The 168,421-nt window shown below is 68.1% G+C and carries 171 protein-coding genes, 2 tRNA genes, 7 pseudogenes and 1 riboswitch; of the genes and pseudogenes, 104 read left to right on the top strand and 76 right to left on the bottom strand.

The window, feature by feature from the left end; genetic code table 11:
- Positions 1-150 precede the first annotated feature (150 nt).
- From AC1RUS_RS20065 to AC1RUS_RS20085, 5 genes and pseudogenes are all read right to left on the bottom strand, one after another.
- Positions 151-654, bottom strand: a complete 504-nt coding sequence (locus AC1RUS_RS20065; protein WP_492918355.1) for a hypothetical protein — start codon at positions 652-654, stop codon at positions 151-153.
- 261 nt (positions 655-915) lie between these two features.
- Positions 916-1,537: pseudogene (locus tag AC1RUS_RS20070) on the bottom strand (methyl-accepting chemotaxis protein); the annotation flags it as partial.
- A 411-nt stretch (positions 1,538-1,948) separates the two neighbouring features.
- Positions 1,949-2,683: pseudogene (locus tag AC1RUS_RS20075) on the bottom strand (Tar ligand binding domain-containing protein); the annotation flags it as partial.
- Positions 2,684-3,609: 926 nt separating this feature from the next.
- Positions 3,610-4,785: a vWA domain-containing protein gene (locus AC1RUS_RS20080; RefSeq protein WP_492918356.1), complete on the bottom strand. Its 1,176-nt coding sequence runs from the start codon at positions 4,783-4,785 to the stop codon at positions 3,610-3,612.
- A gap of 164 nt (positions 4,786-4,949) precedes the next feature.
- The gene (locus AC1RUS_RS20085; RefSeq protein WP_492918357.1) at positions 4,950-5,477 is read right to left on the bottom strand and encodes a GNAT family N-acetyltransferase; all 528 of its coding nucleotides are present in this window, start codon (positions 5,475-5,477) and stop codon (positions 4,950-4,952) included.
- Positions 5,478-5,540: 63 nt separating this feature from the next.
- Here AC1RUS_RS20085 and AC1RUS_RS20090 point away from each other — a divergent pair, with 63 nt between their 5' ends.
- The 6 genes from AC1RUS_RS20090 to dxs all read left to right on the top strand — a co-directional run bounded on the left by AC1RUS_RS20090 (position 5,541) and on the right by dxs (position 10,654).
- Positions 5,541-6,461 carry a histone deacetylase family protein gene (locus AC1RUS_RS20090; protein WP_492918358.1) on the top strand — a complete coding sequence of 307 codons (921 nt, stop codon included), beginning with the start codon at positions 5,541-5,543 and terminating at the stop codon, positions 6,459-6,461.
- A gap of 34 nt (positions 6,462-6,495) precedes the next feature.
- Positions 6,496-7,116 (top strand): histidine phosphatase family protein, encoded by a 621-nt coding sequence (locus AC1RUS_RS20095; protein ID WP_492918359.1) that lies wholly within the window; start codon positions 6,496-6,498, stop codon positions 7,114-7,116.
- A 118-nt stretch (positions 7,117-7,234) separates the two neighbouring features.
- Positions 7,235-7,492 (top strand): exodeoxyribonuclease VII small subunit, encoded by a 258-nt coding sequence (locus tag AC1RUS_RS20100; RefSeq protein ID WP_492918360.1) that lies wholly within the window; start codon positions 7,235-7,237, stop codon positions 7,490-7,492.
- The gene (locus tag AC1RUS_RS20105; protein ID WP_492918361.1) at positions 7,492-7,836 is read left to right on the top strand and encodes a tRNA-binding protein; all 345 of its coding nucleotides are present in this window, start codon (positions 7,492-7,494) and stop codon (positions 7,834-7,836) included. The genes AC1RUS_RS20100 and AC1RUS_RS20105 overlap by 1 nt, the downstream gene beginning before the upstream one ends.
- Positions 7,833-8,717 carry a polyprenyl synthetase family protein gene (locus tag AC1RUS_RS20110; protein WP_492918362.1) on the top strand — a complete coding sequence of 295 codons (885 nt, stop codon included), beginning with the start codon at positions 7,833-7,835 and terminating at the stop codon, positions 8,715-8,717. Before AC1RUS_RS20105 ends, AC1RUS_RS20110 begins: the two co-directional genes overlap by 4 nt.
- A gap of 17 nt (positions 8,718-8,734) precedes the next feature.
- Positions 8,735-10,654, top strand: a complete 1,920-nt coding sequence (dxs, locus tag AC1RUS_RS20115; RefSeq protein WP_492918363.1) for a 1-deoxy-D-xylulose-5-phosphate synthase — start codon at positions 8,735-8,737, stop codon at positions 10,652-10,654.
- A 9-nt stretch (positions 10,655-10,663) separates the two neighbouring features.
- Here the strand turns inward: dxs and AC1RUS_RS20120 are convergent, their stop codons facing one another.
- From AC1RUS_RS20120 to flgF, 5 genes are all read right to left on the bottom strand, one after another.
- Positions 10,664-11,134, bottom strand: coding sequence for a hypothetical protein (locus tag AC1RUS_RS20120; protein ID WP_492918364.1), 471 nt, complete (start codon positions 11,132-11,134; stop codon positions 10,664-10,666).
- 148 nt (positions 11,135-11,282) lie between these two features.
- Positions 11,283-12,017, bottom strand: coding sequence for a flagellar basal body L-ring protein FlgH (gene flgH, locus AC1RUS_RS20125; RefSeq protein WP_492918365.1), 735 nt, complete (start codon positions 12,015-12,017; stop codon positions 11,283-11,285).
- 11 nt (positions 12,018-12,028) lie between these two features.
- A complete protein-coding gene (gene flgA, locus AC1RUS_RS20130; protein ID WP_492918367.1) occupies positions 12,029-12,778 on the bottom strand; it encodes a flagellar basal body P-ring formation chaperone FlgA in 750 nt (249 codons plus the stop codon).
- 4 nt (positions 12,779-12,782) lie between these two features.
- Positions 12,783-13,571 (bottom strand): flagellar basal-body rod protein FlgG, encoded by a 789-nt coding sequence (gene flgG / locus AC1RUS_RS20135; protein ID WP_492918368.1) that lies wholly within the window; start codon positions 13,569-13,571, stop codon positions 12,783-12,785.
- A gap of 13 nt (positions 13,572-13,584) precedes the next feature.
- Entirely contained in the window at positions 13,585-14,322 is a 738-nt protein-coding gene (flgF, locus tag AC1RUS_RS20140) for a flagellar basal-body rod protein FlgF (protein ID WP_492918370.1), read from the bottom strand.
- A 225-nt stretch (positions 14,323-14,547) separates the two neighbouring features.
- On the opposite strand from flgF, the gene fliL reads away from it, so the two are divergent.
- The 12 genes from fliL to pyk all read left to right on the top strand — a co-directional run bounded on the left by fliL (position 14,548) and on the right by pyk (position 31,181).
- On the top strand, positions 14,548-15,174 hold the full coding sequence (gene fliL, locus AC1RUS_RS20145; RefSeq protein ID WP_492918371.1) for a flagellar basal body-associated protein FliL: 627 nt from the start codon (positions 14,548-14,550) through the stop codon (positions 15,172-15,174).
- A gap of 28 nt (positions 15,175-15,202) precedes the next feature.
- Entirely contained in the window at positions 15,203-16,351 is a 1,149-nt protein-coding gene (gene fliM / locus AC1RUS_RS20150; RefSeq protein WP_492918373.1) for a flagellar motor switch protein FliM, read from the top strand.
- Positions 16,348-16,905, top strand: coding sequence for a DUF6468 domain-containing protein (locus AC1RUS_RS20155; RefSeq protein WP_492918374.1), 558 nt, complete (start codon positions 16,348-16,350; stop codon positions 16,903-16,905). Before fliM ends, AC1RUS_RS20155 begins: the two co-directional genes overlap by 4 nt.
- Entirely contained in the window at positions 16,902-17,696 is a 795-nt protein-coding gene (locus AC1RUS_RS20160; RefSeq protein ID WP_492918376.1) for a MotE family protein, read from the top strand. Before AC1RUS_RS20155 ends, AC1RUS_RS20160 begins: the two co-directional genes overlap by 4 nt.
- A gap of 7 nt (positions 17,697-17,703) precedes the next feature.
- Complete coding sequence (locus AC1RUS_RS20165; protein WP_492918377.1) at positions 17,704-20,568, top strand: tetratricopeptide repeat protein; 2,865 nt, start codon at positions 17,704-17,706, stop codon at positions 20,566-20,568.
- Between the two features lie 240 nt (positions 20,569-20,808).
- Positions 20,809-22,263: a glucose-6-phosphate dehydrogenase gene (gene zwf / locus AC1RUS_RS20170; protein ID WP_492918378.1), complete on the top strand. Its 1,455-nt coding sequence runs from the start codon at positions 20,809-20,811 to the stop codon at positions 22,261-22,263.
- A gap of 2 nt (positions 22,264-22,265) precedes the next feature.
- Positions 22,266-22,958 (top strand): 6-phosphogluconolactonase, encoded by a 693-nt coding sequence (gene pgl, locus AC1RUS_RS20175; RefSeq protein WP_492918380.1) that lies wholly within the window; start codon positions 22,266-22,268, stop codon positions 22,956-22,958.
- Between the two features lie 5 nt (positions 22,959-22,963).
- Positions 22,964-24,775, top strand: coding sequence for a phosphogluconate dehydratase (edd, locus tag AC1RUS_RS20180; RefSeq protein ID WP_492918381.1), 1,812 nt, complete (start codon positions 22,964-22,966; stop codon positions 24,773-24,775).
- 13 nt (positions 24,776-24,788) lie between these two features.
- Positions 24,789-25,778, top strand: coding sequence for a glucokinase (gene glk, locus AC1RUS_RS20185; RefSeq protein ID WP_492918383.1), 990 nt, complete (start codon positions 24,789-24,791; stop codon positions 25,776-25,778).
- Positions 25,779-25,963: 185 nt separating this feature from the next.
- Positions 25,964-26,986 (top strand): LacI family DNA-binding transcriptional regulator, encoded by a 1,023-nt coding sequence (locus tag AC1RUS_RS20190; protein WP_492918384.1) that lies wholly within the window; start codon positions 25,964-25,966, stop codon positions 26,984-26,986.
- Between the two features lie 273 nt (positions 26,987-27,259).
- Positions 27,260-29,728 (top strand): glycoside hydrolase family 3 protein, encoded by a 2,469-nt coding sequence (locus tag AC1RUS_RS20195; protein ID WP_492918386.1) that lies wholly within the window; start codon positions 27,260-27,262, stop codon positions 29,726-29,728.
- Between the two features lie 22 nt (positions 29,729-29,750).
- The gene (gene pyk, locus AC1RUS_RS20200; RefSeq protein WP_492918387.1) at positions 29,751-31,181 is read left to right on the top strand and encodes a pyruvate kinase; all 1,431 of its coding nucleotides are present in this window, start codon (positions 29,751-29,753) and stop codon (positions 31,179-31,181) included.
- Here the strand turns inward: pyk and AC1RUS_RS20205 are convergent.
- The 6 genes from AC1RUS_RS20205 to AC1RUS_RS20230 all read right to left on the bottom strand — a co-directional run bounded on the left by AC1RUS_RS20205 (position 31,178) and on the right by AC1RUS_RS20230 (position 36,565).
- On the bottom strand, positions 31,178-31,873 hold the full coding sequence (locus AC1RUS_RS20205; protein WP_492918389.1) for a Crp/Fnr family transcriptional regulator: 696 nt from the start codon (positions 31,871-31,873) through the stop codon (positions 31,178-31,180). The two genes, pyk and AC1RUS_RS20205, sit on opposite strands and share 4 nt — an antisense overlap.
- A gap of 309 nt (positions 31,874-32,182) precedes the next feature.
- A complete protein-coding gene (locus AC1RUS_RS20210; RefSeq protein ID WP_492918390.1) occupies positions 32,183-32,680 on the bottom strand; it encodes a pyridoxamine 5'-phosphate oxidase family protein in 498 nt (165 codons plus the stop codon).
- Between the two features lie 155 nt (positions 32,681-32,835).
- Complete coding sequence (locus AC1RUS_RS20215) at positions 32,836-33,516, bottom strand: SH3 domain-containing protein (protein ID WP_492918392.1); 681 nt, start codon at positions 33,514-33,516, stop codon at positions 32,836-32,838.
- A 93-nt stretch (positions 33,517-33,609) separates the two neighbouring features.
- Positions 33,610-34,743, bottom strand: coding sequence for an acyl-CoA dehydrogenase family protein (locus AC1RUS_RS20220; protein ID WP_492918393.1), 1,134 nt, complete (start codon positions 34,741-34,743; stop codon positions 33,610-33,612).
- Position 34,744: 1 nt separating this feature from the next.
- Positions 34,745-35,356, bottom strand: coding sequence for a 2-hydroxychromene-2-carboxylate isomerase (locus AC1RUS_RS20225; RefSeq protein ID WP_492918394.1), 612 nt, complete (start codon positions 35,354-35,356; stop codon positions 34,745-34,747).
- 3 nt (positions 35,357-35,359) lie between these two features.
- Positions 35,360-36,565 (bottom strand): acyl-CoA dehydrogenase family protein, encoded by a 1,206-nt coding sequence (locus AC1RUS_RS20230; protein ID WP_492918396.1) that lies wholly within the window; start codon positions 36,563-36,565, stop codon positions 35,360-35,362.
- 194 nt (positions 36,566-36,759) lie between these two features.
- On the opposite strand from AC1RUS_RS20230, the gene AC1RUS_RS20235 reads away from it, so the two are divergent.
- Complete coding sequence (locus AC1RUS_RS20235; protein ID WP_492918397.1) at positions 36,760-38,406, top strand: phosphatidylglycerol lysyltransferase domain-containing protein; 1,647 nt, start codon at positions 36,760-36,762, stop codon at positions 38,404-38,406.
- On the opposite strand, the gene AC1RUS_RS20240 is transcribed toward AC1RUS_RS20235, so the two are convergent.
- Positions 38,403-38,618 (bottom strand): hypothetical protein, encoded by a 216-nt coding sequence (locus AC1RUS_RS20240; protein WP_492918398.1) that lies wholly within the window; start codon positions 38,616-38,618, stop codon positions 38,403-38,405. The two genes, AC1RUS_RS20235 and AC1RUS_RS20240, sit on opposite strands and share 4 nt — an antisense overlap.
- Positions 38,619-38,828: 210 nt before the next feature.
- On the opposite strand from AC1RUS_RS20240, the gene AC1RUS_RS20245 reads away from it, so the two are divergent.
- The 5 genes from AC1RUS_RS20245 to AC1RUS_RS20265 all read left to right on the top strand — a co-directional run bounded on the left by AC1RUS_RS20245 (position 38,829) and on the right by AC1RUS_RS20265 (position 44,867).
- Positions 38,829-41,813: a peptidoglycan-binding protein gene (locus tag AC1RUS_RS20245; RefSeq protein WP_492918399.1), complete on the top strand. Its 2,985-nt coding sequence runs from the start codon at positions 38,829-38,831 to the stop codon at positions 41,811-41,813.
- A 59-nt stretch (positions 41,814-41,872) separates the two neighbouring features.
- Positions 41,873-42,796, top strand: coding sequence for a sulfite exporter TauE/SafE family protein (locus AC1RUS_RS20250; RefSeq protein WP_492918401.1), 924 nt, complete (start codon positions 41,873-41,875; stop codon positions 42,794-42,796).
- Positions 42,793-43,563 (top strand): TIGR02186 family protein, encoded by a 771-nt coding sequence (locus AC1RUS_RS20255; protein WP_492918403.1) that lies wholly within the window; start codon positions 42,793-42,795, stop codon positions 43,561-43,563. The genes AC1RUS_RS20250 and AC1RUS_RS20255 overlap by 4 nt, the downstream gene beginning before the upstream one ends.
- A 3-nt stretch (positions 43,564-43,566) precedes the next feature.
- Positions 43,567-44,028 carry a DUF3429 domain-containing protein gene (locus AC1RUS_RS20260; protein ID WP_492918404.1) on the top strand — a complete coding sequence of 154 codons (462 nt, stop codon included), beginning with the start codon at positions 43,567-43,569 and terminating at the stop codon, positions 44,026-44,028.
- 101 nt (positions 44,029-44,129) lie between these two features.
- Positions 44,130-44,867, top strand: coding sequence for a hypothetical protein (locus AC1RUS_RS20265; protein WP_492918405.1), 738 nt, complete (start codon positions 44,130-44,132; stop codon positions 44,865-44,867).
- Here AC1RUS_RS20265 and pdeM read toward each other — a convergent pair.
- Both pdeM and AC1RUS_RS20275 read right to left on the bottom strand, forming a co-directional pair.
- Positions 44,853-45,560 carry a ligase-associated DNA damage response endonuclease PdeM gene (gene pdeM, locus AC1RUS_RS20270; protein WP_492918406.1) on the bottom strand — a complete coding sequence of 236 codons (708 nt, stop codon included), beginning with the start codon at positions 45,558-45,560 and terminating at the stop codon, positions 44,853-44,855. The genes AC1RUS_RS20265 and pdeM overlap by 15 nt on opposite strands.
- Positions 45,557-48,007 (bottom strand): ligase-associated DNA damage response DEXH box helicase, encoded by a 2,451-nt coding sequence (locus tag AC1RUS_RS20275; RefSeq protein WP_492918407.1) that lies wholly within the window; start codon positions 48,005-48,007, stop codon positions 45,557-45,559. The genes pdeM and AC1RUS_RS20275 overlap by 4 nt, the downstream gene beginning before the upstream one ends.
- A 134-nt stretch (positions 48,008-48,141) precedes the next feature.
- Between AC1RUS_RS20275 and AC1RUS_RS20280 the strand changes: the two genes are divergently transcribed.
- From AC1RUS_RS20280 to AC1RUS_RS20310, 7 genes are all read left to right on the top strand, one after another.
- On the top strand, positions 48,142-49,128 hold the full coding sequence (locus tag AC1RUS_RS20280; protein ID WP_492918408.1) for a tetratricopeptide repeat protein: 987 nt from the start codon (positions 48,142-48,144) through the stop codon (positions 49,126-49,128).
- A 46-nt stretch (positions 49,129-49,174) separates the two neighbouring features.
- Positions 49,175-51,991: an ATP-dependent DNA helicase gene (locus AC1RUS_RS20285; RefSeq protein WP_492918409.1), complete on the top strand. Its 2,817-nt coding sequence runs from the start codon at positions 49,175-49,177 to the stop codon at positions 51,989-51,991.
- A gap of 52 nt (positions 51,992-52,043) precedes the next feature.
- The gene (locus AC1RUS_RS20290; protein ID WP_492918411.1) at positions 52,044-52,496 is read left to right on the top strand and encodes a hypothetical protein; all 453 of its coding nucleotides are present in this window, start codon (positions 52,044-52,046) and stop codon (positions 52,494-52,496) included.
- Positions 52,497-52,571: 75 nt separating this feature from the next.
- Complete coding sequence (locus tag AC1RUS_RS20295; protein WP_492918412.1) at positions 52,572-52,844, top strand: helix-turn-helix domain-containing protein; 273 nt, start codon at positions 52,572-52,574, stop codon at positions 52,842-52,844.
- 77 nt (positions 52,845-52,921) lie between these two features.
- Positions 52,922-53,671 carry a hypothetical protein gene (locus AC1RUS_RS20300; RefSeq protein WP_492918414.1) on the top strand — a complete coding sequence of 250 codons (750 nt, stop codon included), beginning with the start codon at positions 52,922-52,924 and terminating at the stop codon, positions 53,669-53,671.
- A complete protein-coding gene (locus AC1RUS_RS20305) occupies positions 53,637-54,125 on the top strand; it encodes an SRPBCC family protein (protein WP_492918415.1) in 489 nt (162 codons plus the stop codon). Before AC1RUS_RS20300 ends, AC1RUS_RS20305 begins: the two co-directional genes overlap by 35 nt.
- Positions 54,126-54,307: 182 nt before the next feature.
- On the top strand, positions 54,308-57,397 hold the full coding sequence (locus AC1RUS_RS20310) for a TonB-dependent receptor (protein ID WP_492918417.1): 3,090 nt from the start codon (positions 54,308-54,310) through the stop codon (positions 57,395-57,397).
- Between the two features lie 171 nt (positions 57,398-57,568).
- Here the strand turns inward: AC1RUS_RS20310 and AC1RUS_RS20315 are convergent, their stop codons facing one another.
- The gene (locus tag AC1RUS_RS20315; protein WP_492918564.1) at positions 57,569-59,206 is read right to left on the bottom strand and encodes a pectate lyase; all 1,638 of its coding nucleotides are present in this window, start codon (positions 59,204-59,206) and stop codon (positions 57,569-57,571) included.
- Positions 59,207-59,697: 491 nt separating this feature from the next.
- On the opposite strand from AC1RUS_RS20315, the gene AC1RUS_RS20320 reads away from it, so the two are divergent.
- A complete protein-coding gene (locus AC1RUS_RS20320; protein ID WP_492918418.1) occupies positions 59,698-59,877 on the top strand; it encodes a hypothetical protein in 180 nt (59 codons plus the stop codon).
- Here AC1RUS_RS20320 and AC1RUS_RS20325 read toward each other — a convergent pair.
- The gene (locus tag AC1RUS_RS20325; RefSeq protein WP_492918420.1) at positions 59,874-60,989 is read right to left on the bottom strand and encodes a 2OG-Fe(II) oxygenase; all 1,116 of its coding nucleotides are present in this window, start codon (positions 60,987-60,989) and stop codon (positions 59,874-59,876) included. The genes AC1RUS_RS20320 and AC1RUS_RS20325 overlap by 4 nt on opposite strands.
- Before the next feature lie 103 nt (positions 60,990-61,092).
- Between AC1RUS_RS20325 and AC1RUS_RS20330 the strand changes: the two genes are divergently transcribed.
- Together AC1RUS_RS20330 and AC1RUS_RS20335 are read left to right on the top strand one after the other, a co-directional pair.
- Complete coding sequence (locus AC1RUS_RS20330; RefSeq protein WP_492918421.1) at positions 61,093-61,620, top strand: sigma-70 family RNA polymerase sigma factor; 528 nt, start codon at positions 61,093-61,095, stop codon at positions 61,618-61,620.
- Positions 61,617-62,390 carry an anti-sigma factor family protein gene (locus AC1RUS_RS20335; RefSeq protein WP_492918422.1) on the top strand — a complete coding sequence of 258 codons (774 nt, stop codon included), beginning with the start codon at positions 61,617-61,619 and terminating at the stop codon, positions 62,388-62,390. Before AC1RUS_RS20330 ends, AC1RUS_RS20335 begins: the two co-directional genes overlap by 4 nt.
- Here the strand turns inward: AC1RUS_RS20335 and cuyB are convergent.
- The 3 genes from cuyB to AC1RUS_RS20350 form a co-directional block, all read right to left on the bottom strand.
- The gene (gene cuyB / locus AC1RUS_RS20340) at positions 62,387-63,061 is read right to left on the bottom strand and encodes a cysteate racemase (protein WP_492918423.1); all 675 of its coding nucleotides are present in this window, start codon (positions 63,059-63,061) and stop codon (positions 62,387-62,389) included. The genes AC1RUS_RS20335 and cuyB overlap by 4 nt on opposite strands.
- A gap of 12 nt (positions 63,062-63,073) precedes the next feature.
- A complete protein-coding gene (cuyA, locus tag AC1RUS_RS20345; RefSeq protein WP_492918424.1) occupies positions 63,074-64,075 on the bottom strand; it encodes a D-cysteate sulfo-lyase in 1,002 nt (333 codons plus the stop codon).
- A 67-nt stretch (positions 64,076-64,142) separates the two neighbouring features.
- Entirely contained in the window at positions 64,143-64,583 is a 441-nt protein-coding gene (locus tag AC1RUS_RS20350; protein ID WP_492918425.1) for a hypothetical protein, read from the bottom strand.
- Positions 64,584-64,822: 239 nt separating this feature from the next.
- Here AC1RUS_RS20350 and AC1RUS_RS20355 point away from each other — a divergent pair, with 239 nt between their 5' ends.
- The 7 genes from AC1RUS_RS20355 (at position 64,823) to AC1RUS_RS20385 (ending at position 70,090) form a co-directional block, all read left to right on the top strand.
- Entirely contained in the window at positions 64,823-65,395 is a 573-nt protein-coding gene (locus AC1RUS_RS20355) for a tetratricopeptide repeat protein (RefSeq protein ID WP_492918426.1), read from the top strand.
- Positions 65,396-65,434: 39 nt separating this feature from the next.
- Positions 65,435-65,833 (top strand): hypothetical protein, encoded by a 399-nt coding sequence (locus AC1RUS_RS20360; RefSeq protein ID WP_492918427.1) that lies wholly within the window; start codon positions 65,435-65,437, stop codon positions 65,831-65,833.
- Positions 65,834-65,851: 18 nt separating this feature from the next.
- On the top strand, positions 65,852-66,700 hold the full coding sequence (ypfJ, locus tag AC1RUS_RS20365) for a KPN_02809 family neutral zinc metallopeptidase (protein WP_492918428.1): 849 nt from the start codon (positions 65,852-65,854) through the stop codon (positions 66,698-66,700).
- Between the two features lie 80 nt (positions 66,701-66,780).
- Positions 66,781-66,886, top strand: a riboswitch (TPP riboswitch).
- A gap of 72 nt (positions 66,887-66,958) precedes the next feature.
- The gene (thiC, locus tag AC1RUS_RS20370; protein WP_492918429.1) at positions 66,959-68,797 is read left to right on the top strand and encodes a phosphomethylpyrimidine synthase ThiC; all 1,839 of its coding nucleotides are present in this window, start codon (positions 66,959-66,961) and stop codon (positions 68,795-68,797) included.
- 206 nt (positions 68,798-69,003) lie between these two features.
- Complete coding sequence (locus AC1RUS_RS20375; protein WP_492918431.1) at positions 69,004-69,357, top strand: DUF1428 domain-containing protein; 354 nt, start codon at positions 69,004-69,006, stop codon at positions 69,355-69,357.
- A 41-nt stretch (positions 69,358-69,398) separates the two neighbouring features.
- Positions 69,399-69,929 (top strand): ATPase, encoded by a 531-nt coding sequence (locus AC1RUS_RS20380; protein WP_492918432.1) that lies wholly within the window; start codon positions 69,399-69,401, stop codon positions 69,927-69,929.
- A complete protein-coding gene (locus AC1RUS_RS20385) occupies positions 69,926-70,090 on the top strand; it encodes a hypothetical protein (protein ID WP_492918433.1) in 165 nt (54 codons plus the stop codon). Before AC1RUS_RS20380 ends, AC1RUS_RS20385 begins: the two co-directional genes overlap by 4 nt.
- A 26-nt stretch (positions 70,091-70,116) precedes the next feature.
- Here AC1RUS_RS20385 and AC1RUS_RS20390 read toward each other — a convergent pair whose 3' ends face one another.
- The gene (locus AC1RUS_RS20390; protein ID WP_492918434.1) at positions 70,117-70,470 is read right to left on the bottom strand and encodes a SnoaL-like domain-containing protein; all 354 of its coding nucleotides are present in this window, start codon (positions 70,468-70,470) and stop codon (positions 70,117-70,119) included.
- A gap of 157 nt (positions 70,471-70,627) precedes the next feature.
- Between AC1RUS_RS20390 and AC1RUS_RS20395 the strand changes: the two genes are divergently transcribed.
- Both AC1RUS_RS20395 and AC1RUS_RS20400 read left to right on the top strand, forming a co-directional pair.
- Positions 70,628-71,413 carry a DUF2461 domain-containing protein gene (locus AC1RUS_RS20395; protein ID WP_492918435.1) on the top strand — a complete coding sequence of 262 codons (786 nt, stop codon included), beginning with the start codon at positions 70,628-70,630 and terminating at the stop codon, positions 71,411-71,413.
- A gap of 797 nt (positions 71,414-72,210) precedes the next feature.
- Complete coding sequence (locus tag AC1RUS_RS20400; protein WP_492918436.1) at positions 72,211-72,567, top strand: hypothetical protein; 357 nt, start codon at positions 72,211-72,213, stop codon at positions 72,565-72,567.
- 85 nt (positions 72,568-72,652) lie between these two features.
- Here the strand turns inward: AC1RUS_RS20400 and AC1RUS_RS20405 are convergent, their stop codons facing one another.
- From AC1RUS_RS20405 to AC1RUS_RS20425, 5 genes are read right to left on the bottom strand one after another with little or no spacing between them, the layout of a single operon-like run.
- Positions 72,653-73,003, bottom strand: coding sequence for a DUF3147 family protein (locus tag AC1RUS_RS20405; protein WP_492918438.1), 351 nt, complete (start codon positions 73,001-73,003; stop codon positions 72,653-72,655).
- A 51-nt stretch (positions 73,004-73,054) separates the two neighbouring features.
- Entirely contained in the window at positions 73,055-73,666 is a 612-nt protein-coding gene (locus AC1RUS_RS20410) for a glutathione S-transferase family protein (protein WP_492918439.1), read from the bottom strand.
- Complete coding sequence (locus AC1RUS_RS20415; protein ID WP_492918440.1) at positions 73,663-74,391, bottom strand: DNA alkylation repair protein; 729 nt, start codon at positions 74,389-74,391, stop codon at positions 73,663-73,665. The genes AC1RUS_RS20410 and AC1RUS_RS20415 overlap by 4 nt, the downstream gene beginning before the upstream one ends.
- Positions 74,392-74,394: 3 nt before the next feature.
- On the bottom strand, positions 74,395-74,868 hold the full coding sequence (locus AC1RUS_RS20420) for an SRPBCC family protein (RefSeq protein WP_492918442.1): 474 nt from the start codon (positions 74,866-74,868) through the stop codon (positions 74,395-74,397).
- Between the two features lie 19 nt (positions 74,869-74,887).
- Entirely contained in the window at positions 74,888-75,217 is a 330-nt protein-coding gene (locus AC1RUS_RS20425) for an ArsR/SmtB family transcription factor (RefSeq protein WP_492918444.1), read from the bottom strand.
- 103 nt (positions 75,218-75,320) lie between these two features.
- Here AC1RUS_RS20425 and AC1RUS_RS20430 point away from each other — a divergent pair, with 103 nt between their 5' ends.
- The 4 genes from AC1RUS_RS20430 (at position 75,321) to AC1RUS_RS20445 (ending at position 77,121) form a co-directional block, all read left to right on the top strand.
- Positions 75,321-75,707: a hypothetical protein gene (locus AC1RUS_RS20430; RefSeq protein ID WP_492918445.1), complete on the top strand. Its 387-nt coding sequence runs from the start codon at positions 75,321-75,323 to the stop codon at positions 75,705-75,707.
- A 74-nt stretch (positions 75,708-75,781) separates the two neighbouring features.
- A complete protein-coding gene (locus AC1RUS_RS20435; protein WP_492918446.1) occupies positions 75,782-76,177 on the top strand; it encodes a hypothetical protein in 396 nt (131 codons plus the stop codon).
- A gap of 63 nt (positions 76,178-76,240) precedes the next feature.
- On the top strand, positions 76,241-76,576 hold the full coding sequence (locus AC1RUS_RS20440; protein ID WP_492918447.1) for a GIY-YIG nuclease family protein: 336 nt from the start codon (positions 76,241-76,243) through the stop codon (positions 76,574-76,576).
- Positions 76,573-77,121, top strand: coding sequence for a DUF2239 family protein (locus AC1RUS_RS20445; protein ID WP_492918448.1), 549 nt, complete (start codon positions 76,573-76,575; stop codon positions 77,119-77,121). The genes AC1RUS_RS20440 and AC1RUS_RS20445 overlap by 4 nt, the downstream gene beginning before the upstream one ends.
- A 131-nt stretch (positions 77,122-77,252) precedes the next feature.
- Here the strand turns inward: AC1RUS_RS20445 and AC1RUS_RS20450 are convergent, their stop codons facing one another.
- Positions 77,253-77,639 carry a VOC family protein gene (locus tag AC1RUS_RS20450; RefSeq protein WP_492918450.1) on the bottom strand — a complete coding sequence of 129 codons (387 nt, stop codon included), beginning with the start codon at positions 77,637-77,639 and terminating at the stop codon, positions 77,253-77,255.
- Positions 77,640-77,673: 34 nt separating this feature from the next.
- Between AC1RUS_RS20450 and AC1RUS_RS20455 the strand changes: the two are divergent.
- A pseudogene (locus AC1RUS_RS20455) lies at positions 77,674-77,787 on the top strand (hypothetical protein); the annotation flags it as partial.
- 7 nt (positions 77,788-77,794) lie between these two features.
- On the opposite strand, the gene AC1RUS_RS20460 reads toward AC1RUS_RS20455, so the two are convergent.
- Together AC1RUS_RS20460 and AC1RUS_RS20465 are read right to left on the bottom strand one after the other, a co-directional pair.
- Positions 77,795-78,628 (bottom strand): flagellin, encoded by an 834-nt coding sequence (locus AC1RUS_RS20460; protein WP_492918451.1) that lies wholly within the window; start codon positions 78,626-78,628, stop codon positions 77,795-77,797.
- A 122-nt stretch (positions 78,629-78,750) separates the two neighbouring features.
- Positions 78,751-79,755 (bottom strand): SDR family oxidoreductase, encoded by a 1,005-nt coding sequence (locus tag AC1RUS_RS20465; RefSeq protein WP_492918453.1) that lies wholly within the window; start codon positions 79,753-79,755, stop codon positions 78,751-78,753.
- Positions 79,756-79,883: 128 nt separating this feature from the next.
- Here AC1RUS_RS20465 and AC1RUS_RS20470 point away from each other — a divergent pair, with 128 nt between their 5' ends.
- Positions 79,884-81,257, top strand: coding sequence for an MATE family efflux transporter (locus AC1RUS_RS20470; RefSeq protein WP_492918454.1), 1,374 nt, complete (start codon positions 79,884-79,886; stop codon positions 81,255-81,257).
- A gap of 120 nt (positions 81,258-81,377) precedes the next feature.
- Here AC1RUS_RS20470 and AC1RUS_RS20475 read toward each other — a convergent pair whose 3' ends face one another.
- Positions 81,378-82,265 carry a cobalamin biosynthesis protein CbiG gene (locus AC1RUS_RS20475; RefSeq protein WP_492918455.1) on the bottom strand — a complete coding sequence of 296 codons (888 nt, stop codon included), beginning with the start codon at positions 82,263-82,265 and terminating at the stop codon, positions 81,378-81,380.
- 85 nt (positions 82,266-82,350) lie between these two features.
- Complete coding sequence (mdoH, locus tag AC1RUS_RS20480; RefSeq protein ID WP_492918456.1) at positions 82,351-84,351, bottom strand: glucans biosynthesis glucosyltransferase MdoH; 2,001 nt, start codon at positions 84,349-84,351, stop codon at positions 82,351-82,353.
- Between the two features lie 292 nt (positions 84,352-84,643).
- Here mdoH and AC1RUS_RS20485 point away from each other — a divergent pair, with 292 nt between their 5' ends.
- The gene (locus AC1RUS_RS20485; RefSeq protein ID WP_492918458.1) at positions 84,644-84,988 is read left to right on the top strand and encodes a copper-binding protein; all 345 of its coding nucleotides are present in this window, start codon (positions 84,644-84,646) and stop codon (positions 84,986-84,988) included.
- Between the two features lie 2 nt (positions 84,989-84,990).
- A pseudogene (locus AC1RUS_RS20490) lies at positions 84,991-85,086 on the top strand (hypothetical protein); the annotation flags it as partial.
- A gap of 49 nt (positions 85,087-85,135) precedes the next feature.
- Here AC1RUS_RS20490 and AC1RUS_RS20495 read toward each other — a convergent pair.
- Positions 85,136-86,161 carry an NADP-dependent oxidoreductase gene (locus AC1RUS_RS20495; RefSeq protein WP_492918460.1) on the bottom strand — a complete coding sequence of 342 codons (1,026 nt, stop codon included), beginning with the start codon at positions 86,159-86,161 and terminating at the stop codon, positions 85,136-85,138.
- A gap of 103 nt (positions 86,162-86,264) precedes the next feature.
- On the opposite strand from AC1RUS_RS20495, the gene AC1RUS_RS20500 reads away from it, so the two are divergent.
- Both AC1RUS_RS20500 and AC1RUS_RS20505 read left to right on the top strand, forming a co-directional pair.
- Complete coding sequence (locus tag AC1RUS_RS20500) at positions 86,265-87,185, top strand: Gfo/Idh/MocA family protein (protein WP_492918462.1); 921 nt, start codon at positions 86,265-86,267, stop codon at positions 87,183-87,185.
- Positions 87,186-87,328: 143 nt separating this feature from the next.
- Positions 87,329-87,994, top strand: a complete 666-nt coding sequence (locus tag AC1RUS_RS20505) for a hypothetical protein (RefSeq protein WP_492918463.1) — start codon at positions 87,329-87,331, stop codon at positions 87,992-87,994.
- 33 nt (positions 87,995-88,027) lie between these two features.
- Here the strand turns inward: AC1RUS_RS20505 and AC1RUS_RS20510 are convergent, their stop codons facing one another.
- Positions 88,028-88,804, bottom strand: coding sequence for a hypothetical protein (locus tag AC1RUS_RS20510; RefSeq protein ID WP_492918464.1), 777 nt, complete (start codon positions 88,802-88,804; stop codon positions 88,028-88,030).
- 205 nt (positions 88,805-89,009) lie between these two features.
- Here AC1RUS_RS20510 and AC1RUS_RS20515 point away from each other — a divergent pair, with 205 nt between their 5' ends.
- Entirely contained in the window at positions 89,010-89,798 is a 789-nt protein-coding gene (locus AC1RUS_RS20515) for a CPBP family intramembrane glutamic endopeptidase (protein WP_492918465.1), read from the top strand.
- A gap of 32 nt (positions 89,799-89,830) precedes the next feature.
- On the opposite strand, the gene AC1RUS_RS20520 is transcribed toward AC1RUS_RS20515, so the two are convergent.
- Positions 89,831-91,657: a DUF885 domain-containing protein gene (locus AC1RUS_RS20520; protein ID WP_492918466.1), complete on the bottom strand. Its 1,827-nt coding sequence runs from the start codon at positions 91,655-91,657 to the stop codon at positions 89,831-89,833.
- A gap of 189 nt (positions 91,658-91,846) precedes the next feature.
- Between AC1RUS_RS20520 and AC1RUS_RS20525 the strand changes: the two genes are divergently transcribed.
- Complete coding sequence (locus tag AC1RUS_RS20525; RefSeq protein ID WP_492918467.1) at positions 91,847-92,461, top strand: LysE family translocator; 615 nt, start codon at positions 91,847-91,849, stop codon at positions 92,459-92,461.
- Positions 92,462-92,479: 18 nt separating this feature from the next.
- Here the strand turns inward: AC1RUS_RS20525 and AC1RUS_RS20530 are convergent, their stop codons facing one another.
- From AC1RUS_RS20530 to xth, 3 genes are read right to left on the bottom strand one after another with little or no spacing between them, the layout of a single operon-like run.
- Positions 92,480-93,319 carry a hypothetical protein gene (locus tag AC1RUS_RS20530; RefSeq protein ID WP_492918469.1) on the bottom strand — a complete coding sequence of 280 codons (840 nt, stop codon included), beginning with the start codon at positions 93,317-93,319 and terminating at the stop codon, positions 92,480-92,482.
- A 45-nt stretch (positions 93,320-93,364) separates the two neighbouring features.
- Positions 93,365-93,907, bottom strand: a complete 543-nt coding sequence (locus tag AC1RUS_RS20535; RefSeq protein WP_492918470.1) for a hypothetical protein — start codon at positions 93,905-93,907, stop codon at positions 93,365-93,367.
- Positions 93,908-93,961: 54 nt separating this feature from the next.
- Positions 93,962-94,750, bottom strand: a complete 789-nt coding sequence (gene xth / locus AC1RUS_RS20540) for an exodeoxyribonuclease III (protein ID WP_492918471.1) — start codon at positions 94,748-94,750, stop codon at positions 93,962-93,964.
- A 35-nt stretch (positions 94,751-94,785) separates the two neighbouring features.
- Between xth and AC1RUS_RS20545 the strand changes: the two genes are divergently transcribed.
- Complete coding sequence (locus AC1RUS_RS20545) at positions 94,786-95,124, top strand: hypothetical protein (protein ID WP_492918473.1); 339 nt, start codon at positions 94,786-94,788, stop codon at positions 95,122-95,124.
- 127 nt (positions 95,125-95,251) lie between these two features.
- Here the strand turns inward: AC1RUS_RS20545 and erpA are convergent, their stop codons facing one another.
- On the bottom strand, positions 95,252-95,584 hold the full coding sequence (gene erpA / locus AC1RUS_RS20550; RefSeq protein WP_492918475.1) for an iron-sulfur cluster insertion protein ErpA: 333 nt from the start codon (positions 95,582-95,584) through the stop codon (positions 95,252-95,254).
- 77 nt (positions 95,585-95,661) lie between these two features.
- Here erpA and AC1RUS_RS20555 point away from each other — a divergent pair, with 77 nt between their 5' ends.
- The 4 genes from AC1RUS_RS20555 to AC1RUS_RS20570 all read left to right on the top strand — a co-directional run bounded on the left by AC1RUS_RS20555 (position 95,662) and on the right by AC1RUS_RS20570 (position 99,686).
- Positions 95,662-96,846 (top strand): deoxyguanosinetriphosphate triphosphohydrolase, encoded by a 1,185-nt coding sequence (locus AC1RUS_RS20555; protein ID WP_492918476.1) that lies wholly within the window; start codon positions 95,662-95,664, stop codon positions 96,844-96,846.
- A gap of 167 nt (positions 96,847-97,013) precedes the next feature.
- Positions 97,014-97,817 carry a cell division protein FtsN gene (gene ftsN, locus AC1RUS_RS20560; protein ID WP_492918478.1) on the top strand — a complete coding sequence of 268 codons (804 nt, stop codon included), beginning with the start codon at positions 97,014-97,016 and terminating at the stop codon, positions 97,815-97,817.
- 10 nt (positions 97,818-97,827) lie between these two features.
- On the top strand, positions 97,828-98,865 hold the full coding sequence (nagZ, locus tag AC1RUS_RS20565) for a beta-N-acetylhexosaminidase (RefSeq protein ID WP_492918480.1): 1,038 nt from the start codon (positions 97,828-97,830) through the stop codon (positions 98,863-98,865).
- Positions 98,862-99,686: a segregation and condensation protein A gene (locus AC1RUS_RS20570; RefSeq protein ID WP_492918481.1), complete on the top strand. Its 825-nt coding sequence runs from the start codon at positions 98,862-98,864 to the stop codon at positions 99,684-99,686. The genes nagZ and AC1RUS_RS20570 overlap by 4 nt, the downstream gene beginning before the upstream one ends.
- A gap of 57 nt (positions 99,687-99,743) precedes the next feature.
- Here the strand turns inward: AC1RUS_RS20570 and AC1RUS_RS20575 are convergent.
- Positions 99,744-99,842: pseudogene (locus AC1RUS_RS20575) on the bottom strand (hypothetical protein); the annotation flags it as partial.
- Here AC1RUS_RS20575 and scpB point away from each other — a divergent pair.
- From scpB to tatC, 4 genes are all read left to right on the top strand, one after another.
- The gene (scpB, locus tag AC1RUS_RS20580; RefSeq protein ID WP_492918483.1) at positions 99,841-100,497 is read left to right on the top strand and encodes an SMC-Scp complex subunit ScpB; all 657 of its coding nucleotides are present in this window, start codon (positions 99,841-99,843) and stop codon (positions 100,495-100,497) included. The pseudogene AC1RUS_RS20575 and the gene scpB overlap by 2 nt on opposite strands.
- A gap of 135 nt (positions 100,498-100,632) precedes the next feature.
- On the top strand, positions 100,633-100,857 hold the full coding sequence (locus AC1RUS_RS20585) for a twin-arginine translocase TatA/TatE family subunit (RefSeq protein WP_035041834.1): 225 nt from the start codon (positions 100,633-100,635) through the stop codon (positions 100,855-100,857).
- Positions 100,858-100,948: 91 nt separating this feature from the next.
- Entirely contained in the window at positions 100,949-101,554 is a 606-nt protein-coding gene (gene tatB, locus AC1RUS_RS20590; protein ID WP_492918485.1) for a Sec-independent protein translocase protein TatB, read from the top strand.
- The gene (gene tatC, locus AC1RUS_RS20595; RefSeq protein ID WP_492918486.1) at positions 101,551-102,450 is read left to right on the top strand and encodes a twin-arginine translocase subunit TatC; all 900 of its coding nucleotides are present in this window, start codon (positions 101,551-101,553) and stop codon (positions 102,448-102,450) included. Before tatB ends, tatC begins: the two co-directional genes overlap by 4 nt.
- A gap of 203 nt (positions 102,451-102,653) precedes the next feature.
- On the opposite strand, the gene AC1RUS_RS20600 is transcribed toward tatC, so the two are convergent.
- The gene (locus AC1RUS_RS20600) at positions 102,654-103,127 is read right to left on the bottom strand and encodes a hypothetical protein (protein WP_492918487.1); all 474 of its coding nucleotides are present in this window, start codon (positions 103,125-103,127) and stop codon (positions 102,654-102,656) included.
- Positions 103,128-103,499: 372 nt separating this feature from the next.
- Between AC1RUS_RS20600 and serS the strand changes: the two genes are divergently transcribed.
- The 4 genes from serS (at position 103,500) to dipM (ending at position 108,229) form a co-directional block, all read left to right on the top strand.
- Positions 103,500-104,795 carry a serine--tRNA ligase gene (gene serS, locus AC1RUS_RS20605; protein WP_492918488.1) on the top strand — a complete coding sequence of 432 codons (1,296 nt, stop codon included), beginning with the start codon at positions 103,500-103,502 and terminating at the stop codon, positions 104,793-104,795.
- Positions 104,792-105,586 carry a 5'/3'-nucleotidase SurE gene (surE, locus tag AC1RUS_RS20610; RefSeq protein ID WP_492918489.1) on the top strand — a complete coding sequence of 265 codons (795 nt, stop codon included), beginning with the start codon at positions 104,792-104,794 and terminating at the stop codon, positions 105,584-105,586. The genes serS and surE overlap by 4 nt, the downstream gene beginning before the upstream one ends.
- The gene (locus AC1RUS_RS20615) at positions 105,583-106,248 is read left to right on the top strand and encodes a protein-L-isoaspartate(D-aspartate) O-methyltransferase (RefSeq protein WP_492918490.1); all 666 of its coding nucleotides are present in this window, start codon (positions 105,583-105,585) and stop codon (positions 106,246-106,248) included. The genes surE and AC1RUS_RS20615 overlap by 4 nt, the downstream gene beginning before the upstream one ends.
- A 97-nt stretch (positions 106,249-106,345) precedes the next feature.
- Entirely contained in the window at positions 106,346-108,229 is a 1,884-nt protein-coding gene (gene dipM, locus AC1RUS_RS20620) for a cell division endopeptidase DipM (protein WP_492918491.1), read from the top strand.
- Positions 108,230-108,271: 42 nt separating this feature from the next.
- On the opposite strand, the gene AC1RUS_RS20625 is transcribed toward dipM, so the two are convergent.
- Both AC1RUS_RS20625 and AC1RUS_RS20630 read right to left on the bottom strand, forming a co-directional pair.
- On the bottom strand, positions 108,272-108,520 hold the full coding sequence (locus tag AC1RUS_RS20625; protein ID WP_492918492.1) for a hypothetical protein: 249 nt from the start codon (positions 108,518-108,520) through the stop codon (positions 108,272-108,274).
- A gap of 191 nt (positions 108,521-108,711) precedes the next feature.
- Positions 108,712-109,551 carry an ATP-binding protein gene (locus AC1RUS_RS20630; RefSeq protein ID WP_492918493.1) on the bottom strand — a complete coding sequence of 280 codons (840 nt, stop codon included), beginning with the start codon at positions 109,549-109,551 and terminating at the stop codon, positions 108,712-108,714.
- A gap of 115 nt (positions 109,552-109,666) precedes the next feature.
- Between AC1RUS_RS20630 and yajC the strand changes: the two genes are divergently transcribed.
- The 6 genes from yajC (at position 109,667) to AC1RUS_RS20660 (ending at position 114,572) form a co-directional block, all read left to right on the top strand.
- Entirely contained in the window at positions 109,667-109,975 is a 309-nt protein-coding gene (gene yajC, locus AC1RUS_RS20635; protein ID WP_492918494.1) for a preprotein translocase subunit YajC, read from the top strand.
- Between the two features lie 57 nt (positions 109,976-110,032).
- Entirely contained in the window at positions 110,033-111,631 is a 1,599-nt protein-coding gene (secD, locus tag AC1RUS_RS20640) for a protein translocase subunit SecD (protein ID WP_492918495.1), read from the top strand.
- A gap of 11 nt (positions 111,632-111,642) precedes the next feature.
- On the top strand, positions 111,643-112,590 hold the full coding sequence (secF, locus tag AC1RUS_RS20645; protein ID WP_492918496.1) for a protein translocase subunit SecF: 948 nt from the start codon (positions 111,643-111,645) through the stop codon (positions 112,588-112,590).
- Positions 112,590-112,952, top strand: coding sequence for an Mth938-like domain-containing protein (locus AC1RUS_RS20650; protein WP_492918497.1), 363 nt, complete (start codon positions 112,590-112,592; stop codon positions 112,950-112,952). Before secF ends, AC1RUS_RS20650 begins: the two co-directional genes overlap by 1 nt.
- Positions 112,953-113,174: 222 nt before the next feature.
- Positions 113,175-113,789: a urate hydroxylase PuuD gene (locus AC1RUS_RS20655; protein ID WP_492918498.1), complete on the top strand. Its 615-nt coding sequence runs from the start codon at positions 113,175-113,177 to the stop codon at positions 113,787-113,789.
- 69 nt (positions 113,790-113,858) lie between these two features.
- Positions 113,859-114,572, top strand: a complete 714-nt coding sequence (locus tag AC1RUS_RS20660) for a squalene/phytoene synthase family protein (RefSeq protein WP_492918499.1) — start codon at positions 113,859-113,861, stop codon at positions 114,570-114,572.
- A 135-nt stretch (positions 114,573-114,707) separates the two neighbouring features.
- Here AC1RUS_RS20660 and AC1RUS_RS20665 read toward each other — a convergent pair whose 3' ends face one another.
- Positions 114,708-116,789: a dipeptidyl-peptidase 5 gene (locus AC1RUS_RS20665; RefSeq protein ID WP_492918500.1), complete on the bottom strand. Its 2,082-nt coding sequence runs from the start codon at positions 116,787-116,789 to the stop codon at positions 114,708-114,710.
- Between the two features lie 288 nt (positions 116,790-117,077).
- On the opposite strand from AC1RUS_RS20665, the gene lpxC reads away from it, so the two are divergent.
- From lpxC to recN, 3 genes are all read left to right on the top strand, one after another.
- Positions 117,078-117,974, top strand: coding sequence for a UDP-3-O-acyl-N-acetylglucosamine deacetylase (gene lpxC, locus AC1RUS_RS20670; RefSeq protein ID WP_492918501.1), 897 nt, complete (start codon positions 117,078-117,080; stop codon positions 117,972-117,974).
- Between the two features lie 104 nt (positions 117,975-118,078).
- Positions 118,079-118,996 (top strand): outer membrane protein assembly factor BamD, encoded by a 918-nt coding sequence (locus AC1RUS_RS20675; RefSeq protein ID WP_492918503.1) that lies wholly within the window; start codon positions 118,079-118,081, stop codon positions 118,994-118,996.
- 93 nt (positions 118,997-119,089) lie between these two features.
- Positions 119,090-120,787: a DNA repair protein RecN gene (gene recN / locus AC1RUS_RS20680; RefSeq protein ID WP_492918505.1), complete on the top strand. Its 1,698-nt coding sequence runs from the start codon at positions 119,090-119,092 to the stop codon at positions 120,785-120,787.
- Between the two features lie 248 nt (positions 120,788-121,035).
- Here the strand turns inward: recN and AC1RUS_RS20685 are convergent, their stop codons facing one another.
- Positions 121,036-122,220, bottom strand: a complete 1,185-nt coding sequence (locus AC1RUS_RS20685; protein WP_492918507.1) for an acyltransferase family protein — start codon at positions 122,218-122,220, stop codon at positions 121,036-121,038.
- Between the two features lie 96 nt (positions 122,221-122,316).
- Between AC1RUS_RS20685 and ligA the strand changes: the two genes are divergently transcribed.
- Entirely contained in the window at positions 122,317-124,668 is a 2,352-nt protein-coding gene (ligA, locus tag AC1RUS_RS20690; protein WP_492918508.1) for an NAD-dependent DNA ligase LigA, read from the top strand.
- A gap of 118 nt (positions 124,669-124,786) precedes the next feature.
- Positions 124,787-125,206 (top strand): DUF2147 domain-containing protein, encoded by a 420-nt coding sequence (locus AC1RUS_RS20695; protein ID WP_492918509.1) that lies wholly within the window; start codon positions 124,787-124,789, stop codon positions 125,204-125,206.
- 140 nt (positions 125,207-125,346) lie between these two features.
- Here AC1RUS_RS20695 and AC1RUS_RS20700 read toward each other — a convergent pair whose 3' ends face one another.
- The 7 genes from AC1RUS_RS20700 to AC1RUS_RS20730 all read right to left on the bottom strand — a co-directional run bounded on the left by AC1RUS_RS20700 (position 125,347) and on the right by AC1RUS_RS20730 (position 132,497).
- Positions 125,347-127,158, bottom strand: coding sequence for an aminopeptidase P family protein (locus AC1RUS_RS20700; RefSeq protein ID WP_492918510.1), 1,812 nt, complete (start codon positions 127,156-127,158; stop codon positions 125,347-125,349).
- A gap of 42 nt (positions 127,159-127,200) precedes the next feature.
- Positions 127,201-127,632: a hypothetical protein gene (locus AC1RUS_RS20705; RefSeq protein WP_492918511.1), complete on the bottom strand. Its 432-nt coding sequence runs from the start codon at positions 127,630-127,632 to the stop codon at positions 127,201-127,203.
- Positions 127,633-127,704: 72 nt separating this feature from the next.
- On the bottom strand, positions 127,705-128,571 hold the full coding sequence (locus AC1RUS_RS20710; RefSeq protein WP_492918513.1) for a 50S ribosomal protein L11 methyltransferase: 867 nt from the start codon (positions 128,569-128,571) through the stop codon (positions 127,705-127,707).
- Positions 128,572-128,644: 73 nt separating this feature from the next.
- Entirely contained in the window at positions 128,645-129,109 is a 465-nt protein-coding gene (locus AC1RUS_RS20715; RefSeq protein ID WP_492918514.1) for a hypothetical protein, read from the bottom strand.
- Between the two features lie 107 nt (positions 129,110-129,216).
- Positions 129,217-129,690 (bottom strand): SRPBCC family protein, encoded by a 474-nt coding sequence (locus AC1RUS_RS20720; RefSeq protein WP_492918516.1) that lies wholly within the window; start codon positions 129,688-129,690, stop codon positions 129,217-129,219.
- Entirely contained in the window at positions 129,683-130,033 is a 351-nt protein-coding gene (locus AC1RUS_RS20725) for an ArsR/SmtB family transcription factor (protein ID WP_492918518.1), read from the bottom strand. The genes AC1RUS_RS20720 and AC1RUS_RS20725 overlap by 8 nt, the downstream gene beginning before the upstream one ends.
- A 70-nt stretch (positions 130,034-130,103) precedes the next feature.
- Positions 130,104-132,497 carry an ATP-dependent helicase gene (locus AC1RUS_RS20730; protein ID WP_492918520.1) on the bottom strand — a complete coding sequence of 798 codons (2,394 nt, stop codon included), beginning with the start codon at positions 132,495-132,497 and terminating at the stop codon, positions 130,104-130,106.
- Positions 132,498-132,606: 109 nt separating this feature from the next.
- Between AC1RUS_RS20730 and AC1RUS_RS20735 the strand changes: the two genes are divergently transcribed.
- On the top strand, positions 132,607-132,798 hold the full coding sequence (locus AC1RUS_RS20735) for a hypothetical protein (protein ID WP_492918521.1): 192 nt from the start codon (positions 132,607-132,609) through the stop codon (positions 132,796-132,798).
- A gap of 9 nt (positions 132,799-132,807) precedes the next feature.
- Complete coding sequence (locus tag AC1RUS_RS20740; RefSeq protein WP_492918522.1) at positions 132,808-133,017, top strand: hypothetical protein; 210 nt, start codon at positions 132,808-132,810, stop codon at positions 133,015-133,017.
- On the opposite strand, the gene AC1RUS_RS20745 is transcribed toward AC1RUS_RS20740, so the two are convergent.
- Entirely contained in the window at positions 132,974-133,219 is a 246-nt protein-coding gene (locus AC1RUS_RS20745) for a ribbon-helix-helix domain-containing protein (RefSeq protein ID WP_492918524.1), read from the bottom strand. The genes AC1RUS_RS20740 and AC1RUS_RS20745 overlap by 44 nt on opposite strands.
- A gap of 154 nt (positions 133,220-133,373) precedes the next feature.
- Between AC1RUS_RS20745 and AC1RUS_RS20750 the strand changes: the two genes are divergently transcribed.
- Positions 133,374-134,339 carry an alginate O-acetyltransferase AlgX-related protein gene (locus tag AC1RUS_RS20750; protein WP_492918525.1) on the top strand — a complete coding sequence of 322 codons (966 nt, stop codon included), beginning with the start codon at positions 133,374-133,376 and terminating at the stop codon, positions 134,337-134,339.
- Positions 134,340-134,344: 5 nt separating this feature from the next.
- Here the strand turns inward: AC1RUS_RS20750 and AC1RUS_RS20755 are convergent, their stop codons facing one another.
- Positions 134,345-134,521, bottom strand: coding sequence for a DUF4169 family protein (locus tag AC1RUS_RS20755; RefSeq protein ID WP_492918526.1), 177 nt, complete (start codon positions 134,519-134,521; stop codon positions 134,345-134,347).
- 16 nt (positions 134,522-134,537) lie between these two features.
- Entirely contained in the window at positions 134,538-135,467 is a 930-nt protein-coding gene (locus AC1RUS_RS20760) for a DUF6807 family protein (RefSeq protein ID WP_492918528.1), read from the bottom strand.
- 137 nt (positions 135,468-135,604) lie between these two features.
- On the opposite strand from AC1RUS_RS20760, the gene AC1RUS_RS20765 reads away from it, so the two are divergent.
- Together AC1RUS_RS20765 and AC1RUS_RS20770 are read left to right on the top strand one after the other, a co-directional pair.
- Entirely contained in the window at positions 135,605-135,841 is a 237-nt protein-coding gene (locus tag AC1RUS_RS20765; protein ID WP_492918529.1) for a DUF2171 domain-containing protein, read from the top strand.
- A 126-nt stretch (positions 135,842-135,967) separates the two neighbouring features.
- Positions 135,968-136,603 (top strand): glutathione S-transferase family protein, encoded by a 636-nt coding sequence (locus AC1RUS_RS20770; RefSeq protein ID WP_492918530.1) that lies wholly within the window; start codon positions 135,968-135,970, stop codon positions 136,601-136,603.
- Here the strand turns inward: AC1RUS_RS20770 and AC1RUS_RS20775 are convergent.
- The 6 genes from AC1RUS_RS20775 to AC1RUS_RS20800 all read right to left on the bottom strand — a co-directional run bounded on the left by AC1RUS_RS20775 (position 136,600) and on the right by AC1RUS_RS20800 (position 140,247).
- Positions 136,600-136,806 carry a carboxymuconolactone decarboxylase family protein gene (locus AC1RUS_RS20775; RefSeq protein ID WP_492918532.1) on the bottom strand — a complete coding sequence of 69 codons (207 nt, stop codon included), beginning with the start codon at positions 136,804-136,806 and terminating at the stop codon, positions 136,600-136,602. The two genes, AC1RUS_RS20770 and AC1RUS_RS20775, sit on opposite strands and share 4 nt — an antisense overlap.
- Positions 136,803-137,180 carry a carboxymuconolactone decarboxylase family protein gene (locus AC1RUS_RS20780; protein ID WP_492918534.1) on the bottom strand — a complete coding sequence of 126 codons (378 nt, stop codon included), beginning with the start codon at positions 137,178-137,180 and terminating at the stop codon, positions 136,803-136,805. Before AC1RUS_RS20780 ends, AC1RUS_RS20775 begins: the two co-directional genes overlap by 4 nt.
- 80 nt (positions 137,181-137,260) lie before the next feature.
- Positions 137,261-138,331, bottom strand: a complete 1,071-nt coding sequence (locus AC1RUS_RS20785; protein ID WP_492918535.1) for a sensor histidine kinase — start codon at positions 138,329-138,331, stop codon at positions 137,261-137,263.
- Between the two features lie 155 nt (positions 138,332-138,486).
- A complete protein-coding gene (locus tag AC1RUS_RS20790; protein WP_492918536.1) occupies positions 138,487-138,747 on the bottom strand; it encodes a hypothetical protein in 261 nt (86 codons plus the stop codon).
- 10 nt (positions 138,748-138,757) lie between these two features.
- Positions 138,758-138,904, bottom strand: coding sequence for a hypothetical protein (locus AC1RUS_RS20795; RefSeq protein ID WP_492918537.1), 147 nt, complete (start codon positions 138,902-138,904; stop codon positions 138,758-138,760).
- Positions 138,905-139,044: 140 nt separating this feature from the next.
- Positions 139,045-140,247, bottom strand: a complete 1,203-nt coding sequence (locus AC1RUS_RS20800) for a pyridoxal phosphate-dependent aminotransferase (protein ID WP_492918538.1) — start codon at positions 140,245-140,247, stop codon at positions 139,045-139,047.
- Between the two features lie 286 nt (positions 140,248-140,533).
- Here AC1RUS_RS20800 and AC1RUS_RS20805 point away from each other — a divergent pair, with 286 nt between their 5' ends.
- Positions 140,534-141,115, top strand: coding sequence for a carbohydrate binding domain-containing protein (locus tag AC1RUS_RS20805; RefSeq protein ID WP_492918539.1), 582 nt, complete (start codon positions 140,534-140,536; stop codon positions 141,113-141,115).
- Here AC1RUS_RS20805 and AC1RUS_RS20810 read toward each other — a convergent pair.
- Entirely contained in the window at positions 141,112-141,648 is a 537-nt protein-coding gene (locus AC1RUS_RS20810; RefSeq protein ID WP_492918540.1) for an NADPH-dependent FMN reductase, read from the bottom strand. The two genes, AC1RUS_RS20805 and AC1RUS_RS20810, sit on opposite strands and share 4 nt — an antisense overlap.
- Positions 141,649-141,706: 58 nt before the next feature.
- Positions 141,707-142,369, bottom strand: a complete 663-nt coding sequence (locus tag AC1RUS_RS20815) for an AAA family ATPase (RefSeq protein ID WP_492918541.1) — start codon at positions 142,367-142,369, stop codon at positions 141,707-141,709.
- A gap of 228 nt (positions 142,370-142,597) precedes the next feature.
- On the opposite strand from AC1RUS_RS20815, the gene AC1RUS_RS20820 reads away from it, so the two are divergent.
- Entirely contained in the window at positions 142,598-143,305 is a 708-nt protein-coding gene (locus tag AC1RUS_RS20820; RefSeq protein WP_492918542.1) for a TVP38/TMEM64 family protein, read from the top strand.
- Here the strand turns inward: AC1RUS_RS20820 and AC1RUS_RS20825 are convergent.
- Positions 143,280-143,906, bottom strand: coding sequence for a TetR/AcrR family transcriptional regulator (locus AC1RUS_RS20825; RefSeq protein ID WP_492918543.1), 627 nt, complete (start codon positions 143,904-143,906; stop codon positions 143,280-143,282). The two genes, AC1RUS_RS20820 and AC1RUS_RS20825, sit on opposite strands and share 26 nt — an antisense overlap.
- 122 nt (positions 143,907-144,028) lie before the next feature.
- On the opposite strand from AC1RUS_RS20825, the gene AC1RUS_RS20830 reads away from it, so the two are divergent.
- Complete coding sequence (locus tag AC1RUS_RS20830; RefSeq protein ID WP_492918544.1) at positions 144,029-146,002, top strand: alkyl/aryl-sulfatase; 1,974 nt, start codon at positions 144,029-144,031, stop codon at positions 146,000-146,002.
- 238 nt (positions 146,003-146,240) lie between these two features.
- Positions 146,241-147,815, top strand: coding sequence for a 2-isopropylmalate synthase (locus tag AC1RUS_RS20835; RefSeq protein ID WP_492918545.1), 1,575 nt, complete (start codon positions 146,241-146,243; stop codon positions 147,813-147,815).
- Positions 147,816-147,938: 123 nt separating this feature from the next.
- Here AC1RUS_RS20835 and AC1RUS_RS20840 read toward each other — a convergent pair whose 3' ends face one another.
- A complete protein-coding gene (locus AC1RUS_RS20840) occupies positions 147,939-148,412 on the bottom strand; it encodes a hypothetical protein (RefSeq protein ID WP_492918546.1) in 474 nt (157 codons plus the stop codon).
- A gap of 121 nt (positions 148,413-148,533) precedes the next feature.
- Here AC1RUS_RS20840 and AC1RUS_RS20845 point away from each other — a divergent pair, with 121 nt between their 5' ends.
- The 8 genes from AC1RUS_RS20845 (at position 148,534) to AC1RUS_RS20880 (ending at position 156,438) form a co-directional block, all read left to right on the top strand.
- On the top strand, positions 148,534-149,124 hold the full coding sequence (locus AC1RUS_RS20845) for an O-methyltransferase (protein ID WP_492918547.1): 591 nt from the start codon (positions 148,534-148,536) through the stop codon (positions 149,122-149,124).
- Positions 149,121-149,999 carry a DMT family transporter gene (locus AC1RUS_RS20850; RefSeq protein WP_492918548.1) on the top strand — a complete coding sequence of 293 codons (879 nt, stop codon included), beginning with the start codon at positions 149,121-149,123 and terminating at the stop codon, positions 149,997-149,999. The genes AC1RUS_RS20845 and AC1RUS_RS20850 overlap by 4 nt, the downstream gene beginning before the upstream one ends.
- 342 nt (positions 150,000-150,341) lie before the next feature.
- Complete coding sequence (locus tag AC1RUS_RS20855) at positions 150,342-151,385, top strand: rod shape-determining protein (protein ID WP_004623009.1); 1,044 nt, start codon at positions 150,342-150,344, stop codon at positions 151,383-151,385.
- 48 nt (positions 151,386-151,433) lie between these two features.
- Positions 151,434-152,573 carry a rod shape-determining protein MreC gene (gene mreC / locus AC1RUS_RS20860; protein WP_492918549.1) on the top strand — a complete coding sequence of 380 codons (1,140 nt, stop codon included), beginning with the start codon at positions 151,434-151,436 and terminating at the stop codon, positions 152,571-152,573.
- Positions 152,570-153,085: a hypothetical protein gene (locus AC1RUS_RS20865; protein ID WP_492918550.1), complete on the top strand. Its 516-nt coding sequence runs from the start codon at positions 152,570-152,572 to the stop codon at positions 153,083-153,085. Before mreC ends, AC1RUS_RS20865 begins: the two co-directional genes overlap by 4 nt.
- Before the next feature lie 4 nt (positions 153,086-153,089).
- Positions 153,090-155,099: a penicillin-binding protein 2 gene (mrdA, locus tag AC1RUS_RS20870; protein ID WP_492918551.1), complete on the top strand. Its 2,010-nt coding sequence runs from the start codon at positions 153,090-153,092 to the stop codon at positions 155,097-155,099.
- Positions 155,096-156,253 (top strand): rod shape-determining protein RodA, encoded by a 1,158-nt coding sequence (gene rodA, locus AC1RUS_RS20875; protein WP_492918552.1) that lies wholly within the window; start codon positions 155,096-155,098, stop codon positions 156,251-156,253. Before mrdA ends, rodA begins: the two co-directional genes overlap by 4 nt.
- Positions 156,250-156,438 (top strand): hypothetical protein, encoded by a 189-nt coding sequence (locus tag AC1RUS_RS20880; RefSeq protein WP_492918565.1) that lies wholly within the window; start codon positions 156,250-156,252, stop codon positions 156,436-156,438. Before rodA ends, AC1RUS_RS20880 begins: the two co-directional genes overlap by 4 nt.
- A gap of 46 nt (positions 156,439-156,484) precedes the next feature.
- Here AC1RUS_RS20880 and AC1RUS_RS20885 read toward each other — a convergent pair.
- From AC1RUS_RS20885 to pip, 3 genes and pseudogenes are all read right to left on the bottom strand, one after another.
- Positions 156,485-156,613, bottom strand: a pseudogene (locus AC1RUS_RS20885) (hypothetical protein); the annotation flags it as partial.
- A gap of 24 nt (positions 156,614-156,637) precedes the next feature.
- Positions 156,638-157,339 carry a DUF899 family protein gene (locus AC1RUS_RS20890; protein WP_492918553.1) on the bottom strand — a complete coding sequence of 234 codons (702 nt, stop codon included), beginning with the start codon at positions 157,337-157,339 and terminating at the stop codon, positions 156,638-156,640.
- Positions 157,340-157,462: 123 nt separating this feature from the next.
- On the bottom strand, positions 157,463-158,452 hold the full coding sequence (gene pip / locus AC1RUS_RS20895; protein WP_492918554.1) for a prolyl aminopeptidase: 990 nt from the start codon (positions 158,450-158,452) through the stop codon (positions 157,463-157,465).
- A gap of 98 nt (positions 158,453-158,550) precedes the next feature.
- On the opposite strand from pip, the gene AC1RUS_RS20900 reads away from it, so the two are divergent.
- Positions 158,551-158,796: a low temperature requirement protein A gene (locus AC1RUS_RS20900; protein WP_492918555.1), complete on the top strand. Its 246-nt coding sequence runs from the start codon at positions 158,551-158,553 to the stop codon at positions 158,794-158,796.
- On the opposite strand, the gene AC1RUS_RS20905 is transcribed toward AC1RUS_RS20900, so the two are convergent.
- Positions 158,793-159,779 carry an alpha/beta fold hydrolase gene (locus AC1RUS_RS20905; RefSeq protein WP_492918556.1) on the bottom strand — a complete coding sequence of 329 codons (987 nt, stop codon included), beginning with the start codon at positions 159,777-159,779 and terminating at the stop codon, positions 158,793-158,795. The two genes, AC1RUS_RS20900 and AC1RUS_RS20905, sit on opposite strands and share 4 nt — an antisense overlap.
- Before the next feature lie 102 nt (positions 159,780-159,881).
- Between AC1RUS_RS20905 and AC1RUS_RS20910 the strand changes: the two genes are divergently transcribed.
- Complete coding sequence (locus AC1RUS_RS20910) at positions 159,882-161,096, top strand: multidrug effflux MFS transporter (protein WP_492918557.1); 1,215 nt, start codon at positions 159,882-159,884, stop codon at positions 161,094-161,096.
- A gap of 127 nt (positions 161,097-161,223) precedes the next feature.
- On the opposite strand, the gene AC1RUS_RS20915 is transcribed toward AC1RUS_RS20910, so the two are convergent.
- Positions 161,224-161,607, bottom strand: coding sequence for a DUF423 domain-containing protein (locus AC1RUS_RS20915; protein WP_492918558.1), 384 nt, complete (start codon positions 161,605-161,607; stop codon positions 161,224-161,226).
- A gap of 110 nt (positions 161,608-161,717) precedes the next feature.
- On the opposite strand from AC1RUS_RS20915, the gene AC1RUS_RS20920 reads away from it, so the two are divergent.
- From AC1RUS_RS20920 to AC1RUS_RS20930, 3 genes are read left to right on the top strand one after another with little or no spacing between them, the layout of a single operon-like run.
- Positions 161,718-162,818: an Rv3169 family protein gene (locus AC1RUS_RS20920; protein WP_492918559.1), complete on the top strand. Its 1,101-nt coding sequence runs from the start codon at positions 161,718-161,720 to the stop codon at positions 162,816-162,818.
- Positions 162,815-163,825 carry a phosphotransferase family protein gene (locus AC1RUS_RS20925; RefSeq protein WP_492918560.1) on the top strand — a complete coding sequence of 337 codons (1,011 nt, stop codon included), beginning with the start codon at positions 162,815-162,817 and terminating at the stop codon, positions 163,823-163,825. The genes AC1RUS_RS20920 and AC1RUS_RS20925 overlap by 4 nt, the downstream gene beginning before the upstream one ends.
- Positions 163,822-164,253, top strand: a complete 432-nt coding sequence (locus AC1RUS_RS20930) for a hypothetical protein (RefSeq protein WP_492918561.1) — start codon at positions 163,822-163,824, stop codon at positions 164,251-164,253. The genes AC1RUS_RS20925 and AC1RUS_RS20930 overlap by 4 nt, the downstream gene beginning before the upstream one ends.
- A gap of 114 nt (positions 164,254-164,367) precedes the next feature.
- On the opposite strand, the gene AC1RUS_RS20935 is transcribed toward AC1RUS_RS20930, so the two are convergent.
- From AC1RUS_RS20935 to rlmB, 3 genes and pseudogenes are all read right to left on the bottom strand, one after another.
- Positions 164,368-165,120, bottom strand: a complete 753-nt coding sequence (locus AC1RUS_RS20935) for a TerC family protein (protein WP_492918562.1) — start codon at positions 165,118-165,120, stop codon at positions 164,368-164,370.
- Between the two features lie 44 nt (positions 165,121-165,164).
- Positions 165,165-166,922: a stalk-specific protein StpX gene (gene stpX, locus AC1RUS_RS20940; protein WP_492918563.1), complete on the bottom strand. Its 1,758-nt coding sequence runs from the start codon at positions 166,920-166,922 to the stop codon at positions 165,165-165,167.
- Between the two features lie 107 nt (positions 166,923-167,029).
- Positions 167,030-167,867 (bottom strand): annotated as a pseudogene (gene rlmB / locus AC1RUS_RS20945) (23S rRNA (guanosine(2251)-2'-O)-methyltransferase RlmB).
- 170 nt (positions 167,868-168,037) lie between these two features.
- Here rlmB and AC1RUS_RS20950 point away from each other — a divergent pair.
- The 3 genes from AC1RUS_RS20950 to AC1RUS_RS20960 form a co-directional block, all read left to right on the top strand.
- Positions 168,038-168,123: transfer RNA gene (locus AC1RUS_RS20950), tRNA-Tyr, on the top strand.
- Positions 168,124-168,216: 93 nt separating this feature from the next.
- Positions 168,217-168,290, top strand: a tRNA-Gly gene (locus AC1RUS_RS20955).
- A 54-nt stretch (positions 168,291-168,344) separates the two neighbouring features.
- On the top strand, positions 168,345-168,421 hold a 77-nt coding region (locus tag AC1RUS_RS20960), incomplete at its 3' end, for a hypothetical protein (RefSeq protein ID WP_007443273.1).

The raw sequence follows: 168,421 nt of genomic DNA on the forward strand, positions 1-168,421 counted from the left end.
CTCCCCTGTGAAACGGGGGAGGTGGCGCGGCGCCGATAGGCGACGTGACGGAGGGGGCGCTACTGAGCCGGCCGTCCGACATCCACCCACAGCTGACCCTCGATCCGCCCGCCGTTGAGCAGCGGGGCCGCCGATGAAGATCGATCGCCTTCAGCGCCTCTGCGCGTCCAGCACCGCCGGATCGACGGCCAGCCGCCATAGATAGATCTGCCGGGCCTTGGCGCCGGCGGGGAGGCGCTTGAGCTCCGCGTCTTGGGCGTCGGTCAGGCGAAAGCGCTGATAGCCGCGATCCTTGAGGCAGGCGGCGAGGGCGGGCTCCAGCTGTTGGGCGACCCGCCGCCAGGACTTGTTGGCGCGCAGCTGATACTGGGCGGCGTAGTCGATGACGGCGGCGACATCGAGATTGGGATTGTCGGGCGTGGTCGCCGACGGCTCGGGCAGGGGCGTGTCGGTGGCGAAGGCCAGGTCGACGAGCGGGATGGCCACCGGCGCCTGGGTCTCCACCTTGTAGGCGCATTCCACCGCGTCGGTGCGGTACTGCAGGAACGAGATCCCCGGTTTGCCCCAGCTCTCGTCGCGGCGGACATAGGCGCCGGCCGGCGAGGCGAGGCTCGTCATCAGCAGCAGGGCGGCCAGACTGGCGGGGCGGATCATTCTGACGGTCCTTGGCCCGATGGGAGCGCTACCGTCGGTCGAACCGGGCGCGATCGTCAAGAGACGCGCTGCGGAGAAGGGGGACGGCCCCGCCCCGACCCACGGGGGAGAGGGCAGGGGGCGAGGCCGTCGCGACGCCTGGGGCTTAGAACTCTTCCCAGGCGTCGATCTTGGGCGCGGCCGAGCCGGGACGACCGGCGGCGACGCGACGAACGGGCGGCGATGCGACGGCGCGGGGACGCGCGGCCGCGGCCACGACCGCGCCGGTCTGGAACTGGGCCATCAGCTGGGCCAGGACGTCGGCTTCCTTGGCCAGGGCGTGGCTGGCGGCGGTGCTCTCCTCGACCATGGCGGCGTTCTGCTGGGTGACCTGGTCCATCTGGGTGACGGCGACATTGACCTCGTCCAGGCCCGTGGCCTGCTCGCGGGCCGAGGCGGCGATCTCGCCGACCACGCCGTTGATGCGCGACACCTGCTCCAGGATGCTGTGCAGGGCCTTGCCGGTCTGGCCGACCAGGTCGACGCCGGCGCTGACCTGCTCTGTCGAGGCGGTGATCAGGGCCTTGATCTCCTTGGCCGCATCGGCCGAGCGCTGGGCCAGGGCCCGCACTTCCTGGGCGACGACCGCGAAGCCGCGACCGGCCTCGCCCGCGCGGGCCGCCTCGACGCCGGCGTTCAGGGCCAGGAGGTTGGTCTGGAAGGCGATCTCGTCGATCACGCCGATGATCTGGCCGATCTGGCTGGAGGACTGCTCGATCGCGCCCATGGCCGCGATCGCCTTGCCCACCACCTGGCCGCCGCTCTCGGCGTCGGTCTTGGCGTTGGCGACGACCTGGCGGGCCTCCTGGGCGCCGTCGGCGGTGCGCTTGACGGTGGCGGTGATCTCTTCCAGCGCCGCGGCGGTCTCCTCCAAGCCGGCGGCCTGTTGTTCGGTGCGCTTGGCCATGTCGTCGGAAGCCGTGGTGATCTCGAAACTGCCGGCGCGGATGCCGTCGGCGTTGCCCACGATCACCTTCATGGTGTCCTGCAGCTTGGTCATGGCGCCGTTGAAGTTGGCGCGCAGGGTCTCGTATTCGGCGGGCAGGTCGTCATTGACGCGATAGGTCAGGTCGCCGCCGGCCAGATGCTCCAGGCCGGTTCCAAATGAGGCGACGACCAGCTGCTGCTCCTGGGCGATCGCGGCCTGGGTGGCGGCCAGGCGCTCGCGTTCGGCCTGGGTGCGGGCGGCGATGATGTCGGCGTCGGCCTTGATCTTGGCGATCGCGGCCTCCTTGAACACCGAGACGGCGCCGGCCATCTGGCCTAGCTCGTCCTTCTGGCCCAGGGCCGGGACGACGATGTCATTGTCGCCGTCGGCCAGGCGGCCCATGGCGGCCGTCATGGCCTGGATCGGCGCGCAGACCTTGGCGATGACCACCCGCGTGGCGAAAGCCAGCAGGCCGGCGGCGGCCAGGGCGATGGCGATCATCACCATCATGGCGGCGTGGGCCACGCCCTCGGCGGCCTTGCTTTCCTGGCTGGCGACCCGGGTCTGCAGGTCGACCAGGGCGGCGACATTGGCGGTGACGGGATCGATGGCGGGATAGAGTTCGCCGTCGTTGAAGGCGGCGAGCGCGGCCGGGTCGCCGCCCTTGATGACGGCTTCCAGCCTGGCCACGGCCGCCTCGGCGACGGGCATGGCGGCCGACGCCTTGTCGACCAAGGCCTGTTCGTCCGGCGTCATCTCGGTGGCGCGATAGGCGTTCCAGTTCTGGCGGATCGCGGCCTGGGCGCTGTCGATGCTGGCCAGAGCCTTGTCGTGGGTCAGGGCGCCCGACCGCGCCTTGTGGGCGGTGTCGACGATGTTGACGGCGTACATGTCGCTGACCGTCTTCAGGCGCTGCATCGGCTCGAGGCGGTCGACCATGATCGAATGGATGGCGCGGCCGTTCATGGCGTTGGACGCCAGGCCCGCCAGGCCGATCGCCGCCATGCCGACGGCAAGGGCGGCAAGGCATGCCAACAGTCGCGCTTTGATCGTCATATTCATGTCTCGTCCCTCGCAAATCGTAGAAAAAACAGGTCTAGGCGTCCTGATTTCCCGAACCGATCCGGCTTTTCAGATGATCCGCATATCCACGAGGAAGGTTAATGCTTGGAAACGCTGTTCGGCGTGTGGCCATCATTACGCGACAACCTCACGCGACATTCCGTCGCATCACGAAGGTGCAAACGAATTCAAAGAATAACGCCGTGTTTTCGAGGTTCTATTCTGCATAATATTTGATCATGCGGACCGAACTGTTGGGTCTCGACGGCGTCCGTCGGCTGAGCAAGATCGTTTCGTCGGTCGCGGCGTTCGTGGAGGCGAGGGGACAGGCGGGCGCGAACGCGGGGCGTTCACGATGTCGGACGTCGGAAAATCAAGGGTTTATGATTTTCTCGCACCGCGCTTTCGGAGGCGGAGAGGGCTGACCTCATACTGATCTCACCTGACAGCACGGGAAGGGCGTCCGGCCGGCGACTGAGGCGGCTGTCAGGGGTGATCGAGCGGGTTAGAGGATGGGGGACGTAAACCCATCCATCGGGGATCGGCCAAGGTCTCCGCCCGTCCGAAGGTCCGCTCCGGGTCCCTCCGGAATCGGCGTGGCTTGCAGCCTCAGGGCTGGGTCCGTCGCGAGGAGGACAAGCCCGGGTGGGGCAAAGGGTTGAACCAGACCCGCGCGCCCCGGCCAGAGGGATAACGGTCACGCGGAGCGGACGGCTTCGTCGAAACGGTGTTTTTCTACCCCATCCTCCGGGCGTCGCCCGGACGCTCCGCGCCTTCCCATCACCATCGCAGCGAAAGCGCGAGGTTGCTGACACTCGCCCCCACCGGACCTGCTGCGCAGGTCGTCCGCCCCCATAGGGGGCAGATCGGATCATCTTCCCCCTATGGGGGAGGAGCGCGCAGCGCGGAGGGGGCGAGTTACAGATCTACCGCACCAGCTCCCGCATCGCCTTGTCCAGGCCCTCGATCGTCAGGGGGAACATCCGGTCGTTCATCAGGGTCTTCATCACGCCGATCGACTGGGTGTAGTCCCAGTGCCGCTCGGGGGTCGGGTTCAGCCAGATGCAGCTCTGGTAGATATCCGCCACCCGCTGCATCCAGATCGCGCCCGGCTCCTCGTTCCAGTGCTCGACGCTGCCGCCGGGATAGGTGATCTCGTAGGGGCTCATCGTGGCGTCGCCGACGAAGATCACCTTGTAGTCGGCGGGGAACTTGTGAAGCACGTCCCAGGTCGGGATCTTCTCGACCTGTCGGCGGCGATTGTCCTTCCAGACGGCCTCGTAGAGGCAGTTGTGGAAGTAGTAGAATTCCAGGTTCTTGAACTCGGTCCTGGCGGCGCTGAACAGCTCCTCGCAGAGCTTGATGTGGCCGTCCATCGAGCCGCCGATGTCGAAGAAGATCAGCACCTTGATGCTGTTTCTCCGTTCGGGCCGCAGCTGGATGTCCAGATAGCCCTTCTCGGCCGTGCCGCGAATGGTGCCGTTCAGGTCCAGCTCCTCGGCCGCCCCCTGGCGGGCGAACTTGCGCAGCCGCCGCAGGGCGACCTTGATGTTGCGGGTGCCCAGTTCGACGCTGTCGTCGAGGTTCTTGTATTCGCGCTTGTCCCAGACCTTCACGGCCCGGCCGTGCCGGCTCTTGTCCTGGCCGATGCGGACGCCTTCGGGATTGTAGCCGTTGTTGCCGAACGGACTGGTCCCGCCCGAGCCGATCATCTTGTTGCCGCCTTCGTGGCGCTTCTTCTGTTCCTTCAGCCGCTCCTGAAGGGTCTCCATCAGTTTCTCGAAGCCGCCCATGGCCTCGATCGCCGCCTTCTCCTCGTCGGTCAGGAACTTCTCGGTCAGGGCCTTCAGCCACTCTTCCGGGATGTCGGCGGTGATGCCGTCATTGACGGTTTCCAGGCCCTTGAAGACGTGGCCGAACACGCGGTCGAACTTGTCGAGGTTCTTCTCGTCCTTCACCAGGCTGGCGCGGGACAGGAAGTAGAAGTCCTCGACCGAACGGTCGATGACGTCCTTGTCCAGGGCCTCCATCAGCAGAAGATATTCGCGCAGGCTGACCGGCACCTTGGCCTGGCGGAGCTCGGAGAAGAAGCGAAGGAACATCGGCGCGCGCTTTCGAACAGATGTTCGGAGTGTGGAGGGTTCTTTATGAAGACGCAACGGGGCGGCGTCACTCGCCCCCTCCTGACCGCTTCGCGGTAGTCCTCCCCCATAGGGGGAAGATGAGCTCGGCGCCCTTCATCTTCCCCCTATGGGGGAGGAGCGCGTCAGCGCGGAGGGGGCGAGACTCGCTTCAGAATGAACTCCAGATCCTGGGTCTCCCCGACCGGAAAGAAATACTCCCCCGCCTTCGCAAACCCCATGCGCTGATAAAGCTTCTGCGCCCCGAAATTCTCCGACCACACGCCGATCCACAGCGTGCGAGGCCCGTCCCTCTCCAGCCAGTCCAGCGCGGCGTTCAGCAGCATCGAGCCCTTGCCGCCGCCCTGGTGCGCCTTCAGCACATAGATGCGCTTGAGCTCGCCATCGCCGTCCTTCACGTCGTCATGCGGCAGCTCGCAGGGCCCCGCCAGGGCGTAGCCGATCGCCTCGCCGTCGTCCTCCAGCAGCCAGGTGGCCTTGCCGGGATGCTCCAGGCTGGCCAAGGTCTTCTCTCGGCCATAGGCCGAGGCCAGGAAGGTCTCCAGGTCCTGCGGCGGATAGAGATGCTGGAAGGTCTCGACGAAGGTCTGGGCTCCCAGGCTGGAGACCGTGTCGACGTCTTGGGCGGTGGCGCGGCGGAGAGTGAGGCTCATGTCGCTTCTGATAACCGCGATCGGCCGGTTTCGTCCAATGGCTGTCCGCGATACGCTGAGGCCATGACCGTCGCGCTCTATACCCACTCCGACATGCTGGACCACCGGCCGGGCGAGGGCCACGCCGAGCATCCCGGCCGGCTGCAGGCGGTGATCGACGCGCTGGGCGACGACCCCGGTCTCGACCTGGAGACGCTGGAAGCGCCGATGGTCGACATCGCCGACCTGGCGCTGGTGCATCCTCAGGCCTTCATCGAAGCGATCTTCGCCGCCGCGCCGCATGCGGGCCGGCACGCCCTGGATCCCGACACCGTGCTGTCGCCCGGCAGCTTGGGCGCCGCCCGGCGAGCGGCCGGGGCTGCGGTCACCGCGGTGCGCGCCGTGGCGGCCGGGGAGGGAACGCGGGCCTTCTGCGCCGTGCGACCGCCGGGCCATCACGCCGAGCCGGACATCGCCATGGGCTTCTGCGTCTTCTCCAATGTCGCGGTGGCGGCGCGGGTCGCCCAGGCCTCGGGCCTGAAGCGGGTGGCGATCGTCGACTTCGACGTCCACCACGGCAACGGCACCCAGGCGACGTTCGAGAACGACCCGACAGTGTTCTTCGCCTCGATCCACCAGTCGCCGCTCTATCCCGGCACCGGCGATCCGTCCGAGACCGGCTTGGGCAATATCGCCAACGCCATCGTGCCGCCGGGCGCCGCGCCGCAGCTGTGGCGCAGCCGGTTCGAAGGGCTGATGGACCTGGTCGACAGCTTCTCGCCCGACCTGATCCTGGTCTCGGCCGGCTTCGACGCCCATGTCCGCGATCCCCTGTCCGCCCAGAACCTCGAGGCCGAGGATTTCGCCTGGGCGACCCGGGCGATCGTCTCGGTGGCCAACGCCCGGTCGCGGGGCCGTATTGTCTCCTCGCTCGAGGGCGGCTACGACCTACACGCGCTGGGGCGTTCAGCCGCCGCGCATGTCAGCGCTCTGCAGGAGGGATGAGGGACTGGAGGCACGCCTCCGCTTCCCGGGGAACATGGCCGACGCGATCGCCGACCAGGTCCTTGCGCAGGACAAGCCCGTCAAGTCGGGCCTCATCACCCTGGCTCGTCACGGCGAGCCGGCCTTGTCGCGCAAGGTGCGCTTCAACGCCAAGGCCTATGGCGAATGGTGGGACCGTTACGAGGTCGGCGGTCTGAAGGACGGCCAGACCCCGCCCGACTCGCTGATCCAGACCTGCCGCACGGCGGACGTGGTCATCGCCTCGACCCGCCGCCGCTCGATCGAGACCGCCCAGGCGGTCTGCGGCGGCAAGGCCTTCGCCACCGATCCGCTGTTCATCGAGGCGCCGCTGCCGCCGCCGCCCTGGCCGTCCTGGATCAGGATGACGCCCAGCCACCTGGGCTTCTTCGCGCGATTCTGGTGGTGGTTCTTCGATCATCACCTGGACCAGGAGAGCCGGGCCCAGGCCGAGGTCCGCGCCGACCAAGCCGCCGATCTGCTGATCGATCTGTCCGCCAGCGGACAGGAGGTGCTGGTCCTGGCCCATGGCTTCTTCAACTGGATGATCGCCCGCTCCCTGACCAAGAAGGGGCTGCGCAAGCTGGTCGACGAAGGCCATGGCTACTGGAGCGTCAAGCGCTTCGCCCGGGCCTAGACGCCTCGAAAAGCGCCTTTCGCGCCAATCGGACTTTCCTTAACCAAGCCCTCGCTCTACGCCGTTGCCCGCTTCTTCCCGCGCCACTAGGGTGCGGCCTGTTCTCCTCGGAGTTGAAATGACCGACGCCTCGAAAGCCATCGACGGAGATCTCGCTGGACTGAGCTTCGAGCAGGCCCTGGCCGAGCTCGAAAAGATCGTGTCCGAGCTGGAGTCCGGCCAGGCGCCCCTGGAGCGGTCGATCGACATCTATGAGCGCGGCGCGGCCCTCAAGGCCCACTGCGAAAAGAAGCTCGAGGCCGCCCGCCTGAAGGTTGAGAAGATCGTGCTTGGCCAAGGCGGCGCCGTCAGCGCCGAGCCGGCGGACTTCACCTGATGGGGTCTGCGCCGATCTCCTACGACGAGTTCGACAAGGTCGACATCCGTATCGGGACGGTGCTCAGGGCCGAGCCGTTTCCGGAGGCGCGCAAGCCCGCCTATAAACTGACCATCGACTTTGGGCCGAAGATCGGCGTGAAGCGCTCGTCGGCCCAGGTGACCAAGCACTACGCCCTCGAGGAACTGGTCGGACGCCGCGTGGCGGCCGTGGTGAATTTTCCGCCACGCCAGATCGGTCCGGTCATGTCAGAGGTGCTGTGTCTTGGATTTCCGGACGCGGAAGGGGAAGTGGTGCTGCTGAATGTGGATCGGCCGGCGCCGGACGGGGGGAAGCTGTTTTGATGGATCTGGAACGGCGCATCGTTCAGGCGGCCGACATCGTCACGGTGGCGCTCGATGAGCTTCTGCCGCGCGCCGAAGGCCCTGAAAGCCGTCTGACGGAAGCGATGCGCTACGCGGCGCTCGGTCCCGGAAAGCGGCTGCGACCCTTCTTCGCCCTGGAAACCGGCAAGATGTTCGACCTGCCGGAGCGCCCGGTGCTGCGGGCGGCCTGCGCGCTGGAATGCATCCACGCCTACAGCCTGGTGCACGATGACCTGCCGGCCATGGACGACGACGACATGCGTCGCGGCCGTCCGACCGTGCACATTCAATATGACGAGGCGACCGCGATTCTGGCCGGCGACAGCCTGCAGACCGCCGCCTTCGAGATCATGGCCCACCCCGACACCCACGACGACGGCAATATCCGCTCCGAACTGGTGCGCAAGCTGGCCATCGCCTCGGGCGCCAAGGGCATGTGCGGCGGACAGATGATCGATCTGCTGGGCGTCCGCGATGATCTGGGCGCGGTGGCGCGCATGCAGCGCCTGAAAACCGGCGCCCTGATCGCCTTCGCCTTTGAAATTCCTCTGATCATCGCCCGGGCAAAAGATTCCGAGCGCGCCGCCCTGATGGGCTTCGCTCAGGACCTTGGTCTGGCCTATCAGATCGTCGACGACATTCTGGACGCCGAGGGCGACGAAGCCGTGCTGGGCAAGGCCGCGGGCGGCAAGGACGCCGCCAAGGGCAAGGCCAACTACGTCACCCTTCTGGGCCTCGACTCGGCCAAGGAGCGGGTGACGCTTCTGGCCGCTCAAACCAAGTCACACCTCGATATTTTCGGCGAACGGGCAGACCATCTGCGTCGAAGCGTTGATTTCGTGCTGGACCGACGCAACTGACCGCGCTTTCTTCGGACATGCCTACCGTGACACCTCTCCTCGACAAGATCGCCTCGCCCGCCGACACGCGTGGGCTTTCCGTGGCGGAACTGAAGCAGTTGGCCGAGGAGGTGAGGGCTCAGACGATCGACGCCGTCTCCGTCACCGGCGGCCACCTGGGCGCGGGCCTGGGGGTGGTCGAACTGACCGTCGCCCTGCATCACGTCTATGAGACGCCCAAGGACATCCTGATCTGGGATGTCGGCCACCAGGCCTATCCGCACAAGATCCTCACCGGTCGGCGCGATCGCATCAAGACGCTGCGCCAGGGAGGCGGCCTGTCGGGCTTCACCAAGCGGGCCGAGAGCGAATACGACCCGTTCGGCGCGGCCCACGCGGCCACCTCGATCTCGGCGGCGCTGGGCTTCTGCGCCGCGCGCGACGCCAAGGGCGAGAACAACAAGGTCGTGGCCGTGATCGGCGACGGCTCGATGAGCGCGGGCATGGCCTATGAGGCGATGAACGCGGCGGTCGACACCACCAAGCAACTGACCGTCATCCTCAACGACAACGACATGTCGATCGCCCCGCCCGTGGGCGGGATGAGCGCCTATCTGGCCAACCTCGTCTCGGGCGGCGCCTACCGCAAGGTCCGCAAGCTGGGCAAGACGGTGGTCGAGAAACTGCCGACCCCGGTGCGCGAAGCAGCCCGCAAGGCCGAGGAATATGCTCGCGGCATGGTCACCGGCGGCACCTTCTTCGAGGAACTGGGCTTCCATTATGTCGGCCCGATCGACGGCCACGACATGGACGCTCTCGTCTCGGTGCTGAAGAACGCCCGCGAGTTCGAGGACAAGCCGGTGCTGGTCCACGTCGTCACCCAGAAGGGCAAGGGTTACGCTCCGGCCGAGGGCGCGGCCGACAAGCTGCACGCCGTCGTCAAGTTCGACGTCGTCACCGGCCAGCAGCAGAAGCCGGCCGCCGGGCCGCCCAGCTACACCAAGGTGTTCGCCCAGGAACTGGTCAAGCAGGCAGAGGCCGACAACAAGATCGTCGCCATCACCGCCGCCATGCCCTCGGGCACGGGCCTGGACATCTTCCAGAAGGCGTTTCCGGAACGCACCTTCGACGTCGGCATCGCCGAGCAGCATGCGGTGACCTTCGCCGCGGGCCTGGCCGCCGACGGCATGAAGCCCTTCGCGGCGATCTATTCGACCTTCCTGCAGCGCGGCTACGACCAGGTCGTCCACGACGTGGCCATCCAGCGCCTGCCGGTCCGCTTCGCCATGGACCGCGCCGGTCTGGTCGGCGCCGACGGCCCGACTCACGCCGGCACCTTCGACGTCGGCTTCATGGGGGCTCTGCCCGGCATGGTGCTGATGGCGGCCGCCGACGAGCTGGAATTGGCCCGCATGGTCGCCACCGCCGTCGAGATCGACGACCGGCCCAGCGCCTTCCGCTATCCGCGCGGCGAGGGCCTTGGCCTGGAAATGCCCGTCGGCCGCGCTGATCCGCTGGAGATCGGCAAGGGTCGCATCGTCCGCGAGGGGACCAGCGTCGCCATCGTCTCGTTCGGCACGCGCCTGACCGAAAGCCTGAAGGCTGCCGACCTGCTGGCCGCGCGCGGCCTGTCGGCCACGGTCTGCGACGCCCGCTTCGCCAAGCCGCTGGACATCGACCTGCTGCTGCGGCTGGCCCGCGAGCACGAGGCTCTGATCACGGTGGAAGAGGGCGCCATGGGCGGCTTCGGCGCCTTCGTGCTGCAGGCCCTGGCCGAGCACGGCGCGCTGGATCGCGGCCTGAAGATCCGCACCCTGGTGCTGCCCGACGTCTTCCAGGACCAGGACAAGCCCGACCTGATGTACGCCCAGGCCGGCCTCGACGCCGAAGGCATCATGCGCGGCGCCCTGTCGGCGCTGGGGATCGACAATATCAGCGCGGCCGGTCGCCGGGCCTAAACTGCAGGCCTAGGCCGCGCAGGACCGGAAGAACGCCTTGACCTGGCCGCGGTCTTCGCTGGCCACGTCGAGGTTGTGACGCTCGCCCTGGGTCACCACGGCCAGTTCGCCCGTCAGCTGGAAGCCGGCGAGGGCGGGGGCGCTCATCTTGCCCTGGGCTTCCAGCAGGCCGCTCTCGACCAGGGCGCTCTCGGCCTTCTCGGCGCGGAAGCGGCTTTCCGAGCGATCCGAGGCCAGGACGATCTCGCCGCCGTTCAGGCCGACGGCCGAGATGCGCACGCTGTCGGCGCCGGGCGAGCAGCTCAGCATCAACACCACGTCGTCGCTGTGCGGGCGGCCATAGGCCAGGCGCGGCGTCTCGCCGGCCTCGCTGAGATAGACCCAGCGATAGCTGTCGACGGCCACCTTCTCGTGGGCGCAGCCAGCCAGGCCGGCGCTCAGCAATCCCAGGGCGATGAAGGCGACGATCGAACGTCCCATGGCGGTTCTCCTGCCTGAGGGAACGCGACGGGAGCTCGCTGGTTTCGCCGACCTCCAAAACGCATCAGGCGCGGACACCCTGCCGGGGCCGCGCCTGAGCATCTTGAAGCGGTTGCGCGGTCCTTATCGGAACCGCGCATGATCAGGATCAGAAGGGCGAGAACTTCTCGACCAGGGCCTGGCCGGCCGGGGTCTTCTGCACGCGGCTGATGTCGCCGCGGCCGCCGTAGCTGATGCGGGCTTCGGCGATCTGGGTGTGCTTGATCGTGTTGGCCGACGAGATGTCCTCGGGGCGCACGATGCCGGCCACGGTCAGCTGGCGCAGTTCGGCGTTGGTGCGCACTTCCTGCGTGCCCTGGATGACCATGTTGCCGTTCGGCAGGACCTGGCTGACGACAGCGGCGATCGTCAGGCTGATCTTTTCCGAGCGGCTGACGCTGCCGCCGCCGGCGTTGCTGAAGGTCGAGTCGGTCCCCACCGCGTTGGCTGGGTCGAAGCCGCCCGGCAGAACCTTGCCGAGGCTGGATTCGAGACCCAGGAAGTTGCTGACGCCAGCCTTGGTGCTCGATGTGCGCGAGCTGGCGGTGTTGTTCTTGGTGCTGGCGCTGTCGTCGATGTCGATCTGGACGGTGACGATGTCGCCGACGCGGCTGGCGCGCTGATCGTTGAAGAAGGCGCGCGCGCCGACCCGCCACAGCGAGTTGGCCGAGGCCGACTGCGGGGCCGGCTCACGGGCCGACACATATTGCTGCTGCATCGGCGCCAGCTGGGCGGGGTAGCCGACAGGAGCCAGTTCCGGACCCTTCACCGCTTCGGAAACGGTCGAGCAGGCGGCCAGCGGGGCCAGGGCGAGGGCGGCAAGGACGATCAGGGCGGGGCGCATGCGAGGAACCTCTAGCGAGCGGCGTAACGGATGGGAGAACGGGTCTGCAAGGACTGGGCCCCCGGACCGACCATCGCCGAGCCCGGGCCCGTCGCGACGGCTTGGATGATCTTCTTCGACAGCGTGTTCTGGACGGCGACGAGATCGCCGGTCGCGGCGGCGGCCATCGCTTTTCCTTGCAGGGCAAGGGAAACGCCGTCGTTTTCGTAGGTGACGGTGATGATGTCGCCCGACTTGATGACCTGGGCCGCGGCGACATCGCGCAGCGAGGCTGCGGCGCCTTCACGCAGGGGGCGGCGGGCGCTCATGCCGATCAGGACGTCCGAGTCCTGCGGGGCGTCCGCCGGAGCAGCGGCCATCTTCACCCAGATCAGGTCCTGGGGCTGCACGATCTCGCCTGCGGCGAGGCTACGCGCATAGGCAAGAACTTCCACACTGCCCCTGGCGCGTGGCGCGCCGGCCAGGCCAGCGCCGCCGTCGACGCCCTGGCGGACGATGATCCGGCGGATGCCCTGCGAATTGTTCCAGTCCAAACCGGCGCGGCGAGCGGCCGATTGAACCTGGGCGGCGTCGAGCACGACCGTGGGACCCACGCGGGTGGCGACCAGCAGCTCCGAGGCCGAACCGGCCCCGTCGAAGATATCGCCCAGGGTGACGCGGCCGTCGCTGTCTGTGGTGTCGTACTTCAGCGAGACGGCCTGGCCGGCGAGGGCGGGACCGGCCAGGGCCAGGGCGCAGACGGTGATCAGGAGGCGCTTCATGAGCTTAGGACCTCAGCTGCGAGGTGGCTTGGAGCATCTGGTCGGCCGTCGTGATGACCTTGGAGTTCATCTCGTAGGCGCGCTGGGCGACGATCAGGGCGGTGATTTCGCTGACGGCGTCGACGTTCGAGGATTCCGTGTAGTTCTGCAGCAGGGTGCCGAAGCCGGGCTGGCCGGGGGCGGCGATGTTGGCTGGGCCCGAGCCGCCGCTCTCCAGGAACAGATTGTCGCCGATGGCTTCCAGGCCGCCTTCGTTCATGAAGTTGGCCAGCTCGATCTGACCGACGGTCTGCGGCGCGGTCTGGCCGGCCAGGGTCACCTGGACCAGGCCGGTTTTGCCGATGGTGATGGCGGTGGCGTTCTGCGGGATGGTGATGCCGGGCTGGACGAGATAGCCGTCCTCGGTGACCACCTGGCCCTGGTCGTTGGTCGAGAAGTTGCCGGCGCGGGTATAGGCGGTCTCGCCCGACGGCATCAGGATCTGCAGGTAGCCCTTGCCCTGGATGGCCACGTCCAACTCGTTGTTGGTCATGGTGGGCGTGCCCTGCTCGGTGATGCGATAGACCGAACCGGCCTTCACACCGCCGCCGACCTGGACGCCCGTAGGAACCACGTTGCCGTCGCTGGACGACTGCGAACCGGCCCGCTCGATGGTCTGGTACAGCAGGTCCTGGAACTCGGCGCGTTGGCGCTTGAAGCCAACGGTGTTCATGTTGGCGATGTTGTTCGAGATGACTTCGACGTTCAGCTGTTGGGCCGACATGCCGGACGCGGCGGTGCGCAGAGCTTGCATCGTCTAAACTCCCTTAATTCACTTTGCCGAGGCGCTCGACGGCGGAGCGCGTCAGTTCGGCGGTGTTGTCCATCATCTTGGCCATGCTCTCGTAGGCGCGCTGTACCTCGATCAGCTTGGTGATCTGGACCACGGATTGGACGTTGGAGGATTCCAGCATGCCCTGGTGGACGATGGCGCTCGGCGCCTGTTGCAGGGTGGTGTTGGAGGTGTTGCGATAGAGGTTGTCGCCTTCCTTGCGGAGGGCCGAGAGGTCGTCGGCCAGCACGACGCCGATCTTGCCGACCGTGACGGCCCCCTGGCTGATCGTGCCGTCCTTGCCGATGCTGACCGGGCCCAGCTTGGGGTCGACCGTGATCTCGCCGCCGCCTTCGTCCAGCACGGGATTGCCCGACTGAGTGACCACCTTGCCTTCCGGATTGGTGGTGAAGCGGCCGTCGCGGGTGTAGCGCTCGCCGGCGGCGGTCTGGATCTTGAAGAAGCCCTTGCCCTCGATGGCGACGTCGAAGTCGCTGTCGGTCTTGGTCATCGCGCCTTGCGTGAAGTCGCGGGTGACGCCGTCGTCGAGCACGAACTTGACGGGGTTGGACCCGCCCATGGTCTTGGCCGGCTTGGCCGCCTCGGTGCGGACCATCAGGTCCTCGGCCTTGAAGCCGGTGGTGTTGGCGTTCGCGATGTTGTTCGCGACGACATCGAGCTCGCGGCGCAGCGTCATCTGACGCGAAAGGCCGACATACAGCGCGTTGTCCATGACGAGTTAACTCGGGCGACTGGCGCGACAAATGCGCCGCAGTCCTATGAGCAATCCTCGTGCCAACGCGAAAAGGTGAGTGAAATCAAGAAATAGGAAGGTTAACGCGGGGGTGTTGGGCGGAGTCTGCCGGGCGGATTCTGCCTGCGACCAAATGGCTTCCAAAACACATCGTTAACCATGGTCGCGCATGAGTACGGGGGTAGATTCCAAGGAACCGCGCGCGTGGCCAAAAAACCCGAAAAGGAAGCTCCGGCTCCCGAAGGCGAAGAGGGCGTCGAAGGCGAAGCCCCCGCCAAGAAGAAGCCGCCGATTCTGATCATCGCCATCGCCGCGGGCGTCCTCGTGCTGGGCGGCGGCGGAGCCGCGGCCTTCTTCCTGATGAAGCCCAAGCCCGAAGCGCACGGCGAGAAAGAGGGCGAGCACGGCAAGGAAAAGAAGAAGGAAAAGAAGGAAGAGAAGGGCGGTCACGGCGCCAAGGAAGGCGAGGGCGCCAAGGGCGCCGAAGGCGGCGCCGGCGCGCCCGTCATCAAGGAAGGCCCCGACGGCGTCGTGTTCTACACCCTGCCCGACATCGTCGTGAACATGCAGACCGCCGACGGCAAGTCGACCTTCCTGAAGCTGAAGCTGACCTTCGAACTGCCCGACGAGGAAACGGCCGAGGCCCTGACGCCGAATCTGCCCAGGCTGCAGGACATGTTCCAGACCTTCCTGCGCGAGCTGCGCCCGGAAGACCTGAACGGCAGCCAGGGCACATATCAGCTCCGCGTGGAGCTGCTGCGTCGCGTCAATCTTGTCGCCGCGCCGTCCAAGGTGAACGCTGTCCTGATCGAGGAGATGCTGATCAACTAGTCCTTCGGGGCTGGTTGGGCGAACCAACATGGCGGACGAACTCGACGATCAGGCCGCGATGGCCCAATGGGCCTCGCAGAACCCCCCGGGCGCCTTCGACCAGCCGGCCGAAGGCGGCGCGGGCGAGTTCGGCGATTTCAGCGGCGGCATGGGCGGCGGCGGCTGGGACGACGGCGGCGGCGACATGGCGGGGTCCGAGCGGATCCTGAACCAGGACGAGATCGACAGCCTGCTGGGCTTCGACCTCTCCGGCGACGGCAATGACGACCGCACCGGCATCCGGGCGATCATCAATTCGGCCCTGGTCAGCTACGAGCGTCTGCCGATGCTCGAAATCGTCTTCGACCGCCTTGTGCGGTTGATGACCACGAGCCTGCGCAACTTCACCTCCGACAACGTCGAGGTCAGCCTCGACAACATCAGCTCGATCCGTTTCGGCGACTATCTCAACTCTATCCCGCTGCCGGCCATCCTGGCGGTGTTCCGGGCCGAGGAGCTGGACAACTACGGGCTGCTGACCGTCGATTCCAACCTGATCTACTCGATCGTCGACGTGCTGCTGGGCGGCCGCCGCGGCACGGCCGCGATGCGCATCGAGGGCCGTCCCTACACCACCATCGAACGCGTGCTGGTGCAGCGGATGATCGAGGTGGTGCTGACCGATCTGAAGAGCGCCTTCGAGCCGCTGCATCCGGTCGGCTTCTCGCTGGATCGCCTGGAAACCAATCCGCGCTTCGCCGCCATCGCCCGTCCAGCCAACGCCGCCATCCTGGTCAAATTGCGGATCGACATGGAAGATCGCGGCGGCCGCATCGAGCTGCTGCTGCCCTACGCGACGCTGGAGCCCATCCGCAAGATGCTGCTGCAGCAGTTCATGGGTGAGAAGTTCGGCCGCGACAATATCTGGGAAGGCCACTTGGCCACCGAGCTGTGGACCACCCAGATGGAAGTGCGCGCCGTGCTCGACGAGCAGCAGCTGCCGCTGTCCAAGGTGCTGAACCTGCAGATCGGCGACACCATGATGCTGAACGCCACGCCCGACAGCCTTGTCGAGCTGCGCGCCGGGGCCATCCCGCTGACGCGCGGCCGCATGGGCCGTCGCAACCATTCGATCGCCATCCGGGCCGAGGCTCCGCTGACCCCGGCGGCGAAGAAGGCGGTTCAGAAGCTGAAATGAGCGTCGTCGCCATCGCCATGAACGCTCTGCTGGCGATCCTGCTGATCGTCGCGCTCGGCTTTGGCTGGCGTCTGGAACGCCGGTTGAAGGCCCTGCGCGACAGTCATGCCGGCTTCGCCAAGGCGGTGGCCGACCTCGACAACGCCGCCGCGCGCGCTGAGCAGGGCCTAGCCGATCTGCGGGCAGCGACCGACGAAGCGTCCGAGACTCTGGCGGTTCGCATCGAACGCGCCCAGGCCCTGGCGGCCCAGCTGGACGAGCGGCTGAACCGGCCGATGGTCACCCCGCCGCCCGCCGCCGCCTCCGCGCCGGCCCGCGAGCGCGCCCCGGCTCCGAAGCCGGAGCGCCGGCTGAAGGCCGAGGATTTCGAGCGTCTCCTGGACCGCGAGGCCCAGGCGACGTCCCGTCCGAGCGATCTTCGCTCCGACGAACCCCTGCCGCGACCCAGCGTCGCCAAGGAAACCCCGCGTTCACGGGCGCGGATAGATGATGACCTCTTCGAGGGGCCGGTGGATCCGCCGCGTCCCGGAAGCAATTTCAGAGCCCGGCGATGAAGAACATTCCCCGCATCCTTCCTCTGGTCGGCATCGCCGTCGGCGGCGTTCTGGCGGTCAACGCCCTGGCGGGCGCCAAGTCGTTGCCCGACATGATCAGCGGCGCGAAGGCGTTCGCCGAGGGCGTCGCCAAGCCGGACGCCAAGGCCGCTCATGGCGAAGAGGCTCCGTCGGCCGAAGGCGCGGCCCAGCCCACCGCCGCGTCGGTCCCGCCTCGCGTCTGCGCCCCGTCGGCCAACGATCTGGCCCGCGAGGCCGGCCTGTCGCCCGCCGAACTGCACATCCTGCAAAGCCTGGGCGCGCGTCGCGGCCAGCTCGACCAGCGCGAACAGGACATCGACGTGCAGCTGCAACTGCTGCAAGCCGCCGAAGCCAAGCTCGACGCCAAGGTCAAGGCGCTGAACGGCCTGAAGGGCGACATCCAGGGCCTGCTGGGCCAGGCCGACACCCAGAAGTCGGCCGAGGTCGATCGCATGGTCACCGTGTTCTCGAGCATGAAGCCCAAGGACGCCGCCGCGCGCATGACGATCCTGGACGACTCGGTGCGCCTGCCGATCGCCGCCAAGATGAAGGAGCGCACGCTCAGCATGATCCTGGCGAACATGGCTCCGACCGACGCCAAGACCCTGACCGAGCGCCTGGCCAACCGCTTCGCCGGCGACGCCATCAACAAGGGCAAGGCCGCGATCGCCGAGAACGGCGGGCAGGCGCCGGCCGCCGCCGATGCTCAAGGCAAGCAGGCCGCGGCCACGCCGCTGGCCGGCGCCGCCGCGCCCAAGAAGGCCGGATAATCCATCCATGAGACTACGCGCGCTCCTGCGGTCCAGCGTCGCGGCGGCTTGTATCGCCAGCGTCGCGGCGCCGTCGGTCAACGCCGCCGGCCCTGCGGCCGCGTCGCGCGCCAGCCTCGACGTGCGCGTCGCCCAGGCCGCCGAGTTCAGCCGTCTGGAATTCCACTGGGCGGGCGGCGCGAAGATGTCGTCCAAACGCGACGGCCAGGTTCTGACCCTGCGCTTCAGCCGTGACGCCAACCCGGACATCGCCGCCCTGCGCCTGGCCCCGCCGCGCTGGGTCAAGGCCGTGGACATGCGCCACAGCTTCGGCGCGCTCGAGATCGTGCTGACCCTGACCGACGACGCCGATGCGCGCCTGGGCCAGGCCGACGGCTCGGACTTCGTCAACATCTTCGCCCGCGCCGGTGCGCCGCCCGCACCCAGCCAACAGGCCGCCGCTGCGCCGCCCGTCGGGCGTCCCAATCCCATGCCGGCCGGCGGTGTCGTTCACGCCGGCTTCGAGAAGGCCGACACCCAGGTCAAGCTGACCTTCGACTGGGCCGCGCCCGCCGGCGCCGCCGTGTTCCGGCGCGGAGAGGCGGTCTGGGTGGTGTTCGACACTCCCGCGCGCCTCGATATCGCCAAGCTGCCGGCCTCGACCGCGCGCTACACCAAGGTCCAGGTCTTCAAGGGCGCCGACTACAGCGCGTTGCGCATCGTCACGCCTGCCGGCCAGCCATTCGCCGCAGACGGGCAGGGCGGTCGCTGGACCATCAGCCTGGGCGCGGGCTCGGACGCCACGCCCGACGCGATCAAGGTGGCCCGCGACGAGAGCGTCAGTCCCGCCACACTCACGGCCGTCCTGGCCGGGGTGACCAAGGCCGTCTGGATCAACGATTCCGCGGTGGGCGACCGCCTGCTGGTCGCGCCGGCCCTGGCGCCGTCCAAGGGCCTGCCGTCGCGCCGCGAATATGTCGAGATGGCCCTGTTGCCCTCGGCTCAGGGTCTGGCGGCGGAAACCTACGCCAGCGATCTGATGGTTTCGATCGAAGGCGACCTGATGCGCATCGGCCGGCCCAAGGGGCTGGTGCTGTCGCCGCTGTCGGCCTCGACGCCGCCCGCCGAGGTCTCCGCCGGCGCGCCGCAGCCGATGGCCATGCCGGCCCTGATCGATCTCGACAACTGGCCCAAGACCGGGTCGGGCGGCTTCCTGGCCCGCTACAACGCGCTGCAGGGCGCGATCCCGGCGGCCAGCGAAGGCGAGGACAAGAACGGCGACATTGGCGCCCGCATGGCGCTGGCCCGCTTCCTGGTCGGCTCTGGCATGTCCTACGAAGCGATCGGCGTGCTCAACGCCGCCGCCCGCAAGCACCAGACCCTGCTGGGCGACGCCGAGTTCCGGGGCCTGCGCGGCGTGGCCAAGGTGATGGCCAATCGTCTGTCCGAGGCCGACGCCGATTTCTCCTCGCCCGTGCTGGCCGACGATCCGTCGGCGGCCCAGTGGCGGGGCTTCATCTCAACCCAGCAAGGCGCGTGGGCCGACGCTCGCCAGAAGTTCGCCGGCGGCGGGCGCGCGTTGGATCTCTTCCCGGCCATCTGGCGCGCGCGCTTCTTGCACGCCCAGGCCGAGGCGGCGCTGGGCACCGGCGACCTGGTCGGCGCCGCGCGCCTGATCGACGCCGCGCTGAAACAGCCCAAAATCCCGGTCGAGGACGCGCTCGACATCCGCCTGACCCAGGCCCGCATGTTCGAGGCCAAGGGCGAGAAGAGCCGCGCCTTGCGGATGTACCAGGCCATCGCCAAGGCGCCGATCGATCGTATCGCCGCGCCGGCCATGCTGCACTCGACCCAGCTGCGTCTTGCCAAGGGTCAGATCAGCCCAATGCAGGCGGCCGACCAGCTCAACCAGCTGCGCTTCCGCTGGCGCGGCGATGGTGTCGAACTGGAGACCATCCGCGGCCTGGGCAAGCTCTATGTCGATCAGGGCCGCTATCGCGAGGCGCTGGAAGTGCTTCGGTCGGCGGGCAACCAGTCCGATCGCCCCGAGGCCATTGCCCTCCGCAACGACCTCAACAGCGCCTTCCGCGCCCTGTTCCTGGACGGTCTGGCCGACGGCATGCAGCCGATCCAGGCCGTGGGTCTGTTCTACGACTTCCAGGAACTGACGCCTCTAGGCGCCGACGGCGACCAGATGGTTCGCAACCTGGTGCGCCGCCTGGTCGATGTCGACCTGCTGGACGACGCCGCCAAGCTGTTGAAATATCAGGTCGACAATCGCCTGGACGGCGTGCCCAAGGCCCAGGTCGCGACCGATCTGGCTTGGATCTATCTGATGAACAAGCAGCCCGAGAACGCGCTGCAGGCCATCAACGACACCCGCACCACCATCCTGCCCGCCGCACTGAACGCCGAGCGCCGCGCCGCGACCGCGCGCGCCTATATGGGCCTGGGCCGCTACGACGCCGCGCTCGAACTGATCGAGACCGACAACGGCAAGGACGCCCAGGAGATCCGCGCCGAGATCGCCTGGAAGCAACGCACCTGGCCCCAGGCCGGCGCGCTGTACGAGAAGACGCTGGGCGATCGCTGGAAGGCGCAGGGGGCTCTGTCGCCCGGCGACGAAGCCCGCCTGCTACGATCCAGCGTGGCCTACAGCCTCGCCGATGACGACGCCGCCCTAGCGCGTCTGCGCCAGCGCTATTCGGACTTCGTCGAGGGCGCCAACAACCCTGACGGCCTGCGCGTGGCGCTGTCGGGCATGAACGTCGAATCGCTGTCCAGCGCCGACTTCGGTCGGGTGACCGCCGACAACGAGGCGTTCAGCGGTTGGGTCTCGCGGATGAAGGACAAGTTCCGCACCGGACGTCCCGCCGGCTCGCCGCGCGGCTAGGCACAGCCTTTCTTCCAGACGCTCGATAATGCCGCGCAAGCGCAAGACCCGTGCGCGCTGACGGCGCTTTGCGTCGATAACCGGCCGGGAAATTCGATTGGTCTTATGGCAGGCCATCCGCGTTTAGCCTAGTTAGAGCCCCGCCCGACTTCCCGGGCGGAACGTTGATTTGTGGCCGCTTGCCAAGCTGGGGTAGGCGTGTCATGACAACGTTGTCATAGGGTGGAAGATCTAGTGAATATGACCAACGACGGCGAAAATGGCCGCGAAGTCCTGGTGCTGCTCGGCGGCGCCGGCGATCTCGCGTTGCGTATGCTGCTGCCTTCCCTCTATTTCCTCGAGGTCGATCGCCTCCTGCCGCACGACCTGCGGATCATCGGCGTGGCGCGCGCCGACCACGACGCCGCCAGCTACAAGGCCCTGGTTCGCGAACAGCTGGGCAAGCGGGCCACCGTCGAGGAGGCGGCCTGGAACCGCCTGGCGGCCCGCCTGGACTATATCGCCGTCGACATCACCAAGGACGAGGGCGCGGCCAAGTTGGCCGAGCGCGTCGGCGAGCACGGCTCGTTGGTGATCTTCTTCTCGCTGTCGCCCAGCCTCTATGGCCCCGCCTGCGCGGCGTTGCAGTCGGTCGGCCTGACCGGCCCCGAAACGCGCCTGGTGTTGGAAAAGCCGATCGGCCGCGACCTGCAGAGCTCGCGCGCGACCAACGCCGCGGTCGGCGCGATCGTCGACGAAAGCCAGATCTTCCGGATCGACCACTATCTGGGCAAGGAGACGGTCCAGAACCTGACGGCCCTGCGCTTCGCCAATGTGCTGTTCGAGCCGCTGTGGGATCGCAACACGATCGACCACGTCCAGATCACCATCGCCGAGACCGAGAAGGTCGGCGACCGCTGGCCTTATTACGATGAGTACGGCGCGCTGCGCGACATGGTCCAGAACCATATGCTGCAGCTGCTGTGCCTGGTGGCCATGGAGGCGCCGTCGGGCTTCGACCCCGACGCGGTGCGCGACGAGAAGGTCAAGGTTCTTCGCTCCCTGCGCCGCTTCACCAAGGACACCGTCGCCCACGACACGGTTCGCGGCCAGTACGTCGCCGGGGTGGTCGAGGGCGGCGCTCGGGCCGGCTATCTCGAAGAGGTCGGCAAGGCCAGCAAGACCGAGACCTTCGTGGCCATGAAGGTGGCGATCGACAACTGGCGCTGGGACGGCGTGCCGTTCTTCCTGCGCACCGGCAAGAACCTGCCCGACCGCCGCACCCAGATCGTCGTGCAGTTCAAGCCGCTGCCGCACAACATCTTCGGCCAGGCCACCGACAACGACCTGTGCGCCAACCGCCTGGTCATCGACCTTCAGCCCGACGAGAACATCGTCCTGACCCTGATGAACAAGCGTCCGGGCCTGTCGGAGGAGGGCATGCGCCTGCAGTCGCTGCCGCTGTCGCTGTCGTTCGGCCAGAGCGGCGGCCGTCGCCGCATCGCCTATGAGAAGCTGTTCCTCGACGTGTTCCGCGGCGATCGCACCCTGTTCGTGCGGCGCGACGAGGTTGAGCAGGCCTGGAAGTTCATCGACGGCGTCTCGGCCGCCTGGGCCGAGGCCAATATCGAACCCGCGCCCTATGCGGCGGGCACCTGGGGGCCGCAGTCGTCCAACGGGCTGATCTCGCCGGGCGGCCGGTCGTGGAAGGCGTGATCATGGCCCAGCCCAAGGTCGAGACCTTCGCTTCGCGAGAGGACCTCTATGGCGCCGCCGCCTCGGTCTTGGTGGCGGCGCTGACAACGGCGGTCGCCACGCACGGCGAGACGGGCTTCGCGGCCACCGGCGGCACCACGCCGGCGCCGGTCTATGATCGCCTGGCCAAGATGGTCGCGCCTTGGGACAAGGTCACTGTCACCCTGACCGACGACCGCTGGGTGCCGCCGTCGCACGAGGCCAGCAACGAAGGGCTGGTGCGCCGTCACCTGCTGGTGGGCGAGGCCGCCAAGGCCGCCTTCGCGCCGCTCTATGTCGACGGCGTCAGCCAGGACGAAGCGGCGCTGCAAGCCGAGGTCGGTGTGGCGACCGCCGCGCCGTTCGGCGCGGTGCTGCTAGGCGTCGGCCCCGACGGCCACTTCGCCTCGCTGTTTCCCGGCTCGCCGGTGCTGGCCCGAGGCCTGGACCCCGCGTCCGAGCGCCTGGTGTTGGCCGTCCCGGCGGGCGCCCCCGCGCCGGACGTGCCGCGCCTCAGCCTCACCTTCAAGGCCCTGACCAACGCCGCGCTGATCGTGCTGCTGGTGACGGGCCAGGCCAAGAAGGCGCTGCTGGAAGGGACCGTCGATCCGGCCCTGCCGGTCGCCGCCATTCTCAAACAGGACCGCGCCAAGGTCCGCATCCTGTGGGCGGAGTAAGCGTCATGAGCCTCAATCCCATCATCGCCAAGGTCACGGCCCGGATCATCGAGCGCAGCCGCGAAAGCCGCGCGACCTACCTGGCCAACATGGAAAGCGCGATCGCCAACCAGCCGGGCCGCGCCAAGCTGTCGTGCGCCAACTGGGCCCACGCCTTCGCCGCCTCGCCAGGCGTCGACAAGGTGCGGGCCCTGGACCCGAACGCGCCGAATATCGGCATCGTCTCGGCCTATAACGACATGCTGTCGGCCCATCAGCCGCTGGAAGAGTATCCGGCGCTGATCAAGGCCGCCGCCCGCGAGGTCGGGGCCACCGCCCAGTTCGCCGGCGGTGTGCCCGCCATGTGCGATGGCGTCACCCAGGGCCGTCCGGGCATGGAGCTTTCGCTGTTCTCGCGCGACGTCATCGCCATGGCCACGGGCATCGCCCTGACCCATGACGCCTTCGACAGCGCGCTCTATCTGGGCGTCTGCGACAAGATCGTGCCGGGCCTGGTGATCGGCGCCCTGACCTTCAGCCACCTGCCGGCGCTGTTCGTGCCGGCCGGTCCGATGACCTCGGGCCTGCCAAATTCGGAAAAGGCCCGCATCCGCGCGCTCTACGCCGAGGGCAAGGTCGGCCGCGCCGAACTGCTGGAGGCCGAGAGCGCCAGCTATCATGGGCCCGGCACCTGCACCTTCTATGGCACGGCCAACACTAACCAGATGCTGATGGAGCTGATGGGCTTCCATCTGCCCGGCTCGGCCTTCGTGCATCCGAACACGCCGCTGCGCGAAGCTCTTGTCAAGGAAGCCGCGCGCCGCGCCGCCGCCGTGACCAACAAGGGCAACGAGTTCATCCCGGTCGGCCGGATGATCGACGAGAAGTCGGTCGTCAACGGCGTGGTCGGTCTGATGGCCACCGGCGGCTCGACCAATCTGGCGCTGCATCTGGTCGCCATGGCGCATGCGGCGGGCGTGATCCTGACCCTGGAAGACCTCGACGAGATCTCCAAGGCCACGCCGCTGCTGGCCCGCGTCTATCCCAATGGCTCGGCCGACGTGAACCACTTCCAGGCCGCCGGTGGCATGGCTTTCGTGATCCGCGAACTGCTGAAAGCGGGCCTGGCGCACGATGACGTCCTGACCATCGCCGGCCCCGGCCTGTCGCGCTACACTCAGGAGCCGGTCCTTGTGGACGGCGAGTTGAGCTGGCGCGACGGCGCGGCGGAGTCGCTGGACACCGCCATCGTCCGCCCGGTCTCCGACGCCTTCAGCCCCGAGGGCGGCCTGCGCATGCTGGGCGGCAATATCGGTCGCGGCGTGATGAAGATCTCGGCCGTGAAGCCCGAGCATCACGTCATCACCGCCCCGGCGGCAGTGTTCCAGGAGCAGGAAGACTTCATCGCCGCCTTCAAGCGCGGCGAACTCGACCGCGACGTCGTGGTGGTGATGCGGTTCCAGGGGCCGGCCGCCAACGGCATGCCCGAACTGCACAACCTGTCGCCGTCGATCTCGGTGCTGCTGGACCGCGGTTTCAAGGTGGCCCTGGTCACCGACGGCCGCATGTCGGGCGCGTCGGGCAAGACCCCGGCGGCGATCCACGTCACGCCGGAAGCGGCAAAGGGCGGCCTGCTGGCCTACGTCCAGGATGGCGACCTGATCACGGTCGACGCCACCAATGGCGATCTGAAAGTGCTGGTGGACGAGGCGATCCTTCGCGCTCGCACCCCAGCTAACGTCCCGGCGTCCAAGCCGGGCTTTGGGCGGGAATTGTTCGGCTGGATGCGCGCGGGGGTCGGCCCCGCCGACCACGGCGCGTCGGTCCTGTTTGCTTGAGGAAGCGGAATAGATGAGCGGCTTGAATGGCGGCGGGCTTGGCCTGGTCGGCGACATCGGCGGAACCAATGCGCGTTTCGCCCTGGTGGAATTCGACGGGCCCGATCCGCGCCTGATCGAGCCGACCGCCTATAAGGGCGAGGACTACGACGGCGCCGAAGACGCCATCGAGCACTACCTGCAGAAGGTGGGCGTACGCCATCCCGACCAGGCGGTGGTCGCCGTCGCGGGGCCGATCGAGCACGGCTCGGTCCACATGACCAATCTGAACTGGCGGATCTCGGAAGACAGCCTGCGTCGCGCGGGCGGTTTCCGGTCGGCCAAGCTGATCAACGACTTCACGGCTCAGGCCCTGGCCGCGCCGCGCCTGTCGCCCAAGGATCTGCGCCAGATCGGTCCGCTGCCGACCTCGGGCGAAGGGGATCTGGCGATCCTCGGCCCCGGCACCGGCTTCGGCGTCGCTGGCATGGCGCGCCGCCATGGCGTCGACACCCCGCTGACCACAGAGGGCGGCCATATCGCCTTTGCGCCCACCGACGAGGTCGAGATCGAGGTGCTGCGCCTGCTGGCCAAGAAGTACGGCCGCGTCTCGGTCGAACGCATCCTGTCGGGACCCGGCATGGAAGACCTGCACGCCGCCTTGGGCGACGCCGAAGGTCGCGAGGTCGAACCGCTCGAAGCCAAGCAGATCACCGATCGCGCCTTGGAGGGCTGCGCCGACAGCCTGTCGACCGTGAACCGCTTCTGCGCCGTGCTGGGCTCCACGGCCGGCGACATCGCCCTGGCCCTGGGCGCGCGCGGCGGCGTGTTCATCGCCGGCGGTATCGGTCCCAAGATCATCGACCTGCTGGAAAAGGGGCCGTTCCGCGAGCGGTTCGAGGCCAAGGGCCGCTTCGTCGACTACATGCAGGCGATCCCGACCCACGTGATCCTGCATCCCCACACCGCCCTGATCGGGGCGGCGGTGGCGCTGACGCCGGAAGGCCGCGCCTCGATCTCCTGAGGCGGGCGTCCTGTCGACGAGAGCGGAAGGGCTCGCCATGACAAGGCTGTCATGGCTTATTGCGTCCCAAGCCGAAGGAATCGGTGAGAGCGTGGCAGCCGAAAGTGGATGCCGGTTTCGGCGCCTGCCACGCTCCAAAGATGATTAGAGCCCCTTCCAAAGGGCTCTAAGCGCGAGGGGCGGAATTGAGTTCGAAGATCACGATCCACGATGTCGCGCGCCAGTCCGGCGTGTCGATCAAGACCGTCTCCCGGGTCCTCAACCGCGAGCCCAACGTCAAGGCCGACACCCGCGACCGGGTGCAGGCGGCCGTGGCGGCGCTGAACTATCGTCCCAATGTCTCGGCGCGCAGCCTGGCGGGCTCGAAGGCCTATCTGATCGGCGTCTTCTTCGACAATCCCAGTCCCGGCTATATCACCGACGTCCAGTTGGGCGCGATCGCGCGTTGCCGCGAGGAGGGCTACCACCTGATCGTCGAGCCGCTGGATTCGGCGGCCGAGAACGTCGAGGAGCAGGTCGGGCCGATGCTCGCCAACCTGCGCATGGACGGGGTGATCCTGACCTCGCCGGTCTGCGACCATCCCGTGGTGCTGGCGGCGCTGGACCGTGAGGAAGTGCCCTATGTGCGCATCGCGCCGGGGCTGGATCTGGATCGTTCAGCCTGGGTCGGCATGGATGACCGGCTGGCGGCCTATGAGATGACCAAGCACCTGATCGCGCTGGGCCATCGCGATATCGGCTTCATTATCGGCCATCCCGACCACGGCGCGTCGCACCTGCGCCACAAGGGTTTCATGGACGCCATGGCCGACAGCGGCCTGGCGGTGCGGCCCGAGCGGGTCGAGCAGGGGCATTTCTCGTTCCGCTCCGGCTTCGACGCCGCCGAGCGCTTGCTCAGCAGCGACGACCGGCCGACAGCCGTGTTCGCCAGCAATGACGACATGGCGCTGGGCGTCATGGCGGTGGCCAATCGCCTGCGCCTGAACGTGCCCGAAGCCCTGTCGATCGCCGGCTTCGACGACACGCCCGGCGCCAAGATCACCTGGCCGCAGCTGACCACCGTGCGCCAGCCGATCGCCGCCATGGCGGGGGCGGCGGCCGACATGCTGCTGACCGGCGTCGACTGGGAGGACGGTGAAACCCCGCCGTCCAAGCTGTTGGATTTCCAACTGGTCATCCGCGAGTCCACCGGCAAGGCGCCCGCCTAGCCGGCCCTCGCAAGGCGCAGCGAAGGTCCTTGGTTGACAGCGCTGTCTGATTGCGTTGTCATCCTACCAACCAAGAACGGCGCCCGTGAGGCGACGTCGGGAGGAAGCTGGAGTTCTCGACCTCATTTTCACGCCTCGCCGCGTTCGCGCGGCAGCCTGTCCGAGAGGACGGGACGGGCGAATTCGTCTTCTCGACGCGGTGAGCCTGCATCCGCCGCGTCGAGCCTTTTCATTTGCGGTCTCGTGACCGCCCGCTGCTCAACGGGAAGATCAATGCTCGCTCGCCGCCGCCTCGCCCATGCCTCGGTTCTCGCCCTTCTAGCGGCCGGAAGCCTCGCTGGAGCGGCCTTCGCCCAGGTGCCGTCCGCGGTGGCGCATCCGGAGCTGTGGCCCAAGGCGGCCAGCCCGGCGACCATCACCGACGCCAAGACCGAGGCCTTCATTACCGAGTTGATGAGCAAGATGAGCCTGGAGGAGAAGGTCGGCCAGACCATTCAGGCCGATGGCGCGTCGATCACGCCGGACGAGCTGCGCCACTATCCGCTGGGCTCGGTGGAGGCCGGCGGCAACACCGCGCCCGACGGCAATGACCGCGCCGCCGCCGCCCGCTGGGTGGAGTGGATCAAGGCCTATCGCGCCGTGGCGCTGGAGAAGCGCGAGGGTCACACCGCCATCCCGATCATCTTCGGCATCGACGCTGTCCACGGCCACAACAACGTCGTGGGCGCGACGATCTTCCCGCACAATGTCGGCCTGGGCGCGACGCGTGATCCCGACCTGATCCGCCGCATCGGCGAGGCGACGGCCGCCGAGGTCGCCTCGACCGGCGCCGACTGGACCTTCGGCCCCACCGTCGCTGTCCCGCGCGACGAGCGCTGGGGCCGAGCCTATGAGGGCTATGCCGAGGATCCTGAGGTCGTAAAGGCGTTCTCCGGTCCGATGACCCTGGGGCTGCAAGGCGTGCTGAAGGCTGGCCAGCCCCTGGCTTCCAACCACGTCGTCGGCTCGGCCAAGCACTTCCTGGCTGACGGCGGTACGCATGACGGCAAGGACCAGGGCGACGCTCAGATCTCGGAACAGGACCTCATCCGCCTGCACGCCCAGGGCTATCCGCCCGCCATCGACGCCGGCATCCTGACGGTGATGGTGTCGTTCTCAAGTTGGAACGGCGTCAAGCACACTGGCAACAAGAGCCTGCAGACCGACGTGCTGAAGGGGAAGATGGGCTTCCAGGGCTTCGTCGTCGGCGACTGGAACGCTCACGGCCAGGTCGAGGGCTGCACAAACACCAACTGTCCGCAGGCCTTCAACGCCGGCATGGACATGGTCATGGCGCCCGACAGCTGGAAGGGCCTGTTCGACAACACCTTGGCCCAGGTCAAGGCTGGCGTGATCCCGATGGCGCGGATCGACGACGCCGTGCGCCGCGTGCTGCGGGTCAAGGTCAAGGCGGGTCTCTTCGCCGACAAGCGTCCGCTGGAAGGCAGGTTCGAGCTGCTGGGCGCGCCCGAGCACCGGGCCGTCGCCCGCGAGGCGGTGCGCAAGTCGCTGGTGTTGCTGAAGAACCAGGGCGTTCTGCCGATCAAGAGTTCGGCCCGCGTGCTGGTGGCCGGCGACGGCGCCGACGACATCGGCAAGCAGGCCGGCGGCTGGACTCTGACCTGGCAAGGCACGGGCAACAAGAACAGCGACTTCCCGCATGGCCAATCGATCTATGCCGGCATCGCCGAGGCCGTGAAGGCCGGCGGGGGCTCCGCCGAGCTCGCCGTGGACGGCGCGTTCAAGACCAAGCCCGACGTCGCGGTCGTGGTGTTCGGGGAAAATCCGTATGCAGAGTTCCAAGGCGACGTCACCAACCTGGAATACCAGCCGGGCGACAAGACCGACCTGGCGCTCCTGAAGAAGCTCAAGGCCCAGGGCGTGCCGGTGGTGGCGGTGTTCTTGAGCGGCCGTCCGCTGTGGACCAATCCCGAGATCAACGCGGCCGACGCCTTCGTCGCGGCGTGGCTGCCTGGCAGCGAAGGCGGCGGGGTGGCCGACGTGCTGGTTGGGGACAAGGCCGGCAAGCCGCGCAACGACTTCACCGGCAAGCTCTCCTATTCCTGGCCCAAGCGCGCCAACCAGGTTCCGCTCAATCGCGGCGACGCCGGCTATGATCCGCAGTTCGCCTATGGCTATGGCCTCAGCTACGCCAAGCCGGCCAAGGTCGGTTTGCTGTCCGAAGACGCCGGCGTGGTTTCGGCGGCGGTGAACGTCGACCGCTACTTCATCGCCGGCCGCGCGCCGCCGCCCTGGACGCTGAACGTGGGCGGCGCGCTGTCGGTCAAGCCGATCGACGCGGGCGCCCAGGAAAACGCTCGCCTGGCCGAGTGGAGCGGGCAGGGGCAAGGCGCGTTGTCTGTCCTGGGGCAGCCCGTCGACCTGTCTCGCCAGACCACCGGCGACATGGCGGTGATGCTCCGCTACCGGGTCGACGCGACCCCGGAGAAACCGGTTACCCTGGCGATCGCCTGTGGCGAATCCTGCGGGGCGGGGATAGACGTAACGTCAACTTTCTCAGGCGCGAAAATCGGCGAATGGCGTACGGCCAAGATCAAATTGTCCTGTTTCAAGGCGAAGGGCGCGGATATGGCGCACATTTCGTCCCCGTTCGCCCTGTCGACCTCCGGACGATTTGCTCTGGCCTTCACCGAAATCCGGCTGGCCTCCAACGAGGGCGACGCCGTCTGCCCCGCGCCATAGTTCAACAGCAAGGAGCGGCCGCATGATCCGCGCGCGTCGTTCCCGCATCGTCGCCACCATCGGTCCGGCCTCGAGCTCGCCGGAGATGATCATCACCCTGGCCAAGGCCGGCGCCGATGTCTTCCGCCTGAACTTCAGCCACGGCGCGCACGAGACTCACGCCGCCGTCTATGCCGCCATCCGCGCGGCCGAGGCTGTGGTCGGGCGGCCATTGGGCATCCTGGCCGACCTGCAAGGCCCCAAGCTGCGCGTCGGTAAGTTCGCTAACGGTCCGGTGCAGCTCCAGGCCGGTCAGGCGTTCCGCTTCGACGCCGATCCGACGCCGGGCGACGAAACCCGCGTGCACCTGCCGCACCCCGAGATCCTGACGGCCATGCGCCCTGGCGCGACCCTGCTGCTGGACGACGGCAAGCTGCGGATGGTCGTGACCGAGGCCGGCCCTGGCTATGCCGACACCACTGTGGTCAACGGCGGCAAGCTGTCCGAGCGCAAGGGCGTGGCCGTGCCCGACGTTGTCATTCCGATGTCGCCCCTGACGCCGAAGGACCGCGAGGACCTGGCCTTCGCCCTGCGCCTGGGCGTCGACTGGGTGGCCCTGTCGTTCGTGCAGGCTCCGGAAGACATGGCCGAGCTGCGCCGCATCGTCGAAGGCCGCGCCGCCGTGCTGGCCAAGATCGAGAAACCGCAGGCCCTGCAATGCCTGGGTGCGATCATGGACCTGTGCGATGGCGTCATGGTCGCGCGCGGCGACCTTGGCGTCGAAATGGCTCCCGAAGAAGTGCCGGTGGCCCAGAAGGTGATCCTGCGGGCGGCGCGTGAGCGCGGCATCCCAGTGATCGTCGCCACCCAGATGCTGGAATCCATGACCAACTCGCCGACCCCGACCCGGGCCGAGGCTTCCGACGTCGCCAACGCCGTCTATGAGGGCGCCGACGCGGTCATGCTGTCGGCGGAGTCCGCGGCCGGCGACTATCCCGAAGAGGCCGTGTCGATGATGAACCGCATCATCGAGCGGGTGGAGCGCGATCCGCGCTGGCCCGAGTTGATGCAGGCCGAGCAGAACCACGACGACGATGACGCCGACGTGCTGGTGGTGGCCGCCGCCGGCGCGGCCAAGGCTGGCTCGACCAAGTGCCTCGTGGCGTTCACGACGACCGGCGCGACGGCGCGGCGGCTGTCGCGCGAGCGGCCGTTGCAGCCGGTCCTGGCGCTGTCGCCGCAGATCAACGCCGTGCGCCGCATGACCCTGGTCTGGGGCGTGGAGCCGCGCGTCAGCGCTCAGCCCGACAGCCTGGAGGTGGTCACGACCGACGCCTCGACCAAAGCGCTCGAACTGGGTCTGGTCGGACCGGGCGAGCGGCTGTTGGTTGTGGCCGGAACTCCGTTCGGCGCGCCTGGCGCGGCCAACCTGCTGCGGCTGGCCCACGCGCCCCTGCCGGTGCGCAAGCGCTAGGCGAAGGGCGTCGGCAACAGCCGTTCGTAGCCGCGCCTGACCGCGCCGTAGCACTCGCAGGTCATCGCCTCCAGGCCCGCGCGGTCGAGGATGTCGACCACGCCGCGCCGATAGCGGATAAGGCCCTTGGCCTGCAGCGAACCGGCGACGGCGGTGACCGTCGTGCGCTGAACGCCCAGCATGTCGGCCAGGAATTCCTGCGTCAGCTGCACCGTGTCGGCGTCGATCCGATCCCGGAACGAGAGCAACCAGCGGCAAAAGCGCGCCTCGACGGCGTGCAGCGCGTTGCAGGCCACCGATTGGATCGCATGGCCGAACAGCGCCTCGTTGTGGCGGTCGATCAGGCCGCGCAACACCGGCGCGCGAGGGCTGAGGTCGTGCAGCAGGTTCGCGCCGATGCGCGAGGCCATGCCCGGCGCCTGGACGATGGCGCGGCTCAGAGACTGCCGCGGGGCGACGGCCGCCATGATCCCCAGCGCGCCTTCGCGGCCGATGGCGGCGCACTCGATCGCCGCGCCGTTCTCCATCAACGTCATCAGAGAGATCACGCCGTCATGCGGGAAATAGACGGTCTCGATCCGATCGCCCGGATCGTAGAGCAAACGTCCGCGCTCCAGCTCGACAGGCGAGAGGTGAGGCGACAGCAGTGCGAATTCGTCGAATGGCAGCGCCAGGAGCAGACGGTTCTTCAAGGGGTGCTTTGGCCCTGTCATGGGAATCGAACGCCGTCTCCACGGCAAGGGTTGCAAGCTATAGGTTGGAAGCTTCGCTGGCGCCGTCGAGTAGCCGACACAATCCAGTTGACTCGAAGGTAAATTCAGATCGGTTGAGGCGAGGCATCTGTTGCCTCGAAGATTACATCTTTTGCCACTATGTCGACTTCCCGACTAATATTGCCTGTGTAGCCAAATCATTGAGAAGCAGAGGCTGGACTCCAGACATTCGAAAGGCCGCCCGACCCAAGGTCGAGCGGCCTCTGGACGGACCGATGCGTCGGTCGATCAGTTCAGGTCGAGATGCTTTTGCGTGCCCACGTCGGGGATCGAACCGCTGATGTTGGCCTTGGCGATCTCCCAGGCCAGGCGCACCGCGCCGCCCTTGGAGATCCACACCTCGGCGTCGGCGACGTCGAAGCGCAGCAGGGTCAGGTTCGGGTCGTCCTTGCCGTCCGGGTACCAGGCGGCGACCATCGGGTTCCAGTAGCGATCGATGCGGCTTTGGTCGCGCGCTTCGGTCAGCGCGCCGCCGACGCAGGCCTGGAAATCCTGATCCTTGGACTGCACGACGAACATGGCCTGGTCTTCGCCGTTGCCGACGGCGGTGGTCAGGTCGGCGTCGTTGCGGATGAAGAACCAGATCGCGCCCTCATCGGGTTCGGCGAAGGCGGTCATCGGCTGGAAGTGCTGGCGGGCGTCGGCGAGGCCGAGCATGCCGAAGCGCGTCTGCTCGATCTCTTTCCACAGGCGGCGCTCGGCCGTGTCGTCATTGACGTCTGGCATGGGGTTCTTCCTTGCGATTGGGGAATCGCAGGGAAGAACCGATAGCGAAGGCGGTGGTTCCGACGCTCCAGGTCCGATATCCGGGGTAGGATCGGACCCGCCATGCGCGCTTGCTCCGCCCTGGGCGGGCCAGTCCGGAGCAAACCTCGAGGGCGTTAGCGCGGCTTGGCGAAGGCCGAGGACATCCAGCCGCGCGCGCCGTTTTCGTCGTCGACTTCCATCCACACGCCGTTGCGGGCCCCGGTCGGATAGAGCGCGCCGCCGTTCTTCACATTGCCGACGATCGCCGCCGTCGGCGCGGCCGAGGCGCGCAGCGGCACGTCCTGGGTGGCCGACAGCGCGGCCGGCGAGCCGGAAGAGGCGGTGGTCGTGGTGGTCACCGACATCGAAGCGGGCGTGATCGCCGGCGTCGCGCCGCAGCCCTTGCCCTGATAGAGGCCGGCCATGATCGCGCGGCGCTGCTGGGCGATCTGGATGGCCTGGGCGCCTTCCTGGGCCTTGTTGGCGGCGGCGGTCTGGGCGGCGTTGGAGGCCATGGCGGCGAACCGGCCCAGGCCCGGCATGCGGGCGAGGGCGCCGCTGCGCAGGGCCGCCTCGACCCCGATGGTGGCTCCCAGATTGGCGGCGCGCGCCGTGCCGTCGGCGCTGGCCATGGTGGCGTTGGCCGCGCCCATGGCCTGCTCCATGCGTGCGATCTCGCCGGTGAGCTGCTCGCAGCTCATCGCTCCGTCCATCGGCGTGGTGATCTGCAGACCCTGAGCGCCGGCCTGGCCGGCCGCCGTCATCGCGCCGATCAGCGCCAGGCCCGTGATGATCTGCTTTGTGGTGGTGTTCATGGTTCAGCTCCCCGGTCGTTGCTGAACGACGGTATTTGGGGCGCTTGAGGCCGCCCATCCCCTGTTCAGGGGGGATGGGCGGGTTGGATCAGATCAGAAGCCTTGCAGGCTGGCGTAGCGATCGCGGTGGAACGACGCGCCGCCGAACAGGGCCTCGGCCACCCGCGCGCGCTTCATGTAGAGGCCCGCGTCATGAGCGTCGGTCATGCCGATGCCCCCGTGCATCTGGACCATCTCGTTGGAGGCCAGGTGCAGAACCTCGCTGGCCTTGGCCTTTGACAGCGAAGCCAGGGCGCGGGTGTCGCCGCCGGCGTCCAGGGCTTCCAGGGCGGCCTCGACGCAAGAGCGGGTGGTCTCCAGGTCGGTGAACCACTTGGCCGCGCGATGTTGTAAGGCCTGGAACGTGCCGATCACCTGACCGAACTGTGTGCGGGTCTTCAGGTACTCCAGCGTGATATCGAAGGCGGCATTGGCCGTGCCCAGCATCTCCGCGGCCAGACCGATATAGGCGCGGTCCAGAACAGGCTCGAGCACCGCCCAGCCCTTGTCGACCTCGCCCAGCACGGCGTCGGCTCCGACCTTCACGTCCGCGAAGATGATCCTGGCCGCGCCGCGCGAGTCGGCCAGCGCCAGGTGGGTGCGGGTGACGCCGGCCGCGTCGCCAGCGACGAGGAACACGGTCAGGCCGTCGCTGTCGCCCGGTTGGCCGCTGGTGCGGGCCGCGACGATCAGCAGGTCGGCGGCCTCGCCGTCGATGACGAAGGTCTTCTCGCCGTTCAGCACGAACCCGTCGCCGGACTGGGTCGCGGAGAGCGCGGTCTTCAGCGGCGCATGGTGCGAGTGCTCGTCGATCGCCAGGGTGGCGACCGCGTCGCCCAGGGCGATCTTGTCCAGCCAGGCCGCCTTCTGGGCGTCCGTGCCCGCAAGGGTCAGCGCCGAGGCCGAGATCAGGGCGGTCGACAGCAGGGGGGAGGCGACCAGGTTGCGACCGGTCTCTTCCAGCACCAGGCCCAGGCCCAGATAGCCGAAGGCCGAACCGTTGTGCTCTTCGGGCACGATCACGCCCGCCCATCCCATCTGGCCCATCTCGGACCAGGCGGCGGGGTCGAAGCTCGCGCCGGACTTGCCGTCGCGCAGTTTGCGCAGCGCTCCGACGGGGGCGCTGTCGGTGGTCCAGCCCTTGGCCGCGTCGCGTAGCATGCTCTGTTCTTCGGTCAGGACGGCCATGTCAGGCGTGCTCCCTCGATTGATGTTGGACGGCCCAGTCGAGGGCCTGTTCGAGACGGTCGTTGCCCCAGAAGAGCTCGCCGTCGGCGGTGACGAAACTGGGCGCGCCGAACACGCCCTGGCGGCGAGCCTCGGCGACGTGGTCTTTCAGCCTGGCCTTGACTGTATCGCTCTGGGCGGCTGCCAGGACGTGGTCCGGACCCGCGCCGACGGCCTCGATCAGCGGCGCCAGAACGGCGGGATCGCTGATGTCCAGGTCATCGACGAAATTGGCCTGGTAGACCGCCTGGCTGAAGGCCGGCGTCCAGCCGTCCTCCAGCCCGACGATGGCGATCCGCGCCGCGAGCAGGCCGTTGCGCGGGAACTGGCTGGGACGAACCAGCGGCAGGCCCTCGCGATCGCAGATCCGCTCCATGTCGCGCCACATATAGGCGCCCTTGACCGGATAGGTGTTGAACGGGCTGTCGGTCAGGCCCTGCTGCTCGTGGAACAACGGCCCGATGATCAGGGGCCGCCACGCGACGGCCACCCCCGCCTCGGCGGCCAGACGCTCGACGCGCATGGCCGCCGGATAGGAGTAGGTCGAGGCGAACTCGTACCAGAAAGTCAGCATCGGCTACTGGTGGTCCAGCAGGCCGAGCACGCGCTTGGCCACGACGTTGAGGTTGACCTCGCTGGTGCCGCCCTCGATCGAGTTGCCCTTCGAGCGCAGCATGCCGCGCGTGACCGTCAGCTCGTCCTTGGTGAAGCCTTCGCCCTCCCAGCCCAGGCCCTGCAGGCCCATGGCCTCGACCATCAGCTCGTAGCGTTCCTGATTCATCTTGGCGGCGGCGTATTTGATGATCGAGACGGCGGCGCTGGGGCCCTTGCCGGTCTTGGACTCCTGCTCGGCGCGGCGCACGGTCAGCATGAAGGCGTGGGCGTCCATGCGGTGGGCCGAGATGCGGGCGCGCAGGTCGCCGTCGTCCAGCTTGCCTTTCGAGTCGACGCCGACCTCCTTCTTGGCCACGTCCACGAGGTCCAGCCCGCCGCCGCCGCCAAAGCCCGAGGCGGAGATATTCTGGCGCTCGTACTGGAGGAGGCGCTTGGCGATGTCCCAGCCGCCGTTCAGCTTGCCGACCAGCTGCTCCTTGGGGACCTTCACATTGTCGAAGAAGGTCTCGCAGAACGGCGAAGAGCCGCTGATCAGCTTGATCGGACGGGCCTCGACGCCGGGCGTGGTCATGTCGAACAGCACGAAAGAGATGCCCTCGTGCTTCTTGGTCGTGTCGGTGCGCACCAGGCAGAAGATCCAGTCGGCCTGGTCGGCGTAGCTGGTCCACACCTTCTGGCCGTTGATCAGATAATGGTCGCCCTTGTCCTTGCACTTGGTTTGCAAGCTCGCGAGATCCGAGCCCGCGCCGGGCTCCGAATAGCCCTGGCACCAGCGGGTCTCGCCGCGCACGATCTCCGGCAGGAAGCGCTTCTTCTGCTCCTCGGTGGCGTATTCCAGCAGCACCGGACCCAGCATCCAGATCCCGAAGCTCATCAGGGCCGGGCGAGCCTTGAGGCGGCGCAGCTCCTGCTCCAGCACCTTGGCCTGCTCCTTGGAGAGCCCGCCGCCGCCATACTCCTTGGGCCAGGTCGGGGCGGTCCAGCCGCGCTCGCCCATGCGGTCCAGCCAAAGCTTGGCGTCGGGGTTCTTCCAGACCGCCTTCTTGCCGCCCCAGGGCGCGTCGTCCTCGCCCATCGGCGCGTTCAGCGATTTGGGATAGTTGGTCTCCAGCCAGGCGCGGGTCTCGGCGCGGAACGTGTCGAGCTCGGTTCCCCCGAAGTCGGCCATGGTCGTCTCTCCCTTGGGATCTTCATCTTCGACGTCTCTTCGGCGTCGCTCCTTGCCAGAGTACGCGACGCGGCGCGGTGGGCAAGTCGATTCAAACGTTCGTTTATCGCAAGGCGCGCGACCCGATCGCCGGTTCCGGCGTATAGAAAGGACAACCGTGGGATCCCGCAGGGATTCGCCGTTCCGGGATCTTGATGTCCGCGCCTCAACTCCGACCCGCGGCGCTCGCGATCGCGCCGACCCTGGCGGCGATCCTGGCCGCGTCTTCCGGCGTCATGCTGCTGGCCTCGGGCGCGACGCCGTCGGAGCCGACGCGTTTCGCCCTGCTTCTGGCCTTCGCCCCAGACCTGCTGATCGAGATCAGCCACTTCGTCTCGTCGATCCTGGGCCTGGTGCTGCTGCTGCTGGCCTTCGGCCTGCGCTCGCGGCTGGACGGCGCCTGGTGGGCGGCGGTGATCTCCCTGGCGGCCGCCGCGCTGCTGGCGATCTTCAAGGGGCTGAACTGGGAAGAGACGGCGCTGCTGACCGTCTGTTTCGGACTGATCGTGCCGTTCCACGAAGCCTTCCATCGCAAGGCGGCGCTCTTCCGGATGGAAATCACGCCCGGCTGGCTGCTGTCGGCCGCCGCTGCCTTGGCGGGGGTCGCGCTCTGCGGCTGGTGGACCTTTCATCACACCGAATATGCCGACAAATCCTGGATGCGGGTGATGGGCGACCAGGACGCGGCGCGGGCCATCCGCTCATCCGCCGCCGCCGCCATCTTGCTGCTGGCCATCGGCGTCTGGCGCCTGATCTCCACGCCCGCCACGCCGGCGGTGGTCGACGACACCGATCCGGAGTTCGACCGTGTCCGCGCGATCCTGGCCAAGGCCGAGGACGCCGAGCCGGGCTCGAACCTGGCCCTGCTGGGCGACAAGCGCTTCCTGTTCTCGGCCTCGGGCGAGACCTTCCTGATGTTCGGCGTGCGCGGACGCTCCTGGATCGCGCTCGGCCCGCCGGTCGGCCGTCGCGACGAGCGCATGGAACTGTTCTGGCGCTTCCGCGAACTGGCCGACGCCCACGCGGCGCGGGCCGGCTTCTACGCCCTGGGTCCTGACGACCTGCCCGACAGCGTCGACCTGGGCCTGGCCATCCAGAAGACCGGCGAAAGCGCCGCTGTGCCGTTGGAGGCCTTCTCGATGGCCGGCCGACGTCGCGAGGTGCTGCGCCGCAACTGGCGCAAGGCCGGCGAGGGCGGGGCGGCGTTCGAAGTCCTGCCCATCGGCGGCGCTGTCGAACTGATGGACGAGTTCAAGGCGATCTCCGACGCCTGGCTCGGCCACCATGCCGGCGGCGAGAAGAGCTTCTCGATGGGCGGCTTCGATCCGCGCTACGTCGCCGAGTTCCCGGTCGCCTTGGTGCGGTCGGAAGGCAAGATCGTCGCCTTCGCCACGCTGTGGACCACAGCGCACAAGGCCGCGTTCTCTATGGACCTGATGCGCTACTCCGACGACGCGCCCAAGAACGTCATGGACTACCTGTTCGTCGAGCTTCTGCAGTGGGGCAAGGACGAGGGCTACCAGGCGTTCGAGTTCGGCATGGCCCCGCTGGCCGGTCTGGAGGATCGTCCGCTGGCCCCGATCATGTCGCGCGTGGGCCGTCTGCTCTATGAGCGGGGAGAAGAGATCTACAATTTCCAGGGCGTTCGTCGCTACAAGGACAAATACGACCCTGTCTGGCAGCCGCGCTATATTGCCGCGCCGCACAAGTGGGCGATCCCTTTTCTGCTCGCCGACATCGGTTTGCTGTCTTCCGGCGGCGTCAGTGGGCTTGCCAAGCGGCCAAAACGGGCCGCGACCTAATAACGCGTCTGGTTACCCGTCTGCAGGCCCAGAAGGTTCAGCAGATGCACCGTCAGCAGCATGATCGCCACCGCGCAAAGCATCATCAGCGGGCGCCATGGCATGAGGCGCGGGCCCTTTAACACATTGGGCGGGCGCGCTCCGCGCCATCCGCAGAACACGGCCAGCGCCAGCAGGATGATCAGGGCCGTGACAGTGAAGGAGACGTCCATGGCCTCTCAATGGCCTGCGACAATCGGTCTGGCAAATAGTTAACGCGCGTTAACCCTCTTGATTTTTAGGCGCGCTAAACATGGTTAAAGGTGTGTCCTGATTCCTCCCCTGATGAATCGCAAACCCACTACATTTAGCGATTTGGTCGCGTTTACACCCCAGGAATCGGTGACTAGCGTTGGTCCCCAAGTACGGGGAGAACGATTCGTATGACGGCCGCAGCGCCATGGAGCGTAAAGGGAATTGATCCCAAGGCACGGGAGGTCGCAAAGGACCTCGCGCGTCGCTCCGGCATGACGTTGGGCGAGTGGCTCAACCGCATGATCATCGAGGGCGAAGGGCAGGGCGGCGACGCTTCGGCCGCTGACGCCTTTGGCGGCGGCGCTCAGGATCGCGCGAACCGTCCCTATCTCCACATCGCCGGCGACGACGACGCGCCGCCCCGCATCGAGATCGCCGAGCACCCCGCCGACGAGGTTGGACGCGTGGCCTTGGCCCTCGATCGCCTGACCGACCGCATCGAGGCCGCCGAAGGCCGCTCCGCCGCCGCCATTTCGGGCATCGACCAATCCGTCCGCGGCGCGCTCACGCGATTGGCACAATCAGAACGTGAACAGATCGCCGTCGCCGCCCGTTTCGAAGGGGCTGTGGACGAGATCAAATCAGAACAGGCTCGCGCGGCCGAACGTCTGCGCCGTATCGACGCCGAAGCCGCTGGCCCGCGCTCGGCCGAGGCCCTGCGCGCCCTGGAAGGCGCGCTTGGCAAGGTGGCCGGCCATCTTTACGAAGGCGAAGCCCGCACCCGCGAGGCCATCGCCGCGCTCGAAGCCCGTCTCGACGCCCAGCCGGCCGCCCCCGCCGCCGATCCGACCGCCGTGGTCAACGAAGTCGTCGCTCGCCTGGGCGAACGCCTGGAAGCCGCCGAGACCCGCACCGCCGACGCCCTGCGCGAACTGGGCGCGTCGTTCTCCGCGCTCGACGGCCGTCTGAAGACGGTGGAAGGCGGCGGCGGCGCGACCGCCGATGTCCAGGAACGCCTCGACCAACTGGCCGGCGACCTGACCAAGCGCATGGAAGCCGCGCGCCTGGAAATGGCGACGAAGCTGCGTGACACCGCCGACGGCCGTTTCGATCGCATGGAGCGCAAGCTCGGCGAGATGGCCGCCCACGTGCAGGCTGCCGAGCAGCGCTCGGCCCAGGCCATCGAGCGCATGGGTCGTGAAGTCGTCGGCATGGCCGAAGCCTTCAACCGCCGCGTCCACGCCGCCGAGAGCCGCAACGCCGCCGCCATCGAGCAGGTGGGCGGCGAGGTCGCTCGCATCGCTTCGACCGTCGAGCACAAGCTGAACCGCGCCGACAGCGTCCAGGCCCAGGCCCTCGAGAAGCTGGGCGCCGAGATCGCCCGCATCACCGAGAAGCTGGCCGAGCGCATCGGCAACGCCGAGCGCCGCAACGCCCTGGCCATTGACGATGTCGGCGAGCAGGTCACCCGCGTCACCGACCGCCTCAACCAGCGCCAGGAGCGCTCGTCGCAGGAGCTGATCGACCGCATCCGCCAGAGCGAGGAGCGCACCGCGCGCATGCTCGACGAGGCCCGCGAGAAGATCGACACGCGCCTCAGCGACGCCCAGCGCAAGCTGGCCGAAATCCCGCCGGCCCCCGCGCCGGCGCCGGTCTCGCGCGCCTCGGTCTCGCCGTTCGAGACCGCCAGCTATTCCTTCGGCGGCGAGAGCGTCGTCGACGAGGACGTGTTCAACGCCCCGCCGCCGCCTGCGGCGCGCGCTCCGGCTCCCACTTTCGCCGCCGCTCCGGCCTTCGAAGTCGCAGCGTTCCCGGCCGTCGAGACCGAACCTCCCAGCTTCGACGACGACGACTACGAGGCCGCCGACGGTTTCGTCAGCCAGGCGCCGTCGGAAGCCGTCGAGAGCCATGAGCCAGCCTCCGACTTCGGCACGTTCTCGGCGCCCGAAGCTGATCCGGCCCGCCCGCTGTCGACCCGTGAAGTGATCGAGCAGGCCCGCGCCGCCGCGCGCGCCGCCGCGGCCATCGACGCCAAGGCCAAGAAGGACGGCAAGAAAGAGAAGTCCAAGGACAAGCCGGCGCGGACCTCGCTGTTCGCGGGCTTCGGCTCCAAGGCCTCAGCCAAGGCGCCCAAGCGCCGGGTGGGCTCGACCGTCGCCACCGCCTTCATGGTGTTCGGCGTGGCCGGCGCCATGGGCGCGGGCGTCGCGGGCCTGCTGCTGCCCGACCATGGCGAAAACCAGGTTCCCGATCGCGTCGCCCAGGCCATTGCCGGTCGCAAGTCCGACGTCGAGATCAAGACGGCCGAGGCCGACACGACGCCGGGCCTGCCCCGCGCCGCCGTCGCCCTGGCGCCGCAACTGATCGCTCCGGCCGCCGATGAGACCACGCCGCTGCCGCCGGCTCCGCCGCAAGAGAACGCTCAGGCGCTGTTCGACGAAGGCGTTCGCAAGATCGAGGCGAAGGATCGCTCCGGCGTCGAGATCATGCGCAAGGCCGCCAATCTCGGTCTGCCGCGCGCCCAGTTCTATCTCGGCAAGATGTACGAGATGGGCGAGGGCGGCGTGAAGAAGGACCTCGTCGAGGCCCGCCGCTGGACCGAACGCGCCGCCACCGCCGGTGACCCGCGCGCCATGCACAACCTGGCCCTTTTCTACTTCAAGGGCGAGGGCGGCCCCAAGAACTCGACCTCGGCTGCGAGCTGGTTCCGCAAGGCCGCCGACCAGGGTCTGGTCGACAGCCAGTTCAACCTCGCCCAGCTGTACGAAGGCGGCTGGGGCGTCAGCCAGAACCCGGCCGAGGCCTACAAGTGGTACGTGATCGCGGGCCGCGCCGGCGACGCCACCTCCAAGGCCCGCGCCACGGCCTTGCGTCCGCAGCTGACCGCGGAGGCTCAGCGCACCGCCGATCGCTCGGCCTTCGCGTTCCGTCCGCAGACCGTCACGGCCTCGGTGGCCGCTAACACGACCACCGCCGCTCCGGCGGGGCAGGCCAATCTGGGCACCGCCCAACGCGTGCTGTCGCAACTGGGCTACTACCAAGGTCCACGCGATGGCGTGGCGTCGCCGGCCCTGCGCATGGCCATCGCCGCCTATCAGCGCGACCAGGGCCTGCAATCGTCCGGCGCGCTGGACGGCGAAACCCTGAACAGGCTTTCGGTCTACGCGCGTTGACCGCGCGCTCGGGCGGCGGCAATCAAGAAGCCCCGCCCAAGCCGTTCGGTCCCTGACGCGTGCATCTCTACCTCCCCATCGCCGAAGTGTCGGTGAACGCGCTGCTGCTGGTGGCGCTGGGAGGCATGGTCGGCTTCATTTCCGGCCTGTTCGGCATCGGCGGCGGCTTCTTGATGACGCCCGTGCTGGTGTTCATGGGCATCCCGCCGGTAGTGGCCGTGGCCAGCGAGGCCAATCACGTCGCGGCCTCGTCCGTCTCCAGCGTCATCGCCTATAGCCGCAAGCGGGTCGTCGATTTCCGGATGGGCGGGGTGCTGGCCGCCGGCGGCGCGGTGGGCTCGTTCATCGGGGTCGAGGTGTTCCGCTGGCTGCGCCTGATCGGCCAGGCGGACCTGGCGGTTTCGCTGTCCTATCTCGTCTTCCTGGGGATCATCGGCGGGCTGATGCTGACCGAGTCGGTCGGGGCCATCCTGCGCCGCCGCCGAGGCCAGCCGCCCAAGCCCAGGCGCGAGCGGCGGCCGATGCTGCTGTACGCCCTGCCGTTCAAGGTCCGTTTCCCGCGCTCGCGGCTCTATATCAGCGTCATTCCGCCCATCGCCCTGGGAGTCTTCGTCGGCGTCTTGTCGGCGATCATGGGGGTGGGCGGCGGCTTCATCCTGGTGCCGGCGATGATCTATCTGCTGCGCATGCCCGCCTCGGTGGTGGTGGGGACCAGCCTGTTCCAGATCGTCATCACCACCTCCTTGACCAGCGTGCTGCAGGCCGGCCGCAACCAAACTGTCGACATCGTGCTGGCCACCCTGCTGCTGATCGGCGGCGTGGTCGGGGCGCAACTGGGCGCGCGGGCGTCGGGCCGGTTCCGTGCCGAGGAGATGCGAGCCCTGCTGGCGCTTCTGGTCCTTCTGGTGGGCTTGCGCATGGGGCTGAGCCTGTTCCTGACCCCGGACGAGCCCTTCGTGCTGATCAGCGGGGCGGCGCGATGATGCCTCTGGTCGAAGCGCCTCATCCCGTCTCCACCGCGGCGGTCTCGGCCGCCCTGACCGAGGCTGACGTCAAGGTCACCTCCGGCTTTCGCGGGGCGCGGATCGTGCTGTACGGCGCGGTCTTCGATCCCCAAGCCAGGCCCAGCGACGTGGTCGTCATCGTGCGGGGGCCTGACCAGCCGATCCGCATCGCCCGCAAGACCCAGGTCGCGGGCCTATGGCTGAACGGCCGGCCCGTGGTGTTCGAGGGCGCGCCGGGCTTCTACCGAGTCGCCTCGACCCGCCCCTTGAACGAGATCGCCGGTTTCGGGCCGCTTCGGCGCCTGGGCGCGGGATTGGAGCACCTCTCTATCGCCGCGCCCTTGGAACGTCGGGTCGAGACCCGCTACGGCGTTCGCGACGTGGTCGTCAGCCGCCTGGGCGCCGACTATCTCGACTGGCGACGGGCTGTGCTGCGCCTGAAGAGCCGTGCCGGTCTCTACGCCGCCGACCCGACGGGCGTGCGGTTTGTCGACAAGGACCTGTTCCGCGCCGGCATCGATCTCCCCGCCGAAGCGCCCATTGGACAGTACCAGGCGCGGATCATCCTCTTTCAGGATGGAAAACCGGTGTCGATCCGTGACAGAAGCCTTGTCGTCGAGAAGGTCGGGGCCGAACGGGCCCTGTACCTCTTCGCCAAAGATCGTCCGTGGACCTATGGGCTCGTCTCGGTAATAGTCGCGCTCGGGGCAGGGTGGGCCGCTTCGGTGGCCTTCCGGAGGAGTTGAGTCATGAGCGAACCCGTGGCGGATCGCGTACCGGCGCCGCCGGCGGTTTGGGTGTTCGGTCTTGCGACCCTGATTCCGTTCTTCGTCGCCTCAGGCGTCTTTTGCTATGGCCCGGCCAGCGCCCAGAGCGGCGCGCTCGTCTCGCTGCTGGCCTATTCGACCGCCATCGTCTCGTATTTCGGCGGCGTGCGGACCGGGCTCGAGATCGAAAATCCCAGCCCAAGATGGGTGGTCCTGGGTCTGTCGCTGCTGTTCCCGCTGGCCGGATTCGGCCTCCTGCTGGGAGAGCTTCGCTTCGAGCCGGCCTGGCAACTGTCGGGCTTCCTGCTGGTCTTCCTGCTGCAATGGGTCTGGGACGTGACGGACCATGACGGCCCGGCCTGGCGTCCCCGGATGCGGACCCTCCTGACCTCGGGCGCCGCCATCTCCCTGGCGTTCGCCCTCGAGCAAGCCCTGCACATGTAGCGTTGGAGCGCGACGCCCTCGCTTCTTCTCCAACCTCAGATTGCTCCCAGCACATGGGCGGCTGATAGTCCAAGGACCGTCGCCATCGCGTGGAGTTGCTGATGTCCCTCTTCGCTCTGTGGCTGATGGCGCAGGCCGCGGCGGGCCTCGATTGCGCCGCCTTCGCCGCACGCATGGCCGAGCCGGTCGCCATCTCGATGCAGGCGATCCCAGGTGAGGAGCTTGGTCTGAAGCTCGCCGCCCCTTCGCGTCAGGGACAGCCGCCCCTTTTTGAAGCCGGGCGGCTGATCTATCGGGGCTATGGGATCGCGATCCGCTCGTCCGATCCGCGTTTCGCGCAGATCGTCGTCGACGCGTCCCTTGGCGCTCATCACCCTTGTGGCGCAGGCTCCTTTGGCCCCTCGGGCTGGAACGCCTTCGACGCCCAGCCCTCGCGCTGGACGCTGAAGTTCCAGGCCGCGCCGCAGCCCGAGCCCGGCTCGCTGGTTGCAGCGAAGGTCGAGACGGCGCCCGTGCTGACCGGTTACACCGCCGGCGCAAGCTGGCCGCTGTTCGACAATGGCGGCCAAGTCTTCATTGGTCTGATGCATCCCGCCAGCGGCAAGCCGGAAACCGTCATCGTGGCCTTCCCATCACGGCAGGGTCTAGCGCCGGCGATCGTCCTGGCGCGGTTGGCGGGACGCTTCGAGGCCCTTTCAGTCACGCCGGGTCTGCACTCGCCGACCAACTACCTGAACCTCGAGGGCAAGGCCGACGGCGCGCTGTCGCGGGTTGTGCTTGAGGTCAGCGACGAGACCCGGCGTAGCCTGTTCGCCGAGACCGGATCAGTCCGGCCGTAGCGACCTCACGCCCACCGCATGCACGCGGCGCGTGCCCAGCGCCCCGGCCAGCAGGGGACCGGCGAACAGACACGAGAAGGCCTCGTCCAGCACATTAAGCCCGCCCGTGAAGGCTCCGAAGGCCGGCAGCACCAGGCGTTGGCCGTCGGTGACGAAACAGCGCCGTCGCACCGTCGCCCGACCGCTCGACACCTTTGCCGCCGGATGCAGGTGGCCCGCCACCTCGCCGGCCTGGGCTCCGGGCAGGGGCTCGTGCCTGAGGGTGAGGCCCAGGATCGAGGCTTCGTCGATCACCTCGCCGGGCAGGACGCGGGGGCCGTCCTCGTCGTGGTTGCCCACCGCCCAGACCAGCTCACGGCCTCGGGCCAGGCCGCGCAGGCGTTCGGCGTCGTCGGCGGCCAGCCGGCTCTCGCCGTCGCCGTCGTGGAAGCTGTCACCCAGGAAGACGACGCGGGCCGGCCGCAGGGCGCTGATCTCGCGGTCCAGCCGGTCCAGCGTCTCCCGGGTGTCGTAGGGCGGCAGCATCTGGCCGTGGCGCGAGGCGTAGCTGCTGCCCTTCTCGAAGTGCAGGTCGGCCACCACCAGGGTGCTCTCGACCTCCAGCCAGAGCGCGCCCGAGCCGCGCAGCATGACCTCGACGTTCGATAGCGCGATCCGCAGTCCGCCGCAGGCCGAGGATTGGAAACGGGTCAAGCCATGGCCTCCGCGATCAGGTCTTCCTCGGCCTCGGCCAGGATCATTTCGCCGGCCGCGTCGCCAGGAGCGCGCTCGCGGCCGATCTCCAGCATGATGGGCACGGCGAAGGGCGAGACGCGGTCCAGCCGCGCATGTTTGATATGGCCTTTCACACGGGCCAGCATGTCACCCAGCCGGGCCACGTCCAGCAGACCCGTCGCCGCATCCTGCCGGGCGCAGCGCAGCAGCAGGTGGTCGGGCTGGTGGCGGCGCAGCACGTCATAGATCAGGTCGGTCGAGAAGGTCACCTGCCGGCCCGACTTCTCCTCGCCGGGATAGCGCCGCTCGATCAGGCCGGCGATCAGGGCGCAGGCCTTGAAGGTGCGCTTCATCATGAAGCTCTCCTCCAGCCAGGATTCCAGGTCGTCGCCCAGCATGTCCTGGTCGAACAGTTCGTCCAGGTTGAGATCATCCATCGGCTTTATCGACCAGATGTTCAGGGCGTAGTCGTTGCAGACGAAACCCAGCGGACCGACCCCCAGGCGGTCCAGCCGGCGCGTCAGCAGCATGGCCAGGGTGGTGTGGGCCAGCCGTCCGTCGAAGGGATAGCAGACCAGGTGGTGACGCTTCCCGCGCGGGAAAGTCTCCAGCAGCATCTCGCCCTCTTCGGGAATGGCCGAGCGCACCTTCTGCCAGGCCATCCACTCCTGGACGTCACCGGGCAGGGCGGTCCATTCGCTTTCGTCGTGCATCATCTTGCGCACGCGGCTGGCCAGATAGGTCGACAGCGGGAATTTCGAGCCGCCCCAGCTGGGCATCTTCGGGTCGTCGTTGGGCGCGGGGCTGACGAAAGCGTCCGCGCCGGCCAAGCCGTTGAAGCGCCAGACCTGGCCGGCGAAGATGAAGGTGTCGCCTGGGGTCAGCTGCTCGAAATAGCCTTCCTCGGCCTCGCCGATCTTGCGACCGCCCATCCCCCGCTTGCCGCCGCCGACCTTTATGTTGATCGTGGCCGGTGAGACGATCGCTCCAACGTTCATGCGGTGGCGCTGCACGGTCTGGGCGTTGCGGGCGCGCCAGAGCCCGTCCGGCCCCGGCACGATGCGGCGAAACTTGTCGTAGGTCTTCAGCGCGTAGCCGCCGGTGGAGACGAAATCGACCACGGCCTCGAAATCCTCCCACGACAGGTCGGCATAGGGGCCGGCTGTGCGGATCTCGTCGTGCAGGGCGACCAAGTCGAAGGGTTCGGAGCAGGCGCAGCCCATGACGTGCTGGGCCAGCACGTCCAGCGTCCCGATGCGTTCGGGTTCGCCGTCGAGGTGGTTCTCGATGATGGCGTCGGCGGCGGCTCGGCACTCCAGCATCTCGAAACGGCTGGCGGGCACGAAGAGGGCGCGGCTGGGCTCGTCCAGGCGGTGATTGGCGCGGCCAATGCGCTGGACCATCCGCGAGGCGCCCTTGGGCGCGGCCAACTGGATCACCAGGTCGACGTCGCCCCAGTCGATGCCCATGTCCAGGGTGGAGGTGCAGACCACGGCCCGCAGCGCGCCCTTGGCCATGGCGCTCTCGACCTTGCGCCGCTGCTCGGCCGACAGGCTGCCGTGGTGAAGGGCGATCGGCAGGCCGTCGTCGTTCAGCTCCCACAGCTTCTGGAAGGCGAACTCGGCCTGGAAGCGGGTGTTGACGAAGATCAAGGCGGTCTGCGCGCCCTTGATGATCTCGTAGACCTCGGCCATGGCGTGCTCGGCAGTATGGCCGGCCCACGGCACGCGGCCGCCGGACACCAGCACCTCGACCACGGGCGGCGCGCCGCCGGAGCCCAGCACCAAGTCGACGCTGTCCTCGCCGCCGCGCCCCAGCCATCGCCGCACCAAGCCCGGATCGTCGACCGTCGCCGACAGTCCCACGCGTCGCAGGTTCGGCGCGAACTGCTGCAGCCGCGCCAGGTGCAGCGACAGCAGGTCGCCACGCTTGGACGGCCAGATGGCGTGTGCCTCGTCGATGATCACGCAGGCCAGATCGGCGAAGTATTCCCGCGCGCCTTCCCAGGCGCAGAACAGCGCCAGCTGCTCGGGGGTGGTCAGCAGGATGTCCGGCGGCTTCAGGCGCTGGCGGGCCTTGCGGCTCTCGCCGGTGTCGCCGGTGCGGCTTTCGGCGACGATCTTCAGGCCCATCTCGCGGATCGGCGTCATCAGATTGCGCTCGACGTCGACGGCCAGGGCCTTCAACGGCGAGATATAGAGGGTGTGGACGCCGGCCGGCGTGTTGCGCGGTGCGCGTTCCGACAGCTCGATCAGGCTGGGCAGGAAGCCCGCCAGGGTCTTGCCGCCGCCGGTCGGCGCGATCAGCAGGGCGCTATGGCCCTCTCGGGCCTTGGCGAGCATTTCCAGCTGATGAGGACGCGGCGCCCAGCCGCGTGCGGCGAACCAGTCCTGAAAGCGGGAAGGAAGGGCGTCGGCCGCGAGCATTGCTTATGGATATAGCATGTTCCCGTTCCGTTTCCAGAACCGCGCGAGGGGCGACGCGACATTCGCGTCTCAGGCTGCAACGCTTGACTGCTGTCGCGGGGCGGGAACAATCGCTGGAGTTGTCTGGGGCAGTTATGATTTCGAAGGTGCTCGCGGTCCTGCTGGGATTGGTCGCGGTTGGCGGGGAGGTCCCCGTTCAGGCGCGCCAGGTCGCGACATCGGCAACGATCGAAAAGACCGAGGACCATGTCTTCGCCGAACTCCTGGCGCGCGCGCGCGCCGGCGACGTTACGGCCTATGTCGATGTGGCCTTCCACTATCTCGACGACGAAGACGGCCAGCGCGACGTCAAGGAAGCGGCGCGCTGGCTGTCCGCCGGGGTCGCCGCCGGCGACGCCGAAGCGATGGTCGAGCTGGGCAATCTCTATTTCGATGGCGACGGCTTTCCAGAAGATCACCGCAAGGCGCTTGGCCTCTATAGGCGGGCCGCCGCCTTGGGCGACCTGGACGGGCTCTACAATGTCGGTGTCGTCTACCAGGGCGGGGGCGGGGTGAAGGCGGATCTGGCCGAGGCTATGCGGTGGTATCGCCGCGCGGCCGACGCCGGATCAGAGCTCGGCATGTTCGAGGTGGGCAACGCCTACCAGCACGGGCGAGGCGTCAGGGCCGACCTGCGCCAGGCGGTGTTCTGGTATCGGAAGGCCGTAGCGGCGGGTTCGACGGCGGCCATGAACGATCTGGGCGCGCTTTATTCCGCCGGCGACGGCGTGCCCCAGGACGACGCCGAGGCCCTGCGGCTGTTCACCGCCTCGGCCCGCAACGGCTCGGCCATCGCCATGGCCAATGTCGCGGTGGTGCATCACAACGGCGAGGGCGTGCCGATCGATTATGTGGAGGCCATTCGCTGGTATCAGCTGGCCGCCGACCACGGCTATCTGCCCGCATACTACCGCCTAGGCGCCATGTGCGAGACGGGCGAGGGCGTGCGCGCCGACAAGGATGTCGCCCTGGAGATGTATCGCCGGGCCGCCGAGAGCGACGACGCCGAACTGCGCCAGAGGGCCCAGAAGGCGATCGACCGGCTGGAGAACGGCGTCGAGGACGATCCGCGAGCGGTGTGACTTTGTTCGCATTCTGTTTCGCTCGCCAAGGTGCTAACAGACTCGCGTGACCGCCGCGCCGCCGACTCTCGATCTTGCTCCCGCTCTCGTCGTCCTGCCCGGGCCCCGCGCCGGCTATGCGGACGGCGACGGCGAAGGTCGTGTGCTGCGCGCGCCGGATGCTCGCGACCTTCTGGAACACGGCCCGGTCCTGGTCGCCCACGCGGCGATGACGGCCAAGCGGCTGAACATGCACGCGCCGTCCCGAAGCGGCCGCCTGTTCGATGTGCTGGAGCTCTACGCCTTCACCCGGCCCGCGACCTTCTGCGCGCCATCGGCGGTGGGCTTGGCCATGGCGTTGGGCCTGCCCGAGCCCAAGGGCGCGGCCGAACAGGCCGCCAGCCTACGCATCTCCGCCGACGCCTTGCTGCGCGAACTGCGCCTGACCCCCCAGCCCTCGCGCGAGGAGGCCTTGGCCGTCGCCGAGACCCTGGCCAAGGCCGGTTGGGCCTGGGGACCGGCGGCGATCGGCGCCTTGCGGTCTGTCGCGGTCGGCAACCAGTTCCGCAGCTCGGGCCTCGATGTGTGGTCGCGCATCGTGGAGTGGGAGGATCAGGCCCCGGTCGGCGAGTCCGGCACGCGGCCCATCGATCCCGACCGGGTGGCCGAGCGGCTGACCGAACTGCTGCAGCGCTCGGGCCTCGACGAGGTGCGCGAGGCCCAGGCCATCTTCGCCCGCGAGGCGGCCTTCGCCTTCCAGCCGCGCGATCGCGAAGGCGAGCCGCGCATGATGCTGGCCGAGGCTGGCACCGGGGTCGGCAAGACCTTGGGCTATCTGGCCCCGGCCTCGCTGTGGGCTGAGGCCAATGGTCCGTCGGTGTGGATCAGCACCTACACCCGCGCCCTGCAGCGCCAGATCGAGCGCGAGAGCCAGTCGATCTATCCCGACCCCGCCGTCCGCGCCCGCAAGGCCGTGGTCCGCAAGGGACGCGAGAACTACATCTGCCTGCTGAACTTCCAGGAGCAGATCAACGGCGCCCAGTTGGGCAATGGCGACCTGATCGGCCTGGCCCTGACCGCGCGTTGGGCCCGCGCCACCCGCGACGGCGACATGACCGGCGGCGACTTTCCCGCCTGGCTGCCGACCCTGTTCGCCATCGCGCCGTCGATGCAGGCCAGCCCGGCCAACCTGGTCGACCGACGCGGCGAGTGCGTCCATGCCGGCTGCCAGCACTATCGCATCTGCTACATCGAAAAGGCCGTTCGGGCGTCCAAGCGCGCCGACATCGTCATCGCCAACCACGCCCTGGTGCTGACCCAGGCCGCCTTTGACGGCGCGCGGGCGGCGCGGGGCCTGAAGGGCGACAACGAGACCACCTCGGTCAAGCGGGTGGTGTTCGACGAGGGTCACCACCTGTTCGACGCCGCCGACAGCGCCTTCTCGGCCGCCCTGTCCGGCGCGGAGGCCGCCGAGCTACGCCGCTGGATCCGCGGTCCTGAAGGGCGCGGTCGGCGGGGCCGGGGGCTGGAGGCGCGTCTGCTGGACATCCTGGGCGACCGCGAGGGCGCGCGTCAGGCCCTGACCGCTGTGCTGCACGCCGCCGCCGCCTTGCCGGGCGAGGGTTGGTCGGGCCGCATTGCGCCGCCGGACGGCCAGGTCAATCCGATCGGGCCGATCGAGAACTATCTGGTCGCGGTGATCGAGCAGCTCCGGGCCCGCAGCGGCGAGCGTGGCGGCGCGGCCGAGCAGGGGCTGCAATGCGCGGCGCGTCCGGCCGTCGATCTGGTCCGCGAACGCGCCGGCGAGGCCGCTCGCGCCTTGGCCGGGGTCGAGGCTCCGCTGCTGGCCCTGGCCCGCCAGCTGGAGGACGTGCTCGATGAGGACGCCGAACACCTGGGAACCTCCGAGCGCGCCCGCATCGAGGGCGCGCTGCGCGGGCTGGACCGCCGGGCCCGCATGACTCTGCCCGCCTGGCGCTCGATCCTGAAGGCCATCGACGAGGACGCCGAGGACGACCCCGAGTTCGTCGACTGGTTCGAGGCCACCTTCCTCTATGGCCGCGTGGTCGACGCCGCGTGCCGTCGCCACTGGGTGGATCCCACCGAGCCTCTGCGAGCGGCGGTTCTGTCGCCAGCCCACGGCGTGCTGGTGACCAGCGCCACCCTGGCCGATCCGGCCCTGGAGGATCCCTTCGCCCTGGCCGAGATGCGCACCGGCGCGGCGCGGATGCCGCAATCGCCCAAGGTGCTGCGGCTGGTTTCGCCCTTCGACTACGAGAAGAACGCTCGAGCCTTCGTTGTCACCGACGTCAACAAGGAAGACGCTCGCCAGGTCTCGGCGGCGATGCGCGAGCTGTTCCTGGCGGCCGGCGGCGGCGGGCTGGGGCTTTTCACCGCCATCCGGCGGCTGAAGGCCGTGCATGAGAAGATCGCCGCGCCCCTGGCCGACCAGGGCCTAGCCCTCTACGCCCAGCACGTCGATCCGCTGGAAGCCGGCGCGCTGGTCGACATCTTCCGGGCGGAGGAAGACGCCTGCCTGCTGGGCACCGACGCCATCCGCGACGGCGTCGACGTGCCGGGGCGGTCCTTGCGCCTGCTGGTCTTCGATCGGGTGCCGTGGCCGCGCCCCGACATCCTGCACAAGGCCCGCCGGGCGCGTTTCGGCGGCAAGGGCTATGACGACTCCACCGCCCGGGCCCGCATCAGCCAGGCCTTCGGTCGCCTGATCCGCCGCGCCGACGACAGAGGCGTGTTCGTGATGCTGGACGCCGCCGCGCCGACACGGCTGTTTTCGGGCCTGCCCGAAGGGATCACGATCGAACGGTTGTCCCTGGTGGAGGTTATCGAGGCCACCGCCGCATTTTTGTCCAAGGATCAAGGCTAAGAGCCTGAATTCAAATGTTCCTTCCCGAGCGAAGGGCGGTCGGGAGAGGCGTGTGTTCCGAGTTTCTGGCGTGGTTTTGGCGGCGGCGCTGTTGGCGTCGGGTCCGGCGATGGCCGATGAGTTCGTGCGTGACGACTGTCGCTCGGTGGTCCTGCCCAGCGGCGTTCTGCGTTACGACACGGCCGAGCATGCGCGCTGGTACAAGCGGTTCTGGACCGGGGCCTGCGATGACCTGAAGTTCTGTATCCCCGGTTCGCCCAACTGGAACGACATCGTCGGCAAGCTGCTGGTCAAGGGCGGTCCTTCAGAGCGCGCCGCGCTGCTGCCCAAGGCGTGCCGCCTGGGTCAGCTGATCGGCCTGGACTGGTCGCGCGAAAAGAAGATCAAGCACATCCACACGGCGGACCTGAAGGTCTTCAACACCATGCTGGAGGCTGCCGGCGATCCTCTGCGCGGAGTCGAGCAGGTCGAGGCCAAGGCCAAGGCGATGGTGGCGGCGCGCTGACTCAAAGCCGTCGAATTTCCGCAATCAACCGAGTCTAGAAGACGCGCGGGGGCTTGAGTTCCAGGAGCGTACCCGATGACCAAACCCGCCCATCCGGCCGACCCCGCGATCGACGAGGGGGCCGCGCCCGCCCAGACCTATTCGGCGCGCGCCCTGGTGCGGGCCGTGCGCTGGCGCAGCGGCCTGTCGCAGGGCGAATTCGCGCGCGCCTTTCATATCGACGCGGATCTGCTGGTCGCTCTCGAGCACGGCGAGGCGCGGGCCGATGCGGCTCTGACCGCCTATCTGCGGGTGATCGACCATGCGCCCGACACAGTACGCGAGGCGCTGGACCGCGCGGGGCTCTAGCTGCCTGTCCCCTCACGGGGTTGATCGGACTAATTACGCATGTAGTCTAATTACATGCGTAATCTAGAAGTTCGCCCATGAAGCGCTCGGTACAGAAGCGCGTCCGCACGGCGACCGAGCGGGCGATCGACCTGATCGCCGTCGGGGGTCTGGTGTTCGGCCTGTGCGTCTTCGTCCGCGACGTGGCGCTGCAGGAGATCGCCAACCCGCCGGTGATCCGGCCGAGGCTGCCCGCCACGGCGGCGGGCCGCGCCACGGTCCATCAGGCCTGGGTGACGGAGCGGCCAAATCTGGCGGCGAGGTTGCGGCAGCAGAGGCTGGAGCTGGGCGCGGTCTGGGCGACGCGCGACGGGCGGATCTGCGGCCTGGTGAACGGCTGGGGCAGTTTCGGCGGCCTGACCGGCATGGTGCGGTTCTATACCGATGGCGACGGCGTCGCCTTCTCGGTCGATCCGCCCAGCGATTTCTACAATGTCTGGCGTGATTGCCAGGCCGACCACTGGCAGACGCTGCACGAAGGCTCCGAGAATCCGGGCTTCTGCGCGACCAAGCTGGGCCGTCGACGGTGTCACGAGATCTTCGGGTACGGGTCGGGCCGCCTGGCTCCGGCCATGATGGCCGCCTCCAAGACCGCCTGGGCTCCGTATCTCCTTGTGGCGCGCATCGGCGTCGCGATGGACGACCGGCATGACCCAGCATTGGACGGGGGCGTTCACAGGCCTGACCTTGGCGATGGCTCTGACCGGAGGCGCCCAGTCATACCCGCTCTCGTCAAAGGCCCAGGCGGCCCTGATGCGGGGCGAGGCCTATGCAGAGGTGTCGCCTGATCCCGATGGCGTATCGGGGCGGGTGAGGGCGGTGGTCGACATCGACGCTCCGCCCGACAAGGTCTGGGCGGTGATGACCGACTGCGCCACGGCGGGAAAGCTGATGACCAATCTGTCCAGCTGCAAGGTGCTGTCGGGCGATCAGAGGCGAGGCTGGGACGTGCGCGAGCACATCACCCGCCGCAACCTGATCTTCCCAGGCATGCGCATCGTGTTCCGCTCCGACTATGAGCCGGTCAGCCGCATCCGCTTCAAGCTGGTGGAAGGCGACCTGAAGGTCGAGCAAGGCGAGTGGCGGTTGCAGGCGCTGCCGGACGGGCAGGGCACCCGCGTGTTCTACGACAATCGCCTGGCCGTGGACTGGCCAGTTCCGAAGGCGATGATGCGCGAAGCCCTGCGGAAAGACACGCCCAAGGTCCTTGGCAATCTTCGGCGTGCCTGCGAGGGAGGCTAAGGCGGGCTTCGTGGCCTTGCGGTCATGGGCGGAAATCGCGCCGCAATCCTAAGTCGCTTTGGCCTGACCAAGATGTCTGGCCACTCGCAAATTGGCATTACCAATCGTTGACAGACTCTCTGATTGGTCCGATAACTCGCCCATAAACGGCGCCAGAGCAGGTGCGCCGGGGGGAGGTCGTTATGAAATTTGATTACAATACCGTCGCATTGCGAACCGCGTTGCTGGCGTCTTGCGCCGCCGTCGCCATGGGGACGAGCGCCTACGCTCAGACGGCTGCGGCTGCGCCCGAACCCCAGACGGTCGACGCCGTCGTGGTGACCGGTTTCCGCCAAGCCTACGCCAACGCCATCTCGACCAAACGCGAGACCTTGGAGATCTCCGACGGCATTTCGTCGGACGGCCTGGGCCGCTTCCCCGACCTGAACGTCGGCGAAGCCATCCAGCGCATCCCGGGCGTGCAGATCAACCGCGAGGCCGACAGCCGCAACGCCACGATCAGCCTGCGTGGCCTGCCGGGCTCGTTCGCCCGCACCACCCTGAACGGCGGCGCCTTCGCCGATCCGATCCTGAACGGCTCGACCCCGCTGGGCGCCTTCAACTCGGACATCTTCACCGCGATCAACGTCATCAAGTCGCCGTCGGCGTCCAATCTGGCCGGCGGCCTCTCAGGCAATATCGACCTGCGCATCAACCCGGCGCTGGCCCGTAAGGACGGCGGCTTCGCCAAGATCTCGTACGAATACAACGAACTGGGCGGCCTGGGCAGCCCGCAAGCCTCGATGGGCTATAACAAGCACCTGACCGACGACTTCGCCGTGTTCGGCGTGGTGGCCTGGAAGGACGAGAAGTTCCGCCGCGACTCTATCACGGTCAATTCATGGGCCAACCGCCTGGGCTCGATCCAGGTCGGCAACCAGAAGGTCCCCGGTCAGAACCCCGTCTATGACGCCCTGATCGCGGCTAATCCGGGCGGCGTCTATTATCCGAGCCAGACCCGCCAACTGGTGAAGTTCAACCGCGGAACCACCCTGTCGGCCGCGACCGGCTTCGAATGGCGCATCAACGACGAGTGGAAGCTCGGCACCAACGGCTTCATCACCAAGCGCAAGCTGGATGAGGCGACCAATAACCTGCTATATATCGACGCCGGTGGCGGGCAGGGCACCAATACCGCCCTGACGGCGACCTCGGCCGTGGCCCACATCACCGACATCGGCACGCCCTATATCGTGCAGACGCCGAACGGCCCGCGCGCCTACATCAACAAGTTCTCGGCCGAGAACATCAACACCTTCGACTCGGTGCGCTCCGAACCGGCCGAGAACTCGACCTGGGCCATCAACCCGACCCTGGAGTTCAAGGGCGACGTCTGGAAGGCCACCGCCAACCTGACCATCTCGCGCGCCAAGGCCCAGGCCAACCAGATCGAGCTGGACGTCGTCCAGAACCCCTATCGCAACCTCGGCGCGGGCGGGCTGAACGGCATCACCACCTCGGTGTTCCTGGGCGGCACGGACCTGGCCAACTACGCGGCGACCCTCAACACCCCGCACGCGACCCACCTGCCGACCGGCGGCTTCACCATCCCCGCGACCGCCACGGCCGCGACTCAAGCCGGCGCGGTGATGCCCGGCCAGGCGGCCACCGTCGCGGCCGACCGCTTTGGCGTCACCGGCACCAACGGCAACGCCGACAACACGCTGGATTCGTTCCAAGTCGACTTCGACCGCACGCTGGACAGCTCGATCCTGACCAACCTGCAGTTCGGCGGCCGGGCCGAGCACAACAAGTTCACCTCTAGCGGCTCGCGCAACACCGCCCTGGGCGCTCAGACCCAGAACATCACGCCGGACATGGCCGCTCAGCTGTCGTACGCGCGTGACTTCTTCGGCGGCAAGGCGGACGGCGCGACGTCAAACTGGATGAACGTCGACATCAAGCGCGTGCTGGCCGCGATCACGCCGGTGAACACCAACCCACGCACGACCGCCAATCCGAACGGTCTGCCCGACCAGTTCGCCCTGGGCGCGCCCGGCGTATTCCTGACCCCCTACGGCGTGATCAACAACTACACGGACGGCAACTACTGGAATAACAACTTCAGCAGCCAAAACGACGTCTTCTCGGCGTACCTGGCCGCCAAGTTCAAGATCGAACTGTTCAGCATCCCGATCCGCGGCACGGTAGGCACGCGCTACGAGTACACCAAGAACGAGATCGTCGCGCTGAACTGTAAGAACTGCGCCAGCGCCCTGGCGGCCATCGCCGGCCCGATCAACCACTCGCTGACCACCCAGACCACCACCCGCAACTACGACTATTGGCTGCCGTCGGCGATCGTCGTGGCCGATTTGCGCGAGGACCTGATCCTGCGTTTGGCGGCCTATTCGACCTATGTCCGCCCGCAACCGCGCGACAACGTGCCGACCACCTTCGTGCAGGTTCCGACCGACGTGAACCCGCCGGTCGACCCGGTCTACACCGTCACGCTCGGCGCCACGGACATCAAGCCCTACACCTCCGACTCGTTCGACGCGTCGCTGGAGTGGTACAACCGTCCGGGCGGCATGATCTCGTTCGCGGCCTATCGCAAGGAGATCACGGGCTATATCGGCCCGATCACCGACCAGGCGATCCTGTGCCCGGCCAGCGGCGTCATCCCGGGCCTGGACGTCAACCTGGGCACGCTGAGCATCGACAATTCGGCCGGCACGCCGCGCTGCATCAGCTCGAACCAGTTCATCGGCGCCAACGGCGCGCTGCGTAACGCCCAGGTCAACATCAGCGGCAAGACCAACCAGTCGCCGATGACGGTCACGGGTTATGAGTTCAACATCCAGCAGAACCTGGACTTCCTGCCGGGCTTCTGGAGCAACTTCGGCGGCGCGTTCAACTTCTCGCGCACCACGATCGACGGCAAGGACACGGCGGGCAACAAGATCACCCTGCCCAGCGTGTCCAAGAACAACCTGAACCTGATCGGCTACTACGAAGCCGATTGGGGCGGCGTCCGCCTGGTCTACAACTGGCGCGACAAGTACGATCTAGCCGCCGGCAACTCGTTCGTCGGCGACGCCCGCACCGTCAAGGCGCGCAGCCAGCTGGACGCCTCGGCCTCGCTGAAGGTGACAAAGGACATCACGGTCTCGGTCGACGCCTTCAACCTGACCGACGCGACCCGTTCGGAGTACGAAAACGACCCGATGCTGCCGCGCCGGATCGACTACGACGGCCGGACTTACCAAGTGACGATGCGAGCCAAGTTCTAGGCTCAGGGCAGGGGCGAGCTTCGGCTCGCCTCTCTCCAATTGTCTGCGGAATTGGTCAGGCCAAATTGGGCGTCGACGCTCATCTGGTCTGGCCTAAATCTTCTCCTCAAACTGACAAGGGCCGAAGCTTGCGCTTCGGCCCTTGCTTTTTGTCTGAGGGAACGGCGCGCGTCAGGCGGCGCCGATGTAGCGGATCAGCGACACCATGTTCTCGATATAGCCGCCGGTCGAGATACCGATCTTCGGGGTATCGGTGATGAACGGCGAGGTGTCGGTGGCGTCGCCAACCCGGGTCTGGCTGAAGTCGCCGGGCGCGGGGGTGGGCGAGCCGTCGCCGATATAGGGGTTGGACGTCGCCTTCAGTTCGGTGGGCCACCAGCCTTCGGCGTTCAGCGCGGCGATCAGGGCGGCGGCCTTGTCCGGCGCAGCCTGGCCGGCGTCGGCCTTCAGCGTGCCGACATTGAGGTCGGACACCGAGATGTCGCCGGTGGTGAAGTATTTCGGCAGCGCCTTGGCCCCACCCTTCAGCGGCGAGTTCTTGCTGGCCACCTCGGGCGGCGTGGCCTGCAGCTTGGCCAAGCGCTTGCGCAGACCCTCGACGTTCACCGCGCGGAACGAGGAGTAGTGGATCACCGTGTCGTGCGGGTTCTGGTCGGCGAAGTAGCGGCCGTTGACGACGTTGCTGCCGGTGCGATGGATGTAGAGCGGCTTGCCCGTGCCGATCTCGATGAACGTCGGGTAGGGGCGGCCCTTCTGGATCTCGGGGGTGACCTTGATGCTGTCCAGCCAGTCCAGGGCCTCGCCCAGGCGAGCCAGGAACTTCGGATCGCCGGTCAGTTCGTAAAAGTCCATGCACGAGGCGATGTTGCCGCCGGTGGTGTGGCTGGCGAAGGCTTCCGGCTCGTAGGTGCGGGCGCCGGCGGGCTTCAGGTCGGCGACCTTGTGCTGCAGGCCCCAGGCGGGCTGGGGTTGCGGTTGCTGGCAGAGGACGAAGCAGTCCATGGCGCGGCGGATCGGCTCCAGCACGCGTTTGTCGCCCAGCGCCTGCCAGACCATGATCAGGAACTTCAGGTTCTCGCCGGCGACGTCGTCATTGAAGGTGATGAAGCGGGTGTAGTCCGCGCGACCGTGGTGGTGGAACTCGTCCTTCAGCGGGAAGCGCTGGGGCCAGCCGCCGACCGGGTACTGGCTGTCCAGAACGAAGGCCAGGGCCTTGTCCAGGGCCGGCTTGAAGGCCTTGTCCTTCTTCTCGACATAGAGACGCAGCAGGAACTGCGAGCTCTCCGCCGTGCCGGCGTCGTCGAAGGTGGCGTTGCCGTAGTAGTGCTGGAATTCCTCGAGCCGCCAGCCGTTCTTGCCGATGGTGTCGTACCACTTCTTGATCGAGGCCTCGCCGGCTAGGTCGCCCAGATAGTTCCAGCCGCCGGCCGGATGCTGGATGGCGATCAGGGCCTGGGCGGCCTTCTTGGCGGCCTCGTAGTAATATTCGTCGCCGGTGGCGTGATAGGCGTCCAGGAACAGGTGGCCCATGGTCGCCGTCCCGGGCGGCTGCACCCAGATCATCGTCGGGAAGGCTTCCATCTCGCCCCAGCGGCGCGAGAAGTCGGGCAGATAGCTCCAGACATAGCCGCCGTTATAGGCGGCCTTCTCGACCATGAAGGTGGTGGCTTTCTTCATGGTGTCCAGGGCCTGGGCCTTGGACGGCGCCTCGGCGGCAAAGGCCTTGAGCGGGGAGAGGGTTCCGGCGGCGGCGAAGGCTGCGGCCGAGGAGGCCATCAGGTGACGGCGGGAAATGGGGCTGAGCGGCATGCTGGACTCCGACTGGCGTTGCCTCGCCAGGTCCGGGCCGCCGTCGGTGTCGTCGCGAACGATCGGCAGGCCGATCGCCAAGGCGTTTCCCGATGCGTCCTCCCGGATCGGACGAGCCGATCCCGTCGCCTTGTGGCGACGAATTCTTGCCTTGTTGTGACACCGGTGTCAGATCTTGGCCAGATGCTTTTCACACCGAAGATCCGGCCGGCCTGTCAGGGGGGTGCGACAGGGCGCCGCCTTGCGCGACGATCCGCGTTCGGCGAATACCGGTCACACATTTTGAGGCGACGCCGCCGCGCCCGGTTATGGCGCGCGCGACGCCGTCCTGTTGGGGAACAGGACGACACCCCCGAGCTCCTGACCGAGCTCGGGGGTGTTTTCAAATGATCGGTGTTCTCCAGCCAACCATCTGAAATCACTGATCAAAGAACGGTGTGCGTCCAGCGGTCGCATGGCGCGCGAATTTTACATTCTGTAAACATTCACCCATGCCAAGCCGCACCGAACATCTGCACGAAGCCGAGAAGCTCGAACGTCAGGCGGAGATCGCCGACAACGCCCATGCCCGGGCGGCGCTGCGCCGCATGGCGCAGGCCTCGCGGGGCGCTGCGGCGATGATCGGCATGATCGAGGCCTGCCGTGAAGAGGCCGTCGGCGCGCCGCTCTAGGCGGCCTGGCCTTCGTTCTCAGTGGCTTCCGGATTCTTGGCCGGCACGATCAAGCTCGCGTTCTTTTCCCGCAGGATCCTGGCGTCCTCGTCATAGAGGAACGGCAGGAAGGCGTAGCGCACGCCCTTGGTGACCGGCGTGGCCTCATGCAGCAGGCTGCAGCCGAACACCGTCGCGCCGCCGGTCGGCGGGCGATAGGTGCGGGGGCCGAACTCCGGGAACCGCAGCTCGCCGCCTTCGAATTCCTCGGCGTTCAGATTGATGCTGACCGCGAACTTCCGGTGCGCCGTGCCCGAGGTGGTGTTGTCGCGATGGGCGTTGAAGAAGCCCTGATCCTCGGCCGAATAGCAGGCGACGATGTAGCGCTCGATGCGTGTGCAGCGCCAGTTGAAGGCCTGTTCGATGGCCGGAAACAGGCGCCGCTTGATCCGGTTGACCGCCTCGGCGCGCAGGGCCAGGTCCTCGATCGTGGCGTCGCGGCGGCGCTTGAACTTGGGATCGTGGACGCCGACGGTCTTGCCGTCGATCTGCCGCATGAAGCCTGACGGCGAGCCCCCGTCGCGCTCGTAATAGTCGATCAAGGTCCGGCAGAACTCGGGTTCGAAGATGCGCGGTACGGTCAGGACGGGCGCGACCTGATGCTGCAGCGTCGGGCGCTCCTCTTCGATGCAGCGCTGCATCAGCTTGAGGACTTCGGCGGTGCGCCGGATCGGTTCGGCCGCAACGACCCTCATGGAGCGATCGAACAGGATGGTCATGGGCCGATAGCCGCCCGGGATCTTCACGCCGTAGAGCTTGGTGATCTCTTCGTCGAAATCCTTGAAGTAGCGGCGGCCGGGCAGGGCGGTCAGGGGACCCTTGGCGAAGTCCTTGGGATTGACCACGATCCCGAAGTAGCAGGCGTCGACGTCATTGAAGAGTGTCTTGGCCTCGACGATCTCCTTATGGGCCTGGGCCGACAGTTCGTTGTCCAGCCGCACCAGGAATTGCATGACGATCCATCGACCGCCCACGGCGCTGAGGCTGAAGCGCGGTTGGACATCCAGCGTCCCGGTGAATTGACGGATGAAATCGCCGTATTGCAACGGCTCCGCCTCGGTGTCTCCAGTCATGAATGTGTGCTCTTGCCCCGACTTGCATGCTCTGGGACACTTACGTACGACCCTACGGCTTCATCCCGAGCCGCCGATATTTTTTCAGGAACGCGCGTCCGTCGTGCTGAAGTCGTCCCAACTCGTCGAGCATGTCGCGGCCATGAGGCGCTACGCCCTGGTGTTGACGCGCGACGGCGAGGCGGCCGAGGAGCTGGTTCAGGACGCGCTGCTGAAGGCCATCGCTTCGGCCGCCACCTTCCGCCCGGGCTCGGACGCGCGGGTGTGGCTGTTCAGCATCCTGCACAATGCGCGGATCGACTCCGTGCGGCGCGGACGCACGCGGGCCCGGTTGTCCGAGGCCCTGACCCTGGAGGCGGCGGCGGCGCGCGAAAGCCCGTTCGACCGGATCCACCTCAACCAGGTGCTGGAAGCCGTCGATCGCCTGCCCGAGAGCCAGCGTCAGGCGATCAGCCTAGTGGCGATCGAGGACTTTTCCTATGCCGAGGCCGCCGGGATCATGGGCACGCCCGTGGGAACCTTGATGTCGCGGCTGGCTCGCGGACGCGAGGCGCTGCGGCTGATGATGTCCAGCGAGCCCGAGCGGCGTCGCGCCACGCTCAGAGTCGTCGGATCCGGAGGCGAGCCATGAAGACGATCGATGAGGACGAGCGGTTGCACGCGCTGATCGACGGCGAGGTCGAGGACGACATCCGCGCCGAGTTGGAAGCGCTTCTCTACGCCGATCCCGCCGTGCGCAGCCGTATGGACGAGCACGCCAGGCACAAGGCGGCCCTGCGCGAGGTCGCGGACGAACTGTCGGCCGCCGCGCCGGCCTCGTCGCTGCAGATCCATCGCCTCACGCTGCGCTTGCGGACGGCGCTGTGGGGCGCGGCCGCCCTGCGCGCCATGCCGCGCGTGATCGCGGCCTGCGCACTGATCGGCGTCGGGGCCGGCGGCCACGCTCTGTATGAGGCCCGGGAAGAGGCGACCGCGCCGGCCTACGCCTTCGAGACCGCTGATGCGCGGCTGGTGCTGGACGCCGAGAACCTGAAGACCTCGCGCAAGCTGGAGGACAAGTCGCCGGGCCTGGTGTCGCGCGAGACCGCGCGCTGGCTGGGCCGGGCTGTCAATCCGCCGCGTCTGGCGCGCCAGGGCCTGGCCCTGGTCGACGCGCGGCTGATGCAGGCCGACGGACGCAAGCTGGTCGGTCTGATCTACGAGGACGCCAAGGGCCAGCGCCTGACCTTGTCTATCGGCGCCGATCCGGACGGCCAGCCGGACGAGCTGAAGACGGTCGACACCGACGGCGGCCGCGCCGACTACTGGAGCGACGGCCGGGCCAGCTACGTGCTGGTCGACGAGCGCGCCAACGCGAACGACGCTACGGCCGAAGAGATCGCGCTGAGCGGCGCCAGCTAGGCCGCCGGCTCGAGGCAGGCCGCCACGCAGGCCCGGGCGAGAGCCTCGGTGGCGTCGATGAACGGGACCAGCAGGTCCTTGGCGCCCAGCACCAGCGGCACCTCGGTGCAGCCGGCCACCACCACCTGCGCGCCCTTGCCGATCAGACGGTGGGCCAGCGCGGCCATGGTCTCTCGCGAGTCCTCGCCCAGATGGCCCGACTTGATGCGATAGAGCAGGGCCATGAACTCGACCTGCTCGTGGTCGTCCAGCGTCACCACCTCCAGACCCTGGTGCGAGAGCCGGTCGCGATAGAGACCGAGAGCCCCTGCGGTGCCCAGCACGCCGACACGCGACGCGCCCGCCGCCTTCGCAGCGTGGCCGGCGGTCTCCAGGATGTCCACGAGGGGCAGGCCGCTGGCCTTGACGTTCGAGGCGTAGGCGTGGGCGGTGTTGCAGGCTATGGCCAGCACCTGGGCGCCGCCGTCCCGCAGCCCCGCGGCCATGGCCGCCAGCACGGGGCCGGGATCGTCGTCGCTGGTGTTGCGGTCCGGAACCTTGGGGTTGATGTCGACCAGCACGCGCAGGTGATCCTGCTCGCGCTTGATCGGGGTGGCCGCCTGCAGCTTGGCCAGGAAGTCCAGCGTCGCAGCCGGCCCCATGCCGCCCAGCACGCCCAGAATCTTGCTCATGGTCGGATCGTCCTAGAGGAGCGCCGGCTCAAGCTGGCTGTGATAGCCGAACAGGCCCTGGGCGCCGCCGGTGTGCAGGAACACCACGCGCTCGCCCTTGAAGGCGCCCTTGCGAGCCTGGTCGATCAGGCCCTTCATCGCCTTGCCCGAATAGACCGGATCCAGCAGCAGGCCCTCGGTGCGGGCCGCCAGGGTCAGGGCGTCGATCACGCCCTGGTCGATCAGGCCGTAGCCTTCGCCGACATAGTCGCAGTCGGCGACCACGGCCTCGCGGCGCACGCGGCCCTCGGCCCCGATGGTGGCGGCGGTGGCGACGGCCAGGTTGAAGACGTTCTCTTCCTGCTTGGCCTTGGGGGCGCGGACGCCGAAGCCCAGGATCGGGATGTCGACGGACAGGGCCGCGAAGCCGGCCACGAGACCGGCGTGGGTGCCGGCGCTGCCGGTGGCGGTGACCAGGCGGTCGATGCGCAGGTCGCGCTCGTCGGCCTGGACGATCAGCTCGCGGGCGCAGTCGACATAACCCAGGGCGCCGATGACGTTCGAGCCGCCACCGGGGATGACGTAGGGCCGGCCGCCGCGTTGGCGCACGGTTTCGGCCGACGCCTCCAGCTCAGCGACCATGTCGCTGCCAGCGGGGACGAAGCGGATCTTAGCGCCCATCAGGCGGTCCAGCAGCACGTTGCCGTTGCCGACATAGTCGTGGGCCTTGGAGCCCGTCCGCTCTTCCAGGATGATCTCGGACTTCAGCCCAAAGCGCGCGCCGGCGGCGATGGTCTGGCGCACGTGGTTGGACTGCACCGCGCCTTGGGTCACCAGGGTGTCGGCGCCCTCGACCAGGGCGTCGCCGACCAGGAATTCCAGCTTGCGGGTCTTGTTGCCGCCGCCGGCCAGGCCCGTGCAGTCGTCGCGCTTGATCCAGAGGTCGATGCCCAGTTCGGCGCCGAGTCTCTTGGCGGGTTCGAGCGGCGTGGGCAGGTGGGCGAAGCGGGCGCGAGGGAAGCGGGCAAGATGCATGGGGCGGTCCCAGACTGTTGGCGCCGCCCTGTTAGCACGTTCCCACGCCGCGCGAACGCGTCCTTGTCTATGGCTCATCGGCCCGAGCCTGCGCTTCGGCCTCGATGCGGGCGCCGGCGCGGGCTTCGGCCATGGCGCGGGTGCGTGGATTGCGCATCCGTTCCTTGATCAGATCGACCAGTTCGTAGGGTGGGACCTGCACCGCGCCGGCGCCGCCGCGCTTGGACTGGGTGTCGCGAGCGGCCTCGAAGGCGTACCAGCCGCGCAGGGTGTCGCAGAGCGGCCGCGCGATGCGCGTTCCCGTCGGCGCCTTGGTCAGGCAGATCACGCGATCTGGCTCCTTGGCCAGGAGGTCGTTGAGCTGGGCCTCGATAGCCTTGTCCGCGATCGGCGCGGGCGGGGCCGGCGGCTTGGCGGAGGCCTCGACGGTCACGCTGTCGACCTGATCCGGCGCCGCGGCCGGCGCCTGCTGAAGCAGCAACGCGGCGATGAGAAACAGGCTGGCCATGAGGACGCCGCTCCGCGAGGCGATGAAGGACAACGCGAAGGTAGCGGAGGGTCGAGCCCGACACAGCTTAAACTTGTGCAATCTTCGCCCCACGTCCGCCTCGGGCGTGATGGGTGAGCGCGGCCGCAAGATGTGCTAGGCTGGAGCCATCAAGAAGCGCGGCCCGGCGCGGCGTCTGCTCAGGCCTTCGGGACCTGATCCGCCCGCGTCAGAAGGACCGCTGACATTGGGAGGAAGTCATGACTCACGGGAGCCTTTTCGGCGTCGCGGTTCTGGCGGCGACTCTGCTGGGCGCGGGATCCGTCCCGACCTCGGCCGGCGCCTCTACCTTGGTTCTGGGCGGCGGCATGGCCAAGGATTGCTCGACCGCCGCCCTGGACGGACGGTCCGACGACAAGTCGATCCTGGCCTGCACCACGGCGCTGGAAACCGAAAACCTGACCTTCCGCGATCGCGCGCGGACCTATGTGAACCGTGGCGTGCTGCAGATGCGCCAGCGCGACTTCTCGAGCGCGCGATCCGACTTCGACGCCGCCTCGAAGATCGATCCCGACCTCGGCGAGGCCTGGGTCAATCGCGGGGCGACCTATGTGGGCGAGGAGCGCTACAGCGAGGGGCGCGAGGAGATCGACAAGGGCCTGGCCCTGGGCGTCAAGGATCCCGAGAAGGCCCTGTTCAATCGCGCGATGGCCAATGAAGGCCTGGGCGACATGAAGGCGGCCTATCAGGATTACAGTAAGGCGGCCGAGCTGGATCCGAACTGGGATGCGCCGAAGAAGGAGCTGGCGCGTTTCACTGTCAAACGGCCCTGAGCGCCCGGCGCGCTCCGGCTTCGTGAAAGGAGCGCGCTGATGAACCGGATGAGACTGGCGGCGAGCGTCAGCCTGGCCGCCCTGGCCATGGCCGGCGCGGCGAACGCTCAGGATCCGCTGAGCGAGGTGCGCGCCGCCAACGCCGCCGCCCAGGCCGCAGAGATCGCACGTCAGGACCTCCTGGCCACGCAACGCGAGATCAACGCCCAGCAGGACCAGGCGCGCACCGCCCTGGTCCTGCGCCAACTCGACGCCAGCCGCGCGCAACCGCTCGGCGCGACGGGCATTGTCGTTCCGCCGCCGGCGTCGATCACATCGCCGGACCAGGGGCAGACCAGCCTGTCGATGCAGATGGACCGCATGGAACGGCTGACACAGGATGCTATGGCGCGGAGCAATGCGCGGGTTCGGGCTGTTCGCCCGGCCAGCGACCGCTGACGGGAGCGAGATCAGAGCATGGAATGGCGAGGCGCGGAGCGCGGCGGCAATATTGAGGATCGTCGCGGCATGGGCGGCGTGGGTCTGGCGGGCGGCGGCATCGGCGCGGTGGTCCTGGCGGCGATCGGGTACTTCGTCTTCGGCATCAATCCCGAGACCACGATGCAGGCCACCCAGGCCATCCAGGGCCAGACGGAGGTCCAGGCCAAGCGCGGACCGGTGACGGATGAGGCGGGTCAGTTCGTCGACGTCATCGAGAACTCCAACCGCAAGGTCTGGGGGCCGATCTTCGCGCGTCAGGGCGTCGAGTATCGGCGTCCGGCCGGTGTGGTGCTGTACGATCAGGCCACGCCCACGGGCTGCGGCACGGGCCAGTCGGCGATGGGCCCGTTCTATTGTCCCGCCGATCAGAAGGTCTATCTGGACCTGACCTTCTGGAACGAGCTCGAGACCAAGTTCGGCGCCAAGGGCGAGTTCGCCCGGGCCTATGTGATCAGCCACGAGATCGGCCACCACGTCCAGACCCTGCTGGGCGCTTCGGACCAGGCCCGCCGTCTGGGCGCCCGGGGCGCCGAAAGCGGCTCGGTGCGACTGGAGCTGCAGGCCGACTGCTACGCCGGCGTTTGGGCGGCTCACGCCAGTGAGACGTCCGGCGGCCAGATCGTGATCAACAGCGCCGACATCGAGGACGGTCTGGGCGCCGCCTCGGCGGTCGGCGACGACACCATCCAGAGCAAGACCCAAGGCCAGGTCGTGCCCGACAGCTTCACCCACGGCACCAGCGCCCAGCGCGTGCGCTGGTTCACCCGCGGCTACGAGCGGGGCGACCCGGCGGTCTGTGACACCTTCGGGGCCAGCCGGCTGTAGAACTTATCGACCGTTCCCCATTCCCGTGTCGGGGATGGGGACTTGCGGCTTGACCCTCGCGTCAACACGCCTAGTCTCGCCCTCGTTCACCGGGGGGTCGCTGACGCGGCTGAGATTGGGCTTACGCCCTGACCCGTCGAACCTGATCCGGGTCATGCCGGCGAAGGGAGGGAACGTGGTCGGGGCTTACAGTCCGTCCGCACACCGACTCAAGCACCGCACGTCCGGGTCTCCTTATCGCTTGAGGAGCGCCCGAAAATGAACGTCCAGACCACCATCAAGGCCGTCGCCGAGACCATCTCGACCGGCCCCATCCCCGGCTCGCGCAAGGTCTATCAGGCCGGCGAGCTGTTCCCCGACATCCGCGTGCCGTTCCGCGAGGTGGCCGTCCACCCGTCGGCCAACGAGCCGCCGGTGACAGTCTATGACCCGTCCGGTCCCTACAGCGACCCGACCGCCAGCATCGACATCGAGAAGGGCCTGGAGCGTTCGCGCGAGCCCTTCGTCGTCGCCCGAGGCGACGTCGAGGTCGTGGCCGAGCCGCGCGCCGTGAAGCCCGAGGACAACGGCTTCGCCCAAGGCAAGCATCTGGCTCCGCAGTTCCCCGCTGTTGGCCGCACCATCTATCGCGGCAAGCCGGGCGCGCTGATCACCCAGTACGAATACGCCAACGCCGGCAAGATCACCGCCGAGATGGAATATGTGGCCATCCGCGAGAACCTGCGCCGCGAGCAGAACGCCCCGTGCGTTCGCGACGGCGACGACTTCGGCGCCTCGATCCCCGACTTCGTGACGCCCGAGTTCGTGCGCCAGGAAGTGGCCCGCGGCCGCGCCATCATCCCAGCCAACATCAACCACGGCGAGCTGGAGCCGATGGCGATCGGCCGCAACTTCCTGGTCAAGATCAACGCCAATATCGGCAACTCGGCGGTTCTCAGCACCGTGGCCGACGAAGTCGACAAGCTGGTCTGGGCCACCCGCTGGGGCGCCGACACGGTGATGGACCTGTCGACCGGCCGCAACATCCACAACATCCGCGACTGGATCATCCGCAACTCGAGCGTACCGATCGGCACCGTGCCGATCTACCAGGCGCTGGAGAAGGTCAACGGCGTGGCCGAGGACCTGAACTGGGAAGTCTTCCGCGACACCCTGATCGAACAGGCCGAGCAGGGCGTCGACTACTTCACCATCCACGCCGGGGTGCGCCTGCCGTTCATCCCGATGACGGCCAAGCGCGTGACGGGCATCGTCTCGCGCGGCGGCTCGATCATGGCCAAGTGGTGCCTGGCGCACCACAAGGAGAACTTCCTCTACGAGCGCTTCGACGAGATCTGCGAGATCATGCGGGCCTATGACGTGTCGTTCTCGCTGGGCGATGGCCTGCGTCCCGGCTCGACCGCCGACGCCAATGACGAGGCCCAGTTCTCTGAACTGCGCACCCTGGGCGAGCTGACCAAGGTGGCCTGGAGCAAGGGCGTGCAGGTGATGATCGAAGGGCCGGGCCACGTGGCCATGCACAAGATCAAGGCCAACATGGACGAGCAGCTGAAGCACTGCCACGAGGCCCCCTTCTACACCTTGGGCCCGTTGACCACCGACATCGCCCCTGGCTACGACCATATCACCTCGGCGATCGGGGCGGCGATGATCGGCTGGTTCGGCACGGCCATGCTCTGCTACGTCACGCCCAAGGAGCACCTGGGCCTGCCCGACCGCGACGACGTCAAGACCGGCGTCATCACCTACAAGTTGGCCGCCCACGCGGCGGATCTGGCCAAGGGTCACCCGGGCGCGGCCATGTGGGACGACGCCATCAGCCGGGCGCGGTTCGAGTTCCGCTGGGAGGACCAGTTCAACCTGGCCCTCGACCCTGAAACCGCCCGCAAGTTCCACGACGAGACCCTGCCCAAGGAGGCGCACAAGACCGCGCACTTCTGCTCGATGTGTGGACCCAAATTCTGCTCGATGAAGATCAGCCACGAGGTGCGGGAATTCGCCGCCGGCAAGGCGCCGAACGACGCCGCGCTGGGCATGGCCGAGATGAGCGAGAAGTTCCGCGAGCAGGGCTCGGAGATCTATCTGAAGGCGGAGTAGGGGCTTCTTTCGGCCCCAACCTTGTCATCCCGGAAGCGTTGTAGAGGCTGTCCGGGACCCAGGGGCAACCGCACTTGCAGTGGCCCCTGGGTCCCGGCTCTCCGCTTCGCTGCGGCCGGGATGACAAGTTATTTTTGCTGGATCTTGTCGGAACGCTCCGCCTGCAACCGTCCTAGTCTCGTCAGCAACGATACGGAGGATTTCGCATGTCTTATGTCGATGGTTTCGTGCTCGCCGTCCCGAAGGCCAACATTGAGGCCTACAAGGACATGGCCCGCCTGGGCGGCAAGGTCTGGATGGAGCACGGCGCGCTGTCCTACGTCGAGACGTTCGGCGAGGACACGCCCTATGGCGAGGTCACCTCGTTTCCGCGCGCCGTACAGGCCACCGACGACGAGGTCGTAGTCTTCTCCTGGATCACCTACAAGGATCGCGCCCATCGCGACGCCGTCATGGCCAAGGTCATGGCCGACGAGCGGCTGAAGTCCGGCATGGAGAACATGCCCTTCGACGGCAAGCGCATGATCTTCGGCGGCTTCGAGGCGTTCCTGGAGCTGTAGAGCTTTCGGCGAAACTATCGCTATGCGATAGTCGGCGCGCAGTGTTGGAGCGCGCCTTGCCGACCATCCTGATCGTCGCCGGTCCGAATGGCGCAGGGAAGACGACCTTCGCCACGCGCTGGATCAACGACAGCGCGCCGACCTATGTCTTCGCCAACGCCGACGAGATCGCTCGACGGTTGATCGAGCCTCGGCTTACCTCGACGGAGCGTGACATGCGCGCCGGACGGCTGATGCTTGCCCATCTTGACGCGCATGTCGCTCAAGGCGCGGACGTCGTTCTGGAAACGACGCTATCCAGTCGTCTCTATCTGCGGCGCATGCCTCAGTGGCGGGATGCTGGATATGATATCGTGCTGATCTATGTCGGCCTGCCGAACGTCGAAGCGTCGATATCACGCGTCGCCCATCGGGTTAGGATGGGCGGTCACGACGTGCCGGAGATCGACCTGCGTCGCCGCTTCGAGCGCAGTCTGGCCAACCTGGAAATCTACAAGCCTTTGGTCGATCGCTGGGAGGTCTGGGAAAGTCGCGACGGAACGGCTACCTTGATCGACAGGAGCTCGTCATGACCAAGACGCCAGACCCCGAAAGCATCGCAAAGGCCATGCGGGACGCCGCCTGGATCGCGACCCACGGCACAGGCGAACAACGCGCTGGAAAGTTCATCGCGCCTGTATCGCCTGCTGAAATTGCGACGCCGCCAAAGAAGAGCGCGGCCGCTCGGCGCTGAGCGCCGGCTGACCGCGCCTTTGAGCTTCAATAGAAAAACGCCTCCTCGACGATCTTGCCGTCCTTGACGGTGTAGAGGCCGACCTCGTCCATGGTGATGCGGTCGCCGGCGGACTTCTGGGTGACGTCCATCTTGAAGCCGACCACGAACTGGTCGCCGTTGATGAAGGGGCCGGTCACCTCGACGCCGTGGACCTCGTGGTTGGCGGCCCACCATTCGCCCTTGCCGCGCGCGGCGGCCTTGCCCTGGATGCGGGCCATGTCGCCCGGCATGGCTTCGCGGCTGACGACGTCGTCGGCCCAGTATTTCTCGCCCGGCGTGGTGAAGTCGCCGGCCTTGCACAGGGCCACCAGGTCGGCGGCGATGTTTTGGATGGTCATGGGGAGCGTCCTTGAGGGGGTGTCGGGGCACCGACCATCGGCTCGCTATCGACCACACACAAGCCCGTTCGTTGCCCATATGTTCCGATCTGGTCAGGTTGCTGACACCCCCTTGGCAACAGCGGCGCGCGAGGAAGATCCACGCTAGGATCACGCCATGACTCACGCCCCGTTCCCCGGCTTCGCCGCCGCCGATCTCGCCTTCCTGAAGGGCTTGGCCGCCAACAACGACCGCGAGTGGTTCACCGCCCACCGCGCGCCCTTCGACGAGGGTTTGAAGCCGACCCTGGTCTCGCTGATCCTGGCCTTGAACGACACGCTGGAGGCCAAGGGCCTGCCGCTGGCGGGGCATCCCAAGAACACGGTGTTCCGCATCCACCGCGACGTGCGGTTCTCCAAGGACAAGAAGCCCTACAAGACCCACGTCTCGGGCACGCTCACCCGCGACGGCCTGAAGATGTCGCCGGGCATGCTGTACGTGCACATCGAGCCCGAGGGCGGCGCGAAGCCGGCCTTCGATCCCGAGACCATCGACCCGCTGGACCCGGCCACCTTCCCGCCGGCCGACGACGGTCAGAACGACAGCTATGCCGGCCACGGACCGTTTGCGGCGGCGGGGTTCTATCTGTCCGAACGCCCGCACATCGACGCTTTCCGGCGCGGGATCGTCGCCGATCCCAAGGGCTGGGCGGCCGTCGAGAAGGCGCTCGCCGCCAAGGCTCTGCCCCTGGAGCCCGGCGAGCCGACCAAGCGCATGCCCAAGGGCTTCGAGGATCAGGCCGGCGGTCCGCTGGAGGCGGCGCTCAAGCGCACCCGCTGGCTGGTCCGCCGTCCGCTGACCGGCGCCGAGATCGCCAGCCCGGACCTGCCCAGGATCATCGCCGACTTCGCCGCCGATTCTCGGCCGTTGCTGGACTTCGGCTGGAAGGCGCTGCGGCCTTAGGCGCGAGACACAGGTTCGCATCCTCGCCGGTTTGGCGGCGAGTGTGGGGAGGCGGCGGAGCGTCCGGGCCAGGCCCGGATGAATGAGGAGTGGAGTACCGTTTCGGCCGTGGCCGGAGCGCTCCGCGCGATCTTCGGACGAAAGCCCTCGAGGCGCAGGGTTTTAACCCGCTCCCGAAAGAGGCCCTCGGCGGGCGGAAGGGAAAGCGACCCTTCCGGACCGCGCGGGCGATTTCAGCCCGCGCCTGGAGCGTCCGCGCCGTCGTCAGGGGTTGCGCGAAGCGTCAGGCGCCCCGCCAACAGGTCCCGCAAGGACCCCCCAACGCCGGCCGTCGGACACGACCCGCTCGACCGCCCCCGTCACGCGTCAGGTCGCCAGCTGGACGCCCTCCCCGGTGACGAGGCGAGGAAGAGTATGCAGGCGCTTTGGGCGGGGATGCGCCGATTTCGCATCGTGACGCTGGGCGCGGTGGTCAAGGCGTTGAAATCGTTGGGCCAGCGGGCCGGTTGCGCCCATGGCGGCGCGGGGATCACCGCGATCGGCGTCGCCAGTCGGCGGCGGCGGCGAACATGGGTTGACCGAATGGATTACGTTCGTAAACTTAATAAAGTTTACATATGTAAGCTCTCACGTCGCGCTCGCGGGCTTCTCGCGGACGACGTGTTCGCAGGGGAGCGGGCCAGAGCATGTCGATCCGAGACGGGAGGCGGAACAGGATCGCCGTTGATCGGCCTCGTCCAAGAGGTTGGGGGCGTTTTATCGCGCCCATCGTCTTTCTCTGCGTCGGCGTCGCGCCCATGGGCGTCCTGCTGATCCGGACCGAACTCGCGGCCAATGCGGAAAGAGACGCCTTCTGGGCGCTCGGCGGCACGGCGTGCCAGCCGATCAGCGCGCGCCAGTTCCACAGCCTTACGTCCCGACTCAAGATCACGCCCTACAGCGGCGCGACGTTCGGACGATACCGCGGCGAGGTGATCTGCGCCCGCAAGCTGCAGGAGCACTCCCGGGACAGGTCGACGATCTGCAAATTCAGCGCGCCCGACTACCTGAGCATATCGAGCGGCGGGCGAGACCTCTACTTCGACCTGACCGGAGGCCGCTCGGCGACGGTCGAGATCTTCCAGGGCGACATCCGATGCGGCGCGACGAAATAGGGGGCCGGGCGGGAACATGGGCGCGCCCCGAGGGCGGGTCCTCCAGCCCGTCTGCAAACGGTCGGGAGTTGATGTCGCGGCTCGATCAGAGCTGAAGCCCGAAGCGTGGCGCCAGCCATGTCATCACTAGGTAGAGAGCTACCGTAAGAGCGCATCCAGCGCCCAAGGCGAGCCAGAAAGCCACTCCATGCCGAAGCAAGGCCGGAATAAGCAGGAACATTGGCAGCGACGGTAGAACATACCAAAAGGTCGCTTCGGTATGGGCGGCCATGTTGTCGGCGTCAGGCCGATCTCGCCAAAGCCAGATCATTCCCAGGACCGAGACCAGGGGCAGGGACGCCACCAATGCGCCGAAGCCCGGATATCGCTTGGCTAGCGTGGACGCCAAGGCGATCAGCAATCCCGAGATGGCGGCCTTGAGAATGAAATACAACATGCTCCTATTGTGATCGCCCAGGAGCCATGCCCGCAATGGGGTGAACACCTCTTAGCCCGCCGACTTGGCCTGCGCCCGCTGGTAGGCCGGTCGCTCGGCCAGCCGCGCCCGCCAGGCCATGAGGTTCTCCGGCAGCACGCCGCTGAAGGCGCCGACCCAGATGCCCAGGCCGCAGGCGACCGAGATGTCGGCCAGGGTCAGGTCGTCACCCACCAGGAAGGGCGCGTCGGCCAAGCTGGCGCCGATATGGGCGATCTGGTCTTCCAGGCGGCCTTGGGTCATGCGCGCCGACCAGTTGGCCTTGTCGGCCTCGGGCGCGCCGAACTTGGCGGCCAGCAGGGTGTTCAGGCCGCCGCCGATCCCCGTCTCGCCGAAGATGGTCCACTGCAGCACCCTGGCCAGGGCGGGGTCGGTCGCGGCCGGGAGCAGGGGCGTGGGACCATGGCGCTGGGCCAGGTACAGCATGATCGCCGTGGACTCGTGGATCGCCACGCCGTCGTCGGCTTCCAGGAACGGCACGGTGGCCAGCGGGTGCAGGGCCCGGTAGTCGGCCGGTTGCGGGTAGGGGACGGCGACGGCCTCGTAGGGCAGGCCCATCTCCTCACAGACCCAGAAGGCCCGCAGGCCCCGGGCGCCGCGCGCGAAGTTGTGGATGCGGATCATGCCGGGGCCTCCTTGGCCTTCGATTTTCGGGTCAGGTCGCGCAGGGCGTCCTTGCCGACCCAGCGCTGAGCGGGGTCGGGCGAGACGGCCAGCGTCCTGGCCAGGTCCAGCGCCGCCGCCCGCAGCGCCGGGCCCTGCTTCTGGCCGATGGCGCGCAGGGCCCAGCTGACGCCCTTCTTGACGAAGTTACGGCCGTCCCGGGCGCCGTCCTCGATGAGGGACAGGGCGGCCAGGAAGGGCGCATCGCCTCCCGGCTTGGTGTGTAGCGCCAGCGACGCCAGCAGGGCGAAGGCGGCGCGCTTCTGCTGCTCGTCCTCCAACCGGCTCCAGGCCTCGGCCTTGGCGAAAGCGTGGGGCGAGCGGTCGAACAGGCAGAAGCAGACGGTGTCGACGAGGCCCCAGTTGTCGAAGTCGGACCGCCAGGCGTCCATCTGGTCGGGCGTGACCTGAGCCGGGTCGTCGACCAGGCTGGCCAGCATGCGGGCCTCGTACCAGCCGGTCTCCCACAGGGCGGCGGCCAGGTCGTGGTCGCGCCCGGCGATCTTGGCCAGGCGCTTGAGGTGGGCCATCGAGACGCCGAAGGCCTTGGGCGTCTCGATGCCGAACCGGGCCATGTTCTCGCGGTCGTGGTTGGTGGCCAGGTCCCGCAGGGCCTCCAGCGCCGCGGCGACCCGCGTTTCGACCGATCCGCCAGGCTTGAGCCGCTGGGACCAATCGGTCGTCATGGCTCAGACCAGCTCGCCCAGCAGGGCGTCGAGGCGGCCGTAGCCGAACTCCATGCCATCGGCCATGCCGCTGGCCTTGGCCCCGTCGCGGGCCTCCTTCGTGGCATAGAGGATGGTCATGACCATGGTCGTCCTGCCGCCGCTCTCGGACAGGTCGGTGGTCACTCGGGTGCGGCCGCCGGTCCAGTCTTCGTCGAACAGCTCTTCGTGCACGATGCGGTCGGGCGCGTCGATGGCCACGAACTCGCCGCCCATGCCCATGTCGTGGCCGTCCTTGCGCCAGACATAGCGGAACTTGCCGCCGACCCTGAAGTCGATCTCGCAGACCGGCATGGTCCAGCCCGGCGGACCCAGCAGCCAGCGCTTCACCAGCTCGGCCTTGCCCAGGCAGTCGAAGACCAGGGCGCGGGGTGCGTCGAACGATCGGGTGACGACCAGTTCGCGGTCGGAGGGGGTGGTGATCTCGAGCTTGCTCATGGCGAGGGTCCTTCTGTCCCTAGGATTTGGATTTCAGTTCGGCGAGCAGGGCGTCCATGGCCGAGAAGCGGGCCTCGTACACCTCCCGATAGGTCTCCAGCCAGGCCACGGCCTCGGCCATCGGTTTGGGTTCGACCCGCACCGGACGGCGCTGGGCGTCGCGGCCGCGCGACACCAGGCCGGCCTTTTCCAGCACCTTCAGGTGCTTGGAGATCGCCGGCTGGCTCATGGCGAACGGTTGCGCCAGCTCCGTCACAGACGCCTCGCCGGTCGCCAGCCGCGCCAAGATAGCGCGGCGGGTCGGGTCGGCGAGGGCGGCGAAGGTGGCGTCGAGGCTGGCGGGCGTCACGGTCAATAACTCATCAGTTACATAACTAATAAGTTATATTCATGCGCGCGGGACGGCGTCAAGTGGGGCGGAACAGCGCCGTGCGCCGCGCATTCCCAAGCTCATGATCTCGCTTCTGCTCGACCTGTCGAACATCCTGGGCGGCTTCCTGCTCGCCATCGGCCTGCTGGCCCTGATCCCCCGGGCGGGAGACGACCTGTCGCGGTTCGCCGAGCGGCTGGCGCCGTTCCGCTGGATCGTCGGCGTGGCGGCCCTGGTGTGCGGCGGCTACTTCCTGATCGTCCACGTGATCAGCGGGCCGCGCGTCTTCCACTTCGAGGTGGTGGGGATCATCACCGGCGTGCTGCTGTTGTGGGACCGTCTGCGGGCCGGCCGCATCGCCAAGCGCGACCTGCCGGCCAGCGGCAGCGAGGGCCCGGGTCTGGTGCTGGCGATCTACGGCGTCATCGCCATGATCGTGGGTCTGCAGGGCCTGTTCACGCCGGACTAGACGCAAACCACCTCTTAAGTTGTCGGGCGCAGACTCCCGTCAGGCCCGGCGCATCGGCCGGGCGGGAGGACGCCATGTCGTCGACCGTCACCAACAGCACCCGCCGTCGCGGCCTCGATCATTTCGAGCCCGAGGACGTCGATCCCCAGACCCAGCGCAAGCTGCGCGGCACGCTGGAGCAGATCGACTACACCGCCTTTGCCTCCAACAAGGCGCTGATCGGCCAGGCGCTCGGCCATGTCGACGCCGCGCGCTTCCAGCACATGGCGGTCGCCGCCGCCCAGGCCCGGGCCCAGTGGGTGGCCGCCGCCGTGGCCATGACCGAGACCGCGCGCCCGCCCTCGCACGAGCAGATCATCAAGCTGGCGCAGATGCGCATGGCCTATGAGGAGCTGGTCGAGGCCTACGAGGCTCTGCGGCGCATGGTCGAGCGCGGCTACATCACCTTCCAGGCCGGCGCGTCGACTTAATATATCCGGGTAATATTGACTCCTGAATTGATCCGGGTAGAAAGCCCGCGTCAGGAGAGTCTCATGAACGGACGCAAGGCGCTGGTGCGCGACTACAAGGATCGCAAGATCGAACCCGGGATCTTCGCCGTGCGCTGCGTGGCCACGGGCGAGGCCTGGGTCGGGAGCACGCACGAGCTGGCCACGCGGCAGAGCGGCATCTGGTTCTCGCTGCGGCTGGGCTCGCATCGCGAGCGTGCGCTGCAGGCGGCGTGGAACGCCCATGGCGCCGAGGCCTTCGTGTTCGAGACGCTGGAGGTCATCGACGACGAGGGCATGGGCGACCTTGGCCGGTCCTCCGCCCTGGCCGAACGCCGCGCCGCCTGGTGCGAGACCCTCGGCGCGAAGGGGCTGCAATGACCTATGTGGTGTTCGACGGGGCCCGGCGGATCGCCTCGGGCTCGAAGCTGGAGGCGGCCCGCGCGGCCCAGGCCTCCGGCGCGGCGGTGCTGATCTTCGATCCGGAGGGCCGGCAGGTGGATTTCGACCTCACCGGCGACGCGGCGGCCCTGGCCGCGCGCTACGCCGAGCCGGCCGTGGAAGACGCCGCGCCGCGCGGCCGGGGGCGGCCCAAGCTGGGCGTGGTCCCGCGCGAGGTCACCCTGTTGCCGCGTCACTGGGACTGGCTGGCGGCTCAGCCGGGCGGGGCTTCGGTGGCCCTGCGCAAGTTGGTCGAGGCCGCCCGCCGGACCGCCGAGGCGCCCGACCGCCTCCGCACGGCGCGCGAGACGGCCTATCGCTTCGCCAGCGTCATGGCCGGCGATCGTCCGGGCTTCGAGGAGGCGACGCGGGCCCTGTTCGCGGGCGACGCGGCGGGATTCGAGGCGAGGATCTCGGCCTGGCCGGAGGATGTGGCGGCGCAGCTGCGGGTCTATGCGGCGGAGGCGTTCGCCGGAGAGGGCTAGGGCGAGCCAGATGCTCCCTCTTTGGGGGAGCTGTCGCGGAGCGACTGAGGGGGTCCTCAACGGCTTAGACCGGAGAGGACCCCCTCCGGCCCTCCGGGCCACCTCCCCCGAAGGGGAGGATCTAGCGCCCCTCAGCCCTTCGGCTGCAACAGGTCCCAGCGGTTGCCGTACAGGTCCTCGAACACCGCCACGCTGCCATAGGCCTCGTGGCGCGGGTCCTCGAGGAACCGCACGCCGGCCGCGCTCATCCGGGCGTGGTCGGCGGCGAAGTCGTCGGTGTGCAGGAACAGCCAGACCCGCCCGCCGCCCTGGGCGCCGATGCTGGCCGCCTGGTCGCCAACCGCCTTGGCCAGCAGGAAGCGCGAGCCGCCTTCGCCGGGCGAGACCACGACCCAGCGCTTGCCGCCGCCCATGTCGGTGTCCTCGACGCGCTCGAAGCCCATCTGGCCGACATAGAAGGCGAGGGCCTGGTCATAGTCGGCGACCAGCAGGGCGATCTGGGCGAGGTGGCGGGCCATGGGCGACTCCTTGTCGGGGCTCTGGATAGCACGCGTGAAGCGCCCTGCGTCCTTCGAGGCTCGGCTGCGCCTCGCACCTCAGGATGAGGACCTATTGCAACGAATTCCTCATCCTGAGGCGCCCGCGCAGCGGGCCTCGAAGGACGCACGGCCGCCTAGCGCCCGAACAGGGTCAGCAGGTACGAGGTCCCGGAATTGGCGATGGCCAGGGACTTGATGGCCAGCTGCTGCTTGATCTGCAGGGCCTGCAGCTTGGTGGACTCCTTGGCCATGTCGGCGTCGACCAGGCGGCCGACCGAGGCGTCCAGAGTGTCTTGCAGCTTGTCGATGAAGGTTTGGTGGGTCTCCAGGGCGAACGAGCCCGTGCCCAGGCGGGCAAGGGCGGAGGTGACGTTCTCCATCGCCGCGCCCATCGCCTTGATCTCGGTCGAGCCGATCGGCGCGGTCAGCAGGTCGGCGGGCATCCCCGACAGAGCCGCGCCGGTGGTCGACAGGTCCACGTGATCGACATCGACCGTGTCGCTGGCGTCGGCGTTGGCCAGGGCGCGGATCTGGCCGACATTGCCCGACGAGATCAGGTTCACCCCGCCGAACTCGGCGTTGCCGACCGTGCGGTCGATCTGCCGCTTGAGGGTCAGGTAGTCGTTGTTGAGGGCGACGCGGCTGGCGGTGGACAGGCTGGTGTCCGCCGCGGCCAGCATCTTCTCTTTCATCTTGCCCAGCAGGTCGACGACGGTCTCGCCGGCCGACAGGGCGACGTCGGTGATCGACCGGCCGCGCTGCAGGGAGTCGCGCACGGCGTTGAGCGAATTGGACTCGGCCTTCTGGGTCTTGGCGATGGCCCAGACGGCGGCGTTGTCCTTGGGGCTGGAGATCGTCAGGCCGGTGGAGATGTGGCGCAGGGTGTCGGACAGGTCGCGGTTGATCGACGCCAGCGACTGCAGGGCGATCATCGCATTGGCGTTGGTGTTGACGCTGTTGAGCGACATCGTCCGTGCTGTTTCCCAGGTCCGCCCGAAGACGGCGACGCGTTTTGCGTCTGACATGAGCCCTACACGAACAGCGTTAGCGGACCGTTCGTCTTTCACGAAAAAGTTGTGGCCGGACCGGTCTATCCGCCGGTGTAGCCGCCGATGATCGGCAGCACCTCGCCGGTGATGTAGCTGGCGGTCTGGGGCGAGGCGAGGAACACATAGGCCGGCGCGATCTCTTCCGGCTGGGCCGGGCGGCGCATGGGCGTCTTGCCGCCGAACTCGGCCACCTGCGGGCCCAGCTTGTCGGCCGGGTTCAACGGCGTCCAGACCGGGCCGGGGGCTACGGCGTTCACGCGGATGCCCTTGTCGATCAGGTGCGTGGCCAGCGACCGCGTGAAGGCGTGGATGCCGCCCTTGGTGGTCGAATAGTCCAGCAGGTCCTTGTTGCCCAAGAGGCCGGTGACCGAGCCGGTGTTGATGATCGCCCCGCCGGGCGGGATCACCTTCACGGCCGCCTGGGCCATGTGGAAATAGCCGTAGAGATTGGTCTTCAGCGTGCGGTCGAAGTGCTCTTCGGTGATGTCCTCGAAGGCCATCACGTGCTCCTGGAACGCGGCGTTGTTGACCAGAATGTCCAGCTTGCCCAGGCTCTTCAAAGTCGCATTGACGGCGGCCTTGGCATAGGCGGGGTCGGCGACGTCGCCGGGAACCAGGATCGCCTTGCGGCCCTCGGCCTCGACGGCCGCCTTGGTCGCCAGGGCGTCGCTCTCCTCGTCCAGATAGCCGATGGCGACGTCGCAGCCCTCGCGGGCGAACAGCACGGCCACGGCCCGGCCGATGCCGCTGTCGGCGCCGGTGATCAGCGCGACCTTGTCCTTCAGCTTGCCCGAGCCCTTGTAGAACGGCGCGTCGTACATCGGGGCGGGATCCAGCCGGCTCTCGAAGCCCGGCTTGACCTGATGCTGCTCGGGAAACGGCGGAGCGGGATAGAGGCGGGCGCCGGCCTGCATGGCGGGCTTGTCGTCCTCTGACGGCTTGAACGAGCGCTCCTCCTTGGCGTCCAGCGGAGCCTGGATGGCGCGTTCAGCGTCGGCGACATTGGCCGCGCCGGTCTCGAACTGCGGGGTCTGGGTCTCTGCCATGATGAACGCTCCAGATGCTGAGACCCGAAAACCACTGGCGGGGAGGGATGTTCCGATACGGGCCGACACGGCCTTGCCGCGTGGTCGCGCTTGAGCCACTTTGCCGGCCCTTTCGAAAGGCCCTGCCCATGCCCCGCTCCGCGGCTGCTCCGGCGCCGCGCGGCGCCCTGATGTCCGACCTGATCGAGCTGATGCGGCTGTCGGGTCCGGTGGTGCTGTCGCGCCTGGGCATCATGGTCATGGGCCTGACCGACGCCATCGTCGTGGGGCGCTATTCGGCAGAGCAGCTGGGCTTCCACGCCATGGCCTGGGCGCCGTCGTCGGTGTTCGTGACCATGACCGTCGGCCTGCTGGTCGGGGCGCAGGTGATGGCCTCGCGCGCCCTGGGGGCCGGCAATCCGCACGAGACCGGCGCGGTGCTGCGGCGCAGCCTGGTCTATGGCCTGTGGATCGGCCTGGCCTCGATGGTCGCCCTGGCGGCGTTCGGACCGCTGCTGCTGCACGCCGTCCATCTGCCCAAGGCCTTGGCTGACGGAGCGACCGCGCCGATGATCGTCTTCTCGCTGTCGATGCCGCTGTACGCGCTGTCGGTGGCCCTGAGCTTCTGGCTGGAAGGCCTGTCGCGCCCCGGTCCGGTGACCATCGCCATGTGGACCGCCAACGCGCTGAACCTGGCGGTGAACCTGCTGCTGGTGCCCGGAACCTTCGGCCTGCCGGCCCTGGGCGCGGTCGGCGCGGCCTGGTCGACCTTCGTGGCCCGCGCTTTCCTGACCCTGGTGCTGGCGATCTATGTGGTGCGCTTAAAGGACGCCCGGGCGCTGGGCGTGTTCGACAAGCCCGCCCGTGACCGCCCCGCCGAGATCGCCCAGCGCAAGGTCGGCTACGGCGCCGGCGCGTCCAACTTCTTCGAGGTCGCCGCCTTCGCCGGCATGAGCCTGGTGGCCGGGTGGATCGGCGGACTGTCGGTGGCCGCCTGGGCGGTGGTGCTGAACGTGGCGGCGGTGATCTTCATGCTGCCCTTGGGCATCGCCACGGCGACCTCGGTGCAGGTCGGGCGGGCCCACGGCGCGCGCGACCCCGCCGGCATGACCCGGGCGGGCTGGGTGTCGTTCGGCTTCACGGCCTTGGTCGGCATCGTCGCGGCGCTGCTGCTCTATCCGCTGCGGGCCTGGGTGGGGACCGCCTACACCGCCGACGCCCACGCCCTGGCCCTGATCGCACCGGCCTTGGCCCTGACCTGCCTGTTCCTGGCCCCGGACGCCGTGCAGGTGGTGGCGGCCCAGGCCCTGCGGGCGCGCGGCGAGGTCTGGATCCCCGCCTTCACCCACCTGATCAGCTACGGCGCGATCATGGGCCCGCTGGCCTGGTGGCTGGCCTTGCCGATGGGCATGGGGGTGAACGGCATTGTCGTCTCGGTGGTGGTGACGAGCTTCGTCTCGGCCGCGTTCCTGCTGGGGCGGTTTCGGATGCTGGATGTGAAGGACCGGAGCTTGGCCGCATAGCACTTGCCCCCTACGGATCGCTTCGCGATCGTCTTCCCCCATAGGGGGAAGATGAAGCGCGCCGCCCCCTATCTTCCCCCTATGGGGGAGGAGCGCGCAGCGCGGAGGGGGCGAGTACGGCTAAGCCCCGAGGATCCAGCCCTCTTCCGCCTGCGCCGCCTCGACCACTTCATCGGCCGCCTTCGGCGCGGCGAACAGCGCCGCCAGCTTGCCTGCCTCGTCAAGCTTGGCGAAGTGCTCCGCCAAAGCCCGCACTTGCGCCAAGTCCTTGACCTCGCCGGGCGCGGGCGAGGCCTTGATCAGCGAGGGATAGACCTCGGCGATCACCACTTCGACGCCGTCGAGGTCCGCCTCGGTCAGGGCCTTGAAGCCGGTCTCGAAGGGCCAGGCCTTGGCGGCGCGCGCGTCGCGCAGGCGGCGGGCGGCGGGAATGCCCATGATCGCCTGACCGCCCACCGAGCCGTTGTAGTAGAGCTTCCAGATCGAGTGCGCGCCCTTGGCGGCCTGGTCGGCGTAGCGGTACTCGGGCAGGTCGTCGGGACCGTGCTCGCGGGTGCGTTTGGGCTGCAGCGTGGTCAGGGCGTCCTTGGGCGGGCAGCCCCAGAACGGGAAGGGGCCGCCGGTCAGGCGGCGGTTGATCTCGGAGCCGACGCCGAAGCGGTTGTTGGTGTTGTCGGCCTTGTCCTTGACCATCTTGGCCAGCTGGTCCCAGACCGCGCGCCACGGATGCTCGCCCGGCAGGTTCAGGGCCTTGGCAAAGCCCCGCGGGAAGCCCAGCGGGAAGTCGAAGCCCACCAGGGCCCGCTCGCCGCGCTTCTTGAAGTCGTCGAGGATGGCCGCGAGCTTGGTCTCGGCTTCTTGGCGCGTGGCCGGATTGTAGCTCTCGAAGGTCAGACGGAAGCGCACGTCGCGGCGCAGCACGCCGATCCACACCGAGTCCGCGCCCGTGGTCGGCTTGGCCGCGGCGCTCCAATCGACGATCACATAGGCGCTGAACAGACGCGACAAGGCTGCGGCTCCGGCAAGAAGGCGAAGCCGCGCTTCTACTCCGGTCTAACGCCTGAAACCAGCCGTCGTTCGCCTGTCAGGTGTGTCAGGCGGCGGTTTGTTCGGCGGCTTGATCGGCCTGCGGAGCAATCTTGCCGTCGCGGGCGAACCAGCGGGCGGGGGGCTCGCAGACCGGGCCCAGGGCCGCGCGGACGATGGCCGGCGGGCGGCGCTCTTCCGGGGTCATGAACAGGCCGTTGGCCTTGACCTTCAGGCCGGCCGCCTTGTGAGCGCCCAGCATGGTCAGGGGAACGGCCAGGATCAGGCCGGCCAGGATCGGCGCGGTGCCGGTCAGCAGATCGGGCGTGAACCAGAACAGGGTGGCCAGGGTGACGCCGGTGACGCTGATCCAGCCCATGGCCTGGAAGGCTTCCTTGCCGCTGACCTTGTCGGCGTCGCGGCGTTGGGTGGCCCAGCCGCCGACCTTGCCGCACAGGATCTCGACCAGGGCGCGGGTCTGGGTGAACATCAGCATCGGCGCGACGAGCGCCGACAGCAGCATCTCGACGCCCAGGCCGGCCATGATCCGGCGACGGCCGCCGAAGGCCTTGTGCTCGTGCGGACGCGAGAAGACCAGGATCGAGCCCAGGATCTTGGGGCCGAACAGCAGCACGAAGGTGATGATCATCGCCCAGGCGGTGGCCTGGATCTCGCGCCAGTCGATCAGGGCGTGGGCGGCGGCCTGCAGGTCGGCCATGGTGAAGGCCGCCTTCTTCAGCGACGGCATCAGCAGGCGCGAGACGACGCCGGCCGACAGCGCCATGAACCACAGGGGCGACAGGACGTAGCTCAGCACGCCGATCACCAGGTGCATGCGGCTCAGCCAGTGCAGGCCGGGCAGGGCGACCAGCGGGATGTGCTGGACGTTGCCCCGGCACCAGCGGCGGTCGCGGGTGGCGAAGTCGAGCAGGTTGGAGGGGCTCTCTTCGTACGAGCCTTCCAGATACGGGGCCAGGTGGACGCTCCAGCCGCCGCGGCGCAGCAGGGCGCTTTCCAGGGCGTCGTGGCTCATCACCTCGCCGCCGAAGGGCTTGGGGCCGTCCAGCGAGGGCAGGCCGCAGGTCTCGGCGAAGGCGCGGGTGCGGACGATGGCGTTGTGGCCCCAGAAGGAGCTTTCGCTGCCCGACCACCAGGCCAGGCCCGTCCAGGCGACGCGGCCATACAGGCGCGTGGCGAACTGAAGGGTGCGGGCGAAGATCGTCTGGCCGTTGATCAGCATCGGCATGGTCTGGATCAGACCCGCGCCGGGGTGGCGCTCCATGGCGTCGGCCAGGCGGACCATGGCGTCGCCGGTCATCAGGCTGTCGGCGTCCAGCACGATCATGTGCTCGTAGGCGCTGCCCCAGCGGGCGACCCAGTCGGCGATGTTGCCGGCCTTGCGGCCCTTGTTCTCCTGGCGGACGCGATAATAGACGGCCGAGTGGGCCTCGCGGCGGAAGCGGGCGAAGCAGGCCTGTTCGGCCAGGGCCACGGCGGCGTCGCGGGTGTCGCTGAGCACGAAGATGTCGAAGGCGCGGCTGGAGCCGGTGTCGTGCAGCGAGGCGTCCATGGCGCGCAGACGGGCGAAGACGGCGGTGGCGTCCTCGTTGTGCACGGGCATCAGGATGGCGGTGCGGGCGCGCAGCTTCGGCGTCGGCTTGGCGCTGTCGATGCCCAGCGGATCCTTGGGCTTGCCCAGCAGGATTACGAAGCCGGCGAAGGCGGTGCAGAACCACAGCGACAGGGCCAGGAACAGCGGGACCAGCAGAGTCAGGACGATGGCTTCCAGGCGGGTCACGCCGCCCAGGGCGACGGTGTCGAAGGTGGCCTTCCAGCCGGCCGCGCCCATGAAGGCGGTGGCCAGGAACACCATCCAGCGGCGGGCGGTCATGTTGGTGACGACGGCGCTGGCGCGGCGGGCGCCGCCTTGCCAGAAGTGCAGCGGCTGCACCGGCATGGCCAGCGGCGCCTCGGCCGGGATTTCCACCGTGTCGCGGCGTTGGATGACCTGATCGAGGGAGACGCTCGTCGAGGAGCGCAGATCGAAGAGGCTGGAACGGTCGCTCATCGGGGCATCGTCTCGGTCTGTCCGACGTTCGGTCGGGCCTCTCCGCGCGCATCGCCGTCTTGAGGTTGTCTCTTCCCGCCCGGGACGTCGTCCGCTAGGGAACGGGCGTCGCGGCGCGTGACAGTTTCATGACGTCGAGTTCCGGCGTGGAGAGCCGCCGGCGAGCCTTAGAGTAAAACTTCGATCACGAATTCGCTACCGGAAATCACGCTTATTTCGCAGTTGCGGCAAAAAAGCTGGAAACGGTGAGGCGCGAGCCAGGATCGCGCGTTTGGGGAATTTTCGTAACATAATGAAAAACAAGACGATTATGCTGTTTTCCGCCATGCTGATGCTTGCTGCGTGCGGTCCGGGACCGCAAAGCTCCACCACGGAAAGGGCGCCGGCGACGATCACGAAACCGCGTGAACCGGGTCCGGAATACGACTCGGTGGGCGTGATCTCCTCGCTCGACGGGCGAAATCTCACGCTCGATCACGAGGGCGCGAGCGGCGCCGGCCTGGCGCCAGGGCGCAATGTCTTCATCGCCTATGCGGATGTTCTGGCCGAGGCGCCGATCACGCCGGGGTCGCGAGTGGCGTTCAGGTTTCATCGGACGGACGAGGGGCTGGAGCTCACGGCGCTGACGGCGCGGTAACGATTTCGCTCAGCAAAATAGCTTGTCATCCCGGCCGCAGCGAAGCGGAGAGCCGGGACCCAGGGGCAACCGCGATGCGCCGGCCCCTGGGTCCCGGATAGCCTCTGCGAGGCTTCCGGGATGACAAGATTTTGGGAGTTGTCGTCGCTATCCCAGCTTCACCAGCATCTTCCCGAGGTTCTCGCCGGCGAACAGCTTGATGAAGGCGTCGGGCGCATTCTCAATCCCGTCCTCCACCGTCTCCTTCCAGGTGATCTTCCCGGCCTTGATCCACTCGGCCATGTCCTTGGCGAAAGCCGGATAGAGATCGTAGTGGTTTGAGACGATGAAGCCTTCCAGCCGCAGGCTCTTGCCGACCGCCTGGATGATGTTGGGCGGGCCGACGGGCTTACCCGTCTCGTTGTACTGAGAGATCATTCCGCACAGGGCGAAGCGCGCAAAGGGACGGGCCGAGTTGATGGCGGCCTCCAGATGCACGCCGCCGACATTCTCGAAATAGACGTCGATGCCCTTGGGCGCGAGCTTGGCCAGTTCGGCCACCACGTCCGGCGTGGCCTTGTAGTCGATGACGTGGTCGACGCCGATCGACTTGAGGAACGCCACCTTCTCCGGACCGCCGGCCGAGCCGATCACGGTGTGGCCCTTCAGCTTGGCGATCTGGCAGACCACCGAACCCACGGCGCCGGCGGCGGCCGAGACGAACACGACGTCGCCGTCCTTCAGCGCCGCGATCCGAAGCAGGCCCGCATAGGCGGTCATGCCGGGCATGCCCAGCACGCCCAGGAACGCCTGGGGCGGCAGGCCGTGGGTGTCGATCTTGGTCAGGGCGCCCATGCCGGCGGCGGCCAGGGCCTTGGGCGAGGCGTTGAAGGCCTCGCGCCAGCCGAACATCGAGCTGACGATGTCGCCGACCGCGTAGTCGGGATCGTTGGAGGCGGTGACCTGGCCGATCGCGCCGCCCTGCATGGCCTTGCCCAGCTCGAACGGCGGCGAATAGCTCTTCCGATCGTACATCCGGCCGCGCATGTAGGGGTCGACCGACATCCACAGGTTCCGAACCTGCACCTCGCCGTCGCCCGGCGCGGCCAGCTCGACGGTCGCCAGCTCGAAGTCGGCGGCGGTGGGAACGCCGACGGGGCGGTTCTTCAGGCGGATTTCGCGCGACGTGGTCATGGCAGACTCCCGTGAGTTTCTAATTTAAACGCTTGTTTAGCGTGTCGCGCGGCGCGGCTCTAGCGCTTTCGAGTGTCAACGAACCGGAGTAGACAGCCGGGCCATGACCCAAGCGATCCTGAAGGCCGGTGTCGTCGGCGCCGGCGTGTTCGGCGGCTATCACGCCAAGAAGTATGTCGAGCTGCCCGGCGTGGAGCTGGTCGGGGTGTTCGACATCGACCTGGCGCGCGCCAAGGCCCTGGCCGAGCCGCTGGGCGCGAGCGCCTATGACGACATGGCCGCCTTCTTGGCCGTCGTCGACGTGGTCACGGTCGCCACCCCCGCCGTCCATCACGCCAAAGCGGCGCTGGCGGCGCTGAAGGCGGGCAAGCCGGTCTATTCCGAAAAGCCCTTGGCGGTGACGCCGGAAGACGCCGACGCCATGGTCGCCGCCGCCGCCAAGGCCGGCGTGCCCCTGGCCTGCGGTCACCAGGAGCGGGTCGTGTTCCAGGCCATGGGCCTGCTGGATATCCCCGAGCAGCCGTTGCGGCTGGAAGCCGTGCGGCGCGGCACGCCGTCGGACCGCAACCTGGACGTCTCGGTGGTGCTGGACCTGATGATCCACGACATCGACTTGGCCCTGGCCCTTTGCGAGGCCCAGCCGATGACGGTGGACGGCGAGGGGGCGATCACCCGCTCGGAGTCGCTCGACTGGGTGAAGGTGGAGGCCATGTTCGAGAACGGCTTCACCGCCGTGTTCGACAGCTCGCGCGTGGCCGAGGCCCGCGAGCGGACCATGAAGGTGGTCTATCCCTCCGGCGAGGTCGAGATCGACTTCCTGGCCCGCACCTTCCGCAACACCACGCCGTTCCCGCTGATCGAGGACTTCACCGAGACGCCGGCCGGCAAGGACCCCCTGGGCCAGAGCGTGGCGGGCTTCCTGGCCGCCGTGCGCGGCGAAAGCCCTCGCCCGGTGGTCACCGGCGATGAAGCCGCCCGGGCGCTCGATCTGGCGCTGGCCGTGGAGCAGGCGGCGGGTGGATAGGGCGGCCTTTTCGACTCTGAACCGACATCGAAACGGCCGCGCTTTCTAAGTCGGACGCGATCTGGGATTGTGCCGGGGCTCGGGTCGCGGCCCGCCGATTCAGCGAAGCATCGATGCTCAACAAGGCTTCCCAGATGGACTTCATGCGTATCCTCCGCTCGCTGGAGGAGTTTCTCTATGAAGTGATGACCTGGCTGGTCTTCTACCCGCGCACCCTGTTTCGCACCGCCTTCCATCCCGTCAGAATGCTCGAATATTCCCGGGCGGAACTGCGCAAGCCCGAGGAGGAGCAGTTCCTCGACAGCCTGTCGGCGCCGCTGTTCCTGCTGCTGACCCTGGTGATCTCCCACGGCCTCGAGCTGGGCCTGCACCTGCATCCGTTCGCGGGCGTCGGACACGCGGCCGAGAAGCTGTTCGGCTCGGACCAGAACCTGGTGGTCCTGCGGTCGCTGATGTTCGCGGTCTATCCGCTGATGTTCGCCCTGGAGCAGGTCAAGGACACCAAGCTGGTCCTGACCCGCAAGACGCTGCGCGGCCCGTTCTTCGGCGAGTGCTATCCGGCCTCGGTCTTCTGCCTGGCGTTCGGGATCGGCGGGACGGTCATGCAGGCCTGGCCCGATCGCGCGCCGGTCGGCTGGGTTCTGATGGGCGCGGCGACGATCTGGTATGTCGCGCTGCAGGTGATCTGGCTCAAGCGCTTCAACGCCACCTGGACCCGCGCGGCGCTGGTCGCGGGCGCCTGTTTCCTGAAGGCCACCGCGATCGTCCTGCTGGTCGCCGCCGGCGCGGCCCTGACCGTGATGGACTGAGCCGGACGCCGCGAGGCGTCCGGCCGTCGCGGTCTAGAACTTGCGATCGCCGTCCAGCGGGTCGCACGTCCCGCTGAACTTGGTCAGGCCGTCCAGGGTGATGCGGCCGGCGCGCCGGTCGATCATCAGCTTGGGCCGGTTGGCGCCGTTGAGCTTGAACTCGCCCCGGATCATGTCGCGGGAGACCGAGAGGTTGGCGATATCGTACCAGCCGGCGTCGCTGCTGCCGTGGATCGGCGGGATCATGTTCTTGGCCGGGCGAATGCGGCCGCGACCGCCGTCGATCTCGACGGTGACCGAGGTGTCGTAGTCCTGGCGCGTCAGCTCCACGCCGCTGCGCGGCACGTAGCGGCGCTTGTTCTCATCCCACTCGTAGCCGGACTTCAGCTGGTTGGTCATGCGCTGGCCTTCGCCGTAGCAGATCAGCGCGATGTGCTCACGATAGCCGCCACCGCCGCCGCCCGGACCGTAGCCGAATTCCGGCGGGCGATAACCGCCGCCGTCGCCGCCGCCAGGACCCTTCCGGCAGTCGGGAGCGGGCGTCGAGACGATGGCGTCATAGCGACCGTTGAGCGTCGTCACCGACAGGCACACGCCGCGTCGCTCGTTCCACCAATAGGTCCACTTGCGGTCGTCGCCGCTCTGGCCGCCGACATTGACGTAGCCGCGCGACGCCAGTTCCGACTCGCCGCTGGAGCCACGCGCGCCGACCAGATCGCGAACATCCGACGGCGTCACCTGGGCGGCGGCCTGGCCGGCCAGCAAGGCTGTTCCGACGAGGATCGACGAGAGCAGAAATCCCTTTGGCATCGTAGGCGCACTCCTGAGGCCGACCCCTTGCCGGCGGCTTGACTAGAACACGTGTAGATGACGATCAGTGCCGTAAAGGTCGAGTAGGGTCGATCGGCGCCGCGATTTTTGCGTTCGATGTCGAGGTTCGAGGCGATGTCGCCTTCAACGCTCGCCAGGCGCCGGGGCGGTTGCTAGCTTCACAATGACGGCCGGGATGACGCGCATGACCGACACCGCGAAGATCGCGCCGCGCGACGGCGCCGCCAGGAGCGGGCGCTTCTGGTTCGAAGATCCCGACAACGACCTGCCGTTCTACGATGGCCAGCCGGTGGCTTTGTCGGCGGGACGCTGGCTGCTGGTCCTGCTGGCGGTGGCCCTGGGGTTCGCCGCGCTGCTGATCCCCGTTCCAGCGCTCCAGACCGGACTGGGCGGCTTTGGCCCGTCGGTTCTGTTCTTCGCCATCCCGCTGACGGCCCTCGCGATCGTCGCGCCGCGCGGGTGGAGCAGGATCTTCCGCAAGGTCGGGCCGCGAGAGGTCGTGTGGATGTTCGCCTTCGCGGCGCTGAACATCGGCGTGACCGTGCTGGTCGGCTATCTGGTCCAGAGATTTCTGGGCGCCCAGGCCAACCCGATCTTCGGGAGCCTGCCGGCGATGTCCGGCGTCGACAAGCTCGTGTTCTTCCTCAAGACCATCGCGCAACTGTTCGGCGAGGAGGTTCTGACGATCCTGCCGTTCCTGGCGCTGACGACCCTGTTCCATGCGCGCATCGGCCTGTCGCGGCGATGGGCGATCTTCGGCGCCTGGATCATATCCGCCGCCCTGTTCGGCGCCCTGCACCTGCCGACCTATGGCTGGAACCTGGCCCAGTGCCTGCTGATCATCGGCAGCGCGCGGCTGGTCCTGACCCTGCCCTACATCATGACCAAGAACATCTGGGTCTCGACGGGGGCCCACATCCTCAACGACTGGATCCTTCTGGGCGGCGGGCTGCTCTTGATGCGCCTGGCCTAGGAACCCCAGGCCAGGCGAGGGACGGGCGCAGGCTATCCCGGGATCGCCGCCCCGATCACCCGCTCCAGCACCACCAGCGGCATCGGCCCCTGGCGAAGCACCTCGTGGAAGGCCTTGAGGTCGAACTTCGCGCCGGCGCGGGTCTTGGCGGCCTCGCGCAGGCGGACCCACTCGGTGTGGCCGATCTTGTAGCTGCAGGCCTGGCCGGGCCAGACGCAGTAGCGGTCGATCTCGCGCTGCACGCGGGTGCGCGGCATGCCGGTGTTGTCGACCATGTAGTCGGTGGCCTTGGCCCGGCTCCATTTCTTGAAGTGCATGCCGGTGTCGACCACCAGGCGCACGGCGCGGAACTGCAGCGACTGCAGGTAGCCGATGCGGCCCAGCGGGTCGGTCTCATAGGCGCCCAGCTCGTCGGCCAGCTGCTCGGCATAGAGGGCCCAGCCCTCGCCATAGGCCGCAAAGCCCATGCCCGAGCGGCGCAGCAGCGGGATGTCGGTCGACTCCCGCGAGATCGCGCCCTGCCATTGGTGGCCGGGCATGGCCTCGTGATAGGTCAGGCTGGGCAGGCTCAGCCTCGGCCACTCGGTGGTGTCCTTCAGGTTGATGTAGAAGCGGCCGGGCCGCGAGCCATCCAGCGGCGGGGCGGTGGCGTAGCCGTTGGGCGCGCCGTCCTCGATGTTCGGCGGCACGCGCACGATCTCGACCGGCGCGGCCGGCAGGGTCTTGAAGGCCAGCGGCAGGCGGGCGCGCATCGCCGCGGTCTGGGCGTTGAGGTCGGCCAGCAGCTCGGCGCGGCCGGCGTCGGTGTTGGGATAGAGCTGGTCAGGACGCGCCGACAGGGCGGTCAGGCGCTCGGCCACCGTGCCGGTCGTCAGGCCCTGGGCGCGCAGCAGCACGTCGATCCGCGCGGTCAGGTCGGCCACCTGGGTCAGGCCGATCTGGTGGACCTCCTCGGGCGTACGGGTGGTGGTGGTCTGGAACGCCAGGGCGCCGGCGTAGAAGGCTTCGCCGTTGGGCAGCTTCCAGGCCCCGGCGTCGGGGCTGGCCTTGGCGCGCAGGGCGGTGACGGCGGCGATCTGTCGGTCAAGGGCGGGATAGACCTTGGTCTCGAGGATGGCGGCGGCCCGGCCGTTCCAGTCGCCGGCGAGGCTGGCCGCCGCCGCGCGGCGCGACAGGGACTGGGCCAGGCCGCTGGTCGCGGCCGGCGCGCCGCGCAGCTTGGACAGCTGGGCCAGGGCGGCGTCCAGGGCGAAGTCGGGCGCCAGCACGCCCTTGGCCGCGTCGGCCTTCAGGGCGGCGGTGTTCTCGTCCAGCGCTCGGGGGAAGGCTTCCAGGCGCGACAGATAGGCCTCCGCGTCGGCCACGGTCTTGACCGGATGGCGCGAGTCCAGGAAGTCGGGGATGGCCTGATAGGCCCCGGTCAGCTGACTGACGATATAGGGCGAGTAGGGGGCGTAGCCGAAGCCGGCGGGCCCCTCGCCAAACGCGTAGGCCTCGCCGCCGGTGACGATGCGGCCATAGGTGTACGACACCACCTCGTGGTCGATCCGCGCGGCCGGCGACAGCTTGGTCGGATCGATGGCGGCCAGGGCTCGCACGCGGGTCTTGCGGGCGGCGATCCACCTGGCGCGGCCGGCGGCCGAATAGTCGCCCAGCTTGGCGCGTTGCCCGGCTCGCGCCCCGACGTCCAGGCCGCGCGAGGTCGCCGTCTCGGGCGACTCGTCCAGGTCGGCTTCCCAGAAGCTGTTGAGCAGGGCGCGCAGCTGGGCGTCCTGGGCGCCGGGAGCGGAAGCGGCCCGCGCGTTGGTTGCGACCAGGGGCGCGAGCGCCGCGCCCACCAGAAACTGACGTCGATCCATGTCGCCTCCACCGGACGAGGAAGCCGCCCGAAGCGGGCACGTTAGCCGAACCATGCGGCTCGGCTAGTCCAAGGTTAAGGTCGGTGCGGACCCTTCCGCCGTACGTCCAGCTGGGCTACCCGAGAGGTTCCTCATTTCACGTGGGAGAACGAGGCCATGCCTCATTCGGCTTGGCCTATCGATCCAGGGATGATCGTTCCGTTTCTGGCGGCGGTCATCCTGGTTGAACTGACGCCCGGGCCCAACATGGCCTATCTGGCGGCGTTATCAGCCACCCATGGTCGGCGAGCTGGGCTGTTCGCCGTGGTCGGCGTCACATGCGGCCTGTCGGTCTATATGTTGGCCGCCGTCCTCGGCCTGACCGAGGTCTTCCGGCTTTATCGACCGCTCTATGAAATCCTGCGTTGGGCCGGCGCGACCTATCTGTTCTGGCTGGCCTGGGACGCCTGGCGAGTGGGTGAGGCGCCCGACGAAAGCGTCGACGCCCTGCCCAAGCCCTGGGCGCTGTTCCAGCGTGGTTTCCTCACCAACCTGCTGAACCCGAAGGCGGCGCTGTTCTATGTCAGCCTGCTGCCTGGGTTCATCAAGACGGGGCATGCGCCGCCGACCTTGCAGGCCCTGATCCTGGGGCTCATCCACATAGCGGTCAGCATCACCGTGCACGGCGCGATCGTGCTGGGCGCGGACCGGGCGGGGCGGATGGTCAGGGCGCTTCGTTCGAGCGTCTGGTCCACCCGGGGCTTGGCCCTGGCCATCGTGGGCGTCGCGATTTGGGTTCTGTGGCAAACGCGGATGACGCGCTGACCGCGGCCAGTCCCGCCGTCAGTCGTCGAGATCGAACGGCAGGTCTTCCTGGTTCGACTTGGCTTCGCGGCGGGCCCGGGAGATGGGCTTGAACAACGGCGCGGGCTCGGGATCGGGATCCCAGGGCGGCTCGTCGAAGGGCAGCTCGTCGTCCTGATCGTCGACGTCGTCGTCGGGGGCGAGCGCCGGGGCGGCCGCAGCGGCGGGCGGAGCGCGGCGGGGCTCGGGCCTGGGTTCTGGACGGGGCTCGGCGCGCGGCGGCGGCGCGGGCGGGGGTGGCGGCGGAGCGGCGACGACCGGTTCGGCGGCGGGGCGCGCGGGCGCGCGGGGCGCCTGGGGCCGGCGCACGATCGCCTCGCACCGCGCCAGCCAGCGATTGGCCTCCTGAACCGCGTCGGCCGGCGAGCGGCTCTCGCGGCGCTGCTCGTCGCCGGGGATCCAAAGGTCAAGCTCGAAGTCGGGATGGCGAGGATCGTCGAAGATCAGGCGCAGGGTGACCTTGCTGGCCTGTGGCGCGACATGGTCCAGGGCCCGGCGCTGCTCGCCCCGGAACACCCGGCCCACCACCTGGCCGTCGACCAGCAGTTCGGCCCCCATCACCTCGTCGATGCGATAGAGCAGGCACCAGGCCCCGCTGTCCCAGGCGACGGCGGACAGGCCGGTGTTGAACGAGAAGCCCGCGCCGCGACCCCGGCCGCGCGCCAGGATCACCACCTCGGGCTCGCCGCGCAGCACATGGCGCAGGGCCCGGCGGATGCGGCGGTCCTCGTCCATGAACCAAATGGCCGCGCTGCCCAGGAACGTCACCGCCGAGCCGGCGATGGCCACGAACAGGATAAGGCGGGCGAGTTCGCTCATGGGCGGAAGGCTAGTGAGAAACCGAGATTCGCGACAGAGGGGAGGCTAGGGGCGGGCGCTCGCCGCGCAAGCGCCGTCGCGGTCGTGCATCAGGCTAAGCTGCAGGGGCGGCCGCTTGCGGTTGTCGGACGTGGAGATCAGCGCCACCGCCATCTTGCCGCCGATCCGGGCGCAATGGGTCTCCTGCCGGAAGGAGCTCTGGCTGTCGCGCGAGCCGGGGCCGCTGTCGAACAGGGTCGTGACGGGGCCGTCCGCGCCCAGCGCCTTAAGCACCATGGCTCGCAGCTTGTCGGCGTCGCCCTGTCCGACCCGAAGGTAGCAGCCCGGGCCCTTGGCGTTGGACAACTCGACCCGACCTGCGCCGGTCATGCGATAGACGCCGGTCTTCCTGTCCTGCAGGCGGATGAAATGGTTGGGGACCTCCGCCAAGCCTACGCCCTGCCGATGGGCCGCAAGACATCCGTGCTCGAGGGCGTAGCGGGCGGATTCCGTCGGTGAGACCAGGGCCGCATAGGACGGCGTCGTGCTGGGCGGGGGCTTGGGCGAAGCCGTGTCGGCGGCGGCGATCAGGAGCGCGGCAAGGAGCATGTGAACGCCTCGGTGTGAGTGTTCACTTACTCAATCATGCCTTGCTGGTTTCGTCTATAGATTTAGTTCGGCCACTACCGGCACGTGGTCTGAGGGCTTTTCCTTGTCGCGCTCGTCGCGATGGATGACGACCTCGACCAGCGTGTCGGCGGCCTGGGGCGACAGCAGCAGGTGGTCGATGCGGATGCCCAGGTTCCGGGGCCAGGCGCCGGCCTGGTAGTCCCAGAAGGTGTAGCCGCCCGGCGCGCCGTCGACCTGCATGTAGGCGTCGGTAAAGCCCAGGTTCTTCAGAGCCCGGAACGCGCCTCGGCTCTCGGGGCGGAACAGGGCGTCGCCGACCCAGGCCTCGGGATTGGCCACGTCCTCGGCCTCTGGAATGACGTTGTAGTCGCCCAGGATGACCAGGGGCTCCTCATAGGCCAGCAGCGTCTGGGCGTGGGCGTGCAGCCGGCGCATCCAGGCCAGCTTGTAGTCGAACTTCTCCGTGTCGACAGGATTGCCGTTGGGCAGGTAGATCCCGCAGACGCGGATCGGCTTGGGCGCGGCGATCACCGCCTCGACATAGCGCGACTGCTCGTCGACTTCGCCGTCGAACAGGAAGGGTAGGCCCTTGCGGACGTCCTCGACCGGAAACTTCGAGAGCAGGGCGACGCCGTTATAGGTCTTCTGGCCGTGGACCACGACGTTGTAGCCCAGGCGCTCGAACGCCTCGGTCGGGAACTTCTCGTCGACGCACTTGATCTCCTGCAGCACCGCCACGTCGGGCGACACCGCTTCGAACCAGGCCAGCACGCCTTCGAGGCGAGCGTTGACGGAATTCACGTTCCAGGTGGCGATACGCATTGACGGCTCCAGTGGGCGCGCGGAGGCTAGGGCCCATGGCGAGCGCGCTCAAGACAGGGTTCAGAATTTCCGATCGGGGACAGCGCATCCTGCTGATCCTGATCACCTTGGCGTGGCTGGTCGCCGCGGCGGTCGGCGCGATCCTGGCGGTGTTCTCGCCGCTTGTCTTCGACGGACCGGGCAATATCCACAATCCCGTCGCCTGGCTGGGCTTCGTGCTCGGCGCGCTGTTCTGGGCCGTGTGCGTGCTGGGGCCGCTGGTCGGCTGGATGCAGTGGCGCAAGGGCCGCCGCACCGAGGCCTGGGCCGCCATGGCCGCGCCGGCCGCCTGGGCGGCGATGGCGATCACCGTGCTGCAGTTCGTGCCGGGGTAGGTGGGACGGTTGAGCGCCGTGAGCGGCCCTCGTCTTTCGACAGGCTCAGGATGAGGACCATTCCATAGGTCTTGGCAGTCGAAACCTCATCCTGAGCTTGTCGAAGGACGAGGTTTCGGCGTTCGAGCTAGATCGAGAAGCTCACCCCGCAGCCGCAGCTGGACTTGGCGTTGGGGTTGCGGACGCGGAATTCCGCGCCGGCCAGTTCGTCGACGAAATCGATCTCCGAGCCCTTCAGCAGAGCCATCGAGATGACGTCCACCAGGGCGGCGGCGCCGTCGCGTTCGATCTTCAGGTCGTCGGCCTCGACCGTGTCGACCAGGTCGAAGCGGTACTGGAAGCCCGAGCATCCGCCGCCGTCGACCGCGACGCGCAGCATGACGGGGCGCCCCTCGGACTGTCCGATGGCGTGGATGCGGCGAGCGGCGTTGGGAGAAAGCGTTACGGTTGTTTCGGTCATGGCTGTGGAAAACTCATCCTTGGCCTATATGAGGATATCAGCGCCCCGGCGAAAGGGGTGAAAGCCCAGAGTCGTTCATGTCGTCTTCTCCTTATCTGGTCGCCCGAGCCCCGTACGCCGAAGATCCGGCCAAGTCGCGTGGTCGCCGCTACCAGGAAGAAGACAGCCGCACGCGCACGCCGTTCGCCCGCGATCGCGACCGGATCATCCATAATTCGGCCTTCCGGCGGCTGAAGGAGAAGACCCAGGTCTTCGTGGCCCACGAGGGCGACAACTTCCGCACGCGCCTGACCCACTCGCTGGAAGTGGCCCAGGTGGCGCGATCGCTGGCCACGGCCCTCGGGCTGGACAGCGACCTGGCCGAGACCATCGCCCTGGGCCACGACATCGGCCACCCGCCGTTCGGCCACGCCGGCGAGGATGAGCTGCAGGCCAAGATGGCCCCGTTCGGCGGCTTCGACCACAACGTCCAGACCTTCCGGGTGGTGACCGAGCTGGAGCACCGCTATCCCGACTTCCACGGCCTGAACCTGACCTGGGAGACCCTGGAGGGGATCATCAAGCACAACGGTCCAGTGACCGAGAAGCTGGGCAAGCCGTCCTGGAAGGCGATCTCCAAGTACGACAATGAGTATAACCTCGGCCTCAACACCTGGGCCTCGGCCGAGGCCCAGGTCGCGGCCCTGGCCGACGACATCGCCTACAACAACCACGACGTCGACGACGGCGTGTCGGCTGGCTTGATCAATCTGGACGACCTGCTGGACGTGCCGCTGATCGGCCCGATCCTGTTCGCGGTTAAGAGCGAGCGGCCCGACCTGGACGCCAACCTGACCCGCCTGGAGGCCGTGCGCCGGATGATCGGAGCCATGGTCGACGACGTGATGGGCGAGACCCTGCAGCGCGCGGCCTCGACCGGCGTGCAGTCGGCCGACGACGTGCGGGGCCTGGACCACGCCCTGGTGGCCTTCTCGCCGGACATGGCCGAGGACCTGGCCCGCCTGCGCCAGTTCCTGCACACGCGGATGTATCGCCACTGGCGCGTCAACCGGACGCGTAGCCAGGCGCGCCGTATTCTGGCCGAGATGTTCGACTTGTTCTTGAACGAGCCGGACGTCCTGCCGACGGTCTGGTTCGAGAAGTCGCAGAACCGCGACGAGGCCGGGCGCGCGAGGGTCGTCTGCGACTACATCGCGGGCATGACCGACCGCTTCGCTATCGAGGAGCACAGGAAGCTGTTCCACCTCGACGTCTGGAACTAGAGTCCGACGATCGAAGGCGCTCCCCGTTTCGGGGAGCGACGGGGTCCTTCCTGAAACCGTGATGGCGCGGACGCTTATGACGCGCCGGTCCCTTCGATAAACTGTGTCCGCGTGCGTGTGATTCGGCGGTCCGAACCCCGTGCGTCGTAGTCTGGAGCCTAATCGCGATGTCCGATCCCCACCGCGGCGCCTATACGCCGCCGACCGATGCGCCGCTGTCGTTCGACGCGCGTCAGCCGGTGCGCGGTTCCCGCCCTCTGCCCATGACCCTGATCATCAGCGCGGTGGTGCTGCTGACGCTGGTCGTGGCGGTGGTGATGATCTATCGCGGCGGCGTGCGCGGTCCCAACGAGCCGCCGGCCACCGTGGGCTCGCAGGTCGCAGAGATGAAGACCCCGCCGCCCGCCGGCAGCCAGCCGGCCGACCCAGCCGCGGGCCTGCAGATCTACAAGAACGAAGAGCCGTCGCCGTCGGCGACCTACGCCGCCCAGCCGGAGGCGCCGCTGCCGCGTCCGACCGCGCCGGTCGACGCCAAGCCGATCGAGACCGCCGCCCTGCCAGCCGCCGCCAAGCCGGCGACCGTCGCGCCCAAGCCCGCTGCCGCCAAGCCGGCGCCGACCATCGAGTCGCTGGCCACCGCCGCCGTCGCGCCAGCTCCCAAGCCCGTCGCGGCCAAGCCCACCGTGGTCGCCACGGCGACCGCGCCCAAGCCGGCGACCTCGGCCTCCAGCGGTCCGGCCATGGTGCAGATCGGCGCCCTGTCCTCGCCCGCCCTGGCCGACAAGGCCTGGAGCGACGCCGCGCGTCTGGCCCCGGGCCTGGCCGCCGGCAAGGGCAAGAAGGTCGAGGCCGTCGACAAGAACGGCACCACCCTCTACCGCACCTCGGTGACCGGTTTCGCCAGCCGCGAGGCCGCCAAGGCCTTCTGCGACGCCATTTCGGCCGCGGGCAAGTCCTGCTTCGTGAAGTAGGAACGAGCGCTTGAGCACCTCCGCCGCGATCCTCGGCTGCGCCGGGACGACCCTCTCCCGCGAGGAGGAGGACTTCTTCCGGCACGTGAAGCCCTGGGGCTTCATCCTGTTCAAGCGCAACATCGACACGCCCCAGCAGACCCTGGCCCTGACCCAGGCGCTGCGCGACACGGTCGGTCGGCCCGATGCGCCGATCCTGATCGACCAGGAGGGCGGCCGCGTCGCCCGCCTGCAGCCGCCGCACTGGAAGAAATATCCGCCCGGCCGCGCCTATGGCGAGCTGGTGGCCAACGACCCGCTGGTCGCCCGCGAGATCACCCGCCTGGGTGCGCGCCTGATCGCCCACGATCTGCGAGCCATCGGCGTCAATGTCGACTGTGTGCCGGTGCTGGACGTTCCCGATCCCAAGGGCCACGAGATCATCGGCGACCGCGCCTATGGCGACACACCCGAGCAGGTGGCCACGCTTGGCCGCGCCGCCGCCGAGGGCCTGCTGGCCGGCGGGGTGCTGCCGATCATCAAGCACATCCCCGGCCACGGTCGCGCGATGAGCGACAGCCACCTGGAGCTGCCGGTCGTGAAGGCCAAGCTGGCCGAGCTGGACGCCCGTGACTTCGCGCCGTTCCGCGTGCTGTCGGACATGCCGATGGCGATGACCGCGCACGTCGTCTACACGGCCATCGACCGCCGCCGTCCGGCCACCACGTCCAAGAAGGCGATCAAGAAGATCATCCGCGAGTCGCTGGGCTTCGACGGCCTGCTGATGAGCGACGACCTGTCGATGAAGGCGCTGTCGGGCGACTTCAAGCAGCGCGCCAAGGACAGCCTGTCGGCCGGCTGCGACGTGGTCCTGCACTGCAACGGCGACATGGACGAAATGAAAGCCGTGATGTCCGGCGTCGGCGGTCTGTCCAAGGAAGCCCGCCGTCGCTCGCAGGCGGTGATGAGCCGGCTCGTGAAGGTGGTTGAGCCCTTCGACGTCGCCGAGGCCCGGGCGCGGTTCGACGCCGCCTTCGCCAACACCTCCTATTCGGGCAGCTTTGCGTGAACACGGGCTTCCAGCCCACGCTAGACTTCGAGGCCGCCAACGAGGCGGCGGAAGACGGCGCGGCGCTGGTCATCGACATCGACGGCTATGAAGGCCCGCTGCATGTTCTGCTGGCCCTGGCGCGCAGCCAGAAGGTCGACCTCTTACAGCTGTCAATTACCCGCCTGGCCGAGCAGTACCTGGCCTTCGTCCAGCAGGCGCGGCGCGTGCGGTTCTCGCTGGCTGCGGACTATCTGGTGATGGCCGCCTGGCTGGCCTACCTCAAGTCCCGCCTGCTGCTGCCCAAGCCCGAACGGGCCAAGGCCGAGGAGCCGCCGGCCGAGGAGATGGCCGCGCAGCTGGCCTTCCGCCTGGCCAAGCTGGACGTCATGCGCCAGGCCGTCGAGGCGCTGAAGGAGCGCCCGCTGCTCAAGCGCGACGTGTTCATGCGCGGCGACCCGGAAGCCGTGAAGATCGTCTCGTCGACCCGGCTGGAAGGCGATCTCTACGGCCTGATGAGCGCCTACATCACCCAGCGCAAGAAAGAGCACAGCCGTCATTACGCCCCGCGTCCGCCCACGGCCTATCCGCTGGAAGACGCCCGCGACCGCCTGCGCGCGATGCTGCCGAGGATGGACGACTGGACCACCCTGACCACGGTCGCGCCGATCGAGCAGTCGCTGGAGGAGGACGACGGCCCGTCGCCGGCCTCGTACCTGGCCTCGACCCTGTCGGCCTCGCTGGAGCTGGTGAAGGAGGGCGTGCTGGAGGCGCGCCAGATGGAGGCGTTCGCCGACATCTACCTGCGCACGCGGGCCGAGCCGCTGGAGGCGGAGGCGTGAGGGCTAACCTTCAACTCGGCTTTTATCCTTGTCATCCCGGAAAGCGCGCAGCGCTTATCCGGGACCCAGGGGCCGGCGCATCGCGGTGGCCCCTGGGTCCCGGCTCTCCGCTTCGCTGCGGCCGGGATGACAAGATTTGGGTTTTCTTCCCGTCATGATCGACCCCCTCCACACCGAACGCTGCATCGAGGCTCTGCTGTTCGCCGCCGCCGAGCCGCTGAGCGACGTCGACCTGGCCAAGCGCCTGCCGGAAGGCGCCGACATCGCCGCCGGGATCGAGGCCCTGCGCGCGCGCTACGAGGGCAGGGGGATCGAGCTGACCTGCGTGGCCGGCCGCTGGCGGTTCCAGACCGCTCAGGACCTGTCGTTCCTGATGACCGAGGAGCGCGAGGAGCCGCGCCGGCTGTCCAAGGCCGCCCAGGAGACCCTGGCGATCATCGCCTATCACCAGCCCGTCACCCGGGCCGAGATCGAGGCCGTGCGCGGCGTCCAGGCCAGCCGGGGCACGATCGACGTGCTGCTTGAGCTGGGTCTGGTGCGCATGCGCGGCCGCCGCCGCACGCCGGGTCGCCCGGTGACCTTCGGCACGACCGACGCCTTCCTCGAGCACTACGGCCTGGCGGCGCTGTCGGACCTGCCGGGAATCACCGAGATGAAGGCCGCCGGCCTGCTGGAAATGAACCTGCCGCCGGGCTTTTCCGTGCCCGACCCGCTGGGCCTGCGCCCCGGCGAGGACGAGGATCCGCTGGAGGACGGCGACGAAGCGCCCGAATTCGCCCAGGACTTCCTCGGAGAGCTGGAAAAAAGCTGAGCCATACGGGGTGCGGCGTAAAAGCCCGTTCTGTCGCGCTTGGCTCCCTGCCTCGCGACCGCCTATATTGCATGAGAGATTGTAACGACACGCCGCAGCGGCTAATGGGCCGCTGTCGCAAGGAGCACCGTCGCTATGGGTAGCATGAGCTGGATTCACTGGGTGATCGTGATCGCGGTCGTAGCCCTGCTCTTTGGCGGTCGCGGCAAGCTGTCGGGAATCATGGGCGACGCGGCCAAGGGCATCAAGGCGTTCAAGGACGGCCTGAAGGACGACACCTCCGACGAGGTCGCGGCCAACAAGTCGACCGGCGCCCTTCCGCGCACCAAGGCCGAAGAAGAAGACCTGCACAGGTCGTAAGATCCTCCGGGCGCGCGGGCGGGTCCCGTCGCGCGCGTCCCCTCCACTTCGCGACGGCGGGCCAAGGCTCGCGTCGCTCTAAGGCGCGTCCATGCTTCCTGATATTGGCGGCACAGAGCTTCTGGTCATCGCCGCGGTCGCTCTGATCGTGGTCGGGCCGAAGGATCTCCCCGTACTTCTGCGCAAGCTGGGCCAGTTCGTCGGCAAGATGCGCGGCATGGCCGCCGAGTTCCGCTCCAGCTTCGACGAGATGGCGCGTCAGTCCGAGCTGGACGACCTGCGCCGCGAGGTCGAGGCCATGCGTTCGGGCCAGTACGCCAATCCGCTGCGCGAGGCCGCCGACCAGGCCAAGGACGTCGGCGTCGACAAGGTGTTCGCCGACATCGACGCCAGCCTCCACGAGGGGACGATGCAGATCCATCCCCACGCCGGCTATCAGCCGCCGCCCAATCCGGCGCTGGTTTCCGACACCGTCGCCGAGCCGGTCGCCGCGCCCAAGCCGCGCAAGCCCCGGGCTGCCAAGGTCGTGGCCGAGCCGGTCGCCGAGCCGGCCGTCTCCAAGGCCCCGCGCAAGCGCGCCGCGCCGAAGGCTCCCGCCAAGGCCGAAGCGGTCATCGAAGCGCCCAAGGCCGTCCGCGCGCCGCGCAAGAAGGCCGCCAAGGCCGGCGGCTCCACCTCTTCGGATATCGCCTCGTGACTCAAGCCATCGGCCACGAACCCGAGGACGAGATCGAAGCCTCGCGCGCCCCGCTGCTGGACCACCTGGTCGAGCTGCGCATGCGCCTGATCATCTGCGTGGTGGCGCTGTTCCTGGGCTTCGGGATCTGCTTCGCCTTCGCCGACAAGATCTTCCTGTTCCTGGTCAACCCGTTCACGGTGGCCCAGCAACTGCTCAGCGTGCAGCACGCCGGCGGCAAGCACGGTCCGTTCGACCTGCTGCTGGCCCTGGTGGGCCTGAAGGACATCCCGCAGGGCGAGACCAAGGCCCTGGGCCTGGTCTACACGGCCGCGCTGGAGTTCTTCTTCACCAAGCTGAAGCTGGCCGGGTTCGGCGCCGTGGTCCTGACCTTCCCGGTCCTGGCCTGGCAGCTCTACCGGTTCGTCGCGCCGGGGCTCTACAAGAACGAGCGCCACGCCTTCCTGCCGTTCCTGCTGGCCTCGCCGGTGATGTTCATCCTGGGCGCGGCGCTGGTCTACTACGTGATGCTGCCGTTCGTGCTGTGGTTCTCGCTGAGCCAGCAGGTCTCGACGGTGGGGATCACCATCCAGCTGCTGCCCAAGGTCAGCGACTATTTGACGCTGGTGACCTCGCTGCTGCTGGCCTTCGGCCTGTGCTTCCAGCTGCCGGTCGTGGTGTCGCTGCTGGGCCTGGCGGGCATCATCTCCAGCAAGCTGCTGCGCGAGGGCCGTCGCTACGCCATCGTCGGCGTGTTCATCGCCGCGGCCATCCTGACCCCGCCCGACCCCATCAGCCAGATGACCTTGGCCATCCCGATGTGCCTGCTCTACGAGATCAGCATCTGGTGCGTGTGGCTGATCGAGCGCGGCAAGGCCAAGGACGAGAAGAAGCGCAACGAGATCGTCGCGGCCTGATTCCGCATGAACTGTCATCCCGGGCGGAGCGCAGCGCAGACCCGGGACCACGGCGAGCTCATGCGTTTCCTGCGCTCCCGGCTCGGCGCGCTTCGCGCTTGGCCGGGATGACAGCTGAAATGGAACAACAAAAAACCTCCGCCCCGGAAGGAGCGGAGGTTTTCCGTTTTCGGGCGGCCCGTCGGGGCCGGCGTCCGTCAGGCTTAGGCGTTGGTCAGCGCGCGGGCGTTCAGGGCCTGCAGCTGGGCCTTGGCCGCGCGGACGGCGCTGCCGACGCACGACTGGTAGTCGGTGCGGCTGACATAGCCCTTGGCGGGCTTGCAGACGGTCTGGGCGGCGAGCTTGATCTCGGCGTGGATCTGCTCGGTGGTCTTGCCCTTCAGCGAGACGCGGACGACCGACAGGCTTTCGTGGCGGGCTTCGACCTTCGAGGTCGAGCGGGCCTTGATGATGCCGGCCAGCTGGCGGTTGGCGTCGCGGACGGTGCTTTCGACGCACTCGCGGGCGGCGGTCTTGCCGGTCGAGCAGACGGTCTGGGCGGCGGCCTGGATTTCGCTGCCGATCTGGGCGTCGGTCTTGTTGGCCAGCGAGATGCGGACCAGGTTGGCGGCGCTGGCCGGGGCGGCGATGGCGGCCGAGACGGTGACGAGAGCGGCGAGGGCGATGAACTTCTTCAAGGTGTTAAGTCCCGTAAATTGTTTGCTTGAAACGCGGTTTCACTTTGTTGGGCGCTCCTTTTTCATCTTCGAATTAAGTTGAAATGTAGAAACGGCATTAATTGGCGTTAGTTGTATTTTGTGCTCGGCAATTGATCAAATATAACGACGTTATTGGATTCAGGTTTGTGTAATACACAAAACGTCTGATCTTGGCGGAGATTGTCGGGCTTCCGGCGAGCGGCGTTCGCCTGGGCTGGGCGTCCGGCGGCCGATCCGGGCGACGGGCAGGGTCTTCACGAGGTCGCGTTGCGGCCCTGAAAAGGTTGGCGCCTTGGGCGACGCGCCTTAGAGAGGGCGTTTCCCTACGCATACTCTTCGAGCGCTTTTTCGATGCACGACATCAAGGCCATCCGCGACAATCCCGAAGCCTTCGAAGCCGCCTGGTCGGCCAAGGGTCGATCGGGCGCGGCCGCCGAGGCCGTGAAACTCGACGCCCAGCTGCGCGCGGCCCAGACGGCGCTGCAGGAATCGCAAGCCAAGCGCAACGAGGCCTCCAAGCTGATCGGCGCCGCCAAGGCCAAGAAGGACGAGGCCGAGGCCGCGCGCCTGATGGCCGAGGTCGAGTCGCTGAAGGCCGTCATGGCGACCGCCGGCGAGGAAGAGACCCTGGTCGGCGGCAAGCTGCGCGACCTGCTGGCCAGCCTGCCCAACATCCCGGCGCCCGAGGTTCCCAAGGGCGAGGGCGAGCACGGCAATGTCGAAGAGCGCCGCTGGGGCGACGCCGCCAAGCTGCCGGCCGGCCGCCTGAACGCCCCCAAGGACCACGTCGACTTGGGCGCGGCCCTGGGCGGCATGGACTTCGAGGCCGCCGCCCGGATGAGCGGCTCGCGCTTCGTGGTGCTCAAGAAGGAGGTCGCCCGCCTGGAGCGCGCGATCGGCCAGTTCATGCTGGACCTGCAGACGGTCGAGCACGGCTACACCGAGGTCAGCCCGCCGCTGCTGGTCAAGGACGAGGCGCTGTTCGGCACGGGTCAGCTGCCGAAGTTTGCCGAGGACCTGTTCAAGACCACCGGCGACCACTGGCTGATCCCCACCGCCGAGGTCTCGCTGACCAATATCGTGCGCGAGCAGATCACCGGCGAGGAAGAGCTGCCGCTGCGCCTGACGGCCCTGACCCCCAGCTTCCGCTCGGAAGCCGGTTCGGCCGGCCGCGACACGCGCGGCATGATCCGCCAGCACCAGTTCTACAAGGTCGAGCTGGTCTCGATCACCACGCCCGACCAGTCGGAAGATGAGCACCAGCGCATGGTCACCTGCGCCGAGGCGGTGCTGAAGAAGCTGGAGCTGCCGTTCCGCACCATGCTGCTGTGCACCGGCGACATGGGCTTTGGCGCGCGCAAGACCTACGATCTGGAAGTCTGGCTGCCGTCGCAGAACATGTATCGCGAGATCAGCTCGTGCTCGAACTGCGGCGACTTCCAGGCCCGCCGGATGAGCGCCCGCTACCGCAAGGCCGGCGAGAAGGGCGGGCACTACGTCCACACCCTGAACGGCTCGGGCCTGGCGGTCGGCCGCACCCTGGTGGCCGTGCTGGAGAACTATCAGGACGAGAACGGCCGCATCGCCATTCCCGACGTTCTGGTTCCCTACATGGGCGGCGTCACCCACATCGGGGGGAACGCGTGAGGATACTCCTCACCAACGACGACGGCATCCACGCGCCGGGGCTGGTGGCTCTGGAGAAGATCGCGCGCGCCCTGACCGACGATGTCTGGATCTGCGCGCCGGAATACGAGCAGTCGGGCGCCAGTCGGGCTCTGACCCTGGCCGATCCGCTGCGCGTGCGACGCCTGGACGACCGCCGCTTCGCCGTTGAGGGCACGCCCACCGACTGCGTGATGATGGCCGTGCAGCAGTTGATCGACGGCCCGGCGCCGGACCTGGTGCTGTCGGGCGTCAATCGCGGCCAGAACATCGCCGAGGACGTCACCCTGTCGGGCACCGTGGCCGGCGCCATCGAGGGCATGGCCCTGGGCATTCGCTCGATCGCCCTGTCGCAGGCCATGAACTACTTCCACGACGAGGTCGTCGCCCACTGGGAGACGGCCGAAACCTATGGTCCGGGCATCATCCAGAAGCTGCTGGAGACGGGCTGGCCCGACGACGTGATCATGAACGTCAACTTCCCGGCCCTGCCGCCGGAGCAGGTGACGACGGTCGAGGTCACCCGCCAGGGCTTCCGCGACGGCCACCTGCGCCACTGGGACAAGCGCACCGACCTGCGCGGCCGCGACTACTACTGGATGGGCTTCACGGCCACGGCCTCGACGCCGGCCGAGGGCACCGACCTGAAAGCGGTCTATGACGGCAAGATCTCGGTCACGCCGCTGCACATCGACCTGACGCACAACGAGACCGTCCACAAGCTGAAGGGCCTGCTGGGCGGCGCTCCGCCCAAGGCGCGGGTGGGCGAATGAGCGACGCGCGCAAGGCCCAGGCCGCCGCCCTCGCGGATCTGCCGCGCCTGATGAAGGCGTTGCGCGACCAGGGCATCAGCGACCCGCAGGTGCTGAAGGCCATCGAGAAGACCCCGCGCGACCTGTTCACGCCCGACCTCTTCAAGGACCGTTCGTGGGAGGATTCGGCCCTGCCGATCGCCTGCGGCCAGACCATCAGTCAGCCCTATATCGTCGGCCTGATGACCCAGGCCCTGACCATCGAGCCGCGCTCGCGGGTGCTGGAGATCGGCACCGGGTCCGGCTACCAGACCACGATCCTCAGCCACGTCTCGCGGCTGGTCTATACGATCGAGCGCTATCGGACCCTGATGAAGGAGGCGGAGGCGCGCTTCACCAAGCTGGGCCTGACCAACGTCATCACCAAGTTCGGCGACGGCGGCGAGGGCTGGGCCGAACAAGCGCCGTTCGACCGCATTATGGTCACGGCGGCGGCGGAAGATGATCCGAAACGACTGCTGTCCCAGCTCAAGCCCAACGGCGTCCTCGTGGCGCCGATCGGGAAGGGGCCGGTGCAGAGCCTTCGCCGCTACGCCGGCGACGGCAAGGGCGGCTTCAAGGTGGAGGCGCTGTGCGACGTGCGGTTCGTGCCGCTGTTGGACGGCGTGGCTCGCGATCAGTGAGCTTGGCAAGCGGGGGCGCGGCTGCGGCCGACCCTCGTTTTAATGATTGATTTACCCTCGCGGGGCCGTCTGGTCGTTCGTGAGGAAAGGAGAGGCTATGAGGCAGTTGTGGACGCGCGCGGCGGTGATCGCCCTGACGGCTGGAACGCTCGCCGCCTGCGAGACGACCGGCGGCCCGCAATATCCGGCGCGCGAAGGCCAGGCTCCCGTTCCGAACCGCGCCCAGACCCCGAACTATCCGATCACCCAGGCGCCGCAATCGGCCGCCGACCAGCCGATCGACACCTCGCCCCAGCCCAGCGAAGTGATCCGCCGCGAGCCGATCCCGGTCGACCCCGCGCCCGCGCCGACCCTGCCCGAGCCTACGGTGCGACGCACCGAGCTGCCGCCGCCCGCGCCGGCCTACACGCCGCAGCCCCTGCCGCCCAAGCCGGTGGTCGTCACGACCGTCGCCGGTCCGGTGGTCACCGTGGCCGGCAAGCCCAAGGTCCGCGTCGTCGAATCGGGCGACGCCCTGGACGCCATCGCCCGCGGCTTCGGCTCGACCCGCGCCGAGCTGGTCGAGCTCAATAATCTGAAGCCGCCGTACAGCCTGCGCCTGGGCCAGAAGATCAAGGGTCCGGCCAGCGACCAGAAGGCCTATGTGGTCGGGCAGGGCGACACGATGTTCGCCATCGCCAAGCGCTTCAGCGTCACTCAGGCCGCCCTGGCCGAGGAAAACGACCTGTCGACCGGCGCGTCGATCAAGAAGGGCCAGAAGCTGCTCCTGCCGGAAGGCTTCAAGGACAAGGGTCCGACCAAGACCACGGTGATGCAGGCCCAGTCGCCGTCGAACGCGACCACCCTGGCCGGCGCCTCGCCGCCGCCCGCGGCGCGTCCGACCGAGACCCCGCGCGCCAGCGTTCCGGCCGCGACCGCCCCGACCTCGTCGTCGCCCTTCGGCGCGTCGGCCAGCACGACCACCACCACGACCACGGTCACCGGTTCGGTCGTCACCGTGGCGGGGCCGCGTCAGGTCTACACGGTGAAATCGGGCGACACCCTGACGGCGATCGCCAAGCGCTTCGACATGAGCGTCAAGGAAGTGGCCGACGCCAACGACATCGACAGCGACAAGCCGCTGCGCCTGGGCGCCAAGATCAAGGGCCCGGCGACCACGTCTAAGGCCTATGTCGCCGTCAGCGGCGACACCCTGACCGCCATCGCCAAGCGTTTCAACGTCAGCGTCAAGGAACTGGCGGCCGAGAACGACCTGAAGACCAGCGCCGCGGTCAAGAAGGGCCAGAAGATCGTCCTGCCCGACGGCTACAAGGACCGGGGTCCGATCAAGACGACCACCACCGTTCCGGCCGCGCCGTCGCGCACCTATGCCGAGAGCTCGACCCCGACGCCGTCGCAACCGGCCGCGGTCACGCCCTCGGCGCCGATTCCCTACCGGCCCAGCGCCTCGACGCCGCCGCCCAGCAGCTATCCGCGCCCGACCGGCCCGGTCGCCGCCCTGCCGACGGCGCCGCCGCCGTCCAGCGCGCGTCCGATCATCGAGAGCAGCGCCGCCCCGACCGAGGCCGAGATCATCGCCTCGGGCCGCGGCAAGTTCAGCTGGCCGCTGCGGGGCGAGATCATCTCGGATTTCGGCGCCAAGGGCACCGGCCAGCGCAACGACGGCGTGGACATCCGCGCTCCGCTGGGCACACCCGTCGTGGCCTCGGCCGACGGCGAGGTGGCCTATGCCGGCAACCAGGTGCCGGCCTTCGGCAATCTGGTGCTGATCAAGCACGCCGACGGCTGGGTGACGGCCTACGCCCACCTCAATTCCACCAATGTGAAGATGCGTCAGCAGGTCTCCAAGGGCGAGCAGCTGGGCACCGTGGGCGCCACCGGCGGAGCCACCGAGCCCAAGCTGCACTTCGAGATGCGCTTCGCGCCCACGGTCAAGGACAAGGCCCGTCCGGTTGATCCGGGCCTTGTGCTGCCGAAGTAGGAAACCAAGGACGGCCCGCTTCGAAAGAGGCGGGCCGTTTGGCTATTTGCCGCCCCAGCGCCAGCCCCAGGGCTTGTCGCTCTTGCGCCAGGCCAGCACGGCGAAGCCCAGGATCAGGCCGACGCGCAGGCCAAGGTGAAGCGAGGGATGCTGGAGCGCGAAGGTCGCGGGCAGGGCCGACAGCCCGACCATCACGCCCACGAAGGCCGCCATCACGACCCAGCCTTCCCAACTGCACGGCAGGCCCGCGCCGAAGCCGTATTCCTTGGTCCGAAACCACGGCTTGCCCATGGCGAACTCCTGGTTGATCGCTCGACCGGCGGTATACGCCTGAGGTTGGGGAAGGGGAATGAGGGCGTCGAGACTTGCCCCCACCTGACCTGCTTCGCAGGTCGTCTGCCCCCATAGGGGGCGGATGAAGCGCGGCCCTCTTCCCCCTATGGGGAAGGAGCGCGAAGCGCGGAGGGGGCGAGTCCGCCGCCCTAAGCCGGCAACCCCTTGCCTAACTCTCCCGCCAAATCCCGGATGAACTGCCAGGCCACACGCCCAGACCTTGCCCCGCGCAGCTGCGACCATTGCAGGGCCCGGCGTTCGAGGTTCTCGACCTTCAGGTCGAAGCGCTCGGCATAGGTCTTGATGGCGTCCAGATAGGTGGGCTGGTCCATCGGCGGGAACCCGATCCACAGGCCGAAGCGGTCGGAGACGCTCATCTCCTCCTCGGCGTTTTCGGCGGCGGCGATGGCGCCCTGGCTCTCGACGTGGTCGCGCGGCATCAGGTGGCGGCGGTTCGAGGTCGAGACGAACAGCACGTTCTCCGGCGGACCGGCCACGCCGCCCTCCAGCGCCGACTTCAGGGCCTTGGCGGCGGCCGCGCCGTCCTCGAACGACAGGTCGTCGCACAGCACCACGAAGCGCTCGCTGCGGGTGCGCAGCAGGTCGAACAGCGGGGGCAGGGCCGCGACCTCGTCGCGATCCACCTCGATCAGCTTCAGGGCCGGATAGTCGGCGCTGACGCTCATGAACGCGGCCTTGGTCATCGAGCTCTTGCCCGTGCCGCGCACACCCCACAGCAGCACGTGGTTGCAGGGCAGGCCGTCGGCGAAGCGGACCAGATTGCCGACGAACCGGTCCTTCTGCCGCTCGACGCCCACCAGAAGGTCCAGCGCCATCGGATAGTCGGGCGCGGCCACGAAGGCGTTCGCCGCCGGATCGTGGCGGAAAAGCCGCGCGCCGGCGAAATCCGGCGCGGTCGGCGCGGCCGGCGCCAGGCGTTCCAGGGCGTCGGCGATGCGGGCGAGCAGGGCGGTTTGGGCGTCGATCATGCCCTGCTCCTAACCTCGCCGGCGGCTCATTGCAAAAGAGGAGGTGAACGCATAGCTTCCGCCGACTTGGCGCGACCCCATATGGAGGGCGCGACCTTAGATTTTTGGAGACGTTATGCCCGGTGGCTTGAACGCGCAGATCCTGCAGATCGCCCCCATCCTGCTGATGGTGGTGTTGTTCTATTTCATGCTGATCCGTCCGCAGCAGAAGCGGGCCAAGGAGCATCAGGCGATGCTCGGCGCCCTGAAGCGCGGCGACAATGTCGTGCTGTCCAGCGGCGTGCTCGGCAAGATCGTACGGGTCGAGGACAAGGAAGTCGGCGTCGAGATCGCCCAGGGCGTCACCGTCAAGGTGCTCAAGGGCATGATCACCGAAGTCCGCGCCAAGGGCGAACCCGCCCCGGCCAACGACCCCAAGAGCTGATCGACCTACCCGTCTAGAACGAGGCGCCCCTTCGGCGTCGTCCAGAGCCTGTAATCCATGCTGACACTGTCCCGCTGGAAGATTTTCGCCGTCGCCCTGTCGGTGATCTTCGGCATCCTCTTCACCCTGCCGAACCTTCTTCCGCAGAAGACCCTCGACGCGCTGCCTGGCTGGGTTCCCCACCAGAAGCTGAACCTGGGTCTCGACCTGCAAGGCGGGTCGTACCTCCTGTACGAGGTCGACACCGACGCCCTGCGCAAGGAGCGCCTGACCAACCTCGTCGAGGATGTGCGGACGCAACTGCGTAGCGAACAGATCAGCTTTGGCGAACTGGGCGAAGCCGGGGGCGTGATCAGCGTCCGCATCGCCGACGCGGGCAAGGTCAACGACGCCGCCTCGCTTCTGCGCCGCAACCTGGGCTCGCCCCTGGCCGGCGCGATCGGCGGCCGCGACGTCTCGATCGCCACGCGCGACAACCAGCGCATCGAGGTCACCTTCGTCGCCGAGGCCGCCAAGGCCGACGCGGCCAAGGCGGTCGAGCAGTCGATCGAGACCATCCGTCGCCGCATCGACAGCCTGGGCACCAAGGAACCGACGATCACCCGCCAGGGTACGAACCGGATCATGATCCAGGCCGCCGGCGAGAGCGACCCGGAGAAGCTGAAGAACATCATCGGCAAGACCGCCAAGCTGACCTTCCAGATGGTCGACGAGACGGTCACGCCCGAAGACATGGCCGCCGGCCGCATTCCGCCCGGCTCGGTCGTGGTGCCCAGCGAGGACAACTACGCCCCGGCCTATGTGCTGCGGAAGCGCGCGCTGGTGTCGGGCGATGAGCTGACCAATTCGGCCCAGACCTTCGACCAGAACGGCAAGCCCGCCGTGTCCTTCGCCTTCAATGGCTCGGGCTCGCGCAAGTTCGGCGACGCCACGGCGCGCAACATCGGCAAGAAGTTCGCGATCGTCCTGGACAACAAGGTGATCTCGGCGCCGGTCATCAACGGGGCCATCCCCGGCGGTTCGGGCCAGATCACCGGCAACTTCACGGTCGAAAGCGCCGCTGAACTGTCGCTGCTGCTGCGCTCGGGCGCTCTGCCCGCGCCGCTGATCCCCGAAGACCAGCGCACCGTCACCGCCGAGCTCGGCGCCGACGCCGTCAAGGCCGGCTCGATCTCGCTGGCCATCGGCGCGGCCGCGATGTTCGTGTTCATCATCCTGGCCTACGGCCTGTTCGGGGTGTTCGCGGCCATCGCCCTGGTCGTCAACGTGCTGATGATCATCGGCATCATGTCGATGACCCAGGCGACCCTGACCTTCCCCGGCATCGCCGGCCTGATCCTGACGCTGGCCGTCGCGGTCGACGCCAACGTGCTGATCTACGAGCGGATGCGCGACGAGGCCAACGCCGGGCGAACGCCCATGTCGGCGGCTGACACCGGCTTCCGCCTGGCCCTGGTCTCGATCCTCGACGCCAACATTACCAGCCTGATCTCGGCGCTGATCATGTTCGGCTTCGGCTCGGGCCCGGTGAAGGGCTTCGCCTGGACCCTGTCCATCGGCGTGTTCACCTCGGTGTTCACGGCCGTCATTATCACCCAAGTGCTCATCGGTTGGTGGTTCAAGGTCGCCAAGCCGAAGAAGCTGCCGATCGCATAGGAGACGCACCCGTGCGCTGGCCTCTCATTCGCTACATCCCTCGCGCCACCCACTTCCGCTTCGTGAAGTGGGCTCCGATCGCGGCCATCTTTTCGGCCATCCTGATCGTCGGCTCGGGCGTTTCGCTGTTCACCCAGGGCCTGAACCTGGGCATCGACTTCAAGGGCGGCGTGTCGCTCGAGATCGCGATGCCGCGGCCCGTCCCGCTGGCCGAGATCCGTCACGAGCTCGACGTCATCGGCGCCCACGACGGTCAGGTGCAGGGCTTCGGCTCGCCCAACTCGGCCATCGTCAAGTTCCTGCCGGTCAAGGGCGAGAACGTCGGCGCGGCGTCCAAGAAGGTTGAAGCCGACCTGATCAAGAAGTTCCCCGACCTGACCGTCAAAAGCCGTTCGGAAGTCGGCGCCAAGGTCTCGGGCGAACTGCTGACCTCGGGCTTCAAGGCCCTGGGCATCGCCCTGCTGCTGATGCTGGCCTACATCTGGTTCCGCTTCCAGCTGCAGTTCGGCCTGGGCGCCGTGGTCGCGGTGCTGCACGACATCGTGCTGACCCTGGGTCTGCTGTCGGTGATGCACATCGAGTTCTCTATGACCGAGATCGCGGCCCTGCTGACCGTGATCGGCTACTCCATGAACGAGAAGGTCATCACCTTCGACCGTCTCAAGGAGAACCTGCGCAAGTACAAGAAGACGCCGCTGCGCGACATCATCGACCTGTCGGAGAACGAGCGTCTGTCGCGGACGATCATCACCGGCACCACGGCCCTGTTGGCCCTGGGCGGCACGATGATCTTCGGCGGTCCGGTGCTGTTCCCGCTGGTCTTCACCATGACCTTCGGCATCATCATCGGCACCTATTCGTCGATCTATATCGCCCTGCCGCTGATCCTGGTGTGGGGCGTCAACCGCAACGACGAGGAAGCCACGCCCCAGAAGCTGGGCGCGGCCTCGCGTCCGTAATGGCCGAACCGCGCCGTCCGCCCTCGATCGACGCCTGGGGCGGCGGCGGCTTCCGGGTCTCCGGCGACTGGCGGCCGGGTTCGCTGCTGATCCTCGACGATCTGCCGCGTCCGTGGTCGGCGACGGCCCTGGCCGACCTGACGCCGGCCGACTTCGCCGAGGTCTTCGCGGCCGGCGGCGCGGTCGAGTTCGTGCTGCTGGGCTGCGGCCTGGTCAACGCCCTGCCGCCACGCGCCGTCCGCGACGCCCTGAAGGCGGCGGGCGTCGGCCTGGAGTTCATGAGCACCGAGGCGGCGGCCCGCAACTACAACGTCCTGGCCAGCGAGGGCCGCCGTCTGGCGGCGGCGCTGATCGCGGTCTAGAGCGGACCCTCATTCAGCCTTCCGGCGCGCGGACCTCGCCCTTCGACGGTCTCAGGGTGAGGTCCAGTTTGGCCGTTCAGTGGAAAACCTCATCCTGAGCTTGTCGAAGGACGAGGTTGTCGTGGCCGGGCGGCCTGTCGACCCCATCCAGAGCAGGGCCTTTGCCCGACTCCCTGAACAGGCCTATAGCTCGGTCAAAGACTTAAGCTTCAGGGGGCTGAAATGGTCGGGCTGCTTTCCAATTTCCGCAATACGTTCATCCTCAGCTGCGCGCTGGCGCTGGTGATCGTCTTTGGCTTCGGGCACAGCCCGCACGGCTTCGACAGCGCCTATTTCCAGGCGGTGTTCCGCTGGCTGCACGTGTTCTTCGGCATCCTGTGGATCGGCCTGCTGTACTACTTCAACTTCGTGCAGATCCGCGTGATGCCGCAGATCCCGGCCGAGCTGAAGCCGGCCGTCTCCAAGTACATCGCGCCCGAGGCGCTGTTCTGGTTCCGCTGGGCGGCCCTGGCCACCTGGCTGATGGGCGTGGTCCTGGCCTTCAGCCGCGGCTATCTGGGCGAGGCGGCCACCCTGGGCTTCTGGGGCGGCTACGAGCGCGGCGTCGACATGGGCTTCACCTTCATCGGCCTGGGCATGTGGCTGGCGACGATCATGTTCCTGAACGTCTGGGGCGTGATCTGGCCGAACCAGAAGCGCGCCCTGGGCATCATCGAGGTCGATGCCGACGCCAAGGCCAAGGCGGCCAAGATGGCCATGCTGTTCAGCCGCATCAACACGCTGCTCAGCATCCCGATGCTGGCCACCATGGCGATGTACCAGACGCTGTTCGGCTAACCGCCGGCGAAAATCGTGTAAGGGGAGGGCCCGTCGAGGAATCGGCGGGCCCTCTTTCGTTTGAAGACCATGGCCGACACCGAAACCCTCGAAGACCTCGTCCGGCGCGTCGATCCCGACCGCTGGCTGGCCAGCCGCTTCATCGGCGACCTGGCGGCGCGGGCCGACGTGATCGCGCTCTACGCCTTCAACTACGAGCTGGCCCGGGTGGCCGGCGGGGTGTCCAACGCCCTGATGGGCGAGATCCGCCTGACCTGGTGGCGCGAGGCCATGGAAGAGATCGCGGCCGGCAAGCCCCCGCGCAAGCATCCCAATGTCGAGGCCATCGCCGCTTCGGGCGTCGATCCGCTGGCCTTGGCCGCCATGGCCGAGGCCCGCTTCGCCGATCTGGACGACGCGCCGCCGCAGGACGAGGGCAGGGTGCTGGCCTATGTCGACGCCACCGCTGGGGCCCTGGCGGTGCTGGCGGCGCGGCGGCTCGACGCCTCGGCCGACCCACACGCCGTCAAGGGCGCGGCGCGGGCCTATGGCCTGGCGGGGCTGTGGCGGTTGAAGCAGGCGGGACGCTCAAGACTGCCAGAGGCCTGGACCCAGGCTGATGTCGCGCGGCGGGTCGAGGGTCAGCTGAAGGCGGCGCGGATCGAGCTCAAGACCCTGCCCGTGGCGGCGTTCCCGGCCGTCGCGCCCGTGGCCCTGGCCAGCGCCTACGCCAAGGGGCGCGATCTCAGCGAACTCGAAAAGAAGGCCCGCCTCACCTGGTCGGTGGCGACGGGCCTGTTCTAACCTTCGGGCGACTTGCCCCCTACGGATCGCTTCGCGATCGTCTTCCCTCACAGGGGGAAGATGAAATGCGTCGACCTCGTCTTCCCCCTATGGGGGAGGAGGGCCGCAGGCCCGGAGGGGGCGAGTTGACCGGTCCTACTGCGCCTTCTTCGCCGCCGTATACTTGTCCAGCCACTCCAGCACCTCGGTATGCCACTGCACCGAGTTCTGCGGCTTCAGCACCCAGTGGTTCTCGTCGGGGAAATAGAGGAATTTGCTGTCGATCCCCTGGCGCTGCAGGGCGGTGAACGTGCCCAGGCCCTGTGCCAGTGGGATGCGGAAGTCCTTGCCGCCGTGGACCACCAGCATCGGCTTGGTCCATGACTTGACGTGATTGACCGGGTTGAACTGCTCATAGTTCTCCGGCTTGTCGTAGAAGGCACCGCCGTTCTCCCAGTCGCTGAACCACAGCTCCTCGGTCGCATAGCCCATGCCGCGCTGGTCGAAGACGCCGTCGTGATTGACCAGGCACTTCCAGGGCGTGTTCCAGTTGCCAGCGATCCAGTTGATCATGTAGCCGCCGTACGAGGCGCCCAGGGCGCAGGCCCGATCGGCGTCCAGGAAGCCGTACTTGCCGGTCGCGAAGGCCCAGCCCTTCTGCAGGTCTTCCAGCGGCCGGTCGCCCCAGTGCTGGCTGATGGCGTCGGTGAAGCCCTGGCCGTAGCCGGTGGAGCCGTGGAAATCGATCATCACCACGGCGTAGCCGGCGTTGGCGTAGACCTGCGGGTTCCAGCGATAGGACCAGCTGTTGGCCAGCGAACTCTGCGGGCCGCCATGGATGATGAAGGCCACCGGATATTTCTTGGCCGGGTCGAACCTGGCCGGCTTGACCACGTAGCCGTGCACGGTCTCGCCGTTCCAGCCGGGGAAGCTGAACTGCTCTGGCTCGCCCCAGGCGACGTCCTTGAGGGCTTCGGCGTTGATCTGGCTCAGCGCGGTGGGCTTGCCGCCCTTGGCGGGGACCGAGAACAGCTGGGCCGGGCCTTTCAGGCTGTCGGCGGTGTAGACGATGTCCTTGGGACCGACGTCGAAGGCGGTGACGTGGCCCTCGCCGGTCAGGGCGGTGACCTTGCTGGTCTTGATGTCGATCGAGAAGAGCTTCACCTGACCCACGTCGCCGGCCAGGGCGTAGATCGACTTGCCGTCCTTGCTGAAGGCGATGGCGTCGGCCGAGCGGTCCCAGGTCGGGGCCAGTTCGCGGGTCTCGCCGGTGGCGTCGTCGTGCAGGATGATCCCGAAGCGGTCGGCCTCGAAGCCCGGGCGCTTCGTGGCCCTGTAGGCCGACAGCTTGCCGGTCGGCGAGAACACCGGCGCGGTGTCCCAGGCCTTGTTGGCGGCGGTCATGTTCTGGACCTTGGCCGAGCCGTCCAGCGGGGCAAGCCAGAGGTCGAAATTGGTGGTCCAGGATTCGTCCTTGCCGGCGACCTTGGCCGAGAAGGCGGCGAACTTGCTGTCAGGCGTGATGGCGAAGTCGTCGTCGCCGCCGAACGGCTTGGTCGGCGAGTCGCCGTCGAAGCCCTGCATCAGGGAGATCGGCGCGCCCGTGGCTACACCCTTGTCATCCAGCTTCACCGCGTAAAGGTGGTTCTGCGTGCCGTCGGCCCAGGTGTCCCAGTGGCTGACGAACAGGCGGTCATGGACGACGCCGGTGTTCTTCTGGGCCTTACGGGCCTCCAGTCGGGCGGCGGTGCAGCCCAGGTCTGGACAGTCGGGGAACACCGTCTGGCTGACCACCACGGTCCTGCCGTCCGGAGCCACCCTGTAGGCGCCGACGTCGAACGGCATCGACGTCACCTGCACGGCGATCTCGCCCGCCACGTCGGTGCGGAACACCTGGTCGACGCCGCCGCTGCGGCCGGAGACGAAGTAGATCGACTTGCCGTCGGCCGACCAGCGCGCCGAACCGACGCCGCCCGCCGAGACCGCGAGCTTGCGCGGCGGCGTCTTGCCCTTGGCGTCGGCGATCCACAGCTCGTGGGCGCTCTTGTTGGCGATGAAGTTCACCGTCCGCACGTCGTAGAGCACCCAGGCGCCGTCCGGCGAGACGCGCGGATCGCTCAGGCGCTCCAGGCTGGCCATGTCCTTGGCGGTGAACACGTGAGTCTGCGCGGCGGCCATGCCGGTGAAGGCGGCCGACAGGGCGAGCGCCGAAACGGCGAGGCGCAAGGTCTTGATCATGAAACGCAAATTCCCGGTGGCGTTGGTCCCTTGAGGGCCGGGAGCCTAAACGCCGCTTGCGCGCTACACCAGAGCTGAGGGCAGAAGATTCCGAACGCGGATCGATGAGCGACGGTTGCATTTTCGTGTCGGAAAAATGTCAAAAAAGCAACGCGATTACAACGGCTTGAGTGGGTAACAATCCGAAACACGTGTTGCTTTGCCGCAGCGCGGCATAGTCCCTAAATGGTACCTGGGGCGTAGGGCGGTCGAAGAACCGCTTCCTGAGTAGAACGATAAGGGTCTCGAGTGTCGGCTTCGGCTTATTTTCAGCACACGGTCGCAGGACCGGTGATCTTCGCGGGGATTGGCCTGCACACGGGCGAGCACGTGCGCGTCGCCGTGCGCCCGGCGCCGATCGACAGCGGGATCGTCTTCGTGCGGACCGACGTCCATGACCGTGACAACCGCGTCGCCGTGAAGGCCGAGGCGGTCTGCCAGACCCAGCTGGGCACCGTCATCAACAACGCCGCCGACGTGCGCGTCTCGACCATCGAGCACCTGATGGCGGCCCTGGCCGCGCTGTCGATCGACAACTGCGTCGTCGAGCTGGACGGCCCCGAGGTTCCCATCATGGACGGCTCGTCCGAGCCCTTCGTGCGCATCCTCGATCGCGCCGGCCGTCGCAAGCAGGAAGCCGCCCGCCAATATATCGAGATCCTGGAGCCGGTCCTGGTGGAAGAGGGCGACAAGTTCGCCAGCCTGAGCCCGTCGGACCGCTTCGAGGTCGCCTTCGAGATCGCGTTCGGCAGCAAGGCCATCGGCCGCCAGCGCGTCGATCTGACGGTCGACGAAGAATCGTTCCGCGCCGAACTGTCCGACTGCCGCACCTTCGGCTTCGTCCGCGACGTGGAGGCCCTGCGCGCCATCGGTCTGGCCCGCGGCGGTTCGATGGAGAACGCGGTCGTCATCGACGGCGACCGGGTGCTCAATCCCGAAGGTCTGCGCCGTCCCGACGAATTCGTGCGTCACAAGGCGCTGGACGCCGTCGGCGACCTCTATGTGCTGGGCGCGCCGATCATCGGCCGCTTCGAAGGCGTGCTGGCCGGCCACGGCCTCAATAACGCCGTGGTTAGAGCGTTGCTGGCCCAGCCGCGCGCTTGGCGCCTGCGCACCCATGCGCCGGAACTAGCCGAGGCCGTCTAAAGCGCGACTGTCGTCGCGAGCCTTCGCATTTGCGCCCAAAGCGGCGTGGTGTAGAAGCCTTGCACGGCGCTGGGGGCGCGCGTTTGCTTCGAGGGTGAGACTCCGTGCTGCTTAAATTCCCGGGACGTTCGGCCGCTACTGTCGCCGCCCTGCTTATTGCCGTGACGATGACCGGCTGCGCGGGCAAGCCCAAGAAGCCGACCCTGGCCTATGAAGAGCGCCCCGTCGAGCTGCTCTACTCCACCGGCGCGGACCGTCTGGACCGCGGAAACTGGAACGAGGCCGTCGACTATTTCCGCGAAGTCGAGCGCCAGCACCCCTATTCGGAATGGTCGCGCCGCTCGATCCTGATGACCGGCTTCGCCCACTACCAGGGCAACCAGTACGCTGACGCCATCGGCGACGCCGACCGCTTCATCTCGCTGTACCCGGGCAATCCCTCGGCCTCGTACGCCTACTACCTGAAGGCCGTCTGCTATTTCGAGCAGATCGTCGACGTCAACCGCGACCAGGCCGCCACCGAGCAGGCGCTCGCCGCCCTGCGCGACGTCGTCCAGCGCTATCCCAACAGCGAATATTCGCAGGACGCGCGCCTGAAGATCGACATGGTCAACGACCAGCTGGCCGGCAAGGAAATGGCCATCGGCCGTTACTACCTGCGCCAGGGCCAGACCCTGGCCGCCATCGGCCGCTTCAAGACCGTGGTCGATCGTCACCAGACCACCTCACACACGCCCGAAGCGCTGTTCCGCCTGGTCGAGGCCTATCTGACCCTGGGCCTGACCGAGGAAGCCAAGCGCAACGGCGCCGTCCTCGGCTACAACTTCCCGGGCGATCGCTGGTACTCGGACGCCTACAAGCTGCTCAATGACCAAGGCCTCAAACCCGCCGTCGAGCCGCTGACCCCCGGCGCCAAGAAGAACCTCTTCGACCGCCTGGTGCACGATAAGAGCGCCACCCTGGCCCCTCCCGGCGCCAAGCCGGCCAAGAAGGGCGGCATCCGAGGCATCCTGGGCATGTAGTCGGAGCGCGTTCCGGCTTGCCCGGAACGCATCCGGAACATCTGTTTCTCTATAGGCTTTGAGAAACGGTGATTCTGGGCGATTCTGCTTTCCATGCTGATCGGCCTCTCCATCCGCGACGTCGTGCTTATCGAGAGCCTGGACCTGGCCATCGGCCAGGGCCTGACGGCGCTCACCGGTGAAACCGGGGCCGGCAAGTCCATCATCCTTGACGCCCTGGGCCTGGCCACGGGCGCGCGCGCCGACGCCGGCCTGGTCCGGCGCGGGGCGGCGGGTCACGCCTCGGCCACGGCGATCTTCGCCCTGCCGGCCGACCACCCCGCCTTCGCCTATCTTGACGACAAGGGCCTGGACTATCAGCGCGACGAGGATCTGGTCCTGCGTCGCCAGCTGTCGCCCGACGGCCGCTCCAGAGCCTTCGTCAACGACCAGGCCACCAGCGTCGGCGTGCTCAAGGACCTGGGCGGCCTGCTGCTCGAGGTGCATGGCCAGCACGAGACCGTCGGCCTGCTGGACCCTCGCACGCACCGTTCGCTGCTGGACGCCTTCGGCGGCGTCGCCGTCTCGGCCGTCGCCTCGGCCTGGAGCGGCTGGCGCGCCGCGCGCGAGAAGGCCGAGGCCCTGCGCGACCTCGCTGACCGCGCCGCCGCCGAGACCGAGGAACTGACCCTCCGCCTGTCGGAACTGGATCGCCTGGATCCGCGCGACGGTGAAGAAACCGCCCTGGCCGAGGAGCGAGCCCTGCTGGGCTCGGCCGAGAAGGCCCTGGCCGACATCGCCTCTGCTCAGGACGCCCTGGGCGGCGACGCCCTGTCGGGCAAGCTGGCCCAGGCCTTCCGCGCCCTGGAACGGGCCCGCGAGCGCGCCCTGCACGCGGGGGCTCCCGCCGACGGCGCGGCCATGACCCGGCTCAGCGCGGCCTGCGAAGCGGTCGACCGCGCCCTGGTCGAGGCTCAGGAGGCCAGCGCCGCCATTGACGCGGTCGCCGAGACCTTCGAGTTCGAACCCGACCGTCTGGAAAAGACCGAGGAGCGCCTGTTCGCCCTGCGCGCCATGGCCCGTAAGCTGAACGTCGCCACCGAGAACCTGCCGTCCGTCCGCGCCGAGTTCGCCGCGCGGCTGCAGGCCATCGAGACGTCGGGCGAGGCCCTGAAGGCCGCCGAGGAAGAGGCCGCCTCGGCCCGCGACGGCTATCTCTACGCCGCCGAAGCCCTGACTGCCGAGCGCCGCGCCGCCGGCGACCGGCTGGCTCAGGCGGTCGAGGCCGAACTGACGCCGCTGAAGCTGGAAAAGGCCAGGTTCCGGGTCGCCGTCGAGCCCCTGGCCGAGGACCGCGCCGGCCCCACGGGCATGGACCGCGTCGCCTTCGAGATCTCGACCAATCCCGGCGCGCCGTTCGGACCGATGGAGGCCATCGCCTCGGGCGGCGAACTGGCCCGCTTCGCCCTGGCGCTGAAGGCGGCCCTGGCCGGACGCGGCGCGGGGCCGCAGCCGCTGATGATCTTCGACGAGGTCGACCAGGGCGTCGGCGGGGCCGTGGCCGACGCCGTCGGCCTGCGCCTCAAGCGCCTGGCCGAGAACGCCCAGGTCCTGGTGGTGACCCACTCGGCCCAGGTCGCCGCGCGCGGCGACGCCCACTGGCGGATCTCCAAGTCCGGCGACGACCAGTCGACCCGCACCAAGGTCGAGCCTCTATCGACAGCCCAGCGCGAGGAAGAGATCGCCCGCATGTTGTCCGGCGCCGAGATCACCGAGGCCGCGCGCGCCGCCGCCCGCGAGCTGATCGGCTAGCCTCTTCCGCCATTCCCATAAACGGACCACGGAACCCCTCTCTCATAGAGAGAGGGAGGGGCCCACGCGTCGCGTGGGAGGGTGAGAGGTTGCAAACTTTCCGAACGGAGCACCGCCGAAGAGAGCGGGTATTTCGAGCCCCATCCATTGCGAAAACTTGTGGGGCGCGCCGCAGAGACCTGAGGTTTCTACGCCAAGGGTGAAGCCTCTCACCCTCCCACCGCTGCGCGGCGGGCCCCTCCCTCTCTCTATGAGAGAGGGGTTCCTGGCACGTCGGGTCTGGGGCGAATCCGACGCGTGGCCCACATGGCAGGATTGGTGGCGGACAGCGCCTTCAAGCCGACGAGGCTGGCCCGCGGCTTCACCCACCTTTGCAACGGCGCGTCCACCAACCGCTCGAACAGGGCCGCGAAGGTCACGGCGACCGGGAAGGCCAAGGCCCAGGTCAGCCACAGGGCGGGCTCGCCCAGGCCCAGCTTGCCGGCGGCCATGTGCTGGGCGCCGAACCAGGTGACGCTGACGAACTGGTTGGTCAGGTAGAGCGAGAAGGCCAGCTTCCCGGCCGTCTGGGCCCAGGCCCAGCCCTTCCTCGCCGAGGCGCCGGCCGCGAAGATCAGCAGGCCCAGCAAAGTCAGGCTGCTATGGTCGAACGAGCCGACCAGGTTCAGGCCCACGATCCCGACGATGGCGGCTGCGCCGAGCAGGTCCGCCGTGCGAGGGCCGACCGCGACTTCACAGCCCACGCGGGCAATCAGGGCGCCGACCAGGAACAGCGGCAGGGCGCGGACGATGCCGTACTTCAGCGTCAGGTGGTACGAGGCCTCGCCCAGCAGGACGCGGGAGGCGGCGTCAACGGCCGCGAAGATCGCAAGGCCGACGGCCAGGGCGATCCACGGCGAGCGGATGCGGGCGAAGGCGCGCCACAGCAGCGGGAAGGCGGCGTAGCAGAAGATCAGGGCCGACAGGGTCCAGGTCGGGGTGTTCCAGCCGGACGGACCGTCGAAGCCCCAGGCTTGCACCAGGAACAGCTGTGCCGGCAATTGCGACCACTGGAACCACTGCGGGTTCTGCGGCGCGACGCCGACCAGGCTGGTGGCCAGGATCAGAACGACGAAGCCGCTCAGCATCACTAGGTGCGCCGGCCAGATCCGGGCGACGCGCTTGAGCAGGAATTCCCGGTCGCCGACTTGGCGATTGGCGACGCGGTCGCCATAGGCCCGGCCCAGCACATAGCCCGACAGCATCAGGAAGAAGTCGGTGGTCAGGTAGCCGCGCGCCAGCGCCGGATGGAGCGAGAACAGGCTGACCGGCGCCTGCTCGCCATAGTGATAGATCACCATGAAGAAGGCCGCGAAGAAGCGCAGGGCGTCCAGCGGCCCGCCGCGTGACAGCTCACGTGGTCCATTGCGGCACGGTTTGGCGGCGCTCGGCATGCGGATCTCCGTTTCACGCGGAGCGGCAGCAAGCCGCGCGCCAATCCGCGCGTTTTGCTAAAACCCAAGCCTGATCTTCCGCAGCCGGATTCGCCCGTGACCCTGACCGCCGTCGCCGACCTGTCCGAAGCCGAAGCCGCCGACGAACTGGCCGCCCTGGCCGATGCGCTGGCCGCCCACGACCTGCGCTATCACCAGCAGGACGCCCCCACGATCACCGACGCCGAGTACGACGCCCTCAAGCGCCGCAACCTCGACATCGAGGCCCGGTTCCCGCACCTGATCCGCGACAACTCGCCGTCGCTGAAGGTGGGCGCGGCGCGGTCCGAGCAGTTCTCGCCGGTCGAGCACGGCGTGCCGATGCTGAGCCTCGACAACGCCTTCTCCAACGACGAGGCCACCGAGTTCGACGCCCGCGTGCGGCGGTTCCTGCGCCTGCCGGCCGACGAGCCGCTGGCCTATACGGCAGAGCCGAAGATCGACGGGCTGTCGGCCTCGCTGCGCTACGAGAAGGGCGTGTTCGTCCAGGGCGCGACGCGGGGCGACGGCAAGATCGGCGAGGACGTCACCGCCAACCTGCGCACCATCGCCGACATCCCCCATCGCCTGAAAGGCTCGGGCTGGCCCGACGTGATCGAGGTGCGCGGCGAGGTCTATGTCGAACTGGCCGCCTTCGCGGCGTTCAACGCGGCCGCGGAAGAGGCCGGCCAGCGCACCTACGCCAACCCCCGCAACTTCGCCGCCGGCTCGTTACGCCAGATCGATCCGAAGATCAGCGCCCAGCGGCCGCTGCGGTTCTTCGGCTATGCCTGGGGCCTGGTCAGCGACAGCTTCGCCGACGGTCAGTGGGAAGCTCTGGCCAAGCTTGAAGAGTGGGGTTTCGTCACGACGGCCCCGCCGGCCAAGCGCGTCGAGAACGCCCAAGGCCTGCTGGACGTCTATGCCGAGTTCGAGGAGTTGCGGCCCAAGCTGGGCTTCGACATCGACGGCGTGGTCTACAAGGTCGACGGCCTGGACCTGCAGAAGCGCCTGGGCTTCGTCTCGCGCTCGCCACGCTGGGCCATCGCCCGCAAGTTCCCGGCCCAGAAGGCCCGCACGATCCTGGAAGCCATCGACCTGCAGGTCGGCCGCACCGGCGCGATCACGCCGGTGGCGCGGCTAAAGCCAGTCACGGTCGGCGGTGTGTCGGTGACCAACGCCACCCTGCACAATGGCGACGAGATCGCCCGCCTCGACGTGCGGATTGGCGACACAGTCGTGATCCAGCGGGCCGGCGACGTGATCCCGCAGATCGTCGAGGTGGCGCTGGAGGCCCGGTCCGATCCCGCGCCGCCGCCCTATGAGTTCCCCCACGTCTGCCCGTGTCCGCTGAAGACCGAGTTGGCGCGCGAGACCAACGCCTCGGGGACGGAGTCCGTCGTGCGCCGCTGCACCGGCGAGTTCGCCTGTCCGTTCCAGCGCGTCGAGCACCTGCGCCATTTCGTCTCCCGCCGCGCCTTCGACATCGAGGGCCTGGGCGAAAAGCAACTGCAGGCCTTCTTCGACGAGGGCTGGATCAAGGAGCCGGCCGACATCTTCCGCCTGGCCAAGGACGAAGAGAAGCTGACGGCGCTGCGCGAGCGCGACGGCTATGGCGAGACCTCGGTCACCAATCTGATCAAGGGCATCGAGGCGCGGCGCACCATCGGCCTCGACCGGGTGATCTACGGCCTGGGCATGCGCGACATCGGCGAGACCACCTCGACCGTTCTGGCCCGTCACTTCGACCGCTTTGAGGACTTGCAGGCCGCTTCGGAAGCCGCCGCCAAGGGCCTGCCCACACCGACCTATCTGGAGCTGTCCACCGCGCCCGGCGTCGGGCCCAAGGCGTTGGACCTGCTGGTCGAGGTGGGGAAGGGCGGTCTGAAGGCTGACCCTTGGCCCGAGGCCGACAATCTTGAGGTCAAGATCGGCCACGCTGTTCCCAAGCTGACCAAGCCGGCAAAGGCCGCTCTGGCCCAGCGGTATGATAGCTGGGATGCCTTCGCCCAGGCCCTGGCCGAAGCCGCCAACGGCGCGCCGGGCGAGGATTATCTGCATCTGGCCGCCATCGACGGGGTGGGGCCGGTGGCGGCCCAGTCCCTGGCCCGGTTCTTCAGCGAGGACCACAATCGCGAGAAGGTCAAAAACCTCGTTGATGAACTCAAAATCGAGGCCGTGGCCAAGCCCAAGACCGACACCGCCGTGGCCGGCAAGACCGTCGTCTTCACCGGTGCGCTGGAGAAGATGACCCGCGACGAGGCCAAGGCCCAGGCCGAGGCGCTGGGCGCCAAGGTGGCGTCGTCGGTGTCGAAGAAGACCGACCTGGTGGTCTATGGCCCGGGCGCAGGTTCGAAGCTGAAGACCGCTAATGAGCTGGGCATCGCGACCAAGACCGAGGACGAATGGCTGGCGATGGTGGCTGGCTAGGGCGCCGAATTCGAAGATCTCGCCCTGATTTCGCCGCGAGACTTGCCGTTGGTGAACGGATCGCGCAACGGTCCGTTCAAACGCGCATTCGAACCGCGACACCTAGGGAGTTTTGAGTATGTTCCGCACCACCCTGATCGCCGCCGCCGCCCTCGCGGCCCTGGCCAGCCCGGCCTTCGCCGCCGACGTCACCGGCCTGTGGGCCACGCCGACCAATGGCGGCCAGGTCGAGATCGGCCGCTGCGGCAACAGCCTGTGCGGCAAGCTGGTGACGTCCGAGCACATCAAGGCCGACGCCGGCCTCAAGGACGTCAAGAACAAGGACAAGGCCCAGCGCGGCCGCACCTTGAAGAACCTGCAGATGCTGTACGACTTCACCGGCGGGCCGACCAAGTGGACCGGCGGCAAGGTCTACAACCCCGACGACGGCGGCACCTATTCGGGCACGATCGAGATGCTCAACGACAACCAGCTGAAGCTGAAGGGCTGCATCGTCGCGCCGCTGTGCAAGACGCAGGTCTGGAACCGGGTGAAGTAGTTCGACGACGCGAGGTAGATGCTCCCCCTTTGGGGGAGCTGTCGCGGAGCGACTGAGGGGGTCCTCAACGGTGTAGACCGGAGAGGACCCCCTCCGGCCCTCTGGGCCACCTCCCCCAAAGGGGGAGGATCTGCCGCAAGCTAAAGCGGCGCGCAGACTTGTTCCATCCAGTCCCGCACATCCGGCTCGACGCGAGGCCCGATCTCCCGCAGCACCCGCGCGTGATAGGCGTCGAACTGCGCCACTTCCTCGGGGGACAGCAGCGCCTTGTCGATCAGGCGGCGGTCGATCGGGGCCAGGGTCAGGGCCTCGAAGCGGTGCATCGGGCGGTCACCGCCGGCGATGGGTACGGCCGGCATGACCACTTCCAGGTTCTCGATGCGGATGCCGTATTCGCCGTCCTTGTAATAGCCGGGCTCGTTGGAGACGATCATCCCCGGCTGCAGGGCGATGGTGTTGGGCGCCTTGCTGATCCGCTGCGGGCCCTCGTGGACGCCCAGATAGACGCCGACGCCGTGGCCGGTGCCGTGGTCGTAGTCCAACCCATGGGCCCAGAGCGCGGCGCGGGCGAAGGCGTCGATGGCCGAGCCGGTCGTACCGGCCGGGAAGCGCAGGCGGGCGATGGCCAGGTGGCCCTTTAGCACCAGGGTGTTGCGCTGGATCATCTCGGCCGAGGGCTCGCCGATGGCCACCGTGCGGGTGACGTCGGTGGTGCCGTCCAGATACTGGCCGCCGCTGTCGACCAGCAGCAGCGAGCCCAGGGCGGCGCGTTCGTTGCTGCGCTCGGTCGGGCGATAGTGGGGCAGAGCGCCGTGGCCGTTGGCCGCGCCGATGGTGTCGAAGCTCAGGTCCTTCAGGACGCCTGTGGCCTCGCGGAAGGCTTCCAGCTTGGCGACGGCTTCCTTCTCGTCCGGCGGATTGACCTGACCCTCGGTGGCCAGCCAGTGCAGGAAGCGGGTCAAGGCGGCGCCATCGCGGCGGTGGGCCTCGCGCGTGCCGTCGAGCTCGACCTCGTTCTTGCAGGCCCGCGGCATGGTGCAGGGGTCCATGCCGCGCACGACCTTGGCGCCGGCCGCCGTCAGGGTGTCGAAGTACCAGGCCGAGGACTGGCCGGGATCGACCAGCACGGCCTTGCCGGCCAGGTCGGCCAGGGCGCCGTCCAGGGCGTCCGGGGTTTCCAGCGACACCTGGTTGCCCAGCCAGGCCGGCAGGTCCTCGGTGACCTTCGCTGGATCGATGAACACCCGCGCCGTGCCGTCGGCGTTGACGATGGCCTGGGCCAGCGGCAGCGGCGAGCGGATGACGTCGCCGCCGCGCACGTTGAACAGCCAGGCGATCGACGACGGCGCGGTGATCACGGCGGCGTCCGCGCCCAGGTTCGCCAGGCCGGCGCCGACGCGGCCGCGCTTGGAGGCGGAGTCCTCGCCAGCATATTGCACGGGGTGCGGCACGATCGGGGCGGCGGGCTGGGCAGGACGTTCAGCGCCCCAGGCTTCGTCGAGCGGATTGACGGCGACGGCTTTGAGTTGGGCGCCAGCGCGGGCGGCGGCGGCCTTCAGGCTGTCGAGGGCTTGCGGGCTGTGCAGACGGGCGTCGTAGCCGATCACCGCGCCGGACTTGGCGGTTTCCAGATAGGCCGGCACGCCGCCTTCAACGAGGTCGCGGATCTCGAACACGCCCTGATCGACCTGCTCGCGCACCTGCAGGGTGTAGCGGCCGTCGACGAAGACAGCGGCGCGGTCGATCATGATGACGCCGGCCCCGGCGCTGCCGGTGAAGCCGCTGGCCCAGGCCAGGCGGTCGTTGGCGGCGGGCAAGTACTCGTTCTGATGCTCGTCCTCGTGCGGCACGAGGAAGCCGTCCAGACCCTGTTTCGCCATCGCGGCGCGGATCAGGGGAACGTGCTTGAGGCCGAAGGACGGGTCGGTGGATTCATCGAAGGTCTGACGCATGCCTCGATGTAATCCGCCGACCCGAGCCTGGGAAGGGGATGATTATTGCGGCTGCGGCGCAGGCTGGCTGTCGGGCGAGGGCGCGCTGTTGTCGGGGCTGGCCGCGACACGGGCGGCGGCGTCCTGGGCGGCCTGGTTGGCGTTGGCGGCGGTCCGCTCGGTCTCGCGGCGGGCGGCGTCGGCGGCGTCGCCGGCCTGGCGCGCGGCGCTCTCGGCGGCGAACTGGGCCTGCTGAGCGCTGGCGGCGACGGTGGACTGTGCGCCTTCGATGACGCCGGCCGCGCGGCCCTGTTCCTGCGCCTGGGCGATCTGGTCCTGGGTGGGCGTCGCGGTCTGATGGGTGATCAGGAACACCACGGCGATCATCGCCACGACCGCCACGGCGCCGGCGGCCACCCAGCCGGCCGTCGACGGTTCGCGGCGCACCTCGACCACGCGTTCGGGGCGCGGATCGACGGGATCGGTATAGGTCATGGGTCTGCTCCTTGAACCGGATGGTCTCGGTTCAGGAAACGTGGCCCTGCGCGGTGAGGTTCCGGTCGGCGCTTACGGGCGCTGCAGCACCAGGGTCGCCCAGGCGTCCCGGTGGATGCGGCTGACAACCTTGAACCCGCGCGACAGATAGGCCGCCTTGACCATGCGCTCCTGGGTGCGCAGCAGGCCCGACAGGATCACCGTGCCGCCCGGGACCAGGGCGCGCTTGATGTCCTGGGCCAGGCTGATCAGGGGGCGGGCCAGGATGTTGGCGAACACCAGGTCGTAGGGCGCGTTGTCGGCGACCAGGCGGTGCCCCAGGCCCGAGGCGTGGACGAACTTGGCGTTGGCCTGGTTGACCTGGGCGTTTTCCTTGGCGATCCGCACGCTGGGCTTGTCGATGTCGGTGCCGACGGCCAGCTTCGAGCCGGTGCGGGCGGCGGCGATGGCCAAGAGACCCGTGCCGGCGCCGACGTCGAGCACCTTCTTGAAGCTGCGCGCCTTGATCAGGCGGTCATAGGCCTGCAGGCAGCCGACGGTGGTGCCGTGGTGACCCGTGCCGAAGGCCGCGCCGGCCTCGATGCGCAGGTTGACCGTGCTGGCCGGCAGGCGACCGCGATCGTGCATGCCATAGACGAAGAAGCGGCCGGCCTTGACCGGCGGCAGGCCCGACAGCGCCATGGCCAGCCAGTCGGCGTCGGCCAGGACCTCGGTGGTCACCTTGACCTTGAAGCCCGCCAGGACGCGATTGATGCCGTCGGACTCTTCCTGTGTCGTCGGGAAGGCGTCGATCCGCCAGACGCCCTTGTCCTCGTCCTCTTCCAGGATCGAGTAGGTGGCGCCTTCCAGAGCGACGTCGAAATCGATGGCTTCGGCGGCGGCTTCTGCGTCGGCGCGGGCGCCGCGGGCGACGATCTGTTGGGGCGTGTAGTCGGTCATGCCGCTCCAGTACTCATCCCCGAGCCGAAAGGCGAGCCTTCAGGCTTCAGAAAGCGCACGGGAGGGCGAGGGGTCAGTCCCGCGAAAGCGTGTCCGGGACGCGGTCTTCGGGCAGGCTGACGTCGAGGATGTCGCCGCGCGCCGAGGCCCAGCGCGGCTCGTCGGTCGTCGAGCGGGCGGCCATCACGAGGGGCGGCGCAGCCGGGGCGGCGATCTCCGGCGGGGGCGTGGGCTCGCGATAGGCGACGGGCTCGTAATAACCGGTGTCGGCGACGACGGGCGTGGGCAGCCGGGTGGCGGCGATGAAGTCGGTGCCGACCACATAGTCGGGGACCTTGCCCGAGGGCCAGGAGATCGGATTGACCGTCTCCTCGATCGACGCACTGCTGAACGGCTCCATCTCGCGGGTCTCGGCGATCTGCGGGCCGACCCGGAACACGAGGCCCAGGATGACGCCCAGCGCGGCCGCCGTCGGCGCGCCGTACATCACGGGCCGGGTTTGGGCGAAGGTCTTCAAGGTGGTCCACGAGAATTCCATGGACAGATAGCGTTCGGCGGCGGGTTCCGTTCGCCGGTCGTCAAGAAATATCGCCGCGAGGGGAAAGGCGCCGCCCGACCGGCGACGCCTTACAGGCTAGGAGACCGTCACGCGCTGGTCAGCGTGACGAGCAGGGCGTCCAGTTGCTCGAACTGTTCGGGCATGCCGTCGGCCATACCGGCGATGGCCTCGTCCAGCGCTTCCTTGGTGGGATAGAGCTCGTGCAGGGTCAGCAGCGTCTGGCCGTCCTTCTCCTCGAAGGTCACCGTGGTGACGGCGGCGTCCTCGCTTTCTTCATTGGTCCAGACCAGGCAAGAGGGCGGGTCCACCTCGAGGTACTTGCCGAAGAAGGCGAAGGACGAGGCGGCGTCCTGTCCGAACGCGAGGCGGTACTGGCCCCCGACGCGCACATCCATCTCGCACGACAGCAGGGGCACGCCCGACGACTTGGGCGCCCACCACAGCTTCATCAGCTCCGGCTTGGTCCAGGCCTCGAACACGATGCGCGGCGGGCCGTCGAAGAGACGCGTGACGACGAGCTCGCGCTCGGACTTCCGTTCGATGGTCGTGCGGTTAGTCATCGCTGTTTTCCTTGCGTTTCAAGTCCTCGACGACCCGGTCCAGGGCGTCGAAGCGGCTGGCCCAGAGCTGGCGGTAGCTTTCGATCCAGGCCGCTTCTTCCTCGAGCCTGCGGAAGCCGAGCCTGCAGGTCCGCACCCGTCCGACCTTCTCGGTCGTGACGAACCCGGCGTGCTCCAGGACGCCGACGTGCTTCTTCATGCCCGTCAGGGTCATGTGGAACCTGTCGGCGAGCTCTGTGATCGAGGCGTCCGAGCGTCCGAGCTGCTCCAGAACGCCGCGTCGGGTGGCGTCCGACAGCGCGGCGAAGGAGACGTCGAGGCGGGTTGTATAATGCTGAACCATTCGGTTCAGTGTTGGCATGCGCGCTTACGAGACGCAAGGGGCGTGACGACGGAATCTGGGGTGCGGGGTCTCAGGCCTTCTCGACGAAGCTGTCGATGACCTTCTTGTCGCCGGCCTTGTCGAAGGCGACCGACAGCTTGTTGCCCTCGACGCTGGTGACCTTGCCATAGCCGAACTTGACGTGGAACACCCGGTCGCCGCGCTGGTAGGCGCTGGCCTTGGAGGGCGCGGACACCGCCACCAGCCGGCCTTCGCCCTCGATCGGGGCCGAGCGGGCGCCCGAGCCGCCGGTGCGGGGATTGCTCCACGAATTGCCGCCGCCGGCCATGCGGTCCTGGGCCCGCTTCCAGCCGGGGCTGGCGTAGCCGGAACCGCCGAACGAGCTCTGGCCCGCGTCGTCCCAGCGAGAGGCCGCCGTCTGCTGCATGCCCGGGCCGCCGCCGTAATAGCCGGTCTCCGACGCCGCCTCGACGTGGGCCAGGGGCAGTTCGTCGACGAAGCGGCTGGGCAGCTGGCTGGTCCAGCGGCCATAGACCTGCCGGTTGGCCACGAAGCTGATGCGGGCCTCCTCGCGGGCCCGGGTGATGCCGACATAGGCCAGGCGGCGCTCTTCCTCGAGGCCCTTGGTGCCCTTGTCGTCCATGCTGCGCTGGCTGGGGAACACGCCTTCTTCCCAGCCGGGCAGGAAGACCAGCGGGAATTCCAGGCCCTTGGCCGAGTGCAGGGTCATGATCCAGACCGCGTCGTCGCCGGCGCCCTTGTCCAGGTCCATGACCAGCGACACGTGCTCCAGATAGGCCTCCAGGGTGTCGAAGGCGCTCATCGACTGGACGAGCTCCTTCAGGTTCTCCAGCCGCGTCTGGCTGGTGGGGCCCTTGTCGAGACGAAGCGCGTCGGTATAGCCGCTCTCCTCCAGCACCGCCTCCAGCACCCGCTGATGCGGGGTGGTCTGGGCCAGGGCCCGCCAGCGGTCGAGATCGCGCAGGAAGTTGCTGAGCGCCGTGCGGGTGCGGGCCGGAAGCTCGTCGCTGCCGACCAGCACGCGGGCCGACTCCACCGCCGACAGGCTTTCCAGCCGGGCGATCTGCAACAGTTTCTGCACCGAGGTGTCGCCGATGCCGCGCTTGGGCGTGTTGACGATGCGCTCGAAGGCCAGGTCGTCGTCGGGCGACTGGATCAGGCGCAGATAGGCGTGGGCGTCTCGAATTTCCGCGCGCTCGAAGAAGCGCGGGCCGCCGACCACCTTGTAGGGGATCTGCAGCATCACGAAGCGCTCTTCGAAGGCCCGCATCTGGAAGCTGGCGCGGACCAGAATGGCCATCTGGCTGTACTTGCGGCCGGCGCGCTTGCCCGCCTCGATCGCGTCGGCGATCATCCGGCTTTCGGCCTCGCCGTCCCAGACGCCGCTGACCTTGACCTTTTCGCCGCCGGCTTCCTCGGTCCACAGGGTCTTGCCCAGGCGGTCCTTGTTGGCGGTGATCAGGCCCGAGGCGGCGGCCAGGATGTGCTCGGTCGAGCGGTAGTTGCGCTCCAGCCGAACGACCTTGGCCCCCGGGAAGTCGCGCTCGAACCGCAGGATGTTGTCGACCTCGGCCCCTCGCCAGCCATAGATCGACTGGTCGTCGTCGCCCACGCAGCAAACGTTCTGCCGGCCCTGGGCCAGCAGGCGCAGCCACAGATACTGGGCGATGTTGGTGTCCTGGTACTCGTCGACCATCACATATTTGAAGCGCGTCTGGTACTCGGCCAGCACGTCCGGATGGCTGGTCAGGATGGTGATGTTGTGCAGCAGCAGGTCGCCGAAGTCGCAGGCGTTCAGGATGCGCAGCCGCTCCTGGTACTGGCGATAGAGGCTGGCGCCCTTGCCGTTGGCGAATTCCGCGCCCTCGGCCGGGGGCACGCGGTCGGGCGTCCAGCCGCGGTTCTTCCAGTGGTCGATCAGGCCCGACAGGATCTTGGGCGTCCACCGCTTGGCGTCGATGTTGTCGGCCTCGATCAGCTGTTTGAGCAGCCGTTCCTGATCGTCGGTGTCGATGATCGTGTAGCTGGACTTCAGGCCCACCAGCTCGGCGTGGCGGCGCAGGATCTGGGCGGCCACCGAGTGGAAGGTGCCCAGCCACCGCAGGCCCTCGGCCTCGGGGCCGATGATGTGGGTGATCCGCTCGCGCATCTCGCGGGCGGCCTTGTTGGTGAAGGTGACGGCCAGCATTTCCCACGGACGGGCGCGGCCGGTCGACAGGATGTGGGCCAGGCGGGTGGTCAGGACGCGGGTCTTGCCGGTGCCGGCGCCGGCCAGGACCAGGACCGGACCCTCGGTGGTCTCGACCGCCGCCCTCTGTTCTGGGTTCAGACCCTCCAGATAACCGGGCGCGCCGCCGGCCGGAGCCTGGGGCCGGGCGAGGTCGGAGATGCGCGGAGAGGGGAGATCGTCCTGTGGAGGACGCGAGTCGAAACCTGAAGACATGGAACATATGTAGCACAAAGGCTGGCCGGCTTAAGCCCCCGCCCGGTGATTATGGGAACCGCTGGCGTGAAGGGTCGTTGATCCGACACATCAATCGCGGGAGGCCAGCATGGCCGAAGGTACGAGCAATAGCGGCGGCAACAGCGGCCTGGCGTTCATCGTCGGGGGGCTGGTGGTGATCGTCGCGATCATTGCGTTCGTCGTCTATTCGGGCGGCTTCACCCAGAAGAAGTCGGTCGACGTCAATATCTCGGCCTCGGCGCCCAAGCTGCCGGACGCGCCCAAGCCGCCCTCCAACTAGGGATCTGCCATGCGGCAAGCTCATTCGCACAATTCGGGATCAGGCGCCTGGATGGTGGGCCTGATCGTGTTCGCGGTTCTGGGCTCGCTGTGGATGGCCTGGCGACTGGGGGCTGTCTCCAGCGTCCAGCCGGAGATCCGTCTTCGCGGGCCCACCCTGCCGACCCAGACCATGCCTAATCCGCAGCCGGCCCCGTCGCCGCTCGCTCCGCCGCGCTAGAGGCGCGGAGCAGGGCGAACACCCTGCAGGCCGAGGCCAGCGGACGCTCGCCGCGACCCGTGTCGATCCGCTGGATCAAGGCGGCGAGGCTCTGTGCGTCCTCGATGGCCGCCCGTTCCAGCACTGCCCAGAACTCCGGCTCCAGGGCCAGCGAGGTGGCGTGGCCTGCCAGGTTCACCGAACGCTTCTTCAAGATGCCCATGGTTGGCGCGGCCCTCCGTACGGCGAGCCCGTCTTATGAACCGCCGCGCGTCCGTCTTCGACCCCCTTCGTTGATCTACGACGCCGGACGAGGTTGACCTCGCCCCGGGACTCCAGCATGCGCAGAGGGCCGTTGAAGGACCTCTGTCGCCGCGATGCCCGATGACGCCGCCCTGATCCTCGACCAGCTCAAGTCCGTCCAGGCCGGGGCCAAGGGCCTGGCCGCCCCCGGCGGCTGGGTGTTCCTGATCAACGACAGCAACGACTTCCTGGTCTGGCAGTTGGGCCTGAAACGCTGGACCGAGGCGGAGCAGGCGGCGGTGCGGACCCTCTTGGAAGAGCGCCAGCAGCTGCTGGCGGGGCGCTGCTACCAGATGGTTATCTGCCCCGAGAAGAGCATCGTCTATCGTGAGTACCTGCCGGCGGGGCTGGACGCCTTCACGCCGGAACCGGACCGCCCGGCGATCGCCATGGCGGCGATGTTTCCCGACGCGATCCTCTATCCGGAGGCCCGTTTCGAACTGCTCAAGCGGTTGGGCCTGCTGTTCTTCCGGGGCGACACCCATGTGAACTGGCTGGGCGCCTATCACCTCTATCGCGAGACGATCCTGGCCCTGGCGGCGCGCGGCGTAGCCATCGGACCGCCCATCGCTTTCGGCGATCTCAAGCACAGCATCGCCGGCATGGAGGGCGACGTGCTGGGCCAGCTTCCCGCCGCCGCGATCGCGGGATTCGAAGAAGATGCGGCGGTGGCGCGGGCCGGAAACATGCTGGAGGTCGCGATCAGCCACGCGGTGCGCGCCGAGCGACGGCGCGCCCGTCGCGTCGCTACGCCCGAAGGCTATGTGCCGGGCGGCGGCGGGCGCGAGACCGTCATCCTGGAGCAGGACGACAAGAGCCTGCCGAAGGCGCTGGTGTTCCGTGACTCGACTGCGACCCTGAGCATCGACCTGCTGGCCGAGCATTTCTCGCGGTCGGTGTTCGTCTGGCACGAGGGCGACGTGATCGGCGAGCTGATCGACCGGGAGCAGCCCGACGTTGTGCTGCACTTCGTAGCCGAGCGGTTCCTGGCCACCTATCCGCGCACCACGGCCGTCAACCGGACGCTGGGCGCGGGCTGAGCCCCTCAGTCCTCGCGCTTGGCGCCGTCCAGGTCGCGACGCAGCTTGTCGGCGCGCGCGGCGTCCAGCGCCTTGTCCACCTTGGTGCGGCCGTGCTTGGCGCGGTTCTCGGCGGCGCGGGCCTTATCGTCGGCCTTGGCCTTGGCCTTGCGGGCCTGGTTCAGGTTGAGGATCTCGGCCACGGTCGGGTGCTCGCTGTCACGGCTTCTTGGCGACCTTGGGCGGCGTGGCCGGACGGATGATCAGGGTCTCGCGCAGCCGCAGGGTCTCGTCCTTCTTTAGCACGAACGGGGCGCGGCCGGGGAAGACGCAGTTCTGCATCGACAGCGACTTGCGCAGGATCCAGCTCTTAATCGGCTGACCGTTGGCGGTGCAGGTCAGGCCCACGGTCCAGGCCGGCGAACCGGGCTCGGCGGGCCAGGCGAAGCCCATCGACGCGCCGGCTTCCAGCGCCGTGTCGGTCGGCGTGAGCAGCTTGCCGCCCGAGGCGAAGGTCAGGCGGTCGGGCCGCACCAGCCGGATCGAGAAGCCGCCATAGCCCTTGGCGTCGTCGCTGCCGCCCAGGCCCAGGGCGTCGACGCGCGAGGTGATCAGGGTGTCGAAGTCGATGCGCCGGGCGCCGTCCTTCAGCGGATAGACATGAACGCGCGTCGTCTCACGGGCCACATAGTCCAGCTCCGGACCCGAGGTGACGATCCAGTCGGCGTTGACCGTCAGGGTCCCGCCGCCCTTGGCGTCGCCCTTGAAGCGCTTTTCCCGGACATGGAAGGTCAGGCCCTTCATGAACCAGCCGTCCGCCACGGCCTTGCCGTTCACCAGCACCTGATGCCAGCTCCAGAACGCGCCGCGCTGGTGCAGGTGATCGGCGGGCTTGTCCTCGGTCAGCACCGTTCCGTCGGGCGCGTAGAGCGGGTGGACATAGTTCAGTCGCCCCGGCTCGGCTGCAGGATCCAGCGGCTTGGTGCGATAGACCAGCACCGTCTTGCCCGCCTCGGTGATGGTCACCGCGTCGTCGGCCAGCACCGCGTCGACCCGGGCGCCGATGGCCGGATCGGCATGGGTGGCGAATGGGACCAGCAAGGCCGCGACGACCGCCAGGGCGGGAAGGCGGCGAACGAAGGTGAGCATCGGCGTCTCCACAATCTCGGCGCGAACGTAACCGGAACAAATTCCATCGACAAGCCAAGTTTGAAACTTGGCTGGAGGGCTTTCCGTTTCATCTGCGACGGGCCTGAAAGAGGGCCAGGCAGCCATGGAGATTTCACATGATCGACGTTTCCCGCATCCGTGAACATCTGGAAGTCGTCGGCTCGGACGGCCGGCACGTCGGCCGCGTCGACCACGTGGTCGGCGGCGAGATCGAGCTGGCCAAGCTCGACCTGGGCGGCGGCTTCAAGCACCACATGATCCCGCTGTCGTGGGTCGAGTATGTCGACGACGACAAGATCCACCTCAGCCTGACGCAGGACGACGCCAAGGCCCAGTGGCGCGAAAAGCACTAGGCCCATGCGTGGGCAGAAGCCCCCGCTCCCCACGGAGCGGGGGCTTTTTCATGGGCGGTTCTCAAGCTTGACCTGGCGGCGGAAGCACGGGCCTATCGCGCCAGCTCACAGCCCCGGAGATCCCCCATGTACGCGCTCTATGGTTCGCCCAGCACCGCCGGCACCGCGATCCACTGGCTGTTGCTGGAGCTGGGCGTCCCCTTCGACCTGACGATGCTCGACTTCGAGGCCGAGGAGCAGAAGAGCCCGGCCTATCTGGCGATCAATCCCGAGGGCGTGGTGCCCACCCTGATCGGCGACGGCGCGCCGGTCACCGAGATGGCCGCCATCGCCACCCTGCTGGCCGAGCGGCATCCCGAGGCCGGCTTCGCGCCGCCCGTCGGATCGCCCGACCGGGCCGCCTATTTCAGCTGGAGCTTCTGGTTGGCCAACGGCCTGCAGCCGGCTTTCCGGGCCTGGTTCTATGCGACCGAGCCGGCGGGCGAGGCCAATGTCGACGCTGCCCAGGCCTCGGCGCGGGCGCGGATCGAGAAGGGCCTGGCGCGGCTGGACGCCCATCTGGCCGATCGGGACTTCATCGTCGGCGACAGCTTCACGACCGTCGACCTGCTGGCCACGATCCTGTGCCGCTGGAGCCGCAACATGCCCCGGCCCGCGACCGACTGGCCGAACCTGAAGCGCTATGTCGACCGCATCCGTCAGCGTCCGGCTCTGCGCGAGGTCCATGCCCGCGAAGGCCTGACCGACTGGATCGATGGCTAGTTCGCCCGCAGGTCCGGATCCAGTGTCACCCCAGGCTCGAGCTGCACGCCGAAGGTGTTCAGCATCATGCACACCTGGGTGTACTGGGCGGCGGTGAACACCACGTCCATCGCCTGCTTCTCGCTGAAGTGCTCGCGGAGCGCGGTCCAGGTCGTTCCGGTGACGAAGTGGTCGCCGTTCAGTTCGTCGGCGGCGCGGATCAAGGCCTGGTCCGCGGGCTTCCAGCCGGCGTCGGGGCCGAGTTCAGCCTGTCGATCTCGGGCTGGGTCAGGCCGCATCGCAAGCCGATGCCCACGTGCTGGGCCCACTCATAGCCGCTCTTGCACAGCCAGCCCGTGCGCAGGATGACGATCTCGCGCTCGCGCGGCGGCAGGTCGTTGTGCTTTGAGAGTACATAATTACCCCAGGTCAGGAAGGCCTTCAGGGCCTTGGGGGCATGGGCCAGCGTGCGGAAGATGTTGAGGATCGGCCCCGCCGGGATGACCCCGCCATTGCCCAGCGGCGCGAGGACCTCAGCCTGCTCGGCGCTGAGGGCGTCGTTCAGCAGGGGATGAACCCTGGGTTCGCTCAGTCGCATCGCCGTCTCCCGTTCGCGCGGTCTGCCGCCGTGCTGGCGACGAGCTTCAACGCACCGGGCGGCCAAGGTCAAACGATCGTTCAGGCCGCCTTGTCGAGGCGCGGCTGGTGCTGGCGGTTGATCGACACCCGCATCCCGCCGACCCCATCCACGACCATCTTGGCGTCCAGTTGCTTCACCAGCGCCTGGACGATCACCGTGCCCAAGCCGCCGCCGGCCGTCGGTGTGGCCGATGAAATCGCGCCTACGCCGTTGTCGGCCACCGACAGCGACCAATCGTCGTCCTTGCTGGTGAAGATGATGGTGATCTTGGCGTCCTGCCGGGCGAAGGGGAAGGCGTACTTGATGGCGTTGATGACGAGTTCCGTGACGATCAGGCCCAGGCTGACGGCCTTGTCCGACCCGATCATGCCTTGGTCGGCGATCACCTTGAGGTCGATGGGCTGATCCTCGCCGATCATGGAGGTGGCCAGGCTGGCGCAGAGCTTGGTCAGGTAGACGCCCACCTCGATCTGATCGACACCGCCCGATGCGTGCAGATGCGACTGCACCTCGGCCACCGACAGGACGCGCTGGTGTGCGTCCTTGAGATGGAAGCGGATTTCCTCGGAGGTGACCGCCCGGGCCTTGAGCATCAGGATGCTGGCGATGATCTGCAGGCTGTTGGCGACGCGATGCTGCATTTCCTGCAGGAGGGTCTGTTTCTGGCGCAGCAGATCCTCGGTCCGCTCCAGCAGGTGTTCCTTCTCGCGCTCGATCGCGCGTCGCGCGGTGATGTCGGTGAAGGCCAGGAGGATCGTGGTGTTGGCGCTGGTCTCGTAGATCACCTTGCGGGCGTTGAGCAGCATGGTCCGCTGTCCAAGGCCCGGAAAGTCGTGCTCGACCTCGAACCCATCCATGGCGACGTGCTCGGGGATGATCGTCTCGAGCAGGAGGCGCAGCGCCGGGATGTCCCACTGGCCGTCGCCCAGGGCGTAGAGCGGGCAGCCCACCGTCTGTTCGGGATCGACCTGGAAGATCTCGTAGAAGGACCGGCTGGCCGCCAGGACGACGAAACCGGCGTCCATGACCAGGAGCGGCTCATGGATGGTGTCGACGATCGCCTGGGCGAGCGTCTGGGCGTCTTCGATTCCGGGAATCTGTTTAGGCATAAGCGGTATCGGGTTCCGATCCTGAACGCCGCGAAGATCGCGGACGGCAGCGGATCGATGCCGATGATCTAGCTGTAGCGCTTATCGCGACGGGAGTCGTGAACTGCTTCCAGCGCCGTTACTCCGATCAAGGCCGCCAAGGGCCGCGAGCGGTCCTAGCGACCGCCGCCGGTGATTTCCTTGATCAGCGCTTGGACGGGAGCCTTGCCGCCGTTGTTCCAGACCAGCTTCAGGTAGGCCAGGGTGCGTTCGGCGGCGTCGTCGAACTTCCACTCGCAGTTCTCGAAGCGGCAGTTGTCGAAGATCGGGGTCTCGCCGCCGGCATAGACCAGGCGGCAGCCGCGGAAGTCGCAGTCCGAGAACTGCTCGCCGTCGAGCGAGACCGTCTCGTGATTGTACATCGTCAGGGTGTTCAAAAGACTGCTTTCACTGGTCGTCGGTTTCCGGGGGAGGGGTCTCGCCCGACTGCGCCTGCTTGGCCGCGGCTTTTTCAGCGGCCTTCTCGGCGGCCTTGCGAGCCTTGGCGCGCTCGCGTTCCTGACGTTCGAAGGAATAGTTCGGTGTGCGGGCCATGCGGCGACCTCCTTTGGCCGCTCGAAGCGCGACGGCGTTCCCTTAGCGCGGTTCGGGCGGCGAAGGTTGCGATTTTATGACTTGATAGGGGGTTAGGCGACCGCGCGCGGCGCGATCGCCTAACAGATAAGGGCTGGCGCCTATTTCACGTTGCCGCAGAAGCGCTGGATGCGCGAGCAGGCGTCTTCCAGCACGTCGTTGCTGGTGGCGTAGCTGATGCGGAAGAACGGCGACAGGCCGAACGCCGCGCCGTGGACCACGGCCACGCCCTCGGTTTCCAGCAGTTCGACGGCGAAGTCCTCGTCGCTCTCGATGACCTTGCCGCTGGGCGCGGTCTTGCCGATCAGGCCGGCGCACGAGGGATAGACGTAGAACGCGCCTTCCGGGGTGGGGCAGTGAATGCCCTGGGCCTGGTTCAGCATCGACACGACCAGGTCGCGGCGCTCCTGGAACAGCTTGGCGTTCGGCTTGATGAAGTCCTGGGTGCCGTTCAGGGCCTCGAGCGCCGCCCATTGGCTGATGGACGAGGGGTTCGAGGTGGTCTGGCTGATCATCTTGGCCATGGCCTTGATCAGCGGCTCGGGGCCGGCCGCGTAGCCGATGCGCCAGCCGGTCATGGCGTAGGCCTTCGACACGCCGTTCATCGTCAGGGTGCGGTCATAGAGCTTGGGCTCGACCTGGGCGATGGTGGTGAACTCGAAGTCGTCGAACACCAGGTGCTCGTACATGTCGTCGGTCAGCACCCAGACCTGCGGGTGCTTGAGCAGCACGTCGGCGATCGCCTGCAACTCGGCGCGGGTGTAGGCGCCGCCCGAGGGGTTGGACGGGCTGTTGATGATCAGCCACTTGGTCTTCGGCGTGATCGCCGCTTTCAGAGTCTCGGCGGTGATCTTGAAGCCGCTCTCGGCGGTGGTCTCCACAGCCACCGGCGTGCCGCCGGCCAGCAGGGTCATGTCGGGATACGACACCCAGTACGGCGCGGGGATGATGACTTCGTCGCCCGGGTTCAGGGTGGCGACCAGGGCGTTGAAGATCACCGGCTTGCCGCCCGGAGCGACGTGGACCTGGCTCGGCTTGTACTCCAGGCCGTTCTCGCGCTTGAACTTGTCGCAGATCGCCTGCTTCAGCGCCGGCATGCCGTCGGGGTCGGTGTATTTGGTCTTGCCGGCGCGGATCGCGGCGATGCCGGCTTCCTTGATATTGTCCGGGGTGTCGAAGTCCGGCTCGCCCGCCGAGAGGGCGATGATATCACGTCCGGCGGCGGCCAGGGCGCGCGCCTTGGCGCTGATGGCGATGGTGGCCGACGGTGCGATGCGCCGCAGGGCGGCGGACTCGAGCGACATGTCTTAGGACTCCCCTGGGAAACCGGTTTTCAGGATTGCGGGGGTCTTTACGCCCCCGCTTGCCCCGGCGCAACGCAAGGCGGGCTCCTGGCGGACGGAAGAAGACTTTGGGCGACAGGCGAGAACGCGCCGCCGCCTTGCATCGCCCGGATTCTCGCGGTAGCGCTACCATCAATAGCAATAATCAAGAGCCGCGCCGCGTCAGCAGGTGGGCCTTGGGGGAAACGCCGGAACTGTTCAACGCGACGGGTCCGATTCTTCGAGAACCATGGGGGAGGGACACACCATGAAAGCGATCATCGTCGCCGCATCCATCGCGGCGCTGGCCATCGGCGTGGGGACGTCGGTCAAGGCGCGTCAGGGGGATGGCGACATCCTGCAGAAGGCCATAAACAAGCCGTCGGCCAACTGGCAGATCTATGGCGCGGGCCAGACCAACAAGCCGGTGAAGGACAAGGCCGTGGCTGGCGGCGGCGGCATGCGCGTCGAGGTGACGGCGGCCAGCGACAAGCCCTGGTCGGTCGGCGCCCAGCAGCCCATCACCGGCAAGATCACCAAGGGCGACACCCTGCTGATCGCCTTCTGGGCCAAGGCCGAGAGCGTCGACGGCGGCCCGGCGACGGCCAACATCTCCTCGGCCCGCGTGCAGCAGGCCGGCGCGCCCTACGACGCGGCCATGCAGGGCTCGGTCAAGGTCGGGGGCGAGTGGGCGATGCACACCGTTCCGGGCAAGGCCACGATCGACATCCCGGCCGGCGGCGGCAATGTCGCCCTGCACCTGGCCTCGGCCAAGCAGACCGTGACCCTGGGCCCGGTGTTTGTGCTCGACTTCGGGCCCGACTACGACCTGTCGAAACTGGCCAACTAGTCGGCCTTCAGCTTGTCGACGAAGGCCGCCAGGTGGCGTTGCAGCACCTGGCGGCTCTTCTCATCGGCCAGGCGGCCGTCCTCGATCTTGGTGTGGGCCTGGCCCACCAGCACCTCACCGAGCGGCCAGTAGATCGCGCTGACCTTGCGCAGCGACTGGCGCAGGGCGTCCTGGGCGCGGACCGTGCCGGTCACGCCGGGCGAGGCTCCGATGATGCAGGCGATCTTGCCGTCCAAGGCGGACGGCTTTCCGCGCGAGGCCCAGTCGATGGCGTTCTTCAGCACGCCGGTGACGCCGCCATTATACTCCGGGCAGGCCAGCAGCAGGGCGTCGGCGTCGCGGATCGCCGTCTTCCAGGCGACCACGGGCGCGGGATCGCCCTGGTCCTCGACGTCCTGGTTGAACAGCGGCAGGTCGTGCAGGCGGAAGATCTCGATCGTCACGCCCTCGGGCGCCATCTCCTGGGCGGCGCGCAGCAGGGCGGTGTTGAACGAGGCGGCGCGCAGGCTGCCGGAAACGCCGAGGATCTTCATGTGGCCTCCAGAAGGGAGACGGCAGGCTAGGGGCGTTCGCGGCGCGAGGCCACGCCGATCAGCCGGCCCGGACCTCGAGATCCGACACGCCCTGCAGGACGGGGGCGATATGGGCCCACAGGCGCTGGATTTCCTGGCTGGCCGCCGAGGCCGGCTCCCACTCGCAGACCGAACGGCCGTGGGCCATCGACTGCTGGAAGGCGGCGCGCGAGCGCAGGCCGACCGGGGCCATCGGCATGCCGGCGAAGCGCAGCGCCTCGGCGGCCTTCAGCACCGACACCGGCTCCTGGCCGTTGCGGCGCGGCGGAGCCTGGCTGAGCACGATCATGCCCTTCTTGCCCAGGCGGCGGACGGCCTCGGCCGAGCGCGCCACCGAGGCGATGTCGAGAAAGGTCGGGCGGCAGACCAGCACGCACAGGTCGGCGCATTGCACGGCCTGCAGCACGTCGGCGTCGGGCGAGGCGGGGGTGTCGACGATCAGGCAGTCATAGCTGGAGTGACCGGCCGCGGCCTGGGTCTGGAACAGCTTGCCGGCGTTGATCTCCATCAGGGTCGGACCCGGCGCGGCGCGGGCCTTCAAGGCGTCGGTCGTCGAGCGCTGCGGGTCGATGTCGGCGATCATGGTCTTGAGGCCGGACAAATGGGCGGTGATCGCCAGATTGACCGAAAGCGTCGTCTTGCCCGCGCCGCCCTTGCGGGAAATCACTGCCAGGGTCTTCACGTCCGCTACTCCAGTTCAGACACGGTCCACGCCCCACCGGCCTGTGGATAAGTAGCAGCGTGATGTGAAAACTTAGCAACCAAAATGTCGCGGCAGGCGAGTTGGAAGCCTTGAAAAACAAGGGTTAGCGTCCCCGGTTTGGTTAAAGCGCCTTTCTGGGCGGCGCCGGCGCCCTGGCGAAGGGCCGACGAGGCTTGACCCGCCGACCCGCTTGCGCGAGGCAGGGGCGTGATCCGCCGCCTCATCGACTTCGTGACCAACATGGACGCCCGCGCCTGGCGCACGGTGGCGGTGTCCTTCGTGCTGTTCGGCGGCGTGGGGATCGTCTTCCTGTTCGGGGCCCAGCTTCTGGGCCTGAACGGCGAGGTCGCGGTCGAGCAGTGGCTGACGGCCGCGCACGGCCCGTGGGCCCTGCCGGTGGCGGTGGGGGCGTTCGCGGCCCTGGCCTTCATCGGCGTGCCGCAGTTCGTGCTGATCGCCGCGGCGGTGGTCGCCTTCGGGCCCTGGACCGGCTTTTCCTATAGCTGGATCGGCACCCTGGTGTCGTCGATGATCGGCTTCTGGCTGGGCCGGGCCTTCGGGGCCAAGGTGCTGCGCGACTTCGCCGGCGAGGGCGTGGCCAAGTTCATGCGGCTGATCGGCAAGAACGGCTTCCTGGCCAGCCTGATCGTACGGCTGGTGCCGTCGGCGCCGTTCATCGTCGTCAACATGGCGGCCGGCGTAACGCCGATGAAGATCCGCGACTTCGCCGCCGGCACCGCCATCGGCATCATCCCCAAGATCGCCCTGACCGCCTTCGCCGGCAATTCGATCGTCCAGGCTATGAAGGGCGGCGGGCAGCGTCACATCGTGATGCTGGTGGTGGCGGTGGTCGTGTGGATCGTCGCGGGCCTGATCGCCCGCGCGTGGCTCAAGCGTCGCGAAGCGGCGGAGTAGGGGCCAGCACGGTCGGCTCCGGCGCGGGCGGCAGGCCCAGCGCCTCATAGGTGGCGGTCCGCCAAGCCTGGACCATCTGTCCGAACCACCTGACCCTCGCCGCGTCGGTCATGCCGTCGCTGCGTTCGATGCCGGCCACCCAGGTCTCGACGATGAACGGCAGGAAGGCCCGCGCCGCGTGGGCGCAGGCGGCGCGCGTCTCGCTGGACGCCTCGGGCGGCGGGGCGACGAAGGGCTCGGTCAGGCAGGCCAGCAGGCCGTCGCACGCCGTCGCCCAGGGCGCGGTCTCCGCGCCGCCTCGCGCCTCGCGCAGCAGCAGCAGGAAAAGCGTCGGGCGCATGCGGCCCATCTCGATCAGGGCGGCGATGCCCGAGCCGTACCCGCCCCAGGGCAGGGCGGCCACGGCCTCGATCTGGGCCAGGACCTCGCTGAACAGCGCGTCGACCAGCGCCTGCCGCGAGGGATAGAGGCGGTAGATCAGGATCTTGGCCATGCCCGCCCGGTCGGCGATGTGCTGCATGGTCGCCGTGTGCAGGCCCTTCTCGGCGAACACCGCCACTGCGGCGTCCAGCACGGCCTGGGACCGAGCATCGCGATCCACGCGCGGCTTGGGTTGGCCAGGACGGCCTCGGGGCGTCAGCACGCGGGGCGGATTTGCGAGGGTCATCTTCGGTGATATGTAAAATGAAACTATAAAGTTTCATATCTCTGGGGAGGGATTCGATGCTGGCTTCTAAGCTTTACCTCAAGGCATTGCCGCTGGTTTCAACCGCCACGATTATTGTCTCTCCGCTGACGGTCCAGGCGGGTCAGCCGGCCTCGTCGATCACCGCCGAGCGGCAGAAGGCGGTGGTCCAGGCGCTGCCCTTCGCGGACCGCCAGGACTTCGCCTTCGCCGACCGAGGGTTCCTGGGCACGCGGGCCGATCCCCTGATCAAGCGCGCCGACGGCCAGACGGCCTGGGACCTTTCGGCCTATGACTTCCTGAAGGGCGCGCCGCCGGCGACCGTGAACCCCAGCCTGTGGCGCCAGGCGCAGCTGCTGGCGCGGCACGGCCTGTTCCAGGTGTCCGACCGCGTCTGGCAGGTGCGGGGCTTCGACGTCTCCAACGTCACCTTCATCAGGGGCGACACCGGCTGGGTGGTCGTCGATCCGCTGACCACGGCCGAGACCGCCAAGGCGGCCTTCGAACTGGTCACGCAAAAGCTGGGCGCGCGGCCGATCAAGGCCGTCATCTACACCCACAGTCACAGCGACCACTTTGGCGGGGTGCGCGGCATCATCGACCAGAAGGACGTCGAGGCCGGCAAGGTCGCCATCGTCGCGCCGGAAGGCTTCATGAAGGAGGTGGTCAGCGAGAACATCCTGGCCGGCGCCGCCATGAGCCGCCGGGCTCAGTATCAATTCGGCCTGATGCTGCCGCCGGGCGTCGAGGGTCAGATCAGTTCGGGCATCGGCCAAGGCGTCGCCAAGGGCTCGATCACCCTCATCCCACCGACCCAGATCATCGACCATACCGGGCAAGAGCTTGTCCTCGACGGCGTGAAGGTGCGGTTCCAGTACACGCCCAATACCGAGGCTCCGGCGGAGATGAACCTCTATCTGCCCGACCTGCGGATTCTGGACATGGCCGAGAACGCCAACGTCTCGATGCACAACGTCCTGACCCCGCGCGGCGCCCTGGTGCGCGACAGCAAGGCCTGGGCCGACGACCTGACCGAGTCCATCCGCCTGTTCGCCGACCAGTCGGACCTGATGATCACCAGCCATGGCTGGCCGCGCTTCGGTCGCGAGACCGTCAAGACGTTCCTCGGCGAGCACCGCGACGCCTACAAGTACCTGCACGATCAGTCGTTGCGGATGCTGAACCTGGGCCTGACCGGCGACGAGATCGCCGCGCGGATCGAACTGCCGCCGACCCTGGCCAAGGACTGGTACAATCGCGGCTATTACGGCTCGATGAGCTTCAACAGCCGCGCGGTCTATCAGCGCTACATGGGCTGGTACGACGCCAATCCGGCCCACCTGTCCCCCGCGCCGCCGGCCGAGACCGGCAAGCGCTATGTCGCGGCGATGGGCGGGGCCGACAAGGTCAAGGCGATGGCCGCCGACTCCGCCAAGTCCGGCGACTATGCCTGGGCCGCGTCCCTGCTGAACCACGTCGTGATGGCCGACGACGGCGACACGGCCGCCAAGGACCAGTTGGCGGCGGTCTACGAACAGCTCGGCTACCAGACCGAGAACGCTATCTGGCGCAACATGTACCTGACCGCGACCGACGAGCTGCGCGGCGGAGTGCGCAAGCTGCCGGCCTCGATGGCCCCGCTGGACATGCTGCAGGGGCTGGAAAGCCAGTCGATCTTCGACGTCCTAGCCGTGCGCCTGAACGCCGAGAAGGTGGGCGACGCACACCTTGCGCTGGGCTTCGTGTTCCCCGACCGGAACGAGCGCTTCATCGTGGAAATCCGCAATCGCGTGTTGGTGGCGCAGCCGGCGAGGGGCGGCGAGTCGGTCGACGCGACCCTGACCGTCGCGCGGCCCGTCTTCCTGGACTCTTTGTTCCGGGGAACCTCGCTGCTGCCCAAGATCATGGCCGGGGAGGTCAAGCTTGAGGGCGATCGCGCCGCCTTGGGCCGGTTCTCGGGGTGGTTTGACGCCTTTCCGACCGATTTTCCGATCGTCACGCGCCTCAAATAGTTTGATGCTTGGATGGAAGTTGCGTTCCGTGCGGCCAATCGACCTCTGGGCGCAAAATGCTTGCTCGATTTTGGGGCGATGTGTAGAAAGTCGGCATGAACGTCGCGCGTGACCAGCTTCTGCTTCGGCTTATCAGCCCCTGGGCGCTCTAGGGTCACGCATCGCCGTGGCCGGGCGCGCAGGGGATGACTGACCCTCAAGCCGCCCCGCACGCAGACTCCTTCCGACGAGTAATTCCATGACCATCGTATCGCCCGCTGCTTTTGATAAGCGCGACAACGTCGTGATCTTCGACACCACCATGCGCGACGGCGAGCAGTCGCCCGGCGCGTCGATGTCGCATGACGAAAAGCTCGAGCTGGCCAAGATCCTCGAGGAAATGGGCGTCGACGTCATCGAGGCCGGCTTCCCGATCGCCTCGAACGGCGACTTCGCGGCCGTTAACGAGATCGCCAAGATCGTCAAGGACAGCACCATCGCCGGCCTGTGCCGCGCGCACCAGGTCGACATCGACCGCTGCGCCGAGGCCCTGAAGCCCGCCGCACGCGGCCGCATCCACGTCGTCATCGCCACCAGCGACCTGCACATGAAGCACAAGCTGCAGATGGAGCCGGACGCCGTCATCGACGTGATCGCCCGCTCGGTGACCCACGCCCGCAACCTGCGCGACGACGTCGAGTGGTCGGCCGAGGACGCCACCCGCAGCGACCGCCAGTTCCTGCGCCGCGCCATCGAGACCGCCATCAAGGCCGGCGCCACGACGATCAATCTGCCGGACACCGTGGGCTACACCTATCCGTCGGAATATGCCGACCTGTTCAGCTGGATGACCCAGAACGTCGAGGGCGCCGACAAGGTGATCTTCTCGACCCACTGCCACAACGACCTGGGCCTGGCCGTGGCCAACAGCCTGGCCGGCGTGCAGGGCGGGGCGCGCCAGATCGAATGCGCCATCAACGGCCTGGGTGAGCGCGCAGGCAACGCCGCGCTGGAAGAAGTGGTGATGGCCCTGAAGGTGCGCGGCGACAAGCTGCCCTACGAGACCAAGATCGACAGCACCCACATCACCCGCGCCAGCCGCTACGTCTCGGCCATCACCGGTTTCCCGGTGCAGTACAACAAGGCCATCGTCGGCAAGAACGCCTTCGCGCATGAAAGCGGCATCCACCAGGACGGGATGCTGAAGAACCGCGAGACCTACGAGATCATGACCCCGGAGTCGGTCGGCCAGGCGCCGTCCAGCCTGGTCATGGGCAAGCACTCGGGCAGCCACGCCTTCCGCGCCAAGCTGAAGGACCTGGGCTACGAGCTGGGCCAGAACGCCCTGAAGGAGGCTTTCGGCCGCTTCAAGGATCTGGCCGACCGCAAGAAGCACGTCTACGACGACGACATCATCGCCCTGGTCGATGACGCCCTGGCGCGCGGCTCGGAGAAGATCCGCGTCGCCCACCTGCGCGTCGTGGCCGGCACCGAAGGTCAGTCGGCCGAGCTGACCCTGGACGTCGACGGCCAGGAGCGCACCGCCGAGGCCACCGGCGACGGTCCCGTGGACGCCGTGTTCAACGCCATCCACAAGATCGTGCCGCACAGCGCCGCCCTGCGCCTGTTCCAGGTGCACGCGGTCACCGAAGGCACCGACGCCCAGGCCCAGGTCTCGGTCCGCCTCGAAGAGGACGGCCGCATCGCCACCGGCCAGGCCGCCGACACCGACACGCTCACGGCCTCTGCAAAGGCCTATGTGAACGCGCTCAACAACCTCTTCGCCCGTAAGGAAAAGAGCCGGCCCGAAGCGGCGATCGCCAGCGGGTTCTGATCCAGCACATCATTGTCATCCCCCGACTTGTTCGGGGGACCCATGCCGAGCTGGCCAGGCGCAATCCTGATTGTCCGCTTGGGTCCTCCGCATAAAGCGAGGGATGACAAAGGTTGGGTTGGCTCAAGCCGCTCGACGACCGCTGAAGGGCCGCGTCGCCAGGATCTCCGCCGACAGGTGAGCCTGAGGCTGGGTCTCCAGGCCCAGGTCGCGCAGGCTGTCGCACAGCTGTCTGCGCGGGGCTTCGTCGAGGAAGGCTCCCGCGTCGATGACCAGCGTCCCGCCGGGACGCAGCATCGTCATCGTGGAGGCCGCGACGGCGCGGGCGTCGGCCAGGGTCTCGCAGCCCAGGATCAGCAGCACGTCGCTCTGCTCGTCGGCCGCCCGGCAGGTGGCCTTGCGCGCCGCCTCGACCCGCTGATAGCCGCGTCGCCACAGCTGGCTCATCGCTTCTCCCGCGTCGGGGCCGGCCACGGCCACGAAGCACAACGGCGTGGACTGGGCGAGATCCAGCATGCGGTCGAGCGCCGGGTTGATCCCTTGCGTCGGAACGCCGAGCAGGAACTGCGCGGCCTGACGAATGGGGTGAAGCGACATGGTCCAAAGCCTTCTTCTGTAACGGCCGATCGGCCGACGACGCGTTTGTGCGCTCACGCCCCGCAAGGGCTCCATTCGGAAACAGGCCGTCCGCATAAGGGCGGCGTAAGGAACCGGTCCGATGACCATGATGTTCGGCGACAACCAGGGCGTTCTGCCCGAGACCTGGCGGACGATCGACGAGCGCACCGCCGCGTTCGGCTTCGACATGCCGTCCGAGGCCGACACCGGCGCCATGCTGCGCCTGCTGACCGCCTCCAAGTCGGGCGGCAGGTTTCTGGAGCTCGGCACAGGCACGGGCCTGGCGACCGCCTGCCTGGCGGCCGGGATGGGGCCGGGCGCGACCCTGGTCAGCATCGACACCGATGCGCGGGTTCAGGCCGTGGCCCGCGAGGCGCTGGGCGAGGATCCGCGCGTGACCTTCGTGCTCGCCGACGGCCTGGACTTCGTCCGCGCCCAGGCGCCGGCCAGCTTCGACCTGATCTTCGCTGACGCCTGGCCGGGCAAGTATGATGGCCTCGACGAAACCCTGGCCTTGCTGCGCCCCGGTGGGCTCTATGTCGTCGACGACATGCTTCCCCAGCCCAACTGGCCGGATAATCATCAGGACCGGGTTGACGACCTGACCGCGCGTCTGAAATCCCATCCCGATCTGGCGACCGTCAGCCTGTCCTGGGCCTCGGGTCTGGTCATAGCGGCGCGACGGTCATGATCTGGATCCCCATCACCATCGCCGCCGCCGGCTTGCAGGTGGCCCGCAACGCCGCCCAGCGCTCGGTCATGGGCGGGGCGGGGCCGTGGGGCGCGACCCTGGTCCGCTTCCTGTTCGGCTTGCCGTTCGCCACGCTGTTCGCCGTCCTGGCCTGGGTGCTGACGCCTGGCGCGGAGGCGCATCTGACGGCCTGGTTCTGGCTGGCCTGCCTGGCCGGCGCCGCAGCGCAGATGAGCGCCACGGCCGCGCAACTGGTGGCCATGCACCGTTCGACCTTCGCCCTGGGCACGGCGATGCAGCAGAGCGGCCTGCCGTTCGCCCTGGTCTGGGGCGCGCTGCTGTTCGGCGATCACATCCGCCCGATCACCTGGGCCGGCGGCCTGGTGGCGAGCGCCGGCTTGGCCGCCCTGACCTGGCCAAGGGGCGAGGTCGTCACGCGGCGCGGGGCGGTGCTGGCGGGGCTGGGCTCCGGCGCCCTGTTCGCCTTGAGCGCCAACTGCTTCCGCCAGGCCAGCCTCAGCTTCGATCCCGGCCACGTCGCGGTGTCGGCCTTCGTCACGGTGATGGTGGTCCAGGCCATCCAGACGACGGCCCTGACCAGTTTTCTGGCGGTGCGAAATCCCGACGCGCTGAAGGCGGTGGTCGCCGCCTGGCGTCAGTCGCTTGGAGCTGGCTTCTGCGGTGCGGCGGCGTCGGGTCTGTGGTTCACCGCCATGGCTCTCAGCCCCGTCGGACCGGTGCGCGCGGTGGGGGTGGTCGAGATGCCCATCGCCGCCCTGGCCGGACAGCGCCTGTTCGCCGAGCGTCTGACCAAGCTTCAGATCGTCGCCGGACTGATCACCGCGATCGGCGTGGTCATGGCCGCGCTGGGCTAGATTTCGCCATGATCGGGTGCTTGGGCCCCCTCATGAGAAAAGCCTTTAGCGGGGCCGCGAATAGACCTTGAAATCAACGCTTTCGCAGGGCAAACGGGCGACGTCGACGCGCCTTGGGGCAGTCAGACGACGGCGCGGCCAGGGGGCGGCGCTCCCGTCGTGTTCCAAGGCCGCAACGACCCGGATAAGACGGTGATTCAGGGGAATCATGTTGTCCTTGTCCGGCGGTGGTTTAGGAGCTTTAGCGCACGCGGATCCGGCCGCGTGTTTTGACCTCTCCTGATCCGCCCGCGCTGCGAATTTTCTACGTCTTGCCCCTCTATCCCTCAGTCAGGGCTTTCAATGTTTTCTTCCCTCTTCGGCGTAATCTCCAACGACATCGCCATCGACCTCGGTACGGCCAACACCCTTATCTACATGAAGGGCAAGGGGATCGTGCTGAATGAGCCGTCGGTGGTGGCGCTGCGCAATGTCGGCGGTCGCAAGATCGTCCACGCCGTCGGGATCGAGGCCAAGCAGATGCTGGGCCGTACGCCGGGTCACATGGAAGCCATCCGTCCGATGCGCGACGGGGTCATCGCCGACTTCGAAGTCGCCGAGGAGATGATCAAGTACTTCATCCGCAAGGTTCACAACCGCAAGGGCTTCGTGAACCCCAAGGTCATCGTCTGCGTGCCGTCGGGCGCCACCGCCGTCGAACGCCGCGCGATCAACGACAGCTGTCTGAACGCCTCGGCCCGCCGCGTCGGTCTGATCGACGAGCCGATGGCCGCCGCGATCGGCGCCGGCCTGCCCATCCACGAGCCGACCGGCTCGATGGTCGTCGACATCGGCGGCGGCACCACCGAGGTGGCCGTGCTGTCGCTGTCGGGCATCGTCTATTCGCGCAGCGTCCGCGTCGGCGGCGACAAGATGGACGAGGCGATCATCAGCTACATGCGTCGCCACCATAACCTGCTGATCGGTGAAACGACCGCCGAGCGCATCAAGAAGGAAATCGGCACCGCCCGCGCGCCGGCCGACGGCGAAGGCCTGTCGATCGACGTCAAGGGCCGCGACCTGATGCAGGGCGTGCCGCGCGAAGTCCGCATTTCGGAGAAGCAGGCCGCCGACGCCCTGGCCGAACCGGTCGGGCAGATCGTCGAGGCCGTGAAGGTCGCCCTGGAAGCCACCCCGCCGGAGCTGGCCTCGGACATCGCCGACAAGGGCATCATGCTCACCGGCGGCGGCGCGCTGCTGCGCGGCCTGGACGCCGAGATCCGCGACCACACCGGCCTGCCGGTCACCGTGGCCGATGATCCGCTGTCCTGCGTGGCCCTGGGCTGCGGCAAGGTCCTCGAGCATCCCAAGTGGATGAAGGGCGTGCTGGAATCCACCCTGGCTTAAGCCTAGAATCCGACAAAGGCGCCCGGGGGGCGTCGGGAGAAACTGTTCGTGCCCTTTCGCGAAGGTCCCCTTGGCGACCTGAAAGTGCCGCTCACCTGGACCGCGGCCGTGGCGTTGATCGTCGCGGCCGTGATCGCGGTGGCGTTCCTGCTGGCGGACCGCCGCGAGACTTTGCAGGACCACGCCTATGGCGTGACCCGCCAGACCGTCGACGTCGTCTCCAAGCCGGTCAGCGGCGCCATCGCCGCGCCGGGCCGCTGGACCGGCCTGGGCCTGGACTTCGTCCGCAGCTACTTCTTCACCGCCTCCGAGAACCGCCGGCTGAAGGCCGAGGTCGCCGAGATGCGCCAGTGGCGCGACCGGGCCCTGGCGCTGCAGGACACCAATGACCGCTACAAATCCCTGCTGGGCCTGAAGACCGACCCGCCGATCCCGATGGCCTCGGCCCGGGTGGTCAGCGATGCGCGCGGTCCCTTCGCCAACACCCGCCTGGCCGACGCCGGTTCGGAAAAGGGCGTGCTGGTCGGCAATCCGGTTCTCAACGAGCGCGGCTTGGTCGGCCGCGTGGTCGGCGTCTCGAACGGCGCCAGCCGCGTGCTGCTGCTGACCGACATCGCCTCGCGCACGCCGGTGATGATCGACCGCACCAACGCCCGCGCCATCCTGACCGGCGACGGCGGCCCCAATCCGAAGCTCGAATATCTGCGTGGGGTCGATCCGATCCAGCAGGGCGACCGGGTCGTCACCTCCGGCGACGGCGGCGTGGTGCCGCGCGGCCTGCCTGTGGGCGCGGCCGTCAAGGGCCTGGACGGCCGTTGGCGCGTGGTGCTGTTCGCCGACGACGCCGCCATCGACTTCGTCCGCATCCTGATGTTCAAGGATTTCGCCCAGCTGGCCGACCAGAAGCAGCTGGAGACCCGCAGCCTGCCGCCGGTGACCACCGAGGATCCGCAGACCTCGATCCTCAGCGCCGCGCCGCCGCCCGCGCCCAAGCCGACCCCGACGACCGCCCCGACGACGGGGACCGCCCCGGCGATCCCAGGCGCGACCGCGCCGAAGCCGGCGGCTGCGAAGCCCGCCGTCCCGCCCAAGCCCGCGGCGCCGAAACCCGCGACGCCCAAGCCGGCGGCGGCGACCCCGACCGCGACGCCTCCGCCGGTCCCGGCGACCACCGGAGCGCCGCGATGAGCATGCACGGCGCCAGGCCTCTGCACCCGGCGCGCTGGCTGGGCATCCCGCTCCTGACGTGCATCGTGGCGACGATCGTGTTCGCCGCGCCGATCCGCATCTGGGGCCTGCAACTGCCCGAGCCGGTGTTCGCCATGGTGCCGGCCTTCGCCTGGGCGCTGATCCGCCCCTCGATCCTGGCGCCGTTCGCGATCCTGCTGCTGGGCCTATTCCTCGACATCTTCTGGGGCGGCCCGACGGGCCTGTGGGGCCTGTCGCTGCTGGTCGCCTACGCCATGGTTCTGATCGCCCGCAACATGATGACCGGCCAGAGCCGGCCGATGATGTGGGCCTGGTTCGTCGGCGTCACGGCCGTGGCGATGCTGGCCGGCTTCCTGTTCTCGATGCTCGACAGCCTGGCCATGCCCAGCCTGCTGGCGGTGTTCTGGCAGTTCCTGGCCACCGCGCTGCTGTTCCCGTTCGCCCACCGTCTGGTCGATCGCTTCGACGACGCCGACGTGCGTTTCCGGTAGGGCGATGAGCGAACCGTCCATCCTCTTCTTCGAGGTCAATGAACGGCAGGGGGTCTTCCACCGCCGGGCGTTCCTGATGGGCGGTCTGGCGGGCGCGGGCTTGCTGGCCTTGGGCGGTCGCCTGGCTCAGCTGCAGCTCGTCGAGGCCCAGCGGTACCAGAAGCTGTCGGCCGGCAACCAGTTCAACTACCGCCTGACACCGCCGCCGCGCGGCCTGATCCTGGACCGCAACGGCGTGCCCCTGGCGTCCAACCGGCCCAACTTCCGGCTGATGGTGACCAAGGACAAGGACCTCGACGTCGAGGCCACGCTGGACGACCTGTCCAAGCTGGTGCCGATCGACGGCAGCCGCCGCGCCCGTATCATCAAGGACCTGGCTCGCGCCCCGCGCAAGGCGCCGGTGGCGGTGATGGAAGACATGACCTGGGAGGAGTTCTCCCGCGTCAACATCCGCGCGCCCGAGCTGCCGGCCGTGACCGCCGACATGGGCGAGGTGCGGGTCTATCCGTTCGGCGGGGCCTTCGCCCACGTCATCGGCTATGTCGCCAAGGTCTCGGACCGCGACCTGGAGGCGGCCAAGAACGATCCGACCCAGGACCAGGACCTGCTGCACCATCCGGGCTTCCGGATCGGCAAGCAGGGCGTCGAGAAAGCGTTCGACACTGCCTTGCGCGGCCGCGCCGGCGCCACCAAGGCCGAGGTCGACGCCCAGGGCCGGGTCGTACGCCTGGATCCCGAGGGCGACATCCGTCCGACCCCGGGCAAGGAGATCCGCCTCACCCTCGACGCCGACATCCAGAACCGGGCTCTCGAGGTGATGGGCGAGGAGAGCGGCGCGATCGTGGTGATGGACTGCCGCAACGGCGACATCCTGTGCATGGTCTCGGCGCCCAGCTTCGACGCCAACCGCTTCGTCAAGGGGCTGAGCGGCCCCGAGTACAAGGCCCTGGCCGAGTATGAGCGCAAGCCGCTGCTCGACAAGGCCATGACCGGCACCTTCCCGCCGGGCTCGACCTTCAAGCCGACCGTGGCCCTGGCCGCGCTGACCGCCGGCATCGACCCCGAGCAGCGAGTCAACTGTGGCGGCAGCTGGTACTATGGCGGCCGCAGCTGGCGGTGCTGGGAGCCCCGCGGCCACGGCTCCCAGAACATGCACGACGCCATCAAGAACTCGTGCGACATCTATTTCTATCAGACCGCTCTGCGCGTCGGGCCCGATCCCATCGCCGCCGCCGCGCGCGCCGTGGGTTTCGGCCAGATCTTCGACATCGGCATCCCCGGACAGAAGAAGGGGCTGGTGCCGGATCGGGCCTGGAAGAAGCGGGCCTTCAAGAAGAATCCGGCCAACCAGATCTGGTTTCCGGGCGAGACGCCCAGCTACGGCATCGGTCAGGGCGCCCTGAACGTCAACGCCCTGCAGTTGGCTGTGATGACCTCGCGGCTGGCCAACGGCCACAAGGCCCTGGTGCCGCGTCTGATCAAGTCGGTCGGCGGCGTCGAGCAGCCCAGCGGCGCGGCCGTGCCCGACCTGCCGTTCTCGGCCGAGCATCTGGCCTATGTGCGCGGCGGCATGGCGGCGGTCGCCAACGACGTGCGCGGCACCGCCTATCGGCAGAGCCAGCTGGGCCTCGGCGACGTGCAGATGGCCGGCAAGACCGGCACCGCCCAGGTCCGCAGCTATGACGGGGTGGCCAACCGCAAGGGCTCCGGCGCCGTCTGGCGGCTGAAGGACCACAACCTGTTCGTGGCCTTCGCGCCCTATGACGACCCGCGCTATGCGCTGTCGGTGATCATCGAGCACGGCGGCATGGGCGGCGCCACCGCCGGCGCGCCGCGCGCCCGCGAGGTCATGCGCGTCGCCCTGCTGAAGGACCCGGAGATCCGGGCGCGCATCGAGAAGCCCGCGCCGCTGCCGGATGCGCCGGTCGAGGACATCATCGAGGGCGCCGCGCCCGGGGAGCCGACCGAAGGCGCGCCACCCCCGCCGACCGCGCCGCAAGGACCGCACATATGACCCTCAGCGGCGGCCTCAGCCGGCCTGGCGAACGCGACCGGCCGATCATCAAGTTCATGGAGATCGACTGGACCTTCTGTCTGGTCCTGTGCCTGATCGCGGGCGCGGGCGCCCTGATGCTATTCTCGATCGCCGGCGCCGCCTGGGAGCCTTGGGCGGCCAAGCACCTGATCCGCTTCGGCATCTACTTCATCATCATGGTCGCCCTGGCCATGGTGGACCTGCGCATCTGGTTCATGGCGGCCTATCCGATCTACGTGGCGGGCCTGCTTCTGCTGGTCGCGGTCGAGGTGGTCGGCGACGTGTCGCTGGGCGCCCAGCGCTGGCTGTCGATCGGATCGTTCCGCTTCCAGCCCTCGGAAGTGATGAAGATCGGCGTCGTGCTGGCCCTGGCCCGCTACTATCACGGCCTGTCGGCCGACAGCGCGCGGCTGTCCTGGCGGCTGCTGATCCCGGCGGTGATGATCGGCGCGCCGGTGCTGCTGGTCGCCCACCAGCCGGACCTGGGCACCGCCGTGCTGATCGCGGCCACGGGCCTGGCCATCGTCGTGCTGGCGGGCCTGTCCTGGCGGGTGATCATCGCCGGCGCCGTCGCGGCCCTGGTCGCCATCCCGCCGTTCGTGCTGTTCGTGCTGCACGACTACCAGCGCAACCGGATCCTGACCTTCATGAACCCGGAGAAGGATCCGTCGGGCAACGGCTATCACATCCTGCAGTCCAAGATCGCGCTGGGCTCGGGCGGGCTGCTGGGCAAGGGCTTCGGCCTGGGTTCGCAGAGCCAGCTGAACTTCCTGCCTGAGAAGCAGACCGACTTCATCTTCGCCACCCTGGCCGAGGAATTCGGCTTCCTGGGCTGTTTCGGCGTGCTGTTCCTGTACGGCGCGGTGATCTTCATGGCCCTGCGCATCGCCTCGATCAGCCACAGCCACTTCGGCCGCCTGGCCGCCGCCGGCACGACCGCGACCTTCGCGCTCTATGTGCTGATCAACGGGGCCATGGTCATGGGCCTGGCCCCCGTCGTCGGCGTGCCGATGCCGATGCTGTCGTACGGCGGCACCGTCATGCTGACCGTGATGATCGGCTTTGGCCTGGTGCAGGCCGTGCGGGTCCACCGCTACACCGAGGTCACCAGCGGCAAGGGATCGCTGATGTGACCGACGCGGCGGGCGAGCTTCTGCCCGTCGTCGTCACACCGCGTCTGCGCCTGCGCTGTTTCCGGCCCGAGCACGCGCCCAGCCTGGCCGCCAACCTGACGCCGCCCGTCACGCGCTGGCTGGCCACCTGGCCCGCGATCGGTGGGGAGTGGTCCGGGGTCTATGGGCTGGATCAGCGGGTTTAGGCCGGGCTCGATGAAGACGCTCGAAATCTCGAAGCCCTAAATCCTTGTCATCCCGGAAGCCCCGCAGGGGCTGTCCGGGACCCAGGGGCCGGCGCATTGCGGTTGCCCCTGGGTCCCGGCTCTCCGCTGCGCTGCGGCCGGGATGACAAAAATGGGAGCTCAAGATGCGTGGCATTAAACCGCGCTGGAGCTTGGACCCCTAATAGTCCAGCTTCGGGTACCAGTCCGTCCCGCGACCGCCCGGCGTCATGTCGAGCACGTTCCACAGTGGGCTCATGTCCGGCGCGCCGCGCGGATCCTGGCCGGGATCGGCGGAGTCGCCCGTCATCTCGCCGCCCCAGAAGTGCCGGATCACCCCGTCCTGCCGGGTGAAGACGTTGAAGGCGGGTATCTCCGACCCGTCGGGCAACAGGCCGAAATAGGCGCGGGAATAGTTGTCGTTGAGGTCCTGGTAGAGCCGCAGGTTGCGCCAGCCGCGCTGGGTCTTGAACTCCACCAGACGTTCGACCGGCGAACGCGCCACCACCACCAGCGAGATCTTCTGGTCCAGGTCGGCGGCGTTGCCGTCCAGCGGGCCGAGCAGGGCGCTACACATCGGGCACGGCTTCTCGCGCTGGGGCCCGAACATGAAGCTGTAGACGGCCAGGGTGTCCTTGTCGCCGAACAGGCCGGCGAAGTCGGTGGGGCCGTCGACGCCGTTGAAATGGTAGTCGCCGATCACCTCTCCGCCCGGCGGCAGGGCGCGGCGCTGGGCGGCGACCCGCTCCAGATGGCGGCGCAGCTCGATTTCCTCGGCCAGCAGGGCGGTGCGGGCGGCGCGGTATTCGGCGCTCTCGTTGGGCCAGCGCACCGGGCCGCGTTCGGCGAGCTCGGCGGCGGGCGTGAGGGGCGGGGTGTCCATGCGGCGTTCTCCCTGGTGCGATTATAACCCCTGTAGGGCCCGGAGGGTTCGCTTGGCGCCAGGTTATGCCGGTCTCAGCGATCAAGGAAGAACGCGACGGAGGCTGCCGCTTGCGCCAGCGGCCTACGAGACCAGGGCCGCCTCGGTGGCGCGCACCAGGCCGTCGATGATCCCGGGCTCGGTCGAGGCGTGGCCGGCGTCCCAGATGATGTCGAAGCGGGCCTCGGGCCAGGCCTTGTGCAGCGACCAGGCGCTGTCCAGCGGCGTGACCACGTCGAAACGGCCCTGCACGATCCAGCCGGGGATGTGCTTGATCTTGTCGATGTTCTTCAGGATCCAGCCGTCCTGATCGAAGAAGCCCCGGTTGGTGAAGAAGTGGCATTCGATCCGCGCGAAGGCGATCGCGAAGTCTTCTTCGTTGAACTTCGGGGGACGCGCCTCCGGCCCTCGAAGCGAGATGGTGTCGCCTTCCCACTGGCTCCAGGCGGCGGCGGCTTCCAGCTGCACGCGGCGGTCGGGGGCCACGAGGCGGCGGTGATAGGCGGCCATCAGATCGCCGCGCTCGTCCTCGGGGATCGGGGCCAGGAACCGCTCCCACGCGTCGGGGAACAGCATCGAGGCGCCGTCCTGGTAGAACCAGCGCAGTTCCTTCTCGGTCAGCAGGAAGATGCCGCGCAGCACCAGGCCTTCGACCCGGTCGGGATGCTTGATGGCGTAGGCCAAGGCCAGGGTCGACCCCCAGGAGCCGCCGAACACGGTCCACTTCTCTATGCCCAGGTGCTCGCGCAGACGCTCGATGTCGTCGATCAGGCTCCAGGTGGTGTTGTCGTCGAGGCTGGCGTTGGGCCGCGAGCGGCCGCAGCCGCGCTGGTCGAACAGCGCCATGCGCCATTTGGCCGGGTCGAAGAAGCGCCGCATGGTCGGGTTGACCGCGCCGCCGGGACCGCCGTGCAGGATCACGCAGGGCTTGCCGCGCGGGTTGCCACACTCCTCGTAGTAGATTTCGTGGGCGCTTCCGGTCGGCATCCAGCCGAACGAGAACGGCTCGACCTCGCGAAAGAGACTGCGGCGGCCGGTCGACGACATGACGAGGGAGGAGGCGTTACGATCCATTCACCGAACCTAGCGCGCTTCATGACGTCCTGTGAACGGAAGATCGACCGCGCGGCGTTCGGGGATGCGTCTGGGCGTCGAGTTGCTATGTTCCTGTGATGGAGTCGCCTGAAGACCTTACCGACGAAGAGTTGCTGGACATGCTGAGCCCGCAGCAGCTGGACGAGCTGGACCGGACGATCGGCGAGACCTTCGCCGACGGCGGCGTCGATCGCGCCGAGGCCCTGTTCGCCCTGGCCCAGGTCTACACGATGCGCGCCGCCGAGCGGGACGAGACCTCAGCCCTGGCCATGCTGCAGCTGGCGGCCGCCATGCGCCGCCGCGCGGGCCTGATGCTGCGCTAGAGCGGGAAGCGGCGGTCCAGCCAGTCCAGGATCGTGGCGTTCACCTCGGCCGGCTTCTCCTGCTGGGTCCAGTGGCCGCTGCCCTCGATCAGCACTTTTTCCAGGTCGTCGATCTGGTCGCCCATGCGGTCGCAGAGGGACGGCGGCAGCACGATGTCGTGCTCAGCCATGATCATCAGGCACGGGATCCCGTCGATCCGCCGCGGCAGGTGCTCGGCCCGCAGCCAGTTGCGGCTGAAGTTGCGATACCAGTTGATGCCGCCGGTGAAGCCGGTGCGTTCAAAGCTCTGGGTGAAGACATCCAGCTCCTCGGGACGCAGGAACTGCAGCGGATCAGTGGCCGGATCGTAACGGGCCAGGCCTTCCTGCAAGGCCAGGCTCTTTCGCTCGGCCGGCCGCGCCGCGAAGGCTTCGACGCTGTCGCCGGGCGCGCGCATGAAGTAGCGGATGGTCTTGCCCGGATCCGCGCCCAGCTGGGCGTCGGCGACGCCGGGCTTCTGGAAATGGACGATGTACATCTGCTCGCCAAAGGCGTTGCGGTACATCTCGATGGGATCGATCGGCAGACGCGGCACGAACGGGGTGTTCAGGCCGATGATCCCGGCCACACGCTCGGGATGCAGCAGCGGCATGGCCCAGACGATGATGCCGCCCCAGTCGTGGCCGCAGAAGATCGCCTTGTCGACGCCCAGGTGGTCGAGCAGTCCCACGAGGTCGCCGGTCAGGTGGTCCATGTCGTAGGCCTCGACCGGTTCGGGACGGTCGGTCAGGCCGTAGCCGCGCTGGTCGGGGGCGATCACCCAGCGGCCGGCCGCCGCCAGGGCCGCGATCTGGTGGCGCCAGGAATAGGAGAACTCCGGAAAGCCGTGGCAGAAAACGACCGGAACGCCCTCGCGCGGGCCGGCCTCGTAATAGGCCATGCGGATGCCGTTGACCGTCGCAAACGACGGCTGCGGCATGGGCGGGGCGAGCGGGCGGTCCATGAACGTCTCCAGCCTTTTACCGATCACCCTGAGGGTTCGAACAACTGTTCGCAAGAAGGATAAAGGGTTCACGTCGCGTCAAACGAGAGTAGAAGCCCCCGCATGAACGCCGCCGCTCCGTCCGCCACGCCTTGGAGACTGGTCCTTCTGCTGGGGGCCCTGACGGCCTTCGCCCCGATGTCGATCGACATGTACCTGTCGAGCCTGCCGGCGATCGGCCGGACCCTGAACGCCGGACCCGACCAGACCCAGGCGACCCTGGCGGCCTTCTTCGCCGGCATGGCCATCGGCCAATTCGTCTATGGCCCGGCCTCGGACCGCCTGGGCCGCAAGGGACCGATCCTGTTCGGCGTCACGGTCTACATGCTGGCCTCGGTCGCCTGCGCCCTGGCCCCGACCATCGAGGCGCTGATCGCGGCCCGCTTCGTCCAGGCCCTGGGCGGCTGCGCCGGCGCCGTGGTCGCCCGCGCCGTGGTGCGCGACAAGTTCAGCCACGCCGACACCGCCCGGGTGCTGTCGCTGATGACCCTGATCATGGGCCTGGCCCCGGTCCTGGCCCCGCAGTTCGGCGGCCTGATCCAGCTGGCCGCCGGCTGGCGCGGCGTGTTCTGGACCCTGGCGGCCTTCGGCCTGATCATCGGCGTCTGGGTTTTCTTCGCCCTGTCGGAGTCGCGCTCGGCCGAGACCCTGGCCCAGGCGCGGTCAGAAAACCCGCTGAAGGCGTTCGGCGCGCTGCTGCGGATGCGGCGGCTGGTCGGCTACGGCCTGGCCGGCACGCTGAACGGCGCGGTGCTGTTCACCTACATCTCCGGCGGGCCGGACGTGATCATGAGCACCTACGGCCACTCGCCGCTGGTCTTCAACATCATCTTCGCCTTCAACGCTGTGGGCATCATCGGGGCCAGCCAGGTCAACCGCTTCCTGCTGCGCCGCACGACGCCGGATCGGGTGCTGATGCGCGCCAGCATCGCCTCGGTGACCTTCGCCTTCCTGCTGGCCGGCTGCGCCTGGACCGGTTTCGGCGGTCAGTGGACCGTGCTGCCGCTGTTGTTCATGGCCCTGTCGACCTATGGCCTGATGGGCGGCAACACCATGGCCGGCGCGCTCAGCGTCGATCCCCGGCGCGCAGGCTCGACCTCGGCCCTGATGGGCTCGGCCTCGTTCGGTTCGGGGGCCTTGGCCTCGTGGGTCAGCGGCCTGCTGCATGACGGCACGGCGCGCCCGATGGCCGGGGTGATGTTCGTCTGCCTGGTCGGCTCGTCCCTGGCCATCTTCCTGATCGCCCTGCCCAAGGGCGGGGTGAAAGACGAGGCTTAGGGGCGCATCGGACTAGATGCTCACCCTTTGGGGGAGCTGTCGCGGAGCGACTGAGGGGGTCGGTTTAAGCCGGAGAGGACCCCCTCCGACCCTCCGGGCCACCTCCCCCAGAGGGGGAGGATCAGCGCTAAACGGCCTTCTCCGGCAGCGTGAACGCCCGCCAGGCCAGCACCGCCCAGCCGATCATGAAGGCCAGGCCGCCGATCGGCGTCACCGCGCCCAGGACGCGCGGTCCGCCCAGGGCCATGGCGTAGAGCGAGCCCGAGAACAGCAGGGTCCCGGCCAGGAACAGGCCGGCGACCAGACCCATGCCCTTCGCGCCCGATCGCGCCAAGGCGAAGGCCCCGAACACTGCCAGTGCGTGGGTCATCTGGTAGAGCGATCCCGTCTTCAGCCATTCCACCGGCTTGGGCTCGGTGATCCCGTGGGCGGCGAAGGCGCCCAGCGCCACGGCGGAAAGGCCGCTCAGCGCCGCGAGACCGGTCCAGGTCCTGGGAGTCCACAAGGCCATGAGCTTGACGTTCCGTCACCGTTGCAATCGAGGGGCGCGACCTTAACGTTGTTCATCTGTCCGTAAAGCCGCCTCGTCAGAAGGCCGGCGCGGACGGATGGGAGGACGGCATGGCGCTCACCTGGGGCGACGATTACCCGATCCATCAGACGCCCGAACCGGTGGCCTACGCCGGCACGGATCGGAACTTCTACGATCGCTATTTCTTCAACGGCTACGCGCCGGAGGGAGACGGAAGCGACCTGTTCTTCGCCGCCGCCTTCGGCGTCTATCCGCATCTCAACATCGCCGACGCCGCCTTCTGCGTGATGAAGGACGGCCGCCAGGTGAACCTGCACGCCAGCCGCTGGCTGAACATGGAGCGGATGGACCTCCAGGTCGGGCCGATCCGCATCGAGGTGTTGGAGCCGCTCCGGCGTCTGAAGATCGTGGTCGAGGCGCCCGATCAGGGCGTCCGCGCCGAGATCGTCTTCGAGGGCCGCGCCTTCCCGGTGGAGGAGCCGCGCTTCATCCGCCGCAACGGCCCGCGCACCTTCATGGACTACACGCGCCTGACCCAGAACGGCCGCTATAGCGGCTGGATCGAGGTCGACGGCGAGCGGACGATCGTCAACGGCTTCGTCGGCACGCGGGACCGCTCGTGGGGCGTACGGCCGGTCGGCGTGCGCGATCCGCAGGAGTTGGCCCCGCCCGCGCCGATCCAGTTCTTCTGGCTGTGGTCGCCGTGCAATTTCGACGACGGCAGCCTGTTCTTCCACACCAATGACGACGAGCTGGGCCGGCCCTGGAACCGCCGGGCGTTGTGGCTGCCCGACGGCGAGCGCGAGAGCGGCGAGTTCGAACAGGCCGTCTGCGCCATCGACTGGCGGTCCGGCACGCGCCACGCCCAGGTCGCGACCCTGGACCTGGGAACGGGCGGTCGGGTGACGATCGCACCGCAGGCCGAGTTCTTCATGCTGGGCCTGGGCTATGGCCATCCGGCCTGGGCCCATGGCCTCAACCACGGCGAGCTGGCGGTCGAGCGCGAGGACTTCGAGACTTCGACGCTGGAACGGCGGATGCCGCACCACCTCCATGTGCAGGCCCTGAGCCGGGTCACCTATGTCGACGGCGACGGGCGCGAGCGCGTCGGGCGTGGGGTGTTCGAGCAGCTGGCGCTGGGGCCGCACGCGCCGTCGGGCTTCGCCTCGATCCTGGACGTGGCGCCATGACCCTGGCCGAGCGTCTGGAGACGTACCTGACCCGCCACTTCGGCGCGCCGACCACGGTCGAGGGCCTGTCGCGCATTCCCGGCGGGGCCAGCCGCGAGACCTATCGCTTCGACGCCGTGGTGGACGGTGCGGTCCGGCCGCTGATCCTGCGCCGCGATCCGACCGGCAGCCTGATCGAGACCGACCGCAATCTGGAATACCTGGCCTTCAAGTCGTTCCACGGCCGCGCGCCGGTGCCCGAACCCCTGGTGCGGGAAGGCGAGGGGACCGAGCTGGAGCGGCCGTTCTTCATCATGAGCCGGGTCGACGGCGGTGCGGCGGCCTCGCCGTTCACCGTCCAGCCCTATGGTGAGCACGCCCAGGCGATCGGCGAGGCCTTCTTCGCCGGCCTGGGCGCGATCGCCGCCGCCGATCCGTCGACCCTTCCCCTCGCCCAGGTCGCCGAGGCGCCCGCGCCGGAAGACTGCTGGCGGGTGGCGCTGGACCACTGGACCCAGGTGATCGAGACCGACGAGCAGCATCCCCAGCCGATCGTCCGCGCCGCCATCCGCCGACTGCGCCGCGACCCGCCGCCGCCCGCCGCCGCTGTGCGGGTGGTGCACGGCGACTATCGCACCGGCAATTTCCTGCATGACGGTCAGGGCAGGATCCTGGCCATCCTCGACTGGGAGATGGTGCATCTGGGCGACCCGCTGGAGGACCTGGCCTGGGCCATCGATCCCCTGTGGGGCCACTATGACGACACCCGCGTGGCCGGGATGATCCCGCGCGATGAGGCCCTGGCGATCTGGTCACGGGCCAGCGGCCTGGCTGTCGACCCCGACGCCCTGGCCTGGTGGGAGTTGTTCAGCGCCGTGAAGGGCCAGGCGATCTGGACCTCGGCCGCCAAGGAGTATCGCGACGGCGGGTTCAAGGACCCGATCCTGGCGATCTCCGGCTGGTACACCGCTCGCCGCCACGACCAGATCCTGGCCGACCGCCTGATGCGCCTGGAGGGCCTGTCATGACCCCGAGCCTGCCCGACATCCTGGTCGGCAACTTCCTGACCATCGCCGATCCGCCGCCGCCGGAATCGGCCGGCGAGTTCATGGCCGGCAAGGTCGGTGTGGTGGCCTTGCTGTCGCTGCTGGCCGCCCAGGAGGCCGAGCGCGGCCTGTCCGCCCGGATCTGGGAGAACGCCACCCTCCGCGCCGTGCTCGTCGAGGCGGCGCCGGTCCATGGCGAGGCGTTTGCGCAGGCGGGGGCGGGGACCGATACGGACGTCTCGCTGGGCGCGTTGGACCGCGCCAACGCCGTGCTGCGCCGGTCGCTGATCGCCCTGCACGAAGCGGTGGAGGCGGCCGGCGACACCGCGCGCGATCACGCCATCCTGCGGCTCTACGCGGCCATGGCCGACGCGCGACGTCTGGACATGCCGCCGCTGCCGGGACGGTGAGGCGAAACCTCGTCCTTCGACAAGCTCAGGATGAGGTTTTCGAATTCAACGGCCGTTCAATGGTCCTCACCCTGAGCCTGTCGAAGGGCGAGGACCAAGCACCGAGTGTGACGGCTAGGGTTTGCGCGATGCGTGCTTGGCGTGCTCGGCCTGTTCGGCCGGGGTGATGTCCAGGAAGCCCGGAGTCGCGGCGTTGTAGGCCGGGGTCTTGCCCAGATCCATGACCACGCTGCGATGGCCTTCCCAGACCATGTGCAGGGCGACATAGAGCACGATGGCCAGGCCGACGAAGCCGATCCAGCGGTGCTTGTGCAGCAGGTTGGCGATCGCCGAGGCGGCCAGGCCCATCAGCACGATCGACAGCAGCAGGCCGAAGATCAGCACGGCCGGATGCTCTCGAGCCGCGCCGGCCACGGCCAGCACGTTGTCCAGCGACATCGAGACGTCGGCGATCAGCACCTGCAGGAAGGCCTGCTTGAAGCTCTTCACCGGACGGGCGGCGGGCTGGGTGCTTTCGTCGCCGTCGACGCAGGCCACCGCGTTGGCTTGGTCGTGGGTCATCTGCTCGCGCAGCTCGCGCCACATCTTCCAGCAGACCCACAGCAGCAGGACGCCGCCAGCCAGCAGCAGGCCGATCACGCCCAGCAACCAGGTGGTGATCAGGGCGAAGCCGATGCGCAGGACCACGGCCGCGCCCAGGCCGTACAGGATGACCTTCTTGCGATCCTTGACCGGCAGGCCGCCCGCGGCGAGGCCGACCGCGACCGCGTTGTCGCCCGCCAGGACGAGGTCGATCATCATGACTTGCAGAAGGGCGAGGAGCGGACCTTGCAGTCCGCCCCCTTGAGCGATCAGGGCGTCAAACATGCTGCCTCAATGGGGCAGACCGCCCGCTCTGGCAAGAGCATCCCCTAGTGGGTGTGCTCGAGTTCTTTGCCGTGATGCGTATCGTGGCCATGCGCATGGTCGTCGTGCGCGTGGTCGTCATGGCCATGGGCGTCGTGACCGTGCGCATCGTGCGCATGATCGTCGTGGGCATGCGCTTCGGGCGCGGCGTGGCCGTGGTCGTCATGACCATGGGCGTCGTGCGAAGCGGCCGCGACCGGAGCCACATAGCCGACATGCTCGGCCGGCGCGTGCGGCTCGGGATGGGCTTCGGCGTGCAGGTCGCCGTGGCCGTCATGCGCATGGTGGTCGTCATGGCCGTGCGCGTCGTGGTGACCGTGGTCGTCGTGGCCATGACCGTGATCGTCGGCGTGGCCGTGGTGATCGTCATGGCCGTGGCTGACCGCCGAGGCCAGGGCCGCGCCGGCGACGGCGCCGCCGGCGGCCGCGACCATCGGGTTGACGTACGAGACGTGGGCCGTCTTCGGCGCCGGATCTTCCAGCTCCATCTCGTTGCGACCGTAGTCGGTGAGGGTGCGGAACTTGCGGCGGCGCTCGGCCTTGGCCTTGCTGGCCGAGGCGCTGCGCGAGATGCCGGCCAGGATGATCACCGCCAGCAGCACCAAGGCGCCGCCGAGAACCGACTTCAGCGGAGCGTCGCCGACGCCGGGCAGGTTCACGTCGCCGTCCAGGCTCTTGATGTTCAGCTTGGCCAGCAGGCTGGCGCCCTTGCTCTTCGCCTCTTCCTTCAGCGGCGCGACGCGCTTGACGATTTCGCCCAGCGAGAAGGATTCCGCCTTCTTGGCGCCGGTCAGGTCGACGCCGAATTCCGACTTCAGCTGGCCCTGGGCCTTTTCGCCCGGCTTGACCTGCCAGGCGAAGGTGGTGGGCTCGCCCGGCTTGACCACGGCGGTCTGCTTGCCGTTCGGCGTGACCTCGTAGCCTTCGCCCTGCAGGGTGGCGTAGGCGCTGGTCTTCTTGGCGGCCTTGGTCAGGCCCAGCTTGGCGGCTTCGGCCTTGATCATGTCGCCAAGGCTGGCGGGCAGGGACAGGGTGACCTGTCCCGCCTCGCCCTTGCCCAGGCTTTCTCCAGCGGCCAGAACTGCGTTCTTGGTGGCTTCAGGCGCGACGGCGGCCTGCAGCTTGTCGATCTTGGTCAGCGGCTTGGCCGGCGCGGCGGCTTGGGCCGGGATGACGGGCGTCGGGGCCTTGGCCAGCGGCGCGACCACCTTCGGCGGCGCGACGGGCTTCAGGACCGGAGTCGGGGCGACGGCCTTCGGCGCGGGCGCTGCGGCGGCCACCACCTTCGGCTTGGCCACGGGAACGGGCTTGGCCGCCGCGACGGGCTTGGCGACGGGCGCCTTCGCGGCGGGAGCGGGCGCGGCGTGCGCCACCGTGGCGGCGTGATAGGTCACGCGCGGAGCGTGATGGGTCTTCGGATTGGCGATCGGACGCATGGCCGTCACCAGCGTGCCGTCCGGGCGACGCCAGGTCTTCAGCATCGACGTCTTCTTGGGCGGCGGCGCGTTGGTCGACGGCGCGACGGTGACGGGGACCGGCTTGGTTGCCGCGGTCGGCGCGCCGCCCAGCAGCCCGTCGGGCGCGGCGGCGGCGTTCGGCGGCGGCGGGGCGCCCATCAGGTCGGGCGCCGAGTCGGCGCGGGCCTGCTCGACCGTCGCGGTCGGGGTGGTGTCCACCCCGTCGCTCGATCCGCATCCCGCCAGCATCAGCACGCTCAACGCCGAAGCGCTCAAAGCCACCAAACGCACATTACGTCCAAACATCGGGTCCCCCGATCCCATGTCAGATTTCTCCGTCGAGCGACGCTCGCGGAACACTGTCCACGAGAAGAGCATGAGCTTGCGACGAAATCAAAACGGTTAAAGAAGATTCACGAACCGATTTCATCCCCTGCGCGAAAGTCGTGACGCCTCGTAGAGCGCGATTGCCGCCGCGGCGGACACATTGAGACTTTCGAAGCCGCCAGGCATGGCGATTTTTCCCATGGCGTCACAATGCTCTGCGACCAGACGGCGGACGCCTTCACCTTCCGAACCCAGAACAAGCACGGTCGGACCGCCGTCCAGCACCACGTCGAGGGTTTCCTCGGCCTCGCCGGCCAGGCCGATGGCGCGCCAGCCCATGTCGGCCAGTTCCTCCAGCGCCCGGGACAGATTGACCACGCGCGCGTGCGCGACCTTGTCGATCGCGCCGACCGCCGTCTTGGCCAGCACCCCCGACAGGGCGGGGGCGTGGCGGTCCTGCAGGATGACGCCCTGGGCGCCAAAGGCGGCGGCCGAGCGGAAGATGGCGCCGACGTTCTGCGGGTCGGTGATCTGGTCCAGCATCACCAGGAAGCCCCGGCGGGTCTCGCCCAGTTCGGCGATCGACAGGGCCTCGGGCTCGTCGATCTTCAGGGCCAGGCCCTGGTGGGCGGCGCCCTGCGGCAGCAGCCGGGCGATCTCGGAACCTTCCATGATCTGCAGGCAGGACAGTTTCGCGAGATTCGGCGCGAGTCGCTTGGCCCGGTCCGGGGTGGCCAGAAGGCGTTTCGGAGCGGGCCGCGCGGGGTTGCCAAGAGCCGCCTCGACGGCGTGAATCCCCCAAATCCAGTCCTTTGCGTCTTCTGAGCTCTTGGAAAAGTTCTGCTTATTCCGTGGCTTGTGACTAAAATCACGTCCTGGCGCAGAAGGCTTCCGGCGGTCGTTGCGTTCGGAATGAGAGGACACTATAAGACGCGCTCCGATTTGGGGCCCTGAGGGTTTCCACGAGCCAGGGCGGCGCTGCTTTAGCACCGTCCGCCAGTGTTCGAGGAAGCTTTTGTTCCTTTTTCGCAGCGAACGGTTCGCCGATCGTCGTGGGGAAGGAAAGGTCGCATTGAGGTCTCTCTACGCGCGCTGGGGGAATGTCCCGAGTGGCAAAGGGGGGGGACTGTAAATCCCCTGGCGTACGCCTTCGCAGGTTCGAGTCCTGCTTCCCCCACCACGCGCGTGAGAGCCCCCTCGAGGCGGTCGAGACGGACCACAAAGCCAGAGACCGGGAGCCGACGCGACCCCGCTAGCCCGATGGGGTGTATGGGCGGGTATAGCACAGTGGTAGTGCAGCAGCCTTCCAAGCTGAGGATGCGGGTTCGATTCCCGCTACCCGCTCCAGCTCCCTATATATAACGACCCCATTCATAGCCGCCGGCGCGCAAGGTAGAGACCATGGCCAAGGAAAAGTTCGAACGCACTAAGCCGCACTGCAACATCGGCACGATTGGTCACGTTGACCACGGCAAGAC

The sequence above is a fragment of the Caulobacter sp. GW821-FHT10F06 genome, from assembly GCF_058809215.1.

What these genes read in the sequence shown, in the direction of transcription:
- AC1RUS_RS20065 (WP_492918355.1), bottom strand. Translation starts at nt 654, where the DNA reads ATGATCCGCCCCGCCAGTCTGGCCGCCCTGCTGCTGATGACGAGCCTC.
- AC1RUS_RS20080 (WP_492918356.1), bottom strand. Translation starts at nt 4,785, where the DNA reads ATGTTCCTTCGCTTCTTCTCCGAGCTCCGCCAGGCCAAGGTGCCGGTC.
- AC1RUS_RS20085 (WP_492918357.1), bottom strand. Translation starts at nt 5,477, where the DNA reads ATGAGCCTCACTCTCCGCCGCGCCACCGCCCAAGACGTCGACACGGTC.
- AC1RUS_RS20090 (WP_492918358.1), top strand. Translation starts at nt 5,541, where the DNA reads ATGACCGTCGCGCTCTATACCCACTCCGACATGCTGGACCACCGGCCG.
- AC1RUS_RS20095 (WP_492918359.1), top strand. Translation starts at nt 6,496, where the DNA reads ATGGCCGACGCGATCGCCGACCAGGTCCTTGCGCAGGACAAGCCCGTC.
- AC1RUS_RS20100 (WP_492918360.1), top strand. Translation starts at nt 7,235, where the DNA reads ATGACCGACGCCTCGAAAGCCATCGACGGAGATCTCGCTGGACTGAGC.
- AC1RUS_RS20105 (WP_492918361.1), top strand. Translation starts at nt 7,492, where the DNA reads ATGGGGTCTGCGCCGATCTCCTACGACGAGTTCGACAAGGTCGACATC.
- dxs (WP_492918363.1), top strand. Translation starts at nt 8,735, where the DNA reads ATGCCTACCGTGACACCTCTCCTCGACAAGATCGCCTCGCCCGCCGAC.
- AC1RUS_RS20120 (WP_492918364.1), bottom strand. Translation starts at nt 11,134, where the DNA reads ATGGGACGTTCGATCGTCGCCTTCATCGCCCTGGGATTGCTGAGCGCC.
- flgH (WP_492918365.1), bottom strand. Translation starts at nt 12,017, where the DNA reads ATGCGCCCCGCCCTGATCGTCCTTGCCGCCCTCGCCCTGGCCCCGCTG.
- flgA (WP_492918367.1), bottom strand. Translation starts at nt 12,778, where the DNA reads ATGAAGCGCCTCCTGATCACCGTCTGCGCCCTGGCCCTGGCCGGTCCC.
- flgG (WP_492918368.1), bottom strand. Translation starts at nt 13,571, where the DNA reads ATGCAAGCTCTGCGCACCGCCGCGTCCGGCATGTCGGCCCAACAGCTG.
- flgF (WP_492918370.1), bottom strand. Translation starts at nt 14,322, where the DNA reads ATGGACAACGCGCTGTATGTCGGCCTTTCGCGTCAGATGACGCTGCGC.
- fliM (WP_492918373.1), top strand. Translation starts at nt 15,203, where the DNA reads ATGGCGGACGAACTCGACGATCAGGCCGCGATGGCCCAATGGGCCTCG.
- AC1RUS_RS20155 (WP_492918374.1), top strand. Translation starts at nt 16,348, where the DNA reads ATGAGCGTCGTCGCCATCGCCATGAACGCTCTGCTGGCGATCCTGCTG.
- AC1RUS_RS20160 (WP_492918376.1), top strand. Translation starts at nt 16,902, where the DNA reads ATGAAGAACATTCCCCGCATCCTTCCTCTGGTCGGCATCGCCGTCGGC.
- AC1RUS_RS20165 (WP_492918377.1), top strand. Translation starts at nt 17,704, where the DNA reads ATGAGACTACGCGCGCTCCTGCGGTCCAGCGTCGCGGCGGCTTGTATC.
- zwf (WP_492918378.1), top strand. Translation starts at nt 20,809, where the DNA reads ATGACCAACGACGGCGAAAATGGCCGCGAAGTCCTGGTGCTGCTCGGC.
- pgl (WP_492918380.1), top strand. Translation starts at nt 22,266, where the DNA reads ATGGCCCAGCCCAAGGTCGAGACCTTCGCTTCGCGAGAGGACCTCTAT.
- edd (WP_492918381.1), top strand. Translation starts at nt 22,964, where the DNA reads ATGAGCCTCAATCCCATCATCGCCAAGGTCACGGCCCGGATCATCGAG.
- glk (WP_492918383.1), top strand. Translation starts at nt 24,789, where the DNA reads ATGAGCGGCTTGAATGGCGGCGGGCTTGGCCTGGTCGGCGACATCGGC.
- AC1RUS_RS20195 (WP_492918386.1), top strand. Translation starts at nt 27,260, where the DNA reads ATGCTCGCTCGCCGCCGCCTCGCCCATGCCTCGGTTCTCGCCCTTCTA.
- pyk (WP_492918387.1), top strand. Translation starts at nt 29,751, where the DNA reads ATGATCCGCGCGCGTCGTTCCCGCATCGTCGCCACCATCGGTCCGGCC.
- AC1RUS_RS20210 (WP_492918390.1), bottom strand. Translation starts at nt 32,680, where the DNA reads ATGCCAGACGTCAATGACGACACGGCCGAGCGCCGCCTGTGGAAAGAG.
- AC1RUS_RS20215 (WP_492918392.1), bottom strand. Translation starts at nt 33,516, where the DNA reads ATGAACACCACCACAAAGCAGATCATCACGGGCCTGGCGCTGATCGGC.
- AC1RUS_RS20220 (WP_492918393.1), bottom strand. Translation starts at nt 34,743, where the DNA reads ATGGCCGTCCTGACCGAAGAACAGAGCATGCTACGCGACGCGGCCAAG.
- AC1RUS_RS20225 (WP_492918394.1), bottom strand. Translation starts at nt 35,356, where the DNA reads ATGCTGACTTTCTGGTACGAGTTCGCCTCGACCTACTCCTATCCGGCG.
- AC1RUS_RS20230 (WP_492918396.1), bottom strand. Translation starts at nt 36,565, where the DNA reads ATGGCCGACTTCGGGGGAACCGAGCTCGACACGTTCCGCGCCGAGACC.
- AC1RUS_RS20235 (WP_492918397.1), top strand. Translation starts at nt 36,760, where the DNA reads ATGTCCGCGCCTCAACTCCGACCCGCGGCGCTCGCGATCGCGCCGACC.
- AC1RUS_RS20240 (WP_492918398.1), bottom strand. Translation starts at nt 38,618, where the DNA reads ATGGACGTCTCCTTCACTGTCACGGCCCTGATCATCCTGCTGGCGCTG.
- AC1RUS_RS20245 (WP_492918399.1), top strand. Translation starts at nt 38,829, where the DNA reads ATGACGGCCGCAGCGCCATGGAGCGTAAAGGGAATTGATCCCAAGGCA.
- AC1RUS_RS20255 (WP_492918403.1), top strand. Translation starts at nt 42,793, where the DNA reads ATGATGCCTCTGGTCGAAGCGCCTCATCCCGTCTCCACCGCGGCGGTC.
- AC1RUS_RS20260 (WP_492918404.1), top strand. Translation starts at nt 43,567, where the DNA reads ATGAGCGAACCCGTGGCGGATCGCGTACCGGCGCCGCCGGCGGTTTGG.
- AC1RUS_RS20265 (WP_492918405.1), top strand. Translation starts at nt 44,130, where the DNA reads ATGTCCCTCTTCGCTCTGTGGCTGATGGCGCAGGCCGCGGCGGGCCTC.
- AC1RUS_RS20275 (WP_492918407.1), bottom strand. Translation starts at nt 48,007, where the DNA reads ATGCTCGCGGCCGACGCCCTTCCTTCCCGCTTTCAGGACTGGTTCGCC.
- AC1RUS_RS20280 (WP_492918408.1), top strand. Translation starts at nt 48,142, where the DNA reads ATGATTTCGAAGGTGCTCGCGGTCCTGCTGGGATTGGTCGCGGTTGGC.
- AC1RUS_RS20295 (WP_492918412.1), top strand. Translation starts at nt 52,572, where the DNA reads ATGACCAAACCCGCCCATCCGGCCGACCCCGCGATCGACGAGGGGGCC.
- AC1RUS_RS20300 (WP_492918414.1), top strand. Translation starts at nt 52,922, where the DNA reads ATGAAGCGCTCGGTACAGAAGCGCGTCCGCACGGCGACCGAGCGGGCG.
- AC1RUS_RS20305 (WP_492918415.1), top strand. Translation starts at nt 53,637, where the DNA reads ATGCGGGGCGAGGCCTATGCAGAGGTGTCGCCTGATCCCGATGGCGTA.
- AC1RUS_RS20310 (WP_492918417.1), top strand. Translation starts at nt 54,308, where the DNA reads ATGAAATTTGATTACAATACCGTCGCATTGCGAACCGCGTTGCTGGCG.
- AC1RUS_RS20315 (WP_492918564.1), bottom strand. Translation starts at nt 59,206, where the DNA reads ATGCCGCTCAGCCCCATTTCCCGCCGTCACCTGATGGCCTCCTCGGCC.
- AC1RUS_RS20320 (WP_492918418.1), top strand. Translation starts at nt 59,698, where the DNA reads ATGCCAAGCCGCACCGAACATCTGCACGAAGCCGAGAAGCTCGAACGT.
- AC1RUS_RS20325 (WP_492918420.1), bottom strand. Translation starts at nt 60,989, where the DNA reads ATGACTGGAGACACCGAGGCGGAGCCGTTGCAATACGGCGATTTCATC.
- AC1RUS_RS20335 (WP_492918422.1), top strand. Translation starts at nt 61,617, where the DNA reads ATGAAGACGATCGATGAGGACGAGCGGTTGCACGCGCTGATCGACGGC.
- cuyB (WP_492918423.1), bottom strand. Translation starts at nt 63,061, where the DNA reads ATGAGCAAGATTCTGGGCGTGCTGGGCGGCATGGGGCCGGCTGCGACG.
- cuyA (WP_492918424.1), bottom strand. Translation starts at nt 64,075, where the DNA reads ATGCATCTTGCCCGCTTCCCTCGCGCCCGCTTCGCCCACCTGCCCACG.
- AC1RUS_RS20350 (WP_492918425.1), bottom strand. Translation starts at nt 64,583, where the DNA reads ATGGCCAGCCTGTTTCTCATCGCCGCGTTGCTGCTTCAGCAGGCGCCG.
- AC1RUS_RS20355 (WP_492918426.1), top strand. Translation starts at nt 64,823, where the DNA reads ATGACTCACGGGAGCCTTTTCGGCGTCGCGGTTCTGGCGGCGACTCTG.
- AC1RUS_RS20360 (WP_492918427.1), top strand. Translation starts at nt 65,435, where the DNA reads ATGAACCGGATGAGACTGGCGGCGAGCGTCAGCCTGGCCGCCCTGGCC.
- ypfJ (WP_492918428.1), top strand. Translation starts at nt 65,852, where the DNA reads ATGGAATGGCGAGGCGCGGAGCGCGGCGGCAATATTGAGGATCGTCGC.
- thiC (WP_492918429.1), top strand. Translation starts at nt 66,959, where the DNA reads ATGAACGTCCAGACCACCATCAAGGCCGTCGCCGAGACCATCTCGACC.
- AC1RUS_RS20375 (WP_492918431.1), top strand. Translation starts at nt 69,004, where the DNA reads ATGTCTTATGTCGATGGTTTCGTGCTCGCCGTCCCGAAGGCCAACATT.
- AC1RUS_RS20385 (WP_492918433.1), top strand. Translation starts at nt 69,926, where the DNA reads ATGACCAAGACGCCAGACCCCGAAAGCATCGCAAAGGCCATGCGGGAC.
- AC1RUS_RS20390 (WP_492918434.1), bottom strand. Translation starts at nt 70,470, where the DNA reads ATGACCATCCAAAACATCGCCGCCGACCTGGTGGCCCTGTGCAAGGCC.
- AC1RUS_RS20395 (WP_492918435.1), top strand. Translation starts at nt 70,628, where the DNA reads ATGACTCACGCCCCGTTCCCCGGCTTCGCCGCCGCCGATCTCGCCTTC.
- AC1RUS_RS20400 (WP_492918436.1), top strand. Translation starts at nt 72,211, where the DNA reads ATGGGCGTCCTGCTGATCCGGACCGAACTCGCGGCCAATGCGGAAAGA.
- AC1RUS_RS20405 (WP_492918438.1), bottom strand. Translation starts at nt 73,003, where the DNA reads ATGTTGTATTTCATTCTCAAGGCCGCCATCTCGGGATTGCTGATCGCC.
- AC1RUS_RS20410 (WP_492918439.1), bottom strand. Translation starts at nt 73,666, where the DNA reads ATGATCCGCATCCACAACTTCGCGCGCGGCGCCCGGGGCCTGCGGGCC.
- AC1RUS_RS20415 (WP_492918440.1), bottom strand. Translation starts at nt 74,391, where the DNA reads ATGACGACCGATTGGTCCCAGCGGCTCAAGCCTGGCGGATCGGTCGAA.
- AC1RUS_RS20420 (WP_492918442.1), bottom strand. Translation starts at nt 74,868, where the DNA reads ATGAGCAAGCTCGAGATCACCACCCCCTCCGACCGCGAACTGGTCGTC.
- AC1RUS_RS20430 (WP_492918445.1), top strand. Translation starts at nt 75,321, where the DNA reads ATGATCTCGCTTCTGCTCGACCTGTCGAACATCCTGGGCGGCTTCCTG.
- AC1RUS_RS20435 (WP_492918446.1), top strand. Translation starts at nt 75,782, where the DNA reads ATGTCGTCGACCGTCACCAACAGCACCCGCCGTCGCGGCCTCGATCAT.
- AC1RUS_RS20440 (WP_492918447.1), top strand. Translation starts at nt 76,241, where the DNA reads ATGAACGGACGCAAGGCGCTGGTGCGCGACTACAAGGATCGCAAGATC.
- AC1RUS_RS20445 (WP_492918448.1), top strand. Translation starts at nt 76,573, where the DNA reads ATGACCTATGTGGTGTTCGACGGGGCCCGGCGGATCGCCTCGGGCTCG.
- AC1RUS_RS20450 (WP_492918450.1), bottom strand. Translation starts at nt 77,639, where the DNA reads ATGGCCCGCCACCTCGCCCAGATCGCCCTGCTGGTCGCCGACTATGAC.
- AC1RUS_RS20460 (WP_492918451.1), bottom strand. Translation starts at nt 78,628, where the DNA reads ATGTCGCTCAACAGCGTCAACACCAACGCCAATGCGATGATCGCCCTG.
- AC1RUS_RS20465 (WP_492918453.1), bottom strand. Translation starts at nt 79,755, where the DNA reads ATGGCAGAGACCCAGACCCCGCAGTTCGAGACCGGCGCGGCCAATGTC.
- AC1RUS_RS20470 (WP_492918454.1), top strand. Translation starts at nt 79,884, where the DNA reads ATGCCCCGCTCCGCGGCTGCTCCGGCGCCGCGCGGCGCCCTGATGTCC.
- mdoH (WP_492918456.1), bottom strand. Translation starts at nt 84,351, where the DNA reads ATGAGCGACCGTTCCAGCCTCTTCGATCTGCGCTCCTCGACGAGCGTC.
- AC1RUS_RS20485 (WP_492918458.1), top strand. Translation starts at nt 84,644, where the DNA reads ATGAAAAACAAGACGATTATGCTGTTTTCCGCCATGCTGATGCTTGCT.
- AC1RUS_RS20495 (WP_492918460.1), bottom strand. Translation starts at nt 86,161, where the DNA reads ATGACCACGTCGCGCGAAATCCGCCTGAAGAACCGCCCCGTCGGCGTT.
- AC1RUS_RS20500 (WP_492918462.1), top strand. Translation starts at nt 86,265, where the DNA reads ATGACCCAAGCGATCCTGAAGGCCGGTGTCGTCGGCGCCGGCGTGTTC.
- AC1RUS_RS20505 (WP_492918463.1), top strand. Translation starts at nt 87,329, where the DNA reads ATGCGTATCCTCCGCTCGCTGGAGGAGTTTCTCTATGAAGTGATGACC.
- AC1RUS_RS20510 (WP_492918464.1), bottom strand. Translation starts at nt 88,804, where the DNA reads ATGCCAAAGGGATTTCTGCTCTCGTCGATCCTCGTCGGAACAGCCTTG.
- AC1RUS_RS20515 (WP_492918465.1), top strand. Translation starts at nt 89,010, where the DNA reads ATGACCGACACCGCGAAGATCGCGCCGCGCGACGGCGCCGCCAGGAGC.
- AC1RUS_RS20520 (WP_492918466.1), bottom strand. Translation starts at nt 91,657, where the DNA reads ATGGATCGACGTCAGTTTCTGGTGGGCGCGGCGCTCGCGCCCCTGGTC.
- AC1RUS_RS20525 (WP_492918467.1), top strand. Translation starts at nt 91,847, where the DNA reads ATGATCGTTCCGTTTCTGGCGGCGGTCATCCTGGTTGAACTGACGCCC.
- AC1RUS_RS20530 (WP_492918469.1), bottom strand. Translation starts at nt 93,319, where the DNA reads ATGAGCGAACTCGCCCGCCTTATCCTGTTCGTGGCCATCGCCGGCTCG.
- AC1RUS_RS20535 (WP_492918470.1), bottom strand. Translation starts at nt 93,907, where the DNA reads ATGCTCCTTGCCGCGCTCCTGATCGCCGCCGCCGACACGGCTTCGCCC.
- xth (WP_492918471.1), bottom strand. Translation starts at nt 94,750, where the DNA reads ATGCGTATCGCCACCTGGAACGTGAATTCCGTCAACGCTCGCCTCGAA.
- AC1RUS_RS20545 (WP_492918473.1), top strand. Translation starts at nt 94,786, where the DNA reads ATGGCGAGCGCGCTCAAGACAGGGTTCAGAATTTCCGATCGGGGACAG.
- erpA (WP_492918475.1), bottom strand. Translation starts at nt 95,584, where the DNA reads ATGACCGAAACAACCGTAACGCTTTCTCCCAACGCCGCTCGCCGCATC.
- AC1RUS_RS20555 (WP_492918476.1), top strand. Translation starts at nt 95,662, where the DNA reads ATGTCGTCTTCTCCTTATCTGGTCGCCCGAGCCCCGTACGCCGAAGAT.
- ftsN (WP_492918478.1), top strand. Translation starts at nt 97,014, where the DNA reads ATGTCCGATCCCCACCGCGGCGCCTATACGCCGCCGACCGATGCGCCG.
- scpB (WP_492918483.1), top strand. Translation starts at nt 99,841, where the DNA reads ATGATCGACCCCCTCCACACCGAACGCTGCATCGAGGCTCTGCTGTTC.
- AC1RUS_RS20585 (WP_035041834.1), top strand. Translation starts at nt 100,633, where the DNA reads ATGGGTAGCATGAGCTGGATTCACTGGGTGATCGTGATCGCGGTCGTA.
- tatB (WP_492918485.1), top strand. Translation starts at nt 100,949, where the DNA reads ATGCTTCCTGATATTGGCGGCACAGAGCTTCTGGTCATCGCCGCGGTC.
- serS (WP_492918488.1), top strand. Translation starts at nt 103,500, where the DNA reads ATGCACGACATCAAGGCCATCCGCGACAATCCCGAAGCCTTCGAAGCC.
- AC1RUS_RS20615 (WP_492918490.1), top strand. Translation starts at nt 105,583, where the DNA reads ATGAGCGACGCGCGCAAGGCCCAGGCCGCCGCCCTCGCGGATCTGCCG.
- dipM (WP_492918491.1), top strand. Translation starts at nt 106,346, where the DNA reads ATGAGGCAGTTGTGGACGCGCGCGGCGGTGATCGCCCTGACGGCTGGA.
- AC1RUS_RS20625 (WP_492918492.1), bottom strand. Translation starts at nt 108,520, where the DNA reads ATGGGCAAGCCGTGGTTTCGGACCAAGGAATACGGCTTCGGCGCGGGC.
- AC1RUS_RS20630 (WP_492918493.1), bottom strand. Translation starts at nt 109,551, where the DNA reads ATGATCGACGCCCAAACCGCCCTGCTCGCCCGCATCGCCGACGCCCTG.
- yajC (WP_492918494.1), top strand. Translation starts at nt 109,667, where the DNA reads ATGCCCGGTGGCTTGAACGCGCAGATCCTGCAGATCGCCCCCATCCTG.
- secD (WP_492918495.1), top strand. Translation starts at nt 110,033, where the DNA reads ATGCTGACACTGTCCCGCTGGAAGATTTTCGCCGTCGCCCTGTCGGTG.
- AC1RUS_RS20650 (WP_492918497.1), top strand. Translation starts at nt 112,590, where the DNA reads ATGGCCGAACCGCGCCGTCCGCCCTCGATCGACGCCTGGGGCGGCGGC.
- AC1RUS_RS20655 (WP_492918498.1), top strand. Translation starts at nt 113,175, where the DNA reads ATGGTCGGGCTGCTTTCCAATTTCCGCAATACGTTCATCCTCAGCTGC.
- AC1RUS_RS20660 (WP_492918499.1), top strand. Translation starts at nt 113,859, where the DNA reads ATGGCCGACACCGAAACCCTCGAAGACCTCGTCCGGCGCGTCGATCCC.
- AC1RUS_RS20665 (WP_492918500.1), bottom strand. Translation starts at nt 116,789, where the DNA reads ATGATCAAGACCTTGCGCCTCGCCGTTTCGGCGCTCGCCCTGTCGGCC.
- recN (WP_492918505.1), top strand. Translation starts at nt 119,090, where the DNA reads ATGCTGATCGGCCTCTCCATCCGCGACGTCGTGCTTATCGAGAGCCTG.
- AC1RUS_RS20685 (WP_492918507.1), bottom strand. Translation starts at nt 122,220, where the DNA reads ATGCCGAGCGCCGCCAAACCGTGCCGCAATGGACCACGTGAGCTGTCA.
- AC1RUS_RS20695 (WP_492918509.1), top strand. Translation starts at nt 124,787, where the DNA reads ATGTTCCGCACCACCCTGATCGCCGCCGCCGCCCTCGCGGCCCTGGCC.
- AC1RUS_RS20700 (WP_492918510.1), bottom strand. Translation starts at nt 127,158, where the DNA reads ATGCGTCAGACCTTCGATGAATCCACCGACCCGTCCTTCGGCCTCAAG.
- AC1RUS_RS20705 (WP_492918511.1), bottom strand. Translation starts at nt 127,632, where the DNA reads ATGACCTATACCGATCCCGTCGATCCGCGCCCCGAACGCGTGGTCGAG.
- AC1RUS_RS20710 (WP_492918513.1), bottom strand. Translation starts at nt 128,571, where the DNA reads ATGACCGACTACACGCCCCAACAGATCGTCGCCCGCGGCGCCCGCGCC.
- AC1RUS_RS20715 (WP_492918514.1), bottom strand. Translation starts at nt 129,109, where the DNA reads ATGGAATTCTCGTGGACCACCTTGAAGACCTTCGCCCAAACCCGGCCC.
- AC1RUS_RS20720 (WP_492918516.1), bottom strand. Translation starts at nt 129,690, where the DNA reads ATGACTAACCGCACGACCATCGAACGGAAGTCCGAGCGCGAGCTCGTC.
- AC1RUS_RS20725 (WP_492918518.1), bottom strand. Translation starts at nt 130,033, where the DNA reads ATGGTTCAGCATTATACAACCCGCCTCGACGTCTCCTTCGCCGCGCTG.
- AC1RUS_RS20730 (WP_492918520.1), bottom strand. Translation starts at nt 132,497, where the DNA reads ATGTCTTCAGGTTTCGACTCGCGTCCTCCACAGGACGATCTCCCCTCT.
- AC1RUS_RS20735 (WP_492918521.1), top strand. Translation starts at nt 132,607, where the DNA reads ATGGCCGAAGGTACGAGCAATAGCGGCGGCAACAGCGGCCTGGCGTTC.
- AC1RUS_RS20740 (WP_492918522.1), top strand. Translation starts at nt 132,808, where the DNA reads ATGCGGCAAGCTCATTCGCACAATTCGGGATCAGGCGCCTGGATGGTG.
- AC1RUS_RS20745 (WP_492918524.1), bottom strand. Translation starts at nt 133,219, where the DNA reads ATGGGCATCTTGAAGAAGCGTTCGGTGAACCTGGCAGGCCACGCCACC.
- AC1RUS_RS20750 (WP_492918525.1), top strand. Translation starts at nt 133,374, where the DNA reads ATGCCCGATGACGCCGCCCTGATCCTCGACCAGCTCAAGTCCGTCCAG.
- AC1RUS_RS20760 (WP_492918528.1), bottom strand. Translation starts at nt 135,467, where the DNA reads ATGCTCACCTTCGTTCGCCGCCTTCCCGCCCTGGCGGTCGTCGCGGCC.
- AC1RUS_RS20765 (WP_492918529.1), top strand. Translation starts at nt 135,605, where the DNA reads ATGATCGACGTTTCCCGCATCCGTGAACATCTGGAAGTCGTCGGCTCG.
- AC1RUS_RS20770 (WP_492918530.1), top strand. Translation starts at nt 135,968, where the DNA reads ATGTACGCGCTCTATGGTTCGCCCAGCACCGCCGGCACCGCGATCCAC.
- AC1RUS_RS20780 (WP_492918534.1), bottom strand. Translation starts at nt 137,180, where the DNA reads ATGCGACTGAGCGAACCCAGGGTTCATCCCCTGCTGAACGACGCCCTC.
- AC1RUS_RS20785 (WP_492918535.1), bottom strand. Translation starts at nt 138,331, where the DNA reads ATGCCTAAACAGATTCCCGGAATCGAAGACGCCCAGACGCTCGCCCAG.
- AC1RUS_RS20795 (WP_492918537.1), bottom strand. Translation starts at nt 138,904, where the DNA reads ATGGCCCGCACACCGAACTATTCCTTCGAACGTCAGGAACGCGAGCGC.
- AC1RUS_RS20800 (WP_492918538.1), bottom strand. Translation starts at nt 140,247, where the DNA reads ATGTCGCTCGAGTCCGCCGCCCTGCGGCGCATCGCACCGTCGGCCACC.
- AC1RUS_RS20805 (WP_492918539.1), top strand. Translation starts at nt 140,534, where the DNA reads ATGAAAGCGATCATCGTCGCCGCATCCATCGCGGCGCTGGCCATCGGC.
- AC1RUS_RS20810 (WP_492918540.1), bottom strand. Translation starts at nt 141,648, where the DNA reads ATGAAGATCCTCGGCGTTTCCGGCAGCCTGCGCGCCGCCTCGTTCAAC.
- AC1RUS_RS20830 (WP_492918544.1), top strand. Translation starts at nt 144,029, where the DNA reads ATGCTGGCTTCTAAGCTTTACCTCAAGGCATTGCCGCTGGTTTCAACC.
- AC1RUS_RS20835 (WP_492918545.1), top strand. Translation starts at nt 146,241, where the DNA reads ATGACCATCGTATCGCCCGCTGCTTTTGATAAGCGCGACAACGTCGTG.
- AC1RUS_RS20840 (WP_492918546.1), bottom strand. Translation starts at nt 148,412, where the DNA reads ATGTCGCTTCACCCCATTCGTCAGGCCGCGCAGTTCCTGCTCGGCGTT.
- AC1RUS_RS20845 (WP_492918547.1), top strand. Translation starts at nt 148,534, where the DNA reads ATGACCATGATGTTCGGCGACAACCAGGGCGTTCTGCCCGAGACCTGG.
- AC1RUS_RS20850 (WP_492918548.1), top strand. Translation starts at nt 149,121, where the DNA reads ATGATCTGGATCCCCATCACCATCGCCGCCGCCGGCTTGCAGGTGGCC.
- AC1RUS_RS20855 (WP_004623009.1), top strand. Translation starts at nt 150,342, where the DNA reads ATGTTTTCTTCCCTCTTCGGCGTAATCTCCAACGACATCGCCATCGAC.
- AC1RUS_RS20865 (WP_492918550.1), top strand. Translation starts at nt 152,570, where the DNA reads ATGAGCATGCACGGCGCCAGGCCTCTGCACCCGGCGCGCTGGCTGGGC.
- mrdA (WP_492918551.1), top strand. Translation starts at nt 153,090, where the DNA reads ATGAGCGAACCGTCCATCCTCTTCTTCGAGGTCAATGAACGGCAGGGG.
- rodA (WP_492918552.1), top strand. Translation starts at nt 155,096, where the DNA reads ATGACCCTCAGCGGCGGCCTCAGCCGGCCTGGCGAACGCGACCGGCCG.
- AC1RUS_RS20890 (WP_492918553.1), bottom strand. Translation starts at nt 157,339, where the DNA reads ATGGACACCCCGCCCCTCACGCCCGCCGCCGAGCTCGCCGAACGCGGC.
- pip (WP_492918554.1), bottom strand. Translation starts at nt 158,452, where the DNA reads ATGGATCGTAACGCCTCCTCCCTCGTCATGTCGTCGACCGGCCGCCGC.
- AC1RUS_RS20900 (WP_492918555.1), top strand. Translation starts at nt 158,551, where the DNA reads ATGGAGTCGCCTGAAGACCTTACCGACGAAGAGTTGCTGGACATGCTG.
- AC1RUS_RS20905 (WP_492918556.1), bottom strand. Translation starts at nt 159,779, where the DNA reads ATGGACCGCCCGCTCGCCCCGCCCATGCCGCAGCCGTCGTTTGCGACG.
- AC1RUS_RS20910 (WP_492918557.1), top strand. Translation starts at nt 159,882, where the DNA reads ATGAACGCCGCCGCTCCGTCCGCCACGCCTTGGAGACTGGTCCTTCTG.
- AC1RUS_RS20915 (WP_492918558.1), bottom strand. Translation starts at nt 161,607, where the DNA reads ATGGCCTTGTGGACTCCCAGGACCTGGACCGGTCTCGCGGCGCTGAGC.
- AC1RUS_RS20920 (WP_492918559.1), top strand. Translation starts at nt 161,718, where the DNA reads ATGGCGCTCACCTGGGGCGACGATTACCCGATCCATCAGACGCCCGAA.
- AC1RUS_RS20925 (WP_492918560.1), top strand. Translation starts at nt 162,815, where the DNA reads ATGACCCTGGCCGAGCGTCTGGAGACGTACCTGACCCGCCACTTCGGC.
- AC1RUS_RS20930 (WP_492918561.1), top strand. Translation starts at nt 163,822, where the DNA reads ATGACCCCGAGCCTGCCCGACATCCTGGTCGGCAACTTCCTGACCATC.
- AC1RUS_RS20935 (WP_492918562.1), bottom strand. Translation starts at nt 165,120, where the DNA reads ATGTTTGACGCCCTGATCGCTCAAGGGGGCGGACTGCAAGGTCCGCTC.
- stpX (WP_492918563.1), bottom strand. Translation starts at nt 166,922, where the DNA reads ATGTTTGGACGTAATGTGCGTTTGGTGGCTTTGAGCGCTTCGGCGTTG.